The 230,686-nt window shown below is 43.1% G+C and carries 190 protein-coding genes and 1 pseudogene (1 of these 191 running past the window's edge); 78 read left to right on the top strand and 113 right to left on the bottom strand.

Annotated features, from left to right (window positions below; all coding sequences use genetic code 11):
• From GNIT_RS01435 to GNIT_RS01420, 4 genes are all read right to left on the bottom strand, one after another.
• Positions 1-1,942, bottom strand: partial view of a CehA/McbA family metallohydrolase gene (locus tag GNIT_RS01435; protein WP_148261675.1) — the 5' portion only. The gene continues 548 nt to the left of window position 1, outside the view; 1,942 of the gene's 2,490 nt are visible here — the first part of the coding sequence; the start codon lies at positions 1,940-1,942; its stop codon lies off the left edge, out of view.
• Between the two features lie 113 nt (positions 1,943-2,055).
• Positions 2,056-5,172, bottom strand: a complete 3,117-nt coding sequence (locus tag GNIT_RS01430; RefSeq protein WP_014107333.1) for an efflux RND transporter permease subunit — start codon at positions 5,170-5,172, stop codon at positions 2,056-2,058.
• Positions 5,169-6,245 carry an efflux RND transporter periplasmic adaptor subunit gene (locus GNIT_RS01425; protein ID WP_014107332.1) on the bottom strand — a complete coding sequence of 359 codons (1,077 nt, stop codon included), beginning with the start codon at positions 6,243-6,245 and terminating at the stop codon, positions 5,169-5,171. Before GNIT_RS01425 ends, GNIT_RS01430 begins: the two co-directional genes overlap by 4 nt.
• Before the next feature lie 204 nt (positions 6,246-6,449).
• Entirely contained in the window at positions 6,450-7,949 is a 1,500-nt protein-coding gene (locus GNIT_RS01420; RefSeq protein ID WP_014107331.1) for an Hsp70 family protein, read from the bottom strand.
• Between the two features lie 300 nt (positions 7,950-8,249).
• On the opposite strand from GNIT_RS01420, the gene GNIT_RS01415 reads away from it, so the two are divergent.
• Together GNIT_RS01415 and uvrD are read left to right on the top strand one after the other, a co-directional pair.
• A complete protein-coding gene (locus GNIT_RS01415) occupies positions 8,250-9,395 on the top strand; it encodes an alpha-hydroxy acid oxidase (RefSeq protein WP_014107330.1) in 1,146 nt (381 codons plus the stop codon).
• Between the two features lie 95 nt (positions 9,396-9,490).
• Entirely contained in the window at positions 9,491-11,662 is a 2,172-nt protein-coding gene (gene uvrD / locus GNIT_RS01410; protein ID WP_014107329.1) for a DNA helicase II, read from the top strand.
• A gap of 2 nt (positions 11,663-11,664) precedes the next feature.
• Here uvrD and mnmH read toward each other — a convergent pair whose 3' ends face one another.
• The 5 genes from mnmH to GNIT_RS01385 all read right to left on the bottom strand — a co-directional run bounded on the left by mnmH (position 11,665) and on the right by GNIT_RS01385 (position 16,234).
• On the bottom strand, positions 11,665-12,825 hold the full coding sequence (gene mnmH, locus GNIT_RS01405; protein ID WP_014107328.1) for a tRNA 2-selenouridine(34) synthase MnmH: 1,161 nt from the start codon (positions 12,823-12,825) through the stop codon (positions 11,665-11,667).
• A complete protein-coding gene (gene selD / locus GNIT_RS01400; RefSeq protein ID WP_014107327.1) occupies positions 12,822-13,868 on the bottom strand; it encodes a selenide, water dikinase SelD in 1,047 nt (348 codons plus the stop codon). The genes mnmH and selD overlap by 4 nt, the downstream gene beginning before the upstream one ends.
• Positions 13,869-14,016: 148 nt before the next feature.
• Complete coding sequence (locus GNIT_RS01395; RefSeq protein WP_014107326.1) at positions 14,017-14,430, bottom strand: hypothetical protein; 414 nt, start codon at positions 14,428-14,430, stop codon at positions 14,017-14,019.
• Between the two features lie 57 nt (positions 14,431-14,487).
• Positions 14,488-15,651, bottom strand: a complete 1,164-nt coding sequence (locus tag GNIT_RS01390; RefSeq protein WP_014107325.1) for a 1-acyl-sn-glycerol-3-phosphate acyltransferase — start codon at positions 15,649-15,651, stop codon at positions 14,488-14,490.
• A gap of 40 nt (positions 15,652-15,691) precedes the next feature.
• Positions 15,692-16,234: a YaeQ family protein gene (locus GNIT_RS01385; protein ID WP_014107324.1), complete on the bottom strand. Its 543-nt coding sequence runs from the start codon at positions 16,232-16,234 to the stop codon at positions 15,692-15,694.
• Between the two features lie 602 nt (positions 16,235-16,836).
• Between GNIT_RS01385 and GNIT_RS01380 the strand changes: the two genes are divergently transcribed.
• From GNIT_RS01380 to GNIT_RS01370, 3 genes are all read left to right on the top strand, one after another.
• Positions 16,837-17,493 carry a hypothetical protein gene (locus GNIT_RS01380; protein WP_014107322.1) on the top strand — a complete coding sequence of 219 codons (657 nt, stop codon included), beginning with the start codon at positions 16,837-16,839 and terminating at the stop codon, positions 17,491-17,493.
• Positions 17,494-17,744: 251 nt separating this feature from the next.
• Positions 17,745-18,839 carry an efflux RND transporter periplasmic adaptor subunit gene (locus GNIT_RS01375; protein ID WP_014107321.1) on the top strand — a complete coding sequence of 365 codons (1,095 nt, stop codon included), beginning with the start codon at positions 17,745-17,747 and terminating at the stop codon, positions 18,837-18,839.
• Positions 18,840-18,844: 5 nt separating this feature from the next.
• The gene (locus GNIT_RS01370) at positions 18,845-21,949 is read left to right on the top strand and encodes an efflux RND transporter permease subunit (protein WP_014107320.1); all 3,105 of its coding nucleotides are present in this window, start codon (positions 18,845-18,847) and stop codon (positions 21,947-21,949) included.
• Between the two features lie 145 nt (positions 21,950-22,094).
• Here GNIT_RS01370 and GNIT_RS01365 read toward each other — a convergent pair whose 3' ends face one another.
• On the bottom strand, positions 22,095-22,691 hold the full coding sequence (locus GNIT_RS01365; protein WP_014107319.1) for a hypothetical protein: 597 nt from the start codon (positions 22,689-22,691) through the stop codon (positions 22,095-22,097).
• Positions 22,692-22,807: 116 nt separating this feature from the next.
• Here GNIT_RS01365 and GNIT_RS01360 point away from each other — a divergent pair, with 116 nt between their 5' ends.
• The 3 genes from GNIT_RS01360 (at position 22,808) to GNIT_RS01350 (ending at position 24,723) form a co-directional block, all read left to right on the top strand.
• Positions 22,808-23,572, top strand: a complete 765-nt coding sequence (locus GNIT_RS01360; RefSeq protein ID WP_014107318.1) for a hypothetical protein — start codon at positions 22,808-22,810, stop codon at positions 23,570-23,572.
• Positions 23,573-23,751: 179 nt separating this feature from the next.
• Positions 23,752-23,991 (top strand): TIGR02647 family protein, encoded by a 240-nt coding sequence (locus GNIT_RS01355; RefSeq protein WP_014107317.1) that lies wholly within the window; start codon positions 23,752-23,754, stop codon positions 23,989-23,991.
• Positions 23,992-24,102: 111 nt separating this feature from the next.
• On the top strand, positions 24,103-24,723 hold the full coding sequence (locus GNIT_RS01350; RefSeq protein WP_014107316.1) for an RraA family protein: 621 nt from the start codon (positions 24,103-24,105) through the stop codon (positions 24,721-24,723).
• Between the two features lie 41 nt (positions 24,724-24,764).
• On the opposite strand, the gene GNIT_RS01345 is transcribed toward GNIT_RS01350, so the two are convergent.
• The 7 genes from GNIT_RS01345 to GNIT_RS01315 all read right to left on the bottom strand — a co-directional run bounded on the left by GNIT_RS01345 (position 24,765) and on the right by GNIT_RS01315 (position 34,574).
• Complete coding sequence (locus GNIT_RS01345) at positions 24,765-26,702, bottom strand: S9 family peptidase (protein ID WP_014107315.1); 1,938 nt, start codon at positions 26,700-26,702, stop codon at positions 24,765-24,767.
• Positions 26,703-26,842: 140 nt separating this feature from the next.
• Positions 26,843-27,667 (bottom strand): endonuclease VIII, encoded by an 825-nt coding sequence (gene nei / locus GNIT_RS01340; RefSeq protein WP_014107314.1) that lies wholly within the window; start codon positions 27,665-27,667, stop codon positions 26,843-26,845.
• A 127-nt stretch (positions 27,668-27,794) separates the two neighbouring features.
• The gene (locus tag GNIT_RS01335; protein WP_014107313.1) at positions 27,795-29,411 is read right to left on the bottom strand and encodes a tetratricopeptide repeat-containing sulfotransferase family protein; all 1,617 of its coding nucleotides are present in this window, start codon (positions 29,409-29,411) and stop codon (positions 27,795-27,797) included.
• Between the two features lie 204 nt (positions 29,412-29,615).
• Positions 29,616-32,579 carry a TonB-dependent receptor gene (locus GNIT_RS01330; RefSeq protein ID WP_014107312.1) on the bottom strand — a complete coding sequence of 988 codons (2,964 nt, stop codon included), beginning with the start codon at positions 32,577-32,579 and terminating at the stop codon, positions 29,616-29,618.
• A 359-nt stretch (positions 32,580-32,938) separates the two neighbouring features.
• A complete protein-coding gene (rarD, locus tag GNIT_RS01325; RefSeq protein WP_014107311.1) occupies positions 32,939-33,859 on the bottom strand; it encodes an EamA family transporter RarD in 921 nt (306 codons plus the stop codon).
• A gap of 46 nt (positions 33,860-33,905) precedes the next feature.
• Positions 33,906-34,319 carry a type II toxin-antitoxin system VapC family toxin gene (locus GNIT_RS01320; protein WP_014107310.1) on the bottom strand — a complete coding sequence of 138 codons (414 nt, stop codon included), beginning with the start codon at positions 34,317-34,319 and terminating at the stop codon, positions 33,906-33,908.
• 9 nt (positions 34,320-34,328) lie between these two features.
• Positions 34,329-34,574, bottom strand: coding sequence for a prevent-host-death family protein (locus GNIT_RS01315; protein WP_014107309.1), 246 nt, complete (start codon positions 34,572-34,574; stop codon positions 34,329-34,331).
• A 212-nt stretch (positions 34,575-34,786) separates the two neighbouring features.
• Between GNIT_RS01315 and recQ the strand changes: the two genes are divergently transcribed.
• Positions 34,787-36,610: a DNA helicase RecQ gene (recQ, locus tag GNIT_RS01310; protein ID WP_041246550.1), complete on the top strand. Its 1,824-nt coding sequence runs from the start codon at positions 34,787-34,789 to the stop codon at positions 36,608-36,610.
• Here recQ and GNIT_RS01305 read toward each other — a convergent pair.
• Positions 36,607-37,275, bottom strand: coding sequence for a glutathione S-transferase family protein (locus GNIT_RS01305; RefSeq protein WP_014107307.1), 669 nt, complete (start codon positions 37,273-37,275; stop codon positions 36,607-36,609). The genes recQ and GNIT_RS01305 overlap by 4 nt on opposite strands.
• 195 nt (positions 37,276-37,470) lie before the next feature.
• A complete protein-coding gene (locus GNIT_RS18230) occupies positions 37,471-37,848 on the bottom strand; it encodes a c-type cytochrome (RefSeq protein WP_014107306.1) in 378 nt (125 codons plus the stop codon).
• A gap of 61 nt (positions 37,849-37,909) precedes the next feature.
• On the opposite strand from GNIT_RS18230, the gene GNIT_RS01295 reads away from it, so the two are divergent.
• From GNIT_RS01295 to GNIT_RS01275, 5 genes are all read left to right on the top strand, one after another.
• Positions 37,910-39,394, top strand: coding sequence for a protein adenylyltransferase SelO (locus GNIT_RS01295; protein WP_014107305.1), 1,485 nt, complete (start codon positions 37,910-37,912; stop codon positions 39,392-39,394).
• Between the two features lie 194 nt (positions 39,395-39,588).
• On the top strand, positions 39,589-42,516 hold the full coding sequence (locus GNIT_RS01290) for an EAL domain-containing protein (RefSeq protein WP_014107304.1): 2,928 nt from the start codon (positions 39,589-39,591) through the stop codon (positions 42,514-42,516).
• Between the two features lie 65 nt (positions 42,517-42,581).
• Positions 42,582-43,199 carry a GTP cyclohydrolase II gene (ribA, locus tag GNIT_RS01285; RefSeq protein WP_014107303.1) on the top strand — a complete coding sequence of 206 codons (618 nt, stop codon included), beginning with the start codon at positions 42,582-42,584 and terminating at the stop codon, positions 43,197-43,199.
• Between the two features lie 105 nt (positions 43,200-43,304).
• Positions 43,305-44,774, top strand: coding sequence for a DUF3300 domain-containing protein (locus tag GNIT_RS01280; RefSeq protein ID WP_014107302.1), 1,470 nt, complete (start codon positions 43,305-43,307; stop codon positions 44,772-44,774).
• A gap of 290 nt (positions 44,775-45,064) precedes the next feature.
• Positions 45,065-46,522: a hypothetical protein gene (locus GNIT_RS01275; protein WP_014107301.1), complete on the top strand. Its 1,458-nt coding sequence runs from the start codon at positions 45,065-45,067 to the stop codon at positions 46,520-46,522.
• 25 nt (positions 46,523-46,547) lie between these two features.
• Here the strand turns inward: GNIT_RS01275 and GNIT_RS01270 are convergent, their stop codons facing one another.
• The 14 genes from GNIT_RS01270 to GNIT_RS01210 all read right to left on the bottom strand — a co-directional run bounded on the left by GNIT_RS01270 (position 46,548) and on the right by GNIT_RS01210 (position 59,151).
• Positions 46,548-47,657 (bottom strand): DUF2855 family protein, encoded by a 1,110-nt coding sequence (locus tag GNIT_RS01270; protein WP_014107300.1) that lies wholly within the window; start codon positions 47,655-47,657, stop codon positions 46,548-46,550.
• Complete coding sequence (locus GNIT_RS01265; protein WP_014107299.1) at positions 47,654-49,069, bottom strand: NAD(P)-binding protein; 1,416 nt, start codon at positions 49,067-49,069, stop codon at positions 47,654-47,656. Before GNIT_RS01265 ends, GNIT_RS01270 begins: the two co-directional genes overlap by 4 nt.
• Positions 49,070-49,123: 54 nt before the next feature.
• Positions 49,124-49,369 carry a molybdopterin converting factor subunit 1 gene (gene moaD / locus GNIT_RS01260; protein ID WP_014107298.1) on the bottom strand — a complete coding sequence of 82 codons (246 nt, stop codon included), beginning with the start codon at positions 49,367-49,369 and terminating at the stop codon, positions 49,124-49,126.
• On the bottom strand, positions 49,366-49,869 hold the full coding sequence (gene moaC, locus GNIT_RS01255; RefSeq protein ID WP_014107297.1) for a cyclic pyranopterin monophosphate synthase MoaC: 504 nt from the start codon (positions 49,867-49,869) through the stop codon (positions 49,366-49,368). The genes moaD and moaC overlap by 4 nt, the downstream gene beginning before the upstream one ends.
• Before the next feature lie 845 nt (positions 49,870-50,714).
• Positions 50,715-51,749, bottom strand: a complete 1,035-nt coding sequence (locus GNIT_RS01250) for a 2-dehydropantoate 2-reductase (protein ID WP_014107296.1) — start codon at positions 51,747-51,749, stop codon at positions 50,715-50,717.
• A gap of 67 nt (positions 51,750-51,816) precedes the next feature.
• On the bottom strand, positions 51,817-52,128 hold the full coding sequence (locus GNIT_RS01245; RefSeq protein WP_014107295.1) for a helix-turn-helix domain-containing protein: 312 nt from the start codon (positions 52,126-52,128) through the stop codon (positions 51,817-51,819).
• 12 nt (positions 52,129-52,140) lie between these two features.
• The gene (locus GNIT_RS01240; RefSeq protein ID WP_014107294.1) at positions 52,141-52,554 is read right to left on the bottom strand and encodes a hypothetical protein; all 414 of its coding nucleotides are present in this window, start codon (positions 52,552-52,554) and stop codon (positions 52,141-52,143) included.
• Between the two features lie 265 nt (positions 52,555-52,819).
• Positions 52,820-53,686, bottom strand: coding sequence for an ATP-grasp domain-containing protein (locus tag GNIT_RS01235; protein WP_014107293.1), 867 nt, complete (start codon positions 53,684-53,686; stop codon positions 52,820-52,822).
• A 1-nt stretch (position 53,687) separates the two neighbouring features.
• On the bottom strand, positions 53,688-53,855 hold the full coding sequence (locus GNIT_RS18145; protein WP_014107292.1) for a hypothetical protein: 168 nt from the start codon (positions 53,853-53,855) through the stop codon (positions 53,688-53,690).
• Positions 53,856-54,053: 198 nt separating this feature from the next.
• On the bottom strand, positions 54,054-55,445 hold the full coding sequence (locus GNIT_RS01230) for an NAD(P)(+) transhydrogenase (Re/Si-specific) subunit beta (protein WP_014107290.1): 1,392 nt from the start codon (positions 55,443-55,445) through the stop codon (positions 54,054-54,056).
• 9 nt (positions 55,446-55,454) lie between these two features.
• The gene (locus GNIT_RS01225; protein WP_014107289.1) at positions 55,455-55,730 is read right to left on the bottom strand and encodes an NAD(P) transhydrogenase subunit alpha part 2; all 276 of its coding nucleotides are present in this window, start codon (positions 55,728-55,730) and stop codon (positions 55,455-55,457) included.
• On the bottom strand, positions 55,730-56,878 hold the full coding sequence (locus GNIT_RS01220; RefSeq protein WP_014107288.1) for an NAD(P) transhydrogenase subunit alpha: 1,149 nt from the start codon (positions 56,876-56,878) through the stop codon (positions 55,730-55,732). Before GNIT_RS01220 ends, GNIT_RS01225 begins: the two co-directional genes overlap by 1 nt.
• A gap of 184 nt (positions 56,879-57,062) precedes the next feature.
• Positions 57,063-58,919 carry a ferrous iron transporter B gene (gene feoB, locus GNIT_RS01215; RefSeq protein WP_014107287.1) on the bottom strand — a complete coding sequence of 619 codons (1,857 nt, stop codon included), beginning with the start codon at positions 58,917-58,919 and terminating at the stop codon, positions 57,063-57,065.
• A gap of 1 nt (position 58,920) precedes the next feature.
• Positions 58,921-59,151: a FeoA family protein gene (locus GNIT_RS01210; RefSeq protein WP_014107286.1), complete on the bottom strand. Its 231-nt coding sequence runs from the start codon at positions 59,149-59,151 to the stop codon at positions 58,921-58,923.
• A gap of 306 nt (positions 59,152-59,457) precedes the next feature.
• Between GNIT_RS01210 and GNIT_RS01205 the strand changes: the two genes are divergently transcribed.
• Complete coding sequence (locus tag GNIT_RS01205; protein ID WP_014107285.1) at positions 59,458-60,636, top strand: flavin monoamine oxidase family protein; 1,179 nt, start codon at positions 59,458-59,460, stop codon at positions 60,634-60,636.
• 129 nt (positions 60,637-60,765) lie between these two features.
• Complete coding sequence (locus GNIT_RS01200; RefSeq protein ID WP_014107284.1) at positions 60,766-61,458, top strand: cupin domain-containing protein; 693 nt, start codon at positions 60,766-60,768, stop codon at positions 61,456-61,458.
• 42 nt (positions 61,459-61,500) lie between these two features.
• Here GNIT_RS01200 and GNIT_RS01195 read toward each other — a convergent pair whose 3' ends face one another.
• Together GNIT_RS01195 and trxC are read right to left on the bottom strand one after the other, a co-directional pair.
• Positions 61,501-63,297, bottom strand: coding sequence for a cation:proton antiporter (locus GNIT_RS01195; protein WP_014107283.1), 1,797 nt, complete (start codon positions 63,295-63,297; stop codon positions 61,501-61,503).
• Between the two features lie 69 nt (positions 63,298-63,366).
• Positions 63,367-63,795 (bottom strand): thioredoxin TrxC, encoded by a 429-nt coding sequence (trxC, locus tag GNIT_RS01190; RefSeq protein WP_014107282.1) that lies wholly within the window; start codon positions 63,793-63,795, stop codon positions 63,367-63,369.
• A 115-nt stretch (positions 63,796-63,910) separates the two neighbouring features.
• On the opposite strand from trxC, the gene GNIT_RS01185 reads away from it, so the two are divergent.
• Positions 63,911-64,582 (top strand): glutathione S-transferase family protein, encoded by a 672-nt coding sequence (locus GNIT_RS01185; RefSeq protein WP_014107281.1) that lies wholly within the window; start codon positions 63,911-63,913, stop codon positions 64,580-64,582.
• An 84-nt stretch (positions 64,583-64,666) separates the two neighbouring features.
• Here GNIT_RS01185 and GNIT_RS01180 read toward each other — a convergent pair whose 3' ends face one another.
• Positions 64,667-68,284, bottom strand: a complete 3,618-nt coding sequence (locus GNIT_RS01180; RefSeq protein WP_014107280.1) for an FG-GAP repeat domain-containing protein — start codon at positions 68,282-68,284, stop codon at positions 64,667-64,669.
• 233 nt (positions 68,285-68,517) lie between these two features.
• Positions 68,518-68,940 (bottom strand): hypothetical protein, encoded by a 423-nt coding sequence (locus GNIT_RS01175; protein ID WP_014107279.1) that lies wholly within the window; start codon positions 68,938-68,940, stop codon positions 68,518-68,520.
• A 217-nt stretch (positions 68,941-69,157) separates the two neighbouring features.
• Between GNIT_RS01175 and GNIT_RS01170 the strand changes: the two genes are divergently transcribed.
• Positions 69,158-70,045 carry a glutaminase gene (locus tag GNIT_RS01170; protein WP_420492357.1) on the top strand — a complete coding sequence of 296 codons (888 nt, stop codon included), beginning with the start codon at positions 69,158-69,160 and terminating at the stop codon, positions 70,043-70,045.
• Between the two features lie 23 nt (positions 70,046-70,068).
• Here GNIT_RS01170 and GNIT_RS01165 read toward each other — a convergent pair whose 3' ends face one another.
• Complete coding sequence (locus GNIT_RS01165; RefSeq protein WP_014107277.1) at positions 70,069-70,512, bottom strand: SirB2 family protein; 444 nt, start codon at positions 70,510-70,512, stop codon at positions 70,069-70,071.
• A gap of 255 nt (positions 70,513-70,767) precedes the next feature.
• On the opposite strand from GNIT_RS01165, the gene GNIT_RS01160 reads away from it, so the two are divergent.
• The 8 genes from GNIT_RS01160 (at position 70,768) to GNIT_RS01125 (ending at position 79,267) form a co-directional block, all read left to right on the top strand.
• Entirely contained in the window at positions 70,768-71,523 is a 756-nt protein-coding gene (locus GNIT_RS01160) for a putative porin (RefSeq protein ID WP_014107276.1), read from the top strand.
• A gap of 138 nt (positions 71,524-71,661) precedes the next feature.
• Positions 71,662-72,018 carry a ribosome hibernation-promoting factor, HPF/YfiA family gene (hpf, locus tag GNIT_RS01155; RefSeq protein ID WP_014107275.1) on the top strand — a complete coding sequence of 119 codons (357 nt, stop codon included), beginning with the start codon at positions 71,662-71,664 and terminating at the stop codon, positions 72,016-72,018.
• Between the two features lie 197 nt (positions 72,019-72,215).
• On the top strand, positions 72,216-74,099 hold the full coding sequence (locus GNIT_RS01150; protein WP_014107274.1) for a glutathionylspermidine synthase family protein: 1,884 nt from the start codon (positions 72,216-72,218) through the stop codon (positions 74,097-74,099).
• Positions 74,100-74,193: 94 nt separating this feature from the next.
• Complete coding sequence (locus tag GNIT_RS01145; RefSeq protein ID WP_014107273.1) at positions 74,194-75,282, top strand: zinc-binding metallopeptidase family protein; 1,089 nt, start codon at positions 74,194-74,196, stop codon at positions 75,280-75,282.
• An 81-nt stretch (positions 75,283-75,363) separates the two neighbouring features.
• Positions 75,364-76,818 carry a circularly permuted type 2 ATP-grasp protein gene (locus tag GNIT_RS01140; protein WP_014107272.1) on the top strand — a complete coding sequence of 485 codons (1,455 nt, stop codon included), beginning with the start codon at positions 75,364-75,366 and terminating at the stop codon, positions 76,816-76,818.
• Position 76,819: 1 nt separating this feature from the next.
• Complete coding sequence (locus GNIT_RS01135; RefSeq protein WP_014107271.1) at positions 76,820-77,740, top strand: alpha-E domain-containing protein; 921 nt, start codon at positions 76,820-76,822, stop codon at positions 77,738-77,740.
• A 113-nt stretch (positions 77,741-77,853) separates the two neighbouring features.
• Positions 77,854-78,795 carry an SPFH domain-containing protein gene (locus tag GNIT_RS01130; RefSeq protein WP_014107270.1) on the top strand — a complete coding sequence of 314 codons (942 nt, stop codon included), beginning with the start codon at positions 77,854-77,856 and terminating at the stop codon, positions 78,793-78,795.
• Between the two features lies 1 nt (position 78,796).
• Complete coding sequence (locus GNIT_RS01125) at positions 78,797-79,267, top strand: NfeD family protein (protein WP_014107269.1); 471 nt, start codon at positions 78,797-78,799, stop codon at positions 79,265-79,267.
• Positions 79,268-79,348: 81 nt separating this feature from the next.
• Here the strand turns inward: GNIT_RS01125 and GNIT_RS01120 are convergent, their stop codons facing one another.
• The 5 genes from GNIT_RS01120 to GNIT_RS01100 all read right to left on the bottom strand — a co-directional run bounded on the left by GNIT_RS01120 (position 79,349) and on the right by GNIT_RS01100 (position 83,017).
• On the bottom strand, positions 79,349-80,221 hold the full coding sequence (locus GNIT_RS01120; protein WP_014107268.1) for an SMP-30/gluconolactonase/LRE family protein: 873 nt from the start codon (positions 80,219-80,221) through the stop codon (positions 79,349-79,351).
• Positions 80,222-80,436: 215 nt separating this feature from the next.
• The gene (gene arsB / locus GNIT_RS01115) at positions 80,437-81,453 is read right to left on the bottom strand and encodes an ACR3 family arsenite efflux transporter (RefSeq protein ID WP_014107267.1); all 1,017 of its coding nucleotides are present in this window, start codon (positions 81,451-81,453) and stop codon (positions 80,437-80,439) included.
• Between the two features lie 16 nt (positions 81,454-81,469).
• Positions 81,470-82,183: an arsenical resistance protein ArsH gene (gene arsH, locus GNIT_RS01110; protein ID WP_014107266.1), complete on the bottom strand. Its 714-nt coding sequence runs from the start codon at positions 82,181-82,183 to the stop codon at positions 81,470-81,472.
• Positions 82,183-82,653 (bottom strand): arsenate reductase ArsC, encoded by a 471-nt coding sequence (locus tag GNIT_RS01105; RefSeq protein WP_041246549.1) that lies wholly within the window; start codon positions 82,651-82,653, stop codon positions 82,183-82,185. The genes arsH and GNIT_RS01105 overlap by 1 nt, the downstream gene beginning before the upstream one ends.
• Positions 82,654-82,681: 28 nt before the next feature.
• On the bottom strand, positions 82,682-83,017 hold the full coding sequence (locus tag GNIT_RS01100) for a metalloregulator ArsR/SmtB family transcription factor (RefSeq protein WP_041246251.1): 336 nt from the start codon (positions 83,015-83,017) through the stop codon (positions 82,682-82,684).
• Positions 83,018-83,256: 239 nt separating this feature from the next.
• On the opposite strand from GNIT_RS01100, the gene bktB reads away from it, so the two are divergent.
• Positions 83,257-84,441 (top strand): beta-ketothiolase BktB, encoded by a 1,185-nt coding sequence (gene bktB, locus GNIT_RS01095; RefSeq protein WP_014107263.1) that lies wholly within the window; start codon positions 83,257-83,259, stop codon positions 84,439-84,441.
• 142 nt (positions 84,442-84,583) lie between these two features.
• Here bktB and GNIT_RS01090 read toward each other — a convergent pair whose 3' ends face one another.
• Positions 84,584-84,856: a hypothetical protein gene (locus GNIT_RS01090; RefSeq protein WP_014107262.1), complete on the bottom strand. Its 273-nt coding sequence runs from the start codon at positions 84,854-84,856 to the stop codon at positions 84,584-84,586.
• Positions 84,857-85,298: 442 nt separating this feature from the next.
• Here GNIT_RS01090 and GNIT_RS01085 point away from each other — a divergent pair, with 442 nt between their 5' ends.
• Positions 85,299-86,561, top strand: coding sequence for a GGDEF domain-containing protein (locus GNIT_RS01085; protein WP_014107261.1), 1,263 nt, complete (start codon positions 85,299-85,301; stop codon positions 86,559-86,561).
• Positions 86,562-86,661: 100 nt separating this feature from the next.
• Here GNIT_RS01085 and GNIT_RS01080 read toward each other — a convergent pair whose 3' ends face one another.
• Complete coding sequence (locus GNIT_RS01080; protein ID WP_041246249.1) at positions 86,662-87,516, bottom strand: helix-turn-helix transcriptional regulator; 855 nt, start codon at positions 87,514-87,516, stop codon at positions 86,662-86,664.
• Positions 87,517-87,674: 158 nt separating this feature from the next.
• Here GNIT_RS01080 and GNIT_RS01075 point away from each other — a divergent pair, with 158 nt between their 5' ends.
• Together GNIT_RS01075 and GNIT_RS01070 are read left to right on the top strand one after the other, a co-directional pair.
• Complete coding sequence (locus GNIT_RS01075; RefSeq protein ID WP_014107259.1) at positions 87,675-90,824, top strand: beta-galactosidase; 3,150 nt, start codon at positions 87,675-87,677, stop codon at positions 90,822-90,824.
• A gap of 214 nt (positions 90,825-91,038) precedes the next feature.
• Complete coding sequence (locus GNIT_RS01070; RefSeq protein ID WP_049786913.1) at positions 91,039-91,221, top strand: hypothetical protein; 183 nt, start codon at positions 91,039-91,041, stop codon at positions 91,219-91,221.
• A 34-nt stretch (positions 91,222-91,255) separates the two neighbouring features.
• Here the strand turns inward: GNIT_RS01070 and GNIT_RS01065 are convergent, their stop codons facing one another.
• From GNIT_RS01065 to GNIT_RS01035, 7 genes are all read right to left on the bottom strand, one after another.
• Positions 91,256-91,699 (bottom strand): BLUF domain-containing protein, encoded by a 444-nt coding sequence (locus GNIT_RS01065; protein WP_014107257.1) that lies wholly within the window; start codon positions 91,697-91,699, stop codon positions 91,256-91,258.
• Between the two features lie 14 nt (positions 91,700-91,713).
• On the bottom strand, positions 91,714-93,072 hold the full coding sequence (locus GNIT_RS01060) for a putative bifunctional diguanylate cyclase/phosphodiesterase (RefSeq protein ID WP_014107256.1): 1,359 nt from the start codon (positions 93,070-93,072) through the stop codon (positions 91,714-91,716).
• Between the two features lie 219 nt (positions 93,073-93,291).
• On the bottom strand, positions 93,292-94,473 hold the full coding sequence (locus tag GNIT_RS01055) for a BaiN/RdsA family NAD(P)/FAD-dependent oxidoreductase (protein WP_014107255.1): 1,182 nt from the start codon (positions 94,471-94,473) through the stop codon (positions 93,292-93,294).
• Positions 94,474-94,594: 121 nt separating this feature from the next.
• The gene (locus GNIT_RS01050) at positions 94,595-95,068 is read right to left on the bottom strand and encodes a peroxiredoxin (protein WP_014107254.1); all 474 of its coding nucleotides are present in this window, start codon (positions 95,066-95,068) and stop codon (positions 94,595-94,597) included.
• Positions 95,069-95,155: 87 nt separating this feature from the next.
• Complete coding sequence (locus GNIT_RS01045; protein WP_014107253.1) at positions 95,156-96,106, bottom strand: class I SAM-dependent methyltransferase; 951 nt, start codon at positions 96,104-96,106, stop codon at positions 95,156-95,158.
• Positions 96,099-98,174 carry an ATP-dependent DNA helicase RecG gene (gene recG, locus GNIT_RS01040; RefSeq protein ID WP_014107252.1) on the bottom strand — a complete coding sequence of 692 codons (2,076 nt, stop codon included), beginning with the start codon at positions 98,172-98,174 and terminating at the stop codon, positions 96,099-96,101. Before recG ends, GNIT_RS01045 begins: the two co-directional genes overlap by 8 nt.
• A 149-nt stretch (positions 98,175-98,323) precedes the next feature.
• Complete coding sequence (locus GNIT_RS01035; RefSeq protein ID WP_014107251.1) at positions 98,324-99,148, bottom strand: creatininase family protein; 825 nt, start codon at positions 99,146-99,148, stop codon at positions 98,324-98,326.
• A 209-nt stretch (positions 99,149-99,357) separates the two neighbouring features.
• Here GNIT_RS01035 and GNIT_RS01030 point away from each other — a divergent pair, with 209 nt between their 5' ends.
• The gene (locus GNIT_RS01030; RefSeq protein ID WP_014107250.1) at positions 99,358-100,827 is read left to right on the top strand and encodes a GGDEF domain-containing protein; all 1,470 of its coding nucleotides are present in this window, start codon (positions 99,358-99,360) and stop codon (positions 100,825-100,827) included.
• A 32-nt stretch (positions 100,828-100,859) separates the two neighbouring features.
• Here the strand turns inward: GNIT_RS01030 and GNIT_RS01025 are convergent, their stop codons facing one another.
• The 6 genes from GNIT_RS01025 to gmk form a co-directional block, all read right to left on the bottom strand.
• The gene (locus tag GNIT_RS01025; RefSeq protein ID WP_014107249.1) at positions 100,860-101,501 is read right to left on the bottom strand and encodes a peroxiredoxin-like family protein; all 642 of its coding nucleotides are present in this window, start codon (positions 101,499-101,501) and stop codon (positions 100,860-100,862) included.
• Between the two features lie 136 nt (positions 101,502-101,637).
• A complete protein-coding gene (gene trmH / locus GNIT_RS01020) occupies positions 101,638-102,324 on the bottom strand; it encodes a tRNA (guanosine(18)-2'-O)-methyltransferase TrmH (protein WP_041246546.1) in 687 nt (228 codons plus the stop codon).
• Positions 102,325-102,353: 29 nt separating this feature from the next.
• Positions 102,354-102,740 (bottom strand): RidA family protein, encoded by a 387-nt coding sequence (locus tag GNIT_RS01015; protein WP_014107247.1) that lies wholly within the window; start codon positions 102,738-102,740, stop codon positions 102,354-102,356.
• A 23-nt stretch (positions 102,741-102,763) separates the two neighbouring features.
• Positions 102,764-104,875 carry a bifunctional GTP diphosphokinase/guanosine-3',5'-bis pyrophosphate 3'-pyrophosphohydrolase gene (gene spoT / locus GNIT_RS01010; RefSeq protein ID WP_014107246.1) on the bottom strand — a complete coding sequence of 704 codons (2,112 nt, stop codon included), beginning with the start codon at positions 104,873-104,875 and terminating at the stop codon, positions 102,764-102,766.
• Between the two features lie 180 nt (positions 104,876-105,055).
• On the bottom strand, positions 105,056-105,328 hold the full coding sequence (rpoZ, locus tag GNIT_RS01005) for a DNA-directed RNA polymerase subunit omega (protein WP_014107245.1): 273 nt from the start codon (positions 105,326-105,328) through the stop codon (positions 105,056-105,058).
• Between the two features lie 105 nt (positions 105,329-105,433).
• On the bottom strand, positions 105,434-106,072 hold the full coding sequence (gmk, locus tag GNIT_RS01000) for a guanylate kinase (RefSeq protein ID WP_041246545.1): 639 nt from the start codon (positions 106,070-106,072) through the stop codon (positions 105,434-105,436).
• Positions 106,073-106,348: 276 nt separating this feature from the next.
• On the opposite strand from gmk, the gene GNIT_RS00995 reads away from it, so the two are divergent.
• The 5 genes from GNIT_RS00995 (at position 106,349) to GNIT_RS00975 (ending at position 111,265) form a co-directional block, all read left to right on the top strand.
• Positions 106,349-107,020 (top strand): alpha/beta hydrolase, encoded by a 672-nt coding sequence (locus GNIT_RS00995; RefSeq protein ID WP_014107242.1) that lies wholly within the window; start codon positions 106,349-106,351, stop codon positions 107,018-107,020.
• Between the two features lie 14 nt (positions 107,021-107,034).
• The gene (gene hemC, locus GNIT_RS00990; protein WP_041246248.1) at positions 107,035-107,988 is read left to right on the top strand and encodes a hydroxymethylbilane synthase; all 954 of its coding nucleotides are present in this window, start codon (positions 107,035-107,037) and stop codon (positions 107,986-107,988) included.
• Positions 107,989-108,139: 151 nt separating this feature from the next.
• The gene (locus GNIT_RS00985; RefSeq protein ID WP_014107239.1) at positions 108,140-108,889 is read left to right on the top strand and encodes a uroporphyrinogen-III synthase; all 750 of its coding nucleotides are present in this window, start codon (positions 108,140-108,142) and stop codon (positions 108,887-108,889) included.
• A 16-nt stretch (positions 108,890-108,905) separates the two neighbouring features.
• On the top strand, positions 108,906-110,102 hold the full coding sequence (locus tag GNIT_RS00980; RefSeq protein ID WP_014107238.1) for a uroporphyrinogen-III C-methyltransferase: 1,197 nt from the start codon (positions 108,906-108,908) through the stop codon (positions 110,100-110,102).
• Entirely contained in the window at positions 110,099-111,265 is a 1,167-nt protein-coding gene (locus GNIT_RS00975; RefSeq protein WP_014107237.1) for a heme biosynthesis HemY N-terminal domain-containing protein, read from the top strand. The genes GNIT_RS00980 and GNIT_RS00975 overlap by 4 nt, the downstream gene beginning before the upstream one ends.
• 115 nt (positions 111,266-111,380) lie before the next feature.
• On the opposite strand, the gene GNIT_RS00970 is transcribed toward GNIT_RS00975, so the two are convergent.
• The 4 genes from GNIT_RS00970 to GNIT_RS00955 form a co-directional block, all read right to left on the bottom strand.
• Positions 111,381-111,953, bottom strand: a complete 573-nt coding sequence (locus tag GNIT_RS00970) for a helix-turn-helix domain-containing protein (protein ID WP_014107236.1) — start codon at positions 111,951-111,953, stop codon at positions 111,381-111,383.
• Between the two features lie 324 nt (positions 111,954-112,277).
• Entirely contained in the window at positions 112,278-113,069 is a 792-nt protein-coding gene (locus GNIT_RS00965; protein ID WP_014107234.1) for a peptidylprolyl isomerase, read from the bottom strand.
• Between the two features lie 407 nt (positions 113,070-113,476).
• Positions 113,477-113,929: an ORF6N domain-containing protein gene (locus tag GNIT_RS00960; protein WP_014107233.1), complete on the bottom strand. Its 453-nt coding sequence runs from the start codon at positions 113,927-113,929 to the stop codon at positions 113,477-113,479.
• A 341-nt stretch (positions 113,930-114,270) separates the two neighbouring features.
• Positions 114,271-114,435 (bottom strand): hypothetical protein, encoded by a 165-nt coding sequence (locus GNIT_RS00955; RefSeq protein WP_014107232.1) that lies wholly within the window; start codon positions 114,433-114,435, stop codon positions 114,271-114,273.
• A 60-nt stretch (positions 114,436-114,495) separates the two neighbouring features.
• Here GNIT_RS00955 and GNIT_RS00950 point away from each other — a divergent pair, with 60 nt between their 5' ends.
• Positions 114,496-114,771: a hypothetical protein gene (locus GNIT_RS00950; protein ID WP_041246247.1), complete on the top strand. Its 276-nt coding sequence runs from the start codon at positions 114,496-114,498 to the stop codon at positions 114,769-114,771.
• Between the two features lie 224 nt (positions 114,772-114,995).
• Here the strand turns inward: GNIT_RS00950 and GNIT_RS00945 are convergent, their stop codons facing one another.
• The 5 genes from GNIT_RS00945 to GNIT_RS00925 all read right to left on the bottom strand — a co-directional run bounded on the left by GNIT_RS00945 (position 114,996) and on the right by GNIT_RS00925 (position 129,016).
• Positions 114,996-117,056, bottom strand: coding sequence for a sensor domain-containing protein (locus tag GNIT_RS00945; protein WP_148261674.1), 2,061 nt, complete (start codon positions 117,054-117,056; stop codon positions 114,996-114,998).
• A gap of 496 nt (positions 117,057-117,552) precedes the next feature.
• Complete coding sequence (locus GNIT_RS00940) at positions 117,553-119,001, bottom strand: hypothetical protein (protein ID WP_014107229.1); 1,449 nt, start codon at positions 118,999-119,001, stop codon at positions 117,553-117,555.
• Positions 119,002-119,182: 181 nt separating this feature from the next.
• Positions 119,183-121,660 (bottom strand): penicillin-binding protein 1C, encoded by a 2,478-nt coding sequence (gene pbpC / locus GNIT_RS00935; protein WP_014107228.1) that lies wholly within the window; start codon positions 121,658-121,660, stop codon positions 119,183-119,185.
• Positions 121,660-127,656 carry an alpha-2-macroglobulin family protein gene (locus GNIT_RS00930; RefSeq protein ID WP_014107227.1) on the bottom strand — a complete coding sequence of 1,999 codons (5,997 nt, stop codon included), beginning with the start codon at positions 127,654-127,656 and terminating at the stop codon, positions 121,660-121,662. The genes pbpC and GNIT_RS00930 overlap by 1 nt, the downstream gene beginning before the upstream one ends.
• A 130-nt stretch (positions 127,657-127,786) precedes the next feature.
• The gene (locus tag GNIT_RS00925) at positions 127,787-129,016 is read right to left on the bottom strand and encodes a sterol desaturase family protein (RefSeq protein WP_014107226.1); all 1,230 of its coding nucleotides are present in this window, start codon (positions 129,014-129,016) and stop codon (positions 127,787-127,789) included.
• 81 nt (positions 129,017-129,097) lie between these two features.
• Between GNIT_RS00925 and GNIT_RS00920 the strand changes: the two genes are divergently transcribed.
• Positions 129,098-129,622 (top strand): DUF4174 domain-containing protein, encoded by a 525-nt coding sequence (locus GNIT_RS00920; RefSeq protein ID WP_158307644.1) that lies wholly within the window; start codon positions 129,098-129,100, stop codon positions 129,620-129,622.
• A 385-nt stretch (positions 129,623-130,007) separates the two neighbouring features.
• Positions 130,008-130,700: a DUF4097 family beta strand repeat-containing protein gene (locus tag GNIT_RS00915; protein ID WP_014107224.1), complete on the top strand. Its 693-nt coding sequence runs from the start codon at positions 130,008-130,010 to the stop codon at positions 130,698-130,700.
• A gap of 35 nt (positions 130,701-130,735) precedes the next feature.
• On the opposite strand, the gene GNIT_RS00910 is transcribed toward GNIT_RS00915, so the two are convergent.
• The 3 genes from GNIT_RS00910 to GNIT_RS00900 form a co-directional block, all read right to left on the bottom strand.
• Positions 130,736-131,809, bottom strand: a complete 1,074-nt coding sequence (locus GNIT_RS00910; protein ID WP_014107223.1) for a GGDEF domain-containing protein — start codon at positions 131,807-131,809, stop codon at positions 130,736-130,738.
• Positions 131,810-131,911: 102 nt separating this feature from the next.
• Complete coding sequence (locus GNIT_RS00905; RefSeq protein WP_014107222.1) at positions 131,912-132,385, bottom strand: LabA-like NYN domain-containing protein; 474 nt, start codon at positions 132,383-132,385, stop codon at positions 131,912-131,914.
• Positions 132,386-132,488: 103 nt separating this feature from the next.
• A complete protein-coding gene (locus GNIT_RS00900; protein ID WP_014107221.1) occupies positions 132,489-133,394 on the bottom strand; it encodes a haloalkane dehalogenase in 906 nt (301 codons plus the stop codon).
• A gap of 367 nt (positions 133,395-133,761) precedes the next feature.
• Here GNIT_RS00900 and GNIT_RS17595 point away from each other — a divergent pair, with 367 nt between their 5' ends.
• The 5 genes and pseudogenes from GNIT_RS17595 (at position 133,762) to GNIT_RS00880 (ending at position 138,223) form a co-directional block, all read left to right on the top strand.
• The gene (locus GNIT_RS17595; RefSeq protein ID WP_014107220.1) at positions 133,762-134,481 is read left to right on the top strand and encodes a thermostable hemolysin; all 720 of its coding nucleotides are present in this window, start codon (positions 133,762-133,764) and stop codon (positions 134,479-134,481) included.
• 5 nt (positions 134,482-134,486) lie between these two features.
• Positions 134,487-135,878: pseudogene (locus GNIT_RS18315) on the top strand (AMP-binding protein); the annotation flags it as partial.
• Between the two features lie 90 nt (positions 135,879-135,968).
• Entirely contained in the window at positions 135,969-136,640 is a 672-nt protein-coding gene (locus tag GNIT_RS18310; protein WP_238526957.1) for an iron-containing redox enzyme family protein, read from the top strand.
• Between the two features lie 2 nt (positions 136,641-136,642).
• Positions 136,643-137,452: an SDR family oxidoreductase gene (locus GNIT_RS00885; RefSeq protein WP_041246246.1), complete on the top strand. Its 810-nt coding sequence runs from the start codon at positions 136,643-136,645 to the stop codon at positions 137,450-137,452.
• Positions 137,453-137,491: 39 nt separating this feature from the next.
• Complete coding sequence (locus GNIT_RS00880; protein ID WP_014107217.1) at positions 137,492-138,223, top strand: tetratricopeptide repeat protein; 732 nt, start codon at positions 137,492-137,494, stop codon at positions 138,221-138,223.
• A gap of 137 nt (positions 138,224-138,360) precedes the next feature.
• Here GNIT_RS00880 and GNIT_RS00875 read toward each other — a convergent pair whose 3' ends face one another.
• Positions 138,361-138,798 carry an OsmC family protein gene (locus tag GNIT_RS00875; protein ID WP_014107216.1) on the bottom strand — a complete coding sequence of 146 codons (438 nt, stop codon included), beginning with the start codon at positions 138,796-138,798 and terminating at the stop codon, positions 138,361-138,363.
• Positions 138,799-139,081: 283 nt separating this feature from the next.
• Between GNIT_RS00875 and GNIT_RS00870 the strand changes: the two genes are divergently transcribed.
• Positions 139,082-139,900 (top strand): substrate-binding periplasmic protein, encoded by an 819-nt coding sequence (locus GNIT_RS00870; RefSeq protein ID WP_014107215.1) that lies wholly within the window; start codon positions 139,082-139,084, stop codon positions 139,898-139,900.
• Positions 139,901-140,055: 155 nt separating this feature from the next.
• Entirely contained in the window at positions 140,056-140,493 is a 438-nt protein-coding gene (locus tag GNIT_RS00865; RefSeq protein WP_014107214.1) for a universal stress protein, read from the top strand.
• Between the two features lie 10 nt (positions 140,494-140,503).
• Here the strand turns inward: GNIT_RS00865 and nfsA are convergent, their stop codons facing one another.
• Positions 140,504-141,241 carry an oxygen-insensitive NADPH nitroreductase gene (gene nfsA / locus GNIT_RS00860; RefSeq protein WP_014107213.1) on the bottom strand — a complete coding sequence of 246 codons (738 nt, stop codon included), beginning with the start codon at positions 141,239-141,241 and terminating at the stop codon, positions 140,504-140,506.
• Positions 141,242-141,613: 372 nt separating this feature from the next.
• On the opposite strand from nfsA, the gene GNIT_RS00855 reads away from it, so the two are divergent.
• Entirely contained in the window at positions 141,614-142,180 is a 567-nt protein-coding gene (locus GNIT_RS00855) for a Slp family lipoprotein (RefSeq protein WP_014107211.1), read from the top strand.
• A 22-nt stretch (positions 142,181-142,202) separates the two neighbouring features.
• On the opposite strand, the gene GNIT_RS00850 is transcribed toward GNIT_RS00855, so the two are convergent.
• From GNIT_RS00850 to GNIT_RS00840, 3 genes are all read right to left on the bottom strand, one after another.
• Positions 142,203-142,583 carry a hypothetical protein gene (locus tag GNIT_RS00850; protein WP_014107210.1) on the bottom strand — a complete coding sequence of 127 codons (381 nt, stop codon included), beginning with the start codon at positions 142,581-142,583 and terminating at the stop codon, positions 142,203-142,205.
• A 222-nt stretch (positions 142,584-142,805) separates the two neighbouring features.
• On the bottom strand, positions 142,806-145,394 hold the full coding sequence (locus GNIT_RS00845; RefSeq protein WP_014107209.1) for an ExeM/NucH family extracellular endonuclease: 2,589 nt from the start codon (positions 145,392-145,394) through the stop codon (positions 142,806-142,808).
• A 360-nt stretch (positions 145,395-145,754) separates the two neighbouring features.
• The gene (locus GNIT_RS00840; protein WP_238526923.1) at positions 145,755-146,990 is read right to left on the bottom strand and encodes a DNA-methyltransferase; all 1,236 of its coding nucleotides are present in this window, start codon (positions 146,988-146,990) and stop codon (positions 145,755-145,757) included.
• 232 nt (positions 146,991-147,222) lie between these two features.
• Here GNIT_RS00840 and GNIT_RS00835 point away from each other — a divergent pair, with 232 nt between their 5' ends.
• Positions 147,223-147,834, top strand: a complete 612-nt coding sequence (locus tag GNIT_RS00835) for a 1-acyl-sn-glycerol-3-phosphate acyltransferase (RefSeq protein WP_014107207.1) — start codon at positions 147,223-147,225, stop codon at positions 147,832-147,834.
• A 48-nt stretch (positions 147,835-147,882) separates the two neighbouring features.
• Here the strand turns inward: GNIT_RS00835 and GNIT_RS00830 are convergent, their stop codons facing one another.
• On the bottom strand, positions 147,883-148,650 hold the full coding sequence (locus GNIT_RS00830; RefSeq protein WP_014107206.1) for a pseudouridine synthase: 768 nt from the start codon (positions 148,648-148,650) through the stop codon (positions 147,883-147,885).
• A gap of 168 nt (positions 148,651-148,818) precedes the next feature.
• On the bottom strand, positions 148,819-149,961 hold the full coding sequence (locus tag GNIT_RS00825) for an energy transducer TonB (RefSeq protein ID WP_014107205.1): 1,143 nt from the start codon (positions 149,959-149,961) through the stop codon (positions 148,819-148,821).
• A gap of 127 nt (positions 149,962-150,088) precedes the next feature.
• On the opposite strand from GNIT_RS00825, the gene GNIT_RS00820 reads away from it, so the two are divergent.
• Positions 150,089-150,718, top strand: a complete 630-nt coding sequence (locus GNIT_RS00820; protein WP_014107204.1) for a glutathione S-transferase family protein — start codon at positions 150,089-150,091, stop codon at positions 150,716-150,718.
• Positions 150,719-150,732: 14 nt separating this feature from the next.
• Here GNIT_RS00820 and GNIT_RS00815 read toward each other — a convergent pair whose 3' ends face one another.
• From GNIT_RS00815 to GNIT_RS00800, 4 genes are all read right to left on the bottom strand, one after another.
• On the bottom strand, positions 150,733-151,173 hold the full coding sequence (locus GNIT_RS00815) for a MaoC family dehydratase (RefSeq protein WP_014107203.1): 441 nt from the start codon (positions 151,171-151,173) through the stop codon (positions 150,733-150,735).
• A gap of 98 nt (positions 151,174-151,271) precedes the next feature.
• Entirely contained in the window at positions 151,272-152,390 is a 1,119-nt protein-coding gene (locus GNIT_RS00810; RefSeq protein ID WP_014107202.1) for a zinc-binding dehydrogenase, read from the bottom strand.
• A gap of 123 nt (positions 152,391-152,513) precedes the next feature.
• Positions 152,514-153,644: a succinylglutamate desuccinylase/aspartoacylase family protein gene (locus GNIT_RS00805; RefSeq protein ID WP_014107201.1), complete on the bottom strand. Its 1,131-nt coding sequence runs from the start codon at positions 153,642-153,644 to the stop codon at positions 152,514-152,516.
• A gap of 170 nt (positions 153,645-153,814) precedes the next feature.
• Entirely contained in the window at positions 153,815-154,828 is a 1,014-nt protein-coding gene (locus GNIT_RS00800; protein WP_148261673.1) for a YncE family protein, read from the bottom strand.
• A 491-nt stretch (positions 154,829-155,319) separates the two neighbouring features.
• Between GNIT_RS00800 and GNIT_RS00795 the strand changes: the two genes are divergently transcribed.
• Positions 155,320-157,311, top strand: coding sequence for an alpha/beta hydrolase family protein (locus tag GNIT_RS00795; protein ID WP_148261744.1), 1,992 nt, complete (start codon positions 155,320-155,322; stop codon positions 157,309-157,311).
• A 200-nt stretch (positions 157,312-157,511) separates the two neighbouring features.
• Here the strand turns inward: GNIT_RS00795 and GNIT_RS00790 are convergent, their stop codons facing one another.
• From GNIT_RS00790 to GNIT_RS00770, 5 genes are all read right to left on the bottom strand, one after another.
• Complete coding sequence (locus GNIT_RS00790; protein ID WP_014107197.1) at positions 157,512-157,949, bottom strand: OsmC family protein; 438 nt, start codon at positions 157,947-157,949, stop codon at positions 157,512-157,514.
• A gap of 32 nt (positions 157,950-157,981) precedes the next feature.
• Entirely contained in the window at positions 157,982-158,329 is a 348-nt protein-coding gene (locus tag GNIT_RS00785) for a rhodanese-like domain-containing protein (protein ID WP_014107196.1), read from the bottom strand.
• A gap of 181 nt (positions 158,330-158,510) precedes the next feature.
• Complete coding sequence (locus tag GNIT_RS00780; protein WP_014107195.1) at positions 158,511-158,978, bottom strand: HAMP domain-containing protein; 468 nt, start codon at positions 158,976-158,978, stop codon at positions 158,511-158,513.
• The gene (locus GNIT_RS17590) at positions 158,975-161,953 is read right to left on the bottom strand and encodes an EAL domain-containing protein (protein ID WP_083822402.1); all 2,979 of its coding nucleotides are present in this window, start codon (positions 161,951-161,953) and stop codon (positions 158,975-158,977) included. The genes GNIT_RS00780 and GNIT_RS17590 overlap by 4 nt, the downstream gene beginning before the upstream one ends.
• A complete protein-coding gene (locus tag GNIT_RS00770; protein WP_014107192.1) occupies positions 161,898-162,626 on the bottom strand; it encodes a type II toxin-antitoxin system ParD family antitoxin in 729 nt (242 codons plus the stop codon). Before GNIT_RS00770 ends, GNIT_RS17590 begins: the two co-directional genes overlap by 56 nt.
• 651 nt (positions 162,627-163,277) lie before the next feature.
• Between GNIT_RS00770 and GNIT_RS00765 the strand changes: the two genes are divergently transcribed.
• Together GNIT_RS00765 and GNIT_RS18505 are read left to right on the top strand one after the other, a co-directional pair.
• Positions 163,278-163,868, top strand: a complete 591-nt coding sequence (locus GNIT_RS00765; protein WP_014107191.1) for a porin family protein — start codon at positions 163,278-163,280, stop codon at positions 163,866-163,868.
• Positions 163,869-164,163: 295 nt separating this feature from the next.
• Positions 164,164-164,412 carry a DUF6868 family protein gene (locus tag GNIT_RS18505; RefSeq protein WP_014107190.1) on the top strand — a complete coding sequence of 83 codons (249 nt, stop codon included), beginning with the start codon at positions 164,164-164,166 and terminating at the stop codon, positions 164,410-164,412.
• 32 nt (positions 164,413-164,444) lie between these two features.
• Here GNIT_RS18505 and GNIT_RS00755 read toward each other — a convergent pair whose 3' ends face one another.
• Positions 164,445-165,074 (bottom strand): SOUL family heme-binding protein, encoded by a 630-nt coding sequence (locus GNIT_RS00755; RefSeq protein WP_014107189.1) that lies wholly within the window; start codon positions 165,072-165,074, stop codon positions 164,445-164,447.
• Positions 165,075-165,309: 235 nt separating this feature from the next.
• On the opposite strand from GNIT_RS00755, the gene GNIT_RS00750 reads away from it, so the two are divergent.
• From GNIT_RS00750 to GNIT_RS00740, 3 genes are all read left to right on the top strand, one after another.
• Positions 165,310-165,957 (top strand): hypothetical protein, encoded by a 648-nt coding sequence (locus GNIT_RS00750; protein WP_014107188.1) that lies wholly within the window; start codon positions 165,310-165,312, stop codon positions 165,955-165,957.
• A gap of 71 nt (positions 165,958-166,028) precedes the next feature.
• Complete coding sequence (locus GNIT_RS00745; RefSeq protein WP_041246531.1) at positions 166,029-166,754, top strand: SDR family NAD(P)-dependent oxidoreductase; 726 nt, start codon at positions 166,029-166,031, stop codon at positions 166,752-166,754.
• A 3-nt stretch (positions 166,755-166,757) separates the two neighbouring features.
• Positions 166,758-167,732, top strand: coding sequence for an amidohydrolase family protein (locus GNIT_RS00740; RefSeq protein ID WP_014107186.1), 975 nt, complete (start codon positions 166,758-166,760; stop codon positions 167,730-167,732).
• Between the two features lie 60 nt (positions 167,733-167,792).
• Here the strand turns inward: GNIT_RS00740 and GNIT_RS00735 are convergent, their stop codons facing one another.
• The 6 genes from GNIT_RS00735 to GNIT_RS00710 all read right to left on the bottom strand — a co-directional run bounded on the left by GNIT_RS00735 (position 167,793) and on the right by GNIT_RS00710 (position 174,551).
• Entirely contained in the window at positions 167,793-168,968 is a 1,176-nt protein-coding gene (locus GNIT_RS00735; protein ID WP_014107185.1) for a mandelate racemase/muconate lactonizing enzyme family protein, read from the bottom strand.
• Between the two features lie 144 nt (positions 168,969-169,112).
• A complete protein-coding gene (locus GNIT_RS00730) occupies positions 169,113-169,883 on the bottom strand; it encodes a class II aldolase/adducin family protein (protein WP_014107184.1) in 771 nt (256 codons plus the stop codon).
• Between the two features lie 177 nt (positions 169,884-170,060).
• Complete coding sequence (locus tag GNIT_RS00725; RefSeq protein WP_014107183.1) at positions 170,061-172,229, bottom strand: prolyl oligopeptidase family serine peptidase; 2,169 nt, start codon at positions 172,227-172,229, stop codon at positions 170,061-170,063.
• A 51-nt stretch (positions 172,230-172,280) separates the two neighbouring features.
• Positions 172,281-172,928 carry a DsbA family oxidoreductase gene (locus tag GNIT_RS00720; RefSeq protein WP_014107182.1) on the bottom strand — a complete coding sequence of 216 codons (648 nt, stop codon included), beginning with the start codon at positions 172,926-172,928 and terminating at the stop codon, positions 172,281-172,283.
• Positions 172,929-172,930: 2 nt separating this feature from the next.
• Positions 172,931-173,863 (bottom strand): peptidylprolyl isomerase, encoded by a 933-nt coding sequence (locus GNIT_RS00715; protein ID WP_014107181.1) that lies wholly within the window; start codon positions 173,861-173,863, stop codon positions 172,931-172,933.
• 148 nt (positions 173,864-174,011) lie between these two features.
• Complete coding sequence (locus GNIT_RS00710) at positions 174,012-174,551, bottom strand: isochorismatase family protein (RefSeq protein WP_014107180.1); 540 nt, start codon at positions 174,549-174,551, stop codon at positions 174,012-174,014.
• Between the two features lie 244 nt (positions 174,552-174,795).
• On the opposite strand from GNIT_RS00710, the gene GNIT_RS00700 reads away from it, so the two are divergent.
• From GNIT_RS00700 to nagA, 3 genes are all read left to right on the top strand, one after another.
• Complete coding sequence (locus GNIT_RS00700; protein WP_014107179.1) at positions 174,796-175,713, top strand: ABC transporter ATP-binding protein; 918 nt, start codon at positions 174,796-174,798, stop codon at positions 175,711-175,713.
• Positions 175,703-176,944, top strand: a complete 1,242-nt coding sequence (locus GNIT_RS00695) for an ABC transporter permease (protein ID WP_014107178.1) — start codon at positions 175,703-175,705, stop codon at positions 176,942-176,944. The genes GNIT_RS00700 and GNIT_RS00695 overlap by 11 nt, the downstream gene beginning before the upstream one ends.
• A 456-nt stretch (positions 176,945-177,400) precedes the next feature.
• Positions 177,401-178,597, top strand: coding sequence for an N-acetylglucosamine-6-phosphate deacetylase (nagA, locus tag GNIT_RS00690; RefSeq protein ID WP_041246243.1), 1,197 nt, complete (start codon positions 177,401-177,403; stop codon positions 178,595-178,597).
• On the opposite strand, the gene GNIT_RS00685 is transcribed toward nagA, so the two are convergent.
• The 5 genes from GNIT_RS00685 to GNIT_RS00665 all read right to left on the bottom strand — a co-directional run bounded on the left by GNIT_RS00685 (position 178,586) and on the right by GNIT_RS00665 (position 185,955).
• The gene (locus tag GNIT_RS00685) at positions 178,586-179,197 is read right to left on the bottom strand and encodes a DsbA family oxidoreductase (protein WP_014107176.1); all 612 of its coding nucleotides are present in this window, start codon (positions 179,195-179,197) and stop codon (positions 178,586-178,588) included. The genes nagA and GNIT_RS00685 overlap by 12 nt on opposite strands.
• A gap of 180 nt (positions 179,198-179,377) precedes the next feature.
• Positions 179,378-180,937, bottom strand: a complete 1,560-nt coding sequence (locus tag GNIT_RS00680; protein ID WP_014107175.1) for a bifunctional GNAT family N-acetyltransferase/carbon-nitrogen hydrolase family protein — start codon at positions 180,935-180,937, stop codon at positions 179,378-179,380.
• 130 nt (positions 180,938-181,067) lie between these two features.
• Positions 181,068-182,663: a sugar porter family MFS transporter gene (locus GNIT_RS00675; RefSeq protein WP_014107174.1), complete on the bottom strand. Its 1,596-nt coding sequence runs from the start codon at positions 182,661-182,663 to the stop codon at positions 181,068-181,070.
• 19 nt (positions 182,664-182,682) lie between these two features.
• Positions 182,683-184,434, bottom strand: coding sequence for a glycoside hydrolase family 16 protein (locus GNIT_RS00670; RefSeq protein ID WP_014107173.1), 1,752 nt, complete (start codon positions 184,432-184,434; stop codon positions 182,683-182,685).
• 222 nt (positions 184,435-184,656) lie between these two features.
• The gene (locus GNIT_RS00665; protein WP_014107172.1) at positions 184,657-185,955 is read right to left on the bottom strand and encodes a cystathionine gamma-synthase family protein; all 1,299 of its coding nucleotides are present in this window, start codon (positions 185,953-185,955) and stop codon (positions 184,657-184,659) included.
• A gap of 289 nt (positions 185,956-186,244) precedes the next feature.
• Here GNIT_RS00665 and GNIT_RS00660 point away from each other — a divergent pair, with 289 nt between their 5' ends.
• The 8 genes from GNIT_RS00660 (at position 186,245) to GNIT_RS00625 (ending at position 197,072) form a co-directional block, all read left to right on the top strand.
• Positions 186,245-187,195: an AEC family transporter gene (locus GNIT_RS00660; RefSeq protein WP_014107171.1), complete on the top strand. Its 951-nt coding sequence runs from the start codon at positions 186,245-186,247 to the stop codon at positions 187,193-187,195.
• Between the two features lie 146 nt (positions 187,196-187,341).
• Positions 187,342-188,814: a flavin-containing monooxygenase gene (locus GNIT_RS00655; RefSeq protein WP_014107170.1), complete on the top strand. Its 1,473-nt coding sequence runs from the start codon at positions 187,342-187,344 to the stop codon at positions 188,812-188,814.
• 22 nt (positions 188,815-188,836) lie between these two features.
• On the top strand, positions 188,837-189,136 hold the full coding sequence (locus GNIT_RS00650; RefSeq protein WP_014107169.1) for a hypothetical protein: 300 nt from the start codon (positions 188,837-188,839) through the stop codon (positions 189,134-189,136).
• Positions 189,137-189,520: 384 nt separating this feature from the next.
• Complete coding sequence (locus GNIT_RS00645) at positions 189,521-190,918, top strand: cytochrome ubiquinol oxidase subunit I (protein ID WP_014107168.1); 1,398 nt, start codon at positions 189,521-189,523, stop codon at positions 190,916-190,918.
• A 2-nt stretch (positions 190,919-190,920) separates the two neighbouring features.
• The gene (cydB, locus tag GNIT_RS00640; protein ID WP_014107167.1) at positions 190,921-191,922 is read left to right on the top strand and encodes a cytochrome d ubiquinol oxidase subunit II; all 1,002 of its coding nucleotides are present in this window, start codon (positions 190,921-190,923) and stop codon (positions 191,920-191,922) included.
• A gap of 4 nt (positions 191,923-191,926) precedes the next feature.
• Positions 191,927-193,657 (top strand): thiol reductant ABC exporter subunit CydD, encoded by a 1,731-nt coding sequence (gene cydD, locus GNIT_RS00635; RefSeq protein WP_014107166.1) that lies wholly within the window; start codon positions 191,927-191,929, stop codon positions 193,655-193,657.
• A complete protein-coding gene (locus GNIT_RS00630) occupies positions 193,641-195,353 on the top strand; it encodes an amino acid ABC transporter ATP-binding/permease protein (protein WP_014107165.1) in 1,713 nt (570 codons plus the stop codon). Before cydD ends, GNIT_RS00630 begins: the two co-directional genes overlap by 17 nt.
• A 48-nt stretch (positions 195,354-195,401) precedes the next feature.
• On the top strand, positions 195,402-197,072 hold the full coding sequence (locus tag GNIT_RS00625) for an HAD family acid phosphatase (RefSeq protein WP_014107164.1): 1,671 nt from the start codon (positions 195,402-195,404) through the stop codon (positions 197,070-197,072).
• Between the two features lie 4 nt (positions 197,073-197,076).
• Here GNIT_RS00625 and GNIT_RS00620 read toward each other — a convergent pair whose 3' ends face one another.
• From GNIT_RS00620 to GNIT_RS00610, 3 genes are all read right to left on the bottom strand, one after another.
• The gene (locus GNIT_RS00620) at positions 197,077-197,622 is read right to left on the bottom strand and encodes a hypothetical protein (RefSeq protein WP_158307643.1); all 546 of its coding nucleotides are present in this window, start codon (positions 197,620-197,622) and stop codon (positions 197,077-197,079) included.
• A gap of 8 nt (positions 197,623-197,630) precedes the next feature.
• Complete coding sequence (locus tag GNIT_RS00615; protein WP_014107162.1) at positions 197,631-198,431, bottom strand: hypothetical protein; 801 nt, start codon at positions 198,429-198,431, stop codon at positions 197,631-197,633.
• Positions 198,432-198,551: 120 nt separating this feature from the next.
• Positions 198,552-199,634, bottom strand: coding sequence for an endonuclease/exonuclease/phosphatase family protein (locus GNIT_RS00610; protein ID WP_014107161.1), 1,083 nt, complete (start codon positions 199,632-199,634; stop codon positions 198,552-198,554).
• Between the two features lie 383 nt (positions 199,635-200,017).
• Here GNIT_RS00610 and GNIT_RS00605 point away from each other — a divergent pair, with 383 nt between their 5' ends.
• The 4 genes from GNIT_RS00605 to GNIT_RS00590 all read left to right on the top strand — a co-directional run bounded on the left by GNIT_RS00605 (position 200,018) and on the right by GNIT_RS00590 (position 203,771).
• Positions 200,018-200,824, top strand: a complete 807-nt coding sequence (locus tag GNIT_RS00605) for a PPK2 family polyphosphate kinase (RefSeq protein WP_014107160.1) — start codon at positions 200,018-200,020, stop codon at positions 200,822-200,824.
• A 9-nt stretch (positions 200,825-200,833) separates the two neighbouring features.
• Entirely contained in the window at positions 200,834-201,847 is a 1,014-nt protein-coding gene (locus GNIT_RS00600) for an amidoligase family protein (protein ID WP_014107159.1), read from the top strand.
• Positions 201,847-202,530, top strand: coding sequence for a gamma-glutamyl-gamma-aminobutyrate hydrolase family protein (locus tag GNIT_RS00595; RefSeq protein WP_014107158.1), 684 nt, complete (start codon positions 201,847-201,849; stop codon positions 202,528-202,530). The genes GNIT_RS00600 and GNIT_RS00595 overlap by 1 nt, the downstream gene beginning before the upstream one ends.
• A 170-nt stretch (positions 202,531-202,700) precedes the next feature.
• Positions 202,701-203,771 (top strand): GGDEF domain-containing protein, encoded by a 1,071-nt coding sequence (locus GNIT_RS00590; protein WP_014107157.1) that lies wholly within the window; start codon positions 202,701-202,703, stop codon positions 203,769-203,771.
• 140 nt (positions 203,772-203,911) lie between these two features.
• On the opposite strand, the gene GNIT_RS00585 is transcribed toward GNIT_RS00590, so the two are convergent.
• Positions 203,912-205,093 (bottom strand): acyl-CoA dehydrogenase, encoded by a 1,182-nt coding sequence (locus GNIT_RS00585; RefSeq protein ID WP_014107156.1) that lies wholly within the window; start codon positions 205,091-205,093, stop codon positions 203,912-203,914.
• A gap of 131 nt (positions 205,094-205,224) precedes the next feature.
• Between GNIT_RS00585 and GNIT_RS00580 the strand changes: the two genes are divergently transcribed.
• From GNIT_RS00580 to GNIT_RS00570, 3 genes are all read left to right on the top strand, one after another.
• Positions 205,225-206,109: a LysR family transcriptional regulator gene (locus tag GNIT_RS00580; protein ID WP_014107155.1), complete on the top strand. Its 885-nt coding sequence runs from the start codon at positions 205,225-205,227 to the stop codon at positions 206,107-206,109.
• Between the two features lie 156 nt (positions 206,110-206,265).
• Positions 206,266-207,066, top strand: coding sequence for an IclR family transcriptional regulator (locus tag GNIT_RS00575; protein WP_014107154.1), 801 nt, complete (start codon positions 206,266-206,268; stop codon positions 207,064-207,066).
• A 387-nt stretch (positions 207,067-207,453) separates the two neighbouring features.
• Positions 207,454-208,584, top strand: coding sequence for a hypothetical protein (locus GNIT_RS00570; protein WP_014107152.1), 1,131 nt, complete (start codon positions 207,454-207,456; stop codon positions 208,582-208,584).
• Between the two features lie 84 nt (positions 208,585-208,668).
• On the opposite strand, the gene GNIT_RS00565 is transcribed toward GNIT_RS00570, so the two are convergent.
• The 8 genes from GNIT_RS00565 to gloA2 all read right to left on the bottom strand — a co-directional run bounded on the left by GNIT_RS00565 (position 208,669) and on the right by gloA2 (position 220,053).
• Positions 208,669-210,792, bottom strand: coding sequence for a tetratricopeptide repeat protein (locus tag GNIT_RS00565; RefSeq protein WP_014107151.1), 2,124 nt, complete (start codon positions 210,790-210,792; stop codon positions 208,669-208,671).
• Between the two features lie 302 nt (positions 210,793-211,094).
• Positions 211,095-212,435 (bottom strand): TRAP transporter large permease, encoded by a 1,341-nt coding sequence (locus GNIT_RS00560; protein WP_014107150.1) that lies wholly within the window; start codon positions 212,433-212,435, stop codon positions 211,095-211,097.
• 3 nt (positions 212,436-212,438) lie between these two features.
• Complete coding sequence (locus GNIT_RS00555) at positions 212,439-212,969, bottom strand: TRAP transporter small permease (RefSeq protein ID WP_041246242.1); 531 nt, start codon at positions 212,967-212,969, stop codon at positions 212,439-212,441.
• 23 nt (positions 212,970-212,992) lie between these two features.
• A complete protein-coding gene (locus tag GNIT_RS00550) occupies positions 212,993-214,057 on the bottom strand; it encodes a C4-dicarboxylate TRAP transporter substrate-binding protein (RefSeq protein ID WP_014107148.1) in 1,065 nt (354 codons plus the stop codon).
• A 139-nt stretch (positions 214,058-214,196) separates the two neighbouring features.
• A complete protein-coding gene (locus tag GNIT_RS00545; protein ID WP_014107147.1) occupies positions 214,197-216,305 on the bottom strand; it encodes a 3-hydroxyacyl-CoA dehydrogenase NAD-binding domain-containing protein in 2,109 nt (702 codons plus the stop codon).
• 43 nt (positions 216,306-216,348) lie between these two features.
• Positions 216,349-217,548, bottom strand: coding sequence for a 3-oxoadipyl-CoA thiolase (locus GNIT_RS00540; protein WP_014107146.1), 1,200 nt, complete (start codon positions 217,546-217,548; stop codon positions 216,349-216,351).
• A 9-nt stretch (positions 217,549-217,557) separates the two neighbouring features.
• Positions 217,558-219,405, bottom strand: a complete 1,848-nt coding sequence (locus GNIT_RS00535) for an acyl-CoA synthetase (protein WP_014107145.1) — start codon at positions 219,403-219,405, stop codon at positions 217,558-217,560.
• 258 nt (positions 219,406-219,663) lie between these two features.
• Positions 219,664-220,053: an SMU1112c/YaeR family gloxylase I-like metalloprotein gene (gene gloA2, locus GNIT_RS00530; protein WP_014107144.1), complete on the bottom strand. Its 390-nt coding sequence runs from the start codon at positions 220,051-220,053 to the stop codon at positions 219,664-219,666.
• 414 nt (positions 220,054-220,467) lie between these two features.
• Here gloA2 and GNIT_RS00525 point away from each other — a divergent pair, with 414 nt between their 5' ends.
• From GNIT_RS00525 to GNIT_RS00505, 5 genes are all read left to right on the top strand, one after another.
• Positions 220,468-221,874 (top strand): hypothetical protein, encoded by a 1,407-nt coding sequence (locus tag GNIT_RS00525; protein ID WP_014107143.1) that lies wholly within the window; start codon positions 220,468-220,470, stop codon positions 221,872-221,874.
• A gap of 109 nt (positions 221,875-221,983) precedes the next feature.
• Positions 221,984-223,117 carry an acyl-CoA dehydrogenase family protein gene (locus GNIT_RS00520; protein ID WP_238526922.1) on the top strand — a complete coding sequence of 378 codons (1,134 nt, stop codon included), beginning with the start codon at positions 221,984-221,986 and terminating at the stop codon, positions 223,115-223,117.
• A 26-nt stretch (positions 223,118-223,143) separates the two neighbouring features.
• Positions 223,144-224,343 carry an acyl-CoA dehydrogenase family protein gene (locus tag GNIT_RS00515; protein WP_014107141.1) on the top strand — a complete coding sequence of 400 codons (1,200 nt, stop codon included), beginning with the start codon at positions 223,144-223,146 and terminating at the stop codon, positions 224,341-224,343.
• 20 nt (positions 224,344-224,363) lie between these two features.
• Positions 224,364-225,485 carry an acyl-CoA dehydrogenase family protein gene (locus tag GNIT_RS00510; protein WP_014107140.1) on the top strand — a complete coding sequence of 374 codons (1,122 nt, stop codon included), beginning with the start codon at positions 224,364-224,366 and terminating at the stop codon, positions 225,483-225,485.
• Between the two features lie 96 nt (positions 225,486-225,581).
• Positions 225,582-227,438 carry a carboxylesterase/lipase family protein gene (locus tag GNIT_RS00505; protein WP_014107139.1) on the top strand — a complete coding sequence of 619 codons (1,857 nt, stop codon included), beginning with the start codon at positions 225,582-225,584 and terminating at the stop codon, positions 227,436-227,438.
• Here GNIT_RS00505 and GNIT_RS00500 read toward each other — a convergent pair whose 3' ends face one another.
• The 3 genes from GNIT_RS00500 to GNIT_RS00490 all read right to left on the bottom strand — a co-directional run bounded on the left by GNIT_RS00500 (position 227,439) and on the right by GNIT_RS00490 (position 230,681).
• Positions 227,439-228,644, bottom strand: coding sequence for a serine hydrolase domain-containing protein (locus GNIT_RS00500; RefSeq protein ID WP_014107138.1), 1,206 nt, complete (start codon positions 228,642-228,644; stop codon positions 227,439-227,441). It lies immediately after the preceding gene.
• Between the two features lie 108 nt (positions 228,645-228,752).
• The gene (locus GNIT_RS00495) at positions 228,753-229,616 is read right to left on the bottom strand and encodes a crotonase/enoyl-CoA hydratase family protein (RefSeq protein ID WP_014107137.1); all 864 of its coding nucleotides are present in this window, start codon (positions 229,614-229,616) and stop codon (positions 228,753-228,755) included.
• Between the two features lie 45 nt (positions 229,617-229,661).
• The gene (locus GNIT_RS00490) at positions 229,662-230,681 is read right to left on the bottom strand and encodes an NAD(P)H-dependent flavin oxidoreductase (protein ID WP_014107136.1); all 1,020 of its coding nucleotides are present in this window, start codon (positions 230,679-230,681) and stop codon (positions 229,662-229,664) included.
• Positions 230,682-230,686 lie beyond the last annotated feature (5 nt).

Below are 230,686 nucleotides of genomic sequence, written 5' to 3'. Positions count from 1 at the left end.
GCGGGCGCACATAGGCGCGACCTGTGCCCACAGCAGGGGTGCGATGAAAATCTACCCAAGTATCTGTGCCCGACATAGCAATGACAGGTTGGCCAATGTTGAGCAAACGATACCAAAGCTCAGAGGTACCGAGAGGACTTGTCCATGCGCACACCAACTCTAATCCCATCTTAGGTTCTAGCACGCCGTCTGATACAAGCTCTAAAGGAATGCCGTTTATGTTACCTTCAGTAGAAAAAGGGTCTTCATCATCACCCACTGAATGCACATACGTGGCAAAGGCGCCCACTTTGTTGGCATAGGCGAACACATCCGCATTAGTCAAATCAGGGTCACCCAATGTCGGGTTATTCGGCCCAAAAAACCAAGGCGTAAAGGGTTCGGTGACATTAAGTAAGCCTATGTGCCCATGAAAATGAGAGCGTACCTCTTGGCCCTGAACAACGGTATATGCATCTTGCGTTGTGCGTTTACCCACAATGTCGCTGTCGATGAGGCGTTCCCATCGGTTCCAGGACATAGGTGAAAGCATATTGAGGTCCTCTCCCTGCATTTGCAGCAGGGCGTCCTCATGGGTCGCGCGTTGGTGACCGTCACCATTAAGATGACCATGAAAATCTGCTGAATAGTAACCTGCTCTGCTGCTGTCCCATATAGGTGCAAGCTCGATTTTGAGTTGCTCTGTCTTAGATTTTTTAACCTTCAGTGTTCGCGATACTAAATTCGTCAGCGGTCCGCGCGCAGCCAGAACTTCATATTCACCTGTTGGTAGGGTCAAACTTATTGATTTGTCGACGTAAAAATAGGTACGCCCTGTTTGAGGGTCAACAAAAGTTGCGCCCTTTGGATTTGAAACAGGATGACCGTCAGCCGATACGATGGATAAGCGGGCAGCCACAGGAGACTGCTGCCCATCAAATATAGAGATATTTAACTGGCCAGAGGGTGCTTTGTAATCCCAAGTCGTCACCTGAACTTCCTCCGGCTTGCTGCCATAGGTACCCATGCGCATAAGTTGAAACTGACGATTATCGCTTAATTGAACGTAATAGATTTGATTGCCATCAGCACTAAATGCAGGCGTTAACGCAAAGCTAGTTCCAGTAGTTAATCTTTTGGATACTCTTTGGTCAGACATATCCATGGTCCAAAGATGGTAATCGTTATCGATAGGTGCGCTGTACACTAGTAAATCACGAGTTGGATGTACATCGCTAGAAAGATGGTATGTGAGCGTCTGAGCTTTAATTATCTCATCGCTACCGGCTAAAAAGTCGCGGTGTCTTAATACTCGATGCGCGCCATCACCATGCAAATACACTATCCCTTGTCCACTAGCTAAGCGCCTGACGTTGCGTTCCACCTGTTTTAAATTGCTAATTTCCTGCTGTGTTGCACTGGCAATTTCTCGCTGATATAGATTCAGAGATCCAGAAATTCCGCTGCTGTAATATAAGTACCGTCCGTCGGCGGAAAACTCAGGGTCGATGTCGATTGCAGTGCTATTAATAACGGTTTCTTTACCGCTATCTAACTCTTTGATAACGACTGCGGTATCGTCACCAAAATCACGAACAAACGTTAAGCGCTTGCCATTCGGAGACCATCTTGGTCGCGAATCAACCGCGCCAGAATCAGTAAAACGTTTCGCCACTCCGCTTTCTAGGTTAAGCAGCCAAATCCAACCTTTCGATGCTATAGCAACTGTTTTGCCATCAGGCGAAGGAGCGGGATCGGTAATACCGAAGGTATGTATGGGCAACTCATGTTGTTCCAAATACAATTGGTGACCAAAATCATCTACTTTTGGATAATGATTGACCCACTGTGCAGAAGCCATTGTTGATATCGTTAGCATAATCAATAATGCGACAAACGCCGTCGTTAACTTGCGCCACGCTAGTTTTTCAAATGAATTTGTATATGGAGTGTGAGGTCTCATGCTTGATTGCTCTGATGTAGTTTTTATAATTACTAACATACAAACATTGTCCCGCCTTTACAAGCTGAGAAATAAAGGGGTCAGTGTTAATTAATATTTCTCTCGATAATTTCTCAAGCCGCTTTTTTCGACCTTTGAGTCAACACCGCAACTAACAAAGCTGGTAAAAATGTAAGACTCAAAATAGTCGACACAAATATTCCGCTTAAAACGATTATCCCCACTCCACGATATAGCTCTGTGCCCTCTCCAGGGATCAGTACCAAAGGCGCTAAGCCAAAAATAGTCGTTGTGGTCGACATCATGATGGGTCGCAGTCGGGTTTCAACCGCACTTTTAACAGCATCGCTTAGTTCTTTGCCTTTCTGTAAATTACGTCGGGTCTGGTCTACTATCAAAATTGGATTATTCACCACCGTGCCTAACAAAATTAAGAAGCCCAGCATGGTAATCATGTCGAATGGCTGATAGCCACCACCAAATAATCCATTAACCCCATTTAGCGCAATCAAACCAAGTAAACCACCTGCCATCCCCAGTGGGATCATAGCTAACACAAACAAAGGATAGCCCCAGTGACTGAATATCGCGACCAGTAACAAATAGCAAAGAGCTACTGCGATAATAAAGTTTTGTGAAAGAGATTCCTGAGTAGCCTCTAACTGATCTGCAGCACCTGAAATGCTGACCTTTAAACCTTGCGCAATTGCTCCTTCCCTACGCAATTCAGGTAAAAGTTGCTCGCGCACAGTTTTCACGGCAGTTTCAAGCGCCACTTCGCGCGGAGGGATAATGTATACCGACACCGTGCGTTCGCCGTCTATACGTCTTACCGAATCGCTGCTTTTACTTTCGAGCAGTGTTGCTAAAGAATTAAGCGGTAGAACATTTCCCGCTGGCGTTAAAATAGGAGTCGAAGCAAGCTGCTGGATGGTTTGCTGATTGCCTGCGCCGCTAAACATAAACATATCAACTTTGTCGTCGTTTAAAAGAAATTCATCAACAAAAGCACCGTCGCTTACTGCCGCTACGGAGTACCCAAAGTCACTGGCATTCATTCCCAACTCGGCCAATCGCTGCCAATTTGGTCGAATTTCAATGAAAGGTTGCTCCAAGGTTAGCGAGCTTGGGTCAGAGTTAAGCTGAGGATTATTGAAATAACTATCCGCTTTTTTAAATACTGCATTGGCGGCTTTGTACAGTTGTTCGATGTCGCTACCGGCAATTTCTACTGCTACAGCTCGAGTGCCACCATCGTTGCTAGAAATAATAGAGCCCCTAGACGAGAACGCACGCATTCCCTCGTAGCTCTCAAATTTGTTGGTAATAATGTCCATCATGGCGCCAACCTCTTCAGGATTGGTTGGCATACTGACCATCCAAATGCCGCCGATATTCACTCGCATGTTATAAAATAATAGTGAGGGCATTTCGGCTTCACCCTTGGCAAAAGCGTCAGGGTCAGCCTCTACAAAAGGCGTAAAATACGCGCGCAACTCGTCGCCAATCTGTTCCATTTTGCTTAAGTTAAAATCAGGAGGCGCTGTCATCGTCGAGAATGCTTTAGGCTCTTCCCCCTCAGGCAAATATTCAGCAGCAGGCATTAACAAATAAGCGCTTGTCATTATTATTACAATGAAAGACCCCGCTACAACCCTTGCTCTAAAGACAGTGGCAGTTACTTTTTCCACTAATGCTTTACATTGATTCGCCACGCGCTGCTGCATCCCTTTCTCTTCAGATGCATTACTATTGAGTCTTCCCATTGCAACGGGAACAACGAAAATAGCGACCAACATGGAAGCTAAAATAGCACCTGATATCGCGATTGCGACGTCGGAATAGAGCTGTCCGGCTTCTTGCTGAATAAATAAAATGGGCGCGAAAACTAAAATCGTAGTCGCTGTGGACGCTAACACGGCGGGCCACACGTCTTTTACACCCTCTATGGCTGCTTCTAACTTAGCTAATCCTTTGCGTCTAAACTGCACAATAGATTCTAGCACTACGATGGTGTTGTCCACCGTCATCCCGATAGCAAAAGCAACACCCGCCATTGATATGACGTTAATCGTGCGGCCAAAAGCTAAGAGTGCGATAAAAGCAGCAATGGTGCACAAAGGAATGCCAATCACGCCGATTAACGTTGTGCGGGCGGAACGCAGAAAGTAAAACATCACCAAAGTTGCCAAGCCTGCGCCCAACAGCAGATTGATCCAAACATTTTTAAGCGAACTGGATACGTATATTACGTCGTCACTGAAGAGCTCCATTTTCAAGCCGTTGGCTGCTAAAAGCTGTTCATTTAGCTCGGCTACAATCGGCAATATTTGTTGCTTAATCTCGATCACGTTAGAACCCGTCTCGCGACGCACTGATACGCCTAAATTACGTTCTCCATTCGCATAAGAAAGCTCACGTTTTTCAAAATGGTCAAGCTTGACCGTAGCGACATCTTTTAAATATACATTGCTGTTTCCATTGCGTTGAATAATGGCGTTTCTAAGCTCACTGAGCTCCTCAAAACGCCCAACCACACGCAATAAAAAGCGGCTATTCCCGTCCTCAATATCACCAGCCGATGAGTCAGAATTACGACTACGAATGGCGTCTCGAACTTGAGTGAGGCTTATGCCACGCTGCGCCAGCTTAGCTGCATCAATATTAATTTGAATTTGTCTTTCTGAACCACCGCGAATTTCAATTTGCGATACCCCAGGGACACTTTCCATGCGAGGTCGAATTACTTCATCAGCAAAATTGAACAGCATGTCGATGTCTAGCTCCATCGGGTTGCCATCAACAGGAATCAACTGAAAATACATAAACGCATTGCTAGAAAACGAATCAGAAAACAACCTAGGTTGATCAACATTTTCAGGGTAGCTAGGTACTTGACTTAGCGCATTACTTACGCGGATCAAAGACTCATTAACGTCAACGCCAAATGGAAACTCTAGCTCAATATTCCCCTGTCCCATCTCTGCTAACGATATCATGCGCTGAAGACCGGTCACGCTGCGTAAATAACGCTCTTGCTCGATCAGGATTTCTTTTTCAACATCTTGCGGAGTGGCTCCAGGCCAGCCAGTGCGCACTGAAATTGTGCGTACCTCAAGGTCTGGGATCATCTGAACAGGAATACTGATGGCAGCAACAATTCCCAAAATACAGCTGATGCTAACTATTACTGCAACCAAAATGCCGCGTTTGATGGCTGACTCAATCATGAGGCTGGTGCATTCTCATTGATATTGAGCTGTACATTGTCACTTAACAATTCAACACCAGTAGTTACGTATGCTTGATCAACACTCGCATTAGTCACTAAGACCAAATCACCGCGCTCTTTTAAAATCTCAACTATCACACGTTTGGCACGATTATCTACGGCAGCGAAAATACTCCAACCGCCATCGGGGTGCTGTTTTAGTGCCGAAGCAGGCAACCAAAAAGCCGTTTGCTCTGTGTCAGGTAGGTTAACTTCTGCCTGAGCAGACATACCAATTAGCATTTTCGCATCGGAAGGAAGGGCAATGTGTGCGGTAAAAGATCGCGTTTGTCTGTTAGATACGCCAACTAGTCGCTGAATGCTGCCCATTACAATGTATTGATTATGACTATCGGGCATCACTTTAATGGGGGAATTAAGCTTACTAAAAACACCGTAATATTCTTGCGGCACCTCAATGCTCAAGCGTTTGTCTTGCTGAGAGACAATGGCTAGCACACCGCTTGCAGGCGTAATCCACTCTCCCACATCTACCAGCCGTTGATAAATCACACCCGAAAATGGCGCGGTTAACACATGTCTTTTAAGGATTTCTTGCTGCAGGTCCAGAGTAGCTTTCAGCCTAGAGAGCTCGGCTTCGGCTCTCGCGACATTAGTTAAGCGTTCTTCTACAACTGTTTTGGCGGCTAGCTGTTGTTTTGAAAGCGTATCGACTTCTTTGTATAAGCGTTGTGCCTCAGAAAGCGCTACTTCGGCAGCTTTTAAGTTAGCCTGAGCTTGACGTTCTGCTAATAGCCCAAGTTTATTATCTAAGGCTAACAAAGCTTGGCCTTGTTTGACTTCATCACCCACTTCAACAAAAAGTTCTGCAACAACACCAGATTCAAGGGGCGATAATAAGGCGTCTTGAGACGATTCTATCGTCCCCGTTAGTGATAAGGTTTGATAATTTTTAGTTACCGAAGGATAAGTAACAGAAACATCAACGGGCGAGCTTTGCGCGTCAGCATGAGTATTAACAAATACAGTGAGTAGCAAACTAAATAAGATTACTTTTGCACTAGCCCGCATTATTTCTCCAAGATTATTTTAAAAATATTCAAGTATCAAAACACTTCAAGCTCAAATTGCTAAGTTTACGCAAACCACTAGAGCACCACTTTTGATTTTAAATCAAAAAAGTAGTGTGTTTCTACAGATTGTAATTTTATTACCCCACATAAGAGGCTAGAGATCATAAAGAAACCGATTTACTGCAGGCATAAAAGTCGACTTCTATAGCCTAGCAGCCTGAATCGCCAAGCCCTCGCAAACCGAATTAAAAGCATCCCCTTCTATTAACGGTAAATTAGGCAACATCTCTTCAGTAAGTTGCTTACGCACGATTGGCGACAAGCTCATTCCACCTGTAATGAATAGCATTTCGGGTTCTTCACTGCTGTTTTCTAAGCATTCCACAACTAAGCGTTTTACCCGGCTTAACCAAGATTTCATAGAACGATTCAAGTCTTCGACCGACAAGTCAACGTCATAATCGGCCTCGATATAATGCAATGGCAAGGTGATTTCATCTTTAGAAGAAAGCATTTCTTTCGCCAAACGAGATGAGTTAACCAAGCGTGCTGAAAGTTTGTCTTCTTGCACCGTTAGCAAGCGCCCTAAAAGTTTAGGCTCTTTAATGATTGACATTGTTTGCGCAATATCCAGACCATATTCATCAGAGAAGAATCTATTGAGCTTGGGAATATCGTCTACCGCGCACATATCAGAAAAATAGGTGGGTGGCACAGGCAGACCATTAGTCATCTTCAAGTCTTGGCCCATTGTGGGCGCGATTGACTTCACAATTAAGTTTTTATCACACTCCATACCGCCAATTCGCGCGCCTGTAACTGACATAACATCCTGCTGACGATTGAGGTTAGTGCGCTTTTCGGGTGACAACTTAATACAGCAAATATCGGTAGTACCACCACCAATATCGACTACTAATACATTGGTTGGTTTGGCTAAATTGGGTTCAATTTTATAGGCAGCTGCAATCGGTTCTTCTAAGAATTCAACGTGCGCAAAACCTGCCGCTTTAGCCGCTTCCGTCATAATGTCGATTGCTTGATTATTGCCTTCTTCGCCTCTTGTGCCATGAAACTTAACAGGGCGACCGATGACTGCAGTATCTACAGTTTGATTAAGCTGCTGCTCTGCGCTTTGGCGGAAGTAAGCCAACTGTTTAGCAATCATGCCAACGAATGCCGCTTTTTGACCCGGCACCAGATGCGCGCCAAGAAAGTTTTTCGGTGAATAAATTAGACGCCCTTTATCAGGCGTTTTGAGGTAACGTTTAAACCCCTCTTCGCCAAACGCAAATTCACCTGTTTCGACAAGTTGATGTAAAGACAGGTCTTGCACTGTCATATATTTGAGCAAAAGTTGGATAGCTTGGCGCTGTAAAGCTGGCTTGTTGTGGTACTGCGCACGCAGGTCGTCAATTTTTTCACTAAAAACGCGCTGCTCTCGCGGATCTTTTGCTTCGTAGTAGCTGTTTTTAGCCTTTTCAAGTTGGTCATTAATAGCACGCTGAATTTGCGATACTTTAGCCTCAATGGCAGACACTGGCGGACGCGGCAGTTCATCTTTGTAATACACAAAAACGGAAGAACGAATTTTATTCGATTGTTCAACATTGGGGTCGAGTTTGATGAAGTGATGCTGCTTCCCATCAAAATATACCACCTCTGAATTTGACGTACCGTAATCTATGCCTATTGCTGCCATCTTTGTCCTGAGCTATTAAAAAAGAGACCGCGGATTGTAGAGTAAAAATATGTGCAATTCACTAGTTGATTTCCACATATACGCAGTTTGTAACCTTGAACCATGAAACGCGGCAATATTTCATCCTCTTTGGACTAATGTCATTCTTTCAATACTAGACCAACAGTGACTTATTGCTAATGTTTATCGATAGTGCCGGCTGTGAACCCCATCCCAAAGTCGCATTGTACATTCGGCTATTAATGCCAATAGTAGCGGTATATGATTGAGCAAAAGTGCCTTCTTTTCAGGAGAACATAAATGCGTTTGAAGCACTGCCATAATTTTCATGATTTTCGTATCTTGGCGAAAAAGCGTTTACCCAGCCCTATCTTCAATTACATTGACGGTGGCGCCGACGACGAAACAACCTACAGACGCAACACCGCCGCATTCGACACCTGCGACCTAGTCCCCAGCGTATTACAAGGGGTCAGAGACGTTGATTTATCGGTCACCGTCATGGGACAAAAACTCGCAATGCCGGTTTATTGCTCACCTACAGCCCTACAACGCTTATTTCACCACCAAGGTGAACGAGCGGTAGCAGCTGCTGCAGAAAAATACGGCACCATGTTCGGTGTAAGCTCCCTAGGCACTGTCAGTATTGAAGAAATTGCAAAGCAAACTAACACTCCGCAGGTGTATCAATTCTATTTTCATAAAGACCGAGAGCTGAACTCGGTCATGATGCAGCGTGCCAAAGCTGCCGGCGTCAAAGTGATGATGCTTACCGTCGATTCGATTACCGGTGGCAACCGTGAACGCGATCTTCGCACAGGTTTTTCAATTCCTTTTAAATTGACGTTGAGCGGTATGCTGCAGTTTGCGATTAAGCCGATGTGGGGCATCAACTATGTCACCCATGAATCTTTTAAGTTGCCACAGCTCGAAGATCACGTAGATATGAGCAATGGCGCAACATCAATTGGTGGCTATTTCACCGACATGCTCGACCCTTCGATGAATTGGAAAGACGTCGAGGCCATGGTGAAAGAATGGGACGGTGAATTTTGTTTGAAAGGCATCATGAGCAAAGAAGATGCACGTCGCGCCATCGAAATTGGTTGCACTGGCATTGTTATTTCAAATCACGGCGGCAGACAGCTTGACAGTTCACGCAGTTCCTTTGACCAACTCAAAGAGATCATGGACGAGGTAGGCGATGAAATTGATGTGTTGTTTGACAGCGGCGTGCAGCGCGGAACGCACGTGCTTAAAGCCTTATCGCTCGGTGCAAAAGCAGTCGGTATTGGCCGCATGTATCTATATCCATTAGCCGCGGCTGGACAACCCGGTGTTGAAAGAGCACTAGGCTTAATGCACGCAGAGCTTGAACGAGGCATGAAATTAATGGGCAAAACGACGATCAACCAACTAAATCACAAAAACCTACGGTTCCGTTAAAACAATATCGAGTAGCATAAAAGCATAAAGACTGTATAAACGCACAGCTTTGTTGCTATACTTCGCGCATCTAACGCAAAGTAAAAAGAAATTTAATGGACGTAACTCGACTACTCGAAGATCTTAACGACAAGCAACGTGAAGCTGTTGCAGCGCCCGCGCAAGACATGTTGATATTAGCTGGTGCAGGCAGCGGTAAAACCAGAGTATTGGTGCATCGCATTGCTTGGTTAATGGAAGTGGAGTCAGTTGCGCCTTACAGTATTTTAGCCGTGACCTTTACCAATAAAGCCGCGCGTGAAATGCGTGGTCGTGTTGAACGTTTAATGGGCCAACCCATGAACACTATGTGGATTGGCACCTTCCATGGCTTAGCTCATCGTCTATTGCGTTCGCATTACGAAGAAGCCGGTTTACCTGAAAATTTCCAAATACTCGATTCGGACGATCAGTACCGTTTAATCAAACGTTTATTAAAGTCGATGAACTTAGACGAAAAGCACTGGCCACCAAAACAAATTCAGTGGTACATAAACGGTAATAAAGACGAAGGTTTGCGTTCAAAGCATATTGAAACCCACGGCGACCACACTCAGCAAAAAATGAAGGAAATTTATGCTGCTTATGAGCAAACTTGCCAACGCTCAGGCCTGATTGATTTTGCAGAACTACTGTTAAGAGCCCACGAACTTTGGGCTAACAATCCTAAGGTTTTACAACATTATCAAAAGCGCTTCCGAGCGGTTCTTGTAGACGAATTTCAAGACACAAACAACATTCAATATGCATGGTTAAAACTGCTTGCATGTGACAACAACAACATGATGATTGTGGGTGATGACGACCAGTCTATCTATGGCTGGCGCGGCGCGAACGTTCAGAATATCTCGCACTTCTTGCGCGATTATCCTACAGCAGACACTATCAAACTTGAGCAGAACTACCGTTCGACCTCCAACATTCTAAACGCTGCTAACGCGGTGATTGGCCATAACCCTGGCCGCTTAGGCAAAGAATTATGGACCGAAGATAGTGAGGGCGAAAAAATTGCGCTATACGCTGGGTTTAACGATTTAGACGAAGCCCGCTTCATTATTTCGCAAATTAAAACCTACTACGAACAAGGTGCTGCGCTTAGCGATTGCGCCATCCTATATCGCAACAACGCGCAATCTCGAGTTCTGGAAGAAGCGTTACTACATGAAGGTTTAGCCTACCGAATTTATGGCGGCTTACGCTTCTTCGAACGCCAAGAAATTAAGGATGCACTCGCTTATTTGCGCTTAATTAATCAGCCAATTGATGATGCCGCGTTTGAACGCGTAGTCAACACGCCAACCCGCGGCATGGGTGACAAAACACTTTCAAACTTACGCGTATTTGCACGAGAAAACGATATTTCGATGTGGCAGGCCAGCAGTAAAATGCTTGCACAAAACATGCTTTCAGGGCGCGCAGCAAATGCACTTAAAAGTTTTGTAGAGATGATCCTACAAATGACCCAAGACGTGAAAGATTTGCCTCTCGAGAAAAAGGCCGATCACGCTATTAAGCATTCTGGTTTATACGCCATGTATCAGGCTGAAAAAGGCGAAAAAGCCAAAGCTCGAGTAGAAAACTTAGAAGAATTAGTGACTGCCTGTAAGCAATATGAAGCGCCCGAGGAAGCCGAAGAAATGAGTCCACTATCTGCATTTTTAGCACATGCATCACTAGAAGCAGGTGACGCTCAAGCGGATGCGAATCAGGATGCAGTGCAAATGATGACTATCCACAGTGCAAAAGGTCTCGAGTTTCCATTTGTTACACTGGCCGGCGTCGAAGAAGGCATGTTCCCAAGTCAGATGAGCAATGACGAGCCAGGTAAATTAGAAGAAGAGCGTCGCCTTTGTTACGTTGGTATGACACGCGCCATGCAAAAGCTGCTGATCACCTATGCTGAAACTCGGCGCTTATACGGCCAAGATAAATATCACACACCATCGCGCTTTATTCGCGAAATACCCGGTGACTTTATCGAAGAAATTAGGCTTCGAACGCAAATAAAACAGCCTGTTCACAATCGCTTCAGCGGCGCTACCTCGCATGCTGCGTTTCAAGACAGTGGATTTAAGTTAGGTGAGCGCGTTGAACATAAGAAGTTTGGCGAAGGCACTGTGCTGAATTACGAAGGTTCGGGCGAACATGCGCGTGTTCACGTGAACTTTGATACGGTAGGCACTAAAATTCTAATGCTGGCCTATGCCAAATTAACCAAGATGGGATAACACTAAGTGTTTTCCCGCAGCCATCGGATAACGCTTTGTTGATCACCTCTAAATACGACGCGATCTTTGCGTTTATCTAGCTGATAAAGGTACATAGGGTCATAGTAACCAACGGTAATGGCTCTTAACCAATCTCGGTGACTGCTAAAGTTGTCTGTGTGTTGGCATTTAACGGCCGACCTTATCATTGCTACTATTTCATTGGTACGCTGACTGCCAAGGCGCTTTTTTAGTCTCAGTAAACTGTCTATTAGATAGTCTGAAAAGGCTTGCTCGCCAACTTCCCTTAGTTCCGCTTTTTCTGGCTCTTTTTCGTCACTCTGCCCTGTGCTTTGGTAACGCTTTTGATGGTACGCAATAGTCTCTTCATAACGCTGCACCACATACTCTCGCCACAGTTTTTCAATACGCTCCTCAACCGGCAGCTCGATAACGACCATATCGCTGGCGGCCATCACAACATTGAGCGCGTCGGGCAAATGTCGCCCCCCGATATTACGACTTTCGTCCTCCAGAATGATTCTTTGCTTTGGATAGTTTTCACGCACCTTAAGTAAAGCCAAGGTGAGCTTATTCTCAAAATCAATCTGCGAAGGCTGCTCATTCAAGGGACGGCCAAAACTTGAGCCCTTATGATTGGCATGACCTTCAAGATCGATGCTGGTATTAAGCGTTTTGATAATATCTGTTTTGCCCGTACCGGTCATGCCAGATAGCAGGGTAAAACGTTCGGTGCGACATGAGTCGTCCAAATACTCTAGCAAAAACGAGCGTAACGACTTATAACCGCCCATTATTCGTGTGCACTTGGCACCACTGTCGGCTAACCACCGCTGACTGATTTGAGAGCGCAAACCACCACGAGCACAGTACAAAACAGCACTAGGATGTTGTTCTATGAACTGCTTCCATGCTTCCACACGCTGAATTTTCTTATCGCCGTTAACTAACTCGTTGCCTAAATCAATCGCCGCCTGCTGGCCTTTTTCTTTATAACAAATTCCAATAAGATGACGCTCTTCATCATTAATGAAAGGCAGATTGACTGCTGAGGGCAATGCACCTTTCGCAAACTCTGCAGGAGCGCGCACATCAATCATAGGCGTTTGTTGCAGCAGTAACTCTCGGTAAGCATTGCTCGTTGGCAAATCAGTTTTGTTCAAGTTATTACCTCAATCAGGTGCTGCGCTTCAGCGGCGCTGCTCATATGACCAATAGGTTGATAAAAACAACCGGCAGCTGTCAGCACCGCTATCGCCTCATCAACTGAGTCAGGAGCGATTGAAATAAGCAATCCCCCACTCGTTTGTGGGTCACATAAAAGCGTTTGCTGTCGAGCATCTATGTGAGAAACGTACTGACGAACGCTGTCCCAGTTGCGCTGACTTCCACTCGGAACACAGCCCTCTTGGATATAGTGATACAAAGACTCATCTAACAGCGGAACTGCAGCACTATTGATTGTGGCTTTGAGAGCGCTACCTTGACACATTTCGAGCAAGTGCCCTAGTAAACCAAAACCGGTCACATCTGTCATCGCATTAACGCCGCTTAGCTCACCAAGTTTGGCACCCACGGTATTTAAACGCATCATACTTTCGACAGCCAAGCGGTCGTGCTCAGGCTTGAGCTTCCCTTGTTTCTGCGCGGTAGCCAGAATTCCGACGCCTATGGGCTTAGTGAGGAATAAGAGATCACCCGACTTAGCAGAGCAATTTTTCTTGAGATTGCTAAGCGCCACTCTGCCCGTAACAGCGAGTCCGAAAATAGGCTCTGGTGAATCAATTGAGTGACCGCCGGCAAGTTGAATGCCCGCTTCTTGGCAGGTGTATCGGCCGCCATTAATAACCTGTTGGGCAATTTCAGGGCCTAGCGTTTTTGTAGGCCAGCCCAATATGGCAATTGCCATCAAAGGGTTTCCACCCATGGCATAAACATCACTGATCGCATTAGTCGCGGCAACTCGACCAAATTCGAAAGGGTCATCAACAATGGGCATAAAAAAGTCGGTGGTGCTAATAATGCCACTACCATCGCCCAAATCGTAAACTGCAGCGTCGTCTTTAGTACTATTGCCCACCAGCAGCTTAGGATCTGGCGAAGGAACAAAATCAGTTTTAAGAAACTGTTCCAGAAGATTAGGCGCAATTTTGCAGCCACAACCGGCACCGTGACTAAATTGAGTTAAGCGGATTTTAGATGTCATAAGCTACTGTTGTTAATGGAAGAACCTACAGAGTACTTGGTTTAAGCCCTTAGTTCATAGTTTTTGCCTAAAAACCTTTTTAATCAATGTAAATAGAGCGAGCGAACAATGTATTTGTGCCTTAAAAAGCACACTATTTTAGGAAAAATCAACCGCCAAGCATTTCCCGAAGCTTACGTTCTGCCAACTCCGCAGGCGTTAGACTTTCTTCCTGGTTAAGCACCTGTGCGTCTGGTTCTGCTTCCTCACCAAACAAAGCAGCAAGTTGTGCTTTTGCATCACTTTCTTTTTGCTTCCTAGCTTGTTGCCCACTTGTTTTCACGCTTACCCCTCCCGAAGGTGAAAAGTAATCACAAAAATTCGCTTTCTCTCTATCCCTAACGTCTTCAGCCCTTGACTCGCTGCAAGTGTTTCGGCCATCAAATTCCTTGCACATTTTGCATACGTGTTGATCAGCGCTGCAGAATGGACATTCTTCACGCCGCGACACTGGTAAAATCACATTGTTAAGTATGTTGCCGCATTGCCAGCAGCTTAAAGGATCAGAAACGGAATGTGACATATATTGCAGCTCCTAGTGGTCAAGTTGATATACTCATACGCAGCATACGCGACCTTGTTACTGTTGTTGTCGAATAAGTGGATTTGCGTACATCTTCAACAGCTTACGTTGTTCCTCAATGCTCAGTATTGCGAGTCGAGACTCCAAATAACGTCTTGCTGCTTCATCCTTAGCGGTTGCTTTTTCAGATGAAGCAATTTTCGATAGCGCGGCTTTTGACAATTCATCCGGCTCAGCATCAGCCAACATATTCAGCGCAACGCGGGAGGTAGAAAAGGTTTGATAACCTGCCAAAATCTCTTTATCTAAAAACGCAGCTACCTCCTTTGCACTGTCAAATTGAGTACTAACTAATTTCCCGAAATGTACGTTTACTCTGCCTTTTTGACCCGTTATCCCGTTCACGATACTCTGCATATCTTCGTTATCAGGTTTGTCATAACCCCCTTCTTTTTCTGCTTGGCACAGCTCTTTTGCCTTGCTTACATCACAGGGATCAAATTCATAAGAAATGGATACAGGCACAATTCTCAAGCCGGAAATATAATCAGCAAAATCAATGTCCTTTGGTTTATTTAACGACAACATTGACAAAATTGCAGGGTTTGTTACATCAATGCCGTCTTTTGCACGCCCTTCACGTTGCGCGATCCAAAGATGCTGATCGTCGTGTTGCTGGGAATAATGAATGTATTCACTAAGTAACTTGGCTGCAGCCAGTTTTTCTCTGCGTCCTTCAACGGAACGCTGCACCACAAAGCATTTATTCAATCGTAGTACGTCAGCAACCCAGTCCTTGCTCAGGAGGTTATCACCCACAGCGATCCTAACGGTGTCTTGCCCGTTGATATGAAGCACCCAATTTATAAATGCAGGGTCGAGCGCGATATCGCGATGGTTACTCACAAACAAACAAGGCTTTGACAAGTCTAGTGTGTCTATCCCCGTCACCGTTAAGGCTTTTGTTGTTTTAGCGATCATGCGCTGCATATAAGGCTCGACCATTACTTGGAAGCCGCGCAGGCTAGCTGTCGTTTTTATTTTTTTGCTAATAAATCGTTTAATGAAAAAACCGAATATCGGCTTCGTAAACTTGGGCCACTTTGCAAAGCGAAACGCAACTAATGTGCTAATAAATTCATCATTATTAACTAGTTTTTCTAGAACGTCGGCCAGATCTGCATTGTCATACGGCCTTATTTCGTCAAATTTAGACGTCATATCTTTTACTTTACCTTGTTCGTGTTACATCAATATGGGGTTATTCTAAAACCCGCCATTGTGCTTCTAATTGTTCTGTTTTAGTACTCACAAAAAGTGATTCATCGCTGATGGTTATGGACCAGTTTGTGGTCCTTTCAACTTGTTTTGCTAGCGCTTTAATTTGCTCCCATTCAAACGCAAAAAACTGAATAGGTAAAGCGTCAAATTGCTGCTTATTCTGTTTCCACCAAACGTCCGATTTCGTGTTAAAGCTATATACGAAAGTATGCTTAGAAAGTCGACACGCTTTTTTCATTCTTTCAAAACTAGGCTCGCCAACGTCAATCCAAGTCAATAATTGATCATCTAATGTCTTTTGCCAAATGTCTGGCTCTTCAACCGAACTTAGTCCTTTGGTAAACGCTAATAAGTTTTCGCTGTCATCGTGTGAGTGCAAACAAAATACCAGCACGCGAACCATCATGCGCTCTAGCGTTTCAGAAGGGTGCTGGGCAACAGTCAAATTTAATTTGGGATAGTGCTGATTGTTAAGATCAGCCAGCGTAATAGTAAATTTGTATATAGTGGGTTTTAGAGCCATTAAGTTTTCAATTATTCAGTTTGGTTTTGGCGTTATTGAAATTAAACAAAGTTAAATTTCAGCGCAGATTTTAAAACAACGATATCGTCAGATTGTACACTACCCGCAAACTATCTTGTTGAAAGATTACAGGCTAAACAAACACGAATTCAAATTTATGCATTTACGTTTATTGCGACGAACGACTAAAACTGTTCGCCTAAACAACGTATCCTTCTCGTCGTCTTTGCGAAGGCAAAGATCTCCCAAAACATCCTTTATTTTAAAAAGATAGAGGTAGCATCAAGGAGATTCTTGCCTTCGCAAGAACGACGGGGCTTAAGCGAACAGTATTAGGCAAACGACGTAAGTTGACGCTAGCTTTACTAACAGCGACAGAATAGCGATATGTGTGAAATTTAGTTGAACTTACTAATTATTCGCAAGAATGACTAAACTACAAATTCACACATTATTTAAAACATTGTTTTTTATAGAAATTATATTTGGTATGCGCTTTGCTTTAGGTATTGGCATAGGCAGGGAGGTCTGCAAAAAAGCACAGTGCTGGGTAGACCGCTTCAATTTATAAAAACACATCGTGATAGCAAAGGAATAAAAGCATGTCAGTAAAATTAGAAGATAGACCAATCGAGCAAGTAAAAGAAGAAGTCATTGACGTACTTATTCATAATTACAGCCACGGCATAATTTCTAATGAAGCGTTCGAACGCAGACTGGATGCAGTTATCGCGACATCATCGCATCAAGAAATGGTCGACCAAATTCAAGATTTAGATGCTGCACCAGACGATACAGTGAAGAAGCATAAAGAACAGCAGTTTTCCGTAAATTACAGTCAAACTCCGGCACAAGATACTGAAACACTGGTGAACATATTGGGCGAAAGCGACCGCAGCGGCGTGTGGACAGTACCCAAAGAAATCAAAGTATTCACTTTGTTAGGCGGCTCTACCCTTGACTTTACCGACGCACGCTTCACAAGCCCAAAGGTTACAGTCAAAGTCATCAGCATCCTAGGTAGTGATAAAATTTATGTTCCAGAAAATGTAAACGTATTATCGAAGGCTTTTTGTATACTCGGTAGCTCACGGAACAAAGCCCCCTCTGTTGCGTCCTCGCATGCTCCGACAATTACCATTGAGGGATTTGTTTTCTTATCCGAACTGAACATTAAGATTAAAACCACCATGAAAGAAAACTTTGTCGCTTTCGCCAATAAAATGAAAACAATGTTTGAAACCAACTCAAAAGGCTAACTTTTAGTTCAACTAGAACATTTTAAGCGCTCATCATTTTACAATGCTGAGCGCTTTTTAATATTTTCGAAGACAATTACTTAATCCATGAACTAATCCCCAGCTCCCGCTGTACTAGTAATAACGGATTTCCTATATACGCTATTCTGTTTATAAAGCTTTCTATAGAGGAAACACCCTTAGAGGCATTTGGAGATAGCGTTGATAAAGAGCCCTCCCGTTTATTTTGATTACATGCTTAGGAGCATCAGATGCATTGGCGTCGCTGGTTAATAACTCTCGTATTTTGTTTCGTCGTAGTCGGCTTGCTTGGCTTTGTTAAGTTTAATCAAGTAATGGCCGCCATTGCTTTCGGTAACTCGTTTCCAGAACCCAGTGAGACGGTAAAAATTCAGCGTGTCGAAACGTCAAGCTGGCAACCTCACTTAAAACTCACAGGCTCAGTATTAGCGACTCGTAGTATCGAAATCCGCAACGAACTCGAAGGCATCGTTACCTTTATCGGCTTTGCATCAGGAGGGAGCGTTAAAAAAGGCGATGTGCTAATGACAATGCAGGTTGATGACGAGCTTGCCCAGCTCGACGCAATTGAGGCAGAAATAAACATTGCTCAGCTTGACGTCAGCAGATTCGAAAAGCTTTTAGAGCAGCGCGCTTCAAGTCGCGATCAAGTTGACCGAGCTAAAGCACAATTAGCCGTATCGAAAGCCAGAAAACGGTCACTCGAAGCGGTCATTGCGAAAAAGACAATTGTCGCTCCATTCGACGGACAAGCAGGGTTGCATCAGCTCGAAGAGGGCGCCTTTATGTCTGCCAACACACTGATCACCAAATTAGTCAGCAACTCAAACACGGTTTGGGTCGACTTCAATATTCCACAAGCGTATTCCAACTTAGCGGTGGGGACACCAGTGAGCGTAACTTCAGATATTTTAGGTCTGCATGATGCAAAGGCCAGTGTTGCTGCAATTGATCAGGAAATATCAACTCGTTCAAGAAATATGAAGGCGCGCGCCGAAGTCACTAGCGACCAAGTGAAGTTAAAACCAGGCTCTATTGTTTCCGTGTCACTGCCAGTGTCAGCATCTAAAGAAGTGGTCAGGCTCTCATCCAAAGCAATTCGCTACGATGCTTTTGGTACTTATGTTTTTAAGCTAAACAAAGACGATAAAGACAACTGGCGCGCCAGTCGACAAGTTGTCTACGTTCTCGCCAAAGAGGACGAAAGCAGTATTCTTGATCTTGCCATGAGCAATGGTTTGGAAATAAACGATGTAGTTGCCACACAGGGCTCGTTCAAACTGCGAGAAGGTCTACTAGTTTACACCGACGAACAGAGCAAATAACCATCATGGATAATCAAAAACCCGACCTTGGCAAACCTAGCATCATGGACGTTTTTTGCAAGCGCCCTGTACTAGCTATCGTAATGTCTCTGGCGTTATGCCTAGTGGGCATTCGCGCTGCTATTGAATTGCCAATCCTACAATTTCCTAAAATCGAAAGCGCATCACTGCAAATAGTCACGCCATACGTTGGTGCATCCGCAGAGGTTATTCAGGGTTTTATTACTGAGCCAATAGAGCGCGCAGCAGCGTCGGTTCCCGGGGTTGATTACGTTGATTCAAATACCACTCCTGGCGTGAGTACTGTTACGCTGTGGTTGCGCCTTGGAGTGGACAGCACGCGAGCACTGGCGGAGCTCTCGTCGCGACTTGATCAAATTCGGTTTGAATTACCCGCAGGTGCTGAAGACCCATCCGTTCAAGTTGTAAGAGCCGATCGACCCTTTGCGGTTTTCTATCTAACCGTTAACTTTGATGAAGAAACCGCAGGAATGTCGCGCCTCGAGGTAACTGATTACCTTTCACGACGCGTTGTGCCAAGTTTGTCGACCATTCCTGGTGTGCAGCGTGTTGGTCTCGAAGGTGGACGTTCTCCTGCCATGCGCATTTGGCTAAATGCAGAGAAAATGGCGGCGCTTGACGTGGCGGCCGACGATGTTTCGCAAGCATTGCGCGCAAACAATCTTGTTGCCACAGTGGGCCGCAGTGAAAACCCGCAGCAGCGAGTTGGTCTGCTAACAGACACCTCCCTCACTAGTCCTAAAGAGTTTGAAAACCTAGTCATCCGCCAAGTAGATGGTGCACAGATAAGAATTAAAGACATTGCCGAGGTAAAGTTAGGCGAAGAAGAAGGACAGGTCAGTTCTCGTTTAGATAAAAACACGGTGTTGTACATCTCAGTATGGCCATTACCGGGCGCCAACGAAATCGAAATTGGCGACCGACTGTATGAAATGTTAGAAACGGTTAACCCAACGCTTCCTCAAGGCTTGAGCATTACCGACGGTTACGATGGCACTATTTATATGCGCAACGCCCTGCGTGAAATATTTATCACTTTAGCAGAAACCGTGCTGTTAGTTGGCTTGGTTGTCGTTGCAATGATGGGCTCTTTTAGAACGGCTCTAGTGCCTCTCATTACTATCCCTATTTCTATTTTGGGCGCTATCGCAGCGATGACGTTAATGGGCTTTACCCTCAATCTTTTGACTGTTCTCGCGATCGTTTTGTCAGTTGGCTTAGTGGTCGACGACGCTATTGTGGTGGTTGAAAACGTAGCGCGACACATGCGTCAAGGCATGACTAGAATGCAAGCTGCGCTGGCAAGTTCGAGGCAGCTGCTAGCGCCAATAATCAGTATGACGATCACGCTCGCTGCCGTTTATGCGCCCATTGGATTGCTGTCTGGTCTTACCGGAGCTTTGTTCAAAGAGTTCGCGTTTACGCTCGCTATCGCCGTTTTAATTTCAGGTTTTGTTGCCATTACACTTTCCCCTATTATGAGTGCCTATGCGTCCCCTGAAGGCGGCAAGGAAGGTAAAATGACGCGAAAGGTAAATGGCTTTTTCGAACGCCTGCAGACGACCTACGGGAAAGTACTCGTGCGCACAATAGAGTGGAAGGCGCAGGTGCTTACCATTGCAATATTCCTATCGTTATTATCCGTACCGTTCTATTTATTCTCATTAAAGGAGCTTGCACCAACGGAAGATCAATCGAGTATCAACGTGATAGTTGAATCATCGCCAGAAGCATCTTTAGAATACACCATGAACAATATGGACAGTATTGTAGATACCATGAAAGAGCTTGAAGGTGCTAAATTCATGTGGCAAATAGTGAATCCTATCGGTGCATTTAGCGGCGTCGATTTTGTCGACTCCAGTGAACGAGAACAAAGTGTGCAAGACATGTTTTGGAAAGCCTTTGCCTCATTGTCATCGGTCACAGGACTAAAAGCATTTCCGGTATTAGATTCCGCCCTACCAACATCCGGTAACTTTTCTGTTGAATTAGTTGTGCTCAGCACTGATTCATATGAAGAGATGAAGGTGAATGCGAATAAAATGGTGCAAGCGGCAGTTGAAAGTCAGAAGTTTCTGTTTGCTGACACCGACTTAAAAATCGATTTACCTCAAGCGCGCTTCAACTTAAACAGAGAGCGTATCGCCGACTTAGGTATGGACTTAAGCAGCGTGAGTCGGCAGTTAGAGGTGCTCTTGTCTGGCAACTTTGTTAATCGCTATAACCAAGATGGTCGCGCTTACCGTGTCATCCCGATGATTGACGACCAAGGCAGGGCAAACCCGGATGCGATCCTCGATTTACAAATTCGCACGCCAGCGGGAGACTTAGTTCCAGTTCGCTCCATTGCAAACCTAGTGACCGAAACTGCGCCGCGGGTATTGAGTAAGTTTCAACAAAAGAATGCCTTTAGAATATACGGTGAAGTTATTCCCGGGACTACCAAAGAGCAAGGTTTACGTGCTTTAGAGGACGCAGCGGCAGAACTCCTACCGCTAGAGTACAGTATTGATTATGCGGGTGAGTCACGCCAAATTAGGCTTGAAGGTAATACCTTGGAAGGCGTTTTGTTAGTGGCACTGGTATTTGTTTTCTTAGTGCTTGCCGTTCAGTTTAATAGCTTTAGAGACCCGCTTGTTGTATTACTTGGTAGCGTACCGTTAGCGCTTGCCGGTGCAATGATGTTCGCATTTTTAGATTTCACCACTATTAATATTTATTCTCAGGTAGGCTTTATCACCTTGGTAGGATTGATAGCCAAGAATGGGATATTGATTGTGGAATTTGCAAACCAGATGCAAAAAAAGGGGCTGGCTAAATTGGACGCCATACAATTAGCGGCACAAACCAGGCTACGCCCTGTATTAATGACAACGGCGGCTACAGTACTTGGCCACTTTCCCTTAGTACTTGTGACGGGTGCTGGGGCTGAAGCAAGAAACAGCATCGGTATAATATTGGTTGCCGGAATGCTGGTAGGAACCATGTTCACCTTACTCGTGCTGCCAAGCGTGTATCTGGTTTTAGCATCCGATCATGCGCCAGATGAGTTAGGTAAGGAGACCGTTGATCCAATTACTCCCTAGTTTGAGCATTAAGCATTCTCGCCACACTGAATGGCCTCGGCACGAAATAACAATGCGAGGCAAAAAACGACTGGCGTTGGTAGATTGACCGTATTCGCCATCGCTACTGATATGTGCGTGCAAGTAGATGTTTAGAGTCTGTGCGCTACTGCATAGCTGCTATTGTATTTAACAGGGATTGTGCTTCCGCTTTTAGGTGCCGCTGCAGGTCACTTCCGATTGTTCTGATGTCATTTTGCAGTAAGCCTAAGCTGGGCTCAAATTGGTTGGTTAAATCAGGTTGGATATTGTATGCAGGATGAATAGATTGCGATATATCAGATAAGCACAAAAGCCAGTTGTATTTGAGCTTTTTTTGTATAAACAATTTAGACAAATGTGTTGATAAAAGTTTAGCATAAATCGATGATTGAGAATAAAAACAGACTTGTGGAATTTTCCATATCTGACTCTCCCCCTCACGAATGTGGCCCTCGCAAGACCAGCAAGTTTCAAATAGTCGAATCGCGTTTAACTCAAAAACAAGGGCGACAACACTGCGTTCAATCGGGTACTGAATAGGATCAACTGATAAGGATTTTGCCGCTTCTGGGCATTTGGGTGAACAAATATCCGGAATATGCTGTTGACAACCTACGCATGGAGGCGATACCGATGGTTCATCTTGAATAATAAATTTTTGTAGATCTCGTTTTACTTGTTCTAAATCAAAGAACTGATTGTTAGGCTCGCGAATTTTCATAATATTGTCTTCGATGAATGTAGCCTAGTTGCAATTATCGGCTCTGTCAGTATACAGTATTACACAAACAAATAGTTTTCAATTGATTGAAATCAACCTATATAGAAGATGATCTTATGCTAGCTATGCACTTTGATAGAAGATGGTTGGATATGCTTCTAAAAACACATAAAAAAACATTTTCAGGAAGCTGTCAGAATGTGGATTATGAAGCGAAGGTTGTGATCCCAGAGTATAAGCACAAGGTGGCTAACTACTTTGCCGATATTATTAATGGGAATATTGACGATTATTGCAGACGCGCAGAACTGCCTCTTGTTTATGATAATTACGGTGTTGAAATTGAGTTTAAGACACCCACGCAACTCGACGTGCATGAAGAAGACCAAATTTTAAAACCCAGCATTAAGGAGTTATTGCAAAAAGTGGGGCCCGTTACCTTTAAAAACGCCTACTTTTCAGCTCAATTAAGAGAAGTGTATCAACGCAATAGCTTCCCCCATCTGAATTTCCATATTGATCGAAATGTGAGTATGCCCACACGATTTTCAATTTACACGCGAGACCCTTTTGACGAAGAACAAAGGTTCCCCCGTGAATCATCTACATTGTTTATCGCTTCGGCTGTCGGTTATTTACAAGCCGTCAGAGAGGGCCTTATTGACCCCAATAAAACGAAAGGCATACATCAATCATTTGAAATATTTAGAAAGATGAACATAGAGGGCTTAATCGGAGAGCTTATCATTGAGCAGCGATGGGATAGGCCTTATGGGGTCGGTGAATTATCGATGTTAGATAACGCAACAGAAATGCATAGCAGTTACGAGCGTATATGCGCTACTAAAGGTTATCGAATAGGCGTGCGTTATGTTGCCTAATTCATTTTGAGATTCAAACCCGTATTATGTTCACGCAAATGACCTCTGACCCGATTAGTATTATCTAAAGATCAATAAAGATGTAAATTTATTGATCATCCTTTGTAATTTTTTTGTTTCAGATATATGCTTACGACAATTAGTTTCCTAGTCGAACTTTAACTTAAAAAGAGAAGCCTATGCCTTTCAATAAAGAGCTTACCGAAGAACTCAATCTTATCCTCAAATTCCCTAATAAAAGCTTAATGCAAGGGCTTAAAGTACACAACGATGCCGACCCAAGTATGGTTGCAGCAGCAGAGCGTTTATATAAAAAGGGAATTGTTAACGCTCCAGATGGAGGCTACTTAACTGACTTAGGACACGACCTTGCTGAGCATGCTTCCGTAATACAATCCGCGCTGACTCATCCTGGCTAAATGTAATATTTATCGTCTCTTCTAATTCGAAGCTTGAAAAGCCCAACTAGTATAAGTTGGCGCCCATGTGGTAGATTCAAACTCATGCTTTCAAATTAAAGAAAATTCGGTATGACTCATCCAACTTATAACGATTTTGCGCAAGTATCTTCATGCGATTTAGCTGACGCCTTACCTCGCCATCAGTTTATGCACTATGCTATTCATCCTCTCTGGGCAAACATGCCGCGCATCGCAGGTAGAGCTTTTACCGCGCAGTGCGGCCATGGCGACAACCTAATGCTTCACGCTGCTATTTATGCTGCTGAACCTGGCGATATTATTGTAGTACAAGCCAATGATGAGTATGCGGTAAGCGGCGGAAACGTGTGTGCTATTGCAAAATCGCGAGGTATCGCTGGTTTTGTCATCGATGGCGTTATTCGGGATATTGACGAGGTTGTGGATATCGAATTTCCAGTCCATGCCCTTGGAACTTGCCCTAAGCCCGGCGCAAAGAAAGTTTATATACCCCTGAATCGACCTGTAGTGTGCGGCGGAGTCAACGTGCATACCGGCGATATTATTGTAGCTGATAACGACGGTGTTGCGGTTATTCCACAATTACAGGCACAAGATGCTCTAGCGACAGCGATTAAAAGACGTGATGCTGATGCAGGGCAAACCCTACTGCAGTGGCAGAGCAAGCATGAACAAAATGTGAAGGATATTCTGCTCAAGTTGACTCGATAGTTTTCCAGAAAGAACTCTGCCCTTAGCGTGCAGATATTCGACTATTTAAGGTAGCGGCCTACAAATTTGTCAATGGCGGTAAACGCTATTTCTCTGTTTTCAGGCGAGTCAATAAAGTGAGTACCATCTTTCAGCAGTATATATTCTGCTTTTTTATCTGCCTCTTCAAGCGCCTCATAAAAAGCTTTGCCTTGCGTATAGCTCACTCGAGTATCACTTTCACTGTGTATCAATAATACTGGCGCAGTAAATTTTGCGACATAGTTAATGGCTGAATTTGCGTTTAAATCGGCCAACTCAGTGTCTACGTCAACATCACCTATTAATTGTCTAAGTGTGGCTTTCGAGTTGCCTCCCCAAGCGCCATCTTTACGAAGCATTTCAGGAATGTCGGCAATCCCGTTGACACTCACCACACACTTAAAGCGATCGGGCTCCTGAAAGCCAGCGGTTAATGCAACATATCCGCCATAGCTAGCGCCCACAATACAGGCGTTGCTAGTATCGGCAAGTGCGTTTTTACCTACAAAATCCATTGCTTCATAAACGTCTTGCTGCATCAATTTACCCCACTGCTTATAGCCAGCAGTTTCAAAAGCATTGCCGAAACCTTCGGAGCCTCTGAAGTTGACTTGGAGCACTGCAAAACCTCTGCGCGCAAGTAATTGCACCCAAATGTCGAAATACTGAGTGTCGCGCGCACGCGGGCCGCCGTGAGGTAATACAATCAAGGGCGACTTCTCAGCTTTAGCACCTGAAGTAAAATATCCACTAAGTGCTGTACCGCCTTTGGTAGTAATAGCAATCTTGGTTTTACCGGGTAAACTTAAGCCTTCCAGTGCTGGATACTGTGATAACCATGCCGAGGCTTTTTGCGCTGCCAAGTCGACTAAATAATACCTGACCGGTTTGTCGGTTGAAGCAAGACCAACAATTAATCTTTGCTTGTCTTTACTCGCGCTTATTACAAATGTTTCAAAGCCTTTAAACGTGGACTGCATCAACGCCTGGCGCTGCGCTAACTCCTCGTCAAAATACTTGATGCGATAAAAGTCGTCGACGTAGCTATAGCCGACAAGCTTTCCATCTTTAGTGATAGCAGAATCGAGATCGTAACCTTCAACCTTAAAAATTACCTTGCCGAATGTTTTTGAGCGTAGGTCGAACTCACGCAGCACTACCTGATTTTCACCAAAATCAGTCGATACCGCTAAGGTGTTATCATCGATAACGGATATAATATTAAGGAAGGAACCTATACCTGCCTCATATTGATAGATTGTGTCCCAATCCTCAGTTTTAGTATCTTTACGGTAAATAATGGAAACATCTACCTGCTTCGAACTGCTGTTATATTTGCGCTTCATTCCAACTTGTACATTGCCATTAACATCGGCTAACCAAGTACTTACGCCAGATACAGCACTAATTTCCTTATCAAATTTTCCAGAATATACGTTTACTTTAAATACGGCTGGGTCATTGTTGTCTTTGTCCGTATATGCGGATACCAAGATATGTTCAGGATCCTTATTCAACATCGATAACACATTAATACCTGAATAAAATTCATTGCGCAGTATTTTTGCCACCTCTAATGTGCGCAAGTCAGAACCGTCTTTATTTAAGCTGTAAAGGCGATAGAAGCGCACTTTTTGAGCGAGCACCGTTTTCGAGTAGCTAGTGTAAACCAGCAGCCGTTCATCGTTTATCCATCTGATCGATTCAATTCTATCATCAGCGTCTTTGAGCTTTACCACCCGCCCGAAATCAAGCGTTCCATAAGGTGTAACCACAACAGACTGCGCGTTGCCGTCAGGCGTGATCGCAGCGATCAACTGTCCATTAGGTGATATAGTTGGCGATTCAACGAAGGGGACCATCGATAAGGCCTCTAACGGCGCTTTTGAATGAGTTTGAGCATCGACTGACGCAGAACTTAGGAATAAAAATAAAATAGCGAAGCACATGTACTGCATGTGGAAATTCCTTTTTAATATTTGTTTTTGAGGCACTTACCCCTCATTCCATTGCGTCGTAGATTACTCAATTTTAAATGGCCTAGCAACAAAAGAAGACCTTCACTGTTCTTCTAATAACCGAGGTGCAACATATTTTCTTAAGGCGTCAATTGGCAAAGGTCACACCAATAAATCCGGCGCCCGTTACGTTGCGCTTTCACAATAGGCGTCACGCAATCTCTACAGGGCAGGCCCTCGCGATTGAAAGCCATAAATCGAACGCTCTCGTAACTACCTTTGGTTTTCGCTAACTTTTCACCAAGCGCTTTTGGTACAGTATGGCCTTTTGTAGCATACGCGCGCTTTCCTATAATTAGCGTCTGTCTTGCCAGACTCTCTAGCTGCTGTGGGCTCAACTGCTTTGGTTTGAAGTCAGGGTGAATACCCGCGGCATAAAGTATTTCCGTACGTAAATAGTTGCCTATCCCAGCTATAAAATGCTGATCTAGGTACAAGATTGACAAGCTTCTGTTGCGAAACCGCTTATCCAGCAAACGCTCTGCAACGCTTTCCCATTTCAAATCCTTGTTTAGAATATCGGGGCCAATTTTACTTAAAAATGGATGCTGAACTAAATCGTGACGCTCGTAAACTGCAATATCAGATGCACTGTAAAGCAAAGCGCTGTTGCTTTTGGTGTGCAGGGCAAGACGCAAAGAACGTTTGGTTTTGGGCAACGTGCCGCGTTTAACAACTTTCCAAACACCGTAAAGTTGATTGTGGGAATACACTGACAGCCCGTTACAAAAATGAATTAACATTGCTTTTCCACGTGTTTCTACCTCTTCCACTTTTTCGCCTTTCAACTTTTGGGCAGGTGAATGCAGGTGCGCTAAGCCAACCTCAATGTCTTCTATGATTTGATTTTCAATTACTTTAGCAATTTGATCAGCGGCTAAGCGTATTTCTGGGCCTTCAGGCATGGAATTTCCCGTCACGTTTAACAAAAACTATACTATATAAAAACCATACGAAAAAAGCGTTCAGGCGGGTCATGACAAAATCTATACGGCAACAAAACAAAGTTCACTCGTCCCGTTTATTTGGAAGCTACGGAGCTAGACCGGCAGCTTTCAGAATATCGAGCATTGGAGTGAGCTGTTTTTCATATTTTTTCCAGCGTCCAATTGAGCGACCGTGTACTTTTTCGCGCACCTGTGCGGCACTTGCAGTTACAACGGCGGCGTTGTTTTTCTCGAAGTTGATACAAGCGTCTTCCCAGTCAAGATCTAAATATTCGATCAGCCTGCGTGCTTCTATATCATTTTGCGAAACAACATTTTCATAGGCAACATCCAAAATTCGGCCGGGCATAATGCTATGCCAGTGTTCCATCAAATTGCGGTACATAACAAAGTGCTCAGCCATTTCACACTGGTCATAGCTATGCGGATAAACATCCTCAAACAGCTGTTTGAAAACCGCAAAACAGCTGTCTGCAGGACCTCGGGTAACGTGAATGATTTTAGCCTTTGGAAAGGCTTTTGCGATAAAGCCGACTAACATAAAATTCATTGGGAATTTATCAGTAAAGTAAGGTGTATCTCCTCTCAGACTAGCTAATCCAGCTAGATAGGATTTTGCGAGTTCCGACCCAGAAAGATTGACCGCTTTGTGAATTAATTCCGCTGAAATAAAGTCATTAGTGCGCACGCCGGTTAGCGCCCGAAGTGACATAGCAAACTGAACGGGTTCACCCGCTGAGTGCACTAAGCTGTGGCTAGAAGCGATTCGGTCGACGAGCGTTGTGCCGGTGCGAGGCTGACCAATAATAAAAATGGGCGCTGACTCATTAGATACATCACTTCCCGCTTCAAGCCAACTGGCTGTGCACACTGTTTTAAGCGCAGTAAAAGTTAGCTTCGATCGCGATGCTTCATAATTCAGCGTTTGACGTTTTGCCGCAGCGCCCTGCTCAAATGCCGAAAATGCTTCACCCCAGCACTCAGTATCTTCGAAAAGCTTACCCGCCGCATAAGCTAAAAAAGCATGCTGCCTTGGAAATGCTGTCGTCGATTTCATGATCTCAAGTAATTGCTCGGCCATAGCGTTGTCGTTAGCCTTAACCAGTGACGACAGCGTCCACCAAGATTCCGCATCATTTGGGTCAAGAGCGACTGACTTTCTGAGCGCCTGCTGCGCGCCTTGAAAGTCGCCGCTTTCAAGTAAACTGATACCCAACGCGCGGTAGTAAATTGGGTTGGTCGGCGCATGTTGAATGGCTTTTTGGAGACATATATTTGCATCTTTCACGTAGCCTAAAACACTCAGTACGTGTGCGATAGGATACAAAACATGCGCTTTATCACTTCCTATTTTGTATGCCGTCATGGCTGCTTTTTCAGCCTTCACCGAATTACCGCTTTGATTATAAACAATGGCCAAAAAAGCCCAATATTCTGATTGCGACGCATCAAGCTGAACGGCAGCCTCTAGGGCTTTTACTGCGATATTTAACTGTTGAGTTTCGATCGTCACTCTACCAATTAAGTAATGAGCCTGAGGGGTATTTCTATCGGTTCTTAACAGCGCTTGGGCAAGCTCTATGACCAAATTAAAGTTTTTCAATTCAAACGCTTCAAAAGCACGAGCTAAAGTAGATGTAACGTCGCTCCCCGTTTTAGAGGTACCAATATTAAAACTAGTATTGACGGTGTTTTCATCCATAAATATGACTCTTGGTGCCTTCAAAACGACAAAGTCTATAGAAAGCTCTGCTGCTGTCAAGCAAGCCAAAGGACTTGATATTAAAACGGAGAAAGGAACGTCAACCACATAACCTGTGATAAACAAAAGGCGAAAAAAAGCCGCTCATTGAACCTCAATGAGCGGCATGTTATTCCTAAATTGGAATGTTGCTAAAGTGTTTACTTAGAATCTAAGTGATGCACTGAAGCGAACAGATCTAGGTGTTTGCCAAGCTGTAGGCTTACCGTAGTTAGGGTTGATGTCTGGAATCACACCCAATGCAGTATCAGCTGCTTCGTCATCATAGATTTCATTAACTTCAGTAATGGTATCTGTGTTTAGCAGGTTGAAAACATCCGCTCTTAACGTAAGGTCATAATCTTCGTTAATAGCGATGTCATAGCTTGCTGTTAAGTCAATTGACAGAACGCTTGACGTAGTGCCGCGTGAACCACGAGGACTAGGCACACCTTGTGCAAAGAACGACTCAGACTGGTATTCACGAGCAAATGCGTCGGTTGGGTGATAACCAAAAGCATTCTTAGGACGACCTGATGACCAACGTAGGTTCATACCCAAGTTGAAGTCTTCAGTAAACGCGTAAGAACCGAACACTTTTAAGCTGTGACGGCGGTCATTCGGAAGGTTACCGTTGGCGCCATCTAGTAGTCCTGGTTGGTCAAATAATGTGGTTAAACCAGCATCATCTTGGCCGTTATCAGAACGGATATAACCTTCGTTATTACCCCAGCTGTGTGACCAAGTATAGGTTGCATCTAAGAACCACTTGCCATCCCATGCTTTAGTGACGTTAACGTCAACTGCTGCGTACTTACGAATAGACTCTGGGTAGTTCAAATCAGACGCAGGAATTGTATACGTAGCTAACGGCAATGGGCCATCAGTATTCGCATCAGGATCTGTAGTGATGGTTAAATCAGTACCCGGGTTAGTTAACACGTAGTAATGGAAACCTGAACATTCTGTACAAGAAGCACCAAATTCTCTTTCAAGATATTTGTTTAAACCAAAATCGATTGCAACATCTTCGATAGTTGTTGCTAGCTCACGATAGGTCCCTTGAACTGCCATGCTCCACTCATCATTCAATTTAAATTTATAGCCTAAAATGAATTCGTCTGAGTACATTGCGTCTAAACTTGTGTCAACAATTTCATCAGGAGAAGGTACGTCGCCGTCAGCAAATACTTGCGTTGCTTGGGTTTGAGTGCCATCAAAATTTGGAATATCTAATGCAGCATCAGCAAGACCAGTAAACGTTTTATATTCTTGAATATACGTTTCTGCGCCCGACAAACGAATGTTGGTGTTTGCAGCAACTGGCAAGAAGTAACGACCGTAGCTGAACCATACTTTCGAATCGCCATCGCCGTTGATATCGTAAGCAGCACCTAGGCGCAATGCCCAGTTGTTGTCCAATTTAACAAACGAGTCACCTGCGCCATTTTTGTTTTCAAAAGAATCGTTACGCAAGCCCATATTGATAACTAGGTTATCAGTTGCTTGCCATTCATCTTGAATGTAGTAAGCGAAGTTGTTTGACTCAAACTCACCACCAGCGCTGTATGTGCGGCGTCTAACTTGGTAAGGCTCAGGATTAGCTGGATCGGTTTCGTCATCTATATAAATTAAGTAGTACGCGCCACCAGAGTTAATTGTATTTGCATTAGCGGTCAATGTTTCAGAATCGATACCGAATCTGATTGAGTGGTCGTCTAAGTACAAATCACCGTCAAGACGGATTACTTCGCGCTTATCGTCGCCCACGGCTACAGAGAAGTTAGCAAAGTTACCACTTTTAACGAAAGCGCCGTTGCTGTCGAAACGTCTGTAAACAGCTGGGTTAGCATCCAAATCACTCGATGTTGTGCGATCAGTTTCGTTCACACCGTAAAGCGCTGATAACGAGAAGTAATCGTTGATAACACTGGTGTATTCAACGATGTAGTTAATACCACCTTCTTTGATAACGCCCGTTGCATCCGGAATACGTACACCGTTAGTGTCGACCGCTGGAGCGCCATTAACTGACTGATAGTTTGAAGTCACTAGTTCACTTTCATCAGAGAATGCTGTTACTTTCAAGATGTTAGAATCGTTAATAAACCAATCGATAGTTGTCGCCCAAAAAGCGTCAGTATCTTCTTGTTTATTAATTTGTTGAATTATATCGTCGCCACTCTGTGTTTGACTTCCGTTGAAATCAAAAACGTCTGAACGCGGATTATACAAGCCATAGAAAAACAATTTATCTTCAATGATTGCGCCACTCGCCCAAATATTCATTTCAGCAAATTCGTTTTCGTCTTTGGTATTGTCGATTAAGAAAAGATCGCTACCTGGACGTCTAACAGAAGGTCTATCTTCACGAAGCGCATCCGGCTCCCAGAATACGTTAACACCCCATTTAAACTCGTTCGTTCCGCTTTTTGTTTTTGCGTTGATAACTGAACCAGTTACACGACCGAACTCTGCAGAGTAACCGCCGGTTTTAACTTCGAAGCTGTCATACATTTCGAAAGGAGGGTTACTTGAGCCCACACCTGTTCTGAAGTTAGTAATATTCAAACCGTTAATGTAATAAGCATTTTCAGCGGCTGAAGCACCACCGATAGAAGCCACGTTACCAAACGCTGTATCGCCTTGCGTAGCGCCTGGAGTAAGTAACGCAACACCTGTTAAATCGCGAGGTACCGGTACTTTATCAAGCGTAAAGCTGTCTACGCGAATACCAGTAGAAGTGCTTGTTAAATCAACCGCAGAAATTGCAGTACCGACTACCTGAATTGTTTCTACATTGTCGTCTTGTAAGATTAAATCAACACTTACTGTGCCGCTTAGGCCAACATTTATGTTTTCTTGCGTTGTTGTTTTATAACCTGATTTCTCAGCAGTTAACTTGTATGTGCCGGCCGGTAATAAAGGAAAACGAAAATCGCCGTCATTAGAAACAGCTTCGCGAACTAGGCCTGTTTGCGTGTTTTCAATAGTAACTTTGACATCTGTTACCGAAACACCTGATTGTGTTGTGAGTGTACCAGCAACGTTTTTAGCAAGTGTCGGCATTGACGTTCCGAGGCAAATAGCCACGGCGACAGCCAATGTGGTTTTATTTAATTTTTGCATTTAAGCAACTCCATTATGCGAATGTGTGATTAAGTCCTAAGTGATCTTATTTTTTATAATATTGTAAATGGTAGATCGCGCAGAATAAGAACACATAAAATAAGTAGGGTCAATTAAGGAAGAAAAAGCAAAGTAAAATCAAATAAATAGATGCAGGCCTTCAATGCAAGTTAATTATTTGTAATAAAGGGCCCGATCGGTTTAGCAACACTGGATTTACGAGTGGAAAGTTTTATTTACATTCGAGCATTATTTACTTTCTGCTTATATGAAACTTTATTTCATATCACAAAAATTGATACGGCCGACAGTAAAAGTATAGTCGCACTAATCGGTTTTGCTTAAAACTTAGGCAGCATCTACTCGGGACGCAAAGCTGCCAGTTTCTTTTCCTTCTTCTCTTTCCGATAATGCTTAAACGAATCAAATGTAAACAACGCTAACGCGGTCCAAACAAAACAGAAAGTGACTAAACGTCCAGTGCTCAGAGGTTCGTTGTAAAGCGTCACCGCCAAGAAGAACATTAATGACGGTCCAATATATTGAAAAAAGCCTAAGGTTGAATACCGGATGCGTCTAGCTGCTGCCGTAAAGCAAAGTAGTGGGGCTGTCGTCACTACGCCAGCTAACAATAGGAGAACGTTAAGTGAGGTGTCATTAGTGCTGAGATTGGAGGCTTGTGTTGCGAAGAAGATCCAATAGATAATAGCAGCCGGCAAAAGAAACAAAGTTTCAATAAATAAGCCTGGCAATGAATCAACGGAAACTTGTTTACGCAGCAATCCATATATGCTGAAACTTACTGCGAGCGTGAGCGCAATCCACGGTAGATAACCGAAGTTGAAAATCATAATCAAGACACCGAGTACAGCAATACCAACCGCCACTTTTTGGGTCATTCGTAGAGTTTCACCTAAGAATAATCGACCTAAAAAAACATTAATCAAAGGGTTGATGTAATAGCCTAAACTCGCTTCAAGGATATAGTCGTTATTCACAGCCCAAATATACAAAAACCAATTGCAGGCCAACAGCGTGCTGGCCACCATCAGCGTAATTAGCACGCGCTTGTTTTTCATTGCGGTTTTTACTTTGCCGAGATGTCGCAAGCCAACGATCAAAAACGTCAGCAACACCACTGACCAAACCACGCGATGTACTAATATTTCGATCGGCGGGACGGCTGCGAGTGCCTTAAAGTATAAAGGAGCAATCCCCCAAATAGTGTAGGCAAAAATGGCGAAGATAACACCTGAACGAACTGAATTTGATTGACTCAATGGACTCTCATTTAATGTAAATTTTGATGATGTTTCGACTAAAAAACTAGGCTTCCCATGGATTAATAGTGTGTATCTTTATATGTTTGTAGTCTGAAGGATTACGTGTCACTAAACTCATATTGTTTACGATACACGTTGCTGCAATCATGGCATCCCGTTCCGACTTAGGATTCGGTACATGCAGTGCGGCGCAATACTCTGCCATTTCACCATCAAATGCAACAATGCGGCCTTTAAAACCTTGTAATACTTGCTTTTGTAGCCAAGTATTTAGTGCTTCACCTTCACTGGCATTGGTTTTTCTTTTTTGCAAAATAGCGAGCTTCAATTCCAACACGCTAATGGATGAAATATATAAATTAAAAACCTGTTGTTGAGCTGCCCATTCAACGAGCTTTGCGTCATCCTCTTTGGGATTTCTTAATGCCGACAAAACGCTGGTATCGAGTAAATACATGCTGCCCCCTTATTCTGAGTGACCGGTAGTTTTAAATTTAGGCACCGACAATTCAATATCGACCGTGTTCGGCGCACTTAACAAGTCGCATATGGTGCTGGTTTTACCGCTTATTTCTAAATATTCCTCAATGCTCATCATCATGTAAGCAACCACACCTCGCTCAGTAATTTTCACTGGGCCTTTTTTGGCTGCTCGCTTTACAGAACTTGGGTCTTGATTGAATTGACGGCTCGTAAAAGTATCTATGCTCATTTTGCTTGCTCATATTATGTACATGTAACTACATTACTACAGTTTTTAAATTGTGCAAATACCCAGCAGTCGTAAAATAGTCTGCCAGTACAGCATGAATTCAGAGTCAAAAACGCGTAAAATGCAAAAATTGAAGTAGACTGAGATAAACATTGAGCCTAATTGCAGAAAAACCTGATGCTGTATCCGACGCTGATAACTCGGGAACTGATCTGACAACGGCTAAATCGGCTGAAGGTCAGCATAACCAACAATGCGCTAAAATATTAAAAGATACCTTTGGTTACTCTGAGTTTCGCCCAGGGCAAATGGAAGTCATCGACAAAGTATTGAATGGGCAAGATACGTTAATTCTACTGCCTACCGGCGGCGGAAAATCCTTGTGTTACCAGGTGCCTGCATTAGTGCTTGAAGGCATCACCATTGTCGTGTCTCCGCTAATCTCGTTAATGCAAGATCAGGTTCAACAGTTGACCGCTCAAGGCGTCAATGCAGCCTACTTAAATTCATCGCAAGACGCCGAACAGTCCCAAAAAATAACTGAACAGCTTTATAACGGCGAGTTAGATTTGCTGTACGTTGCACCTGAAAGACTTTTACAGTCGTATTTCTTAAATTCACTGCAGCGCGTTAACGTGAGTTTAATTGCAGTTGATGAAGCCCACTGCGTTTCACATTGGGGTCACGATTTTAGACAAGACTATCGACAGCTTGGTCGTTTGAAGTCGCATTTTGACAACGTTCCTTTTATTGCGCTCACTGCAACCGCGGATCACGCCACGCAAGTTGATATTCAGCATCAACTGCAGTTAGACAATCCTTTTGTCTTCAAAGGCGGCTTCGACCGCCCCAATATTAGATACAACTTGCTTGCCAAATATAAGGGCTTTGAGCAGGTTGTTACATTCGTGAAGCAACAGGAAGGTGCTGCGGGCATTGTTTATTGTAATAGCCGAGCAAAAGTAGACGACCTGACCCAGCGCTTACAAAGTGCTGGCATTAAATGTGACGCCTATCATGCAGGTCATGACACAGCCACTCGCGAATTTGTGCAAACCCAGTTTCTGAAAGACGATTTACAGGTAGTGGTTGCAACCGTTGCATTTGGCATGGGGATCAATAAATCCAACGTACGCTTTGTGGTGCATCATGATGTTCCTAGAAGCGTTGAGTCGTATTATCAAGAAACCGGTCGTGCCGGTCGCGACGGTATGCCCGCTGAAGCGCTTTTACTGTTTGACGAACGTGACGCTGCTAGAATTAAGCAATGGATTTCTACCGGCACCGCAGCCGACCGCTATGATATTGAAATGCACAAATTTGAAGCCATGGAGTCGTTTGCCGAAGCGCAAACCTGCAGAAGGCAAGTGTTGCTGAACTACTTTTCAGACTATCGTGAAGAACAATGTGGCAACTGCGATATTTGCTTAGACCCACCGAAAGTATTTGAAGGCACAACACAAGCACAACAAATTTTGTCTTGCGTGTATCGTCTGAAACAAGACACCTCAGTGCAATATGTTATTGACGTACTGCGTGGTAAAAGCATCAGAAAGATACTAGATAATAAGCATAATGAGTTAAGCACCTATGGAATTGGCAAAGACCAATCCGACAATTATTGGCACAACATTATTCAGCAATTAATTCACCAAGGACTCTTGCGAATTGACATGACAATGTCGGGAATTTTACGCATTAATGAGTCTGCACGCTCTGTATTAAAGGCTGAACGCATTGTTCAATTAGCAGTGCCTAAATTGAGTGTTGATACAAGCAAACGTAATAAAGCAGAACCGGTGAATATAGACCGGCAGTTATTTGCGAAGTTAAAACATCTGAGAAAACAGATTGCTGAAGAAGAAAACGTACCTGCGTTTGTTATTTTCAGTGACGCGACACTCGCCGATATGACGGACAAAATGCCAACGGATAAAACGCAGTTTATCGGGGTCACAGGCGTCGGCCAGACCAAGCTAGAGCGCTATGGAATGGCTTTTATATCGCTTATCGAGGACTATCTAGCAACGCGTTAGGCATTAGCTTCGGCGTCTTTCATTTTTGCCATAGCCGTTCTGTGGCTGTCAAGATTTCTGAGCTGCTGCACGTAGGCAGTCATGTATTTAAAAGGCTTCAACTTTCCACCGTCAAACAATGCCTCTAAGCCAAAACTCATTTGCACATCGGCAAGTGTCGGTGTATCACCAACAAACCACTTATTATTCGCCAAGTGACCTTCAATGAACATCAAGTTATCTTTAATGTGTTTACCGAAGTACGCATCCATTACGCCATCAATTATCTTATCGGCTATAAATTTGATAAAAAATGGGCTGACTTTCGCCCTCGCCTTTTCGAGCACCATACTGGTCACTAAGGATGGCATCAAGCTACCCTCAGCATAATGTGACCAAAACTGCACGTCATTAAAACTGTCTAGGCTTGGATCAGGCAGCATGCCGGATTCTGGAAACTGTCTTGCAATGTAATCGCAAATCGCACCCGATTCCGCAATGACCTTGCCATTGTGTGTTATGACTGGCGCGCGGCCTAGTGGGTGTATTTCTCTCAATTCGGGGGGAGCTAAATTCGTTTTAGCATCACGCTTGTAAACCTTGATGTCGTATTCTGCGCCAACGGCTTCCAACATCCAAACGATGCGCTGCGAACGTGACTGATTCAAATGATGTAACTGAAACATGTTATTTCCTTGAGCGTTAATCCGCTATTGCACTAATTGCATGCTTTGCTGCAATTAAAAAACCTTCTGAAAAATCCTGGGTGACGGCCAAGTAACTAAGCTCAGTAATAAAAAGGTTCGCTCTCTCAAGCTCAGTTTTATTGCCATGAGTTTGTTTAGATACTCTGTGCCAAAGAATTTAGATTTAAATTAGTTTTATTCAGGTTTTGGATCCAGCTGCGCATAATAGGCTGAGAGGTCAGCAATATCTTGATCGGTGAGTTTTTGTGCGTGTGAGGTCATTGCCATGTTTACTCGCTCGCCACTGCGAAATGCTTTCAATTGAAGCACTAAATACTGTTCTTTTTGGCCGGCTAAATTTGGATAAATTGGGATCAGTGATATGCCATTATCGCCGTGACACATACCGCAAACTCCGGACATCTCTTTGCCTCGTTCTATATCTCCTTGCAGCACTGTTTCTGCGCATGCCGACAAACTAATTACAGAAAAAGTGAATAATGCGACAAGTCTTTTATTTAAGGTTATCCTTGTCGTCCTTATTTTCGTTCTCCTATTCGTTATTTTTTTCATTACTGATTCCTTTACACAAAATTAACGTATAATCCCATCATACTAATTCAAACGAGATAGCATGCAACTTTTTCACAATTATGCCACTGAACTCAGTGCAATCAGCAGTCAAGTTAAACCATTTCCCGTAACACAGGCACGAGTTGTCATGCGCAACGAAGCGCTAAGCGCCGAACTCGGTATAGGCTCCGACGAGCTAGAGACTGACGCATTACTTATGGCCTTGTTTAGCGAAAGTGGCACTCTTCAAGAAAATAGCATTGCACAAAAATATGGCGGTCACCAATTTGGTCAGTGGAACCCAAATTTAGGAGATGGCCGTGGCTTATTGCTCGGCGAAATTAAAGCACCAAGCGGCTCCTTTTGGGATTTACATTTAAAAGGCGCAGGGCCAACACCTTATAGTCGCCATGCAGATGGAAGAGCGGTATTGCGTTCAACAATACGCGAATATTTAGCAGGCGAAGCCCTGCATGCTCTGGGTATTCCCAGCAGCCGTTCCTTGTGCTTACTGACCAGTAAAGAACCCGTTCAGCGCGAACAAATTGAGCGCGGCGCAATGATGATTAGAACCTGCAAAAGTCACATCAGATTTGGGCACTTTGAGTATTTCCATCACAGTAATCAGCCACAGCAGCTTGAGGCACTATTTAACTATTCATTTAAACATCACTTTCCCCAGTGTTTAGATAGCAGCACGCCACATAAAGAGATGTTTCAGAGCGTTGTTACCAGCACCGCGTTGATGATTGCTAAGTGGCAGGCCTATGGTTTTAATCACGGCGTTATGAATACCGATAACATGTCGATTCATGGCATCACTTTTGACTATGGCCCTTATGCTTTCTTAGACGATTTTATCCCCGAATATATATGTAATCGCTCCGATCACTCAGGACGCTACGCGTTTGACCAACAGCCGAGTATTGGGCTGTGGAATTTAAATGCGTTGGCGCATGCGTTCACACCATTTATGGAGATAGAAGAATTAAAATCTGTGTTAATGACATACGAAGTGACCTTAATTACAGAGTATCAAAGGTTGATGAAACAGCGTTTAGGACTCCGCGAGCATCAAATTAGTGACCCACAGTTAGTTTCTGAAATTGATCTCCTAATTGGCGAATGGATGAATATTCTGAAAGATGAAAAAGCGGACTTCCACCAATCGTTCAGGATACTGAGTGAACAATTACTATCGATTGAATCCCTTGATTTCAAAAGTATTGCCGATAACTTTATAAACGCTGATAGAGTTCGCCAGTGGTGCGTCAATTATCATGAATTACAACAAAACCTACTATCTCTTTCAAACAGCACTTGGGTTGAGGTTCAACAAAAAATGCTGAGGGTTAATCCCAAATATGTATTACGTAACCATTTAGCACAAGAGGTGATTGCAGCAGCTGAGCAAGATGACTTTTCTCTGTGCGAAGCATATCTTAAAGTATTGACGTCACCCTTTGATGAGCACCCTGACTTAGCGCGTTTCTCCAAACCACCGGCTAGTCAGGACAAAGGCATTGCGCTGTCGTGCAGCAGTTAAGTTTGTAAGGCTTGTTGATATTTTCGTATCACGGCGCAATTATCGCTTACTATCGAAACGATAGATTGCTATTGTAATTGAAGATTACGCTATTGATATCAGCTGCTTGAGGATGCGAAGTCACGACAGGCTAATTTATAAATGCTGTGGTTTAGTCAGCGTGTAAAGTTTCGCTCAGTTTGCAAAAGGACATTATGAATTTGAAGGCAACATTTGTTCTGTATATATTTATTGGGCTGCTTTTAGCAGGGAGCGCTCTGCCACAAAAGGCTTTCAGTCAAGAGCAGCCTCTTGAGCTAGCAAGCAATACTGACGAATTCACCAGTGTTGTTGACGCCAAAAACATTCTCCCTTCAATTAATCTGCAAAATATTGCCAGTCTGCATTACACCAGCCAAGGCTTGTTGCTCTCGGATGTTGTTCAATTGACGCAGTGGCAACGCGACTTTTCGCTAAACCCGATCCCTGAAGACAAAGCGCTGTGGATCCGCTTTCAAATTGAAAATACGAGCAATACTAATATTCCTCTTATGCTTATTGTGGGGAACACGTTTATCGATCGGGTAGACGGCTTTCTTCTTGATGATCAGGGTCGAATTATTCAATCGATTCAACGCAATAACGCTAGCCCGAATACTACCCCGGATGCCAGCTCCAGTGGCCTCCAGGGTTTTAGCATGGCGATTACGTCGCGCCCCGAACAATTACTAAGCGTGTATTTGCGAATACGTGACGATGGTCCCGCTATGCTGCCAGTTGAATTATGGGATCAAACAAGCTTTGAACAGCAAAGCAGTGTCCGGCTCATCTTACTTGGCGCACTGAGTGGCGGTTTGTCTCTGTTAGCCACCTACTTTTTAATCACTTACATGCTCAAAAATGCTCCTGCACGATTTTGGTTTGCGATCTTTGCGGTTGCTTCGATGACCACATTGCTCAGTGCTGAGGGCATTCTACCTAGTTTGTTCATGCTCCCCGGCTTTGCTGCCGAGATCACCGCCATAAGTCTTACTATCAGTTTATTTGCGGCGATAAAGATTGGTAGGGATATATTTGTCCCAGTGTCTCCAGTCTGGTTGCGAGCGCATTACATATTGCTATTAGTTCCTATCGTTACCTTGTTTTTATATAACGACTTTTGGCAGCTAATTTCTATACTGAGCATCATCATTGCCTTTCTCGTGAGTAAGCTTTTTGCCACCCTTATCTATCGCTCTAAAATTGATATGCGTAGCACCGTTATCTACTTTTGCGGCTGGGTTGCACTCGGGTTAGTGGCCGTATTAGAAGTACTGTCGTTCACGCAAGGGGCAAGTCATTTAAGCTATTCGGCGGCCTTACCCTTCGCCTTTACTTGCTTTGGCATCATGCTAATTGGTGTTGCCATTATTAGTCGTGAACATTCACTGGTATTTCGACAAGAAAGTGAACAAGCCAGCATCATCCGCAACCTTGAGAACTTTGCCGATGTATTTACTCATGCTGCCGAAGGTTTGTATGCAGCTAAGTCCGATGGCACATTATTGCGAGTAAACCCAGCGTTCACCTCGCTTTTTGGATTTGAGTCGGAATCAAAGCTGCTCAATACAATTCACAAGGTTCATGATTTATTTTCAGATCCTAATCAAACCGACTTATTGTTGGGCGAATTGTCGACGCAACAAACCGTGCTAGGAAGAGAATTTAAAGGGAAGCGAGCTGATGGTAGAGAATTCTGGTTTTCAATTTCAAGCCAGCTTGTAAAATCAAAATCAGAAGCTCAGCATTACGGCAGCATATTTGATATTACTGAGCGTAGAGTCAATCAAATCAACCTGCAATATTTGAATACGCACGACCAATTAACAGGCTTGCATAACCGTCGACACTTCGTACAGTTGTTAAATGAAAAAATCACGCAAAGTAACGTTGATGATGCCAAGTTCGCCTTGTTTTACATTGACGTAGACCAATTTAAAATCATTAACGATACCTGTGGCCACACTGCGGGAGACGTTTTCATTAAGGAGCTGGCGCATGAAATTTATGACGAATGTGAGCCAGGAGCAATTTTTGCTCGCCTGAGTGCAGATGAATTCGGTTTAATTGTTGACTATCAAGATGACAGAATAATTCAAGACGTGACTCAGAAGATCTTATCAAAAGTACGTAAGTTCGAATTTAAATGGGATCGTCATCGCTTCAACCAGAGCGTAAGTATTGGTATAGCTAAACACGAATTGAACACCGTTAGCGCTGAAGAGCTACTTAGTTTTGCAGACACGGCTTGCATTGTAGCTAAAGAAAGTGGCCGCGATAAAGTACATGAATTCTCTAAAGAGATGGGGATTAAAAATAACTACGAACGCGAACTTCATTGGGTTAATGAGGTAAACCGAGCACTAAAAGACGATTCCTTTGAACTGTACTTTCAGCATTACCGTCCACTCAATAAATCTGATGCCTGCGATTATTACGAAATTCTGATCCGCCTCAGAACACAAGACGGTGAGTTAGTCGCGCCTGAATTCTTTATGCCTGCGGCAGAGAGGTACAATTTAAGCAACAAGATAGACAGATGGGTAATAGAGAGTTATTTCAAATGGTTGAACACGAACGCCGAGTTTATGGATAAATTGGCTAAGTGTAATATCAACATCACGGGGCCGTCGCTATCGGACGAAGACTTTCCATTCTTCTTACTCAATGCGTTTGAAAAATATCACATTCCACACAACAAAATATGTTTCGAAATTACAGAAACAATGGCCATCATCAAAATGAACGATGCCATTGGATTCATTAAACAATTTAAACGTTTGGGCTGCACCTTTGCACTTGACGACTTTGGCACGGGTTTCTCAAGCTATGGCTACCTGAAAAATTTATCGGTCGACTATGTCAAAATTGATGGTAATTTCATTCGCGATATTTTAACGGACCCTATTGACCTCGCCATGGTGACCTCTATTCGAGACGTCGCCAAAGCAATGTCCATTAAGACTGTCGCAGAGTTTGTTGAGTCGGATGACATTATGGTACAACTCGGAAAAATGGGAGTAGACTTCGCACAGGGATATTGTATTGCAGAACCTGCACCTTTAATCGAGTTTGTGTCGTATAATAGCGATTCAACAGAATAAGCACTGTTGGAAAATCGAAATTCATCCCCAAATATCGCTTACTTTGAGGTCAAACAGCTAGCAATATGAGTAATCCATACACTTCATTTGAATTTGTCAGTCGCGCAAAACTTCCCACTCGCTTTGGGCAGTTTGTCATTCATGGCTTTGTAGATACCTCTAACAATCAAGAGCATGTTGCTTTGTCATATGGCGAATGGGCTGAAGACGACGTCGTTCCTATTCGCATTCACTCTGAATGTTTAACGGGTGACGCACTGTTTAGTATTAAATGTGACTGTGGCTTTCAATTAGAGAGAGCCTTACAAAATATCGTTGCCAATGGCTGCGGTGTTTTGCTTTATTTACGCCAAGAAGGTCGAGGTATCGGCCTATTGAATAAAATTAAGGCGTATAGTCTGCAAGATGAAGGCTACGACACCGTTGAAGCGAATGAGCATCTTGGCTTTGATGCCGACATTCGCGACTACAGCATTTGCAAAACGATGCTCGACACGCTGAACGTAAAACGTGTAGAGCTCATGACAAACAACCCCAAAAAGGTCAAAGCACTTAAAGATATGGGTATTGATGTTGTGCGGCGCATGCCAATTGACCACGGTATCACCGATGCTAATAAAGGCTATCTTAAAACCAAAACTGAGAAGTTAGGCCATACCTTTAATACCGACCACTTAAAGTAGCTGCGTTTTTTGCTTCAATTTTTTTAAATCAAATTCAGTTACGTTCAGTTTCAGTTAAGTTTACTTAGCGTATAACTAAGGGTATCCAAGCAGGAGGATATCGTTATGAATACGAATCAAAAAGTAACAACAAGCAAAGTAAAATTATCAGCTAGTGTTCTAAAAGCACTTGGCTATACCGCGTTGTTAACTGTGTCGTTAACAATGGGCATGCATTATGCTCAAGCGACCTCATTGCAATCAAACAAAGTGTACGGTTTTCAAAAGAGTCAATCTCAAAGCGAGTATGACCAAATTGATGCAGCCTTAGCGCCAATCGCGCTTTACCCTGATTCATTATTAACCCATATTTTAATTGCTTCTACCTATCCGTTAGAAGTCATTGAAGCGGCCCGATTTATTCAGCAACATCCAAAATTTAATCTGGATGACTATGAAAAAAATGGCCTCGACCAAAGTACCATTGAAGCAATACAAGATGACGCTTTGGACTATGGTTGGGATGCTTCTGTCGTTGCGTTGACCGCTTTTCCAGACATTTTGAACAATATGAGCGACGACTTAGGCTGGTTAAGTGATCTAGGCGACGCGTTCACCCAGGACCAAGAACTGGTTTTAGGCCGTGTACAAAAACTGCGTGAAATGGCCTACGATCAGGGCAACTTACAAAACGATGAGCAGCTAGAAGTTGTCGTTGAACGTGAGCAAGAAACTCGCGTTATTGTTATTCAGCCTCGCCGTCATGACATCGTCTACGTACCTTACTATGACGTGGATTTCATTTACGGACCTAGCTGGCATGTAGCAAGCTCTTACCGCTGGTCAAGACCCTACTATGCGCGCCACTACCGTCATAATAATGTTTACTTTACACCAGGCGCATATATAGGCACTCGTTTGTTATTCGGTGGGATATTTTGGAGTAACCACCACCACGTTTCAATAAATCGTGATTGGTCCTATCGCAAGGCGCGTAGCTACAGCTATAGAAATACGCATTATAAGCGTGTACAGCATAAAGAATACCAACGTTGGACGCCAGCAAAGCCGGATACTCGCCATACTGAGCGTCAAAAGTATGCGGGCAATAAATCAACGCATAGTGCTTACAAACGCAACGCTTGGGTAAGCAATAAGCAAAGCGAGTTTGCCAAGGTTCAACACGAAGATAGAAAGTCGGAAAGGAAATTTATCCGCAGCACGCCAGATTCAAAGCGTCAGCTTTCAAACCCGAAAGACAAGGGTGAGCAAAAGCAGAAGCTGCAGCGACAGTTAGATAAGTCCGTTGTTCGCCAGCCTAGGCCAATTGAAAAGACCGAAATTCAGCGAAAGGACAGAGGGCTTAATCCGGTCAATGCTGTTAAGCAGGAAAGAAAAACGTTGGTAAAACAAGAACGATTTGAACGCAAAGTGCAGTCTCAACGCGAGGTTTCCCGCCCTCAACGTGAGCTATCTCAGCCAAACCGTGATATTTCGAGACCAAAGCGTCAAGTGTCGAAGCAGCAGCGTGAGGTGGCGAGACCACAGCGTCAAAAAATACAAAGAACAAAAACAATAAAACGTTCTAAAGAATAGCGATAGAAATCGGCAACGCAAAAGCGCCGCAGTTTTGCGGCAACTCGAAGACCAGCTGATAAGGCAGTCGGAGAAGTTTGTCGCACACGCCTATATGAAGTTAAGATTACGGGTACTAATCTGATTAAGCTTTATATAGGCGTTTTTTCTAGATGACGTAAACAGCCAGCCATGCAGCATTTAATAGGTATAGACTTTGTCGTTAAATAGCAGCAAAGCATACCTTATAAAATTCAAAAATTAGCTTATACTATGGCTTTATTTTATGCGATTAATGTTGGGTAACACTTATGCACGGCCCCATGGGTGAATCTTCCTATACAAAATCGGTTTCAAATTTGGTTAAAGATGTTGAAAGTAGCACAACGCTACAAGACTCTATATTTGAGCAGGCAAAGCTTTATTTCGAAAGTTCTGATAAAGCTGACGGGAACGATCTGTATTTCGAGCAGCAGAAGCAAATAAGAGCGTTAGAAGAGTCTTGGCAATCTGCCGATGCAAAAAATAAAGTAACAATAGCGAAAAAATTAAGCGTTGCTCTACGAACATTAAAAAAAGACTACGCGAGTGAGGAAGACAAACGCATTCAAAGGTTGCATAAAGTTTTGGCCGTGGTCTCTCAGTTACTTGTTCTTTCTGAAGCTGAAAACTGGCAAAAAACCCAAGTTAACAGCGCAAAATTACTCGGTACTTTACAATTGCTTTCACCAGGAGAAGGCGTAAATCGTCCGATTCAAAATCAAAGGTTGAAGCCCATTTATAGAAGTGTTTTGGCAATTAGATTGCTGGATAAACTACTCAACGATGGGCAAATAAACACTCAATATATTCAAGATCGCTACCACGCTGATAGCCGTTATCCAGAAAAAGTCGGGGCCTTATCGCTTTTCCAGCGAGAAGTAGCCATTCCGGTCATCATGTCTTCACTGTTTCAAGATATAGGTTCGCTGCATCCAAAAGCACAGCTTATTTTAAAGGGCAAGGATGGAACACTCGACGAGTTTAGGCTATTAGAGAAAGAAGAGCGCCTGTCTCTTCTTAGGATAAACCATGAACAGACACTTAATTTTATTACTTTTGGCCTAGGTGTTGACTCTTACGTGGGAAACAGTAAAGAAGAAAGAAGCGAATTTGGAAAGAATGAGAACCAACGATTGAACTTTGTTCGCACGCTTTTAAAGAGCGCGCTCCAACCCAAGTTAGGATTGGGCAATTTAATCAAAGCGCCACAAATATATGCATCAATCATTTTTTCTTCTAAACAAAGCCACAACTTCTTTGATTTACCGAAAGCAATGTTAATAGTCGCTAAAGCAGCCGAGCGCGAGGCTATCAGCAAGATTGTCTCTGACAGCCTACTTTCGATTGTCGGGCATTTCCCGCAAGGATATGGCATCACCTATATTCCTAAAGATAACGATAAAAAAGCCGCAGACCGATATGAGTATGCCATTGTGACCGGGCTCAATCCCGAAGACCCTTTTGTACCAACGTGCCGAGCCGCGACTCGTAATTTAACCTTTATCGCTTCCGGCCAAGTGATTACAATTGATAAGAAAAGTAACCTGTACTTTGCGACAACAAAAAAGAGGTTGGAAAAAATTAATCCCGCTCGTTTACAAGAAATATTGCGCAAACTGTCTTCAAATTTTGAAGAGCGAAAGGAAATAGAAATCATCCCAAGCTATTGGAATCCATATAGTTTTTTTGCATATAAAAAGCTACAAAATTTGTGGAAACAGGTGTAGACGACTGGCCTTAAGGCTTCGACCATTAAGGCATCCTAATTATTAGACCCGCTTCAGGTGCAATTTTACCCTCACAAACATCGGGATAAATATCGGCCATCCCCTGCAAACCATCAACATCAGTCATTTTCAACCATTCACGACTTTTTGCAAATGAGTGTGCCAGATACTTCCCGCTCTTCTGCTCAAAGCCTTCCATTCCCCACTCTTTAATGCACTTTTGAAGCTGCGAGGGTGCAAAGAAAAACTCACTTCGAGCTTTGATGAAGTCTGGGCCTGTTTTCATTTCTTTCCAATGCGTTACGCCAACATTCGAACAAAACTTCATGTTGTCACCCAAATGTTTGTGCAAATCGTTAAGCACATGACCATTCCCCGACATATCAACAATTAGCGTTGGCTGGGTGGCATCTATTTGCTCTATTTGTTCATACGAAAGTGCTGAGTCGTAAACGCCCAAGCTTTTTACCATCGCCATATTACGCTCGGATGTTAGGGCAACTTGTGACGGCGCGTTTTCATCATTTTTTACGCCATACGCCAATCCGGTGCTGGTTTTACTGGAAGCACTTATCATCACGAGTTGAGTTGCACCGAACCAATTATTGCTTTTAAAGTAATCATACAGAGCAAACGATGTAATATGCAGTGGATACAGCAACATACGATTGTCTTCATGTGCTTTTTTGTAGCCTGGTTCAGACGCTACTTTGCGATAAATATTGTAGCCTACTGGCAACGCAGCTCGGTGCTCAGAACCATCAATCCACGAAGTGGCACTGATTTTCGTTGGATGCATGACCAAGTGAGTTGCTGGCGGGAAGTAGCCGAATAAGCGCTCTCCTACCGACACATCGGCACTGTTCGATTTTACGACGTCGGCAAAGCCCCAAACCGGCAGAACCCCCCAAGCTGATAAATCTTCACTTACATTCGCACTGTCTGCATGTGGCGGAAAAAACTGCCAATACCCTATCTGCTCAGCAACCACAGCGTAGGTAATGTTGTTAGCGGTGAGCGCAAATTTGTCAACTTTGACGAGTACCTGACCTTCTTCCAGTGCTTTGTTTGCAAGGTCACTATCGACAATTCTACAGTTTACATAGTTACTTTTACTGACTTGAAATTCACTCATGCTGTTTGTCCTTGTTGTATTGCAGCTAAATACCCTTGCAGCTTCGCCATCGCTGGCTTGCCATTATCGCGCATACGCTTGAGTATCATTAATTTTTCCATGTCGTCCTCTTTTACTGCGCGAACGAGTTTACTAAAACCGTCAAGTCGATTGTTTAACAACCACTTTTTCAAGTCAGGGTCTTGCGACCAAATGTGTTGATTCATTAAAAAGGCAGCTGTCAGTCGCAGCCAATCCAAATCGGTATTAGGCAGAGGAACAACGTTACAAATCTTATTTTTTACTTCATCATTTGGATAGCTTGCCTCAACGTGGGCAATGAAGGCTGCGCTAAATACTGGCTGATACGATCGCACCGTTTGCGGGGTAATCACACCCTCAGAAAAAATTGGCTTGATGGTTAAATTGCTTATCGCACTTGCTGAACAATCAACATGAATGTGTTTTACGCTGGTCTCGATTTCGCCCTCTTCAAGTACGATTTTATTCGCTAAAATAGAAGTCACTCGCCCCTTTCTCACTACATTTCTAACGCGACGCAATTCAGCTAGCTCCATTTTGCTAATCGTTGCTCCATGAAACATAGTTGGCCACACGTTTTCATCTATTCGTAAAAATACGCCAGAGGCTTCTAAGCGAGAAAACATGTCTTTTATAGACGTTGAATTGGCAATCGCCTCCATTTGATTGGCTTGAGCCCCCATAGAACTGGCAAAGAACTCTTCCGTTGGTTGCGTATTCTGACGGTCGAGTAGCCAGGCATCACGAGGCATTATCCATGTAATATCATCAGGATTTGCACCATTTTCAAGTAGAAACAAGACTGCATCAATGCCCGTCTTTCCGCCACCTACAATCACATATCCGGCAGGCGGCGACTGAATTTTCGGCAAATCATTTAAGGGCATAAACTGCACGCCCTCAGCGACTGTAAAATTGGGTTTATGAGTAGATGGAACGGTGGTTTTTAAATAGGTACAGTCAACGATTTTCTTATTGACCTCTACGTGATGTTTTTGGCCGGTTAAGATAGACTCAAAGTTGCCGTTGCCTTTGTAGTCACACATTGGATAATATTTTACGCGTCCAGTTGGCAAAAACTGCTCGCGCATGACGTTTTCAAAATAAGCACTGACTTCAGCGCCTGTTGCTAACTCATTTAAACCTTTATTGAGACCTACCTCGTCTTTACAACCTTTACTAAGTTCTCTTGAGCTCACACCATAAAAGGCTGAAGGTTGATGCAAGGTGACGAATGGATAAGCGACATTCCAGTGACCGCCGGGCTTATGATGTCTGTCAATAATCACAATATTGGCGTCGGTCTCGGTCAATATCGTATCAGCGAAGGCCATTCCAACTGCGCCACTGCCGACAATAAGATAATCTGTTGTGTGCGTTTCCATCGTCATTATATTTCTCTTTGTTATTTATCCGTATATCAAACAACTGACTCGGCGTAACTGCTAGCCGCCAGTAACCGGAGGGAAAAAAGCGATCTCATCACCATCACTGACCAGTGAGGATTCGCTTGTTAAGGTCTGATTTACCGCGATCAATACATCTTGTTCTGCGAGTAAAGTCCACGGTTCGCCCCGGGCAATGAGCTTTTGCTTGATATCCAATACCGTTTTTTCATCAGTAAACTCATAATCCAACGTATCGGTTCCTAGGCGTTCACGCAGAAAAGCAAAAAATCGAATGTTGATCATAATTCGCCTCGCTTCCAATCACCTGTTTTACCACCTTTTTTCGATAGCACTTTTATTTCCCCTATGACCATGTTCGGATCAGCTGCTTTACACATATCAAAGATGGTTAATGCCGCAACAGAAACGCCCGTTAATGCCTCCATTTCCACTCCAGTGCTGCCTATTAGCTTACACTCACAGCGAATGTTAATCTTTGAATGCGCCTCGTCAATGTCAAATTCGACGGCCACTTTCGACAACATTAGTGGATGACATAGTGGGATAAGTGATGGACATTGTTTTGCCCCCTGAATGCCTGCGATCCTGGCTGTAGCAAGAACATCGCCTTTAGCAACGCTATTTTCTTTAATGAGCCCAAGCGTTGCAGGCGTCATTGATACAAAGCCTGTCGCGACTGCCCGTCTTGTGCTCGGTGTCTTCTCACTAACGTCGACCATACTCGCTTGGCCGCTTTGATCAACGTGAGTTAATTTGGCTTCACTTATTAATTTGTTCTCCATACTACCTCTATTAGCATACTACTTTGTTAGCAGAGCAGCCTTTAAGTTGCCCATCCTATTCGCATACTTTTATTTTGCTTTAGGCTTTCTTTACCGTCGGGCTCTCAAGCTACTCTTAAATGGGTGTTATATTTATGAATTCCCCATGTGCTTGATGCCAGCTTACCACGCAACAGATGGTACGATCGTTCATTGATTTTATGAAGGAATATGTTCGTAACTTATCGGCGCGGAGAATTTTATTATAAAAGCACTAGGCGGTAACTTTCAGCTTATTTAAAAGCAAAAAAGCAAAAAGCCGGAATTAGCCGGCTTTTTGTTTTCTGGGGGTTCAGCTAATTTCCATGCTGATCATATTCCATAAACGTTAACTTTTTATTCACTAACGTGTGTGCCCTTAAGAAGGGCAAGGTTTCCCGAATTAACGGGTTTGGTTACCGTTTTTTTATCAGTACTTATTATGCTAAATTTCTCCTCATTGTTGACTGTAAACATTCATCCCACCGCTTTCATTTGGAAGCTCCAAAAGCTCAGGGATGTTGACATTAAGTCACAACTTGTCAGTGAATCGATTCACTCTTAGCAACTTCAGTCATACTTAAACTATAGTCCAATCGGCGAAATTTAAAAGCTCAATTAGCGGATTCCTTTGCAATAAATTCGCATAAAAAATTATTGTTTATTACTTAATTTTTTGCATAAATGAACGTCTATATATTTAAAGTGAATAACCCTCGCGAACATCAAATACCTTGCTAGTTATGCCGAGGACACAAGCTATTGAATGGGCTCGCGTTTATCGAGCAGAGAGTCGATTAATGCGGAAAACGCGGCCTTACTCCTTATTAATGGCGCTCTTTACTAGCGCTCTTTATCACGTTCTGCAAGAACTCTGCGCTATGCATCGGAGAGCCGCTTTGTTTTTGTTCCGCTTCTTTGACTAAGCTGACAATACTTTCGTTTACGGGCGCCGTCATGCCGAATTGTTTAGCAAGATTAACAATTTCACCATTCAAAAAGTCAATTTCTGTTTTACGGTTTAATACGAAATCCTCGTACATCGAAGAACGAGCTTTGGGATCTATTTTCAGCGTTGCACTAGCCACTCGTTTAAATAAGAAATTAGGCAGCGCTAAAACATAAGGCATTAAACTAGGCACAACCTTGCCTGTTCTCGCAGGTTTAATACCCGCTACTTTCATTACCGCTAACGCTTCTGCAATCACTTTTGTCATGACTAAGCGATAGTTTCGATTATTCATCTGCTCTAATAGAGGCACTCCAGATAGCGCATTCACTGAGTTATTTAGGTTCATAATCAGCTTTCCCCACTGCACCCCTTGAATATCATCGTGCAGTGTAAGAGGTAAACTTGCTTGTTTAAATGCATTGACAAGATCGGGATATTCTCCGTCTTTGGCCTCAATCGCCAAGTTCCCCTCTGTGCCACAGTGAAATTGACCTTTTCCGTTATTAAGGACATTAAACGGAACCATGCCTTTGATTACTTTATGATCGGGCAGCACAGCCTTCAACACATCAACATTTTTAGTTCCATTTTGAAAACTAACGATGACCGCCGAAGGTTTTGCGCAAGCAAGAATAGATACAGCCGTTGATTCGGTATCACCGCTTTTTACAGCGAGTAATATGTAATCTGCACTAGCGATACTGTCCATAGATACGCAGAACTGCAGCTGCTCCATTGTCAGGATCTCATCTCGTCCCTTCCAGTCAGTTACATGTAAACCATAGTCAGTCAGTTGCTTTTGAATTCGCTCTCTGCCTATCAAAATGACGTCAACATCATTTGCTGCCAGGCAGCCCCCTAGGAAACAACCAACGCTACCCGCACCCACTATTGCAATCTTCTGCTGCATACTTTTTGCCTTTTTTAAACTAAACCAATACGACGGCTTTTCATCGTAATAAATATCGAACCCTAGATTATAGTACCAAAAGCCAAAGCACCAGCGCGCCGATAAGTGCGCCCAGTGCAAAACTAAAGAGGAGAAAGTAAATATTTACCGCTTGCGGCAAACTTGCTGATTCGACAATTGTGGTGTTCTTACTTAACAATATATCTCGTTCAATTTCGAATGCTGCTGCCAGAGACTTGCTAGTTTCTAACGATCCCAAGCCTTGGCTTTCTACTCGTTGAATAGTTCGTAAACTTAAACTACTGATGTCAGCAAGCTGTTGTTGCGTCCAACCTCTATCAATTCTAATCTCTCGAATGGTTGCTGAATTTAAATCCATTACAAACAGCCCCTATAACAATGCATTGAAAACAATGGCGCTGCAGGAGAAACCAATGAGGGCAAATAAGAAGCCAACAACAAGCCCGGGAAGTACTGATGGAAATACCCAGTGATCGCCATCTATAACGTGCCCGTCGGATTTTAATGAAACGTCTATTGGCCCCTTAAACGAGCTTTTAATATCAACCACAATATCGTAATTTTTATTATCAATCGAAAAGCTATGTATCGAATTTTGGCCCCAGTTTCGCTTCTTAGACACCAAAACGTTGTCAACAAAAACGCTTTCTCTTGCGTTCAGAGTTGATATATCAACCTTAATTGTGTTGTTGTCGATATCAAAGTAGCTGATAAACTTAGTTCGCCAATATGGGAACACTTTTTCTTTTAGAGTCATTTGCTTATTTACTATTTTGTCTGTCATTTTATTTCTCCTTGGTTGACAACCAAAGACTGACATTAAATTAAGGTTGAGACGACGACACTTACTCGTCAGTCACGACAGAGTCATACGACAGTTATGCGTCAGGTGCTAACACTACGAGCATTTGGCGGTGCTTAAGGCATTTTTCTTGCCTAAATATCTGTGGTCCACTGACCGCTAAGCGGTCTGGCTGCCTGAACAATAATTTTATTAATAGTAGATGAGTTACAACTAAAGAACACAAACGACGACTGCTATAGCGTCTTTAACAGGCAAATTTTTCGGCAAACACCTTTGCGAAAAAGTCAGGTGAAGAATCGTCCATGTTGAAGTACAAGCTCGGTTCGATTAGCTCTACCTCAATAATCATTAATACACCGTTAAGCGACACAATATCAACTCTGGCATACAAGGCTTCTTCGGGTAAAGCATTAATCGTTTGTTCACCAAGAGCAGACATTTCTGCGCTCGGTTCAATGCTTGTTAGTTGACCACCATGCTCTTCTTGTACTCTGAAGTCGCCTTTAGCAGGTTGCTTACATATAGCGTGGCTGTATTGCGAATCAAAATAAAAGAGTGAATACTCTCCTTCCTCAACAATACTTGTTAAGAAGGGCTGTAACATAGCTGAGCGGTCTTTAAAATCTCGTTTCAAAGTGGATAAATTTTCTGTCACTGAGGCCGGTGTGAGACGATAGGTAAAATCGGCATTTGCGCTGATATAAGGCTTAATCACTATTTCGTCACAGGCAAATTGCTCAAATGCCGCCGCGAAATGCTGCTCCTGCAATGTATCAAGCCAAAGCGTTGGTATTATCGGAACACCTTTATCTTCAAGCTCCTTCAAATAACGCTTTGAAATATTCCACTTAATGAGCGATAAGGAATTGCACAACTGGGCAGATGAGTTCTCGATAGTTTGTAAACATCCGAGAAAATCATCGCAATGTGCCTGATAGTCCCAAGTGCTGCGCACCACTATTGCGTCATATTGGTCCCAGTTGTGATTTTTTGCGTGCCAAGAAACCTCTATTGATTCCCAACCCAGCTTTCTCAACGGAGCCTCTAACATACGATCATAGACAAAAAAATCTTCTAGTTTATCAGTCGTTAGAATAGCAACTTTGCGCATTTTATCCCTTGGTGTGTTCGGACTCATTTTGAAGTTTTAACTGTTTTATCTGCGGTAAGTTGTGCTGTACGGTTGAATTAGCTTCACTATTTTTTGAACCGAATAGAACGGCTACCATCATAATGCTTGCACCCGCGATGCTTAACCATAAATTGCGTTTGAAATGCATAAGATCCCTTTTTACTAAAAAACTCTATTCCATAGAGCCGCGTTTCCCTGTTGAAAGGCAAACAATGATAGCGAACTAGCTAAGGCGTGAAGGATACCAAAAAATTGACCATCCACGCCACTTATTGTGATGCTTTTTTGCTTATCGCTACCAACCAGTTCAAGGCTAGTTCGCATTCTGACAACATAGCCTTTACCGTTAATCTGAAAATTGACGAATGATGGTATTAATAGTGTCTTTAGCGTCACCAAATATCATACGAGCGTTATCTTTAAAGAACAGTGGATTTTCGACGCCAGCGAAACCAGACGCCATTCCCCTTTTCAGAATAAACACATTTTTCGCCCGATCCGCATTAATAATTGGCATACCGTAAATTGGACTGCCAGCAATATCTCTTGCAGCAGGGTTAACCACATCATTTGCACCAATCACAATAGCCACATCAAACCCCTCCATGCGAGCATTTACGTCGTCCATTTCAAGCAGCAATTCGTAAGACACATCCGCTTCAGCCAAGAGAACGTTCATGTGACCCGGCATGCGGCCTGCTACTGGGTGGATGCCATAAACAACTTCTGCACCGTTTTCTTCCAATAACACTTGTAACTCTTTCATGGCGTGCTGAGCTTGAGCAACCGCCATACCGTAGCCAGGAATAACCAACACTGACTGCGCGGCCTCTAATACATAATAAGCATCGTCGGCTGCCATCGGCTTAACTTCGCCTTCAATTTTAATTTCTGAGGTACTAACCGCTTGAAAGCCCGAAAACAGAACGTTCGTTAATGAACGATTCATCGCCTTACACATAACGCTCGTTAGAATAATACCGCTGGCACCGACTAGCGCACCGGCAACAATTAACAGATTATTGTCGATTGCTAAGCCCGCAGCACAGGCTGCTAAACCGGAATAACTGTTGAGTAGCGATATCACTACCGGCATATCTGCACCGCCAATTGGAATTACCAACATGACGCCTAAAACAATACAAAGTGTGACAAAAGAATAGAGGTATATAGCGCTGTTTGCTGCTTGGGGGTAAACAACAACCAAAATACCGAGGATAACAATTCCTATCACGATAAGAATGTTCACCACAGCTTGACCAGCAAAAACCGTTGAACCGCTGCTGATTAGCTTTGCAACTTTGCCACTAAGCTTCGCCCATGCAATCACACTGCCAGAGAAAGTGATACCACCGATTGCGATCGCTAGCAAAACAATAACAAGCAAGTAGCTTTCAATTGCTGAATCCGCTTCTACCATGGCTAAGGCTACAAGCAAACTCGCCATGCCACCAACACCATTAAGCAGTGACACCATTTCCGGCATTTCTGTTAACGCAACTTTTTTCGCTATTAGCGCACCTACTGCACTGCCCGCTACTATCGCCACTAAAATCCATTCATAGGCCAAGATGTTTTGGTCAATCAACGTTACGCAAATCGCCACTAACATGCCCATTGCCGAAAGCTTATTCCCGCGACGAGCAGTTAAAGGATGGCTAAGTAATTTCAGACCTAAAATGAACAATGCGGCGCTCAGCACGTAAACGGCATTGATAATAAATTCCGTATTTAACATATCAACTCCCTACTTACGTTTGAACATAGCAAGCATTCGATCGGTAACCATATAACCACCAACGACGTTAATCGTTGCTAGAAAAACCGAAACACTGCCAAGGATTTGCGCGAGCAAGAGATTTTCATTTCCAGAATAAGCAATTGCGCCAATCAAGGTAATACCTGAAACTGCGTTTGCACCACTCATCAGCGGCGTATGAAGCGTGGCAGGCACTTTACGAATAAGCTCAAAACCTAAGAATATTGCTAACATTAAAATCATTGAAAGGTAAATAAATGACATTACTCGCTCTCCTTCGTCAATAACGCTTTGATGGTTGGATTAATTAGCTCACCTTCATGAGTAATTAGTGCAGTCTTTAAAATATCGTCTTCCAAATTCAGTAAGATTTTTTTACTTTCAGCATCCCAAAACTCGAGAAGCAGTGCTTGTAAGTTATTGGCATACATTTGACTTGCGTCTAAGGCTACTTCGCTCGCCCAGTTTCCAGTTCCAATAACGGTCACACCCTCAACAGTAACAACTTTTCCTGCTACGCTACCCTCTACATTTCCGCCGTTTTCAGCTGCCATATCGACAATGACGCTACCTGGCTTCATTTTCGCAATCACGTCTTTTTTGATCAGCAGCGGTGGTTTCCTACCAAATAACTGTGCGGTCGTGATCACGACATCTGAATTGGCAATGCAATCAGCTTGTGCTTGTTGCTGAATATCTATTTGCTCGGGCGTAAGTGCATTTGCATAGCCTTGTTCATTTTGGCCTGTCTCACCAATATCAATGGCTAAAAATTTAGCGCCAAGAGAACGCACCTGCTCTGCTACGACTTCACGAGTATCGTATGCAGTTACAGCAGCACCGAGGCGCTTAGCAGTCGCGACTGCTTGCAGACCAGCGACACCTGCGCCAATGACAAATACTTTTGAAGGTTTTAATGTGCCCGCAGGCGTCATCATCATAGGAAAAACTCGAGGTAGCGCGGACATCGCTTTTGCCATCATTACATAGCCCGCTAAGCTGGCTTGTGAGCTTAGCGCATCCATTTTTTGGCAGCGACTGCTGCGCGGTATCATTTCAACACTGAGTGCCGAGCGCCCAGACTGCTGAAGCCACTTGATGTGCTCATGGGCATTGAAGGGATCTAAAAAGCTAATGCAGCAAACCGTTGTTTTGGTTTTTTCCAGCTCTATTTTTTGCAATGGATGAATAGACATCAGCAAGTCAGCTTTCGCCAGCAAAGAGTCCCGATTGGACTCAACGATCGCACCCGCTTCAGCATATTCTGAATCGTCAATATTGATCGTTTTTCCAATCCCAGATTCGACTAAAATTGTGGCACCGAGTTTTACATATGCTTTCACATTGATTGGAAGTAAACTGCAGCGACGTTCATTCTTCACTTGCTCCGCGACAAACACGATTGTGCTCATTTCGCCTCCTTGTTAGCTTGATCAGGTTGAGTTTTGCTGCAATGTTCAGGTGAAGTAAGTCATTAGTTGAATAAAGCAACAATACCAGTATGCATGTTCTGCTTTAAAACTCCCTCTCTTTATTTATATACTCATCATTCATACAGGCATTGTTTGTATTTAGCTTAGTTTTTTATCGATTTACTCAAGACAGCACCGCATAAAAGAACATCGAAACAAGATAGGCAAGCAGGCCGTAGGCAATGAAGGCACCCCAAGCGTACCGATTCTTACCTAGTTCCGATTTAAGCATTGCAACGGTAGCAACACACTGTAATGCAATAACATAAAATGCTAGTAAAGCCACTCCTGATGCAAGTGAAAGACCATCTGCCTGAAGATTTTCGGCTAAACCTGCAATATTCTCATCGGCATTTTCGATACTAAACATTGTGCCTAACACGCCAACAAATACCTCACGCGCCAAGAATGAAACCAAGATAGCCACGCCGTATCGCCAATCGACGCCTAAGGGTGTAAAGATAGGTTCTATCCATTGCCCAATTGTCGACAAGTATGAGTTTTGTAAATCACCATTATTAGGGAAATAGCCCAAAGTCCAAATAATTAAGGAAACAACAAAGATAATAGGTGCTGCGCGCTTTATAAATTGAACGCCACTATTGATAATACGGTAGAACAAAGGCTGCCAATGCGGTAGCCGATATGAAGGCAACTCTAAGATAAAGGGCATATCCTGCAGCTCTTTCGAGCCCTCCGTCATTTTATTCAACACGCCACTGACGATAAGAGCAGTTAAAATACCAAATGAATATAAAGCAAAAAACATCGCCCCCTGCAGATTAACCCATCCGCCCAGATAAGTAGTGTCCGGCACTAAAACCGCTATTAACAGGGCATAAACGGGTAATCGTGCTGAGCAAGACATCAGCGGCACAGTTAGCATTGTTACAAAGCGTTTGCGAGGCGATTCAATTGTTCGTGCAGCCAATATCGCGGGAATTGCGCACGCATGGCCTGACAAGTAAGGAATGAAGCTTCGGCCTGACAAGCCAAAAAAACTTAAGGGCCTGTGACAGATTAACGCCGCTCTGGCCAAGTAACCGCTGTCTTCCAACAAACCTATTATGAGCGTCAATATCATTATTTGCGGAACAAAAACAAGAAACGAGCCTAGGCCACCAAAAATAGCGTCGGTCATAAAGTCATTTAATATACCTTCTCCTAAGAAACCGGAAACGATACCTGCGATAAAGCCAATAGCATCTTCTGTTGCGTCCATGAGCGGTGCAGCCCAAGTAAAAATGCTTTGAAATAAGAAAAACATAATCAGTAAAAAAGCAAAACCACCAAAGACTGAATTAAGCAGCAAACGGTCTATCGCGTTCTGGCGCTTAAGTACCACATCCGATTGGATTGCAAATTCCTTCGCTAGGCTTTTCGCTGCAATCCCAGAGGCCTGCTGGTTAGTTTCTGTCGGTTTTACGCGATATTTTTCGGGTGAAATTGCAATTTCACCCAAGCCTTTTTGTAACTCGCTAATACCAATTAAGGTTTTTGCAGATACAGCATAAACTGGGCTACCTAGCTTTTCGCTGAGCTTGTCGGTGTCAATCTTATGATTAAATCGTAAAAGCTCATCCACCATGTTCAATGTGAAAATAACCGTCTTATTGTGCTGTTTTGCAATTTCCTGAACCTGCAAAGCGAACACCAAAGAGCGCTCCATCCTAGTAGCATCGAGGTTACACAAAATAACACTGGTTTTTTCATCGGACATAGCATTGAGCAACTGCTCGATTGCAATCGATTCATCTTTCGATAACGATTTTAAAGAATACGTGCCTGGGTAATCGATGAGCTCGAATTTTTGCTGCTGCTTACCATCAACCCCATTGTCCAAATGAGCATTAAAAATACCACTCTTTAACTCAACTGTTACACCAGGGAAGTTAGCAACTTTTTGCCTCAAGCCGGTTAATTGATTGAATAGCAGACTTTTACCCGAATTGGGCTTACCAACAAGAAGAATTTTTTGCATTTTAGATCGGGTTTACATTTACGTGGTTAGCAACACTTTGTTCAAGTGAATAAATACAGTCGCCCAATTGAATAACTGTTGGGCCATTAAAAGCTGTTCGCTTGATACAGGTAATCAGTTGGCCTTCTTCAAAACCCATTTCCTGCAATCTGATAGCGACATCTGAGTGCATACTTGTGCAAAGGCTTTGAATAGAAGCTGATTTTTTTGAAGGAATATCCCAGACAGTCATTATACTCTCTCTTCACGCATTGAATGATTGTTAGCCCATAGGTGCAGGGTTAAGTACGCCAGTTTAAGCAAATCGTTCAATGAACACGGTTATTAGTTAAATAAGAATAGTTCTTATTCAAATTAGTATCCAGCATACTAACTGAAAAATAAAGAAAGTCCAGCAAGCCCATTGATATAGCGCAAAGAGATGTAATAAATAAGAAACTGACTCAGTTATTCTTTGCAACAGAAAACTATACTTCATTACCTGTTGGTTCTATTCTTGTGCCGATCAAATTAGTAAATAGAAAAGATAAGACAATTTATGCAAGAGAAACAAGCTAAAGTAGGCATTATCGGTGGTGGCCTTGCAGGTATTTATACTGCGTATTTGCTGGCACAAAATAAAATTTCATTCGAATTAATAGAGGCAAAACCGATATTGGGTGGCCGAATTTATGGTGAAGAAACCCACGTATCTGCTTATAAAATGGATCTTGGTCCTTCTTGGATTTTTCCCCATCAACAAGAAATACAGACCTTAGTGACTGAATTAGGTTTGCGACTAATTGAGCAAAACACTGCAGGTGACGCCGTTTTTCAACGCAACGCTCACGAACCACCGCAACAAATAAGTGGCGTTGCTCCACCGCCTATGTATAGAATCTTTGGTGGCACAACAAAGCTCATTGATTCGTTGGCGAATAGGATAAACCAAAAATGTAGTTACGTATCAACTACGGTCACTTCGCTTCGCTCAGATGGTAAATATTGGCATTTAGGTCTGCAAAGAAACACGCTAGCAGGTAATTTTGATGACCTTAGCCAATCTGATCCTAGCAGAAAGAGCTCAAGGCTTGGCTCAGCTTCTTACGAACATATTGTTATTGCCACTCCACCGAGAGTAATCGCTCATTTGTTGAAAAGCGGAGAGACAACATCTGTTAATGCAAATGGGTTTTTAAGCGCATTAGCCAGCAAATTTGAGCAAACACCCACATGGATGGCAGCCCAGGCAAAATTCGCAGTCACCTACGACCAACCTTTTTGGCGCGATCGAGGATTATCTGGTCAGGCTTTTAGTCAAGTTGGCCCATTAGGTGAAATTCATGATGCTTCTTTTGAAGATTCAGAAGGAAACTCAGTTTTTGCTTTATTTGGCTTTGTCGGTATTCCGTTTGCGCATCGCCAACATGCATCTGGCGAGCAAATGAAAACTGCTTGTTTAGCGCAGCTATCGGCTATATTCGGCTCACAAGCAAATAAATACACACAAACATATTACAAAGATTGGGGAACGGACAATTTTACCGCGACTAATCTCGACCAGAAGCAAGCTTCTGCTCATCCGCACATTGACCTTGCCTTCGAACAGGCAGAACTTCAGCAGTTGAAGCTACACCTCGCAACTAGTGAATTTTCAGAGCACGACGCTGGGTATATGGAAGGCGCGATCTTAGCCGCTACACGGTCAGTAAAAAACATACTTTCAAGCGTCTCGTAATTTTTATTATTGGTAATGCGTTAAAACGCACCTAACTATGATCTTAATACCCGAATAACTAGTAAATATTAGCGCTCAGGCGCTTAAGGCACGTAAGAAGCAATACAAAAAGTTTAACACGAGGACTACATGAAAATTAATGCTGAATTTTCACAAAGGGCTTTGGCACATACTGCTGAGCAAGACTGGGTGGCATCGCCGATAGTTGGGGTCGACAGAAAACCACTCGATCGAGTAGGAAATGAGGTTGCCCGAGCAACCAGTATTGTTAGATATGCACCGCAAAGCCACTTCTCTCCTCACATTCATAATGGTGGTGAAGAGTTTGTTGTACTCGAGGGCGTATTTCAAGACGAACATGGTGACTACCCCGTTGGCTCATACGTGCGCAATCCACCCCAGTCAAGACACAAACCAGGGTCGGAAAAAGGCTGTGTAATTTTCGTGAAACTATGGCAATTTCAACCAGAAGATCGCAAGCATGTGAATATTCTGATGGAAGATGCAGAGGTAAGCTTTGCAAACAACGACGATCAGGTAGTTGAAAGACTGCTGTATGCCGATAAATATGAACAAGTGAAGCATGTCACGCTTTCTGCAAATACTCACTGGCAAAGCGATGCGAAAAATGGAAATGAGATACTGGTCCTAGACGGCACAGTTGTTCATAATCAAGAAAGGCTGAATAAGCATGACTGGCTGCGCATTCCCGAAGGAAAAGAATTAGACCTTCAAGCAGCGAGCGAAGGCGCGAAAATATGGCTTAAAACCGGAAATTTGTCAGACATCGAAAAGCAAATCAAACGACTAGAAAGCGCTTAGTACTAAGCCAACAGCATGTTAATCACATGCTGTTGGTTATATTCACGGGAGTGTTTTTGCAGCTGTTATTAGACTAATAATCTGCCATCCCGATTTCGGTTTTATGTCATTTGAGGTAGTAAATATCTTAAGTTTGCCGTCGGTATCTATCGCACACAAGGGCAGGCATCTATCCTTATATTCTAATTTATAATCATCGTAACTGAAGCTATCAGAAAGCTTTGTCGTTTTGATGCTAGCGCCTTTCGAAGTAGACGCAGCGAGCTTTCCGTAGGTCACATCGTCTGCGAATAGGCCCAGCTTTTTAGAATATGATTCCGAGACCTGATGACTAGGACGCTGTTGCGATTCACCATTACTCAAGCCCAACACTTTCCCCTTGCCCATTTCATGCTCGAAATGGTAAGTCACTAAAGGATTCAGCTGGCGATAAGGTGACATGATTAGAACTTTGCCGATTGCAGTTAAGTCTAAATTACGCTCGGCATGCTCTGACATCGGATTCCCAAAATATGTTTGAACGCCGTCCATACGCGCTAGCTTAATAGTCTCCCAGTTTGTATCAGCTAAGCATACGGGTATTTTGTGTGTCATCAGTTCCTTGGCAAACATACGGCTGAATTGTGCGCCGCCAAAAATCAAGTATCCGTTCGGCGCAGGCGCTCTAATACCTAAATATTCTGCTACTTTTGCGCTGGTTAGACTCTGCAGCACAACGGTTGCGATAATGATCAAGAAGACCATCGGCACCAACATTTCGGCTTGCGCGTAGTCTAATGCTTCTAGCTTCAAAGCGAACAAAGCCGACACTGCTGCCGCTACAATACCGCGCGGTGCAATCCAACTTAAAAGAGCTAATTCACGCCAGTTCAAACCGGTACCAATGGACGATAAGAACACACCAATTGGTCTTGCAACAAACATCACGGCAACCAGAACCAGCAGTGCTCCCCACCCTACATTGAGTATGGCACTTAATTCGATTCGAGAAGCTAACAGTATAAATAGTCCGGATATCAACAAAACACTTAAGGTTTCTTTAAATTCCAAAATATCATCAACGTCAACTCCCTTCATATTGGCCATCAACATGCCCATTACTGTGACAGTTAGTAATCCAGATTCATGAGCAATAAGGTTTGAGCCAGCGAATGCGCCTAACATGATGGTTAGCACCGCGGTATTCATCAGATAGTGTGGGATCCAATGATGACGAAGGGCTAAACCTAAGAAATAACCTACCGCAATACCGACACCAAAGCCGATAGAAACGGTTAAGCCGAAAGCATAGAGAGTGTGAGTCAGAGCGTCTTGGGTAGATATAATGTACTCAAACACGAGCACCGCTAAAAGCGCACCAATCGGGTCAATTATAATACCTTCCCACCGTAATATATTTGAAACCTTATTACTTGGCCTCACGGTTCTGAGCATTGGCACGATTACCGTAGGGCCAGTAACGGTAACTATCGCCCCCAATAGAAACGCCATTTCCCACGACATTCCCAAGGCGAAATGAGCAGCCGGTGCAACCACCAAAAAGGTAACTAAAGTGCCAACTGTGCAAAGATTTCGAACCATCGAGCCATGACCGCTGAGGTCTTGCAGACGCAGCGTTAATGCGCCTTCAAATAATATAATGGCGACACAGAGTGAAACGACCGGGAACAGCAGATCACCAAACAGGGCGTCGGCGTTGACTATGCCAGTAACAGGCCCAGCAACGATGCCCACAATAAGCAGAGGCAATATTGCAGGAACACGAATTTTATAAGCAAGATATTGGCAAGCAATAGAAAGCAAGCCAACCAGTACGAGTGGAATTATTAAGTCGTCCAATGACAAACCTGTTTGTATTTAAGCATAATGCTGTCTTTATAACTCAAAGTTGCTGTGTAGTCTTGGTTTTTACAGTTTTTGTACACATTGCATTATCCACTGCTTTAACTGTGATTCGCTCATTCCACCCGATACTCTATTGATTTCCTTGCCTTTATGGAAAAATACGAGTGTTGGGATAGAGCGAATGACAGCATCTGCGGAAACTGCCTGCGCATTTTCAGTATTCACTTTGGCGAACAAAATACCATCTGAATCTTTGGCAACAGTCTCATATGCTGGCGCCATGGCTTTACATGGACCACACCAACTGGCCCAAAAGTCGACAATAACAGGCATATGGTTATTTTCAACATAGCGATAAAAGTTACTGTCATTCAGGTCAACCGGCTTGCCGCTATAAATGGCTTTACCGCATTTCCCGCACTTTGCACCAACATGCGTTTTGCCTTCGGGAATACGATTCGTTGATGAACAATGCGCACAAACAATATGCATAAGATTTCCTTAAGTTCAAAAAAATGATACTTCTCTATAAGAATTTGAATGTTGCAAATATCACGATATAACGCAACAGTATGGTACCACTTAAAATAATAATTAGGACAACACAATGCTTAAATTATATGGATTTGACGTCAGTAACTATTACAACATGATCAAGCTAGCAATGGCGATAAAGGGAATTGAATATGAAGCGGTCATTACTTACCCGAATCAGACGCCAGAATATTTAGCAATTTGTCCAACCGGCAAAGTCCCCGCCCTAGCGACTGATGACGGCGTACTCATTGAAACCAACGTTATCCTTGAATATTTGGACGAAGTGTCTCCTGAGACACCATTGATTTCAGGCTCGGCTTACGAGCGCGCTAGAATAAGAGAATTAATGAAGATGATTGAACTTTACATAGAGTTACCTGCAAGGCGCTGCCATACAGAGGCTTTCTGGGGAGTTCCTGTACACGAAGAAACCAAAAAAGAAGTAAAGCGCGCGCTGCTCAACGGCATGCAGGCCCTCTCTCGTGCAGCCTCTTTTTCGCCCTACATTGCAGGTGATAAAATGACGGCGGCGGATATATTTTTCATGTACTCAGTCAGTTTGGCGTCGGCTGTTGCCAAGAAACTATTTGGTATTGACTTGTTTGCCGAAGCGCCTGGTGCAAAAGAGCTTTTTGCAAAGCTAAACGCAATGCCAGAAGCCAGAGCTATCGCTAAAGATCAAGCTGCTGCGCAACCTGCGTTTCAAGCTTATTTAGCCAAAGCGTTTGCTAAAAAGCCATAAACATTCAGACGTTGGTTATATAAGACTTAACTTGCATAGGGGCTTGAAAGAGCCCCTGTCGTTTATGTAACTTTAATTGAGTCTCTATTTTATCCAATACATCATTTTCGATGTAGACAGGATAATTTCAAGGTCTTGATCCTCAACAGCTCTCACTTTCAGCCCATGTGAAGTAGGGATACCAATTAAATTAGGACCTGTCCAAATTGGAATCCCAGCACTCGTTGCAAGACTAATCCTATTCGGCACATCACTATAAAAAAAGCCTTCCGGACTGTCGACTAAGCTGACGAGGAATAGATTTTGCTGATCACTTGTGGAAGTGTCAATTGCAATATCTACAACTAGGCTACTCAATTCAGAGCGTTTAACTTCCTGAAGGCTAAAGTTATCCATATCATAAATAACTAATTGCTGAGGATCTTCGAAATCGTTCCTTTCGGTATAGTCCAAACATACAATCTCAAGCTCAGCATCAATATCATAATTGAACACCTCAATGCGGGCGCAATGCTGCTCAATAACACTTAATTCAGAAAATTGACCATCTGCTCTTTTCAAAACCGCTAACTTTTCGCCATAGGCAACAAGCAAGGTGAGGGTTCCATCAACTTCAAATATAGTAAAGTCGAGTAAATCTTCGTCAAAGCTTATACTGGCGAGTGTCGATTGCTCTATGAAATTGATTATTTCTAGCTTGCTTCTATTAATATATAAACTATCGTCAAAACCATCTGCATTGACATCATACGCTCTTACTAGGCCAATTTTCGACGTGACATCAAATGGCGTTTGCCATTGAACGACGGAGTTTGAAAGTTGGATCGCCGCTAGCGATTTATCGAAATTGTTGGTGATTGGTAAAAAGATATCACCGAATCCATCGTTATTAAAATCAGTCGTAACTGCGTGAAAGCTTGCACTATTATCGGCACTTACTTCCTTACTGATATTATATTTTCCATCGGGCTCAAGTGTAACTATCACACTCCCCTCTGAGCTTATAGGAACAAAAAAGACTGCGCGCTCATCGCCCTCAACAATCTGGCTCCAACCAGCACTGCTGAAGCTCTTTAACAATGTTCGCTCAATTCCTATTTTGGGTATTATGTCACTAGGCTCAGTATAAATATCAGAGATGAGTAGATCATCGGATTGGGCACTACCACCAGCCCAGTGTAATTCGAGTAATCCATCGTTATCGGAATCCCCAGTTGTGATTGAAATTACACCGTATTCAACACTGCTTCTGCTCCAATTTGTGGAAAATCCATTATCAATGAAACTATAAGCGCTAATGTTACGACTTGAACAAACACCGGCGATAATTTCTTCTGCAGGATCTGAGTCAACATTGGCAGTATGAACAGAGCAAATATCTTGATCACCAAGCAGCCCAATTTGAGATTGGCTTTGTGCTGAATGGATGGTAATTTCGCCTCGTGCACTTGCTGATACGATTTCAGAGATACCATTATTATCCAAATCTCCAAGAGAGATTACATCTCCAAATCGATTCTCATTTAGCCATTCAAGTGCCCATGTTTGAGTATCATAAACTTGCCCATCGTTAATCACTAATTCTAAACTAGCGTCCTCATCTACGTTACCAAACTCCATATAAGTTGCGTTTGCGGTTTCAGAGGAAAAAAGTACAAGCTCTGGCTCTGCAAGATTAAAAACCTGTACACTTTCTGTATAGTCTGGGTCGCTATAGATTCCCATAAGAAGAGCTATTTCATCTAAGCCATCACTATCAATATCGGCAACTGCTGCTTGCTTAACCCGATTTTCGCTCTCAAAAATTGTTGTGGCTAAACCATCTAAACCATTAATGAGGTGCACGCCAGTTGTTGTCACTACTACGATTTCAAGAGCATCATCGTCATCAATATTTGCTGCTAATACCTGTGTTATCTTGCGAAATGCGCTAACCTTAAATGGGTACACCCATTTTTGAGTGTATTTCTCATTTATATATTCCAATAGAAATACAGTATTTTCATTATCTGTAGTAAGGATTTCATTTTTTCCATCGCCGTCAAAGTCGCCAACATGTATATTTTTATTCTGAGTTGGGGCTTTAGTTCCTGTACGAGCAAGTGTTAAAGCTTGCTCAGACTTAACATCTAAGGAAATTGACATGGTGTACGACTGATTGTCACCAGATACGCCGATTTGAAAAGTAAAATCATATGTTTGGAAAGGAAACATCAATTTGCTAGGAACACGCCACTGAATTAGTCCGTTCTCATCCATAACAGCACCCTCAGGTGAGCCGATCATGGTTCCTGCAGCGTTATTAGTGACATCACGTATATCGGGGTCTACCAATTCAGCCATAAACTCAATAACATCACCTGCGCGGATTATTTCTGGTGTATCGCTAAACCTAATTAAAGCTAAAGAGTCTTCCATTACCACCGTCGTTCGTTCACTTTCGGTTTCATTAATACCATCAGAAACAATCATAGAAACTTGCAGTACATCGCCAAACACGGCAATGGCAGATGGTAAAATTGCCTCGGACTGGCCTGCAATTTTTGTATCATTGAGATACCAAGCATAGCTAATTGTCAGGTCTTCGAATTTAGTATCATTATCGCCGTAAGAGCTAGGACGAACCCGAACTGGCGTTGAGGTATAAATCGGGTCTTCGTATATAACGACAGGTTTCTCTGCCGATGGTGGAAGCGACAGTTGTGACAGCGGTATCAAGACTTTGTCAACAGTGGAACCATTGGTTAAATCATACATACCCGTAAAGTAGACGCCGGCGTCAAGCTCTCCGTCATTGTCAGTATCTTCAGCATACCTAATATATTCAGTGCCAAATTTGAGTGTCGTTTTTCTATCGCCAGTAAACGAAACAGTACCATTAGCATATTCTGAAGGCTCAAAATCCATATTGCTTGTTGCGATATCAACTCTGCCTTCGTCACTCAAATAAACGCTTCCTGTGAGCACATAGGATTGTTCTGAACTAGATTGCGAAATGCGGAGATTTGATTGGAGAAACACCTTCGCTTCATCTTCTCGTTGTAAGACTAAATAGTGAGATTTGTTATTAGTGTATTGAAAGGGCTCACTTGAACTGTCCTTAAGTATTTCTAAATAACCAGAAATGCTTATCTGTTGGTCATAACGCTCCCACTGTAAATTATTGTAGAAAAAAGAGCCTTCAAACGTATCATCCCCTATTCTTTTGATACTAATGGCGCCATCACCACTGATGGTATTGACAGAATTAAAAGGGACGCACTGGTCAAAAGTAGCGGTAAGATTGCCTGTCGATTGAGGCGTCAACTTACCTACATACTTCACTGTTCCTCCGCGATTGCAACTTAGCGTAGTATTCACATCTCCATTTGCATCAGAGTAATCAGTCAGATTGCCAACAATCAAGTCCGGAGGAGTCATCCCCTCATCATTGAACAATAAATTATAGATCTGCTGTGTGAGTGCTATATCCATATTAGCGACAGTAGTGATACCCGCATAAGAAGTATCTGCTATTGATTTGCCTGCTGTTTTTAGCTCCGCTTCTGAGTAGTTCTGGGCGTTTGCGATAACTTGTTGGGGAACAATGGGCGTGGGCTGTTCTGTGATGTCGCTACTCTCAACACTACCTCCGCCACCACCGCAGGCAGATAAAACGAAAACAGAAAAATGTAATATTAGAAACACTCGAAAAATCGTCATAATTCATCCTTGGAAACTGAACGATATAAAAGCCGGTCATACAAACATAACTTTGGTTTATAGGCAAATTATTTAAAGCATAGGAGGAATACGTCTTATGTAGAACCGCATATTAAATTTTAGCTTACATTAGAGGCATGGATAGCGGCTTAAAAAAGAGTGGGAATGAATAAACTATCACACGTGAATGGCAGTGAAGGGAACAAAGTAATTGGCGTTTTCGACATCTTCGGTTAAACAATCCATCCGCGCTTAATACCCATTTTCGCGAGCAATAAGAGGCCTATTGCAATAACGAAGACACCACCTTGCATAATCAGTACGCTACTACCCAGAACAGCAATCGCATCAACGACCACAAAAATACCGATGTTTTGCACAACTAAACCCACTATGGAAAGCATAAACAAAGGAGATGCAAAGGCTTTTTTAATCAGCAGCGCAACACATCCAAGAGCACCAGTGAAAACGGCAAGCAATGAAGCATAAGACGACCATATTGGTGTATCAGTATACATCTGTTGCTGCTCCGCGGGGAGCGCGGCTATGGCCTCAGGGGTGAGCATAAAATTCATAATGACAGCTACCGCGCCCAATAAATTCCATAATAGTGCAACTACGGCAACAATGTTAAACCATACAGGGGCTTTGTTCATAAGGGGGTTCTCCGAGCTCGGTATATTAATCCTGTACACTACCCATATGTTATAAAAATGTAAATGGCTAAAGTTGTTTTTAAAAACTAAGCAGTTTGATATTCGCGAAACGCGCAAACCTGCTAATATTAACAAGCCTAAATCAAAGCACCACAACGCAATATGAAAATACCTTGGAGACACCTTGCAATCGATCATTAACGATATAGCCGAGCAAATGGCGCAATCACCAGACAAAGGCATAGTTGCTTCCTACATTCCTCAACTTGCGAAAATCGATCCAAATCAATTTGCCATTAGTGTTGCGCTCCCAAATGGAGAAATATATAGCGCCGGCTGCGCGCAAACGACATTTTCTATTCAGAGCGTTTCAAAAGTATTTACCCTCACACTCGCCCTTGGCAAGTTAGGGGAGAGTATTTGGTCACGTGTTGGCCGAGAGCCTTCCGGCGACCCATTTAACTCTATCGTGCAGTTGGAGCATGAGCATGGCAAGCCTCGTAATCCGTTTATTAATGCTGGCGCGATTGCCGTTGCAGACGCTATTATGCAGGGCCATCAGCCCAAAGAAACCTTAGCTGAAATAGTTCAGTTCATCCGCTTTTTAGCCAACGATGAAAGTATTGTTATTGATGAGAAAGTGGCGCGCTCTGAGGTTGAAACAGGCACGCGAAATGCTTCATTAGCCTATTTCATGGCGTCATTTGGTCTGTTTGAAAATTCTGTAGATGCCGTACTAGGCACCTACTTTCATCATTGTTCAATAGCGATGAATACGCATCAATTAGCCACAGCAGGCTTATTCTTGGCGAACAATGGTATTAATCCAAGTACGGGTTATGCTGTCGTGTCACCGCAACGCGCTAAACGTATCAATGCACTGATGTTAACGTGCGGCCATTACGACGGTTCAGGTGAGTTCGCCTTTAGAGTTGGCTTACCGGGCAAAAGTGGGGTCGGCGGCGGAATATTAGCAATTGCGCCAGGCAAGGCATCAATTGCCGTTTGGTCACCCGGCTTAGATGTTATCGGCAATAGCAAACTTGGCACTGAGGCACTTGAACTATTTGCGTCTAAAACCGGATGGTCTGTATTTGGCCAATGATGTGATTGGCCAATGGTAAAAAATCAGCAAATAGCGGCTGTCATTTGCTGCACAAAATCTACGTAAGCATTTGCGTCTTCAGGAGCACCTTTCAGCTTTAAACGATCGGCATAAGCAAGTCTAGCGCTCATTACTAACCAAAATATTGCACTAATCAAACCAAAAAAGCGCCACAAGTTTGATTTTGCCCACTTAAGTGCAAATGTAACCGACAACACATACAACACAAAGCCACCAAGCTTAGATGATGCCCAGCCGTTCACAAACGGATAAAGGTTAAGGGGATTAACTACGACCATGTATGCAGCGGTCAGAATGAACAAGGTATATAAAATGTGCGGTCCTATTTTTAGAACCTTGTTATTCGCCGCGTCTGATTTTTTCATCGTTAACACAAAGCTAATGAGGAAAAAAACAAAGGTCAGTAAAATTATAGTCAGATGAGTGTGCTTTACTATCGTGTACATGGCATTCATTCCTTGGCGTTTTTATTCTTGTTATAACTGCTCAAATGCAATCTAGCCCATACTATTAGCATCCACCCCGAAATAATAGGGGTCAGAGTTAATTAAATTCAGCCTGCGTTCAGTTAACAAGCACTATCTTAGCGCCCCTACTCAAGCATCGTTTGTGTTAACTTGGTCTTTAAACGTTTTAATAAGGTCAATGTAAGCCTGCAAATGATGTTTTTATCTCATCCAGTAAATTAAGGAAAATTTCGAATGAAAAAACTTATACTAACAACGTCTTTGCTTACCGTTGCCAGCCTCAGCGCTTTTGCACAAGACACTTTCACATCGTCAGTGTCCGGCTCTTATGCTGATTCCGACAACGTCGACCAATACAACGTTGTGGGCAGTTATTACTTTTCTCCGGTCAGCACCCGCAAAGGCCCGCTTGCAGAAGCCGTGTTTTTAAATCGTTCAAACTCAATTAATGCAGGCTTCAACCGTTCAGAGGTAGACTTTGGCGGCAACTCAGACTCGTTCAATTCTTGGAGAATAGGCGGTACAGTTCATGTTGAAGATTCCGGTCTATTCCTAAATGCTGGTATCGCTCACGCTAACGGCAGCGACAGTGCAAACTATGGCTTAGGTGCAGGATACTATTTAACTAAAGACTGGACAGTGGGCATAAATACAAACTTTGATGAGGATTTAGAATACTCGGGTGTTATCGTTGACACCAAAAAACTGTATGATCTGGGCGGCGACACGTATCTCAATCTAACCGCTAGTATTAACAACCCAGAACAAGGCAGCACGGGATATGCCGCTGGCGCTGACTATTACCTTAACAAAAACTTATCCGTCGGAGTCGGCCGTTCTTGGTCAGGTAGCTTCACAGACGGAACAACGGCACTAAACACGAACTGGTTCTTTACAAATACGGCATCCGTTAGTTTTAGCATTGCTAGAACTGAAATTGATTCTTTTTCGGACAACACATTTAACCTTGGTGCAAGCGCACGATTTTAGGATTGCTTTAGTTCTTCATACTATGTATTTTAAGCTTGGGACCCGAAAAGCAAACAATGTACCTTGTGTTTTGCTCAATTTGTCCCAAGCTATATATACGAAACGTATAAAACGTAAAAAAAGCAAAAAGGAAAACCTATGAAGATAAATGTTTCAGGTCATCACTGCGATATCTCGGAATCACTTAAAGAGGATATCGAGCAAAAATTCGAAAAAATAGCTAACCATTTTCCTACTCTAATAGCCCTAGATATTTTTGTGACAAAGGAGCACGGCGAGTACAGTGTCGAACTAGCAACCAAATATGAAGGTACTAGCATAGCTGTCAAAGGCAAGAATGACGTAATGTATCCAGCCATTTTTCAAGCTCGGAAGAAGCTAGACGCTGCTCTTAAACATCGAAAAGGTCAATTGAAGAGCGACCTCCATGAAAAGCCCACGGTAACAACACCAGAAATTGCTCACGAAATCATTCAAGACATGGATTTAAAATAAATTCTACGTTGTCCCTTTTATAAAAAATAAGATACGCAGTGTTTTGTCTAGTAAGGCAAATACTAGCTGCGTATCACCCCTCACCCACTTAAACGCCACAAGCAATTATTGCGCAATAAACGATTAATCTCTATGCTCTTTCAATCGCGATCCCAACACCCGCACTTACACTTTTAACACAACATTTGGAACCTTTTATGACCGTCGCTATTGATGCTAATTCAACGACTTTTGGCACTTTACTTGGTGTCGCTGACGGCGGCGTTTGCTCTTATTCAAGTGATTATGAAACTGCAAACGAAGCTGAATACCCTAATCGCTCAGCCTATAGAAGCTATTATGACGGCATTTATATGGGTTACAAATGGCAATGCGTTGAATTTGCAAGGCGCTGGCTTTACGTGAATAAAGGCTACATATTCAACGATGTAACGATGGCATATGAAATATTTAATCTGCGCGACGTTAGAGAAATTCATAGCAACACAAATCTGCCCTTAAACGCTTTCAAAAATGGTTCGCAGAGACATCCAGAACCTGGCGCTATGTTGATATGGGACGAAGGCGGTGATTTTGAACATACCGGTCATGTCGCTATCATCAGCGAAGTGCTGCCGAATGCGATTAGAGTTGTTGAGCAAAACATGGATTTCGCGAAATGGAAGGATGGCTGCAATTATTCGCGCGAGATAAGTGCAAAAATTGGAGAGCAAGGCGATTATTGGCTGCATTGTCCACCTAAAGAAGGGCAAATTTTAGGCTGGATGCTACAAACAGATGATGAATTGCACAGCGAGCACACACCAGAAGTAAATACACAACTATATAACGTGCAGTTGTACGAACATAAAACGACGGCAACAAATTCGCGCCCTTGGTTAAACATCGCCAATGAAGATGAAGCAGCCTACGTTACGATGATGAAAGGACATTGGTTAAGTTCGGTCAAAGAAGACTTCAATCTTTATTATGGTATTTCACAAACCGCTGAAGCACTACTAGAAACCGCTACCGACGAACTGCATGGTATATTTATGCAGGCAACAGATTATGTACTTCAACACCCCGAAATGCTTGCATCCTTTGGCTTTCCTCCCGCCATCATCCCACGCATTAGGCAGTCGTGGGACAACCGCTTAAACCAGCTTATAACGAGTCGCTTCGATTTTGCCCTTTCAGAAAATGGCTTAAAGGTTTACGAGTACAACTGCGATTCAGCATCTTGTTATATGGAGGTTGGTAAGATTCAAGGAAAATGGGCTAAACACCTCAATATAAAACGAGGAGAAGACGCAGGTAAGAATTTATTCTCTGATCTCGTTGCTGCATGGAAAAAGAGCGATGTGAAAGGCAAGGTTCATGTTCTTCAGGACTGCGATCCCGAAGAGGATTATCACGCATTATTTATGCAAGAAGCAATTCAAACTGCTGGCATAGAGTGCGAACGGGTTGTTGGCCTTAACTCACTTAAGTGGAACGAAGACGGTATTATTGTTGATGCTGCAGGCGTGCCGGTAAAATGGATTTGGAAAACGTGGGCGTGGGAAACCGCGTTGGAGCAGCTTAGACAAGAAATAGTCGACTCTGCAGAAGACAGTTTTATTAACAGTCCAAATGCAAGAACCGGTGATACACCAAAGCTTGCCGATGTGCTGTTGCACAAAGACATTATGGTTTACGAACCAATGTGGACCTTAATTCCCAGCAACAAGGCGATACTTCCAGTGCTATGGGCACTGTTTCCCAATCACCCTTGGTTGCTTGAAACCAGTTTAGAATTGACTGAAGGGCTGAAGCAAAAAGGCTTCGTGTCAAAACCTATCGTTGGTCGCTGCGGGGCTAACATTCAGCTAGTGGATGAAAACAATCAAACCTTAGCAGAAAAAGGCGGCAACTTTGGTGAACGAGATTACGTTTATCAACAGCTCTGGCCCCTTCCAAAAGTCGGAAAATACTTTGTTCAAATATGCACGTTTACAGTAGCAGGAAATTATTCTGGCAGCGGTGTTCGTGTTGATCCTACGATGATTATTGGAAAAGATAGCGACTGCATGGCATTGAGAGTGCAAGACGATGATTGAAAGTAGTCTTCGACTAAAGTGATTGGGTGTATACTATTGGGCTATCCCTGTTTTACGTTTAATAGGGCATTAACTAAGTTATTGGAGTTATTAGTTGAAAACTTTTTCCTGTCAATGTGGAAACACGCTGTATTTTGGCAATACGAAATGTATTCAGTGCGGTCTTTTTGTTGGATTCATTCCTGATGTTCAGCAACTGAGTGCCTTCACCAAAACAGCAGATGACGTTCTGTTAGCTTCTAACAACGGAAAGCAGTACAAGCCCTGTAAAAACTATGCAATACATGATGTATGTAACTGGATGGTAGAAATTGACGATCCTAATGAATGCTGCGTATCGTGCCGCTTAACGGAAACGATACCCAACTTAGACGATACTGAAAATCGCCGTTTGTGGTTCTTATTAGAGCAAGCCAAGCGTCGGTTTTTATATTCCGCTATTAAGTTGAAGCTGCCGATTTTAAGTGGCGAAGAAGACCCTAAACATGGTTTAGGTTTTGATTTTTTACAAGATCAAACTGAAGACCGATTCGGTAATGAGCTCACCATTAAAAAGTTTGTTACAACTGGTCACAGTGATGGTTTAATCACTATCAATATTAACGAAGCAAACCCCGCAAAACGCATTAAGCTTCGTGAAAAGATGAATGAAAATTACAGAACGCTATTAGGCCATTTTCGACATGAGTCAGGTCACTATTATTGGGATAGACTGATACGCGATACCGAGCATTTAAGCGAATTTCGAACGCTCTTTGGTGACGAGCGGCTAGATTACCAAGAAGCAATGAACCATTACTATGAGAATGGTCCAGCTGAAAATTGGAAAGACGTTTGGATTAGTGCATATGCAACCATGCATCCATGGGAAGATTGGGCTGAAACTTGGGCACACTATTTTCATATGGTCGACACACTCGAAACTGCAAATAGTTGCAACGTAAGTATCGCTAACGCAGAAATTATTAGTCTATATACAGCAACCAAAACACACAGTAAATTAGATACCGAAATTAGCTTCAGTAAACTTTATAACGATTGGTGCGCGTTAACTGGTGTCATCAATTCGTTGAATCGAAGTATGGGAATGGATGATGCTTATCCCTTTGTTATTTCGATAACAGCCTTGAATAAGCTCAGGTTTGTGCATCAAATAATTATGGAACTCACAGAATCTTCGTAGTCTAAAAATTCAACATCTGCTCGCTTAAAAAACAAAATATGCTATGGTAAATTCCAGAATAAGCTAGGAGCAAGGAAAACTATGGCAATTCGTTGGGGTAATTACAAAGTTTCACATCTGCACGATGAACTCATTGAGAAAGCGGGCAAACCAAGAGATTATTCAAAAGATTTATGTGAATATCTTCATGCACTTAGCGACAAAGAAATCAATGAACTAAAGGTCGCTTCAGAATCTGCTATCCACACCATGGGCATCACATTCAGGGTTTATCACGAAGAAGAAGGCTCAATTGACAGAGCATGGCCTTTCGACATTCTTCCTCGCTTAATTGATGCTAAAGAATGGGTTGAAATTGAAGCCGGCTTAAAGCAGCGAGTCAAAGCCTTAAACATGTTCATTGACGATCTCTACAACGACCAAAAAGCAATAAAAGATGGTGTTTTCCCCGCTGACTTGCTGAAAAATTCTAAAAACTTCCTGAAGGAATGCAAAGGTTTTAGCCCTCCTCACGGCGTTTGGGCGCACATCTGCGGCTCAGATTTAGTGCGGGATGACACCGGCCAAGTATATGTGCTTGAGGATAATCTGCGAGTGCCTTCCGGCGTTTCGTATATGCTTGAAAACAGACAAGTAATGAAGCGCGTGTTACCAGAAATGTTTCAGAAGTACAATATACTGCCGGTTGACGATTATCCATCGCAGCTGTATGACATGCTAGCTGAAATGTCTCCGCGCAAAATAGAAGAACCTGAAATAGTGGTGCTCACTCCTGGCATCTACAATTCAGCTTATTTTGAACACGCCTATCTTGCACAGCAAATGGGGGCAGAATTAGTTGAAGGAACAGATTTAGTCGTTGAAGACGATGATTGCGTTTACATGCGAACTATCAACGGTTTAGCACGTGTCGACGTTATTTATCGTCGTATTGATGATTGGTTTATTGACCCAGAAGTATTTAGTCCTGACTCTCTCTTGGGCGTCAAAGGCCTTATCAGAGCTTGGAAAGCAGGCAATGTAGCTTTAGCTAATGCACCCGGCTCTGGTGTTGCAGACGATAAAGTTGTATACGCATATGTGCCACAGTTAATTGAGTATTACCTGGGCGAAAAAGCGATTTTACCTAACGTACCAACCTACAAATGCAACAATAAAGAAGAGCGCGACTATGTGCTTGAAAATATTGAAAAAATGGTAGTGAAGCCCGCTAACGAATCAGGTGGCTATGGCATGTTGATTGGGCCTCATTCAGACAAAAAAGAACACGATAAATTTAGAAAGCTGATTAAAGCTGATCCTCGTAACTATGTTGCTCAACCGATGTTAATTCTGTCGACAGCACCGACAATGGTTGGTACGAAGGTCGAGCCCAGACACCTAGATTTACGCCCATTCATTCTATCTGGTAAAGATGTCAAGGTAACAACTGGCGGACTAACACGAGTAGCGTTAGTGAAAGGCTCAACAATTGTTAACTCGTCACAAGGTGGTGGTAGTAAAGACACGTGGATAGTGCAAATGGAGGAGAAATAACATGTTATCGAGAGTAGCAAACAGCTTATACTGGTTAGCCAGATATTTGGAAAGAGCAGAAAATACTGCGCGTCTAATAAACGTAAATTCTCACTTGTTATTAGACCTTCCCACCAGCGTTAAATTAGGCTGGGAGCCTATCGTTGATATCTTGTCTTTCAGAGACAAATTTTACGAAACTTACGACGTCGCAGACGAAAGCAGCGTAATAAAATTTATGGTCGTTGACAAAGAGCATCCTGGTTCAATTGTTAGCTCCATTTCTTCTGCTCGTGAAAATGCCCGTACCTTGAAGGAAATTATTCCCAGAGAAGCGTGGGAACAAATAAACGAGCTTTACTTGTTTGCAACAGAGAATAGCGCCGATGCGTTTAAACGACGCACAAGATATCAATATTTATCAAAAATTGTACTCGCAAACCAAACAATTACCGGCTTGCTGGCAGGCACAATGACCCATGACGAAGCCTATTCCTTCCTGCGTATTGGACGTAATTTAGAACGCGCAGATATGACAACACGTATCATTGATGTTCGTTCGGCTTCTTTATTGCCAGATGTAGAAAATGAGTCAGCGGCTTTTAGAAACATTCAATGGATGGGTGTACTCAAGTCGATGACGGCTTACCAAATGTACCGACGAGAAGTGCGTGTGCGAATTAACCGTGAGGATGTGCTTGAATTTTTATTATTAGAGTCGCGTTTTCCACGTTCATTAATTCATGCAATCGAGGAAGTGGAGCGCTGTATTTCTGAATTACCGCATAATAGAGAAGCGGTTGATAAAACTCGCATTCTGCGCACTCAATTAGTAAATGCCAAGCCTGCTCAGCTGTCACAAGAAAAGCTGCACGAATTTGTAGACGACATGCAGGCAGGTTTAATTGAAATCAGTGACAAAGTAACAGAAACATATTTTTAAAACGTAATTCATCAAATGTTACAGAATCGTAGTAGTAAACTTAGGCTGATAGAGTAATATCGACTCAAATGTGAGCTCGTCGTATCAAAAGAACACCATAAAGGAAGTAGTAAATGGACATATTGTTTGATTATATCTTGACCGTAGAGGTTGCGATCGTTGTTTTAGTGTTGGTCTTCTTAAGAAGCAGCATTAAATTTGTGCCTCAAAATAGAGCCTACGTCATTGAACGATTTGGTAAGTTTCAGTCGACCAAAGAAGCCGGTCTGAACTTCATTTTACCTTTTATCGACCGTATTTCAGCTGACCGTTCATTGAAAGAACAAGCGGTTGATGTGCAAGAGCAAAGTGCTATCACCAAAGACAACATTTCGTTGATGGTCGACGGTGTTTTATATTTCCGAGTCATGGACCCATACAAAGCAACCTATGGCGTTGAAGATTATGTGTTTGCAGTAACACAGTTAGCGCAAACCACCATGCGCTCTGAATTAGGTAAAATGGAGCTCGACAAGACCTTCGAAGAAAGAGATATATTGAACTTAAATATCGTAACAGCAATTAACCAAGCCGCAGGTCCTTGGGGAATTCAAGTAATGCGATATGAAATTAAAGACATTATCCCGCCGGGCTCCATCATGGAAGCAATGGAAGCGCAAATGAAGGCCGAACGAGTAAAACGTGCGCAAATCCTAGAGTCTGAAGGTGATAGACAGGCTGCTATTAACCGCGCTGAAGGTGAAAAAGCATCGGTAGTACTGGCCGCTGAAGGTGATAAATCAGAACAGATCTTGCGAGCGCAAGGTGAAGCATCAGCAATTGTTGCAGTAGCAGAAGCACAAGCCGAAGCACTCAAGAAAGTAGGTGAAGCCGCGAATACCGACGAAGGTCAAAAAGCTATTCAGCTGGACTTGGCGACTAGAGCAATTGAAGCTAAGAAAGCAATAGCCAAGGAGTCGAGTGTTATTTTGTTACCTGACTCAAGCACTGAGGCGGCATCTGTAGTGGCTCAAGCCACCAGCATTATTAACGCTCTGAGTAAAAAAGGAGTTTAATATGGAATGGGCTGCTAGCAACTTAATTGAAAGCATACTGATCATCGGCATCATATTACTGATTGTTGAAATTGTCGTGTTGGGTTTTAGCACTTTTTTCCTGTTCTTTACTGGCTTAGCGGCTCTCGCAACAGCCTTGATCATGTGGGCTGGACTGATTCCTGAAACGCTGCATTCGGCCTTAATTTCAATTGCTCTTTTCACTGTAGTGTTTGCTGCTTTACTTTGGAGAAAGCTCTCAAAATTACAGAATAAAGTGGATCACAAGCGGGCTGATTCCGACCTAATTGGACATACATTCGTGTTAAGCGAAAACGTAGAAGCTGCATTGCCAATGAAGGACAAGCCTCAGTATCAGTATTCAGGCATCAACTGGTACTTGAATGCTCATGAGGACTTGGCAAAAGGCACCCTAGTAGAAGTGATTCAGGCTGATGTTGGTTCATTAGTGATCAAAGCTAAACAATCGTAGCTAGTGGTTGAAGTTCAGTAGCTTGAACCTCAATATAAAGCCTGGTTTTAGACGGGATCAGTATAGACGCTAACCATTAAGCTAAGGTCTTCCAGCCCCAGGCGATGCTACTTTCAACATCTCTATTTTGCCGCCTCTGCTAGCGCTAACGATTGATGCTTCAGAACTCTCTGCCGTCATCATAAACAAAGTTTTACCGTCATCTCCGCCCAGCATACAGGCATAACAATTTTGACTCGTATTCACTACCTGTAAGACTTCACCACCCTCGGCGAGTAGCACACACTCGTTGCCGACCGCATTTGCTACCCATATATAGCCATCCGCATTCATGCAAATTCCGTCAGGTGCTCGGGCACCAGTTGCAGCCCACTCTCTTCTATTTGTGAGTTCACCGTTTTCAAGAATATCGAACGCAGTTAATCGCAAACCTAAGGTTTCGGCGACAATTAGTGTTTTTCCATCGGGCGTAATAACAGAACCATTTGGGAAGCTCATACCGCCACTCGCAACGCTAACCTCTCCTTGCGGAGTTACTCGAACTATATTGGCTTTTGGATGACTGGCGATCACGTCGGCTACACCGCGTGTTTGCAATTCGTGATCAAGATTAAAGCCAAAGTTCCCTACGTAAGCATTACCGTGCTTATCCACTACCATGTCGTTGCATAAATGCTTTGAGTATTGAGATAAGTTAGCGTGCAAAACCAACTTATTTTTCTCGAGTCTTTTTAAAGCAAGTGACTCCATGCAGACGAACAGTAATCGTCCATCAGGCATCCATCCTAGGCCAGAGGGCTGTTCATCCAACTGCACTTCTAATTTAACCTCACCTTTAAGGTCTGCCGATTTAATTGCTTTATCATAAAAATCGCTATACCAAAGTCTGCCTTCATGCCAACGAGGGCTTTCGCCGAAATAGAGTCCGTCAATAAAGGTAGATGTGTGCGTCATGATGAATGTCACTTTTTTAGTTAAGTGCAAAAAGAGTAAACGATGTGCCAGATCTATTCAATAAACCATGGAAACAAAACTTACTGCTTCATATTCAGCTTGAGTAGTTTGCGACGAAATTAAAAACTTGGCTGCACGCACATTAATGCAGTCATCCGTATGGATACATCGAGCATTTCAACTCGTTTAGTTGCCACCACCTACGAAAGGTGCACCTATGTAAACCAGTGTCTTGTGCGATTAGCGAACCATACAAGCGACAGCATAACGGGCACTTCAACAAGCACACCAACCACCGTTGCAAGAGCTGCGCCTGAATGCAGACCAAATAATGAAATCGCAACTGCAACCGCGAGTTCAAAGAAATTAGATGTGCCAATCATACAAGCGGGTGCAGCTATCTTGTGTGGAAGCTTCATGCGCTTTGCCAACCAATAAGCAATCGCAAATATCCCGTAAGTTTGGATCAGCAACGGTATCGCGATTAGCACGATAGCTTCCGGTTTGGATAATATGGTGTCTGCTTGGAAACCGAACAATAAAGTTACCGTTGCTATCAAACCAACAATAGACCATGGCTTCATTGTGCTCAGAAATTTATCGACCTTTGAATGGTCATCGCCGTTATCTAGGACTTTTCGTGTGAAGGCTCCGGCTAGCAGAGGCACCAGCACATAAAGTACAACCGACAGCAAGAGTGTATCCCAAGGCACGGTAATATCAGTAACGCCGAGTAATAAACCTGCAATTGGAGCGAAGGCGAAAATCATAATGATGTCGTTAATTGAAACCTGCACGAGCGTGTAGTTAGCATCGCCCTTAGTCATCTGACTCCAAACGAAGACCATTGCGGTGCAAGGTGCTACGCCAAGCAGTATCATCCCGGCGATGTATTCTGTTGCGGTTTCAGGATCAACCCAATCGGCAAACAACACTTTAAAGAATAACCAACCAAGAAAAGCCATTGTGAATGGTTTAACTAGCCAATTTATCACCAGCGTCAACACCAAACCTTTTGGCCTTTTACCGACGTCTTTGATTGATGAAAAATCGATTTGTACCATCATCGGATAAATCATTAACCAAATGAGAACAGCGATAACAATATTAACATGCGCAAATTCCAGCTCTGCAATCACAGCAAAGGCGTCGGGTACAATCGAACCCGCAATAATGCCTGTGATAATCGCAAGTCCTACCCAAACGGATAAATAGCGTTCGAACAATCCCATCATAAACTCCTTATCATCACTTTTGGTTAACGCGCTGACTTACCTGTTCTGCGGTTTCTACTCGCTCGGAATAACGGTCAACAAAATAGTCTTTATTATCACGCAGCAGTAAGGTGAATTTCATCAACTCCTCCATGACGTCCACAATACGATTATAATAAGGTGATGCTTTCATTCGGCCATCTTCTTCAAACTCCAAAAATGCTTTTGCAACGGAAGATTGATTAGGGATAGTGACCATTCTCATCCAACGACCTAAAACACGCATTTGATTAACCGCATTGAATGATTGAGAACCACCACAAACTTGCATAATAGCCAAGGTTTTGCCTTGAGTAGGACGCACGCCTCCCATATTTAATGGCACCCAATCGATTTGACTTTTCAGAATTCCGGTCATTGCTCCGTGACGCTCGGGTGAACACCATACCTGCCCTTCAGACCAGATCATCAGTTCACGCAACTCTTTCACTTTGGGATGTGAATCATCTTCTGTATCCGGTTGAGGTAATCCAGTCGGATTAAAAATACGGGTTTCTGCACCAAAGGCATTCAAGAGTCGAGCACTCTCTTCAACTGCTAGACGACTGAATGAACGTTCTCTGAGCGAGCCATATAAAAGCAATATTCGAGGTTTATGCGTTGAAGAGCTTAGCTGCATAGCGTTTGTAGATGGTATATCGAAAGCGCTCTCTTCAATATTGGGTAATGTGGGTTGTTGCTCTGACATTAATTGGCACCCACAGCGGCAAGAGCGGCTTTAAGTTCGGTTTTATTCAAGTTTTGTTCCGCAATATCTTTCAGCTTGTGGACGCGTTTTATTATTTCGTCAATACAGACCAAAAACGCTGTTTCTATTTCTGACTCGTCGCCCGTTATCTTTGAAGGATCGGTCAGACCCCAATGCACCTGTAAACTATTGCCAAAATACACAGGGCACGTCTCATTAGCAGCAGAATCACAAACAGTGACGACAAGATCTGGCTCAAAGTTTTCAAAGTCGTCCCAAGACTGGCTTTGCAAATTTTCAATAGAGTGACCCGTTTGCATAAGATACTTTAGCGATAGAGGATGCACCTCACCAACGGGTTGGCTGCCCGCACTTTTCGCGTCAATTACATCACCCGCGATACTGTTGGTGATGGCTTCAGACAAAATGCTTCGGCATCGATTATGAGTACAAATATAAAGAATTTTCATGCGCGCTTTCATGAGTAGTCGCCTTTGATTAACAACAAGAGATAGAGGAAGATTGCGATGCAACCAATTTTTGTAATGCTGCACTAATATAGTCAGCATTATGCTCCGCAGCATTGACGATGACATCACTAGCCCACTGCGGCAAATCAGGATTTAACTTGTAAAATACCCATTTACCACGTCGTTCATCAATTAAAATACCGCACCTACGAAGCTGCGCTAAATGACGAGATGTTTTAGGTTGATCGAGGTCAAGTGCCTCCATTAAGTCACAAACACACGTCTCACCTACTTGGACAATGAGTAGCAGTGATTTCAATCGAGTCTCGTCTGCGAGACATTTAAAAAAGGTACAAGGATTCATCCGAAGTACATGTGGGAAATAACATATGTGTAATTTCGCATATGAATAAAACTCAGTCAATCGGTAATTTAAAAAAGCGGCTGAATATGGGCATGTCCGGCTTTCAAGTAAATCATCAGAGGCTCTGTATAACACTAATGTCTATGATCACTCGCTTTCACATTTTACCTTTTCGTTGTACTTTATATAGATACCCAAGCTGTATTCATTAATCGCAAATAACAAATTGGAAAGCAATCATGAGTGTAAATAGCGTTGTAGTATTAAGTGCCGTTCGTTCAGCAGTAGGCACCTTCAGTGGCAGTTTAAGTTCCATTGAACCAGCAGAACTCGCTGGGCAAGTCCTAACACAAGGCATTGCAGCTTCAGGCGTTGAGGCTGACAAATACGAATCAATCATCATGGGTAATACTATTCCAACCGAATCACGCTTTCCGTATGTTGCGCGCGTGGCGTCAATTCAGGCTGGAATGTCACTTAATTCAACCGCAATGGCCTTGAATCGCTTATGCAGTTCAGGTTTGCAAGCGGTTGTAAGCTCGGCTCAAGGCATTATGCTCGGCGATCATGAACTTGCTATCGGTGGTGGCGTTGAAAATATGTCCCGCGGTGGTTATTTATCTCCGGCTATGCGTGCAGGAGCCCGAATGGGTGACAGCAGCATGATTGACATGATGGTGGCAACTCTTACCGATCCTTTCGGTGTTGGCCACATGGGCATTACTGCAGAGAACTTAGCATCAAAATGGGACATTAGCCGAGAGCAGCAGGATGCTTTCGCTGCAATGTCTCATGCTCGCGCTCATGCGGCGATTGAAGCAGGTTACTTTACTAGTCAAATTGTACCGGTAGAATTGAAAAGCCGTAAAGGCAGCACGTTTTTCGAAGTTGATGAACATGTTAAGCCAGGTACTACAGCAGAATCGCTTGCCGGAATGCGCCCAGCGTTTAAAAAAGACGGCAGTGTAACGGCTGGTAATGCATCAGGTATTAATGACGGCGCATCCTTCTTAACTCTAGCAAGTGAGAACTACGCTAATAGCAATAATCTTGCTCCAATTGCTAGAATAGTATCTTACGCAGTTGCTGGTGTACCTAATGATGTTATGGGTGAGGGCCCTATTCCAGCTTCAAAAGCTGCGTTAATCAAAGCCGGTTTAACGATTGCCCAAATGGACGTAGTTGAGTCAAACGAAGCGTTTGCAGCACAAGCCCTAACCGTGGCGAAAGGCTTAGATCTCGACCCTGCAAAAACGAATCCGAATGGCGGAGCGATCGCTTTAGGTCATCCTATTGGCGCATCAGGCGCAGTTATTGCCACTAAAGCCATACATGAACTCCATCGTACGGGTGGTAAATATGCACTTGTTACGATGTGTATAGGCGGCGGACAGGGTATTGCGGTAATTTTTGAACGTTTATAAATATCTTCATACTAGCCGATAAAAGCCATGCGCAATATTGATGGGTTATAAAGGCTTCAAGTTATGTGGCATTTTTTATTAAAAGCTCGACATTTAATGTCGAGCTTTTTGATCAATTACTCTAACGTAGCTCTTTAACGAATTAAGCTCCTAGATGAATCTTGATGGGGCTTGAACCTTTTCGAGTTAATGCTTTATCCAACATAGAGCGAAACTCTTCAGTATCATTAGCGAATAAGATCCCAACCCCTTCATCACTAGCGTGCACTACTATGCCTTTTTGCGTCACGCAACCGTCACCCATAAATTTATTGGCAAACCTAAGGCGGACAAAATCACTCACTTTCAGTTCAGGGGAAGATAACTCTATAAATGCGCCAAAGGGATCAATATTCCGTGTACAAGCATCCTTCACTTGTTTTCCTTTACATTGAAGGTGAACATCTAAAGTGAGAGGAATTCTAGTATAGGTACGATGATAAAGAGACATGCTAACTCCTATAAGACGTATTGAATTTTCAATATATTTATTTCTTTGTAGGGAGTATAGCTCTGCCTTTTTAAATAATATTGACTTCAATCAACTTTGCAAACTTACCAATCCAAACGGTGGCAACATCGCTTTAGGGTCATCTTAGTGCATAGTGAACCGATATAACTTGGGCCTTTAAAACCTTTGCTTCATTGACTATTTCACGTGACATCAAAAACAGGGTATATTGTGAATTAACTTGAATACGTGAGATTAAAATTAATCAATAACAACGTGTATTCGATAAAGGTGAAGCCTTACTAAAGTGTAAACTAAACTTACGGTAAGTCTGTCGCGCACTTTGCAACCAGTATAAAGAGTCAGTATGGTTCAAATATTATCTTTGCCTTTATTTATCACTTCTAGCATTAGCTTGATTTTGAGCTTTTTCTTCATTCTTTTATATTTTCGATTAAAGTCTCACCAAGAAGAATCGGTGACGCACTACTTTATCTTTGCCCTTGTTGCGCTGGTTACTGGTATTTTTTTTAGTGCCTTTGCTGTGTTACTTAATTCAGGCGAAAACCTAAATTACCTCAATATTTCCAATCGTGTGACCATCATCACTGCAATGTTTACCATTTTGTTGAGCCTGCATTTCTATATGGTGTTTTTGAATTACAGAGCCCCCGTTTTGCTTAAATGGTGCTACGTCATATGCGGCATATTTTCATTGTTAACGGCAGTGCCAAATCAATACTTCTTAAGTAAAGCATTTTACTCTACGTCAGAATATTACACGGGCTTAAAGTATGGCCCTTTATTTCAATTGTGGGGAGCTTGGATATTAGTCTTAGGAATTTATTGTATTTTTATTCTCGTAAAAGTTTATCTCCGCCAACAAAACACACACGAAAATGGCGCAACTAGCACCGTGCAGTCGCTGTTAGTTGCAAATACAATATGGTTGATAACTGGCGTTTGCGATACGCTCACGGGAATACAAGTTATTGATTTTCCGCCATTAGCATGGGTTGGCTATTTTTTGGTAATTTGTTGTATAGCGTGGGTTCTTGTTCTTCATATCGACAAACTCTACGAAGATAGACGCCAACTTAACAACCGTCTTATGTATGACCATCTAACCCAAGCATTCTCCCGCAGTTATTTAGAGATCCGCTTAACGGAAGCGATTAATTTAATGTCGCGAAATGAATTGAATAACTTGTCCGTTTGCGTGTTTGACATAGACAACTTTAAGCACATCAATGACCAGCACGGCCACGCAAGTGGTGATGAATTGCTTAAGCAAATAACAAAAATGATAAAGGATAATATTCGACCAGTTGATTGTATTGCCCGATTAGGTGGTGATGAATTTGTAATTTTGTTCTCTGAGAAGCAAGAAGAAAATAATGCATTTATGATTGTTGAACGAATTCGAGAACACATATCAGACAGATTATTTGACAGCGGAACCCATAAATTCAACGCCTCCTGCTCTTTTGGAATAGTCACCGCAAAACATGAGCAGCTAGCAATCACTGATTTGGCCAATCAAATGCTATCTTGCGCAGATGAGGCGCTGTATATGGCCAAACATGAAGGAAAAAATACAATTGGTGTTAGCACTTTGCCAGTTTGTTAGTTGGCAACATGAGTAGAGCGTTTTGCATCACCTTGATATTCGCAATTATCTTTTTGCTCTTTACACACTGTCACAACAGAAAGCATCAACATTATCCATTCTAAATTTCAAACAAACCGCGACGACCTCTGAACTCGCTCGGCGAAACCCCAACGGATTTTTTAAAGCGTTTTGAAAAGTTAAAAATATTTGGATACCCCACATAGTTTGCGATATGTGAAATAGGCCATTGTGTATTCAACAATAGATTCTTTGAGCGCTCCATGCGCAGGTAAATAAGCTGCTGCATAGGGCTTTTGGCAAACTTTGCTTTGCACAAACGATGTAAGTGGGGTGGAGAATAATGAACAAGCTTGCACATTGCATCGATACTCCAATCAAACTGCAGGCGCTTTTCAATTTCCTGAAATAGGCCTTGCAGCCTGTCCTCAGTGTGATTTTGCAAATGTTCCTGCAGTATCTGAGTTGTAAACGTGAGATCTAAATAGTGCTGTAGAATGGGCATGACGCCCTCACGCAAACTATCCTTAGGTTCGCTATACAAAAGCTCCATCGCTAGGTGCAGGGGCTCAAGCTGTTGATTCTCTAATACCACTGCTTCGCTCAACGCCGCTTGTTCCCAGCGTTTGCTATTGGCTAAATTTATCCAAAAAATGTCCCAATGTTTTGCCGCAATACTTACGGCAAAAGCTTGTTTTGCCGGCAAAATTGCCAGCGTATGCGGGGTTAAATCATATTGCTTATTAATGGTTGTTAATTTTCCTTGTCCGCTTAGCGTGTAAAATAAGGTATGGTCAGGGGGTGCCGTGCGCGCAACACAATATTTTCCGGACAAGTTAGAACAACCCGCAAGCTCTATGTCTAAAGACTTAATTTCTGCCATTGTAGCCGAACTAATAAAGCGCTCGTAACAGCTGGGGCCGATATCCAGTATGTCTCTTATTTTATTGTGCATGAGTAAGCGTGATAGTTTTGGATAAATATTTGATAGATTTAAGCATAATCTAATTATCTAAACTTAGCTATATTGGCACTATAATCATTAACACTTCGTTAGTGGGCCAAAAATATTGGTATCACTGGCAAAAATGCTGAATAGTTGCAAGGAACATCATGAATTCATTACAACATATTCTTCAACGTCGTGACTGGGAAACGCCTTTGTCGGTGCAAGTAAACCAACAGAAAGCGCACAGCCCACTCAATGGCTACAGGACAGTTGAGGATGCTCGACAAAAGCAGCACCCGCAAAAACGCTTGTTAAATGGACAGTGGGATTTCAAATTAATTGCTAAGCCAGAAGATGTTGATGATTCGCTGTTATCCGATTATGTAGACGATTGGAAAACAATCGCGGTGCCTTCCAATTGGCAGCTTCAAGGGTTTGATAAGCCTATTTACTGCAACGTAAAGTATCCTTTTGCAGTGAATCCTCCGTATGTGCCAACAGAAAACCCAACGGGTCTTTACCGTACTGAGTTCGAGATAGAGGAAGCGCAGTTATCTCAGCGCAACCACATCATTTTTGAAGGTGTGAATTCTGCCTTTCACTTATGGTGCAACGGTCAATGGGTGGGCTATTCACAAGATAGTCGTTTACCGAGCGAGTTTGATTTAAGTGCGTTCCTAGTGGCGGGTAAAAATCGCATTTCAGCCATGGTCATTCGTTGGAGTGACGGAAGTTACCTTGAAGACCAAGACATGTGGTGGTTAAGCGGTATTTTTCGCGATGTTGTATTGCTTAGTAAACCACAAACGCGAATTTGTGATGTGTTTATTACACCGGACTTAGACGCTTGTTATCGTGATGCAAGCTTGTCAGTAAAAACAGTTGTGAAAAGTAATGCAGGTGCTGCTCAGCTAAAAGCACATAGCGTTTCAGTGCAAATATTTGATGGTGACACTCCTATCTGTGACCCGCAAACACAAAAGACAAACAACAAGCGTGTCGATGAAAAAGGCGGATGGGACGATGTCGTTTTCCACCACATTGATATTAAAAACCCTAAAAAATGGTCGGCCGAAACGCCGTATTTGTATCGCTGCGTTGTGAGTTTGCACGATGAAGAGGGCAAGATTGTAGATGCAGAAGGCTACGATATTGGGTTTAGGAAGGTTGAAATTACGAATGGCCAGCTTCTTGTGAACGGCAAAGCCCTGCTCATTCGCGGCGTAAATCGACACGAACATCATCCCGAAAATGGTCATGCGGTGAGTGAAGCAGACATGCTCGCCGATATTAAGTTAATGAAGCAAAACAACTTTAACGCTGTTCGTACCGCTCACTACCCAAATCATCCGCGTTGGTACGAACTGTGTGATGAGCTCGGTTTGTATGTTGTCGATGAAGCCAATATTGAAACTCACGGCATGTTTCCAATGGGCCGTTTGGCCTCAGACCCACAGTGGGCTGGCGCTTTTATGTCTCGCTATACACAAATGGTAGAGCGTGATAAAAATCATGCATCAATCATCATTTGGTCTTTAGGCAATGAATGTGGTCATGGCCCAAACCATGATGCAATGTATGCCTGGTCAAAAAGCTTCGATCCATCACGCCCAGTGCAATACGAAGGCGGTGGCGCAAATACAAGCGCAACAGACATTATTTGTCCAATGTATTCAAGAGTTGATACTGATGTTAAAGATGACGCGGTACCTAAATACGCCATAAAGAAATGGCTTAGTTTACCTGGCGAAACACGGCCGCTTATTTTATGCGAATATGCTCATGCGATGGGCAATAGCCTGGGTAATTTCGATGAGTATTGGCAAGCATTTAGAGAATATCCACGCTTACAAGACGGCTTTGTATGGGACTGGGTTGACCAAGGGTTATCTAAAGTTGATGACAACGGTGAGCATTATTGGGCTTACGGTGGTGACTTTGGTGATGACTATAACGATCGACAGTTTTGCATCAACGGTCTATTGTTTCCTGATCGCACAGCCCACCCAAGTTTGTATGAAGCAAAATATAGTCAACAGCATCTGCAATTTACGCTAACGCCAACGTTAGATGGGCATCAACAAACTGGATACAGCTTAAGTATCTTCAGTGATTATCTGTTTAGGCACACTGATAATGAAAAAGTAGTTTGGCGCTTACTGCAAAATGGCGTAGAAGTTGAGCAAGGAAGTTCAGCACTCAATATTGCCCCACAAAGCTCTGCAGTCATGAGTATTAACCCTAGCACCGAATTCAAGGCTGGTTGCCAGTATCATCTTAATGTTGATGTTGAGCTAGTTACGGACTGCAGCTTTGCATCTGCCGGACATATTATGGCAACAGAACAATTTAGCGTGGCAAATAGCAAGAGCCTAAGTACTGCATCTGATGCATCTATAACTTCTATAAGTAGCACTACATCACCATTAAAGGTCAATGATAGTGGTGACGCTATTATCATTGATGGCGATGATTTTACGCTTAGTTTTGACCGCCAAACAGGGCTTATCAATAAATGGCAGCACTGCAGTAAACCTGTCATTGTTCGTCCATTAGTGGACAGTTTCTATCGAGCGCCACTTGACAACGACATTGGTATTAGCGAAGTTGATAATCTTGATCCAAATGCATGGGGTGCTCGTTGGCTGCTTGCAGGGCTTGGCGCATGGCAGCGAACTTGTCGACAAATCAGCGTTACTTTATCCCCATCTGACGTTCGAATAACGTGCTTATTCGACTATGAACATAAAAGTGCCGCTTCAAGTATTGTTCAAGCTCAAACGCGCTGGTTGTATACTATAAATAACGAGGGTAAGGTTGCTGTTGATATTGATGTACGTTTAAATGAAGCACTACCCCCACTTCCTCGCGTGGGCGTTAGTTTAGCTGTTAAAAAGACAAAAAACCCACAGGTGAGTTGGTTAGGTTTGGGGCCTTTTGAAAATTACCCTGACCGCAAGGCAGCAGCGCGTTTGGGCTTATATACCTTATCTATAGACGAGCTTCATACACCTTATATTTTTCCGACAGACAATGGTTTGCGCAGCGACTGTAAGCTAGTGAAAGTTAACGATCTGGAAGTGACCGGCGAGTTTTTATTTGCGGCAAGTAAGTATTCACAAAGCACATTAACAACGGCCAAACATACCAATGAGTTAGTGGCTGATGATGTTATTCATTTGCACATAGACCACCAGCATATGGGTGTGGGTGGTGATGATTCATGGAGTCCGAGTACGCACAAAGAATATCTACTTGAAAATAAGCATTATCGCTATTCATTGTTCCTGAATGCTCAGAAAATGATAAAGTAGTTATGATTGAAACCCTTGGTAGCGGTGTTTTTTAGGGCGGACTTTCCGCGTTAAAGGCGATTTTGGACAATTAGGCGACTTAGAATAAATATGATCGTTGTGGCGGCGAGAACTGGTTATTGCCGAATTTTGAGTTGTCGTATCCAATGTCGTCACTTGTTTCGAACTGAATGTGCGTGGTGCAATATCGCACCAGGTGCACATGGAGAAAAACATGCCTACACAAAGCACATTAACAGAAAGCAACAACAGTTGGCTTAACGCTAATGTTGAAAAGATTGGTGACTATGCGAATAAGAGCGAGTTAATTAATGATTTCAATGAAAACCAATATGACTCATACTTAATCAATATTAACCTATCCAAAAAGACAGCTGAAAAGATGGGGACTACTTAACGTTAATTCGTTTCATACTCAAAACAATCAGAAGTTATCCTTTCGAAACGCTTTGATGTTGAGAAACCAATAGCTCTAAGACATTAACCAAGGCTTTACCCGTTTCCTTCATGGCCAGTTCATCTTTTGAATTTTTTATACCATCGATGTCAAAGCGCATATTTTCTTCGATTCCGGCAAACGCCATTGACCAATCCGAGAAACCTCTTTCTTCAAGAGGTTCAAAATGCAGAACGGTAACATCAGAATGCCGGTCATCCATTTGGATAATTTCAAATAGTTCTTCTATCTCATCTTCCGGTCCTTCGATCACTTGGCAAAAGTACCCACCAGAATACAGCAGCGCACCCGAAATACCTCTCACTGGATTGTTCTTTTGAGCCTTTGCTAAAATATCACTGATTTGTTGCTTTATCTCTTCATGATTTCCATGGATAGCATTTTTACTGATGTACGCTATGTTGTATAAGTCACCCATTTATTTACCTGTACCTAAAATGATTCTAAAAATTCGCTTATCAGATCGGCTTGAAGTGGTTTAGAGAACACATATCCTTGAATAAGATTCCCCCCGAGTGCTTGAATAGCGGTTATCCCATCTGGAGTTTCAATCCCCTCAACAATGGTTATTAAATCAAGCGCTTTGCCCAATCCCAGTACCGAACGAGCGAGGCGTGTTGCTCGCGCTACCTTTGATGGCTCGTTACACTCTAAGTCTTTTACCAATGATCTGTCCACTTTCACATAATCAAGAGGCAGTTCAACCAAATGCGAGATTGAAGAAAATCCTGTACCAAAGTCGTCCAATGCAATCATACATCCAAGATTTTTCAATTCCTGTAGGTACCCTTTCATACTTGGCGCAAAATCGGCCGATTCGGTGATCTCCAATTTTACTCGAGATGGTGTAATGCCCGTTTCATAAAGGGCCGTTTTTACTGAAGAGAATAATATATCTGGTTCTAAAAACTGAATAGGGCTAATGTTGATACTCACTGAAATTTCTTCGCCATCTTTACGCACAGGCCATGTGATAGCATCCGCACATGCTCTACGTATTATCCAGCTTCCTAAAACAGTCATAAGATGAACTTGCTCGGCCATTGGGATAAATAATGCTGGAGAAACCAACCCCCTTATTGGGTGATTCCACCGTAACAATGCTTCGCAGCCATGAACTTTATTATTTTTTGTGTTAACGATAGGTTGATAGTACAGCGCAAATTCAGAATTATTTATTGCATTGTGTAACTCACTCGCATTTTTAACTAACGAGACGCGGAGATCATTTTCTAACTGATGGACTGAGCGAGCGTTCATTATCATCTTAGCATCAAAAAAGGATACTTTTCTAGAAGTACTCTTCGCATTGTGTATGGCTACTTCCGCGGCGTGCACGAGCTCATCAGTAGAATCGACTGCTATATTTGTGTCGGCTACGCCAATGCGAATGCTTAATACGATCACTTCCCCACGGATCGCTAAAGGGCGTTGTGCAAAATCTAATAGCCGGTCGACTTCAGTTTGAAGATCAGTTTTGTCTTTGAAAATAATCCCAAAATGGTCGCCATGCAGTCGACATAAAGAAATTGCATCGACAAACAATTTAGATAACCGTTTAGAGATTGCTGCAATGATCTTATCTCCAGTGCCTGAACCAACACTATCGTTGACAGTGCCGAACCGAGACAATTCGACAACAATGACAGATAATCGACTTCTCTCCTCCGGCGTCTCGAAATCTGATAAAAAAGTTTTTAAACCTCCTCGAGTTAAAAATCCAGTAAGCGTATCAATATCTTCGCTTGACACTTCTTTACCGACATTTTTTCCACTCGAGGGTGAGTTCATATATAAATTTTCCTAGTGTTAATTGTCTAAAACACTCTTGTGCGTGAACAGCTTTTATTAGGAGTAGCAGATGCATTATTCAAGATTGCAAATGTGCAATCTAGTCAACCAGAAAATACCCGATATACCTATTCGAATCAATAAATAATTCTTTGGTATACGTTTTTTTAATATTAATGCGAATTTAGTGTACAGACTTTATTGTACCTGAACACAAAACTAAACCACCTGCCCCGCAACCCAGCCACTAGACCACGCCCACTGAAAATTATAACCACCTAACCAACCAGTTACATCCAACACTTCCCCGATAAAGAACAAGCCTTCTTGATTCTTTACCTGCATGTTTTTAGATGAAACGTAGTCGGTATCAACACCGCCTAAAGTGACTTCCGCCGTTCTATACCCTTCGGTTCCATTTGGCTTAACATGCCACTGCGTGAAGGCCTCAGCTGCCGATTGTAATTGCTTAGGATTATATTGTTTGAGTGGCTTATTCTCTAACTCAAAATACGGAATGGCCGCTTGCACAAATCGCTTTGAGTAGTGCCTAGTTAGTGCTGTAGAGAGCTGTATTTCTGGGCTTGATTGCTGCTGCTCCAGTAAATCTTGTACCAAGTCACCATTTGGGAAAAGGTCAAATTCTACCTCTTGGCCCGGCTCCCAAAAGCTAGAAATTTGCAGCACTGCTGGTCCACTTAAACCGCGATGCGTAAACAAAATGTTTTCATTGAAGCTTGTATTATTGCAGCTCGCGCTAGCATCTACTGAAATACCGCTGAGTTCACCAATCACTGCCTTATCGTGTTCATGCAGGGTAAAGGGAACGAGGGCTGCTTTGGTTGGAATAATGGGTATACCAAACTGTTCAGCAATTCTATAGCCAAAAGGCGTTGCGCCAAGCTTCGGCATGCTTAAGCCGCCAGTGGCAATAACTAAAGACTCGCTGCTAAAAGCACCTTGACTGGTATTCACTATGTATCGATTATCAACGAATTCAATGTCGATAATTTCTGTTCGGTTTTTTATATCAACCTGCGCTTTTTTGCATTCAGCCAAGAGCATATCAACTATATCTTTTGCGGTATCGTCGCAAAATAGCTGTCCGAGGGTTTTTTCATGATGCTTAATGCCGTATTCATTTACTAAGGAGATAAAATCCCATTGCGTATATTGGCTTAACGCAGACTTGCAAAAATGTGGGTTTTGCGAGAGAAAGTTTTCATGCGAGGTATACATGTTGGTGAAATTACAGCGGCCTCCTCCACTCATGAGGATCTTGCCGCCCAAGCGTTTAGCGTGATCAAAGACAATAACGTTGCGCCCACGCTTGCCAGCTTCAGTAGCGCAAAACAAGCCTGCTGCTCCAGCACCGATTACAATCACATCTGTTTTTATCACGTTATTACTCATTGTTATGAACACAGAGCATTATCGCTGTAAACGAACGAGCCATCAACTAGATGGCTCGTTTAACTTACTTTTCTTTTATTCAAGCCTAAACATTAGGCTAAAAAGCGGTTTAGAGTTGCTTCAAAATTGTTTCCGCATCACTCACTTCAAAACGACCTGGATCTTCAACGTTTAGTGCGCGAACCACGCCATCTTCAACTATCATACTGTAACGAATGGAACGGATACCACCGAAAGTGTCCGTGTCCATATCAAGGCCAATTAGCTGGGAAAAACTGCCGTTGCCATCTGCTACCATCATTATTTCATCTGCATTTTGTGACTTGCCCCAAGCGTCCATAACGAAAGCATCGTTCACCGAAAGACAAATAATAGCGTCAACGCCTTTTGCTTTAATTTTGTCAGCTAAAGCGACATAGCCCGGAAGGTGAGCTGCTGAGCATGTTGGGGTGAAAGCACCGGGTACTGCAAACAAGACCACTTTCTTATCACTAAACAATGTACCTGTGTGAGGATTTTTAATTTCGCCATCTTCTAATATGCTAAATACCGCTTCTGGCAACGTGCCGCCTACTTCAATCATGGTAATTCCTTATTATTGTTTTATTCGCTCGGTTGATAATAAACTTGCCCTCAGCTGAGCAGCTTCAGTATTATTGCGTGCAGAATATCAGTGTTGTATGTACACATCAAATCTATGCTTTTTTGATTCAATTGCCGTGTTGGGTTTACGTCCAGATGCCAGTTGAATAGGTTCGGCATAACTGGGTCTTTTCACTACGACCCGCTTAGCCGCATAGTTCAATGCAACTTCTAATAATCTTGCACTGTCCATATCAGCTCCCAACAGCTGTTGAAATGCACGCATTTCTTTTTTCACGAGTGCGGATTTCTTTTTATGCGGGAACATAGGGTCAAGATAAATGACGTCTGCGAGGCGTTTCACATTATTTCCTTCTCCCTTACTTAAGAGATAGTCCGTCGCATCGGTTTTGACCAGCGACAGTCTTTCAGATAATTCTGGAATGCCATCAATACGCTTAAGCGCGTCTTCTAACAACGCAGCAATAACTGGGCTGCGCTCTAACATTGTGACATGTGCCCCAACGCTTGCCATTACAAAACTGTCGTTACCCATACCAGCGGTGCAATCGATGACCGAAAGTGTATCTTTGCCCTTTATGCCAATTGCTTTAGCTAAAGCCTCATTACGTCCACCGCCATGCTGTTTGCGATAATTAAGCGCTGCCGAATTGAAATCAACCATAATGTCGCCCCAACTCGGTTCGTTACTCAAGCGTAAAGCAAGACCTTCTGTTGTGTATACCAACTGCCACTCGCTCACTTCTTCTGAAGCAGAAGTTTCCGCGTCGCCTTTACTATTTGGCTTAACGGTTTTATGACCTTTTTTGTTCGTACTTTTGTTTTTTGCTGTGGCACTGTTCGACCTTTTTAAAGCGGCGGGCGAACGGCGCTTTACGATAGGGAAGCCCGTTTCTGTCGACAGCTTTTTAGCGTCTTCCTGAGGTGCAATATGGTCTTTATCCTCTATAAGAATAACCATTCCTATACCTTTATTTTGCTCAACAGGGTCTTTCAATGGCATATCAGGATCACGCATTTCCATACTCCTCTTTGTACGCTAACCACCTATTGATAAGCGCTTGGGAATTACTTGGATATTCACGCCACACATATTCAGCCATATTTTTGATATCGGGAATGAGTGCAGCATCGCGTATTAAATCTGCTATTTTTAGGTCAGCGATCCCTGTTTGTTTGGTCCCTAACATTTCACCCGGACCACGAATTTCTAAATCCTTCTCTGCAATATAAAAACCGTCACTTGATTCGCGCAGCACCCCCAAACGCTTACTTGCGGTTTTCGACAAGGGCCCCGAATACATCAGTACACAATGACTTTCAACAGAGCCTCGCCCCACCCGTCCGCGCAGCTGATGTAATTGCGCCAAACCCAAGCGTTCTGGGTTTTCGATAATCATCAAGCTAGCGTTCGGCACATCAACACCCACTTCAATTACAGTGGTCGCCACTAACAAATCAAGCTTGCCTTGCTTAAAATCATCCATCACCTGCTGCTTTTCTGCCGATTTTAATCGACCATGCACCAAGCCAACCTTTAGCTCGGTTAACAGCGTTCTTAGTGCCACTGCAGCATCTTCAGCCGCTTGGCACTGCAATACTTCGGACTCGTCAATAAGCGTGCACACCCAATAAATTTGGCGTTTTTGTTCAACTGCAGCTTGGCGAACCCGTTCAATTACATCAGCACGTCGACTATCCGGCAAAACGACGGTCGTAACGGGTGTTCTACCCGGAGGGAGTTCGTCAATAATAGAAGTATCTAAATCGGCATAGGCTGTCATTGCGAGTGTGCGAGGGATCGGCGTTGCCGTCATAATGAGCTGATGCGGATATTTACCTAATTTTTCGCCTTTTTTTCGCAACGATAAGCGTTGATGCACACCAAAACGATGCTGCTCATCAACAATCACCATTGCAAGGTTCTTGTATTCTACTAACTCTTGAAATATCGCGTGAGTGCCTACCAGCATTTGAACATTCCCCAACGCTAACTGTTCAAGCGTTTCCGCTCTAGCTTTACCCTTTAGCTTGCCCGCTAGCCAACCAACGTTAATGCCGAGCGGGGTTAACCAATCGCTAAAGTTGCGCGCATGTTGTTCGGCTAATAATTCAGTTGGCGCCATCAAGGCAACTTGGTAGCCAGCGCTAATGGCCGATAATGAACTGAGCGCTGCAACCAAGGTTTTACCCGAGCCAACATCACCCTGCACTAAACGCATCATCGGCTGAGCGCGCTGCATATCTTGTTCAATTTCTTTGACGACTCGGGCTTGTGCGCCAGTTGGTGAGAACGGCAACGTGGCTAAGAACTTTTTCTTTAGAGCTTCATCTGTGCGCACGGCAATGCCCGGCTCGGACTTAGATTGTGACCGCATCTTTAACATACTTAAGTGGTGGGCCAACAACTCTTCTATCACTAAACGTTTTTGCGCTGGATGTATACCTTCTTCTAAATCTTCAATGACAATATCAGGGGACGGCCGGTGCACTAAATGCAGCGCCTCTGTTAACGACAACTGATGCTCATACAAACCATCGGGAAGTAATTCTAACAGCGCTCCTTTGTCTAATTGCTTTAAAGACTGCTCTGTTAAGTTGCGCAAGGTGAGTTGTTTGACGCCTTCGGTTGTCGGATAAACAGGCGTAAGCGATTCTTCTAACTGGGTATTCTCAGGGTCATCCACAATTTTATATTCTGGATGCATCATTTCTAAGTTGGCTTTACCCGTGCGAACTTCACCGAAAGCGCGAATAATATTACCTATTGCGAGTGACTTGGTTTGTGCAGCCGAAAAGTGAAAAAAGCGTAAAGTAATGGAGCCTGTGCCGTCGCTTACTTTCACCAACAACATTCGACGTTTACCGTATTGAATGTCGGCTGACATTATTTCGCCTTGAATAGACACATGCAAATACGCGTGCAGGTCGGCAATAGGATAGAGCCGCGTGCGGTCTTCGTATCTTGCGGGTAAGTGAAAAATCACGTCCTGCAAGGTAACCAGTCCGAGTTTTTTTAGTTTCTCTGCAACTTTCGCCCCAACACCTTTAAGCGTGGTAACCGGCGTATCAGCCAGTGACTTCATTTCATAATCATCTTTTTGTTTGGATGTTGAGCTTATGCCTAAACTTTACCAGACCTTTGCAATTAAGCCACCTGTTCTCTAGTTCAGGTTGAGAAAAGTTCATGGTGGCTAGCTCAGGAAAATTAACGGTAAGCCGTATATTGCGTCTTTTAAAGGCCAGCTTTATCCCATTTTGTTTTAATCTCAACGATAAACGAGGCCATCTTGTCCGTCACTTTTGTAAAGTACTCATCGGCTTTCTTTTGATCGAACTTTATGTAGCCCTCGCCCTCTTGATAGAGCCCAATTGAAGATGGAAAGGGTGTTGCAGACCAACTGCCATTTTGAGGGTAAGGTGTCGCTAAATCATCATTATATCGGTCTTGCTGTATAAGCGATGGGTCAATCGCTTGTATAAATGCGTTTTCATTCCAACCTGCATGGCCACCATTTTCGTTAAATACTTCTTGAGTAATGTCTGCTGCAAACGACCACCAATTTATCACCAAGGTTCGAACACCGTGTTCGTTTGCAATCTCTGCCGCAACTTCTTTTAGCACCGCCGTCTGTCCGCCGCCATGACCATTAATAATAATGATGTTTTTAAATTTATTTTTAACCAGTCCCTGCAAAATCTCTTTCACGAAAGGCTTATACACCTCGGCACTCATTTTAAAAGCGCCGGGGTAAGCCGCCAAACTGCCGGTCATGCCATAAGCTAGCGTGGGCGCGACCATTGCATTTGTGCGCTTCGCAATAGTAGTAGAAATGGCGAATGGTGCTGTGTTATCCGCGCCATTGTTAGCAACACCGTGAGGCTCTAAGGTGCCTGTAGGCAGCAAAACCGTATTGATTTTATTTGGGATCCATTCCTGAAACTCCATCCAATTTATTCGATCCATTTCGCGCGTGCTGGGGTCTGTTGCTTGCTCTGTAGCAAGCGCACTAACAGGGATTGATATAACGACCAACAATAGATATACGAGATTTTTCATTAGGTTCACCAAATGTTTTTGTGGCGGTATAATCGCGTAAAAATATCAAATACGCAATTTATGTGGTTTCAACACAAACATATTATCCTCACAATCGAAGCCTAGACTGAAACAATACGTAGCGAGCTATTAGAATACAATTAAAGGCTTAAGTTACTTTACATAAAGTGCTATTCTCAATTTTATTTACCTCGCAGACAGGAAGGCAATTGAGCGATATCGACGACAAGGAGCTGTTTGGCCAATTACCGGCTAGTTTACTTTGTAAAAACCTAGACAGCGGAGAACTCTTTGCAAATCAAACGTGTCTAGCATTATTTGGCGCAGAATCAGCAAGTGAAGATTTTTTGCAGCACCTTGAATTTTATGATGCAGATACGCGTCAATTGCTTAAAGATACTACTCATCCTTTCGTTACTTGTGCACAAAATCCCAACTTAAAAATTCAGGTTAGAATAACTAGCAACACTCGAAATTTAAGTTGTGTCATACAGGGAAATTTGGTCGATGTGAACGACCAGAGGTGGGTGGTTCTTTATGTCTCAAGCGCACAGAACAATGATCTTAATGGTTCACAGACCGAAAACTCACCATTGTCTAATCACCTTATGTTTAATCGCTTACTTTCAGGTATTTCATCGCAACTTATTAATGTGAGTACGGACAATCTAGATAGCCTTATTGAAGAGAGCTTAGGCGCATTTGGGGTATTTTGCGGCGTAGATCGCTGCTACCTCTTTCAGTTTTCCGAAAACAAAGAATTCATGGATAACACGCATGAATGGGTAGCGCCTGGCGTGCAATCTTTCAAGGCTGATTTGCAAGGTGTTACGACTGATGACCTGCCTTATTTTAATGAGATCATTAGGCGCGAACATGTATTTAAAGTACCTGATGTGAGCGGCTTACCACTAGTTGCAACATTGGAGAAACAAGAGTTTGAACGCGAACGAATTCGTGCCGTACTCTGCGTAGCTGTTCACATAAATGGGGAGTTATTCGGGTTTATTGGATGTGACATTATTGGAACGCCGTATCAATGGCGTGAACACGATGTAAGATACCTCAAGCTCATAGGTGAAGTCTTGAGTAATACACTGAAAAATCTAAGTAATAAGTTATCGTTAGAGCGTGTAACAGCGCAGCTTGAGAGTGCAAATAAACGACTAACCTATTTAGCCAATTCAGACGGATTAACGGGTATCGCGAATCGTCGGCAGTTTGATGAAGCTCTTGAGAAAGCAATTAACCGGGGGATCAGAGACAAAAAATCCATTAGTTTATTGATGATTGACGTTGACCATTTCAAACGTTTCAACGATTCATTTGGTCACAGCGCTGGGGATAAAGCATTGAAAAAGGTCGCTCGCGCTTTACACGACTGCTGCAGTCAAACAGATGACCTTGCAGCGCGGTATGGCGGAGAAGAGTTTTCGGTAGTGCTTCCAGAGACAAGTGAAGAACAAGCTCAGCACGTTGCCATCAAGATAATGGATGCCATATCGGCATTAGCAATACCCTTTGCAACATCTCCAGACAACAACGTGTTAACGGTCAGTATTGGAGTTGCTGCACAGACGTGCAGCACAAATCTTACTGGCAACGAATTAATTACGCTTGCAGATAAAGCACTTTATCGCGCAAAAGACGGGGGCCGAAACCGAATTGCTGTTTATTGAATCGGCAACATGCCCCCTCGTAATCTTTCTTTTTAAGCTTTCGGTTTAACTAGCTTTGCAGCGCTCAACACAAGTTCCGCGGACGGGCGAACAGTATAGTCAGGATTTACGTAGCTAAACTGAACTGTCCCAGCTTCATCGATTATAAAAATAGCAGGTGCAGGCAAAACCGCTTTATCTGTTGTATCGACGGTTAAATTTACGTCCATGCGATCTTTGTAGAGTTTACGCGTATCATTAGGCACATAATAGCCAACACCAAATCCACGAATAGCATCCAAACTCTCATCAGAAATTAAGGTAACAGCAAACTCTGTTTCGAGTTTTTGCGACTGTAACTTTTTGGGTGATTCAGGGGATATGGCTAATACTTGGTAGCCTTCATTTACTAAGTCTTGTTCAATAGATTTCAGCTCGGCCAATTGACGACTGCAGTAAGGACACCAGCCTCCGCGGTAAAAAATAAGTACCGTTGGCTTCTGCATAAGCAAAGCTCGTAAGCTAACAGGAGAGCCATCCGCTGTTTTCACAATCACGTCTGGCGCAGTCGTGCCGTTCAACAATGGCGTGACATTTTCAGCTTTATCTGCAATAACCGCTCTATCAATAGCTAACGCAGACGTTGATACCACAGCGGACAATGCAAGTGCCGCTACTAATAACCATTTTTTCATGTTGATTCCTATTTATTAAATTCGACTGTAAAGACCCGACTCTCACGCAAATGATTTCAACAAATAAACATTTCTATCAATTTACTTTTTATGCGTTGTTAAAAAATTGTTCCATCGTCAACTTTCAAACGCTTTTTCAATGCTCTTTTGAAAATTGTAGTGCTTTCCACCACGCTTCGTCAGCCTGAATATTTCCCTTTTCATCGATGTAAGGAAACGCTAAATTTCGACGTTTACATTCTTTAAAAAGAAAAGGAAACCCGCCTTTAAACAGGATTTCTTGGCACTCTTTTTCGTCTAAACTTTGCTCTTCATACATGCCAGCAGCTTGTCGCTGACGCTGTGCTTCATACATGACAATTGCAGCAGCAACAGACACGTTCAATGATTGCACCATGCCCACCATTGGCACAATAATGGAGTGATCCGCCAATGCAATCGCATCAGCCGTTGCGCCAGTTTTTTCCTGACCGAGCAAAACGACCGTGGGTTTGGTGTAATCAACTTCGCGAAAATCGCTGGCTCGTTCATCTAAATGTGTCACCAGTACCTGCATGCCCTGCTCTTTAAAGCAGCCGACAGCATCCTGCATCGTTTTATGAAGTTGCGTTTTTACCCAAACATGACTGCCCATTGCTGTGCATTTGCGTAGATTTTCAGACTCATTCCAAACGGCGTGAACTTTGTGCACACCAACTGCATCGCATGTGCGAATAACGGCAGAAACGTTATGAGGCTTGGTAACCTCTTCCATGCAGACAGTGAGATCGGGTTGTCTCATTTTCAGTAATTGACAAATGCGGTTATAACGCTCCGTCGACATTCTTTGATTCATACAGATGTCTCCAGCTGCTATTCGGGTAGCACCATCACACCGTCAATCTCGATTTGAGCACCCTTTGGCAGCTGCGAAACACCGATAGCGGCGCGAGCTGGATAAGGCTGCTTAAAGTACCTCGCCATAATTTCATTTACGGTTGCGAAGTGTCCTAAATCGATTAAAAATATATTTACCTTAACCAAATGTGAAGTATCACCACCCGCAGCAGTGCATACCGCTTTTAAATTTTCGAAGACTTGGACAGCCTGTTCAGCGAAGTCGTCAGAGATCATTTCCATTGTGCTAGGGACTAGCGGAATTTGACCTGATAAATACACTGTTGTTCCAGCTTTAACTGCTTGGCTGTACGTGCCAATAGCAGCAGGCGCTTCGTCGGTCTGAATAATAGACTTAGGCATAGATTTTCCTTTGTTTGAATAAGTTACTTTTGTTTGTATTGACTGTGTCGAGACACTTTTTGAAGTTCAGGCATGGCGCGAATTTTTCGCATTATTTTGGCAAGGTGAACACGGTTTTTAGTAGTGAGCTCTATATCTATAATATAAACACTATTTTCACGTTCTTCAGTTTGCAGATTGATAATACTCGAGTCGCTGCTTGCAATGGTTCTGGTCAGCGACGCTAATGTATCCTGATGATTAAATAGCTCCAAACGCAGGGCTGCCTTGAATTCACCATGCGGAACTTCGTCCCATTCCATCGGCAGCACTCTCTGAGGCTCTTCTTTGCTCAACTTACGAATATTTGTACAGCCCGTTTGATGAATAACAATACCGCGCCCAGGTGATAAAATAGCAACGACTTCGTCATCTGGAATAGGATGGCAGCAGCGAGAGTAATGTACTAATAAGCCTTCTGTACCGCGTATAGCAACGTGTGATTTTTTATCCGGAATTTCAGCACTTTCGCCCACCAAACGGCGTGCAACAATGGCACTTAATTCGTTACCCATGCCGATATTCGACAGCAAATCATCGAAGCTTTCGTACTTGGTTTCCTTGACCACACGATCGATTTCAGCAGGCGAAATTTCGTCTAACTTGATCATACCCAGCGCGTGACGCAACAACCGGTTACCCATGCTCACAGCATCTTCCGCTTGTTGACGCTTCAGGAAATGGCGAATATTACTTCGAGCACGCGCGCTCACAACAAAGTTCAGCCAGTTAGCGTTTGGTTTTGCTCTAGGAGAAGTGATAATTTCAATACTTTGTCCATTTTCCAATGGCTTACTTAAAGAATAATTGCGACGCTCTACCCTTGCTCCAACACAGGTATTGCCTACGTCAGAATGCACAGCATATGCAAAGTCTACGGCAGTTGAGCCCATTGGTAATTCAACAATGGTTCCCTTGGGAGTAAATACATAAATTTCGTCAGGAAATAAATCAGACTTCACACTTTCAATAAATTCTGCAGATGTGCTTGATCGCTGTTGCAGCTCCAGTAGAGACTGCATCCATTGGTTTGCTCGAAGCTGAGCACTTGTGCCTTTATCAGACGCTTTCTTATACAGCCAGTGCGCAGCAACACCTCTATCAGCCATATGATCCATTTCCGCCGTACGAATTTGTACTTCAACAGGAATGCCATGCGGGCCAATTAACGACGTATGTAATGATTGATATCCGTTGGTGCGCGGAATAGCGATATAGTCTTTGAAACGGTTTTCAATTGGCTTATACATACCGTGCATAGCGCCTAAAACTCTATAACAGTTGTCCACACTCCCAACGACAACTCTAAAAGCATATATATCCATGACCTCTGTGAACGACAGCTCTTTATTTTTCATTTTACGGTAAATGCTATAAAGGTGCTTTTCACGCCCGAGTACTGTGCCCTGAATGCCATATGAAGCCAGGCGCTGAACTAATTCATTCTGCGTTTTTTCGATTATCTCTTTGCGGTTTCCTCTAGCTTGATTAACCGCTGAACGGAGCGCACGGTGACGCATGGGGTACATCGCTTGGAAGCCCAGATCTTCAAGCTCATTTTTTATATCGTGAATACCTAGGCGGTGCGCTAAGGGGGCATAAATCTCAAGTGTTTCTAAAGCAATACGACGACGCTTGTCAGGTCGCAATGAACCGAGCGTTCGCATGTTGTGTGTGCGGTCAGCTAATTTTATTAAGATAACACGAATGTCTTGAACCATCGCCATTAGCATCTTACGAAAGTTTTCAGCCTGCGCTTCTTGCTTACTGCTAAATTGAAGTTTGTCTAACTTACTTACGCCTTCAACTAATTCTGCTACGGTTTCGCCGAACGCGAGACTTAAGTCATCTTTACTGTAATGAGTGTCTTCAATAACGTCATGCAGCAGCGCGGCCATCAATGTTTCGTAATCAAGATCCATGTCTGCCAAAATACCAGCAACGGCAACGGGATGGGTTATATAGGGGTCGCCGCTACTCCGACTCTGTCCGTCGTGAGCATCGCGCGCAAGCACATAAGCCGCTTGAATATACTCGACTTGTTCTTGTGGTAAATACCGACTTACCTTTGCTTTTAAACCTTCAAATAAATACACAGATGATAATTAAGAAATTTTAGGAACCAATGGTTTAGAATACGGTTATTTTCAAGCTTTGCAAACGCAAAAACGCCGATTTTCATCGACGTTTTATATTAATTTTGCACTTTCAGCTAAAAAACTGAATTAAAGCTTCAATTTAACATGCCGAGAGCACGTTGATGCCGCTTTTAATTTCTAGTTGTCAGAAAGAATGCTCGCTACTGAAGCAAACTCTGCTGCTTCTTGTTCACGCTGGTCATGCAAGTCTGATTGTTCTACTGTTTTAGCAGTAACCAAACCTAGCTCAATCTCACGAAGAGCGACTACTGTTGGCTTATCGTTGCCCATATCGACTAATGGCGTTTTGCCTTCTGTGGCAATTTGTCTCGCGCGACGGGCTGCAACTAATACTAAATCGAATCTGTTGCCAATTTGGTTTACGGCGTCTTCAACTGTTACACGTGCCATGCGGTGCTCCGATAAAATCAATAGGTGTTTCAAAAAATGGTCGCGAAGTATACTGCATAATAACGCTAAAGCATAGTTAATTAGTTTACTTCGCTAGCAATTTTGTTATTTAGTGGCCAACAACTCAGCAAAAAGGGCTTTATGCCTTACTTTTTGCTTACTCAAGTTCAAACGTTGCGTCATAACAATCGCTTCAAACTCTTTGTGCGCCGTTTCTAGTTGGTCATTAACAATCACATAATCAAATTCGTTGTAATGTGAAATTTCTGATTTTGCCTCAGCCATCCGTTTTGCAATGATCTCTTCAGAATCCTGTCCGCGACCAGATAATCTTGCCTGTAGGGCTTCAACTGAAGGCGGCACAATAAAGATACTTATCACAGATGGATTTTGTACCTTAACCTGACGCGCACCCTGCCAGTCAATGTCCAAAAACACGTCAATACCTTGCTGGAGCTTATCGCTAATAGCAGCTTTAGACGTGCCGTAATAATTGCCAAAAACCTCAGCATATTCATAAAAAGCGTCTTGACCAATCATGCTCTTAAATTCAGCGTGATCGACAAAGTGATATTCAACACCATTGTGCTCCCCCTTGCGAGGTGCGCGTGTGGTGTGTGAGACCGATAGTTGCATGCGTTGCTCATCGGTAGACTTACTCAAAATTTCTTTAATTAACGTTGACTTACCTGCACCTGAGGGCGCAGCAACGATAAAAAGATTGCCTAATGGTTTAGCGAACATTTCAGACATATCATTCGGAGTGATTTCGGGCGTGTTCTCGGACTTGATTTTGCTCATAGTTAGGAATTTTTGCTAATTGATAGTGTTGCGATAATTAACAATGGTAGCATATGCATAAGTAAAGTGTGTAAATTGGAAAACCTATAGTGAAAGATGCTGAATGCCATGAAATAATAGATACCCTTTTTATTTCAAGTGGAGAGGCCTCAAACGACTGTAAAGTCGATATACGCTATGAATGCGAACCTTTAAAACTAAACAAGCAAGGATAAAACAATGACACAAGAATTATTGCCTAGCGTTCAAATTCAGCCAAAAGGCGAGCACAAAGCGACAATCATCTGGCTGCACGGCTTAGGTGATTCAGGGAATGGTTTTGCGCCTATCGCACCTGAACTAAAGCTACCCGATGAATTAGGTGTTAAATTTATTTTTCCACATGCGCCAATTCGTCCAGTGACCATTAATAACGGCATGGAAATGCGTGCATGGTATGACATAAAGTCGATGGATATGGAATCACGCGCAGATCTTTCAGGTGTTATTGATTCATCGCAACGCATTGAGCAACTGATCCATGCTGAAATAGCATCAGGCATTGATTCAAGAAAAATTATGCTGATTGGATTTTCGCAAGGGGGCGTAATTGCACTGCACCTAGGGGCGAGATTTACACAGCCGCTGGCTGGCATTGTCGCGTTAAGCACATATATGTGTGCGCCACAAACTCTAAGCGCTGAAAAATCAGCTGAAAATCAGAACACGCCCGTATTGTTTGCTCACGGCCAACAAGATGAAGTGGTACCTTTGTTCCTTGGCAATGCAGCATTTCAAACAATGAGAGAGAACGGCTACAACGTTGAATGGAAAGAATATATGATGCAGCATAATGTATGCATGCCAGAGATTGTCGACATTTCAGCCTTTATCCAAGCAAAACTGGCTTAAACCAAATACAACAGATGAGTAATATGAGCACTACCAAACCTGCACAACGCGTTATTCGAATTGCTACTAGAAAAAGTGACCTTGCTATGTGGCAGGCTAAATATGTCCAAGCTGAATTGCTCAAGCATCATCCCGACTTATCGGTTGAACTTTTGCCAATGTCGACACAGGGTGACCGTATTTTGGATACGCCTTTAGCAAAAATTGGCGGTAAAGGTTTATTTATCAAAGAGCTCGAAATTGCGATGCAAAATGGTGAAGCCGACATCGCCGTGCATTCCATGAAGGATATACCTGTTGCCTTTCCGGATGGCTTTGGTTTGCACGCAATCTGCGAACGTGAAAATCCGTTCGACGCATTTGTTTCTAATAGTTTTGAATCAATCGAAGCATTACCGCAAGGCGCGGTTGTTGGCACCTCAAGTTTGCGCCGACAGTGTCAGCTGCGCGCATTTCGCGATGACCTGGTGATTAAAGATTTACGTGGCAACGTTAACACACGACTAGCAAAACTTGATGCTGGCCAATACGACGCGATTATTTTAGCGGCGGCAGGCTTAATACGTTTAGGCATGCGAGATCGCATTAAGCAAGAAGTGAGTGCTGACCTCAGTCTTCCCGCAGTTGGGCAAGGCGCTGTGGGTATTGAATGTCGTAATGACGACGCTGAGTTAATTGAATTGGTTGCTGCGCTTAATCATACAGCGACCGCAACACGCGTAAAAGCCGAGCGCGCAATGAACGCAAAATTAGAAGGTGGTTGCCAAGTACCAATTGGAAGTTATGCCGTGATTAATGGTAATTTGTTGTTATTGCGCGGACTCGTTGGCACGCCAGACGGTAAAACTATGCTGAAGTCACAGGTTGAGGGCCCTTTAATTGATGCAGAAAAGATTGGGCAAGCGGTTGCGAACGAGTTGCTAACAAAAGGTGCTAGAGAAATACTGGACTCATTGGGCAACGATTAAACGAAACCCGGTAAATGATGTTTTTAAGGATAGAAACGCGACATTAATTGTTTGAATCAAGCACTTGTTATCGAAACATTAAATCCAAACATCAAATCGGCTTGTTTGAAGACCCGAAGGCCACTTACATAGAAAGAGGCGATAACAAAATATGTATTTGATACTGCGTCCAAAATCTAAATTAAGCGATTCAGTTGCTTGTTTTGAGGAAGTTGGATTACCGGCGATTGGTTGCGGCTTAATTGATACTATTGCCTTGCCAAATGCTTCCGCGCTGCTGCCAAATTTATCTGCGCTCAATCCAGACCTTGTTGTGGTTACCAGCACTGTAGCTGCTGATCTGTATGTTGAAGCCATTACGCAAAACCAATCAGAAGCTGGGCATGACGCAACACAGCCGAGTGAATCGCAAAACAAAATATCAAATCTCACATTCATTGCCGTTGGCGCGAGCACAGCCAAGAGACTTCTGACTCAACATTCCCGAGTTTTACAGGCCAAACCATCAGATTCCGAAGGGATTTTGGCTTGCATTGCGCAACTAAAACTCAACAAGGCGAATGTTGCTATACTTAAAGGCCGAGGGGGAAGACAGCTCATTAACGAAACGCTCACCGCAAATGGCTTTACCGTTGCAGAACTCGATTTATATGAACGAGTTCTGTTAAAGCAGCCTTATTATACTAAGCACTTTGAGGCTGAAGCCATTCATTGTATTATCGCAACAAGCACAGAAATTATTGATGCCGCTTACAATTGGTTTGAACCTCGCTGGCTGAACACGCGTCAATGGATTGTAGTAAGTAAGCGATTAAAGCAACATCTGAGCGCACTAGGCGCTAGTAACATTGTCACCAGTAATGGTGCTACCGACAGCCACCTGATTGCTGCCGCTAAATAAGTTAAAGGATCACAACATGAGTGACAAAGAACCGACCAATTCAAATAATACTGCATTGGACAACACCGAGAAGTTAATAGAAGACGGTGTTGTCATCGAATCTGATGCAGACACAACACCCAAGAAAGTAAAAACAGGTGGACTTTGGTTGTTCAGTATCTTTAACTTTTTGCTCATTATCGGGATTTGCGCAGCCGCGGGGTGGACGTGGTATCAATGGCAGCAAAATCAAACCAACGAAACAGACACTGGGGATAAAATTGAAGCTAAATTATCTAGTATCGATTCTGTCATTGCTAAATTAAATTCAGCTGTATCTGCATCTCAGGATGAATTGGCGAAAATAAATAATGACTTGACCCAACAAAACCAAACACTCAGTAATAACGTTGACGGCTTACTCGAACAGATACTGCAAAATGCGAATGAAAACAAAGCCCTGCAGTCTCGCGTTGCCGACCTTTCAGGCCGACGCCCGGCAGATTGGTTATTGGCAGAAGCTGACTACTTGGTGCGCATTGCGGGTCGCAAACTGTGGTTAGAGAACGATGTTAGTACTGCGATGTTGATGATGCAAGCTGCGGATTCAAGACTAGAAGATATAGGTGACCCATCATTGTTTCCGGTGCGCAAACTCATCGCAGAGGATATTCAAGCTTTACATCAAGTAAACCCTGTTGCTATTAATTCGATAGCATTGGCATTATCGGGCATGATCCCACAGGTTAATAACCTGCCGCTGAATGCACTCAAAATACCTGAAATAGAAGAGAACAAAGCACAAAACGAACTCAGCGAAAATATTGGTGATTGGCGCTCTAATTTAAGCAAAACGTGGGACTCATTAGTTGATGACTTCATCCAGATAGAAACCAGTGAAAAACCTGTCCTCCCCTACCTCTCAACTAAACAACGCTGGCTGATCACGGAGCAACTTAAACTCGCTTTATCACAAGCTAAAAGTGCTGCGCTAGATGAACAAGAGGCGCTGTACATGAACGCTCTGCAGCAAGCCACAGCGCTCGTAGTCGAACATTTTCAATTAGACGACAATAATGTTAAGCAATTTGCAGACGCTTTACAGCAGCTTCAAAATACGACTATCGCTAAAGACTATCCGCGTCAGTTGAAATCAGCTAATGCTCTGAAAGATGTCATTGAGCAGCGCGTTCAAAGTGTGTTTAAAAATGACACCGGCGAAGGTGCACTATGAGAAAACTACTGCTCTATATTTTCTTACTCTTGCTATTTTTTGGTGGATTGTTGTTTGGCCATGCTGCTATTGGCGAAAAGGGCCGTATTTTCATTGCCATGGGCGATTGGCGCATTCAAATGACGGTTGTGAGCGCTGTCATCAGTTTGCTCATCGGATTCGTGGTTCTGGTTATTTTGTGGTGGGCAATCAAGCGCATCATTAGAATGATTTCCGGGTCACGCAATTGGTTTGGTGTTTTATCCAGAAGGAAGCAGAGCAAGGCTTTCTTTAATGCAATCAGCGCCTGCACGATTGGTGACTATGAAAGCGCGCAGAAGTACGTTAACAAAACCTTCCCAGGCGATTTCGATGGCGCCAACTACATGTTAGCCGCAGACATTGATAGACGCGTGAACAATGGTCGGAACGTTGAAAACCTGTTAAGTATTGCCGAAACCTTTCCTGAATCCGAAGCGTCTGCAAAAATACAGCAGGCAGCTTGGTTTATTCAGCAACATCAATTCAAACAAGCTGAAATAGTGTTAGAAAGTATTGATGCCAAGGCTCAGCAGCAGGCTGTCGTCGTTAGGTTATGGCTGTCAGTGCTAGCAGCACTGGGTAAATGGACTTTGGTAAAAGAAAAACTCAGTGATCACAAAAAGGCTTTGGGTGATGACTATGTACAGTGGGCTCAGCAGGCAGTACAAGGTGAGTTCGCTGAAATAGCCAGTAAGCAAGGCGCAAATGCGTTAAAAGAGAAGTGGGAATCACTTCCTCGCGCAGCGAAAAAAGACATTGCAAACCAAATTGTGTACGTACAGTTACTTATCGATCAAGGCTTGTCTAAAGACGCCGAGCCTATCTTGGTTGAACTTGCAAAAAAATCCAGACATCCTGCGTTTCACGGTTTGTTCAAACAACTGAAGCACCCGGCACCGATTCACGCTATGCGGCTAATAGAGAGTTGGATAAAAGCTGATCCAGACAACGCAGCGCTTTATTCTGTGCTTGCTCACATGGCCTACAACAGTGGGGACTATGTACTTGCCGAGAAAGCTGTGAGGAAAGCCCTAGAGCTCGCTAGCAATCCTGAAGATGGACGTTTATTGGCAAGATTGTTAGAAAAGCAGAATGCCTTTGAAAAGGCTAATAATGTGTATAAAGGTTTGTTAACATCATAATCGTTTTATTGCCGTTACATTAAGCAGTATCTTTTCGAGGATGGTGAGTTTTCTATAGAATGAAAATGGGACTGGCTAGTTACAGACAATAAAAAAAAGGCCTCAGGCCTTTTTTTTATGCGTATGTTTCTTGTTCAGTTTCAACAATGGAATCTAACACCATTGCAAGTGCATAATTATCAAGAGGCTTTGCTAACTTAAACACCTTAGCATCATGCTCCGCAGACAATCTGTTATCAGTAAATTCATCAAATATGATGATATGTGGTTTATACTCTAGTTTTGATTCAATGACTGCGGTTAATGCTGGAATATCCACACGTGAAGTTTGGCTATCGATCATGATGAGAGACGGTTTATGCTGAGCAATTTCAACGCCAGACTCGATACCATGTTGATAAACTTGAGTTACAAAGCCTGCGTTTCTGGCAATTCTTTGCGCATTTTTAACAAGTTGCTTTTCGACTGAAACGATAAAGCAAGATTTCTCTTGTTCTACAATCAGCTCAGAAGGAATGGGGATCTGGTTTTGCATTAGAAAATCGAGCAGGTCACTGTGCTTAACGCGGTTGTTTCCGCGGCCAGGGAGCTTAAACGCTTTTAATTTTTTTGCTTCTATCCAACGAATGACTGTGCGCGGGTTAACATCACAAACTTTTGCAACTTCCCCACTCGAGAATGACTTCATATTTTATCGACTACATCAAACTAATTATGGCCGAGAGATTAGCAGAAGCCTTTTAGAATTGCGACATTCAGCCGCTTTGGTTAACATACTTAGCTATTAATTTATATACCTTCAAACTAAGCGAATACAAGCTACGAGACGGTGAATCTTATGGTTTCTTATACCTTTAAGCTCAGCGATAATAAGCCCCCTATAAGTCAAGAAAATCAGTCAAGAAATGCATCAGTGAGTGCTATTTTGCAGGTAAATAAAAAGGCAAACTTGATATTACAATCAATACCAAATTTACCTTCAACACTGGATAATTGAATAACGCTCAGTATTCTATTTTTGTAACCACGCTGATTTGAATCGACGTCTGATTGCAAAAACTGCTAGCGCAGAAACCAAAAATACTCCCATCGCACCGCCTGAATCACCACCGCTATTATCTGCATTCAACGAAGTATTTCGGGCTGGATTCAGATCAGGGTTGGTAACGACGGCATCATTTACTACTGCGATATCGCTGATAATAATAAGATTACTATCGGTAGGTTCAGTGCCAGCAGATGCGTCAGCTGCCGTATAATTTCTCAACGGAAGACTCTGAAAAGCACCGCCAAAATTGAAGGTAGTAGTAGCAACAATAGCATCAACAACGTCCATGCCATCTCCCAATACCTGTCCAAATACCGTGAAGCCACCATTTTGTACATCAAGGTTACTTGCATTATTGTTTACGTTAATAAACCACTGCGAGGTTGCACTATCTGGATTTCCGCCAAACTTTGCCATCGCAATTGTACCGCGAACATTAGATAGTACCGGCTCATTGGCAATAGCAGGACTTGTTTGAAAAGACGTTGGCGGAAAAACATTGTTGTAGGTAAAGCCACCCGATTGCATAACGAAATTGGCTTCCGTTCTGTGCACAACGTTGTTTGCATACTGACCTGAATTAACGTAGCTCAAAAAGTTTTGTACTGTTTTAGGCGTGGTTTCATCAAATAAATTAATTTGGAAGTTACCGAGATCAGTACGCACTTCTACTACGGTAGCCTGTGCTGCAAGGGGCAAGCTCAATGCTAGTGAAAATAGGATGCCTTGAAGGCATTTTGATTTACTTAAAGTCATGATAATTTTCTTATAGTTTATTTTAAATTTGAATGTACGTTTGACAAGGTCTACGTGAATGAGTCTAAGGTAAGTTCTAAAAGCCTTACGGTGGATTTTACGCGAATTGCCTACCGTTGCGTAGATTAATCGAAATAGGAGTGTAAAACCAGTCGATGAAGCAGCAAAATACATTACATTTTACCGTTCAGTGAAATTGCGTGATGCGAATGTCAATTGTAAATGTACAAAAAATAACGCTCAAACAAAAAACAAAAAAGCATCACACTTTTGAGTGTTAAAATATCAATCTTGGCAATGACACGTCTACGGCAATAACGGTGAGTCTACTAATAAATTCCAAGTTGAAAGTGACTCGAACACTTCACTAATTTATACCGTCGAATTCTGTATGCTCCATCATTATATTATTCCTTCTCACTGGCAGGCCAAATAAAGCCAATAGATTTCTTGCTCGACGGTTCATCTCTTATGATTTGCTGAAGTGCACTAAAGACTGCCTGAAATTGCTTATCGTATTTGCTCTCGAGACTGGCAACCATTTCACGCAAATCATCTGTTTCAGTTATCATTTTTCGCATTTTTACAAAGGCCCGCATTAAAGAAATGTTAACTTGTACAGCTCTTTGGGACTTTAGTACCGAGGATAACATCGCAATACCTTGCTCTGAAAATGCATATGGAAGGGTTCTGCGGCCTCCCCAGCTTGAGGTCACATTTTGTGACTTCAAGATGCCATACTCTTCTTTTGATAACTGAAACATAAAGTCTTCAGGGAATCGCTCGGTGTTACGCTTTACCGCCTGATTTAAAATTTTGGTTTCGACTTCGTAAAGCGCCGCTAAATCGCTATCTATCATAGCTTTAGTTCCACGAACTATAAAAACTGATGGCAGTATGTTACCCAAACAAATTTGTTTATTCACAGACTATATTGTTCCTCTCAATGAAGTCTATTAGTGGATGCTAGTATCGCAAAAATGAAACTAAGAAACGACTGAACAATGGACCAGATATAGAATATCCGACAGTCTCCTAACTACCCATTTGAGACCGTCATCAGATAGCCATGCAACGTCGGTGGATGGCAGAATGCAAACATGCCTCAAGCCCTACACAATATGGCTTATGGAACCAATAGTAATATCTGCCTGCATGTGGTGTTATTTCTCAGTTGAAAGCCGCTTAAATAGGTTGTGATTTAAACCCTTAAACGTCTATGAGCCACTGAACCTAGCCCAGCGAATAACCACAGTCCTAAAGCACCACCATTCTCAACAACCAGAACTTCAACTGTTTCAACATATTCATAGCTTTCAATTTCTAAGCTCAGGTAAGCAAGGTCTGCATCGTATATAACCACCATGAGTTCATACTCATTGCTCGGAAAGCCGGTGACTAAATCATTTTCAATAATGATGGCGTCTTGAGTATTGTCACCGTAGATATTACAGGTGGTTTTCGTAGCCGTGACGTTATGGAAAGAGCAATAGACAGTGGTGCAGTCGATATAATTGGGCTGGCTCGACCATTGTGTACTGATCCTAATTGCTCAGCAAAGCTTATTCAAAAATCAAACGATGTCGTTGATTGTTATGGGGATAATTTGGTATTGGGTAAAGGTTTTTGGGGTAATAACACTTCGTCAAACCTTATAAAAACGATTAATAGTTTTGGCCAAGTTGGATTTTATTATTGGTAGACCATCCGCTTATCCAAAGGTTTATCACCCGAACCTAATTTGGTACGTTCAAAGCTTTTATGCGGCATATGATAAACGATTTTAAATTGAATATAAGCAGAAAAGGATAATAATATATCTTCAGTGCACTTTACTGACGCTTTTGTGAAAACCTAAAGTGCAATTGTGTTTTCAAACGTTTACGAACAGATTTAGATTATTATGCCATTGAATAAGAGCTCGTCTCAGCTAATCAAATCTTCAAATTCTTCAATTGGTATGGGTTTGCTGAATAAATAGCCCTGATATCGTTTGCACCCCTTTTTTTGCAATCGTAACCACTGTTCTTTTGTTTCAACGCCCTCAGCAATAACACCTAGGCCCAAACTTTCTGCCATTGCAATGACAGTTCTTACGATCGCTTGATCACTGCTATCGTGGACAATATCACGCACAAAAGATTGATCAATTTTAAGCCTATCTATAGGTAATTTTTTAAGTAACTGCAGCGATGAATATCCTGTACCAAAGTCATCTAGCTCAAAACGGATGCCGATGCTAGCCAATTTTGTCATGCTGGCGATAATGCTATCTATGTCCTTTACTAACATACTTTCCGTCAACTCAAGTCTTAGTCTATTTGGATTGATATTATGGCGCTTTATAGCGGTTAATACTTGCTCTACGAAGTGTGGCTGATGAAATTGCTTCGCGCTTATATTTACTGATAAGGTCAAGGCACTCTTTAATGGATTCTTCTCCCACCGTTTTAGCTGTGCGCATGCTGCATCAAGAACCCACAGCCCAATAGATAGAATCAAATCAGACTCCTCTGCAATCGGAATAAAATCGCCGGGAGAGACTAAGTCTCGGCTAGGGTGTAGCCAACGTATTAAGGCTTCGGCTCCTAATGGTGAGCCTTTATCATCCACCTGAACTTGGTAGTAAAGTTGAAACTGGTTGCGCTGTATTGCCGTTCGCAAGTCATAGTCCATCTTTGTCCGATAATAAACCTCTTCTTGCATCTTATAATCAAAGAAACAAACCGTATTGCGACCTGATTCTTTTGCTTTATACATTGCAATATCTGCTTGCTTTAGCAATTCATCTAACTTCAATGCATGCTCACCAAATAGCGTGACACCTATACTAGGCGTATTGTGATATTCGTAACCATCAAGCTGATATGCCTGATTAAGCGCTGATAACACTTTATTTGCAATTACTTGAACTTGAGATGCAGCAGTAACCTTCTCTTGACTTAAGTCATCTATTAAAACCAAAAACTCGTCACCACCAAGTCGGCCAACAGAATCAACTCCTCGTAAACAGTTCCTAAGACGGTCTGCCACTTGCTGTAACAACAAATCGCCAATGCTATGCCCTAGGCTATCGTTTAAATCCTTAAAGTGATCAAGGTCCACAAATAACAATGCGCCATAATCCCTTGAGCGTTTACGGTTAGTTAATGCGTGCTTGAGTCGTTCTGTGATTAGGCGACGGTTGGGTAGCTTTGTGAGTGGGTCATAGAAAGCTAGCTTTTCGATTTTTGCCCCTGCATATTTTTTGGCCGTGATATCCGCTTGGATACCTACTGATCGAATAACATCGCCCTTGGCATTAGTGATAAACCGGCCCTTACACCATAACCAGTGAATCTTTTTATCAGGCCACTTACAGCGAAACTCAACATCATAATCGCCGCCGGATAATACCGACTTTTTATAAACCCTATCAACTCGCTCTCTATCTTCTTTAACAATATGATTAAGAAGGGTTTCGTGATGCCATTCGGGCAGCATTTCTGCATATCCGAATTGCTGATCGTGTTTAAGTGAACGCGATGTTTGATTGGTCTGAATATCATGATCCCAGTAACCCAGTTCAGATACATCGAGCACAAATTTCAGACTCTCCTCTTTTTCCTCGGCTTCTTTACGGGCCTTAACTAAATCCGTTATATCTACACCAGTTGAAATAAAATGATCACCCAGTGGGACACTGGTCATTTTTAAATACTGGTCTTTGTCTGGGAAATAGGTTTCCCAAGTATGTGGGACCCCTTCGCTGAATATTTTGTTAACAATAGGCATGAAGAGATCTCTAGAATTGGGCGAGAAAATTTCTTCTGTTGTTTTTCCTATTACTTCTTCGAGTGTCATGCCCCAGCTTTTTTGTGCAGCAGGATTGATGGCTCGCAGTCGCCATGTCTTGATGTTTCCATTGTCGTCACGTACTAATTGCCAGTAGTGAACTTCATCAAACATGTGATGGAAAAGAGATCGGTAAGCTGAATCAGAATCCACGGGTAATTCTCAGCATTATTTTCATATGATTGACCACTCATAGCGGGTGTAAGTCAAGATAAACCATATAACTAATCTATGCAATAGACTGTGATTTCTCTGAGTTTCAGATTCGATGAAGAAGATAATTTACTACTTTTTTACTCTTAACTATTTTTAATTAGTCTCTGCTAAAAACAATATCTTCAATAACTGTAGAGTAAATATTAAAGAGGACGCTCGATTGATAGTGGTAAAATATCGAGATTGGCGACACAGGGTAATAAGTCTTTATTGTGGCTCATTCTTCGCGACTACGTTATTTATAAAGTGCCGGAACAATAATAATGTTTCCGATTGTAAGATTATAAGATTATAAGATTATAAGATTATAAGATTATATGATCTTGGCTTTCCATGGTCGGCTTTGTTCAAACGGCTCTCACTAATAGTAGGACGACTGATGAAACGGCAAAGCCTCCATATAAGGTGCTCTGCGGATTAAGTGAAGAGGAGGTTAAAACATCTCTACTTCTAACTCACGGAGAACAGTCACCCCCTCACCATTCTTGGCAAAATAGAGGTCGTATTTCAAATTGTCGACATATATTTCCCAATAGTCTCCCAGTGCAAAAATATTTTCTTCATCGAAAAGCTGTTTAACGCCTTCTTCACTCAAGCCAGAGTGCAAGGGTCCGAATACCCAATTGTCATTATATGGCACATCTTTAAAAATAGTGTCGCCGATCAGAATTTTACTTAACACACTATCGGAATAGACCATTGCTAAGTTTTTATCATAAACGTGCAACGTTTTATCTTCATATCCTCTTGAAGCAAGTATTGGCTCAAAAGGAACTTGGTCCATTGTGATAGGCGCTAGAATTTTCGAGGCTGTAGTTAAATCACTGTATACCCTCTCGAAAAGACTAGGTTTTGATTTCATGAGTTCAGAGTCAATAACAATATTTTTGTCGATATGGCCATAGGCAAAGTTTTTTACAACATAATGCATATCGTTGTCAACTATCTGAAGCGTTAACCTTATATCAATAAATAGGTCGCTCTCCGCTCTTATTCGATACGTATATTTTTCTATTAAACTACCATCGAGCCGTTTTTTGATAGTTTCCATATCGTCGCCTATTCCGATTTGCCCATTTATTTTCCACGATAAAAACGGCCTTTCATCGAATTCAAAATAATTAGTTAAACCATTAGTTAGCCATGAGTTATCACTCTGTATACTTAGGACTTTGTTGTCTCGCATTACAAACCATAAATTTCTACCGTAAGCATATAATGTATCGCTCTTATTTAATATCAACTCGGCAGTGGGCGTTCCTAACTTTTTTAACAGCACGGCTAGATCATCATTTACCTTTAAACCGAATACCCCGTTCTCAAAAGAGACAACTTGGTTTTCCAAGTCGGGTTTTTTTATTTTTTTCTCTCTATTAAAAGCGAAATCAAACGTCATTTCTCGCCCCTTTGTTACTGAGCTGAACTCGTAAGACAAACTTACTTTTGTAGTACCGAGCAAGGGACTTCTCTCCACGTCAATTTTGGTTAACGTATTATTTTTACAGTTGCCGAGCAGTGCAGCGCCAAGAATGCGGTGATTAGCAGCATTTGTTGCAGATGATGACTTTTTATTCGAGATTAATACAATATGGCTTGCACCAAGCGCTTTGGCGTCTGCGAGTGCAGTCTGCTTGAGTAATAGTAGCTCGCTATTATCGTCATCTTGGTCGGCAACGTTTAGGTTCAATTCTTTTAACTCGGTACTAGAGGCATATTGTGAGATGACGTCATTTAACGAAATCTCTTTAATCACCTCATAGTCACAACTGGGATAATCATTGAGTATTGGTATGGATTCAGAAAGCTTCTCACCAAAGGCTTCCGACAGGAATACTGAAGCTATAGTTAATGCGCTTATGGTTAGAAATTTTATGGTTTTCATCTGCATAGTTCCTTTATACATGTTCCTTTTAAATGGCCCCTTAAAAAATAGACGCTAAAATCGCAGGCCTATATATTTCGGCTGGTTGAGGAGTATAGGATAAATAAACACTATACACTAGCCCATAGCAATCGAAGCGGCCCCTCAGGCCTTTAGTATGATGTTTTTTTATTAATCTACATCAGTTGACTGCTTCAACTTGTACTAACACAATCGCGCTTCTTCCTGCGTCATCGCTCACCTGCACCCTATATTGGCCCGGTTTAGCTTGCCAAATTATTGGAGCCTCTATCGGCGTTTTGGTTAAATCTGTACTACCAATAAATTGACCGTTGGTGAACCAATAAAGATAGCTCGCTTCAGCGTCAGCACTAGCTTCTAGTTGAATTGATACCGTACTTTGCAGACTATCTTCAACAACATACTTAACGCCCGCTAGCGGAGACCTGATTGTTGGTTTTTCTCCCTGTCCAACACTATCGATAAGATCACAATCAGACATAAACCTTGGTGGCTTTTCGATATGCACACCAGCCTGCGCGAAAAGTGATTGAAATTCAGTCGGCCAAAAAGCAAATACTTTTTGCGTTGCTAATGCTGCGCTCTTGTCGCAACGCCGCAAGCCGGTAACATTATCTACCCAAATTTTACGATAAATATTGGTGCTTTTTATTGGCGATACACCGGGTATAAATAAAGTTTTACCTTTGTCTGGGCATTCCGATTCATCCAGATCGCCGGTTGTTTTGCATATGTCTACCGATCTTAGGTTAAGCTGCTCTATTCGACCGGAATCAAATGGCGTCAAGCTTTCTGGGCTGACAACATCCAGAAGCTTAAATAGTAGCGGGCCTGCGGCAGTCCGACCAATAAAAGCATTGTTCCCTTGCCCATCAAAGTTACCTATCCAAACGGCTAAGGCATAGTCTCCTGAGAGCGCAACCGCCCATGCATCTCTGAACGCCCATGATGTGCCGGTTTTCCACGCCACTTTCGGTTTGTCTACAAGACCATTACGCGCTGAAAACGGATTCAAAGAGTGCGACCTCGGGTTTTTGCTCAACATATCAAACACTAAGTATGCCGCTTCTGGACTCAGTAGTTTTTGCTCCTTTTTAGTCTCATCAATGCTTTTTGAGCCACTTACCCAGTAAGTACTTACTGCCTTCTTATGCACACCTAAATTTGCAATTGTGGCATACAATTCGAGTAATTCCAGCATCGTTACTTCACCACCGCCTAGCGCGAGAGCTAGGCCGTAAAAATCGGGCTCGCGTAATTGAGAGATACCAGCCTGTTGCAAAAATTCATAAAAAGTCAGCACCTGCTCGCCATTTTGCTTTTGGGCGAACGAACGCTGCTTATCAAGCAGTTGAGACTGTAATTCAACAGCAGGTACGTTTCGGCTTTTAATTAGAGCGTCCTGCGCAGAAATAGGACCGACAAACCCCTTGCCAAAGTTCTCAGGGGCAAACCCTGCATACCTTTTTGGTAAATCTTTTAGCATGGTCATTGGGTGGATTAACCCGGCATCGATTGCCAGCCCGTAAACAAAAGGTTTCAACGCAGAACCCGGTGAACGCTTTGCAGTCGTGCCATTAACCTGACCTTGAATGTTCAGATTATTAAAATCAGCAGAACCAATCATCGCCTCAATGTGCATTGTTTTAGTATTGAGCAACAAAGCGCTCGCGTTGTTAAATCCGCGGCTGTGATTCTGTGATATATAAGACTGCAACACGGCTTCCATTCTATTTTGTAAATTAAGGTCAATCGTACCTTTAATTTGTTGCCTGCCGGTCAGTCCATTATTCAGAGCAAAAGTTTGTGTCTGCTGAGCAAGCAAGTATTCCACGAAGTGTGGCGCATGATAGGGCAAATTTTTTGATGAGCGCACAACCAAGGGCAAGTTTGTGGAATTCAGTAGTTGCTGATTTTCGTTAATCTGCGCCGCATTTGACGATGCCAACCAGCGTTCAATCAAACGCTCTTTTGCTAATGCGATAGCAGCAATACCGGATGCTTTAGAAGGGTTACGCATATTCGGATTTTGCGGCACCACAGCCAAAGTGAGCGCCTCTGCAAAGCTCAATGCCGAAGCGGGCTTGTCAAAATAAATGAGGCTAGCCGCACCGATCCCTTCTATATTCCCGCCGTAGGGCGCTAAGTTTAGATAAGCTTCCAGCAGTTCCTGTTTTGAATAGTGCCTAGCAAGCTGTAATGCTCTGAATATCTGCTGTATTTTGCCGTTAACGGTATTTGATGGAATATTCCAGCGCAGTCGAGCTACTTGCATAACAATGGTGGACGCGCCAATGCGGCGTTCTTGTAACACATAGGTTTGCCAAAAGGCCCGCATCAATGCAAGGTAATCTACGCCCGAGTGTTCATAGTAGTTTTGGTCTTCATACAGGATGGTTGCACGCTGCAAATCCGCTGCGACGTCTTCGATAGGTGTGTATAAGCGATACCTGTCGTCTTGCGCTAATGAGATGCGCAGCAAGCGATCATGTCGATCGAATATTGCGGTTGAATAGCTTTGGTAGTTGGCGAGGTCTGGCTTCGGCAGAAATAAGTAAACAAGCGCGCCGGTAAGCAACGCTAGCGCAATTACCGCAAACACTTTAAAACGCAGAGCGAGGCGCTGATTAAAGGGCATTATTTTGCTACCGTCACGACCACTTCTGATGCGCTCGTTAAGCCTGAAAGTGAGCGATCGTACATTGCCTCAACAAAGCTTGCAGGCACTGTAAACTTGCCCGCTGCGGTTACTTTCACAGTGTACGTAATTTCTGTCACACGATTCGTGATGTCACCGTAAAAAACAATACGATCCTCTCGAATATCAATATATTCAGTTTGCCACACACCAGCGCGTCGACTAAGCGACTCACGAATAACTTCGAAGCCTCCTGGTAGCAAGTCAACAATAGCTATATTCGCAATATTTTTAAGCTTTGTAGCCCGTACGCGTAACCGCACCGTAATTTCATCACCTTGTTTGATATCTGTAGCTACTTCACCGTTTTTATTGATAAAAGCCCGCTGTATCTCAATGCCGTTGCTTTTGGCTTTTAGCGGCAATGTCGTTTGATATCCAGCCTGCATGTTAACGTAATACAGCTCACCTGAATTGGGCAACGCTGCGCTCTGGATACTCGCTTCGACACGTTCTGTGCCTATCGGATATATCGCAGCTGCAAAAGGATTATAAACAGGCTCTAGCTGTGTTTTCTTTTGCAGCGTAGACGCAACAAAGGTGATTTGTTTATCAATTTGCGCAAGTGAGTCGTTTGGCGAGTTAGTATCGTCGCCAGCAAACGCAACAGCGCTATGATAAGCACCTAAGGCAAGCATGCTATACGCCGCTGAAATGGTATTGTATTCGCCCTTATAGATGGCTTGCGTAATATTGAGTACCGCTTTCCCAGAAACTTCTTTAATAAACTCAGGGAAATGTTTAGCGACCAAAAATAAATATTGAGCATCTAAGTTTAAGCGCGGTGCCAAGCCAGAAAACGCTTGTTCTACTAATAAAGATTGGTCAGCCAAGTCATACTCAGAGATAAGCTTTTTAGCTTCTTGATCTTGCTGCATTAGTGCATAACTTGCCGCAATGTAGGCACTTAAGACATCTTTACGCCAAGTCGTCTTGTACTGTTTCTCCAAGGTACTGACTAAATCAATCAGCAAGTTCGATGTCACCACACCACTGCGCGTGAGTAAATAGATTCCCTGAGCACGCTTTCTCAAAGTCAGCATACTTGCATTTACTGAGCTTTGAGTGCCGCTCATTCTCACGTAATTGCTCGCTGTATCACCAAGATAGCGAACGCCGCTTTCTAGCATATCTTGCGGCACGGGATACCCTAAAGCATCTGCCTCAATTAAGAAGTGCATGACATAGATAGTGACATCAGGATCGTTGTTTTGCGCGCTCGGCCAGTATGAAAAACCACCGGCATAGCTTTGTCTTTGACGCAGTTTGCTGATGACTTCGGCAAAATGCGCGGCAACGGTCTCGTTATCCGGCCCGTATTTTGGCAGGTTCGACAAACCCACCAGAGGGAATACCTGACTAACGATTTGTTCAGTGCAGCCATGCGGATATTCATCTAAATAAGCGCTTAGACCCTCAGTAATAACCAGAGGGCTAGCAGAGGCTTTTAGTACTTGACTGGACTGCGCTTCAAACAATTTCAGTGGTGTATCAAGCGATACCTGTCCATTGCTTGATACGCCAGTAGTAATGCTCACTTCGAAGGGCATAGCAGGCCGTATGCTTAATGCTGCCGTTCTGCTCGACTGCCAAGTTTTGCCGGATTTGTCGGTCATACTCACGTCAAAGCTTATTTCAGCACCGCCCAATACATCATTCGCTTTCACTCTAAAACGAACCGCTTCTTCTTGGTTTTCACTAAGCTGCATTTGCGCTTCTTTGCTGCCAATAATACTGACATGTTTGCTAGTGCTCACTTGTATCTTCACGTCAGCTTCATCTTGCGAATCCTTAACAACATTGGCGACACTCAGCGTGATATCAAACTCATCTCCAGGCGCCGCCTGATTCAGTACATTTGGGCTGAGTACAAACGGCCCTCTGACGATGGTATTTTCTTGCGCGCGACCCATTGTTTGATCTCCCACCGCAATGGCCATGACGCGTAAGCCACCAGCAAAATCATTAGGCACATCGAAAGTATAAGTGTTGTTTCCTTTTTTGGCCGCCACGACGCCTGACCAAAACACGGCTGGATCTTGTACCTTGCGTTCAAATGGGTTTTGCGAGCGTTGCATCCTGCTGCCGGTAACCATCATTTTCTCGCTCATTGCCATATCAGCTTCCATGTCTCCGCCTGCAGCAGAAAGCATTTTACTTAAAGCAAAGTCAGGCAATATTAAATCCAATATTTGCATCGTACGCACGCTCAATGCACGTTTCTTTAAAAAATGCGCTAGCGGGTTAGGCGTGCGATAACCAGAAACTTGCAAAATACCTAAATCAACAGCAAATACCGCTACTTTGGCATCTTCTGATACATCAAGGTTAATTGCCATCGGTTTGCCTGGTTGCACAATATCTTCGACACGAAGCGTGAGATCTAATATCCGCTTAGAGCGGTCAATAGAAAACGGCACGACTGCATAGCTCAGGGGGCTAGTGAATATTTCTTTAGAGCTGAGGTCACGCACAAACGCAATGTTTATATAGGCGTTGCCCTCGATACCTTTGGGGATCTTAATCCGCTGAATGCTGCTATTGGTGGTGCTGCTAAACCACTTGAATGCGTGCAGTTTGTTACTTTCAATACTGATTAAGCCGCTTCCTGCATAGGGTGCTTGAATACTTAGCTCAATCGTCTCGCCTTCTTGATAATCGTCTTTATCTAAGGTGACTTTTAATTCCGCGTTTTTATCTAATTGACCGTCATCATTGCTAGCACCGACTACCGTATACTGCGCACTAAGCAGCACTTCATCATCTGCATTTAGAATATCGACAACGAAAGTGCCTGCCTCGCTAGTATCCAAGGAAAGCGCTTCAAAGCCCTCAGGCAAGGCGTAAGCTTCTTCTTTTACCTGCCTAGTAGTTTGAATGCTCTCATACTCGTAGCGACCGTTATACTGCTTCACAAGAGTAGAAATGCTCTGCACTTTGCTTAAACGCTTCTTGAGCTTGTCGAGTGCAACGGATTTCAATTCATTGTTAATCGCAATTAAGGCTAATGTTCGTTCACTGTTGAGATTAATAAAGTCGAGTTTGCCATCGGCTTTATAGCCAACAAGATGAAGCGACGGCGAATATAAAAAGCGAGTGGACGTGCTGACCGAGCGGCCGCCGGAGGCTTCATAACCCTTGCTTTGCAGGGTGACGCTGTAAGTTCCTTTGTTGAAACGGCTTAAATCTACCGCAACACTCGCCTTGCCATCAGGGCTGGTCTGTTGCTCTTTTAAGCTTTCCTCGAATCGGGATAAACCGTCCGTTGTATCGTCTTTCACTTTAGGAGAGTAAAAAGCGACGCCATCAAACTGCTCAAATGAAAACTGAATTGGAAGTAAGGTCAAATCTGTCGTAACCCTGCGCCCTTGTGCAGGCACGCCACTCAGGTTATTTAAACTTATTTCATTGCTCAAATTTGGTGATGTTGCCCAACCTTTGCTTGGCAGGCCTTTTACTTGGCTGGTAATTGACAGCGTATCAGCTTGAAACTCTTCAACGCTGAAGTTCATAGAGCCCACTTGGCGCTCACGAACCTGATTGCCCTTACCCCGTTCTCGAATGAGATGAAGGCTAGCGCTGTAGGAGCCAGTCTTGAAAGTCTTTTCTGTATTAAACGCCGCATCCATAAAGCCAAACTGTGAAAGCTGCATTGTTTCAACGTACACTTCAGTGTACTGGGCATCTCTTATCACCAACTCAAGCGGAATGTTACCTAGGTTTTGAAGGTTTTTGCCCTTAACAATCATGCCAATATTCACCACTTCTCCCGGACGATAAATACCGCAGTCGGTAAACATATAGGCATTCACACGGTCATTGTCATTGGCGTAGCTGTATTCTCCTCCCACATTAAAGCGCGAGTAATTTATTTGTCGCGTATAGCGATTGTAGGGAATGAACGATACGTCACCTTTCAGGCTGACAACATACACAACCGGCTGCTTCTCACGCTCATAACCGTTCGCCGCAGGAAAAGTAACATGGCCGTTACTATCGGTTGCCTTACTAAACAGCTTGGTACCGTTTTTAGCAATCAGTTCGACGCGCGCGTTAGCAACAGGAGCACCTGATTTTATTGACTGCACGAATATGTCTTGGCTTTCATCTTGGCTGCTTTTTACAATAACGCCAAGATCAGTAACCAGCACAAGGAGCTTGTCGCTGACACCATAAATTTCACGTTTACGGTTTTTATCCCACGCTTTGATTTCTACAAAGAATAGACCCAGCCCCCCCTTAGAACTTGAGACAAGCGCGTTCAAATCAACGGAAGCGTAGTTTGCCGTTTTCAGGTCAGCATCGTTCGCGTTCATACTGATAAACTGCGTACTAAATTCGGCCAAGTTTGCTTCGTTGAAACTCCAGTTATAAAAGTTAGGATTACTGATATCGCCCTGAGTTTGCGACACCAGATGATAGAGTTCGTCGTCAATAACTTTGCCTATACTGACTTGAACATCACTGACCCCTCGGGTCGAAAATGCAAGACGTTGGTCTTTACTGTAAGTGAGAATAGAACCTTCCCCTGAAATGGAAATTTCTTGCGGGTATTTTGGAGCAACTAAAATGCGATCAAAATAAGCACGCTGCACAAACCCATTAACCGACGTTAAGCCTGAGGCTATCTTCAAATACAGCTGACGACCCGCTTGAACATCCACTTTAAGTTGATAGTTTGTGGCAGCATCAGCCGCATTGGGCATCAATGTGTAATCTAGTTTTTCAGCGCTCTGTAATACTTCGGCTGTTACTTCTCTTGGACTCTGCCAATAGCTCTTACCGTTTTTTTCTTTCTGGTTGGGTAAGAGGAAAAGCGTAAACTTGTTCAGCAGTTCATCACGGGCAATAGCATCAGTAAAGTCAAGCAACACAAACTGCTCTGGTTCATCGTCTAAGTTGCGCAAAACCTCGATATCCGACTGCTCTACTTTTAAGTAACTGTAAAGGTCAGGCACCATGACTTTGCTCTCGTATACAGCCGAGCTAGCTTCACCACCATAAATACTTTTGATGCCTTCACCAAACGTCACTTCAAGGATCCGAGCTTGTTCAGGCAGTGTCGCTATATCAAGGGTTACCGTCGCAGAACGCAGGTTGTCGCTAAAATTGAGTTTATAGGCTTGCGCTTTGCCTAGCTTGTTGCCCTCAACTTGATAGGCCACGGAAACCGATTGTTCGACACTTTGCCTATCAACGGGATAATTAAATGAAATTTCAACAAAAACTTGCTTAAGCTTGTCTTCTACACTTAATTCAAATTCACTCATTTCGATGCTGCCCTGCAGAGGCGTAGTGATGAAACTGAATTCATCGTTGCTAAACTCATCTTGGGTATCGAACACTTCTGGCGCAAAGCTCACTTCATATTCCTGCCCCGCAGGCCAGGGGGTTTCAGGCACAAACAACAGAGTCCTGTCATTTTCCCAACGCCACTTTCCGGCTTTGCTTGGGCTGAGCTTGATGCCTGTTTTTACTTCGGCGCCAATTAAATCAATTGGCGCAACTGAAGGAAAATCAGCAGGTATCGACGGTGGCGCAATTCGCGTTATTGGCAGTAGCTCTGGTGGTTGCTCTGGTGGTAAATAATCATTCGAGGTGTAGGCAAATTCTATGCGAAGTTCAGGTGGTGAGGTTTTTGTGCTCTCGCTATTTTCATCAGCATATTCCTCTGTAAGTGCTGGAATAGTGATAAGGGCATCAACCAATATTGGCTCTGGTAAACTTTGATAGTACACATAAGTTTTGTAAACACCTGCGCCTAAACCAACAATAAGCAAGGCTAGAAAGACGAGTTTAAGTGGGCTATTTTTGCGCAAATTATTAAGGTAAGCCAACCAAGGCGGCATTGACCAATTAACTTCACCAAATAAAAGAGCCAGAAGCTTACCAACGACGACAAACGGAAACATGAGTATTTTAAGCAGAAATTGCATGAGCTTCATCCTAGAATGCTAAGTTGGTTAAGACCCAGAGCCTAGGTCTTTGTTCAACATTTGAATATATTGAATTGATAATAAATAACTCACGGCAACAAGAACCACTGCTTACACAAGTTATTTCCATTTAACTGTTCAATTCACTACCATTTGAAAGGTCCATATTACGCTGATACTGAAGCTTAAAAAGCAGTATTGCGGATAACAAAACCGGTATGAAAGCGTAATCTGCATATGCGCCTAAATTTATATTCAGTAATACTACAACTGAAACCAGTAGTTTTAACCACTCTAGCCAAATTGCGCTTGCTCTGTTCTCCATAATCCACGCCAAGTTAATGCTCGAAAAAATAACGAAAAAGGAAATACCATGCTGTTGACTGACATCCAATGCACTAGCGTTAATCAACAGAGAAACAGCAAGCAAGGAAATGATAGCGTATTGCATCAGCGCGTAAACTTTAGCCATTAGCGATATGTCGGTTTGATATGGCGTAAACTGGTTTAAATCTGTTCGCGCTAGCGGAAATTTTTGACTGACATCATCCGGGCGCCATCCCGTTCTGCCAAACCAGACCTTGAATTTGTCAGACCATTTTTTGGTATGAATACTGTCTTGAACTAGCTGTTTGTATACCTGAATATTCGCGTAAAACGGATTCCAACTTTTTAAGGCCTTGCGCACACCGTAAATGGGTTTCTCATCGCCTAATTCATCTTGGTAAGACCCAAATATACGGTCCCAAATAATAAAAACACCGCCATAGTTGCGATCAAGGTATTGCTGATTCTGCGCATGATGCACTCGATGATTTGAGGGTGTTACCATGAACCATTCAACAAACCCCAGCTTCCCAACATGCTGAGTGTGCACCCAAAATTGATACACCAAATTAATAGAGCCAACGGTAATGAGCATGAGTGGATCAACACCGAAAAATGCGAGCGGCAAAAAGAATATAAAATTGAAAAAATTGCCCGATGTTTGTCGTAAAGCAGTAGTTAAATTGTAATCCTCACTGGAATGATGGACCACATGCGCCGCCCAAAACAAGCTAACTTCGTGACCAAATCGGTGATTCCAGTAATATAAAAAATCGTAAATAACGAATACAGCAATCCAAACCCAAGGCGTTTGCGTAAGTTCAAATAATGTAAAGTGCTCGTACAGTAAAATATAAACGGTAAATGGGGCCAAGTTTTTCATAACGCCCATGATACGACTTAAAACGCCTATACTCAGGCTTGTAATAGCGTCATTTAAGCGATAGTAGTCTGTTTTTCTTACTTTTTCGGCAATCAACTCTGCCGCGATAAGAAGAAAGAAAATGGGTATAGCAAATAGGATAATATTCATAGACATGCCTATGGTAAACACAAGGCTATACTAGTGTTGATAGCGCGCTTAAGTCAAATGGGTTTATCAACGGAAAATCACATGAATAATATTAAATTAATTGCCGCATCGCTATTGTTAAGTCTTTGCTCCCTAGAAACAGTGGGGGCGATACAACAAGAAAATTCGGCTTCACTTTTTGCAGAAGAACGACCTTTAGAAGAATTGCCTTTGGAAACTTTAATATGGCAAAACCGCGTGCTTATCGTCGATGCTAAGACCCCAGCGAACGCAGATATCTTAGCTAAACAGTTTGAAGCTCGCAGAAACCAAATGTGGGATCGCAGACTCATCGCCCTATTGCTTGTAGACGATAGCGTGATCGAATTACGCTTTACTCAGGAGAACATGGAGACATTCTCCACTTCCGCCTCCCAATCACGCTCTAACAACCAGCAAATTGCGTATTCAGTGTCTGAACTACGCAAAAGACTCAACGGTAAACAAAGCATTTTGATTGGTCTTGATGGCGGCACAAAATCCGCTTTCACGCTAAGCAGTGGTAGGATAGATATCGAGCAAGTATTCGCTGATATTGATGGGATGCCAATGCGCAAGGCGCGCTAACTGCGCATATTCAAAATATCTAGATCCGACTCAACAGTGCTTGTATCACCCACCTGATTTTATCTATTTAAACTATTGTCACTTTATGTGCGACTTATCAGATATCGCTATATAAATTACACCTAGCCTGGCACTGCACTTTTGATACTTAATTTTTTAATGCTGAATGCTTTGCACTAAATTCCTTGTTCTAAATTTAGTTTAATTGACCAATATTTAGCAAAATACTTCTTATCGATTAGTTGCCAACTTGATAGTAAAAAATTTAAACAAACAAAAACAATGAGTTACGTATTGGCACATTGAATGCAAAGCAGTGGGAAATGTCAGGTTTTGTGATTAATAAGACCAAAAAGACCATCACACATAAATTATGGAGTTAGTTATGATTAGCAAAATTCGTCGCCCTGTTTACTCTTTCATCGGAATAACGCTTTTAAGCATGTCACTCAGTGGCTGCATTATTCACGTTAACGCGAAAAATAAAGATTGGGATAACGACAGCGCTAGCTATTCACAAGATGTGAAATCGACAAACAAAAGTGTAAAAGTAAGTGAAGGAAGAACGGTAGAGGACGTCGGTTCAGTCAATGGCAGCGTTGTAATTAAAGACAATGTAAGCGCCAAACGCGTCACCAATACCAACGGCAGCATCTCTATTGGCGACAACGTTAGCGTCGACTCAGTGAACGCAGTCAATGGCCAAATTAAAATTGGTGAAGGCTTTGCATCAGCGGAAGATGTGAGCACAGTAAACGGCCAAATAAAGATACAAGAGAATGGCCAGATTGGCGGCGAGCTTTCAACCGTCAACGGCACGATTTCAATTAGTGGTGTTGTTGTCGAAAAAGACATCATGACGGTAAACGGCAGTGTAAAGCTAAATGACGGCAGTCTTGTGAAAGGTGACATTCACTTCCGTGGTAATTCTAAAAACAACTACCACAAAAATTATCCCGTGCTTTACATCAGCGCAGATTCCAACGTTGAAGGCGATATTATTCTTGAACGGCCCGTTGAATTAAAGCTAGAAAACAAAAGTCTCGAAAGCAAAGTTAAGCGCCTTTATAAAGACTAACATCAAACCAAAAGTTGAGTGATCGCCGCTTAATATTATGCAGAAGCTGCTGAGACAACCAAGTTCCTACCTGCACTTTTCGCAGAGTACATGGCCTTATCAGCAGTTTCAATTAACATATGGCTTTCTGTATCAGCATTAGGCACCAGTGAAGCGACTCCCAAAGATGCAGTAACCGATAATTTTTCTTCACCATACATACAGGGGTTCGCTTCAATTGCAGAGCGGATCTTCTCGGCTACTTTTTCTGCCTCTCGTATATTGCAACTAGGCAGTAAAACAACAAACTCTTCTCCACCAAAACGCGCCACAACGTCAGTTTTGCGGTTAATCTGTTGGCTAATAAGACTAGCTACATGGACAAGACAGGCATCACCGCATAGATGACCATGGTCATCATTAAAGCGCTTAAAGTGATCGATATCGATGAGCAACAAAGCTAAGGGGTACTCATTGCGACTTGCCAACTGCCATTGATTTTCGAACTCAATGTTAAAGTACCCTCGGTTATTAATACCCGTTAGCGCGTCAATTTTATTGAGTTGTTCGAGCACTTTTTTCTGCTTATCCAACTGCGTCTCAATTTCAAATGAACGCTGATATTCCTTCGACGCTCTAAACCCCATCAAGCCAATAAAACTGACGTAGACCAACAGCATGATTGCATAGGGCATTTTATTTTCAAGATAAAATCCAGCTGCAATAGATGGCACCAGTAGAATTATTAGGTTACACAAGGCAAGACTAATACGCGGCATTAGTGCAACAATCGCGCTACTTGCAATACCGCCAATTGCTAGCATCGTAATATGCAGAATAGGTTCAAAGCGTTCATCAAACATGGCCATTGCAAAAAAGAGGCTAAGTACACTTGCATGACCGAGCGAAAATATAGTGAAGCAGTTACGCCAAAGAGCCGGAGAATAACGATACAGGCGATCAGTAAAGAACCAATGAACCAGTCTAATAATACTAATACCAAACATACTCAAAGCAAAGGTACGGCTTAACTCAGGCTCAGTTAAATGAAAGTCAAATGGCCAAAACACTGCGGGCAACAAAACAGCATAGACAAATATCCCCGTCATCGAACGACGAAGTAGATCCATGTCTATACGCTGCTGTATTTCAGGAAGCTGTTTGATGGTAAGCCCTAATTGAAAAATATCCCTTTATTATTAATAAAGCCGCTGATATAAAAAACAATGACTTCATTGTAGCCACTGACCATCTATGTCAATGAACTCCGAACTTGCATTAATTAGGGAGTTAGCAGTTAAATTCAGCACGCCATAAACAACTGTTTTGCAGTTGTGCTCTTGTCGTACTTTTGAAAGCAATCGGTCAAAATCACCATCGCCCGATAATAGGATGATCGTATCGACATAGGGCGCTGCCTCCAATACATCGATTGTAATGCCCACATCCCAATCACCCTTCGCAGAACCATCTGAGCGCTGAATAAAAGGTTTCAGCTTTACCTCAAAGCCAATATGACGCAGTGCACTTTGAAATTTCTGTTGCTGTACATCGCCGCGATCAATCGCATACGCGACAGCGTCGACAATTTCATAATCTTTCGCTACTGATTGCCAAAAATGCCGATAATTAAACGAACGTGAAAAGGTGTGTTTGGTTGTGTAATAGATGTTTTGTACATCAACAAAAATTGCCGCTTTTTGCACTTCGATGCCTTGTAGTATAAGAATAAAGTTTACTAAACGTATGAACCAATGACATTGACGCTTCAGTGGCATGAATCTTACCACTGATTAGCAAAAAATGTAGCTAACTATTGGCGCGGAAAAACGTAACCGCGTTTTCTATCAGCTTCTGTGACGCATCTTCCTGAATAAAATGTGCAACGTCCTTCAATACTGCGTGCGCTTGGCCCTCACAGCCCTTCATCATTCGTTGAAAAGCCTTATCAGCACCTTTGGTAATAGGATCTGAGTCGCCGAAAACTGTCAGTACCGGCAGTGACAGTGATTTCAGTACAAGCCAAGCTTGCTTGTTGTTACTCGACTCAGGATTGTCAGTGCTTGTGGGCACCAATAATGGAAACTGCCTCACGCCCCACTTATAAGATTCGTCTGGAAATGGCGCATCGTAGGCATAGCGCTCGGCCTCAGATAATTCTCTTTTGCAACCACGCTGCACTATCTGACTTACTGGGAATACTTCGACTGTTTGGGAAAATGTTTGCCAATTTTGAAAAGCCTCATTCATTGGCTCCTCACCTGTTGGCAAAAACGTATTGGCAACGACTAAGTTTTTAAACAACTCTGGTTCAGCCGCCAAGACTCGCAATCCAATCAAGCCTCCCCAATCTTGGCAAATTAGATTGATATTTTTGAGCGCCAACTTTTTGATGAAGTTTGTTATCCACTGAATAAAGTTTGCGTAGGTGTAAGGTGCTTTATTATCGAATTTATCTGATTTACCAAACCCAATTAAATCAGGAACAATCACTCTAAACCCGTTTTCGACTGCATGCTTCACCATGTTGCGATATAGATAACTCCATGTTGGTTCGCCGTGCAGCATTAAAATCACCGGCGAATCCTTGTCACCCTCATCCACATAGTGCATTTGTAGCTCGGTTTCATCAACACTCACGTTGCAGTAATTTGCTTCAAACGGATATTCAGTCAGGTTTTCAAACCGTTTTAATGGGGTCTTGAGTATTGGCATAGTCTAATCCTTTGACACTAGCGGTGATGACAGAAAAGCATGTCTTCACTTTTTTGAAGTGAATTATTGTTGGTTTAGTATTGCTAACTTTTTTGGAAATTAACACTTATAAAGACTAATAGTAGAACATAAGAATAACTAACAATGAGATAGCATTTTGAGATAAAACATTGAGAAATCATGAAGGAACATGCCGCACTATTATTGAAAACCAATTCCTTCAGCAGTAAAAACTTACGCGGTAATTTGGATTCTTAAGCACACTGCTTTATTTATTTTATATTTGTTGATTTATTTTTAAATCTTAAGATTATTTTAAGGTTCTAGGTTTATTGTTTGCAGCATAAAGTACTAAAAGGTCTTAATAATGCAAGCCGTAGACATCACATTACCCACCGACCTCAAAGGGACTGAGTCGTTTACTAGTCAGCTTACAAATAAGGTTTGCCGCAGCGCGCAAGCGAGCGATGCAAAATACACGTTTTCACTCGATGTTTATCAAAAACATGATGATGGTCGTGCAGCATCAGAGCAATTTATCAAAGACGGATTCGCGTCTGCTTATGGTGCCGATATTGAAATAAGCATGCCTTATGTTTTGGCAATTAATAATGGCAAATTCAAGGCCGCGTTGGGTATCCGGTCTGCAAAAGAGAGCTTATTCGTTGAACAATATTTAGCGCAGCCTATCGAGCACTATGTTTCGCAAGCGCATGATCGTCGGTACATAGCTGAAATCGGTCATCTTTATAGCAACTCGAACAAATTTACTATTCCACTTTTTCTCACAACCGCCGTGTCATTATTTTGCAATGGCTATGAGCATATGGTGTTTGCTGGCACTGAGCACGTGGTCAAATTAATTAGTAAAGCGGGAATTGACTGTCACTACATCGCTCAAGCAGACAAGAATAAATTACAAGAATCATCAATTAATTGGGGCACATACTATGAAACGAACCCGCAAGTAGTATTTGTTTCTCTTGCTGCCGTGATGCTTGCAGTCAATAAATCAGCACATTTTAAGCAAATGTTTGATCAACTAGAACGCAAAATTGCGCTCACCACCCGCAAGCTTAAGAGGTAATCGAGATGAGTGAATTGATACAACGACTTTTACATATTCCGACAGAGCTCAAAGATCAAATTGCCGTCGAAACTGCAGGTGCTCAAGTTAGTTACACTCAATTAGCGGAGCGAGTAACAAATTTATCAGATTGGTTAAAAAAGCAGGGCGCTGATTCAGTTTGCCTGCATACAGACAACTCCATTGATTGGATTGTTGTGGATTTAGCATGCCAAATGGCTGAGCTTGTTTTCACGCCTATTCCACTCTTTTTCACGCAAGCTCAATATGATCAATTGCTATTGTCGGTAAAGCCAAACATTCTTTTCAGCCAACAAGACGTCAATTTCGGCGCGCTTTGTGAATGTGATTTGGTAAAGCTCAATGTATATAAACTAGTTCAAGATAAAAGATTAGCTGCCCCTAATGGTACAAGCAAAATCACCTACACATCAGGCTCAACAGGCACACCAAAGGGTGTTTGTTTGAGTACCGAAAATCAAATGGCGGTGGCTTGCGCTCTTGTTAATAGTATTGGTTTACAAAACCCTCGTCACTTGTGTTTGCTACCTTTACCTACTTTACTTGAAAACATCGCCGGCGTTTATTGCCCAATGCTAGCATCAGGCACGGTCATCATTGCGAGTGACGCAGAGCGCGGATTCGAAGGCAGTCGGCTCGTCAATCCGAATGCCTTACTGAACTGCATTAGCAGAGCGAAACCAAACAGCCTGATTTTAGTACCTGAATTACTGCAAGTATTGGTAATGGCGACTAAAAATAATTGGCAAGCACCTTCATCCCTGCAATTTATTGCGGTTGGTGGTAGTAGAGTTTCAGCCTCGTTGTTGGCAGAAGCCCGAGGTTTAGGTTTGCCTGTTTATCAAGGCTATGGCTTGTCAGAATGTAGCTCTGTTGTATGCATCAATACACCTAATAACGATGATATAGCGAGCACTGGCAGCGTATTGCCGCACCTAAAAGCGGCGATAATTAATAACGAGTTAGTTGTTAGTGGCAATGCCTTTTTAGGATATTTGGAAGACCAACGTTCTTGGTATAACGATCTGGTTTTTACCGGAGACATCGCAAGTATCAAAAATAACAAAATTTACATCGAAGGCCGAATCAAAAACACTCTCATTAATTCATTTGGACGCAATATTTCTCCTGAATGGATTGAATCTGAATTGCTCGCAACCGGCCTATTTCAACAAGCTGTTGTACTGGGTGACAGTCGGCCATTTTGCATGGCGGTGCTCGTACCAATATCAGAGAAAATTCAACAGGCTGTTATCAGCGATGCTATCGACACAGTAAACAGTCATTTACCGGACTATGCCCAAATCAAAGCAAATCTCATGCTAAGCCACTCTATGACTTTTGAAGAGGGCTTATATACAGCCAATATGCGCCCTAAGCGTGAACAAATTAACCAGTATTATCAGTCAAGAATTGAGGCTATCTATGCCAATTTTTTTACGATGAAAAAAGAGGAAAAAAACACAATGAGCTTATATCAAAGACTTCTGAACGAAACGACCACCGAGCGCGATTACTTACTGTCATCTCCAATCATTAAACGTTGCTTCTCTGGCGACATTGAAACCGAAGATTACGTTGCATTTTTGAGCCAAGCATATCATCACGTTAAGCATACAGTGCCTTTGTTGATGTCAGTAGGCAGTCGTTTACCGGAGAGCAAAGAATGGTTGCGCGAAGCAGTCGCCGAATATATTGAAGAGGAGTTAGGCCACCAAGAGTGGGTACTAAACGATATTGCAAACTGTGGATATGACAAAGAAGTCGTGCGCGCCACCCCGCCTTCAATGGCAACAGAACTCATGGTTGCCTATGCCTATGACATGGTTAACCGTGTTAACCCACTTGGATTTTTCGGCATGGTGCATGTGTTGGAAGGGACCAGTATTGCAATGGCCGATAACGCGGCAGCCAATATTAAGGATGCATTAGGATTACCCAAAAAAGCCTTTAGCTATTTGGTATCTCACGGCTCGCTGGATATCGATCATGTTAAGTTTTTTGAAACTTTAATGGATAAAATTGATTGTCCTAAAGAACAAGATCTCATCGTTCAAAGTGCAAAACGTTTTTACGTTCTATACGGCAATATTTTTAGAACCTTGGACGTTTCAGCTAGCAAAATGAAGGCTGCCTAATTTTGACACACCAAAAGGTATCTAAAACGTGTTTGGTCACTGGTGCCTCGGGTGGTATCGGTGGCGCAATTGCCAAAATTCTTGGTGAAAACGGGTATCACGTTTTTATTCAAGGACGCAATCAGAAAAAGCTAGCACAACTTAAAATCTCAATGTCTGGAAACTGTGAAATTTTACTAGGGGATTTAAACAAATCGGACGACCGCGCAAACATTCTTAATCTTGCTTTTGCGAACAAGCCCGTCGACTTACTAGTAAATGCAGCCGGTTTGTCTAGCTTCGTCGCATTTGAAGATACAAAACCCGAAATGATAAATGAGTTAATGCAAACCAACCTGATAACGCCGATGTTATTTACTCAAGAGTTTATTGCGAAGTCACACACTGAACAAGGTGCTGAGCAAAAGCAGATCAACGTCGTTCAAGTAGGTTCAGCCTTTGGCTATATAGGCTATCCCGGCTTTAGCACCTATTGTGCCTCCAAATTTGGTTTGCGTGGATTTACAGAAGCACTTGCCCGCGAATATAGCGATACAAATATCAGATTTAGATATTTCGCACCGCGCGCAACCAGTACCAGTATAAACGCGGTGAGTGTTGATGAGATGAATAAAGCACTAGGTAACGCTGTGGACAGTGTTGAGGCGGTAGCTAAAACCTTTATGAACTTTCTCAACAGCAAGAAAAGACAGCAAGTTGTTGGTTGGCCTGAAAAGCTTTTCGTTCGGATAAACGGATTTATTCCAAAGCTAGTCGACAACGCAATTCAATCTAAACTTACCGTTATAAAACGTTATTTACAACAATCTTAGAAAGCCAGATTGTTATTTTGATAAAAAGAGGATATTCCTATGAAAGCGCATCAATCAATCGCTAAATCAATTACTAAACTCGGAGTGGCGGTCCTATTTGCTACATCGTCATTGACCACTATTTCATTCGGTACTTTTGCAGCAGACGGCACTTTTGCAGCAGACGCTACTTTTGCAACAAAAAGCCCTGAATCGCAGCTTCTCGAATTGCAACAACAGTGGGTAAAGGTAAATTATCAACTAGAAGGTGACGCTCAAGAAGCGGGATTTGATAGCCTACTCAAACAAGCCCAAGCATTAGTTAAAGCCAATCCAGAAAATGCCAACAATTTAGTTTGGTTAGGTATTATTGAGTCTAGCTATGCTGGTGCCAAAGGAGGCTTAGGCGCCCTTTCATTAGCCAAGGATGCAAAGAAATCACTAGAAGCTTCGATGAAACTTGACGATTCTGCGTTGAGTGGGTCTGCCTATACGAGTTTAGGCACGCTTTATCATAAAGTACCTGGCTGGCCGATTGCTTTTGGAGATGACGATACAGCCAAAAAAATGCTAGAAAAGGCCATATTGATCAATCCAAACGGCATTGATTCAAACTACTTCTATGGTGAGTTTTTGTTTGACGACAAAGAGTATGCAAAAGCTAAGGAGCATTTAACGCTGGCTCTACAAGCAGCGCCGCGCTTAGAAAGACCGTTGGCAGATGAATTTAGACGAGCTGAGATTAATCAGTTGATGGAAAAAGTTGATAAAAAAATGAAAAGAAAAGGCTAAGACCGAGTCTATCAACTATTTTCAGAGTATGGACTTGAACTTGAATAGCCACTTTGCTTTAAATCATATAGTGAGTCATTGTCATTCAACAATGACTCACTACTACCTTATCTTAGTCTAACTTTCGCCATTATTTGCTATAAAGATTCAAAACTTTCAATTGTTAAACTAATTTCGCAATTTAATAACTTTGAGATTGGACAGTTTTGCTTAGCGTCTTTGGCTGCAGCAGCAAAATCGGCTTCATTAATTCCGGCAACCTTGGCTTTTAGGACTAATTCTGATTTTGTCACCGAAAACCCGTCACCGTCTTTGTCTAAACTAACTGTTGCTCTTGTATCTAGCTCACCGGATTTTAAGCCTTTTTCGGCTAAACCAAACGACAGGGCCATGGTGAAACAACTGGCGTGAGCAGCGGCGATCTGCTCTTCTGGGTTAGTCCCTTTTTTATCATCGAAACGGGTGTTGAAACCATACGGTTGCTCATTAAAAGCACCTGACTGGGTAGATACCGAACCCTTTCCTTCTTTTCCTAACCCTTGATACTTTGCGCTTGCCCAATTTTTGATAGTCATAAATTCTCCTTTGTAATGCGTGTATTAATGGGTATGAAATGCAGCCTCATGAGATCACATTTGCTTTTTTCTGGTGAAGTCAGCCAACGTAGGAAACATTTAAATTATCATGGTATACCAACAGCCTAGTACATAATTGACGTCTTCGCCGAGTATTAAAGCTGACTTGAATTGTTCTGCCCTGTTTAACTTTCTAATCAGAGGGTATATCATTCAAAATTCTTACCGCATGCATTTTGCATAATCAATAGCAACAAATAGCTCGTTTGACGCTAGGGAAACAATGATTAAAAACGCTTTCGTTGTCATAGTGTGTTCGCTTTTATTTGGATACTGTTCAAATAGTTTTGGCTATTCACAGACCGACGACAATCAAGAACTCGCAAAAACGGCGACACTCCGGATAGGGTACGATGACAGTCCCCCAAATCGATATACTGACAAAGACGGCAACCCGAACGGGTACGACATTGAATATTTGTCCAACATCTTGGACGCAGCAAACATAGATTATCAATTTTACAGTTATCCTTGGAAGCGCATTGTGCGTCATATCGAAACGGGTCAACTTGATATTGCGATGTCAGCAGCAAAATTAGAGGAGAGGGAAAAATTTGCTTTTTTCTCAGAGGAAATCTTCAAGCTGAGCTCAAATATTCTGTTCATTGAAAAAAGTTACACAGAACAGTTTAAAGAACTCAATGCGCTGTCTTTGCTTCCCTCTATCCCTGCTCAAATTGGGGTGATGCGAGGCACGTCATACTCTGACGAGTATCAGTCGCTATTATCTGACTCAAATTTTGCAAAAAAACTCGTCGCTTTGAACGATGTGCGCCAAGCGCTAAATCTTGCGATAACAGGTCGCATAGCTGGTTTCATTGCAACAAGAGAAGTTGCTCTGTATGAGTTAGCGCTGCGCTGCCAAAGTCACAACTTCGTCGAAGTCTATGATTTACTAAAAAACGAAAGCACCGCTTCTTTTTTGATGTATTCCAAAAAAACCATCAGTCGTGACTTAGTCAATAAAATCGATCAAGTGATGAAACGTCTCGAACGTCCAAACGAGAATTTAATTGACGTTGATGCCCACTGCGCCAGCTAAAAGCAAATCAACGTTCGTTGCTATTTTTAACCATAATCCAATATTAGCAGGTGTAACCCATTATCTTTGTTTGACTTAAGTCAATCATTGCCCGATACAGACATGATAGTGTTAGCGTAGAGATGTTTAAATCAAACTACTACGGTGCATACACTATGAGTATTTATAAAAAGATTATCGTTGCAATAGATTTCAATGCTGAGCATGAACACGTGCTTGAGAGAGCAATGAGTGTATGTCAAACGCCTGAAGACGTCAGCTTAGTCTATGTTTCAATGCCAATAGTTTACCTTCAACCCTTACTATATGGGGGTGAATATAACGCAATGACGGATGCTGAAACAGTAGACGATGCCAGAAAAAAGTTAGAGGTAATTGCAGACAAGTTTGGCATCAACAAAGAACACGTACACATCAAGACCGGTGATATTTCTGATGAAATAAAGGCACTGGCGAATGACACGAGTGCCGACCTAATTATCATTGGCACCCACGGTAGAAGCGGCATTAAAGCACTGCTTGGTTCTACCGCAAATGCAGTTTTACATGGCGTTAAGCAAGACGTACTTGCTGTGCGAATGCAAGATGATTAATGAGTATATATCATCGATTTAAAAAACCACGCGCTTGCAAGAAGGCAAGCATGTGTTCTCTTTTTTTCTTTTGTACTGCATTCGCGGTTTGTTCAGACCAATTACTGGTTTTTTGATTTTCGCCGCGTTGCGTGTAGTAATTTTGAATTTGGTCGTCGTAGTTATCCACATCAGATTCAGAGCGAGACGAGTCATAAACATCTTGATGAAGAATGACATCTACGGGGAAACGAGGCTTCACTTCAGGTTGCGCATCAGGCCAGCCCAGACACAGACCGAAAACAGGATATACTTGATCCGGAAGTTGCAATAGTTCAGAAACTAATTTTGGATCGTTGCGGATCCCACCAATAAAAACCGCACCAAGTTCTACTGACTCAGCACCTAACATCAGGTTTTGCGCCATTAATGCAGCGTCTACAGTTGCTGCAATAAAATGCTCAGTGTTGCCCTCTAAAGCGCCCAGGTTTTGTTTTAGACAAGCATATTCAACTCGCCTTAAATCGGCGCAGATAACCAAAAATTCGGCTGCAGATTCTATCCATTTTTGACCACCCGCCAACGTCGCTATTTTTTCGCGAGTATTTTTGTTATTTACTTGGATCAGGGAATATGACTGAATGAAGCTTGATGATGCGGCGCCTTGCGCGCACTCAATAAGCTTGTGTAATAAATTTACGTCAATCGGTTTATCAATATACTGTCGAATAGAACGGTGAGATGACTGAGCTTCAAGAATTGGGTTCATATTACTATTTTAAACCTTATTGTTATGTGCAAGAAATACAAAAATACCGACAATCATTTTGTCAGCTAGTGTCGTTATAGCTAGTTTTTTTTTATTCGCTTTCACCACCATTTGCATCATGGGTGGTACGCAGTTTCAACGGTATACTATCAAATTATTTGCCGATACTGTCAATTGAGCGCCAAGCTTAAAAAAACACAGGACACATTAACGAACTAGCAAAACTTTCTTTTCCCGATTCTTATAAATCACAGCTTAAAACGCATGCTGTTGTTTTGGCCTGTTTGTATTTGAAATGTTCATAAAAGTAGACTACTTTGTAATCAACGGACAATTTGCACTCGATTGCAAAACTATAAGGGATTAACCAATATGTTTAATAAATTTGTATTTGCTTTACTACTTCCGATTCTTTTAACGGGATGCGCGTTTTCACCTAATGAAATTCAGGTGGCAAGCAGCCAGCCATTAGTCAGTTTTTCAGATGTGACCGATGAGTCTGTTGGCAAAGGCGTTAGATGGGGCGGTGTTATTCTTGATTTAAGTAAACAAGATGACAGCACCACTGTAACGGTATCTCAATATCCACTCTTACAATCAGGTCAGCCAATTTATAAACAGCAAAGCGGAGGAACTTTTACCGCTAAGTTTAATAATTCTTTGAATCTAGAAAATTTGCAACAGGGCGCGATACTGACGCTTGTCGGCAACGTTGAGCAATTACAAAAGCCTGAGACAAGTCTTGATGTGTCTCCTCTAGCCACCATACAAACTAGCAATTTTTACGTTTGGGAGGGCTTTTCAAGCGCCAATCATCTAAGTTCGGAAGATAACAGCCCTACTTCTATGGACCGCGGAAAATGGGGATGGCGGGTAAAAAACGAAAAAGAAGTGAACAGGGAACGTCAAGAGCGAGAGGCTCAGCGCCTTAGCCAATAACAAACTGTAGCGTTGCTTTGCACTAGTCACACAACTTCATGCCGCTTATCAGCGCACCGTCTTTAACATAGTCTATGACGACGTCGTCTCTAATGAGCAGGGCGTCGTTTCTTAAACCGGTAAGATTGCTTAGCAAATTCTTTGAGTTCACTTCTACGCAAACCAAATAACCATACTTAATGCCAGTTAACTTGTCACCAATCCACTGCTTTATAGGTTGAGACATATTGTTAATTTCAATCGAGGACGGGTCTCTCAACTCTGACATCAGGTAGTCTCTCGCTATGTCTTGGTAATTTTCAGGAAATGGGCCGTAGTCAGCTTCTTTTTCTTGCGTAGGGCTTGGTAAGGTCACACAAGCAGATAAAAGTAAGATAGTTAAAATAGCTATTGTCGTTTTCATAAGAATCGATTCCCTTGAGGTAATTTGTATTGTTACACATTAACGCTGTTTTTTGATTATAGAAAGGGGCAAGGTGTATTTATAAATTCTATAGTCGCTTTGACGGCAATAGGAGCCTCAAGGATGTGTATACAGCGAGGAAAATAAATAGTCCTAGTAAACAAACAAAAAAGCCAGTCACGTTTACCTGACTGGCTTTAATTTGACCATATGGTTCCTAGGCTATTTACCTGTATTTACGTAACTAACGCAGCGACCTTGATTGCGAAACATGGAACCATCGTTACGACGTAAATCTTTCCATCCGTCTTTTTTACATTGATTTTTATCGCGTGGGACAATATAAAGGTCAAGTCCGACAATAACCGGGTCATGATCAGAACTACGATATGCATCAGGTGCAAATAATGCATCTTGTGCAGTAGCCTTAAAGCTTGTGTCGTAATCTAAAATATCAGGCTCATCAGCGTTGATAGACCAAATGCTGACTGCAGTTACTTGTTGCGCTAAAACAGAGGTTGCCAGCGCATAATCAAGATAACCAACCTGACTATCAAATACGTATGAATAAGCTTTTTCACCGCCAAATTGTTTAACCATGTCAACAAAGCCTGATGCTTGTAAAGCGACAATTGGATCTTCTTTATCGTAACTATTTAAATCACCAATAATTAAATAATCAGGGTCGTCACTGCCGGTTGGGTCAGTCGCTAACCAATCAGCAAGCGCCTTTGCTGCGTCCGTTCTCACCAAGTTACAGTTACCTTGGCCGTCTTGAACATCAAAATCACCAAACTCTTCGCAGTCAGACCCTTTCGATTTAAAGTGATTAACGACAACAGTGACTCGCCCACCTGCTTGATTTTCTTCGAATGTTTGTGCTAGTGCGGGTCGGTTTTTGGTATCGATAAATCGAGGATCAACAACAGAATCAAGGATTGCAAAATCGCCAGCTAGCGATAGGGCACTTTTCTTATAAAGTATGGCTACCTTAATTGCGTCGGTTCCGATAGTCCCCGTATCGACATAGCCATATACCTCTTCGCCGATGGCTGCATTGATGCCATCAGCTAGATCTTTCACGGCGGCTTCCGGGTTATTTTCAATCTCTATTAGGCCAACAACATCTGCATTTATCTCTTTCAGTGCTTGAATGATCTTCGATCGCTGACGCTCAAACTCTTCGGCAGTATCTGCACCACGGCACGATAGCAGAGCTGGACCACAGCTGTTTCCAAATTGGTCGAGGGTGGTAAAGTAATTTAATACGTTAAAGGAGACGACTTTTAATCGACCTGCAGTTTCTGGTGCACTGGTGCGAGGATTTGTCGCAACATAATCAGCCCCTTGCGTTGGCTGAATGCGGTATGCACCAAACGACTGATGCATAATACCTTGTACATTTGTTACTGTGTCACCACCACGAAAACGATTATCAAGTGTAAATTCTTGGCCATTCGGATGTATTGCTGGGTCAGGATTTTGCGTTGTGCGTCCGTCATCTAGCAAAATTCGTCTTGCGGCGTTAGCCGCTAGTAAATCAAAATACTCATTTGAGTCTGGGTCGACTACCGCAGTTGGCGTGTTTAAACGTTTATCATCGCCTAATGGTAAAGTAAGGCCAATTTCACCAAAGCGGTCAAAATTAAAGTAGTCACCAATCACTAGTTCTTGCGGTATTACTATCCGCATCCCTTCTAAGGCCTCTAATTGCAGATCATCAATAATTGGCAAATTCAGCACTTGTGCGACAGGTAAAGCTTGGTCATTCGCTAAAACAGTGACTGTTGATGCGCTCACTTGTGTCATTCCACCAAACTCTGATACAGAACCTGTGACGCTCACCCGGTCGCCAATAGTTACGTCAACGTCGGGGTTTGAATTATCAAAAACAAATAAAGCCTCGGAGGTTAGAGGGTTACCATCGCCTACCTCAGACTGCACGAAAAAGCCGCGCAAGTCACCGTTATCGATACTATCGTTGCGTTGAAAATCACCTACTACTATGCCCTCAATGCGCACATCCAGCCCGTTTACTTGAGTTGCATTGCCAGTACCTTGGATGAATGAGATAGCAACTGTTTCAGGACCTAATGGTGATTCATTGACGAATCCCTTTAGCACTTTTAAATTTTGTACTGCGAATGCTTCGGTCCCACCATTTGCTTTTGCAGTTAGTCGAATGGTTAATTCACTACCAGTCCCTAATATTGGCGCACGCAATGGCTTAAAAACATTAGACAGCACAGTGCCATTTACAACAAGTGGGTCATTAAGACTAACAACTTTTCCGGACTCTAGCGTATATGAAAGGTCAGCCGACTCATCTGCGACCGCACGCAACAATTCAACTTCAGAGTCACCATCTATTGAAGCTGTTACCTTAAATACATCACTGCTTTCAAAGTCGCCCATGGCGCCCATATCAATTTGCAGACCTAACTCAGTTTCGCCGCTAATATCGAAGACCCAAGATGCAACTACCTCGTCAGTCGTGTCTGCGTTTACCGTATCAACGATCCCAAAAAATTCTTCTGTATTAGTACTGGCCACAATGCCTATACTGTCACTCGAAAAAGTTGTAGTGTCATCTAATACAGAAAAAGGGATAGAGCTTGAAACACCACGTTGATATTTTTGAAATCCATCAGCTGCGCTTGAAAAAGCATTTGTATATGGATTTTGGTACTCAATTAAATTTAGGCTGCTACTGCTGACCATATCGTACGCAATGGTCGTTTCATCAGCATGAACAAATCCTAGAGCGATCATACTCAACGACGCTGCTGGCAAGAGGTGTTTTAAAAGCATATTGTTCCCTTTCTGTCTCAGTTTTTTGACATTTTATTATTACATTCCTAGTAATCGTAAAATAAACTATAAGCCTGAACTATGCAACAGGGGCAATATTCTCAGCTTTGCTGCACATATATTGTGCGGCCGCGTTTCAGGTTTGCATACTGAATAGCGTTGCTAGTAAAAGTAGCTATCTTTCAAGTGCTCTGACCCTTTGATTTGCTCTATTTCACTTCATCATTAGTAAGAACTGGATAGATATTAAAAATAGCTTTTCAGTCTTGAACTCGAATACCTCATATATTTGGTTTTTTCGACCGTCTGCTTACTTCCAAATGTGAACATTCGGTAAGCCCCTCGCATAAACCCATCACCTTACAATCCTGACCCGCTAATATTGCGTTTCAATTTAAGCTCGATGGTTTCCAGCACGTGAATAGTGAAGTCTTCACTTTTACTCTCAAAACTCAGCTCGGTAGCAGCTTCGACCTCCCCTAATGCAACTCGCGTTTTAATTAAAAAGCCCATTTTGGAGGCTTTCACAATCATCGCATTACTTAACAATTCGACTGCTTGCGTAAGGGTCTCCGTGTCCTTCTGTATCTTAACCAACACTGGCGCACCTTGATGATGCTCAACCAATATGGCATCGATACCTTGATTTCGATGCACTGGGTTATAATCAATTCCAGCTAAGCACTGCAATGCCCCTAGATTTGCATTTTCAAAGGATTTTCTGCCTTTTTTCAACAAGTGAGATTCGGTTTTAATGGGTTTATCTAGCCTCGATTGCGACAGTTGAATAGCGTCCTCTGACTGGTCAATACCAATGTATTTCCTGTTTGTTAAGCTTGCAGCGACACACGTTGTGCCGCTGCCGCAGAAAGGGTCTAGTACAAGATCATTCTCATTGGTAACCAATTCAATGATGCGCTCCAAAAGAAGCAATGGCTTTTGTGTTGGGTAACCTACTCTTTCCTTCGCTTTTGGGTTCAGATAAGGAATATCCCAAACGTCACTTAAGGGCACTCCTTGCTTGGCGTCTGCCTGCTGAATATTGCCCTCTTCGTCGCGGGCATAAATAGACTTATTGTGCTTGTCTCGGGTGCGCCGCTGTAGGATTTGATCAAGGTTGGTTGCCTCGGAGTAAGGCATAAAAATCTTATTGAAGCTAAAATCACTCGTTTTACTAAAGAAGTAAATGTTTTGATGGCTTGGCAGAAGCCCCTTTTTGGCGTTAGACCAACGTTTGTACTGCCATATAATTTCAGACTGAAAAAACTCTGAGCCAAATACATCATCAAGTACGCCTCGCACAATATGATTAGCCATTTTATCGCAGTGCACAAAAATGCTGCCGGTATCCTTTAATAAATCACGCATTTTAAGAATACGTTGGTGCAGGAATTCTGCATAGCTCGATTCCTGCTTCCAAATATCGTCAAAGCTAAATTCTTTGGTGCGTTGACGATTTTTAAGTTTGTGTTTTCGCTCAGTAAAAAACGGAGGATCCAAATAAATCAAATCGACTGAGGAATCAGCAATTTCGTTCATTTTTTCTAAGCAGTCACCTAGCAATAATCGATTGGCCGCTGTGGTCATAGTGCTCATTGTAGGTGGGTTTCTCCGCAGTTTTGAAACATATAAAGATTCGTAACACAGCATGTTACCCACTGATATTGTGCACAAGCAAGTATTTTAAAAAGTTGTTTATACAAAGTTAACTCACTATGATGGTGCAACGGAAATAAGAGAGAACTCAGATTGATGCAGTTGAGAAAAATACTCGTTAAATCGTTCAAAAAAGGCGGTAAACACGACGACATTCATATTGGCGGTAGTCGTGGCTAATAACTCAGCAACGGAAAGCCCGAACAGCCCACCTTCAGGTGGCAATAAATTCACAGGATGGTTGGGTGACACATTACTCAGTATTACCGGCTGGCAGTTTGAGGGCGAATTACCTCAGCACCCCAAACTTGTTTTAGCCGTTGCGCCGCACACCTCGAATTGGGATTTCTTTTTAGGTGTTGCATTGCTGTTCGCTTTGCGCATCAAAATCCGGTTTTTAGGAAAACACAGTATTTTTGTACCCGTCGTTAAACAACTGCTTGAATTGATTGGTGGAATACCCGTTGATCGAAAGTCAGCGCGCGGTGTTGTAGGCGAAGTTGTGAAGGAATTCAATTCTCAGGCTAAGATGATTTTAGCCGTTGCACCAGAGGGCACTCGCTCACCTAAGTTTCCGTGGAAAACCGGTTTTTTAGCAATTGCACATCAAGCGAATGCACACGTTGTGCTCGTTGGCTTTGATTTTGCGCGCAAGCGAGTTGTGTTTGGCCCGGTTTTTTTAAGTGAAGGTAATTTTGATGAAGATATGCAAAAGGTCTATCGTTTTTATTCTACGATCACCGCTAAGTATCCTGAGAATGTAGTTTACCCGAAAGACATGTGATGAGATGAGAAAAGAGTATTCTGATTAACGAATGTCGACTCAATTGAACTAATCTAAAGTTAGTTCAACATCGCTCGAAAAACGCCTATCTTGCTTCGTTACGGGGTCAGTAAACGCTAGTTTTTGAGCTAATAATTGTAGTGGCTTACTAAAATCATCTGGCTTGCTTGGCTGTAAGTCAGGATAATAATTATCGTTTAACAATGGCCAGCCAAGACTTTGCATGTGCAAACGTAGTTGGTGGGTTTTGCCTGTTATGGGGTTCAGCTCAAATAAGGCTCTTTCTGCCGTTGTCCGCAGGCAGCGAATACGAGAATGGCTGTTAGCCTCTCCCTCAACAATCTGCATCAAAAATCTAGGTGTAGATTTTTCCAGGCGATTTTTGATATCCCATTCATGATTTAGCGTTGGCGTGCTGTTAAGCGTGCTCGCAACAGCCTGATAGGTTTTGTTAACTAGGTGTGCTTCGAATAAATGGTGGTATTTCTGGCGCGAATCAGGGTTAACCGAAAACATCACTAAACCAGCCGTGCCTTTATCAATGCGATGCACTGCCTGCAAATTGTGATTGCCCGTTTTATTACGCAAACGATTTTGCAAACATTCTTCTATATATTTACCACCGGGTGTCACTGGCAGAAAGTGTGGCTTATACGCCACCAATATTAGTTCATCTTGAAAAATAATTTTTTCTACAAAAGGAATGACGGGCTCACTTTCAACCTCACGATAATAATAAACCCGTTGCTGAGCTGCAAAAGCGGTTTGTGCATTTATCAAAGAACCGTCATGCCAATGCACCTTTCCGTCAGCCATGCGTTGTAGCCATACATCAATAGCTATAGCGGGAAATTTCAGAACAAGAAACTCCAGAACAGTGCTGACACCCGGATTATGCTGGGGCAAGCTGAGCTTGGACGGCGCCCTAGCGATCACCATAATCGCATTGAGCCTTGGGCGCGACGGAGTTTTTGAGATCTTTTTTTAGCTTGCACTCACTTCCACCAGGTCAAATTTAGTTTCGCTCTCGCCTTGCACCACTACCTGACACTCTCCCCATGTTTGTGGAATACTCCACACAAAATCTTCTGCAACGGTGAATTTTTCTCTACGTGTTTTGCAGCGCACTTCTACTGTGTCTACTTGCCCTTGAATATTGGCAAAGGCAAATTTATTGCGCGCTAACTTATGAAAATATTCACCAGAATCCTCCAATTCGACATTTACAAAAATGTGCTTATCCGAGGCTAAATACTCAGAAAGTTTGACTATCGTAGACTCAAGCGATTCAAGCACAGAGTCGGCGTTGGGCAATGCTTTAATATCTTCCAAAGTTTTTAGAGCCGCGCCCAGAAGACTTGACTGCGCCTGCAATAAAAAAAGACGCTTATGCAATGTGCCAACATAGTTATCATCAAATGTTTTATTCTCCGCGCTATGACTTTTACTACTCGCTAAAGTGCGACTAATGCTTTTCATTTCGCGATGCTTATCGCCTTGCTTACTTGCAAAGCTCGCATCGATACTCCATAACCAAGCGTTCTCATAGCGATTGTGTCTTTTGTCATCATGCATTGCCGCGATAAGCGTTTCCGCCGCAAAGTATTCCTCCGCCGTTATCAGCGCTTCTAGTTTTTTGTAATCCCTGATGAAGCGCCTATCGGCGCCAGCATTGTCGGCTAATGCAAAATCAAATTGGACTGACTCATGACATTGTTCCGTTGCTTTTCCGTCTTTCATAGCTGGCTGAAATTTCCACTTTTTTATTGCTTTCAAGGCGGAACGTTTAAATGAACTATGGCCACCAGAATCTTCGATCATCGGATCCTGAACGTTTCCGTTCTTATCAATGACGTAACTCATTTGTACCCAGCCCTCTGCATTAACGCGAGCGGCGGAAGAAGGAAAAGTCGGATTAACTCTTTCAACAGGTTTTGCGGGGTTAAAAGCGGTGATTAACTCAACGGCATCTTGAGGCGTATTCTCTAGTACCTCTTCTTCAACAATATCACAGGGTAATTTGTTTTCTTGTGCGCTTTCTTGTGCGCTTTCTTGTGCACTTAGGTAAGGTTGAAAAGCGATCAAAAAAAGTAACGATACGCCATTTGTAAGTGATTGAAGCTTCATACGAAATCCTTGTAATGATGATATATCCCTTGACTATTCAGTATAATCTCACAAACTACCTTTAATCTCTATCTTAAATGTTGAGCGGTAATTAAGGCTCAGACATTCAGTTATTTGGAACATAGATATGAAACTCTGGCACTGTCATAACGCTCGCTCTCTCCGCCCTCTGTGGGCATTAGAAGAAATGCAATTACCCTATGAAGTGGAAACACTGCCCTTCCCCCCGCGTTTTTTCAAAAAGGAATTCTTAGGAATAAATTCCTTGGGAACCGTTCCGTTTTTTCAAGATGGCGAAACCACCATGACCGAATCAACCGGTATCTGCCATTATCTGGTTGAGAAGTATAAGAAGCATGAATTTGGACTAAAGCCTGAACACGCTGAATTTGGAGACTACCTGAATTGGCTTTATCACAGTGATGCCACGCTAACATTTCCACAGACCATTGTATTGCGCTATAGCCGACTAGAGCAGAAAGAACGCAGATTGCCGCAAGCTGTGGAAGACTATGCCGCTTGGTTTATCGCTCGTTTACGCCGCTTAGATACGCATATCAAATCACGCGAATTCCTGTGTGACAACCGTTTTACTATCGCCGATATCGCCGTAGGCTATGCATTACATTTAGGGCAGTCTTTGGGTTTAGACCAGAGATATACACCGCAAGTTAACGACTATTTGGCGCGCCTTCAGGCTCGTCCGGCATTTAAAAAAGCGGCCGCCATAGGCGCAGAACAAAGCGCATTTAAATGAAATGAATCAAGCGCTTAACTTTTTTTACACCTAAAGAAGGCGTTTGATTCTAAGCTCATCACGGTCAAATCGTCTTGATTCACAATCTCGTAGCTCATACAAACTAAGCCAACGCCCGGTTTACTTTTTGACAATCTGCATTCGGTCACGAGACCTTTCACGCTTAATATATACCCTGGATACACCGGCTTGAGCCACTTCAGATTATTGATACCAGGAGAACCTAATGAACCATGTTCTGCTGGCAAATTATCAATCAGCATGCGCATGAACATAGCGCCGGTGTGCCAACCACTCGCACACAGGCCGCCAAAAAGAGAGTCTTTCGCCGCTTCATCGTCTAAATGAAAGAATTGAGGGTCGTACTTAGTAGCAAACTCTTTAACTTCACTTTCCGTAACCTCATAAGCGCCAAACTTGGATGTTTGACCAACTTGATAATCTTCAAAATACATATGCTTTCCTTGGTTTATTGCTGTGACATATGAAATACAAACAAAAAAGGGCTTCACTAATGAAGTGAAACCCTTGAGAGTATACTTAGTAATAGCGCTTATTTAGATGGATTAATCAGGAATTTTTCACCCGTTTTCTTCGCAAAGTAACGCGCAATATTTGCAGGCTGCATTGCTTCTTCTAAACTAATTTCGTCACTGAAATCTAATGCAAAGGTTGTATTAATTTCGTCAGCAACGCGTTTGTGCATTGCTAATACTTGCTTAACATCAAGCTTGCCTAAGAAGCGCATTAATAACCAACCGCCAATGCCCCAAGTCATGCCGTATGCACGGTTTAATATTGTAGGTGAAAAGTCCAAACCACCGTAAATATAAACTTGTTTGTTTTCAGCAGAGCCGTAAGTGTTAAATCCCGTTGCATCTTTGCTACCGACAGCTTCCATTGCAGTTAAAATATCGCTCACTAAAGTGCCGCCGCCAATGGCATCGAATGCCAAGGTTGCGCCGGTTGCTTCGATAGCTTTGTATAGATCTTTCTTAAAATTCTCGTCGCTTGAATTAAGTACATGCTTCGCGCCCAAGCCTTTCAATAAATCAACCTGTTCTTGCTTACGCACGATGTTCACCAGATCAACGCCAGCCTCAATACAGATTTTATTCAGCATGATGCCTAAACTTGAGGCCGCAGCTGTATGCACTAACGCTTTGTGTCCCTCTAAGCGCATGGTTTCAACCATGCTCAGTGCTGTTAGCGGATTCACAAAAGAAGATGCAGCTTGCTTTGCTGTTGTACCCTCGTTATGTACGATACATGCTTGCACTGGCACACAGCAATGTTCGGCATAGGTAGCACCCGAGAGTACGGCAACTGTTTTGCCGAGTAAGGCTTGAGCCGCGGGGCTGTCGCCCGCTGCAATTACGGTACCTGCGCCTTCATTTCCTACCGGTAAAGTTTGGTCGATACGAGACTTAACTCTCGACAACATGCCGTCGTGTAGTTTTGCTTTAAGCGTTTTACCGGCTTCAGTAAAGCTCGCAGTACGCAAGTCAGCAGGACCAAACATTGGCCACATATCTGATGGGTTAATGGGTGCGGCTTCCATTTTCACAACAACTTCATGAGGTTTCGGCGTAGGTACATCGACCTCTGCTAGCGAGAATGATAATTCTCCATTAGATGATATGGTACTGAATAACTGTTTGGATTTTGACATTCGAATTTTCCTTTTGAAAGTTGTTTAGCCAATGGTTAAAAAAAATAACACGATGAAATGACGCTGGCGAGTCACACAAAATGTTATATGACTATCACCAAAATCAATTCCATTACAAAGGTGCTATAACTCCACGTAATTAGTAAAACATTTATACAATTGTGTTCCGCTAAGCACAGAGGCAGATGGAAAATGCAGCATAGGGATCAAGTCGCACGGCGCTATAACCTGATGAACGGCTTGTTCATCTTCTAAATTATCGATATTTAAAACGCGAGCCATCACGTCGCCTTGCTTTACTTTTTGACCCGGCTTTACACAGTACTCAACCATGCCGCCAAAATTAGTAAACATGGTTTTGTAGTTAGCAAGTGTGACACCTAAACGCTGCATTTTTGCCGGTTGAAATTCTTTATTATCTAAAACGCCTTTGCTAGCTAGATAGCCGAGAATACCTTTTGCGTCTTTTTCGCCTTCCGCAAAGTCTATAACCTCCTGACTGCCCATTTCTAAGGTAAACGCTTCTACACCGAAATCAAAGTCTCGTTCAAATCGCTCGCGTAATCGGTCTTGCAGCGACCACCACGTGCAGAAGCATGCTTCATCTAACGCACCGGCAAACACATTGGGAATAAAAATACAGTGCGGTATCGAGAACTGTTGGGCAGCATGTTTAGCATATTCAGGAATATAAACGTGACGTGTGGACACTGGACCGTTGTGTAGATCGAGCACAATATCTGCTTTTACGGCTAATTTCTGAAGAGTAAGATTGAGCTGTTGTGCTAAACCTAAGCCCCAAGGCTGCTCGAGTTTCGCTTTAATGGAAGCGAGCAGTAATTTTTTAAACTCGGCTTTGATGATATCAGGTGACTCATCCTCATCCACTGAAGCGGCAAAATCTCTAACCTGCTGTTCATCATAAAAATAGCCGCGGTTCCAATTCGTCCCATTTACAGGATCAAAGCGTCCCATCGTGTATTCGCCGGCTTTTATGTTGGTTCCTACCGGGTTACAGTTTGGTACGAGAACAATTTCACCGTGAATTTGCGTATGCTGTAGCGCTTGCAGCAAATGATAAATGACCACGTTGCCCTGTACTTCAGCACCGTGTATTGAGCTTTGTATGTAGACGCTCGGCCCTGGGAGATTATCTGAAATTTTATAGATTGGGACATTCAAGCTGCGCCCAGACGCATTTTGCGCGACGGCAATGTGGTGTTTGGTAAGGCGCGGTGATTCTACTTCGGACATCTCTACGGCTCTCTATTTAAATAACGACTGACGATTTTATACTACGTCTTGTTTAATGTTTGGATTGAATCATCGTTGTTTCACTTATTACTGCGTTCATTAGTTGAGTAGGCAGCGTTATATCTGACAGATGTCTATTCATGATGTGATTTGCTCGTTTTCACTGTTATTTATTTACTATTAGCTGAAACGAAGCCGACGCCATCCGGATTGTTGCCCGTCGGATACTCGGCAATAACCTTTCGCGAAGCAATATCAATCGCTACTATTTTGTTTTTCAAATTGAGAGACAAAAATGCAATATCGAGCGTTGGATGCAAGGTAATTCCCTGAGGACCCGCCTCCTCTTCCAAGATAAGCTTACCTAATTCTTTGAAGGTTTTAGTATCAAAGAAGCGCACTTCATGAAGTTGGAAATCTGGCACCATTGCTATTTTTTCAGAATGCGAAAAAAGCACCCGATAAGGAAAACTAAAGCCGTCGAACTGAGCCAACTGTGCTTCGGTTTCAGCATCTATTACAGTAACAAGTCCTTTTTCATTTGCGCCATACCAGATCTGTTTGCCGTCATTGGTGATGTTAATTGCTTCGGGCATTGCTTCTGTCTTGATCTGTTTCAGTAGGCTATTGTTCGCTAAAGATATTTTAGAAATACTGTTTGAGCGAATATTGGTGGTGAACGCAAAATCTTCTTTGCCACTTATTGCTACCATATGAGTTGTTTGCTGCTGCGTATTGATAGCCACTTCAATTTCGCCGCTATGAATATTCGCGATAACTAAGTTTTGGCTCTTGCCTGAAGTAAAAGCAACGCGTTTTTGGTCTTTCAAAAACTTAATGCCATGAGGGCCCGGATACTTTTCAAGATTGATTGTTCTTGAAACTTTTTGTGTCGATAAATCAAAAACCGTTAGGCTATCACCACCAACAAAATCAGTGCTCACAGCCCACTTTCCATCATCACTAACGATCAGTTCGTGCGGTCCTTTACCGGTGGGTAAGGTGTTAATAATCTTGTGTTCAGCGGCGTTTATCAAGCTGACCGAATTATCTGATTTGTTAACAACAACAAGCATGCCGTTCAAATTTGCAGGCCTTGCATCGTTTTGTGCAAACGAAAAATGGGAAAATATTGTTAACGACGATAGGGTTAAACACAGCGTAGCAAAATGGGGTATTCTCATTACTTTCTCTCTATGTACATAAAAATAAACGTGCTCTCAACAAGGTAATAGCAGTCAATTTTACAGAATGTTGTTGCTGTCCGCTAGTGCTCAAGATCTTCACTATGATTCTCTGCATCCAGCACAATAGACCCAAGCGTATACCAACTCAACTGGATTCGCGAATATTAGATGAATATAGTGTTTTACCGCCGTAGGCAGGCATTAATTTATCAATAATAGTTGGCACTGAATCTGTGATCATTTATGGTTTAGGTGAAAAAGAACAATTAGTAAACGGCACGTGAGAGATGCACGTATCAGCCGCTCGCATGCGTATAGATACTTTAGGAGTCATAATGAAGCAAAGTACGACAACAAAATCTGCAGCAAATTCTACAAAGAAGTCACGCACGTTTTTAGCATCTTCCGCGCTAACGAGCTTACTCCTTCTAAGTTGTGCATTTCAAATAAACGCGTCACAAACTGAAGAGACGGACCCAGCGGTGCCAATGCCTAGTGCTAAGGAACAGCCACAGGGAGTTGCGCACCCCCACTTTCAGGCTGAAGATATTTTTGAACTAGAGTACGCATCTGATCCGCAAGTTTCCCCAAATGGCAAAGATATTGTTTACGTGCGACGCTCTAATGACATCATGAGCGACAGCACCCGCTCTAGTTTGTGGATTGTTGATGTTAATGGTGAAAGCCATCGCCCTATCGTTTCATCACAGAAGAATCACTATTCTCCGCGCTGGTCTCCAGATGGAAAACGCTTAGCTTTTGTTTCGAATTCAGAAGGTAAACCTCAGCTATATGTGCGCTGGATGGATACAGGGCAAACCGCACTGGTAACGAACATAGCCTCGTCGCCATCTTCAATCGCTTGGGCACCCGATGGTAAAACGATTGCTTTTACCATGAGTGTAAAATCGGACGAAAAGCCCTTTAAAGTCAATATGCCAGACAAGCCGAAAGGGGCAAAGTGGTCAGAACCCTTTGAATATATCACTAAAGCAAGATATCAAGCGGATGGTCGGGGTGTACTTGATCCGGCTTTTACACAAATATTTGTTGTTCCTGCAGAGGGCGGCACCGCTAGACAATTATCATCCGGCAACTATCACCATACGGGCTCACTGAGTTGGGCAGCCGATAGTCAACATATTTACTTTTCAGCTAATCGTTCAGACAACTGGGAATATGAGCCAGGTGAATCTGATATTTTCGCTGTCGACATGGCCGGAAAATTCACGCAATTGACCAAAGCCGCTGGCAGTGAAAGCAATCCGAAGGTATCTCCAAATGGCAAATACATTGCCTACGCTAAACGCGATGATAAAAAACTAGCTTATCGAAATACCTTTTTACATGTTATGGAGGTAAGTGGCGAGAACGATCGAAACCTTTCTGCTGAGGTCGACAATTCACTCTCTAATTTCCATTGGAAAGACAATTCAGGCCTTTACTACCAGCAAATGCGCAGAGGTGTCACGCAAATTGACTATGTCACTTTATCGAGTGCAAAACATAGCAAAGTGACTTCTGGCTTGGGCGGTACAACGCTTGGTAGACCATATACCAGCGGCACTTTTGACTATGCCGATGGTACCTTTGCATTCACAAAAGGAAGACACGACCGCCCTGCCGACATTTACGTTCAAAAAGGCAAAAAGCAAAAACAGCTGACTTACTTGAATGAGGATTTACTAGGTCATAAAACATTAGGTGCTATTAACGAGTTCACTTATAAATCGTCCATTGACGGTGAAGAGATTCAGGGTTGGTATATTTTGCCACCGGACTATGACAGCACAAAAAAGTATCCGCTCATTACTGAAATACATGGTGGTCCTCATCTAGCATATGGGCCTCACTTCTCAGCTGAACTACAGCGAATGGCTGCTGAAGGGTATATTGTGTTTTATGATAACCACAGAGGAAGCACGGGTTACGGCGAACGATTTGCACTACTATTACAAAACAAGTATTCGTCAAAGTACGATTTTTCTGACCACATTTCGGGAGTCGATACGCTCATTGAAAAAGGCTTAGTTGACCCAGAAAGGCTCTACATTACCGGCGGCTCTGCTGGCGGAATTGCGACGGCCTATGCCATCGGGCTAACTGACCGATTTAAAGCTGCGGTTGTAGCGAAGCCTGTTATCAACTGGCTGTCAAAAGTGCTAACTGCCGACAGCGGTATGTACCAGATCCCATATCAATTTCCAGGGATGCCGTGGGAAGAAGTTGAGCACTATTGGGAGCGCTCCCCCTTGTCTTTGGTAGGTAATGTGAAAACACCCACAATGTTGATAACCGGCGTTGAAGATAAACGCACACCTATGTCTGAAACAGAGCAGTACTATCAGGCGCTTAAGCTTTTAAAAGTGGATACGGTGCTGGTTAAAGTGCCCGGCTCGTCTCATGGTATAGCTGGCAGACCCTCACGTTTAGTGGGTAAAGTTGAGAATATTTTGGCGTGGTTTAACAAGTATCAATAGGCAATAGATTTAGTGGATTAAAGTTAGCTTTACAGAAATTTAAGAAGTAAATATACAAGCAAAAACCATGTGGGAAGCACTTGTTTTCAACAAGTGCTTTTTTTTGGATAGCTGGCAATAATAAAAAATGAGAGCGAGCTACAGGTGCAAATAAACCTGACGCCTTAACCCTATCGCCTTTTTATTTCTTTCAGCGCTCCTTATTCAAGGATGCTAATTTCACATTGAAGTTCAGACTCGGATGTTAGCGAATTTACAACCAAACAACTCTGCTCTGCTTTATGCAACAAGCGCTCGGCATTTTCAATGTTTTCAACAGACGGTATAACTAAGGTTGCCTTGGTAATAATTTTAGTAAAACGCGTTTTACCTTCTACTCTTTCCAAGGTTCCCGTTGAATCGCATTGAATAGATGACCATGTAAATTTGGAGGCTTTTGCTATTGCTCTAAATGACAAAATAAAGCAGCTTGAAATAGAGGCCATAAACAAATCTTCTGGGGACCATTCGTCTCCGGGGCCGCCAAACTGAGCTGGCGGTGCCACCGTTAATTTAGGCACATTTTCAACACATACATCTAAGTTTTCGCCTGGTTTGCCTTGCGCCTGAACGTGATATTGGTGCGGTAAGTCCTGCATGAGTTTAGTGTCCTTTGTAAAACGTAATCATTTTATGCGCGACTCTTCTGGATCGTATCGACATCGCAGGTAATCACGCTAACTTTTTGATAGCCTATTCTCGCAAGTTGTTCAGCACTCAGTATCGCTCTTGCTGAGGTAGCGCAATGCAAATAAATAGCTTTAAGCGGATCCTTCTCAATTTCCATTAGTTTCATTTCCAACAAACCACGTGGAATATTAATCGCGCCTACAGCACTTTTAACCAAGTGTTCTGATGGCTCACGCACGTCTATCAGTAGACCGTGATTTTCTTTTAATTCATCTGCTGCAATACTTGCGGTAACACATCTCACATGCGCGGCAGCGTCATGTAATAATTCAGGGATAGTCTTTAACATGTTGTACTCCTTGCTTATCTTTTTAAATGCTGAAAAAAACATACTGTAGCATTAATAATAGAGAATCATAGTCACATAGTTTGAAAAGAAAAACATGGATGTATATCAACGTTTTGTTAATTGCTACTCAATTATTTTGGAATGTTAAGCGTGAATTTTAAAAAGGGTGGCTCTATTTGCATTAATTCTCCTTATGTTCCGTTATCGGTTCTTGTTGCATTTGATCCATGAGCGCATTGAAAGACTCAGCCAACTCTTGATATTCGTCTTTTTCGCGCAAATGGACTCGAGAAGTCAGTTTACCGTTCTGAATCTCCTTGATCACGCGGTGGATATGGTAGGCAGCACCAGCCGCTCTGTGAGTAATGACTAATAGGTAGTAGGCCAGGCCGCAGAAGGCGAGCAGGGACAGCATCAGCAATGTGATCGCGAAATTTTTGAGGTCTTGCTCCAATGATTCCATTATGGCGGGCTCAAAATAATCGCCGGCAAGAATCGGGGTGTAATTTTCAGTGACGTACTGGTAGAACAATAGACCATTGAATAGACAAGCCAGAAAACCGAAGGCCAGTACCGTGATGACTAACCGCCCCTGATAACGGTGGTTGATGAGCATATTTTTCACTTTTCTGCGATTTAGATCGGTCATGTGCTTGTCCTGTTTGCTTGACGTAATAAAAGATCGGCATCAAGCAGCTTGGCGAATTCGAGAGCGCACAGCGGTCGCGAAAATAAATAGCCTTGCAGCTCATCACAACCGTACTCCTTGAGAAGAACAGCCTGCTGATGATCCTCTACCCCTTCTGCGACAACCCCCATGCCCAACGATTTGGCTAGCGCAATTGTCGAGGTGACGATTGCCTGGTCAATTGGATCAGTGGTAAGGTTGATAATAAAACTGCGATCGATCTTCAGCTTGTCGATTGGTAGTTGTTTCATATAGTTCATGGAAGAGTAACCGGTACCGTAATCGTCAATGCTTATCTTAATGCCGCTGTAGCGGAGTTGTTGTAGCGTTGAGATTGATGCCTCCAGATGATCGATAAGCATGCCCTCGGTAACCTCAATTTCGAGATCCTCGCCTGTTAGGCCAAACCTATTCAGTTGCTTCGTCACGGTGTCAACGAATTCACTTAGCTGTATCTGGCTGGTCTCTACGTTGATCGAGATAGGAACGGTTGTTCGTTCTTGTTGGCGCCAAGTTGCTATTTGCCTTAGCGCATTCTCCAACACCCATTCACCGATCAAATTCATCATGCCCAGCTTTTGAGCGGCACCGAGAAATTCGTCAGGGTTGATTTGACCACGATCGGGGTGCTGCCAGCGAATCAGCGCTTCAGCACCCACAATTCGATGAGTCTGGGCGCAAACCTTTGGTTGATAGTGTAGAATGAACTCATTACGTTCCAATGCCTGCTTCAACTCGGAAGAAAATCGCATAAGCGTGACCACAGAGTCGTTGAGATGCTTTGAGTAGAATTCGATGCGGGCCCGTCCCTCAGATTTTGCGTGGTACATCGCGGTGTCGGCGTTACGCATCAGCACATTAGGATCGGTACCGTCATCTGGAAACAGTGCGATACCGAGACTGGCCTCATTGCGAAGTTCAGTTCCTAATAGCGCGAGCGGGCGCTGAATAGCCTTAAGTAAGCGTGTAGCTGTAGCATTGCATGCCGCTGCGCTTTCTTCGGCAGAATGACTTTCTCCGGTCAGTACGATGAACTCATCACCGCCAAGTCGAGCGACAATGTCATCCTCACGGACACACTCCAGCAGACGTGTCGCAATAGCGGCAATCAACTGGTCACCTTGATCATGTCCCAGTGAGTCATTCACTAGTTTGAAATTGTCCAAGTCGATAAAAATCATCCCGAAGTGCAGCTTTTCTCGCTGTGCCCTTGCTATCCGCTGGTGTAATTCGCTAATCAGCGCCGGTCGGTTTAGCAGGTTGGTGAGCGAGTCGAAGTTGGCTTGATGGAACAATGTTTCTTCCCACTCGGCATTGGTTAGACCGACGGCAATACGATCGGCAAAACTACTGGCCAAGCGCCAACTTTGCTCATCTATCGTGGGCTGCGTCTGAAATGCGACCACCATGGCTCCGATAAGTTGGCCACTGGAGTTGAGCGGCACAAATTGGTAGTGGTGGTGAATATTCCCTCCAATAGCCTTAATCAAACCGCTGAGCTTTAGATGTTCGCCGCTGTGCACCTCCTTCTCGTCCCTCGCTATGAGCGATTTGCTTTCTGCGGTCACGGTAGTCTCAATTACCAGCAGATCGGACCCTGCGCCAGTATTCTGACGATATATTTGGGAACTCATGCTGTCCTTGGCATCGAACAGCATGAGGGCGAAATGGTCACCGGGCAACACGCTGCCCATTTTGAATAGCACAATTCGAATGATGTCTTCTTTCTTGCCACGAGAAAGGATCAGCCGATCTATTTCCGACATGGAGGCCATCGTCGTCAGTTGGTGGGACACGCGATGTGACATGTCATTAAAGGCGTTGGCAACAGCCTCAAATTCGTCACCACTGCTAACCAATACAGGTTTATCGTAGTGTTGTTTCGCGGCGCGCTTGATCCCGGACATGATGGCATTTAGCGGCAACATTTGCCGACGGATCAGGCGCGTGCTGAGCAGTGAAAGAACCAGCAACAACAGGATAGCGATACCCAAAAAGGTGTTGCCGAACAGAGTGGACTCCCGCAGAATATCAGCATCTGGACTCGCAATCCCCACCCACCAAGGGGACATGCGGAAATTCTCGTTTAGGAAAATCTCCCGATAAACAAGCGTGAGCGGCTTACTAGCCGGGCTAGCATGCAGATTGCCTTGGTGTCCAAGGATAGTGGTGTCAAACGCGCCGCAAATCTCGTTGTTGGTTGCTAACAAAACCAGTCCTAGCGCGCCGTATACGCAGTTATCTTGGCGCAGATCCCGTAAATCGGGCTCTCCAAAGATGTAATTTTCGGTGATGCGCATGACCACCGAGCCCTTAATGGGCTGCGCTGGATCTGCCAGCATGGCCATGTAAATCGAATCCACACCACTGGAATTTGGCTGGCGAAGTAGGATTGCTCGACCCGTTCCCAAGTGCGTGATGCGCTGGGCATCGAGTGAATTGCTGAGGAAACTTGCGGGCATGTAGCTCACAGAAGTTGTCGAAAAGTTTAATAATTCACTAGACTTCCAACCCTCTGATAATGGTTCATCGCTGCTAAGCAGCTCTTCCCGAGCCAGTCTTAGATAGCGCTCCGCTGCGCTCAGTCGGGCCATCGTCTGGTCTGCGAAAACCCGGTTTTGTATCATCAATGTCTCTTCAACTTGGCGTTGCGCGGCATCTGCCACATAAACAATGGCGATGCCGGAAAGGACAATCACGGGTAACAGCGCAAAGGACACAAAAATGAGAAACAACCGGCGGGTGATAACATGCATACCGCCAGCACTGGCCATGCTGTCATATTGCTCTGCAGCGTCGCTGTCATCCCTGCGGGTTGCAGGCGGGTATGTGTGTTTAGTGGCCTTGCTCGACCGGTCGCTGGCTTTCATCACTAAGTGCTCAGTAATCTTCGGCGAGGCCGATGAAACGACCATTGTTGGCTCGGACAATGTCATCTTGGCTCTGCGGCGCCGTGAGGGGCGAAACTGATTGACCGTCTTTACCCTTGCTGTACAGGTCGAAGTCGCTGTTAATAGGTGCTAGATTCTTGTCTTTGCGCAGCTTCCCCACGCCACCCTTACCCTTCCCAACAGAGGCCGGAGCGCCGCTGTCATCGATACGGGTGTAGAGATAGGGATTGCCCCAAGGGTCTTTTAGGCTAACACCCATCGCCGCCAGTGAATCCGGCAAATATCCCTTTTCGCCTTTGAAGATATAAATACTCCGCACAATGCCCCCAATATCCACGACCGCCTGTGTCGCGCGGGCTTTTTCTACAAACCGGTTGTAGCTGGTCATTGCGATAGCGACAAAAATACCGATGATAGCGACGACTAACATGAGCTCGATGAGCGTGAAGCCACGGTGAGCCGACAGTGTGCTGGGCATTATGCCATTATTAACAAGATAGGACGCGCGCGCAGGAATGTCTCTCTCGGTGGTATTATCTTCATCATCGATTGAAGCTAACAAGGCTTTCAGATTACCTAGTTTCGTTTCTTTCTCCTCTAAAAGTCTTGCCTCTGCTCTTGTGGATTCGCTAGCAGATACATATGGTCGTTGAGCTATTTTATCAGTCACAAGCCATTCAAAACGCTCACCGAGTACGCCCCTAATGTTTTTTGTCATTACTTTCCCTAAAGCATACAATATATTTGAGATTAAAAATACATTAAGAAAAATTGGAAATTATAATGGGAAATTTGTGTATGTTGTTATTGCTAGATTCGACAAGAGTTAAGTAGCAAATTGCTCACAAAGCTTATCGGAGCATAACACCCCGTTGCTATAATAAAGTTTTTCGGCTACGGCGCAAAGCCGCCGCGATGCGGACATCCCGAAAAGACTTCACCGTTCAACGCGACTGCCTACGCGGTCCTACGCCTGTTTCAGTAACCCACAGTGCTCAGAGTTAATGAAACCGGAAGTCCCATTATTGGGAATCCGGTTAATTTAACCACAACAGGAGTCCTTCAAGATATCAAATTTAAATGGCCGCTTCTGTTATTGGATTAGATATTTCGTTGTTGTATATATGAAGGTGAAGTAGTATTTTAACTTTAAATGAGAACCTCAAAGGAGTGAGGCTTGTTAAATCAATGTCGTTTGACACTTTTTAGTTTTAACAAACGCAGTCAGTTACTCTTCCGGTTAGTTGAAACCGCTTTACCTGAACACTCCTCTAAGTTCCTCACCAATTTTCATATATTTGCTCTTTATAAAGGGCAACATTGAATTAACGTTTCAGTCATACCATCGGATAAAATAAAAGGACTTAAAATGAAAAAACTATTACCATTAGCAATTACAATCCTAACATCATCTTATGCAGCAACTGCAAATGCTGAAGACAGTTTCTACATCGGTGCATTATACAATGTACAAGAGATTTCAGCTGACCGAGATCTCAACACAGCTGGGATAGTTGCAGGGTATAGGTATAATCAATATTTTGCTCTTGAAACTAGGCTAGCTAAAGGAACATCTGGTTACTCTTTTTACTTTGAGACCCCTCAATATGATGGCGGGTATGAGGAAGACATTGATAGTCAAATATCGTTGTCAATTAAAGCGTCTTATCCAATATTTGAGTCATTTCAGGTTTACGGTTTGGTTGGTTTTACAAAGACCGAGCTCGAAATAAATGCAACTGGCCCCCGTTTAAATTCAGAGGGCGACTTTTTTGAAGTTCTCCCTTATGGGTTTACTGAATCGGAAAGTGGTTTAAGTTACGGCATTGGTGTGGATTATCAGATTAATGAGCAATTTAATATTTTCATAGATTATCAGATCCTTCCTGATTTTGAGCCGCAAGCTAACTTCTCCAGCAGTTGGAAAAGCACTACAATTGGGTTTAGCTACTCTTTTTAAATTATCCAAACATAAAAGATTAATTAAGCGGGAAATGGTAGTTATTTAGTTCTTTGAGATTAAAACTAGCGCTTATTTCCGCTGTAGAATTCCCCTTAAGCCTGAGCTATTGGCTTGCAAGAGCCTATAGCTTGGTTCAAATCAACCATCTCAAATAACACTAACAGAGCCAAAAAGGCTCTTATCCCTTGATCAAGATCATTAGGTTACGATCCATACCGAGGCATACATTGACTTCAATGCACTCAATACCGAATATAACAAAGACGTTTACAAAACCTTTGTGAGGAACGTAATGAGCACTGCTATTCAGTTAACGGCGTTTTTAGGTTGGGCATCAATTTTAAATATTGCATTGCTATGCCTGTCAACGCTCATCTTTATGTTGATGAGACACACGGTTACTCGAGTGCATAGCAAAATGTTTTCCATTCCAGAGTCAGAATTACCGTTAGTTTATTTCAAATTTTTAGCTCATTACAAATTACTGATTTGGATGTTTTGCCTAGTCCCCTATATATCAATGAAATGCATGGGCTATTAAGTCATTTGAATTTTCTTTCGATTGGGAATGGATTATTGAATTTTAATCAATACTTCGTTTCGACGCATCATGGGTAAGGTAAGCGGTCCGTTGTAGCCTGCTTTAACCGCTTCACCTATAGCGGTAAAACCGTTCGCAGTAATCCAATCTGTCAGAATTTTCGTGTGCTCTTCTACGTTACTGTCACTTAGCGTGCCGCTGAACTGAATAGCCGCTACTTTGTAGTCTTTAAGCTCACTGACCTTAAGATCGGGGTTTGTTGGCTTCGGCGTTGTTGCTAACGTAAAACTCTTCGGCATGACAAATGACATTAGTGCTTCGTCTGTGTTCTCGTTCATAAACACCGGTGCCGTCATCGAGATTTCCGTTCCCTTTTTAGAGCCATTTTTGTCGTCCATGATAACTGGCGCAGTCATAGAGATTTCTGTAGCACCTTCATTTTCGCCACCAATGTATTTAAATAACTTTCTAAAAGCGCTATTGCTGCTATTCCCAGCCATGCTGGTTGACACTAGCACCATTGATTCGTAGTTACGCACTTCAATGTTTTTGGTTTCATCAGATTTTAGAAGAGTATATGGCGCAGTCTCTACATTACTTTGGCCTACCACTGAGCAGCCTGTAACAAAGATCGAGGTCAATATTGTTAGTAGTGATTTCACGCTAAGTCCTTAAATTATGATTTTTTAGATTCAATCAAAACACTAAATCCCAGATTGGGTAACGAACGATAGAATTTATCTTATTCATGGTATTCGTTTTATTTTCGCTGACATTGATACTATTATAGCCCAGAAAAGCGATCACAGATGAAGGTTAATCGTTTAAATAGTTGGGCCGCTATGTGCATTGCGGAAATAAGGTATACTCGTCTCAAAAGTAACTTAGGAAAACTTGATGGAAAACAGTGGGAGTTTATTCAGTATGTATTATTCAACTCGAAAAGGACTATTTTTTGCGCTGTTAAGCTTGGCAGTGTTTAGCCAAGAAACACATGCTGAAAGCGTTGAAGTTGAGATTGTTCTTTGTTCCAAAGAATCTAACCCATTAGAACGCTTAGTTTGTTTTGATAAGATTGCAGAACAAATAAACGCGTCAGGACAAAGAGTTGAAGCGATAACCTCAAGTGCTCCGGTACAAGTTGTTCCGCCAGTAGCAATAGATACAGACGTAAACTCTATTCCCGAAGAGAATGCGCTAATATCTTTACCAGAAACTGAAGTTGTAGACGAAGTTAAGGACGAGGTTGAGGACAAAGTTAAGGACGAAGTTGACTCGTTCGGTCTTCCACAAGCCTCAAAAGACCTCACGGTTTTAGACAACGGGGAGCTGAACTCTGTAATCAAGAAAATTCAAAGATCGCCTCGTCGACCGGTACGTTTCATTCTTGAAAACGGGCAAGTATGGGAAAATTCAGACAATAGCACGATGGGACTGCCTTCAGTCGGCGATGCTATCGTGATAAGTCCTGGTGCACTCGGCTCGTTTTATTTGAGAAAAGCAGACATTAACCGTACGTTTAAAGTCAAGCGCATTAGGATTTAGTGCGCAGAGTTTGACACCAGGCTAAATCATACTCTTACAATTCGACTGATTCACATTAAGGCCCCAACATGATGCAAAAAACGCTCGTACTTACAGGCGGTAGTTCAGGAATCGGTTTAGCCATTGCCGCTAAGTTCGAAGCCAGTGGTTTCCATGTATTTAATTTAGATATACAGCCCGGCGCTCACGGTACATTCATTGAGTGCGACGTGACAGATCATGATTCTGTTTGCAACGTCGTTGCCAATATTGCCCATAACCACACCATTGACGTACTAATTTGTAACGCTGGAAAGCATATGTCGGCGAATATTGAATCGACTTCAGAAGCAGATTTATTAGCCTTGTTTAATTTGAATGTGAAGGGTGCATTTTCGGCAACGCAATCAGTCTTACCTTCAATGAAGGCAAGGGGTGCTGGCGTAATTTTATATATCGCCTCTGAACAAGCACTCGTAGCTAAAACAAACTCCTTCGCCTATAACTTAAGTAAGCACGCATTAGCATCGATGGCAAAAACGACCGCCTTGGACTACGCAAAATTCAACATTCGCGCAAACGCCTTGTGTCCCGGTACCATTGAAACTCCGTTATATCACAACGCAATTAATCGTTATTGCGAACAAAGTGGCGCAGATAAAGCCGCTGTGCATGCCGACGAAGCCGCATCACAGCCGCTGGGCCGCATAGGTCAACCGGAAGAAGTAGCCGCAATGGCTTATTTCTTAGCCTCCGATGAGGCCAGCTTTGTAACGGGTAGCCTGCAGGTGATGGATGGCGGCTATACCGCAGGTTGATTCATGATAAACATTATTGACCCTCACCTACATTTATTTGATTTAGAGCGCGGCCAATACGATTGGTTAAAAGCAGAATCACCACCAACTTGGCCCGATAAAAAAAGCATCAACAACAGTTATAGCGACACTGATTTGCAAAAGTCCGCGTCATTTTCAGTTGGCGGGTATGTGCATATTGAGGCCGGTTTTGACAACGAGCTAGGCCATCGTGAAATTGCAAATGTAGAACAAAGAGCCAGTTTACCTCTGCGCTCCATCGGCTTTATTGATATAACGCTCGAGCCCGCTGAGTTTATAAACGAATTTAATAATCAAGCTCAGTACCGAAGTACTGTTGGCATTCGTCATATTATTGAAACACTTAATTCAACTACCGAAAACGCACTATTACTCGAACAAGACTCCGCAACAAGTGAAGTAAAACGTATAACAAGCCTATTAGAGAACGATAATTCTTATACAAATTTAACCTTCTTACAGAAGCACAATGGCATATTTGAACTGCAATGCGATGTTAACAACCGCGAGTTAGTCGTGCAGATTTTTACCTTCTTCCAGCGCCTTCCTAATTTACAGCTAGTGCTGAATCATGCTGGTTTCGCCCCTTCTGCTTTTGATGCAAATGGGCAAGCTAATGCAGCGTTTGACAATTGGAAACTTAATACCGAGCTGTTAACTCGACTGCCTAATATAGCGGTAAAATGCTCTGGCTTTGAAATGGTTGATCGCGTTTACGGCAAAAGTCAGATTCAAGCAGTGCTAATGCATTGTATTAATGTATTTGGTCTGGACAATGTGATGCTAGCTAGCAACTTCCCCCTTTGCGAGTTTTCCGTTACTTATGAACATTACTGGCAACAGGTTTTTGAAGTGCTTGAGCAGATGGTTAATGACGGATTGATAAAGGCGGAGCATAAAAAAGCGCTGTACTTTGACAACGCTTTTCGTATCTATCAATTTAGCAAACTTCGCTGATCACAGTTCTTCTTTGCTAGTAACAAACAGTCACTTTAGATAAGCGTTTTGTTCACCGCTCTACTTAACCGTTACGTGCGGCGAGCGTTTCACAACTTCATCATTCAACTCAATGCCAATGCCCGGTAAGTCAGGCACCTTAAACTTGCCATTCACCGGCTGGTAATCTTGAATGCAAAGCTCTCTATTCCATGATTTTATTGCGTAGGTGTGGTGTTCATGAATTAAAAAGTTAGGGATCGCCGCCTCTAATTGTAGCGCAGCTGCTGTTGCCACAGGTCCGCCGCAAACGTGTGCTTGAACTCTAATATCGTAAACATCAGCGTAATCGCACACTTTCTTCGCTTCGGTAAAACCGCCGCACAGGCCTACATCCGGCTGCAATACATCGATGCTTTGATCTTCGAAATAAGGGCGAACATCCCAACGATGATACAAACGTTCACCGCCCGCAATCGGGACTTTCACATTCTGAGATACCTTTTTATGCACCGCTGAGTTTAAATAATTTACCGGTTCTTCAAACATCATGCAGCCCACTTCTTCCACTATGGAGCCCATTTGAATCGCCGAAGCGCAGCCCATAAGAGAATGTGCTTCGAAAATAATGTCGACTTCGTCACCCACTTCTTTACGAATGGCACGCATGCGATCACCAAATAGCTTCATCTGTTTCGGCGTAAATAACTTAGTGCGGTCAAAGCTTGAATCGCCGTTTGCATCGTAAACGATAGGATCGACTTTTATCGCGTCATAACCCTCTGCAATGGCTTTTGCTGCTGCTCTAGCGTAATCGTCCGGTGTCAGCATTTTGATGCAGTCTTGACTCCAGTCAAACTGTATTTGGCTTGCGTAAGTGCGCAAGTCGTCATTCGTTTTGCCACCTAACAGCTGATAAACAGGTACATTTAGCGCCTTGCCTTTAATATCCCAAAGCGCAGTATCAATGGCGCTCATTGCAGCATATAGCACTGGCCCGCCGCCTAACCCCCAGAAGCTTTCGCGAAGCATTCGAGACCACAGCAACTCCGTTTTGAAGGGGTCGAAACCAATGAGAACAGCTTCGACAATTTCTTTGATCATCGCAGCCGCGGCGCTGTGACCCCAGTCGTATGCTAATCCCGCTTCGCCAACGCCATGAATACCTTCATCAGTGTGCACGCGCACAAAAATAGGGTTCCAAGGTGGACGCTCAGGGCAGTGAATATCGAAGATTTCTACATGGGTTACTTTCATTTTAGGGCCTCAAAATAAGTTGCTTATTGAATATCACGCTATTACATAAACTATCGCGTGAATTACTTTAATCGTTTTACGAAGAGTTCGACGCTCTCTTGGCTTCATTATTCTTTTTCGCTATTTAATTCCAGCTGCTCATATTTACTGATCAAAGTCAGGATAAGCTCTTTTTGCCCTGCGCATCATAGCAGGCCATGCTTTCTGACCGCCAGTCAGGCCGGTATGTACAATGTTTGCCTGTGCTTTAATGCCGTCAATTATCGATTGATCAACCGTCGTAAGCTGATTATGCGAATTCTGCATTTTCACCTGTACTTCACAAGCCCGAAGCAAGTCATACATATGCATAAAAGCATCGCCGATAGTATTGCCCATCGTTAATGCACCATGATTTCTAAGCAACATAAAGTTGGCATTCCCTAGGTTAGCCTGCAGACGTTTAATTTCATCAGGGTCCACAGCCAAGCCTTCGTAGTTATGATAGCTCATGCTAGCCAACGCAAACGCTGAATATTGACTGTAGGGTTGAAGTCCGTCTTTATAGCTAGCAACAGCGATAGCGTCAGTATGATGCAGATGCAGCGCACATTGGGCCTCAGGTCGAGCGATATGTACCGCACTATGAATAGTAAAGCCCGCAGGATTAATAGAGAATGGTGATTCTTTATCAATTACGTTGCCTTCAATATCAATTTTCACTAAGTTCGACGCAGTGACTTCTTCAAAAGCTAAACCGAATGCATTGATAAGCAGGTCCTCCGTACCGGGGATCCGCGCGGACACATGGGTATGAATTAAATCATCCCAACCGTGCAATACCAAAAGTCTATAGCAAGCTGCTAGTTCAACGCGCGTTTGCCACTCTTGGGCAGATACTTTGTCTTTTAAATCTATTTTGGGAATATCGTACATAGCACTCAATTAACTTGCCGAAAACATATATGGAAATAATAGCATGCAGCTTATGCACAAGATCATTCTTTTTAACTGATTATTATCAGTACGGTTGAGAAATGTAAAAGCGCCCAAGTTTTACAACTTGAGCGCTTTAACATAGTCAACTCACTGCTTTTTTGTCAGTAGCTTACCTTACTTTAACTCTTGAACACCCATATTGAACAACACAAAACCGTACAAATCGGCATACTGTTCAATTGTCTTGCTTATTGGTGTTCCAGCGCCGTGACCTGCATCAGTTTCAATACGGATCAGCGTTGGGTTATTGCCTTCTTGGAATTCCTGCAATACAGCAGCAAATTTAAATGAATGCGCTGGTACTACGCGGTCGTCATGGTCGGCTGTTGTGATCATCGTTGCAGGGTATTCAACGCCAGGCTTCACGTTATGCACTGGTGAATAGCCTTTGATGTACTTGTACATTTCTTCGCTTTGCTCAGACGTACCGTAATCGTAAGCCCAACCGGCACCGGCAGTGAATGTGTGATAACGCAACATGTCCAATACCCCAACGGCTGGTAAAGCAACTTTGGCTAATTCAGGACGTTGGGTCATGACTGCTGCCACCAACAAACCACCATTAGAACCGCCTCGCAGCGCTAGATAATCACTGCTCGTATATTTGTTATCAATTAGATACTCAGCCGCTGCAATAAAGTCATCAAACACGTTTTGCTTTTGCATTTGTGTTCCAGCTTTATGCCAAGCTTTGCCGTATTCACCACCGCCACGAATATTAGGTACAGCGTAAATGCCGCCTAATTCAAGCCAGGCAGCAACGGTTGAACTAAAGCTAGGGGTTAGACTAATGTTAAAGCCTCCGTAGCCATAAAGCATGGTCGGATTTGTACCGTCAAGTTTGGTGTCTTTACGATGAGTTATTATCATTGGCACTTGCGTACCGTCTTTTGATTTATAGAAAACTTGCTTTGAAACGAATTTAGAACCGTCAAACTTTGACGCTGGCTTGTTGAACAGAGTCGACTCACCTGTTGCTATGTCTAATGCGTAAATAGTTGTAGGCGTGGTGTAATTACTGAATGTGTAGTAGCTAGTTTTTGCATCAACCTTAGTATCACTCATCCCTGCAGAACCTATGTCTGGCAGTTCAATTTCGCGAAGTTGCTCGCCGTCTAAGTTGTACTGATAAACTTTTGAAATTGCATCAACCATATACTCGGCAAAAATATAACCGCCCGCACTGCTTGGCGATAATACATTTTCAGTTTCTGGGATCAGGTCTTTCCAATTCTCAACACCCGGTGACTTCGCATCCACCACAACAATTTTGCTGTTTGGTGCATTATGATTAGTCATGAGGTACAAGTTATCGCCTTTGCTGGTCAGCATTGAAACATCATTGTCGATTGTTTCAATAACGGTCTGCCATGCTGCGTTAGGCTTTGAAAGGTCTTTCAAAAACGCACGATTTCCTGATGTCGAATTTGCTGCCGATACCAATAGGAAACGGTCGTCTTCACTCACTTGCGCACCAATGTAACGGTGTTTCTCAGCGTCAGTATGACCAAATACTTTTACATCGTCTGCTTGAGCAGTCCCAATCTTATGATAGTAGAGTTTATGCTGGTCAGTTTTCTGGCTAAGCTCAGACCCCTCTGGCTTGTCATAGCTTGAATAATAAATGCCTTCGTTTTTATACCAAGACAAACCGCTAAATTTAACGTTTTCTAGCTTGTCGTTAAGCAACTCTTTCGTCTCTGTATTCATCACATAAACTTGTCGCCAATCACTGCCGCCAGTTGACGTTTGATATGCTGCCATGCGGCCGTCAGCAGAGAATGATAGACCCGCTAGTGATACAGTGCCGTCGTCGCTAAATTTATTTGGGTCTATAAAAACCTCTGGTTCGCCACCATCTTTTGAACGGTAAACAAGACTTTGATTTTGCAAACCATCATTTTTATAAAAATAGGTGTAATCACCTTCTGTGAAAGGCGCTGATACGCGTTCATAATCGAGTAAATCACGCACTACTTTAGCGATTTCTTCACGGTACGGGATATTCTTTAAGTAATTCTGTGTGGTTTTATTTTGAGTCGTTACCCAGGCTTCCGTTTCTGCGCTACGATCATCTTCCAACCAGCGATATGGGTCAGCCACCTGCTCACCAAAATAAGTATCAACCACGTCGCCTTTCGACGTAATTGGGTAGTCAACAGTAATGACGTTATTCGGTTTTTGTGGTGCTTCAGACACTGCAGCTTCCTCTGATTTTGGCTGGCAAGCCATTAGTGTGCCGGCAACTGTCATTGCTAACATTGCTTTACTTGTGATTTTCATGTGTTTCCTTTTTTGTTTTTTTAACGATTACGCACCAACAGCTAAAACTGTTCAGCCTTCCTGTGCAATTTGAGTCAGTGCCTTTTGAAAAACTTCCGCCGGTTGCCCGCCACTTATTAGGTGCTTATTGTTTACAATGACAGCCGGTACCGACTGCACACCAGCGCTTTGGTAATGTTGCTGCAGCTGGCGAACATCAGTGACAAACAGATCCGATTCCAGTATTTTTTTGGCTTCTGCTTCATCCAAACCAACGCTTTTGGCCGTTTCCAAAAGCTGTTCATGGTCACTAGGATCTCCACTATTCTTAAAGTACAAATCAAATAAAGCTAGCTTCAATTCTGTTTGTTTGCCTTGGGTTTTAGCCCAATGTAACAAACGGTGAGCGTCGAATGTATTGTAAATACGACCACCGCCTCGATTTCCGAATTCGTAACCAACGCTGAGACCGCGTTGCTTTATCACATCTCTGTTTTGTTCAGCTTGCTGTTCAGAAATTTGATATTTTTGAGTGATATGTTCGGTAATATCCTGACCTTCTGGCGGCATTTGTGGATTCAGTTCAAAAGGCTGCCATTCGATGCTTGCAGTAATGTCGGGCGCCACTTTTTGCAACGCTTCCTGCAGTGCTTTAAAACCAATAATGCACCAAGGGCAAGACACGTCAGACACAATATCTATTTTTAATTCAGTCGCCATGCTCATTTATCCTGTTCAATTGTAAATCTAGGTCGGTAATAACACACATCAATATTGCCCGTACCTTTGTAATGAAAAAACTCGCTGTCTAAGGTTCTGGCACTTTGTAAACGCGCTTGAAACGTGTCGCTAGTGACTAAGTTGCGTGTAAAGTTAATTTGTTGACTCTTATCTACGCTAGTGCCCAGCTTTGCGCTCACTATCTTGCTTCGTTGGCTCATATCGCTAATAACCCCACCGGCTATGTTAGGGTTGCCACGCTTCATAGCTTGCACGTTTTCCATGCCGTAGATGACATGACCAAACACTGACATATTTCGATCCAAGTGACGCGGTGCTTGACCGATGACAATATAAAAGTCGGTAGAACCTGAATCAGCCTCATTGTTTCTTGCCATCGCAACAGCGCCAGGACAATGCAACAACCACTCTTGTTTGTCAGCCAAACTGCGACCCGACGGGAAGCCCTGCATAAAGCCGGTTTCTTGCGCTAAAAAATCGGGCGACTGCACGGTAACAAAGTTAGAGGAAGAAGTTAATGGCCGCGTGAATTCCGCAGCTAAGCTTGCCCTGTATTTCGACGGCTTCTTCTCAGTAACATCGCCGCCTTGGGCAACAAAACCATCAATGACGCGATAGAAGTCTAGGCCGTTGTAGAAACCTTCATCCACCAATGCTTTGAATTGTGCAACGTGATTCGGCGCAATAAACGGAGCTAGTTCAATAACAACTAAGCCTTGATCGCTTTGAAGATAGACTAAGTTTTCCTGCTGAGGCTGATACGTTGTCGGTGTTAACTCTTGGAAGTCTGTTGCATCTTGAGCATGAACATAACCTGCGCCTGTAAATGATGCGACAATAAGCGATAAGCTAATAAATAGTGCGCCAAAATGACTCGCGTTAATCGCCTTCTTTTGCATGTTTAAAATTCGCATGTTCTTTCCTTTTAGCTCGCTGTTATTATTTTTATTTGCGCCTCCAGCAAACAAGCTTAGTTCGCCAAACCGACATTTTGTTGGGTTAATTAACTATGTAAACGTGCTGTGCATGTTTAAAAGTGCCGTTCATCGAAAAACCTTTAACTTATCTAACGATATCCAAAAAACTTTTAAACTTGGGGTCGCTGCAGTCTTTCATAAGTTCAAATAAACACATCTCTGCCGTGGTGATGCCAACATCGTGTTTTTGCAGCTTGCTAATAGCGACCTGTTTGTTTGAGTCTTCCCGTGATCCGATGCAATCAACAACTAATTCAATCGACTTACCCATCCCCTTCAGCCCCATAGCCGTTTGATAAACACAAACGTGAGCTTCAATACCACATATCAACCAATACTGCACATCAGCTTTGTTTACTTGGTCAACAAAATGAGGATCCGCACAACCATTAAAAGCGTATTTTTTGATACATGGATAATCTGTTAGCAAAGGTTGAATTTCTTCTGCGGTTTTACCTAGTTTTTCGGGGTTTTGTTCGAGAACTATGACTGGCAACTCAAGCAAGCTAGAGCCTTTGATCAACTTGGCTACATTACGAAACATTACTTCACTGTTGTGCACCAGATGCGACAGTTTACCCTGAATATCAACGACAATAAGACCTGTGTTATTTCTTTCTAACATAACCTTTCCAAGCGATGAAGCGTGTGCATAGCTTAATGTATTGACGTTTTTTTGTCACATCAGAGTTTTTAGGCTCGATAAAGCAAACAAGCGCAGCAAGGCAGTCGCCATAAACGATGTTGTCCCTATCACGCTTCTTGCTCCGTTTTGCGTCGTACTTTTTATAGTAATTGTATACACTATGCGAAACATTAATGTTTGCAAGCAAGCGCAAATCATTTACAGCACGAGATAAGGACATCACATGAAGCTGGCAGTCAGTCAAGTTAGCAAGGCATACGCTAATGTAACCGCAATCAATACACTTTCATTTTCAGTATCCCAAGGGGAGATTTTTGCTTTACTGGGCCCAAATGGTGCAGGTAAATCGTCAATCATCCGAATGATTACGGGGTTTACTAAACCAGATTCCGGAAAAATATCTCTCACTATCGACGGTGAAACTTTTGATGCTATTCCCGCGCACACTTTGGGTTATTTACCTGAAGACCGAGGTTTATATCCAGAGAGAACTCTCCTTAAAAATATCATGTACTTCGCTCAACTCAACGGCATGAGCAAAGCAGATGCAGCAGTCGAAGCGGATCACTGGCTAGATAAGTTCGATTTGTTAGCTCGTAAAAATGACCAGTTAAAGTCGCTTTCTAAAGGTAATCAGCAAAAAGTCCAGTTGATTACCGCGGTTATCCACAATCCAAAGTGGGTCATTCTCGATGAACCATTTTCTGGACTTGATCCAGTCAATCAAGAAAAAGTGGTCACGTTTTTGTCAGAACTGACCGCTCGCGGTATGACGGTTATTTTAAGTGCCCATCAAATGGCGATGGTCGAAAAATTAGCACATCGCATCCTTTTAATGAACCGCGGAGAAGCCGTATTTTATGGCAAGCTCACCGATTTTCAACAACACGCGAAAACACAATCTTCGTTGAAGGTAACGTTTACAGAGTCGGTTTTACATCAAGTGGAAGATGCGGATTATGATTGGATCAATAGTAAAACGCTTAAAGTTACGATGACCGCCAATACAACGCTTAGCCGTCTTTTACAATCGTTACCTAGTATTGGTGAAGTCGCTAACGTGCATAGTGAATCTTTAGATTTGCATCAACTCTACCTAAATGCCATTACAAACCACGGAGTAGCTTTAGATGAAAAGTAATAAGTCGCGACAGCTTTGGTTAGTTACTTCTTGGGAATTCATACAATTTTTTAAATGGAAGCAAGAACTTGTCTCTAAACTGATCATGCTAGCTATCGGAGCGATGGTATTGGTATGGCAGTATGTACAGGACGATAGTGAACCTAGTTATAGAATTGCTGTTACCCAAAATAACGGGAAAGAATTAGCCGATGGCGACGCAGTACCCACTGATTTACCCGCCAAAATAGCGCAATTTGAATTCGTTCAAAGTTCAGTTTCAGCCAGCTCTCTGGCCACTACCTTAAGCGAGGAGTCAGCCTATGACGCAGTATTGCTTTACTCACTTGACAGTAATGGTCAGCGAAAACTAACAGTATACAGCCAAGAAAAACAAGCATGGCTAGCACAGTTGCAGCAAGCGTTGCTGCAGCACTACTCTATTGTGTATGCCGAACAGTTAGGACTACAAGCTGAACAGCTTAGCTTATTAACGACACCGGCAGTATTTGTCGTAAACTTTATGGACGATAGTATCAGAGAAGATGACGGTGTGAGTTCAGCAACGGCAATTGGCATGATTGTGTTGTTAGCGATAGGTGTTTTTACGTCTTTTGGACAGTTGTTTGCGGGTGTGACAGGCGAGAAACAACAGAGAGTAACCGAACAACTGTATTCTTGTATTAGCGCGCAAACTTGGGTTGATGGCAAAATATGCGGACAAATATTACATGGAATGAAAGCGATGGTATCAAGTGCTATTACTGGTTTGTTAATATTTGCATTTGTGACCGTTATTGTTAAAGGCCAAGCACTCGACTTTTCCTTTCTTAATTGGGCGTTAGTGCCTTGGTTATTGCTCTTTGCTTTAGCTGGCTTGTACTTATGTACTGCGTTTATGGCCGCAATTGCGGCGGCTATCGACGACCCAAACCACAGTGCTAAAACCAGTATGATGTTATTACCGTTGGTTCCTATAATTTTGACATTCCTCAGTATGGACAATCCTTCAGGCTGGGCATTAACATTTTTAAGCTATTTTCCTTTGACTGCTTTTGCTGCGATGCCGGTGAAGATGTCGTTAATAGATGTACCATTTTGGCAACCATTGATTTCATTCGGTTTGATGGTTGTACTTTGTTTATGGGTGCGTGGTGCAGCTGGCCGGCTATTCAAAATGGGTATGGTCATGTACGGCAAAGAGCCTACTTTAAAAGATATGCTTAGGTGGGTTATTAAATCTGAAAATTAGAACTCTCAGCCACCAGCAGATAGCACTGCAGAAAATCAAGTTGAAGTACTTAAATTATATTGAAAGCGAGTAGTAAGTATCATCCATATCAAAATGTTTACACTTCCAATATATAATAATTATTACTCAGGGCCAAACACGCTTTACAAGTGCTTAGTGTGTGCTAAATTTACAGTGTTATCAGCAGATATTCTAAGGAGGTGATCATATGTCGAGTGTTTTGAAAATACGTAAATCAGCTATGAGTGAGGGACGAGTTTACTAACCCTACTTTCGTTACCACTCTGGCTGGCTGATTTGCTAGCCGAAGCACGGAAAGCCGCAGTATATGCGGCTTTTTTTTGCTTGTAGAACGTAGTCGAAGCATCTATAAATGCTTGACAATAGCACCTTTGTCACGGACAGCAACCTCGCCTAGTGTTAACATAAACCAATCAGGCCTATATGAGTATTTCAATGACAACTTATTTCGCAAAGCGATTATTCGACGGTAAGCGATTTCACGATAATGTGTATTTAGAAGTAAATGGTGATGTCATTGGCAGGATAACGCAAGCCAGTGAAAACACTGCTGCTGATGTGATCCTTAATGGGCTTGTGTGTGCTGGCTTTATAGATACACAAGTTAACGGTGGTGGAGGCGTTTTATTCAATTATGCACCGTCACTGGCAACCTTATTGACTATGATGCGAGGGCATTCAAGATACGGTACCACGGCTATGCTTCCGACTATCATTACTGATAGCAGTGAGGTGATGAAAGCAGCAGCAAACGCGGTTGCTGAGGCTCTTATTGCTGAGGCTCTCCCCACCGGCACGTCAGGCATTTTAGGTATTCATTATGAAGGACCACATTTAAGTAATGAAAAGAGGGGAATTCATCCAAGTAGTCATGTCAGATCAATCAGTGATGCTGATTTAGCGACTTTTACACGCCAGGACACCGGCAAGGTAATGGTAACTCTCGCACCCGAAAATGTATCGCCGGATATTATCACCGATCTGGTTAATCAAGGCGTAGTTGTGTCCCTAGGTCACAGTGCGGCAACCGTTGAACAAGCGCTTGCAGCTATTGATGCAGGCGCAACTTGCACTACACATTTATTCAACGCAATGTCAGGTTTAACCGCAAGAGAACCAGGGCTCATCAATATTGCCTTAAGTGATCAACGCTTAACGTCGGGCTTAATTGTCGACCTGCATCACGTTCATCCGCAAAACTGTGCTCTTGCCTATCAATGCATTGGTGCTGAACGCTTGATGTTGGTTACAGATGCTATGGCCCACGTGGGCTCAGATTTACAAACCTTGCCATGGCTCGATTCAACAATTACGAGAAAGGATGGCAAATTAACCCTAGACAATGGCAGCCTTGCTGGTTCGTGCTTAGACATGAGCAGTGCCGTTCGAAATATGTATTCGCTACTCAGACAACAAGCTAGAAATCATGATGCAAATACTCTACTAGCAAATGTGCTTAATATGGCAAGCCGAGTTCCGGCGAATTTGTTGGGTATTGTGGATAGAGGAAGCCTTCAGGTTGGCAGTAAAGCTGACTTTGTGTTGCTTAGCGATGATTTGCATGTAGAAGGGACTTGGGCTTGCGGTGTAAAGGTGGACGAAAATAATAGCGAGAGCACGCTATACCAATAAATCATCAAGTGCCGCTTCAATCCATTCTTTACTCGCGACGCCGTCATATCTTGCATCACCAATAATGATGGTCGGAACCACCGAAACTTTATCCTCTAGATTTGCCCGACGCAGCGCTTGTTGGTGCGCTTGGGAAAATTCATTAGTATCGAGCGCTCGCTTTAATGCTTGTCGCTCTAGGCCGATATCATCGGCAATAGTTAACAACACATCGATATCACCTATATCCTGATTTTTTTGGAAAAATGCGGACAATGTCGCCATAGAAAACTCATCACCTAAGCCTTCTTGCTCGGCAAACGCAAAAGCCTCGAACGCTTTATCAGTTCTTGGTTGCGGAGAAATAGTGGGTAATTTTATATCAATACCTAGCTTTTCAGCCATGGGGTAGACAGCACGTTGCCAAATAGCGGGTAAATACTCGTCTTCCACTCTTAGAGTAGGAACCGGGAATGGTCTTAATTCAAATGGACGCCACGTGATTTTTACCGGTTTCCCCGCCACAGCTTCGCGCAGTAGCTTTTCTGCTAGTAGGCAAAAGGGACAGACATAATCGGTATAAACTATGATTTCACGCTTCACTTCTTTACTAGGCTGCATAATTGAGATCACCGTTTGGTTTGTTGAGGGACAGTAAAAGAACACGAGTAAACGACAAGTAAAGAGCTTTCATTTATTTAAAAACGTATTGTGGCATATTAAAAAATTCATACTCAGCATTTTCAGGTACTGAGTATGAATCTGTTTTCAAACTGTGCGCCATGTTCAGTGGCTCGCAGTTTACTTATCGCCTAACCACTCTACTCTAAACAAATCCCGACGTTTATCGAGGTAGTTACGTACTGAACCTTCATTCTGAAGCTTGGTTAGCTTATCGAAATCAAGGTCAACAATAAGCGTCATTTCAGTGTTTGGCGTAGTTTCAGAAACGATAGCATCATGTGGGAACGCAAAATCAGATGGTGAAAATACCGCTGTTTGAGCATACTGAATATCAACGTTGTCCACTTGTGGTAAGTTACCGACGCTACCAGCAATCGCCACATAACATTCATTTTCAATCGCTCTTGCCTGAGCACAGCGACGCACTCGTAAATAGCCGTTTTTAGTGTCAGTCCAGAACGGCACGAACAATACCTGAATATCTTGTTCTGACAGCAAGCGAGCCAATTCAGGAAATTCAACGTCGTAGCAAATCAGGATACCGATTTTACCGAAATCAGTATCAAATGACTGCAGTTTGTTACCACCTTTCATGATCCATTCTTTCTTCTCATGCGGCGTTAACTGAAGTTTGTACTGGCTTTCAATTTTACCGTCGCGGTGACACAAATACGCCACGTTGAACAGCTCATCACCTTCAATAACCGGCATTGAACCTGCGATAATGTTGATATTATAAGATACCGACAATCGAGAAATGGCGGTTAGAATTTCTTCTGTATATTCAGCCAAATGCCAAATAGCATCGATTGAACTTTCACCATCGCTCAAGCCCATTAAGGGCGCATTGAAGAACTCAGGAAATAAGGCAACATCACATTTGTAGTCAGATAATGCATCGACAAAATACTCCACTTGCTGCAGCAGTCCTTCGACATCCTCAAAATAACGCATTTGCCATTGCACACATCCAACTCTAGCTGATGAACGTTTGCCGCCTATCAAGTTTGGCTTTTCGGCATCAAAGTACATGTTGTGCCACTGCAATAAAGTTGCGTAGCCTAGTGAGTCTTTGTCTTCTGGCAAATAAGCCTTCATGACCTGTTTTACATCAAAGCCGTTAGACAATTGAAAGGTCAAAATAGGATCGAAAATGTCTTTCGATTTTACTTGTTCGATATATTCATAGGGCGTGAACTCTTTTGCATATTGGATGTAGTTCGGAATACGACCACCGGCCATAATTGAACGTAAATTCAAGTTGCGCACTAATTCTTTGCGAGCTTCATATAAACGTCGGCCTAAACGCAAGCCTCTATATTCAGGTGATACAAAAACATCAACGCCATACAGCACGTCACCGTTTGGATCGTGCGTAGTTATGTAAGCATCGCCGGTGATTTCTTCGTATGTATGCTTGTCACCAAACTGTTCGTAATCAACAATGACCGACAGCGCGACGGCAATGACTTTGCCTTTGTCTTCAATACAAATTTGGCCGTCTGGAAAGGTCGAAATTTGAGCTTTGAATTGCTTAAAAGGAAGCGCACCGCCTACTCGCTGATATATAGCCTCCTGCAACTCTCTTATATCGTCGTAATCGTCCAACGTGAGGTGTCTAAGCTCTAATAAGTGCTCACCTTCTTCGTTCGAATTTACAGAATCTTTGATTGGCATGTAATCCTCAAAAAATATTGATGTCAGTAATGACTGCGCTAGTTTATCAGGTATTGATAGCTTTAATAGTCGAAGTTTAGAACAACTAAATCTATGTTAAATTAAAGCTCTCTCAACTCGCAACAAAAGACTACTGTGATTCTCGCACACCAAATACATCTTCAATTTCTTCCAAAGATCGCCCTTTTGTTTCTGGAAGCATTTTGTAAATCAATACAAAACCAATAATTGCCAGAAGGCCATAGATCAAGAAAGTGATCGCCGTGCCAAAATTAGCTAGCTCCCAAGGGAATAGCAACTGCACGCTGAAACTCACAGCGCTATTCACCGCGCCAATACACGCGATACCAATGCCGCGCAGGCGGTTAGGCAGTATTTCAGCCAGCAACACCCACATAACCGGTCCGAGGGATACCGCAAATGAGGCAACAAAGCCCAGTATTCCAATGAGCACAATCAGCGAATTCATAGTTACCGCTGCCTCAATCAAGCTCGATTGATGTTCACGCGCATCATCTTCACCAAGCAATTCTATAGTTGCGTTCTTAAAGCTAACGTCATTCGAGAACGTTTGACCTAAAATGGGCATCAACTTACTTCTGTGCTCTTGGCTTTCAATTGACTGAATAGAGGTTTCAGTAAGCTGATAACTTGCGTTGTGGAAGCCATAAGACGCGATAGACATGCTAATAAACACACCCGCAAGACCAATTAACATCAACGGCTTTCGGCCTAATTTATCGATTAACAGCATCGCCACAATGGTAAATACAACGTTGATCACGCCAACCCAAATAGCTTGTGAAAATGCTGCGTTTTGTCCAACGCCACTTTGCTCAAAAATACTTGGCGCATAGAAGTAAATAGCGTTTACACCTGTGGCTTGTTGGCACACAGCTACGACTAAACCTACTAACAAAACGAAACGCATTTTTTTAGAAAATAAGCTTTTAAGTAAGTTGAGTACGGAATCAGTTGCGCCTCGTGAGGCCTGTTTACGATCTGCTTTGATTTCAGCAATAAAACTGTCTGCTTGTTCGCTCGACATGGACGAGTCGCCTGGATTGTTGCCATTTAATAGCAATAAAACATTTTTAGCTTGGGCTTCGCGATTATTTAGCGCAAGCCATCTTGGACTTTCAGGAATGGTAAATAACAATGCAAAGAAAATAAACGCAGGCACAACTTCTAAACCAAGCATCCAGCGCCATACGTTGTCTTCAATGCCTAAGGCGCTAACCCAAGCTGCAGGGCTACCCGATAGTTGTAATAAATAATAGTTTGCAAAATAAGCGAACGATAAGCCAATAACAATGTTGAGCTGGTTAATCGAAATCATCTTCCCGCGTATTTTTGAAGGTGCGATTTCAGCAATATAGATTGGGGCCACAACCAAAGAGGCAAAGGCAATTCCACCAATAATTCGTGCCGTAACTAACATGGTATAGCTAACCGACAGTGCAGAAAAAATAGCGGACACTAGATATAGGAACGCGATAACAATAATCACTTTTTTGCGGCCAAACATATCGGCAAAGAAGCCCGCGAACAAAGTGCCGAATAGTGCTCCTAATGTTGGAGAGCTGACCACAAAGCCTTGCTGCCAATCGCTCAATTTAAATTCATTCGTTACAAAACCAACGACACCCGAAATAACCGAGGCATCAAAACCAAAAACGAAACCACCTAAGGCAACGACAATGGCGAAATAAACACTTTTTGACATGAACTGGCTCTCTTAGCTCTTATTTTAATGACAACTTAATGCGTCCCATTGAACGCCTTCCTGCAGCAATACACAATACACCTATTAAAAATAAAATATGCATCGACCCGCCGCTTGACTCAGATTCTGTCGGCGGTTCTACCACAGGTTCTTGAGGTTCCGGCGCTGGTGCAGGAGGTGCGGGTGCCGGCTCTGGTTCGGTTGTATCCACAACACAGCCTGTGCTATCGACCTCTGCTCCTGCAGCTGTTTCAGGGCACTGATCATCAGCGTCAAGAACACCGTCTCCATCGCTATCGACTGCAGCTTCTGTGGTATTTCCAAAAAATATATTATCAAAAAAAACTGTGCCATTACCTTCGATTTTTAATTGAAATACATTCGTTAAATCAACGACACTCGAATAGGTGCTCAGGGGTATAACCAGCGTTTGCCAAAACTGCTGCTCAACATCAACTTCAAAAAATGTTTCACGCGGACCAGGGCTAATAACAAAGACTTTCAGAGAAGTAGAATCTTGGGTCCAATAATCGAGGTAGAAATTATCGAACAAGGAAACATCCTGTTTGTTGTTATCAAAATCAGTACCTTGATAATTCAATGCCGTATATTTCAATACATTGTTATCTCGAATTTGCTCTTGAGTCACTGTCGTTGCTTGGCCCCAGTTTGGATTGAAATCAACGCCATCGATATTTTGGTAGCTGTCGCTGAATAAGGAAATAACTTCATTTTGCGCGTTGATTGGCAGTGGTGATGCCTCTTGTGGCTCAGTAACGAACTGACAGCCGCTTGCATCCACTTGTGCATTGGGCGGCGTATTTGGGCATTGGTCTCTGTTATTACTAACACCGTCGTTGTCGTCGTCTAGTGCCTCTGGTGTACTTTCATTGCATTGTTGCCATTCGTTGGCATCCGTTGCAACACAGTGCGCAACATAGTCAACTTCCATGGTGGCAGTATCCAACTGTGGATCGACTGTTCCGCCCAAAGACCCTCCAATCGCGACGTTTAATAACGCAAACATAGGTTCTTCATATTGAGAGCAGTTTGACAAATTCTGCTGAGCAACGAAGTTGTCATCCATGAAAAATTTAATCTCGTCTGCGGTCCATTCAATGCCGTATGTATGGAAACCCAAGACATCGCTGGCGCCGCCACTATATGGAACTCTGACTTCACGACCACAGTTACCTGTGTTGAAAAAATTGGTAATGTAGCGGTCGCCCGAGTTGGCATACCATTCCCAAACATCAATTTCCCCCGCTCCAGGATTTGGCCAGTTCACATTATCGTTGTCGCCCTTAAACGGGTCTTCAGCTATTCGGTTTTCAAGCATCCAGAATGCAGGCCAAGTACCTCCTTTTAGCTCAGAAAATCGGATGCGAGCTTCGAGTCGCCCATATAAAAACTCCGCTTTATCCTTACTATTAATTCGACCTGAGGTCCAATTACGGCTTCTATCGTTTTGACCGGGACAGTTAATATTTTGTCTGCGAGCGGTGATTTTCAATGTACCATCGGACACTTCAAAGTTACGATTTTCGCCTGTTTCATTATCGGTATAACACTGGATTTCATTGTTATAATTGGCTTGAATTTGCGCAGTCCAATTGTTCCAATTCATGCTTTCACCGTCGAAACGATCAATCCACGAAACTTCCCAACCGGCTTGGCTTTGTGCAAATGGGAAAAAGCAAAAAGCAGCCAAAACAGCTGCCTTTTTCATGTGCTTTTTTGCTATTTGATTAACAATGTTCGTATTTTGCATGTTCAACGTTTCCGATAGTTATATTATCTTCAGCTCTATCGTGCATGTTACTAAACTTAACAAAATATTCACAAGCTACATGGGTTGAAGTGGACTTTTAGTACGGTGAGTGCAGTCGATTGTAATGCTTTGATTTACAGCTGCTATAAATTCAAAGGCATTGTTGCTAAATCAGCATCCATATTACAGTAGGCCTGCGGCCGCAAGTAAGTCATATGTCAACTATGCACTTTGAAAAGTAAGGCGAAAAGCATTATCCAAATCTGCGATTAAATCATCAGGATGTTCCAAGCCGATGGACAACCGGATCAGGCCATCAGTAATGCCGAACATATCTCGTAAATCCGCCGGCACGCCTGAATGTGTTGTACTTCCAGGGTGGCAAACAAGACTCTCGCTACCGCCGAGGCTCACCGCAGATTTGAAAATAGACAGGTTATTGATTAAGCGAAAAGCGTCTGACTTTGAAACGTCCAGGACGAATGAGAAGGTTGAGCTAGGTCCGGAACACTGGCGCTTATAAACTGCTTGGTAGGCTTTATTCTGAATGAAGTCGGGATGTAAAATTTTTGCAGATATGTAGGTGTTATCAGAAATCCACTTAGCTACTTTGCGGCCGCTGTCAGCTGCACGCTCCATACGGATGCTCAAGGTTTCAAGCGAACGAGAAATCATCCAGCTTGTATGCGGGTCAAGGTTAAGGCCAAGCGCGCCGCGCGTGGCGCGAACAGGACGCAACATTTCGCGGCTGCCGCACACAGCGCCAGCAACGAGATCACTGTGACCGCCAACATATTTAGTTAGAGAGTACATGGCCATATCGATACCCTGCGGCACCACTTGTTGAAAGACAGGACCCATAAGCGTGTTATCGCAGACGCTAATTGGACGGTGACCTGTTTCTTTTTCAACAAGATCTAGTACGCGATGTAGCGCTTCAAAATCAACTAGCGAGTTTGTGGGGTTGGCTGGTGATTCAACAAAAACCATAGCAACGCGTCCCTTTTTGCCAGCTTCACGCAGCGAGTCAAGCATGCCAGCTTCATCTAAACCGTCATGAAACTCCCCCGTTTCGATATTAAATTCAGGCAAAAATTTACGCATAAGCGTTTCTGTTCCGCCATATAACGGTGTGCTTTGCACAATAACGTCACCCGGACGCAAATAAGCGAGTAAAATTGCGCTAATTGCGCCCATGCCGCTTGAACAGACTACCGAGCTTTCTGAGCCTTCAAACAAAGACAAACGGTCTTCGATAATTTCGACGTTAGGGTGGTTAAAACGGCTATAGATCAGACCGCCTACGCTACCCTCTGGTGCAGGCTTGCGGCCTGCCATGATATGGAACGATTCTTCACCCTCCTCCGGTGTTTGAAAGGCGAAAGTAGACGTCAGAAACACAGGAGGTTTGACGGAGCCTTCAGAAAATTGAGGGTCGTAACCATAAGACATCATCATTGTTTCAGGCTTGAGCATGTGATTACCAATTTTGCTTTTCTTATAGTTTCCGTCGTTCGCCATTGTTAGTTCTTCTCTTTTTTGTTTTTAAACGCTACAAGTTTTCGTTGTTATACGCTTTCTTTTGAATAAGGTTCGCCTGCGGGCTTATTCATCGCTGCAGACGCATTTTTAAACATGCTTGAAAACCCAATAAGTGTGAGTGCGGAGGATGTCACTAATCATCTTTTGCTGCAATAAGATCCATCACTTAGATGCACCTTTTGAGGGATTAAAAAGTTAATAAATCAATTACATTTCCTGTATATTACGCCATCTTAATTTTATACCAGAATTTCTCGGCGGCAGTATCGTGTTTGACATATCACTAACAATCCTTCCTATTTTTTTACTGTTGCTGTTCGGTGCACTGTTGCAATCAAGACGCTTTCCCGCGGACGGTTTTTGGCCCGGTGTAGATAAGCTCGTCTATTGGATATTGTTCCCATCAATGCTGTTTTATAATATATCCAAAGCCGATCTAAGCAGTCTTGTTCTACCAAGTTATGCAGTGATATTGGGTTTGTCGCTTTTTGTTGTTTCTATGTTGGCCTTAGTTATCAGCCTTACAAATCGGGTCAATAGACCAACAGGCACCTCTATATTGCAGGCCAGCATAAGATTTAACTCCTTTATCGCGTTGGCATTGGCCAGTGCTATTTACGGCGAAGAAGGATTAATCTTAGCCACGCTAGGTGCGGCTATATTGATACCTATTGTGAATGTGGTACTGGTGGTCACGATGGTGAGCCTCCACGGCAATAAAAATAGCAAGTCTTTGTCCAGCTTATTAATTAAAGAACTGGTCAAGAATCCACTGATATTATCCATTGCCGCTGGTGTGCTGGTGAACGTTGCGGATATTGGTGAGTACGTATTTTTGCTAACTGATTTAACCGGTCTTTTAGCACGCGCCACATTACCTTTAGTATTACTAGCGGTAGGTGCAAGTTTGCGAATGAGTGAGTTAAAGTCGTCACCTCAATTGTTGGTCCTCTCAACCTGCGCAAGACTCATCGGCTTCCCATTATGCATAGGAATAGGCGCTACACTTCTCGGTCTAGGTCCACTAGAGGCCTGCGTTGCTGTGTTATTCGGTGCAGTACCCACGGCCACATCAGGTTATGCATTAGCGACGCAACTTGGCGGAAATGCATCCATATTATCTGTATTTATTAGTGTACAAACAGGCCTAACCCTAGTTACTTTGCCTATCACAGTGTGGTTTAGCCAAGTTTGGTTTGGATACAATTCAGTGCTTTAATAGGGCAAGGCATTTTTTCACAACTTCGTGTGTACTTTCGGTTTAACGCCTAAAGCTTACAACTTCCGCCCAACATTGGAAAATTGATGAAAAATATAGCAATAAACGATACATTGATAAAAAACCAATAAAATAGAGAGCGACTGATGGCTGAACAAATAGTAGATGTGCTGATTGCTGGAGCGGGTATTTCTGGAATTGGTATGGCCGTGCACCTCAAGCGTGAATGCCCTACTCACACGTTCACCATGTTAGAACAGCGCGATGATATTGGCGGTACTTGGAGCCTATTTAACTATCCTGGCGTGCGTTCCGACAGTGACATGCATACGCTTGGTTTTGACTTTGAACCCTGGACAGAAAAAAAAGCGATTGCGGATGGACCATCTATCCTTACCTACATTACCCGCATCGTTGAAAAATACCAGTTGCGCAAGAACATTGCTTTCGGCCATAAAATGCTCTCTGCTAGTTGGTCCACGGAAGAAGCGCTCTGGACTCTCACAGTCACCGATAAACTTGGCAACCAGCATGAAAAACGCGCTCGTTTTTTGTATATGGGAACCGGATATTATGACTATGAACAAGCCCATGATGCGGTATTTGAAGGACGCGAAGAATTTGAGGGACAAATTGTTCACCCTCAATTTTGGCCAAAAGATTTAGATTACACAAATAAGAAGGTCGTTGTAATAGGCTCAGGTGCGACTGCTGTAACACTATTACCCAACATGGCAAAAACCGCCGAACACGTAACGATGCTTCAGCGTACACCGACTTGGTATGCAGTACGTCCTTCTGAAGATAAAATTGCGAATGGCTTAGGTAGGATAATGCCAAGCCAATGGGCGTACAATATTGTCCGCAAACGCAATGTATGGTTACAAAAAATACTTTTTAAATATTCACGCAGCAAGCCCAAATGGGTAACAAAGATGTTGATGAAAGATGTCAAAAAGGCATTAGGCAGCGAACCTAACGCAACTGACTTTACTCCTCCTTACAATCCGTGGGACCAGCGACTTTGTTTGGTTCCTGACGGAGACATGTTCACCGCGATGCGCGAAGGTAAGGCCAGTATTCAAACCGACCACATCAAGCATTTTACTAAAACAGGTATTCAACTGACTTCAGGTAAACATCTAGAGGCTGACGTTATTGTTACCGCAACTGGCTTAAAACTTGCGATGGCAGGTAAGGTTGCATTTACTATTGACGGTGTTGAAGCTAATTTCGCGGACCATTTTTATTATAAAGGCTGTATGTTTTCGAATATACCTAACATGGCCATTGTGTTTGGTTACTTAAATGCCTCGTGGACTTTGAAAGCCGATATCGTTTCTCATTATGTGTGTCGTTTACTTAATCACATGCAGCGGCATAATCTAACTATTGCCAATCCACAGCTTGATGATCCTGAGGCGCTTGAAGAAGAGGCCTTATTTGATTTTTCATCCGGTTATGTAAAACGTGCTAATGAAATATTACCTCGCCAAAGCACAACTATGCCATGGCGCCTTACGCAAGACTATGGCTTTGAGAAAAACGCACTGCTAAAAGAGCCTCTTGAAGATGGTGTTTTGAAATTTACCAAGGCTCAGCAGGCAAAAGCAAGTTAGTGCTCGATCAAAAGGAGCGGATATGGATAAGCAAGCATTTACAAAATACTGCGCGGACCAACTTAGAGCCGTCTTCATCGCTGCCAAAAAAGGAAAAACGGATGATAAGTTAAAGCATCGAAGCGAAGGCTTGCTTCTTGCTGGCGAGCTCCTCGGTGTGATAACGAAATCAGAAGCCTCTGAATTAATTGAACGAGAACATATTACAGTATTCGGCGAAACAACAGCTCAAAGGGCCGAACGAAAAAATGGCCTTCAAGCGCTCAAAAGAAAATCACCTGATGCTTATTTTGATATTCCGGCAATAGAAAGACGAAAGTAGATTTAGTTAACTGTTTGCTAACTAACTTCACACATCAAACTATCCTGCCAAATATGACACATCTTCTTGCCATAATTAGCAATAACCAATTCTTGTAGGTATTTCTTAGCTTATTTGACCTTTCAGCGTGTCATCGTGTTACGCTTTTTGAACTACCGCCTTGAATCGATGAAAGGCTCCGTTGATGGACCTTACAACTCACAACCTGCTTTCTGCAGACACGTCATTTCCGTAATCAAAAAAATTTTGTTCTAATTTAAAATATTGGAGCAGTTCGTGCTTAGTACTAAGCGTCAGTAATTTGCCATCCGCCAGTTTTTAATTTTTTTATATTCACCTGTTCGGTTGACACTTTTGTAATCATTTACATCAATAGGTAACGATATGGAATTAGATCCCCTCATACTCTCGCGAATTCAGTTTGCGTTTGTCGTCTGCTTTCACGCTATATTTCCGGTATTTACTATCGGGCTAGCAAGCACTATCGCAGGGTTTGAAACACTGCACTTCAAAACAGGCAATCCCATTTGGCAGAAATTATCTAAGTTTTGGATCCAAGTCTTTGCCGTAGTTTTTGGGATAGGCGTTGTGTCAGGCATTGTCATGTCTTTTCAGTTCGGAACCAACTGGAGTAATTTTTCTTATGCTACCGCTAACTTTCTAGGGCCCGTTTTAAGCTACGAAGTTATCACAGCCTTTTTCTTAGAAGCTGCATTTCTTGGTGTCTTATTATTTGGTCGAGACAAAGTGCCGCAGGGCGTTCACCTATTTGCAGCCATAATGGTTGCGTCTGGCACCTTTATTTCTTCATTCTGGATTTTATCAGCAAACTCTCTAATGCAAACCCCTGATGGTTTAGAGCTCATCAATGGTATGTATTATGTGAAGTCATGGAGCGATGCTCTGTTTACACCGTCATTCGGTTATCGCTTTTTACATATGGCGCTGGCGTCATTTTTAACTGCAGCGTTGGTTGTCGCTGGGGTTAGCGCATGGTTTATCATACAAAAACGTGAGTTAGAAGCGAATAAAAAAGCGCTTTCTGTTGCGATGTGGTTTTTATTGGTATTAGCACCTGCTCAAACAATCGTTGGTGATTTTCACGGTCTAAACACATTAAAGCATCAGCCGATGAAAGTCGCTGCGATGGAAGGAAATTGGGAAACATCAACGGGCGTTCCACTGCTACTGTTTGCCATTCCTGACAAAGAAGCGCAAATGAACCACTTTGAAGTGAAAATTCCCAAGTTGGCTAGCTATGTGTTAACCCATGATTGGGACGGTGAAGTACCTGGATTGAAAGAGGTACCGAAAGAAGAGCAACCTTTGGTCTTTGTCGTATTTTGGTCTTTCCGGATTATGGTAGCACTTGGTTTACTCATGATTATGTTTGCAGTGTGGGGCTTAGTGTTAAGACCAAAAGGCAGAATGTACGAGTCGACCGTGTTTTTGAATGGCTTACGTTTGATGAGCGTCGCCCCTTTCATCGCAGTATTAGCGGGTTGGGTAGTGACAGAATCCGGCAGAGCACCATGGTTGATTTACGGTCAAATGACCCATGCACAAGGCTTAACTCCCTCTCTCACCGGCGGCATGGCCTTATTTACCTTAATCGGCTACGTGGTGGTATACAGTCTGGTGTTCAGTTCAGGCATCTATTACTTATTAAAAGTATTTAGAGGTGGCTTAGAGAAAGCTAACGCACCTCACGAAATGGACGAAATAGAGCGTCCAAGCAGACCCTTTTCAGCAGCACACGTTGCCATCGATGGAGATGCATAAGCATGGAACAACAATTTGATTTAACGATTATTTGGGCAGGCATCATTGGCTTTGGATTAATGATGTATGTATTAATGGATGGCTTCGATTTAGGGCAAGGGATATTGTTTCCCTTCGCCCCTGATGAGAAAGCGCGTGATACTATGATGAACTCAGTCGCCCCCGTTTGGGACGGTAACGAAACGTGGTTAGTATTAGGTGGTGCGGGGCTTTTAGCTGCATTTCCTTTAGTCTATTCAATTTTCTTACCCGCACTGTATATTGGAGTGTTTTTACTTCTCGCTGGCTTGATTTTTAGAGGTGTTGCTTTTGAGTTTCGATTCAAAGCGAAAACCTCTAAACACCTATGGAGCTGGTCTTTTGCCGTAGGCTCTACTGTTGCCGCATTCGCACAAGGTGCAGTTGTTGGTGCATACATACAAGGCTTTGAAACTGAAGGCTTCGTTTATTCAGGCGGCGCGCTCGACTGGCTGACGCCTTTCACCGTGATTACCGGGCTGGGTTTAGTTGCTGGTTACGCATTACTAGGAAGCACTTGGCTAATAATGAAAACTGAAGGTGCAGTACAAGACTGGGCTTATAAAATAACGCCGCGCTTGCTTGCTGGGCTTTTAAGCGTTTTTACTATCGTTTGCATTTACACGCCATTCATTGATGAAACTGTGAAAACACGTTGGTTTGATAACATCAGCATTATTTGGATTTTGCCAGCACTTGCTCTTTATTGTTCATTCGTGGTGTTGCGTTCAGTGAAAAAGAGACAAGACGGTATGCCTTTCGTGGCCTCCATGGGTATCTTCTTATTCAGCTATCTTGGTTTGCTAGTGAGTAAATGGCCATACATCGTGCCTCCTAACTTTACTATCTACGATGCCGCATCGTCTTATAACTCGCAATTGTTTCTGCTATTGGGCTTCCTTTTTGTTATTCCTATTGTTTTGGCTTACACAAGCTGGACCTACTGGGTATTTAGAGGAAAGGTAAAAGAAGGCGGTTACCACTAAACTGATGTCAAAAGCGTTAATATTACGGCCTGCGCAAACAGGCCGTCATTTTTTAAGTTCACATGCAAACAAACAACGCCTTGCACTCTCAATGGCAGTGATTGCTGGTGCATTGTCGACCGTGTTCATGTTGATACAGTGGCTGTCTTTTTCTTTTTTAGCTGAAAAAATCATCGTTGATGATGCGTCACTTAATACGCTAAATCATTTATTTATCTGGTTCACTGCTGCTCTTCTCATTCGTACTTTACTCACTCGGCTACAAACAGTCTTTTCGCAAACAGCGAGTTTACATGTCAGACGCAGCATTCGAAGCGCAATATTGGGACATTGGCGCATATCCAGCCCTATTAACCTGAAAGAAACGTCGGTAGGTGCATCAGCAGCCCAGTGGGTTGAGGAAGTCGAAGCGATGGATGGGTATTTTTCCCGCTATTGGCCGCAACAAATGCTTGCGCTCATATCTCCACTATTGATTTTATGTGTTGTCGCTTATTTAAATTGGTTATGCGCAGTGTTGTTGTTAATTTCTGCCCCGCTTATTCCATTGTTTATGATATTGGTGGGAATGGGCGCAGAAAGGCTTAATCAAAAATATTCAACTATCAGGCAGCGCTTAGCTGGGCACTTTTTAGATCGGGTGGTCAACCTGACAACGATTAAAATGTTAGGCGCTGAAAATGATGTTTTTGAAGAGGTTGGCGAGCATAGCGATAATTATCGCAAGGTGATAATGAAGACGCTAAAACTCGCCTTTTTATCGTCTACCGTTTTAGAATTTTTTACCAGTATCGCCATAGCGAGTTTGGCTATTTATATCGGATTTTCTTTGTATGGCGCCATTACTTGGGGCCCTGCCGATAGTCTTACGCTGTTTACAGGCCTCGTCATTTTAATCCTCGCCCCTGAGTTCTTCCAACCTTTACGTAATCTGTCTCAGTATTATCATGATCGCGCAACCGCAATCGGCGCAGCCAATAATCTAGTTGTACTTTTGAATGAAGGCTCTGAAAGTCAGGTATACAATGAACGCAAGAATTTGAATGAGCAGCTCAGCAGCGAAATCGGCACCAGCAAAAAGCCAGACTGTAAGGCTCGCATCGAATTTCACAAGTTATGCGTTGCATTTCAAGAAAATCATGCACTGACTGCACCGATTAATACTGCATTAAACACAGGCCAAACCCTAGTCATAACCGGTAATTCAGGCTCAGGCAAGTCTACTTTACTGAATATTATTGCAGGCTATATTCCAGTGACGCATGGCGAACTGCATTTTTATCCTTGCCATGATTTACCCATAGCCTATCTCCCGCAAAATGCGTGGATTAAAAACGACACGATTTATAATAACCTCACTGCATTGGCCCCGAACGCAAGCAAAAAAGACATGTTAGATGCGCTGGACACGCTTGGTTTAGCTAGTGAATTAGCTTTGAATCACTCAGGTTTAGACACCGTAATCGGAGAACATGGACAAGGACTTTCCGGTGGGCAAATGCAGCGTATTGCGCTGGCTAGAGTCTTATTGAATCCAGCACCGATAGTGCTATTAGACGAACCTTCAGCAAAATTAGATTTAATCAGCAAAAAATTCATTATTAAAGCCCTTCAAACCTTAAAGCCCGATGTCATTTTAGTGATAGCAACCCATGATCCCTCTCTCATTTCTATTGCTGATATTCACCTCAACTTAGACACGCTAAAAGAGGTAGAAAATGCAGTATTGGTTTAACTTACTCATAAGAAGTCAGGGTGGCCGCTTATATTGGGGCGTATTTTGGGCATTCTTTTCTGCAGTGTCGGCAGTTGCTCTACTCGCCCTTTCTGGCTGGTTTATCACCGCAACTGCATTGACTGGTGTAGCCATAACAGCGGGTGTATTTGTTAGATTTGATATGTATTTACCAGGCTCAGGCATTCGCTTTTTTGCACTGAGTCGCACGGTCGGACGATACGTTGAGAGGATCTACAATCACGACACTATTTTACGCTTAATTTCTACGTTTAGGTTACGATTGTTTAAGGGCTTGTCTAGCCTACCTCTCAGTGATTTGCGCTCAACATCAGACAGTGAATGGTTGGGTAAGCTTACCGCTGATTTGGATTCTCTCGATAGCATTTTAATTCGCTATACCATTCCACCCATTGTCGTTACGCTGCTCATTTTGACCCTGACTTTATTTTTGAGCTTTATTTGGCTCGAACTTGCGCTGTATCTCGGCGGATTCCTGCTTTTGTGTATTGCCGTCGTTATCGGCCTAACCATCTCGCAGACGAAGACACTAGCCGAATCGTCATCTCTTTTACTGAGTGATCTCAGAGCCAACATCATTGAGCATCTTCAGGGGGCTTTTGTTTTACAGTCCCATGGCTTAATGGAGCGTCACGAAACGCAGATCCTTCAGCGCCTCGATGCATTTCATAATGTTGAAAAGTTGCTGAACTCAACGTTAGCCAATATTCAATTATTACTAGACTTTATTCTTGGGCTTGTATTAATTGTATTAGTGATTGTTGGCCTTTATTCAGTAGAGTCAGGAGGAATTAGCGGACCCACGGCAGTCATGCTCGCAATGCTGTTTATTGGTGTCTCAGAGATATTGCAGAGCCTACCAAGTCAATTTAGTACTTGGGGTAAAACGTCTTTTTCTGCCAATAGATTAAAGACCTTGGTAAAGCAGCCAAACACCGAATCTGATTTTGCAAAGCTTGATATCGAAGCCATCTCAGTAACCGTGTCGCAACACCCTAAAATTCCAATTAGTCAGAAAAAAGATCTTGTTTTTTCAATAGAGAATAAACAAATAAACCTCATTTATGGTCGTTCTGGCGCGGGTAAATCGACGCTAGCAAACTTACTGGTGGGCACAGAGGAACAAAAAACACAGTCTGCTGAGCAGGCCACCAAACAGCAAGCAACTATCATAGTTAATGCGAATACCAATTTATGCGAGATCTCGTCCTCTGATTGGCACAGCCGCCTTGGTTACCTTGATCAAAGTAACTCAATTTTGGCAGGCACATTAGGCTACAACTTGGCTTTAGGCTTACCAAACGTATCAGAAGATGCAGTTTGGCAGGCGCTTAAACTAGTGGAACTGCAGGAGTGGGCAAACAATTTACCGCAAGGCCTAAATACATGGTTAGGTGAAACTGGCGGTAAAGTATCTGGTGGACAAGCTAGGCGTATTTGCTTATGCAGGCTTATATTAAGAAACCCACAGCTTGTTGTTTTAGACGAGCCTTTCAATGGAATGGATGAAACAATGGCCGCTCGCATTTGGCACAATATTTCGCCATGGCTAACATCGAAAATGGTTGTTCTACTCACCCACGAAAGACCTTTATTTTTAGGTGATCAGCTGGAAAATGAAGAGTCGGCGAAAAGTATAGGAAGTGAAGTGTGCTTGGATGCTTTAGAAAAATAATCGCAATACAGTAATGTTTGCACAACGAACGGCAGGAAAAAGCAACTTATGAATAGTCTCTACAAATCGCTAACACTCGCATTAACCGTCAGTTTTTTAAGCGCATGTGGCTCATCTCCGTATTCGGACTCAGCTCAGCATATCGCTGGCTCAAATCTTCAAGTCGCAGTTAAAGAAAACTCAAAAAGTGTAAGCACACCAAGCCACTTGCTAAACGTTGCCACTTGGAACGTTGAGCATTTGGCCTACCCAATCGATCAAGGCTGCAGACCACGGGACGAAAATGAATTAAACGCTATGCGAGCGTACGCTCAAAAATTGGATGCCGACGTCGTTGCACTGCAAGAAGTTGCTTCAAAAGAAGCCGTTCACCTACTTTTTCCCGAAGCCGAGTGGCAAGTTATCATGTCCGCAAGACCTGACAGCAAGGCTTACGACTGTCGTGGTTCAGGATATAAATCCACTCAGCAAAAAACAGCTATAGCGGTAAAGAAAGACCTAAGAATTTCTGCAGTTGAACAAAATGAAGTACTTGCGCTAGGTCGACCAGGACTTCGATTTGGTTTAGGCATATCCCTTGAAACCCCTGTTGGCGTTGTCGAAATCCTTAATTTACATTTAAAAAGTGGTTGTTTTGTCGACGACTATTTAAAGAGTGACTCCCAATCCTGCGAAAACCTTAGCGAACAAGCCGAAATTTTGTATGACTGGATAGAGCAACGCGAGACTGCATCGACTCCTTACATTATTTTAGGAGACTTTAACCACCGCATTTCAGCGCCATACAATAGAATGACGCAATCCATACTCGCAAAATCAAAAAGTGCCTCTTCGCCAATCCGCATAGTGACGCAAGCTATTATCGGTTGTCACCCACGTTATCCGGCGCCAATAGACCATATTATTGTTGGTGGATTAGCATCAGACAGCGTAACTTTTAGTCCGTTAACTCATTACTATGAGGATATGAGTGAAGACGCGATGTTGAGCGATCATTGCGCCACATCAGTAGACATTTTGCAGGCTCGATACCCTTTATCCTCGTCAGTGAAATGGCAAGTGACTAGCAAGGAGTATGAGCTTATTACACGCGCTATTTATCAACAAGCCAGTACCAAACTAATGAATAAAAGCCTTCCAACCGGACCTTGGGTTGCTGTCATGGATTTAGATGAAACGGTGTTAAACAACAGCCAATACCAAGTTAATTTAGATACGTTTGGTCAAACGTATTCATCGTTAACATGGAACGACTGGATTAAAGGTGAGAAGGCAACATTAGTGCCTGGTGCTAAGCAGTTTATTGAGACTGTTTTGGCACAAGGCGGAAAATTGGTTTTTGTGACTAATCGGGAAAAAGCGCTAGATGCTTACACTTGGTCTAATATGCTTGCATTAGGATTGCCGATTAACGAGAAAAACACCTGCCTGATGGGCCGTTCAAGCGTCGATGTTGATGCAGTCAAAAAACCGAAATATGCGAATGATAAAGACTTACGACGTGAAAAAATTGCCCTTGGTACTCCTGACTGCTTTTCAACTCAAAGCTTAATGCCATCTGAATGGAAAACAGCGCACACTATCGTAATACAGGTGGGTGATAACATTGAAGATATCAACGATACCACCCAGGAGGATGCTATCGTCGACAGCATATTAACGCGTTGGGGAGAGAGCGTTATTATATTGCCTAACCCCATGTATGGCTCTTGGAACTAAGCCGTTATTCACACTTTACCACTGATATATCGGCCTTTATCTCTTCACTCGTGAACCAAGAAAAAGTCTCAACAGGTTCATTCATCGCGAAGATATATGGGGTTTCAGACGCTTTCATCGTGTCAGTCGATTTACGTAAGGGATGAGGTTTTTTATCGCAGTAAAGATAAAACTCAGTTTGCTTTGCACCTGCTTTTTGATGCGCCTGCTTACCGTTAAAAACACCACACAATAATTCCGTGTCGTTCGTTGTTTGGTTAATTGAATCGATATATTCGCCAGAGGGTAAGATCAACGCCAAGCGATCATCGGCGTTGTCATCGGTGCTGCCATCAGCAAATGATGTGAGAGGATAACTACGGCCGTTAGGTGTTTTAATAACTACTGTGGTGGCTTTGCCTTCTCTATCAAAGAAATGTGTTAAGTCGTTCCAATACACCATTGAGTGACATCGTTTGTCATTAAATTCGTATGATGTCGTCCCTGAATACAGGTGATTGGTGCATGCCGATAGCAATAATATAAAAGCTAGTGTTAATGTGTTTTTCATCATATTCCCTATACCATCATGTTTAGGAGACCATCACCAACAACATCACTGTCCCAATAAGCCGTATGTGCTAACAGCCAGTTTTTACCTGTATCAACCGGAAAATCTCTGATGAACCAGCCAAACTCAGGAGTATCTTTTTTGTATTTCTCTGCAATTTTGTGGCCCCTGAGCTTCATGCCAAAAATATCCCCAGAAACGACAGGGTCTGTTACATCGAAATAGTTTAGCCATTTAAAGCTATACGTACCTTTTCCTAAACTATTGGCAATGTTTCGACCGGTTTTTTTGAACATACTCAAGCCCAGCGGAGAGCCAATAGTTAATAAGCCTTGAACCGGCCATGTCAGTGGGTCGTCGCGATCAAACAATCCGTCGGTTTCAATGAGCTCGTTGATAACGTCAAAAGTGTATACGGTACCTAGACTATGCGCGACAATGTATACGGGAATGCCTGCTGCGTAATAAGACAGGCTCCTTTCTCGTAGTCCTTCCCTTATTTTGTTTGCTGTAGAAACATTTGCTAGAGAAATAGTGACGTCACCTACCAAGTCAATTATTGCTGGAGCCAAGATCACACCAATACCTGTGCTCAATATGACGCTTGATAGATTTTTAAGTTTTGAAAGGCTGGCGTCCGATATATTTTCATATTTATATAAATCTACGTCGAACTTTAGGTTCAAACCATTGAGTCTTGATTCAATGGTTTGTCGGATCATTTTATCCTGGTTTAAAGAGGAATCGTCTCCCAGTTGAACACCGTGTACAACTAAGACAACTGGATTATTTTCTGGAGATACTGGCACCTGAACATCCTATGTTGAAACCATTTGATTAATAATTAACCAATGCGCACGGTAAATCAATACAAATCATCAAACAGTTGTAGCCAGAAATACATTATGGACTAGATGAAAGAGCCAACCTTATTCACCAGGCGCTGGCACATCTAGTTTGCTTACCTTTTGATCTTCAGTGATTTTGGTAGCAAACGCTTTTTCTTCATTATCCGCCTCTAAACCGCTCTGCTCTACTACCTTTTTTGGTGTAAAGGATAGCTTCGTTAGCAGTGAAAAGTGATCGGATCCAATTGAGGGGAGCCGCTGAATGGAGTGCATAGTGAAATGCTCACTGTGAAATAGATGGTCAAGTGGCCAACGCAAAAATGGATAGCTTGCGTGGAACGTGTTGAACATTCCTCTGCCTATTCGAGGGTCAAGTAAACCACTGAGTTTTCGAAAAAGCCGAGTGGTGCGTGACCATGCAACATCATTAAGATCACCGGTAACAATAGTCGGCTGCTTACTGCTCGCCACACTGCGCGCAACAATAACTAGCTCAGCATCCCGCTCTGAAGACTCCTCGTTTTCCGTGGGGCTAGGCGGCGCGGGATGAAGAAAGTGCACTCTTACCCAATCATTCGTGCGCAACTTCAATAAAGCGTGCATTGATGGAATATCATCTTCCACTAAAAAAGAGATATCTACTTCATCAAGCGGTAATCGAGAATACACATGCATTCCATACAAATTATCCAAAGGACAGTTGATGGTATAAGGCATGTCGGCTTTCAGCGCGTCTAATTGATCTTGCCACCATTGGTTGGACTCTAATGTCACCAGAACATCAGGCTGATGCAAATGCACCAACTCAATCAGTTTGTGTGCATCACGATTCGGCATCAACACATTTGCTGTAATGATGCTCAATTGGCGCTCGACAGCATTGTCTTTTGTCGCCAATACTTCTGCTGGCCAAAGTTTGGTATAGGGCAATATCCACCATAGGTGGTAACAGCAGCAAAGAAATACAATCGAGCACAATAACCAAGACGTCAGCATTGTGAAATCAAGATAAACAATCTGTGCTAATAATAGAAATGCGGCAAGTATTGCCAGCTGCAGGCGAGGAAAATCAAAACCACGAATAGTCCAATGTGCGTTATGAAGAATAGGTAAAACCGTCACTGTTAAGATGATTAAGGTTAACAGTGATATTAGCAGCAGCATGCGCTTTTCCTTGTTGCAATTTCAGTTCAAAAAATGAGATGTAGCTATAAAACACGTAAAATTTTTCATCATTTAATAGTACTAGCTAAGAACCAATCTCTGGATAAGTGCCTTGAACAATCTATTCGTAATAAACTGATTTGTAATTAGCGCTGACTTCTATTATTACTTATATTTGTGCACAACACTAAATTACTTGCATAGAAGGCATGCTCTAAGGTGTTTATTGCTTAAGCGAGAGATATCAGATTTATAAACTCATTTATTCTTCATAAATTATAAATGAATTATGCTCTCTAAACCCAACAAAATCACAGCCATTGCATAGATTAGCGACATCGTTTATTGTCAAATGAGGTCTTTAGCCACGGAGAACAAAGCAAATGATTGATACAGAACCCCACCATATTTCACCTGGGAGCGTAATTGATCTGCACGATATTTCCACTCGAGAAAACGGCGGTCTTAAGAAAAAAGAAGGTAAAAAGGCAATTCATAAGCTCTCCAAGCGCTTGGTCACTCTTCAAGAATTGCTTTATGCGCAGAAGAAAAACAGTCTGTTGGTTATCTTTCAAGCGATGGACGCAGGCGGCAAGGACTCCACAACCCGACGTGTATTTTCTCCTCTCGATCCTTCAGGCGTGCAGGTCAAGAGCTTTAAGAGCCCCACTCAAAGAGAACAACTTCAAGACTTCCTATGGCGTATCCACCATCATGCTCCCCGCAAAGGGTTTATCTCAATATTCAACCGTTCTCAATATGAAGATGTCGTGGCTGCGCGCGTGAGAAAACTTCAGCCTCCAGCTATATGGCAAGGCCGGTTTGAACACATAAACGCATTTGAACAATTGCTGACGAGCGACGGCACAGTTGTACTTAAGTTTTTCTTACACATATCCAAAGGCTACCAGAAAGAACGATTACAACGCCGCCTGGATCGACCCGACAAACATTGGAAATTCGCACCAAGTGACCTTAAAGATCGCGAGCATTGGGATGACTACATGCAGGCATACAGTGAGGCCTTCGAGCGTTGTTCGACCAACGCCGCTCCATGGTATGTCGTGCCTGCTGAACGAAGATGGTATCGCGATCTGATTGTGCTACAAACCATTGTCAATGCGCTTGAATCGCTGCAAATGAGTTATCCGAAAGCGGACTTTGATGCGAGTGCTATTGAGATTATTTAAGGAGATATTTTGAGCACAACGAAACTACAGAACTGGATACCACCACGCAACAAGAATTTTGAGGGTAAAGAGCGCCGAGTTGGTGTAGAACTTGAGTTTTCAGGGTGTGAGCCAGAACAAATTTTGGAATGCATTACCGACGTCTTTGGTGGCGATGTTAATAAACACTCAATTTTTAACTACCAAGTAAAAGAGACTAGTGTGGGCGATTTCACACTTGAACTAGATGCTCAAATCCTACAAAGAATGGTTGCACCTAATGACGAAGAAACCTTGCAAAATAGCGACGCTAACTACGCTGAAACACTGTTAAAATCTGCCGCGGAAAGCCTCGTTCCATGGGAAGTCGTTACACCTCCGATTTCTGTGAGCCGATTGTCAGAGTTAAACGCCTTAGTTACCTGTTTACGTAAACGAGGGGCGTTGGGCACCCGTAGTGCCGCGCGCTATGCATTTGGTTTACATTTAAACCCTGATTTGCCTGATTTAAGCGCAGATACCTTAGTGCAGTATATGCAGGCCTATTTGTGTCTTTACGATTGGATATACGCTAATGAAGAAATAGACGTAGCGAGAAAAATTACGCCCTACATTAACCATTTCGATAAAGACTATATCTTGAAAGTTGTCGACACTCAGTATCAACCCGATCTGGATACGTTTATAGAAGATTACCTTACGCATAATCCGACACGCAATCGCAGTCTCGATCTGTTGCCACTCATTGCTCACATAGATGAAAAATGGGTTGCAGATCACAAAGAAAAAGCACTAATAAAATCGCGCCCCACATTTCATTACCGCTTACCCAACTGTGATATAGATAACTCGGACTGGAGCTTAGCTCACCCATGGTCGCTATGGCTTAGGGTAGAACAGTTGGCAAACAATAATCAGCTTCTTGAAACTTTTGTTGAAGAGTTTCGCGAAGACTATCAACGTTTTACTCGTGCTATCGACAATAAGTGGGTTGCTCGGTGCGATCAATTGCTCGAGCGCCTAGATTCAGAAAGTCATTCATAATGAGCCAATCCAAACCATTAATTGCGGTGACCGGCCCAAGAAAACGGATTTCTATTGGGTGGTGGGCTATTCGCTTTAACCTTTGGCTTACTGGTTTGCGTGGCGTCTATTTATATCCTGGAGGAGCATCGTTGAAACAGTCCATTAGTGGACTCATTATCAGCGGTGGTGACGACATTCATCCTGAACATTATGGCGAGCCCGAAAAGGAAACAAGTCGTTACGACCCTGCTCGCGATAAACTTGAAATGGACATGCTTGAGCAATATCTCGACTCTGGCATTCCAATTTTAGGCATATGTCGCGGCTCTCAGTTATTAAATATCGTTGCGAAAGGTTCATTGTATGCTGACATTCGACCAGACCGTAAAAAAACGCCAAACAAATACACAGCCTTTCCTGTTAAAGATGTAGACGTATCGGCTGACAGTCAGCTTGGTGAGTGCGTTACTCCTAAACACTTTACGGTCAACAGTTTGCATAACCAAGCGATAAAGAAGTTAGGAGAAGATTTTATTGTTACAGCAAGAGATGCTGATGGCTTTGTGCAGGCTATTGAGCACAAAGACCGCTTTATTGTTGGCGTGCAGTGGCATCCTGAGTATTTGCCGTATTTGTCGTCGCAAAGGGAGATATTTCGTTGTTTTGCAAGGGCAGTACGTAAAAGTCATAAATCGCAATAGCTTCTGGCTATGCTTTTTACTCTTATGCAGACTAAGAGTAACTGCCCCTTATATGACTGCTAACATAGGGTTTGAAGATATATATTAACAATGCACACATTCTGCAATGAGCACTGATTTTTTTAAAAAATATATGCCATACTCTAACGCAAGCTGTTTCGAGACAATTTATGAGTAAAAATAATAGAAAAGTCGATATTGTCGATAGCCTAGCGGAAATCACGAGCTACCAAAATAGAGATCTACTAGAGCAAAGTTTAGTAAAGACGATATATGAGCTTTTTCCCAGTGCTGATCAGCGTTTATTTAGTATTGATCAGCATGAAGACAGTATTACGATACACCTAATTTCAAAAATGGGAAATGACAACCAACTTTCAGCAGTACACGTGGATTATGAAAATCGTCAAAAAGCCGCTTTACGTCTCATGTTCGAAAAGGTAATAAACTCAGGAAAGGCGGAATACTTTGAGAACAGCGATGAATCATTGTTCGAGAGTTTCTATCCTGTATTAGATGCAAATAATCGAGTATTTGCCGTATTACAATCTACCTCGCGAGTAAAACAGCTTAAAGAGGAACCCTTATTTACTGGTATTTTAAAGGTTTATTCCAATTACGTGAACCTTCTAGATAAATCACAAAAAGATAAATTGACGGGACTCTTTAACAGGGAAACCCTAGACCAAAAAATACTCACTATTCTACGAGAGCCTCATAAGCCATTAAAACAAGAAGCTTTATTCAGCTCATTGAATAAAGAAAATCGTAATAAACAATCAATGAAAACCTTTCTTGCGGTTATTGATATAGATCATTTCAAATCAATAAATGACCGTTTTGGTCATTTATACGGAGACGAAATTCTGGTGTTAGTCGCTCAATTTATGACTAAAAACTTTACTCGAATCGATGATTTAGTCTATCGCTATGGCGGTGAGGAATTCGTTATTTTAATTAATGTGGATAGTAATCAACAAGCTCAGCAAGCTTTTGAACGTTTACGTATCAATATTGAAAATCATGAATTTCCTCAAGTAGGACAAGTAACGGTGAGCATTGGTTACGAAGAAATATTAGGACAAAGCTCGTCGCAAGAAGTCATTGCAGCTGCCGATAGCGCTTTGTACTATGCAAAACAAACAGGGCGTAATAAAACAGAGTATTACCAAGCACTTGTCGAACAAGGTGTAGTCAAACCTAGTCATATAATAGAATCTGAAGATGCGATTCTGTTTTAATTTATGCGCTACAGATAAAACGTAACGAGCAGAACGAAAACCCTTTATGGATAAGCTAGCGGAGCAAGGCGCTTATGCACAAAGCCCCGCCATTATGCGTTTTCGCTCATAAAGCTGGATGTTCTCAGCTACATTTTCTGCTAGTAGAAAGCCTGAATATCCGTAATCGCACGGCCTAAAATTAACGCATGAACATCATGCGTACCTTCATATGTGTTGACGGCTTCAAGATTCATTACATGACGAATGACGCCATATTCATCGCTGATACCGTTACCGCCATGCATATCACGAGCAACGCGCGCAATATCAAGCGACTTGCCACAATTATTGCGTTTCATTAAAGAAATTAATTCAACCGGACATTTACCTGCATCCATCAGGCGCCCCATTTGCAAACAGCCTTGTAGTCCAAGCGCAATCTCAGTTTGCATGTCAGCCAGTTTCTTTTGAATTAATTGATTTGCGGCTAAAGGGCGACCAAATTGTTCACGATCAAGAGTGTAGGTTCTCGCGGCATTGAAGCAAAACTCTGCTGCGCCTATTGAGCCCCAAGCAATACCGTAACGGGCTTTGTTCAGGCAGCCAAAAGGCCCAGCCAACCCTTTAATCTCAGGAAACATGTTGGCGTCGGGCACAAACACATTATCCATCACAATCTCGCCCGTGATTGAAGCGCGCAAGGAAAATTTACCTTCAATTTTGGGAGCGGATAAACCTTCCATCCCTTTCTCAAGGACGAAACCTCGAATTTTGCCTTCAAGCTTTGCCCATACAACAAAAACATCGGCAATCGGTGAGTTTGTTATCCACATTTTATTGCCGGTAACGCGATAGCCGCCATCTACTTTCTTGGCATGAGTCGTCATTGAAGCCGGATCGCTGCCTGAGTTAGGTTCAGTTAATCCAAAACAACCCACCCACTCGCCTGTTGCAAGTTTAGGTAAGTACTTCATGCGTTGCTCTTCACTGCCGTATGTATAGATAGGATGCATAACCAGTGAGGACTGCACACTCATTGCGCTGCGATAGCCACTGTCGACGCGTTCCACTTCTCGCGCAATCAAACCATAGCTAACGTAATTAACTTCACTGCCACCGTATTGAGCAGGCAAAGTAGCACCCAGCAACCCTAGCTCACCAAGCTCGTTCATGATTTCGCGATGAAAGTGCTCGTGTCTATTCGCTTCAAGCACTCTTGGCATCAATTTTTGTTGGCAATAATCGTGAGCGGTATCGCGGATCATGCGCTCGTCTTCACTTAATTGATTATCCAATAACATGGGGTCATGCCAGCTAAAAGGCGCTAAAGATTCGCTCATATGCTTACTCCGTAAATATTCTAGTATGGGTAATACGCTAGATTAGCAGAAAAGCATATTCTAAAAGCGAGAATAAATATAATATATAGTTTTTATATTTTTGATAACTTTTTACTATTGAGTGTGTAAATATGAACTTGAAGCGTCTTGAATATTTTTGCTATTTGGCCTCGCTCGGTAACTTTACAAAGGCCGCGCAAGCCGCCGGCATTGCGCAACCGGCTTTAACTGTCGCTATTCAAAAGTTAGAACAAGAAGTAGGACTAAAGTTAATTAATCGCGCAGACAAAAACTCCTTACTAACCGCTGAAGGTGAAGTCCTTCATAAATTGGCAACGCAATTGCTGAGCCAAGCGAAACAAGTTGAACTAGAGTTAGAAGAGCTGAAAGATTTGGAGCGAGGCACTATTCGTTTTGGCGTTTCCGCTATGATGGGCTCGTATTATTTTCCTAAAATATTGACTGAGTTTAAGCAAAAATATCCCCAAATAAAGATCCACTTAGTGGACCAAGGTACAGCAGCGCTGGAGAAAATGCTGCTCAACAGCGAACTAGATTTAGCGCTAATAAGAGGGGACTTAGAAAACCCGCAACTGCGCTACAGTGAACTTATCAATGAAGAAGTCGTGGCGGGTATGGCCAACTCAAATCCGCTAGCATCAGAGCAGACTGTGTCGCTAGCACAGTTTTGCCAGCAACCACTTGTGTTATTTCATGAAGGTTATTTCTTACGTGAAGTAGTGAGCCGCTATTCAAAAAAACAGCAAGTGGCACTGGATGTGCGAATGGAGACAAATCTTATCGAACTGCAAAAGTCATTAGTTCGCAATGGCGTGGGTATTACGACCTGTTTATCGCGTATTTTACAAAATGAACATCAGATGACTTCCATCCCCTTTGAGCCAAAGATTGAATTTACCTTGAGTTTGGCGTGGAAGAAAAATCACTATCTTTCAAAGGCCAGTAAAGCGTTCATGACTTATTTAAGCTCAACGATTCAACATTCCGACCTCTAGCCATATGTCATTAATCTATCAATTTTATCCTCAAACCTGTGTATAATGATCTTCGCTAACAAAATCAATGAGAAGCCGTTCTCATCGCCCTGAATATGTATCGACCCTAACAATAGGTCAATACGTTTATCGTGATAAAAAATTGAGTAGTTCAATATGAATAATCTGACCGGTATGCCAAGAAAAACCGATGGGGAAGTAGATCGTAAATTTGTCGAAGCCCTCGCCAGAGGACTAGATATATTGCGCGCATTTAATCCTGGGGACGGATATCTTGGCAATCAAGAAATCGCACAACGTACCGGATTGGCTAAATCTAGCATCTCTCGATTAACCTATACCCTAACAAGATTAGGCTACCTTACTTATTCGAAGCGCTTGGAAAAATATCAGCTTGGCGCTGGGGTATTGGCGTTAGGTTATGCGTTCGTGTCAAACCTTGCAATTCGCCAAGTAGCCAACCCCTTAATGAAAGAACTTTCAATTGAAACTGGCACATCGATAGGTCTCGCAGACAGAGATCGTTTAGAAATGATTTACGTTGATCATAGCGCGCCAAAAGACATCGTCACTTTTAAGAAAGAAATTGGTGATCGCATTCCAATGGCAACAACGGCAGCTGGCCGAGCTTATCTAGTGGCTTTATCAGAAGAAGAACGAGATTTCTTTCTGCGCCACTTCAAAGATAAACTGGGTGATAAATTCAATGCAGTTAAAGCCGGTGTCGAACAAGCTGTACAAAGCTATAAGGAATTTGGCTATTGCTATTCATGGGGAGATTGGGAGCCAGACACTAACGCCATCGCTGTTCCGTTGAAGCTTACGCAAGGCCAAATTTATGTGTTTAATGCCGGCGGACCGGCGTTCCGATTGTCGAAAGAGTTCTTAAGTACCGAAGTCGCGCCACAATTGAAGAGCATGGTGCGGAATATTGAAGCGACTTTGATTAGATTTTAGTATTTAATCTGACGTGCCGTTGCGCAGTACTTTGACGACACGCTTTTACAGCGCCTGTGTTGTCGACTCTGTATGTTTGCTAGCTGTGTTCACATGTAAAATTACAATGGTATTAGTGTAACAGCAGCTGTTTTAGCCTGTTTATTGGAAAAGTCTGCTCGTCTTACAATGTGATTGGAAATGACGCTGAATACTCCCCATCGAATGTCAGGTATTTTTACACACAAGCTCAACACTAAATTTATCTATATGATTTATATTAGTATTTTTTTAGGCGCGAAAAATGCATATTTTTTGTACATACGCCGCATTCCATGAATATTCTTCTTAAGTGCAGCGCTGCAGAAAAGTTTATTTAAAACAGTCGAATACTAAAAGGATATTATCATGTTACGTACGTATCAATTTGGCACAATCATCGTGCTTTCGATGTTTGTGTATGTAGACGTTGCACTAGCAGGGTTAATCCGCAACGGTGGTAGAGGCTCATTAACCGCACAGACGGAAAACCCCTACTATTTTGTTGAAAACAAGGACCTTATAGAGTACCGAACAACTTCAAACGGTACGGATTTTGACGTGTTTACAGGTATGAGCGTTTCAGCTTTTAACAATAGGGGTCGCAATTCAAACACTATTGGTGGCGGCTCGCCCGGAATTACCGCTGTGCCAACAAACGGACCAAGCCCAGACACAAACTGCAATGGTAGTTACGACCAAAGCGAAGTCGACAGCATCCAAGATGATATCGATTTTTTCGGCGGTTCCACTGGCCCGTTTAACGAAGAAGAGCTAATAAAGGCGGAAAACCGCTTAAATGATCTTGAAAATGGTTCGCCTTGTGCGTGGGAAATAACAGAAGGTGAGGATTTTACGGCCTTTGGGCAATTTAACGTGTTTTTTGACAACCCCCTTGTGGATACTTCCATTTTATGGAACATAAGCGGGAATGGCGTGAATAAAACCTTAGCCGGCAGTGTCAACACTGACCCTAATAGAACGACACCTGACGGTGAAATTCGGTTCGGTAATGTTGTTCTTGACGCCTTGTGGGAAAATTTAAATCTTTTGCCTGGCGAATATAATCTGAGTGTATCTGCGAGTATATCCAGTAATGCAGGAACGTTTTTTTCTGAAAGGAAAAACCTTGGTAACGAGGGAACGCAGTTTTCAGATCCAACGCAACTAAGGTTTAGAAGCGAGTTTAATGAAGCTTATTTCGATTGGGAACAGCGAAAATATGAAGCAGAGCAAGCTGGTGAAGCGTTTAACGAGCCAGAACCGCCAAGATATTTTGAAGGTTATGTAGTAGAAGACGATAGTCGACGAGTTGTAGAACCAAGTAGTAGTTTATTTTTCAGCTCCACAACATCGCTACTGCAAGGGTTTTCTGCAGAAACGTTAATAGTCAAAGCTCGAGAAAACCAAGATCCTATTGCAGTAAGCGCCCCTGCGTCAGGAGTATTTATTATGGTGGGTGCTTATATGATTTTGTTAAGACAGAGATTTATTAAGTAAAGGTAATTAATAAAACAAAACAGGAGGTTGCGATGACCTCCTTTTTTATGCTTAATGTATAAAGAGTGAGAGCGCCAGAGGTGTCTATTCTATAAACAACAACCTCGCTTCGCCTGCTTGGCTTGCTAGATCTGCGTCAATAAACGCAACTATCTTTTTATAAGCGTCTTCGCTTTTTATATTGTCGAGCAGAGGATCATGCTTCGTCCACCATTCACGCCAACCTTGATCAACCGCTTGTTCGAGACTTTTTATGGCCTGTGCTTTATTGCCTTGTAGTGCCTGCAATCTTGCATCAAGATAAAAGCTTATTTCAGAAGGCAACTCGTTTTTAAGCAATTGAGTGCACATCTTAATAATCTTATTAAACCTATCAGCATTTCCTTGTACTTGCGCGGCCCAGGCTGCTTCGATGGCAGGGGAACATTGCGGCATATAATATTTATCAGCGTCTTCTAACAGTTCATAATTGGCGCTAATTAACGCGACTGCTTTGTCTTGTTGTCCAAACATTGCATGATACCAACCTGCTTCAAAGGCGGTCCAATAGTCGTCGGGGCTGGCGGCTTGCTCAAACGCCATCTTTTTGAACAGCTCTTCTAACTTTCCCTCTAACATCAAAATTGTAGAGTCATACCACGGGTCTGAGGTTTGTTGTTTCAGTATGTCAATCAGCCCCAAATTCAACAACGAGGAATTGAGCCGAAGCTTTAAGTCTGGGTTTTCTGGTGACAACGAAATTGCCTTTTTTAACTCCCTTATTGACGCTGCAAATTTACCCTGGCTGAAATAAACATCAGCAAGGCCCTGATACGGAAACGTAGATTCTGGGTGATCTTGTTTCAAGGTATTAAATATATCTATCGCTTCGGCGTCTCTACCTTGCCATAACAACAAAATGCCAAGATTATATGAATGACTCACGAATAAAGGGTCAAGCTCCCTTGCTTTTGTTTGCGCTTCAATGGCCTCATCGTAGCGCTGCAACATTGACAACGAATTTGTTTTCCACATGTAAGCAATTGATAAACTGGGGTTAATTTCAAGCGCTTTATCGAATGCTTCTATCGATTCTTCATATTGATTTCTTAAAAACCTAACCCAACCCATTACAGCATAAATTTGAGCAATTTCTGGCTCTCTCACTAAGGCCTTTTCCAAATTCTGTTCCGCCAGCGTGGCAGCAATCTCAGGTTTCAATACGCCAAATGTCGTGCTGCCCTCCGATAACATGGCAATGGTGTCAGCTAAGCCAACGTAAGCTGTGGCGTACTCTGGGTCAAGGGCAAGTGCTTGTTCAAATAATTGCCTCGCCTCTTTCATGGCTTCAGTTGTTTGTTTGCGATACGCTTCTCTTCCTTTCAAGTACATCACGTACGCGTCGACACTGTTGGTAGAAGAAAGAGAGGTAAGTTCACCCACCTTTATGTAACGGTCTTGCAATAAGTTAACAACCGCTCGACTGATCTCACTTTCCAGTTCGAATACATCTTTCAATTCTCTTAAAAAACTATTTGACCAGATAGCTCGTCCACTTTCAGTTTCCAACAGTTCAACTCTTATTCTCAAGCGGCTTCCAGTGGCCCTAACACTGCCAGTAAGAACGGTCTCTACACCAAGCCTCTTACCTATATCAACCGGTGTGAGCCCTCTTTCACTTAATATTTGGCTTGACCGAGACGCCGACACTTTAAATCCATCGGCGCTCCCCAATAAACTAGTAATTTCTTCAGAAAGACCTACCGCTAGATAGGCTTGGTCCTTATCTGGACTCTGATCTGTAAATGGCAAGACGGCAATTGAGTCAGCTTTTTTTACAGTAGTTAAACCTTCTTTTGAGGCGAGTTGCTGCTCGTTAATAGAGCCTAAGTACTGATAACCAACAAATGCGCTAATAATAACAAGGGCAGATAAGCCAAACCAATTCGCTGGTCCGAAAGGCTCAATTTTTGGATTTAACTCTTCATCGATACTATGAGTGCGCTCTATTCCATCCATTGTAAAATCGAAATGCCAGCTCAAATAGGCGGCGACAGGAAACCCACAAACTACGACGAGCAGACTCGCTGGCCCTACTAAGGGATGTAGATTCATAAAGCTAACAATGAGACCGACGACCTGCAGAAGTAACCAAGAGATACCAAAGTAGGCAACGAGTGGCTTAATTACCTTCCGTCGCTTTAACTCGCTTAAAAATCGTTTTATCATAATGTCCATGCATGAGATTGCATACTATTTATACTAATGGATCTGATTCTTATCTATAAATAAATAAAGAAAGCTATCGAATAATTAAGCGTGCCACGACCAACAATTTAAGTTTCATGTACCACTGACTCAAGTGCATGTCACAGCAATCAAAGAGGGTATAAAACATAGACGGCGACTTCAACAAGTTAAACATGCTTAAAAAAATTCAAAATTGCTTATTGTTGTAAGTGTTACTTCAACCTTATAGACAAAAAGCGACTGCCTGAACGACCGGTATTGCTTGTGAGTTCACTTGCTCACTACCGCATTAAATTAGGCAAAAGCAGCGAAAGCACAGGAAAAGCAATAATCGCAATCAATACCAATACATCCATCACTAGGAAGCGCCCGACGCCCATAAAGATGTCATACACTGCAACCTTCGGTTTAGTCACGCTGGCAATCACAAAAACGTTCAGCCCTACCGGCGGAGTAATTAAGCTGATTTCCAGCAGCTTTATTACGACCACACCAAACCAAATAAGATCTAACCCATAGCCATCTACCATCGGAATTAAAAACGGTAAGGTAAGTACCATAATACCGAGGGGATCAAGAAACATGCCCAGTAAAAGGTAGACGCCAGCGATCATTAGCATGAGCACCCAAATGGATACATCTGCAGATTCAACAATGTCAACGAGGGCTGGCGCCATACCTGTTAATGCGACAAAGCCAACAAATATTTTAGCGCCTGCCGCGATGAAGAAGATAGAAGTGGTCTGCGTGCATGTTTCTTTAATGGACAGCATAAACTGCTGCCAGTTTAGCCTTTTTTGCACTGCGCCTATGACGATTACAGAAAAGGCACTGACTGCAGCGGCTTCTGTGGCGGTAAAAAAGCCACCATAAATACCACCAATGATAATGGTAAAAAGCAGTACGGCCGGCCAACATCTTATCGCGGCTTTACGGCGCTGCCCTTTAGCAACCGTTGTATCATCCACCGGCGCAGCATCAGGATGACGTTTTACCCATAAATAGATAACCAGTAGGAAACCCGCCAAAGACAATAGGCCAGGAAGCACTCCGGCTAAAAACAGGCGACTTACCGACATTTCCGTAAAAATCCCATACACAATGAATAGTACACTTGGCGGTATCAAAGAACCCAGCGTACCGCCCACTGCCACAGTGGATGTTGCTAAGCGCTTATCGTAGCCCATCCGCAGCATTTCCGGGACACAGATTTTACCCATCGCCGAAGCGCAAGCGATGCTCGACCCCGTAATGGCAGAGAATCCCCCACAGCCAACAACGGAAGCCATCGCAACACCCCCAGGCAAACGTTTGAGCCATATTCGTGCGGCGTGATAAATATCAGTCGTGATACCGGTGTGGTAGGCAATGTGACCTAGAAGAACGAACAGCGGTATCATGCTCAGATCATAAGAGTGCACTAAATCGAAAGTATTGGATGAGACCATCGACAAAGTAGGCGCGACGGCACTAATAATGTCAAAACCACCGTGTCGCATGGCAAAAAATAACAATATGAATACCGATGACACACCCGCTAGACTGAACGCGATGGGTACTCGCAAAGCAAGCAAAATCAGCGCGCAGGCAAAACCAAGAAGACCAAGAATCAATGGATCCACAAATTAATCCTCTTTCACAAAATCGTAGTCAGCATCGGTGCGCTCTACCAAATATTCGGTATTGCCATTAATAGCGGCTCGGATATCCGTCACACAAATTATCGATAAACGTATAATAAAGAGCGCTGCGCCAGCAAAAAAAGCAAAGCGCCCGGGCCATTCAGGTAACTCTAAATCACCGAAGAAATAGGCGCCACTGCTGGCAGCATGCAAAAAACCTTGCCATGCGGACACGGCAAGGGGCAGCAATATCAATAAGCTAATAAGAGAGCCAATGGCTAGCATCCGCAGCTTGGCATGTTCGCTCAAGCGCTTGAATAAGAAGTTTATTGTGATGTGGCTGTAACCGGCAGTGACATAAGCTAATGGCAGGAAAACGGCACCTACCATGAGTTCTCTAACAATCACCACATCGTCAGGGATCCCCCAACCAAAAAGGTTACGCGAGACAACAGTAAGAGTGATCATTAGACCGAGTGTGACAATGCACAGGCCAGCGACCATCAACGCTCCCCGTTCAATTAGTTTCAGCATAATATAAACTCTATGTAGTTAAATTAACGTGCCCAAGGATAACCTTGCACGTCGCGCTCTTGAGTGTATTTTTTCAACGAAGCTTCGTAATTTTGCACCATCGCCTTTCCATCTAAGCCGCTTTTGATCGCTTCGTTTTCCCATTTCGTGATATGGAATTCGCTGGCAGAATAAAGTTTACGAGAGTCTTCGGGTGAGAAATCGATTATTTCAAGCTTACGCCCGTCAATTCCTTCTCGAAAACGTTGCTCCGCTTTGTTGTCTGAACCCATGACATTTTGACCTAGATAATCGGCGAAGTCAGCGCCTACTTCATGTAGAACAGCTATTTGGGATGGGCTCAAGCGCTTAAGTGCATCTTGATTCATGAAGATGCCTAAGCCCGTATAAATTCCCCAATTGAGTTTGGTTAAGCTATCCGCCACTTCATGATGCTTAAGAGCTAGCGATGCGTTCATGTAACCCTGAGTGCAATCGAGAAGACCGTTGTCGAGTCCTTGATACGCTTTATAAATACTCATGCTAACTAAATTTGCCCCGAGGTCACCGAATATCTTCCCGAAGGTCCCTACTCCTCGTATCTTTTTTCCTTTTATGTCCTCGATTGTGCGAACTGCATCACCTGTGCACAGCATAACAACGTTGGATAGCATGTATGAAGTCACGAAGACCAAATTCTGGTCGGCCAAATGACGTGATACTGCTGGGGATTTCATGTGGTCATAATTGGCTTTGAGACCAACCCAAGGGTCAAGGTTTGCAAAAGGGAGGTTTGTGAGTGAATAAGAGACCATTTCCTTTGGGAAATAATCGGCAATAATCGTCCCTATGTCCACCACGCCCGCAGCGACTGACTGGCGTGATGCATTTGCCTTAAATAACGCACCACCCCACATGATTTTAATTTTCAAATCACCGCCCGAACGAGACTCAACTTCTTGGGCAAACCATTTAGTGGCAGCAGCGCGCGCGCCCCTATTTGGCCCAGGCTCGCCATAGGTGAGAACCGTTTGCGCGGCAGCAACGCTTGTGCTCAAGACCATAACAGCCAATGTTGCAACGCGCAGAAGGCGGCTAACTTTATTCATTATTGTAATTTCTCATTAGCGTCAATACAATTTCGCTTAGCGGAATTAATGAACCATTTATTTTGTTTACTCTATATTAACAAATGTGGCTCTGCAATATTAATAACGCGCTGCAACGGGTTTATAGCTAATAAATTGTTTATTCATTTGCCCACTGAGTTAAGGTCTTTCCTTCCTCAACAAGCTGTTTCAACAAGGCGGCCGGTTGCCAAAACTCCTCACCGTAGGTTTTGCTGAATTCGCAAATAGTCTTATAAACGGTTTCTAAGCCAATCGTATCCGCATAAAACATCGGGCCTCCGCGGTAAGCTGGGAATCCGTAACCGAAAACGTAAACAACGTCGATATCACTGGGGCGTTGCGCAATCCCTTCTTCCAATATTTTAAACCCTTCGTTGATCAAGGCGAAAGTCAAACGCTGCAAGATCGTGTGGTCGAGTATATCTTTGCGCTCGACCCCTCTCTTCTCAGCCTGTTCCTCAATCACTTCGAGTACTTTCGGATCAGGAATACGTTGCCTAGTATTAGGATCATATTGATAAAAGCCCGCTCCGGTTTTTTGTCCTAGTCGGCCCATTTCGTATAGCGCATCAGCAATACAGTAGGTTCTGATATCACCTTTTTGTTCGTCACTTAAACCTTCTCTCGCCTTATAGCCAATATCTATGCCAGCTAAATCGCTGACTGCTAATGGTCCCATTGCCATTCCAAAGCGTTGCATAACAGAATCTATAGCTTGCGGTGTTGAGCCTTCTAGTAAGCATAGCTGTGATTCTCGAACATACGGGCGCAGCATACGATTCCCAATAAAGCCGTAGCAGACGCGGGACAATGCAGGAACTTTTTTAATTGATTTTGCCACTGCCATTGAGGTAGCAAGGACTTGATCAGAAGTGTGTTCTCCGCGAACAATTTCGAGTAATTTCATGACGTTAGCCGGGCTGAAGAAGTGTAGACCAATCACATCTTGTGGTCTTGACGTAGCTTGAGCAATTAAATCAACATCTTGATAGGAAGTATTAGTGGCTAATATAGCGCCTTGTTTACATACCGCATCCAGTTTTTTAAATACTTGTTTTTTGATATCCAAATTTTCAAATACGGCTTCGATAACCAAGTCCATGTTGGCTAATTCATTATAGTCGGTGGTGCCTGTGATCATGCCTTGACGTTCGTCTGCCAATTCCGCGCTTAATTTACCCTTGCTTACCGTGATCGCGTAGTTTTTGGCGATAATGTCTTTGCCCCGCTGCAAGGCTTCGTCATTAATTTCCAACAAAGTCACTGGAATGCCAACATTAACAAAATTCATTGCAATGCCGCCGCCCATTGTACCGCCGCCAATAATACCGACTCGTTTGATATCTTTAAGCTGCGTGTCTTTTGGTAAGCCGTTTACCTTTGACGACATTCTTTCTGCAAAAAATAAGTGACGCAATGCAGCAGACTGAGAGGACTGCATGCATTCCATAAATAATTCCCTTTCAATTTTTAAGCCCTCATTAAAAGGTTTATTTACGGCAGCTTCAATACAGTCAACAATGCGTTGCGGTGCTTCTTGTCCGCGATAGCGTTTGCTCAATGTTATTCGCCATTCAGCAAATAGCTCGGAAAAGAATTCGGGTGAATCACCTTGTTTTTCAACTTCCAAATCGCTGATTTTTTTAAGCGTAGCGCCTTGTTCAATGACCTCTTTGGCAAACTCCAGCGCGCCACTCAGTAAATCACCATCAACCACCTTGTCAATCAAGCCAATGCTCAGTGCTTTTGAGGCCGCAATCGGTGTGCCGCTGGTGATTAAATCAAGTGCAGCTTTGACGCCAACTAAGCGAGGCACTCTTTGTGTTCCACCTGCCCCCGGCAACAAACCTAATTTAACTTCGGGTAAACCCACCTGAGCACTAGGCAATGCACATCGATAATGGCAAGCCAGCGCAGTTTCTAATCCACCACCAAGCGCTGTGCCGTGAATGGCGGCAATGATAGGTTTTTTCGACGATTCGATATCAATCAGTAGTTCAGGCAACGACGGCATCATTGGGGCTTTGCCAAATTCAGAAATATCAGCTCCCGCGATAAACGTACGCCCTTCACAAATAAGTACTAAGGCTAAAGAGCTATCGTCTTGTGCTTTGGAAACGGCATCTTGAACGCCGATGCGCAGCGCATGTGAGAGCGCATTAACGGGCGGATTATTTAAACGAATAACACCAATATCACCGACCAATTCATAACTAACTACTGACATAAATTAATTCCTTACTTTTAGAATATTTTTTATTGCAAAACCGCTATACACGCTCAATAACGACGGCGATACCTTGACCAATACCAATACACATCGTGGCTAATGCATAGCGCCCGCCTGTTCTTTCTAACTGACGTAATGCGGTGAGCATAATGCGCGTACCGCTCGCCCCCAAAGGATGACCAATCGCGATCGCACCACCATTTTGATTAACGCGAGGGTCGTCAAACGCAATACCAAGCTCTTTCATACAGCCTAAAGCTTGCACCGCAAAGGCCTCATTAAATTCTAGAACATCCATATCTGCTAGGGTTAGACCCGCTCTGGCTAGTGCTTTTTTTGATGCAGGAACCGGTCCTAAGCCCATAACGCGGGGTGGCACTCCAGCAATGGCGCCTGCAATAATTCTACCGCGAGCTTTGACACCTGCTTGTTCACCCACATTCTTGCTACCAATTATCATAGCGGAAGCACCATCGTTAATGCCTGAAGCGTTACCCGCGGTAACCACCCCACCAAACAATGGCTTTAGTTGTCCGAGCGCATCTAGTGTTGAAGATGGCCTTGGATGCTCATCTGTTGCCACGCTAATTGCTGGCTTATTACGACCTTGCGACACTTCAATAGGAATAATTTCATCGTCAAAATATCCCGCGACTCGAGCCGCTTCATATTTGGCTTGCGAGGCGGCTGCAAACACATCACTCTCTTCTCTGCTTATATCGAGGTCGCTAGCAATGTTGTCTGCCGTTTCAGGCATGGAATGGGCGCCAAACTGCTTAATAATTTCGGGGTTAGTAAATCGCGCACCCATGGTGGTATCAAACATTTCTTGCTGGCGAGCAAAAGGTGAAGTTGCTTTTGCTAAAACGAAAGGCGCTCGACTCATAGACTCAACGCCACAGGCAACAAATAACTCACCTTCATTGGCTTTAACACATCGCGCTGCATCTAAAGCCGCCGCTAAACTTGAACCACACAAACGGTTAACCGTTAAGCCCCCGGTTTCAATGGGTAAGCCAGCTAAAAGCCCAGCAGTACGAGCGACGTTTCGACTATCTTCACCGGCCTGATTGGTATTACCAGCAATCACATCTTCATACAGGGCTAAATCAAAATCGTTGCGTTGCACTAAGGTTTTAATAAGATGTGCGAGCATATCGTCTGGTCGAACAGAGGATAATACGCCTGCATGACGTCCAAATGCGGTTCTTGCAGCATCATAAATATAGGCATCTTGCATATTTTTTCCTTATGAATTGATGTAATTAACTAAAACTGGAAACGCAACGAGCAAGGCTGCGGCTCTTTTTTGGTCTTGTGAATTTGATAAGCGAATGTGCACAAGCTGCCCCTTTTCTGGGTCAAACTCTGAGTTAACTTGCGCGCTGATGTCATGACTTTTAAACAAGCTGGTTACGCTGAACTCAGTGGCTTTATTGCGCAGTGCGGGCTTAAAAATTTTGCCTACCGCAGTTACAGGTATGCTATCGAGAATTTCAATGCGTTTCGGAATGGCCGCTCTTTCGCTTATGTGCGCTTGGCAGTGTTCAATTAATTCTGTTGTTGTGGTTTGCTGCTTATCTTTTAGCACCACATAGGCAACTGGTATCTCTCCAGAATGAACATCGGGCTGGCCAATCGCGACGGCCTGCACCACATTTGAATGCGCTAATAATGCATCCTCTATCACTTGAGGGTCAATGTTATGACCACCACGGATAATCAGGTCTTTTGCTCGACCCGTTAGCTGAATATGGCCTAATTCATTGATAACGCCTAAATCACCCGTATTGAACCACTCACCGTCTACCCACGCAGTGGCATTATCACTCTCATTCAAATAGCCTTGGAAGACATTTGGGCCCTTAACTAAAATAATGCCCGTTTCATTCGCTCTGCAAACCCGGCTAATTTTATTATCAATGAGTTTGGCAGCAATAACGCGCGTATACGGTATGCCATTGCCTACAGAAACCCCATCTACATCAAAGCCAGGGATCACTCTAGCAATCAGACAGGATGATTCAGTCATGCCGTAGCCGTTGGTTACGCTGCAATTAAATTTTTGTGCAAAGGATGTTTTCAACTCAAGAGGTAAAGGTGCCGAGCCACTGCCGGCATGCTCGAAGCAGCTGAGGTCAATTTCTTCGTCAGGTTGCTGCAGCAAAACAGACATGATGGTGGGAACGGTAGGAAACCAACACACCTGGTATTTATTTACAAAATACCACCAGTTCTTCACTGTATTCGGATTCCTAAAGCCTTCGGGAGTCATAATCACGACCGTACGGCCCACTATAAACATCGACAAGCTTGCCGCAATAACACCAAACACATGAAACAATGGCAAAGCATTCAACACCGCAGATTGACCATGATAGGCATTAAAACCAGCATAAACCTGCACAACAAAACTAATATTGCCATGCGATAGTTTCGCTATTTTAGGTCGCCCCGTGGTGCCGCCGGTATGGAAATACATGGCAATATCATCTTGAGCAGGACGACTTGATTGCGTTAGCCTTTCACTGAATTGAGTTGATATTGCGCTATTGAAGTCAGTAATGCTTAGTTGTTTATTGATGTTTTCAGTATGACTGCTGTCGAGCAGCAGTAGATGTTGAATTGATGGCACGCGGTCAATAATCTCATGCACTTTCTTGCCTAAGTCAGTGGCATCACTCAAGGAAACCGTTACTAAAACTTTTGCTTTGACCTCATTTAATATTTCAACAATGTGATCAACTTGCAAAAGATAATTAATCGGATTGGCAATTGCCACAGCTTGCGAAGCCCATAAACTAAGATGAGTTTCAGTTAAATTGGGTAAGAGAATAGAGACAACATCAGTGCGCTGAACGCCTAATGATGTAAAAAGGTTTGCTGTTTGATTTATTTTTTTGACTAGTTCGGAAAAAGTGAGCTTTTTAGCCGCTTCATCTCTCGTTGCAGTGACATGCTCAGCGATAGCGATATTAGAGGCATATTCGTCTTCTGCATGACAGAAAACATCGTATGTTGTTTTACAATGATATCGGTCCTGATGGCTAATTTTTTCTAAATCAGCAAGAAGCTCTAACTCTGTTTGTTTGGACATTAAGCACTCATTTTAATAAACGTTGTTATTATTTATCGTTATTCATGACTGCAACACTATTAGAAAACGGGCAGGCACTCGGACACAATAAAACAGCCCCAACATTCTGCAATGCGGAATAGCATTTTGCAAGCCCTATAAAAGTCGCTAGTATCACTTTTACTAATTGAAAAATAACTGAGCTATATGGCCCTCGCTGAACGATTAGCGAGCGTCATTCTCCCTGCTTTCTGCCTGCCATGAGTGAGGTCACTTTTATCAACCCCCTTCCTCATACAGCTCTAATGGAAGGCCGTCTGGGTCACTAAAAAATGTGAATTTTCTATTGGTATATTCATCTACTCTAATTGGCTCAACATCCACTCCTTGAGACAAAAGGTAAGCTTTAACTGATTCAACTGACTCTACATTAAATGCCAAATGTCTTAAGCCTAAGGCCTCAGGAAAGCTCGGTCTGTCTGGTGAATTAGGAAATGAAAATAATTCTATTTGGCCGCCATTAGGTAGTTTAAGATCGAGTTTAAAGGAATCTCGCTCTGCACGGTAATTCTCAGCGATAAGCTCTAAACCAAGAATTGAAACATAGAAGTGCTTGGATATTTTATAGTCTGAGCAAATAATTGCGGCATGATGAATGGATTTGAGCATTTAATCTCCTTGGCAGAGCAACGTTTTGCATTTAGGGAGTATGAACTTTTTTCAGCCATTAGCCCGTGAGTAAAAATCCAAGCGTTATGCACTAGTCATGATTATTCTCGAACGCTCTAACAACAAATATTTTAATTAGCTCTGCGAGCCCATTTCGTTCTGATCTATTTAACAAAGAACCAGCTCGTTTAATATATTCTAAAAGGAGGGCCATAGTCACAAGTATTAACGGAGCATAAGCTAGTAGATTACCTAAATCAAAATAAATGCACACGGCAAGGAATCAAATGTAGCCGACACGAAAACATACATTTGATAGAATTTAATTCCGCCAAGCGAGCTCATTATGATATCTTAATAAGCATTGAATATCGCTAAACTCCACGATTGAAGCCATGCTAATTAAAGCCAAAAATGATTAAGGCCCCACGTTGGCTGTCTCCTCTGTGTCTTGTCATTGTTTTTTTTGCGACGCTGATAACAGAATGGACTGGCTATCAAGCACCTGCCCGGTTAGCCATTGTAATGCTAGCGCTGTTTACTCTGCTCGAATGGAAACACTTAGATTTAACGGCGAAAGTGATCACGATGATCGCAATCAGCTTAACCCTAACATTACTGTCGTTATCACAGATATCCTTTTATCAATTAAGCATGCTGTGTGGCAGCGTAGCCTTTTTTGCGTTCTTTTTAATTGCATTAGGCTTGTTAAAAGAAGCAGCATTAAGCTCCAGATCAGTCAATTTAACCGGTCTGGCACTGCTTCAGCAGCAACCTGTTAGACGTTATGCGTTACTTACTTTTGCTAGCCATTTATTAGGCATACTAATGAGTCTCGGCGCGCTCAATTTGTTGGGCACCATGATCCAACGTAGTCTATACGACAATAAAGATACCGTTGATGTTCGTGTCATCAGCGCAAGGCAGCGTCGCATGATGTTAGCGGTTCTGCGTGGGTTTTGCAGCATACCACTTTGGGCGCCAACTTCAGTTACGATTACGCTTTTAGTCACTACCATTCCCAACCTACAGTGGATAGACATCATGCCCTACGGCCTGTACATGACCCTCGCTATCCTTTTGTTTGGCATTTGGCTCGATCATGTCCAAGCGCCGAAATATCTGAGTCATCTAGTACCCGCTATTTCAAATAATTTATCAGATTTGAAAGTGAGTTACCCCATCGCGATCGTTGTGGGCTCATTGACATTGCTGTCTGGGCTACTCATGTTTAGCACACCCTTACGCCCTATTTCTGCGGTATTAATTAGCGCGCCGATAGTGAGTATAGCGTGGATATTTGGTCAGTTTTATCGCGACCGCGGCAAACAAAGCGCGCTGCAACTCACCACAAAGCGTTTTACATCTGACATATTTTTTAGACTGTCGTTACAGCGTTCGGAAATTGTGTTTTTTGCAGGTTCAGTGCTGATTGGCCGCCTTTTATTGACGGTGCTAGATCTCGACTGGTTTGCACAGCAAATAGCGTATTTAAATATGTCTGCTGCGCTAGTATTTATTTTTTCTTCTTGGATGATTTTTATCGCGGCACTTTTGTATGTTAACCCGATGATTTCCGTCACATTGGTAGCAGGTGCTTTATCGCAATTGCCTGGTATCGGAAGCATGCCTGTTACTATTGCCTTAGTCATGATGGTAACTTGGGCGGTTGTTATAGGCATTTCCCCCACAACTACCTCGGTGCGAATTAGCGCGAAAATCACCGGCATCTCCACCTTTAATATGGGAATTAAGTGGAACGGGCTATACAGTTTACTGGTACTCGTCATCTTAGATTTTTTCATTTTCATTTTTGTGTAAAAAAGTAGGTCTTGAGTACATTTATGGCTTGATGTTTTTTGGCTTTTTTGTTCCACTGTGCGGAACGGTATTATCTTAAACGAGAATTAAAATGATCAGAGATACGCAAATGTTGAATCAATTTCTGCATAGTATTTCAAAATTCGTAAGAGAGCGCTTGGTCCCTGCGGAAAATGAGGTGGCCGAGAACGACGCCATTCCTGATGATATCGTTCAAGAAATGAAAGATATGGGCTTGTTTGGCATGACCATCCCAGAAGAATACGGTGGCTTAGGGCTAACCATGGAAGAAGAGGTATTAGTTGCCATCGAATTAGGTCGTACATCTCCGGCCTTCCGTTCGCTTATTGGCACTAACAATGGCATTGGCTCTGCCGCTATTGTGTTCGACGGCACAGAGAAGCAAAAACAAAACTACTTACCGAAATATGCCTCAGGTGAACTTATCGGTTCTTTTTGTTTAACAGAGCCGGACGTCGGTTCTGACGCCGCTGCAATAAAAACGACGGCAGTGAAAAAAGGCAACGAATACATCATTAACGGCACTAAGCGTTATATTACCAACGCACCTCGAGCCGGCACATTTACCGTAATGGCTAGAACTGACCCCGCAATTAAAGGGGCAAAGGGCATTTCTGCCTTCATCGTTGATGCCTCAACGCCCGGCATTACGCTCGGGCCTAAAGATAAAAAGATGGGCCAACAAGGCTCACATACCTGCGACGTCATTTTTGAGGACTGTCATGTTCCTGCCGAAAATATTATCGGTGGTGTTGCGGGTAAAGGCTTTATCACTTCTATGAAAGTACTCGACAGAGGTCGTCTACATATTTCAGCTTTAAGCGTTGGTATAGCTGAGCGCTTAATTGACGATGCGCTTCGATACGCTATAGACAGAACACAGTTCGGTAAACCTATTGCAGAACACCAAATGATCCAAGTCATGCTAGCGGACAGCAAAGCCGAAGCTTACGCGGCGAAATGCATGGTGCTAGATGCGGCAAGGCAAAAAGATTTAGGTAACAAAATCACTACCGAAGCCTCTTGCTGTAAATTGTTCGCCACAGAAATGGTGGGAAGAGTTGCTGATAAAGCCGTGCAAATACATGGTGGCGCGGGCTACATTTCAGAATACGCCGTAGAAAGACTTTACCGAGACGTCAGGCTATTTAGGCTTTACGAAGGTACGACACAAATTCAACAAATGATAATTGCCAGAAATATGGTTAAAGACATTCAATAAATTAAGTACAACGAAGGGTTTGCAAAATGAATTTAAATTTCAGCACTGAAGAAACAGACTTTCAACAAGAAGTACGTCAATTCTTACAAGACAAACTGCCAAAAGACATCGCAAAAAAAACCAAAGATGGCTTACATTTATCGAAAGATGAGTATGTTCAGTGGCAGCAAATACTCCATGCTCAAGGCTGGTCTGCGCCTAATTGGCCGGTAGAACATGGCGGAACAGCTTGGACGCCAACGCAAAAATACATTTTCGCGAATGAATGTGCCAAAGCCGGCGCTCCCGACGTTATTCCATTTGGTTTAAAAATGGTTGCACCTATTATTTACACCTTTGGCAACGAAGAGCAAAAGCAGCGTTTTCTACCCGATATATTAGCCAGTAATGTGTGGTGGTGTCAGGGTTATTCAGAAACTGGCGCAGGCTCTGACCTTGCAGGCCTAAAAACCACAGCAGTTAGGGATGGAGATGAATACGTAGTTAACGGCACCAAAACATGGACTACTCTAGGTCAGTATGCTGATTGGATATTCTGTTTAGTGCGAACGGGCGCGCCCAGCGCAAAAAACCAAGAGGCCATCAGCTTCCTACTGATTAACATGCACGACCCCAAGATTACGGTTTCTCCTATTGTGCTAATTGATGGAAAGCCTGAAGTAAATGAAGTCCATTTTGATGGTGTCCGCGTTCCGGCAGAAAATCTTATCGGAGTTGAGGGTCAAGGCTGGACATATGCAAAAATACTGTTGAGTCATGAGCGCACTGGTATCGCTCGCGTTGCTTTATCAAAGGAACGCTTGGTGCAATTAAAAGAATTGGCTCAGGGCTCTCCTGATGGCGCGAATAAATTACTAGATGACCCTATCTTTGCGCAAAAAGTAGCGGATGTGGAAATCAACTTATTAGCCTTGGAGTATACAGAATTACGAACACTCTCAGCAATCAGCACAGGTCAAGCACCAGGGCCAGAATCGTCCATCTTAAAGATTGTTGGCACACAAGTTATTCAGGCCATCGATGAGTTATATGTCGAAGCAGCCGGCTACTATTCAATGCCATTTGTTCCGCACCAGTTCGAAGATGATTTTGAAGGTCAGCATATTGGTTCTGACATGGAAGCCAACACTGCATTACGTTACTTCAATAATCGCAAAGCATCCATTTATGGCGGCAGTAACGAAATTCAAACTAACATTATCAGTAAAGCCGTTTTAGGCCTTTAACATTGCATTAGGAGTTTATTATGGACTTTTCATTAAGTAGCGAACAACAAATGATCCAAGATAGCGTGTCGAGGTTTATTCTCAACGATTACGATTTCGATACACGCCGAAAAATACTTAAATCAGAAACAGGCTACAGCCAAAAAAATTGGGATAAGTTTGCCGAACTCGGTTGGCTAATGCTGCCATTTACCGAAGAAGACGGTGGTTTAGGCGGCTCTATGGTCGACCTTATGCTGGTGATGGAAGAATTTGGCAAAGGTATGGTAGTTGAACCCTTCATCGCAACCGCGGTTATGGGAGGCGGCTTAATTGCTGCAGCCGGTAATCAAGAACAAAAAGACGATTACTTGCCTAGAATCATGGCTGGTGAACTACAGATGGCTTTCGCTTATGCAGAACCGCAAAGTCGCTATCATTTAAATAACGTAGCAACAAGCGCCACTGAAACAAGCGGTGAATATGCTATTTCAGGTCAAAAATCGGTAATATTAAACGGTAATCATGCTGACATATTAATCGTTGCGGCACGAACATCTGGCGATCAAAACGATAACGACGGCATTAGTTTATTCCTTGTTGATGCAACTCTCCCTAGCGTAAAACGAACAGGTTATGCGAATGTCGACGGTCACCAAGCGGCGGATATTTGGTTTGAAAATACCCCAGCACTAGGACTACTAGGTGAAAAAGGCAAGGCGCTACCAGTCATCGAAACCATTATCGATAAGGCCACATTAGCAGTTTGCGCCGAAGCTGTTGGTGCCATGCAAGTTGCGCATGCACGTACCTTAGAATACGCGAAAACACGTAAACAATTTGGCCGCACTATCGGGTCTTTCCAAGCAATACAACACCGACTGGTCAATATGTTCATGGAGCACCAGCAGGCTAAATCTATCCTGTTAATGGCAGTATTGAAAATGGACAGCAACAACGGCAGTGATGCGAAAGCATTATCCGCAGCGAAAAGTCGTATTGGTAAAGCGGCTAATTTAGTGGGTCGTGAAACAATACAAATCCATGGTGGTATCGGTATGACTGATGAGATTGATGTCGGTCATATATTCAAACGTTTAACCACCATTCAATTTTTGTTTGGCAGTACTGATATGCATACGAAACGTTTTGCATCGCTATAATTGACCCGGTAAATAAGTAATCGGATAACAAACTGGCTAAATGCGTAACCTGAGTTGCGCACTATTAGCTTTGTATCAACATGAATGGATGTATATATGGCCGCTTCAAAACTCACTTACTTATGCGCAGGCGTTATGGCGCTTTTTCTTACTGCTTGTGCAAACGAAAAAGTGATTAATACTGCGTCACCCGATACCTTGCGAGTTATAAGTCAGGGTGAAATTGTAGGTTTTGAAGGCGAGTACGGTAATCATGCTTGGATCGGCATCCCTTTTGCGACTGCCCCAGTAGGCGACCTGCGCTGGAAAGCACCGAAGACAGCGCCAGCATTTGACGCGACGGTTTTTGAAGCACTAGAGCATGGTTCGCCATGCTCCCAATATGCAGGAGGATTGGGCGGTGTGCCGGGCGAGCCAGGCACCGTGAGCGGCAGTGAAGACTGTTTGTATTTGTCAGTCTATGCACCAAAACTGTCTGCGGCTGATATTGAGCAAGACAATAATAAATTGCCTGTTATGGTTTGGGTGCATGGCGGCGCGAACAAAGAAGGCACCGGTTCACTATATGATGGTTCACGAATTGCGGCGGAGCAAAACGTTATTGTCGTTAGCATCAATTATCGCTTAGGCCCATTAGGTTGGTTTTCACATCCCGCGTTAAATGAAAATGGTACTGCCTTAGATAAAAGCGGTAATTACGGCACATTAGATATTATTCAGTCACTTAAATGGGTGAAAGAAAATATCGCCGGATTTGGTGGGGATGCTGACAACGTTACTTTGTTTGGTGAATCTGCGGGCGGCTTTAATACCTATAGTTTAATGTTGAGCCCCATAGCCAAAGGCTTGTTCCATAAAGCCATTTCGCAAAGTGGTCGCCTAAGCTTGAGCTCAGTCGATGTTGCTGCAAATTTTGTTGAAGATAAGGGCGACGAATTTTCATCTCAACAAGTGGAAATTTACCTTCATGCTATGCAAAAGCCAGATAGCGCAAGTAGCAATGGTATTAAAACAGCATTGCTTAACAGCTCAAATCAAGAAAGAGCGACATTTTTAAAAGGAATGAGTACCGCTGAGATTCTAGGTGCTTATCAACAAAAAGGGAAACCAACTAAAGCCCGCAACCCAGATTTAATTGCCGACGGTTTTGTATTGCCACTGGGCGATCCCGCCGAGCTGTTTGCCGACTCGACTAAGCATAATAATGTGCCATTGATTGCCGGTACTAATAGAGATGAAAGCAAACTTTACCAATTTAAAAATCCTGAGTTAGTAGATACCTATTTAGGGTTTTATTCCATCGTAAAAGACCAAAGCAAATATGATGCACTTGCTGAATATCCTTCGCGTATGTGGAAATTTAACGGTGTAGATAATTTTGCCGCAGCACTGAGTCAATCAATGCCAGGAAAAGTCTGGGCCTATAGATTCGACTGGGATGAACAAGCTAGACCCTTAGGCATAAAGATTGATCGATTGATCGGTGCAGGTCACGGCATGGAAATCCCTTTCGTGTTTGGGTTTACGGATAAAAGTGAGATCTGGCAACAAATGTACAATGAGGACAATCAACAGAGCCGAGAAGCGCTTTCAAAACGCATGCGCAACTACTGGGCCGAGTTTGCCTATAGTGGAGACCCATCGAAGGGTTTAGATGAAAAAGGTGTCAAATGGTTGCCTTGGGGCACTTCGAATCCGCAGTCAACACCAAACTCTGATAAGTATTTAGTGTTAGATACTGAGGCCGATGGCGGCATACGCATGGACAACAAAGTAGTGACGCTGGACTCCATCGAGAAAGACTTGCTAGCGGATACCCGCCTACCTGACGCTAAAGACAAGTGCAGTGTGTTTGCAGCGCTTGTTAAAGGCAAAGATACTCACTGGCCAGAATCCGAGTACAAGGACAAGGTTTCTGGCGAATGTGCAATGTTCCCTCTGCTTGAAGACTGATTATTTTATCCAAACACCGGAATCGTTATTTTTATAACCTAAAGCGCGATAAGCAGCGTCTATTAAACTCTGACCGCGATCATTCAGTAATATACCATTGCCCATTTGGGTCATGGTATAACTGAAAGCTAAGCCACATTCAGGATCTGCAAAACCAATAGAACCACCCGCACCGACGTGACCAAACGCTTGGTCGCCTAGAATGACCGAATGGCGATTTGCCGCATTACGCAGATTCCTATTATCCACAGACTTCATGAAGCCCGGCCCAAACCGAGTAGGCTGTAGAAGTGTAAAATCTTTCTGCGTTGCGGTGGACACCATGCTCATACTTTTCAAGCGTTCTGGCGATACAAGGCTACCGTCATTCTTCGCTAAGGGTTCATACATCGCCACTTGACCGCGCGCATTAGATATTCCACCTGCACCACCGATTTCGGCTCTATAGGCCTCAGGGTCATCCGGCTTCCATCCTCCTGTATTAAAATACGATAGTGCCTGAACCGAGGTAGGCTCGGTCATTAACTTGAGACCAAAATCAAGTATTAGGTCATCAGGTTTTGGCACATAAGGGATCATCGGAGCAATAGTACGGTCGAAGTTATCGGGAATACCAATCCAGAAGTCAGCGCTGGTAGGACCCGCCACTTCATCAGCAAAAAAAGTACCGAGTGATTTGCCCGAGACTCTGCGAACCAGTTCACCAACGGTCCAACCGAAGCTCACCATATGATAACCGTTGCGAGTACCTGGCTCCCAAAACGGTTCCTCTTCTTCCAACCGTGAAATCATGTAATCCCAATCATAAAACCCGCCGGGCTTTATCGGCTCACGAAATGCCGGTAGGCCACTCTCGTGATTGAGCATCATGGCAACGGTTGTATTTTCCTTACCATGTTTACCATACTCAGGCCAGTAGTCGGTCACCAGCGCGTTCGCATCAAGCAATCCTCTATCAATTAAGATGTGTGCACATAGCGCAGTAGCCGCTTTGGTGCACGAGAACACGATAGATACTGTATCTTGCTCCCAAGGCTCACCTGTTTCACGATTTGCGACCCCACCCCACAAATCCACCAACGTCTCGCCGTTCACACTGAGGCAAACTGAAGCGCCTGACTCCCCTCTTTCAGAGAAATTGCGCTCAAATTCGGACTGTAGCTCGGCAAATTTTGGGTTGCACTGACCATTTACTGATGTAGGCATTGATTGTCTCGATTAGTCTAGTTGATGATAAAAAACGCATGCTTTGCATTCATGACTTGATAATGGAGTTCTCAGCAAATCCACACAAGTTACTCAAGGTGGAGATAATTAATCCCACCAAGGATAGAAGTCTGGCATGTCGGTAGACGATTTTGAACTAAAATTAGGCTCTCGTTTTTCAAGAAACGATTTTACGCCTTCTTTGCCATCCATCTGGCTCGCATAGAATATCGCTAAAGAATCAACGTTGTGCGCCTCTCGCGGGGTTTCAGCTGCGGAAAGTCTGAGCATCATTTGTCTTGCCAGAGTAATGCTTACTTGGGATTTTTTGGCTATGCTGCGCGCAAGTGTGTAGGCGGCCTCCATTAACTCTTCAGGAGCATGAACACTGCGCACAAAACCACTTTCTTTTGCTGTTTTCGCGTCAAATATCTCACCAGTATAAACCCACTCTAATGCTTGGCTAATACCTACTATTCTAGGTAAGAACCAGCTAGAACATGCTTCCGGCGTAATCCCTATTTTTTCAAACACAAAGCCTATTTTTGCTTTCTCTGAGGCCAAGCGAATATCCATAGCGGCTAACATAGTTGCACCAACACCGACCGCAGCTCCATTAATAGCTGCAATCACCGGTTTTTTACAATCATAGATACTTAAATTTACCGTGCCGCCCGTGTCGCTAACACCAGGAATGACATCACTTGCCTGCATGTCTGCAAGCGTTGGTTTTTTACTTTCATCCAAACCAAAAACATTCCCTTCACGAGTGAGGTCCATACCGGCACAAAAGGCCCGACCATTTCCGGTGACAACGATAACGCTGACATCGTCATCGTCACTAGCGCGATTAAAGGCATGTATCAACTCATTGGCCATATCTACGGTAAATGAATTCATCTGTTCAGGTCGATTTAAACTCAAGGTTAAAATTAAATCCTGGACCTGATAATCAATCGTTTTATATTGCATCTAGTAACTTCCCGCTTTGATGTTTTTGTTATTAATTGGCCTAAATCAGCTATCAGATTTGGCGAATTCGCTCGCATATTTCTTCTGACAAGCAGCAATGGCGCCGTGATATTCGATGACGAGTTTATCGACTAATTCCTTCGTGCTGAGCACTTTATCGATAGAGCCCACGCCCTGACCTGCAGACCAGATGTCGCGCCATGCTTTTTTCTCGGACTTATTTTCGCCGGCTTGAGGTGTATGCTCAATATCCAGCTCTGCGCCAAAATCTAAGTCAGCTTTTGGAGTCAAGTCAGAAGGGTCAATACCCGCATCCACAATACTCTGACGAATAAAATTAGCATTCACACCTGATATTTTGGGTGTGTACAAAATATCGTTGGCACTACTATTAACAATCATATCTTGGTAATCGTCCGCAATATTAGCTTCCGTTGTAGCTAGAAAACGTGTGCCCATGTAGGCCATGTCAGCGCCCATCATTTCAGCTGCAGCCACATCTCTGCCATTCGATAAACTGCCTGCGAGTATTAGCGTTTTATCAAAAAACTGCCTAATTTCTGCTACCAGTGCGAATGGATTTGTACTACCAGCGTGCCCTCCAGCACCGTTACAAACAGCAATTAAGCCATCAACACCCGCTGCAGCTGCTTTTTTACCGTGTCGTGCGTTTACCACATCGTGAAACACCAAACCGCCATAGGCATGCACAGCATCAACGAGTTCAGCAACGGCACCCAAGGAAGTAATAATTAACGGCACTTTATGTTTAACACAAATGGCTAAATCTGCTTCCCAGCGCGGATTACTTCGATGCACAATCAGATTCACGCCAAACGGTGCCGCCTTTTTTCCTGTTTGCTTTTCCCAGTCTGATAAGCGTGACTGGATCTCAACTAACCATGCTTCAAAGCCCTCGCTTGTACGTTGATTCAGCGCCGGAAAGGTGCCCACAATTCCAGCTTTGCAACTTTCTATAACAAGCTCAATACCGCTTGCGATAAACATAGGAGATGCAATAAGTGGAATGCGCAGACGGTGCGTAAACTCAGCAGGAATAGTCATAAAAT

This window comes from Glaciecola nitratireducens FR1064 (assembly GCF_000226565.1).
GTDB lineage: Bacteria > Pseudomonadota > Gammaproteobacteria > Enterobacterales > Alteromonadaceae > Glaciecola > Glaciecola nitratireducens.
This window is presented reverse-complemented; position numbering and strand designations above follow the sequence as displayed.

Bases quoted from the DNA above. Each gene is read 5' to 3' on its own strand.
- trmH (WP_041246546.1), bottom strand. From the start codon at position 102,324: ATGTCGACGGAGCGTTATAACCGCATTTGTCAATTACTGAAAATGAGA.
- GNIT_RS00870 (WP_014107215.1), top strand. From the start codon at position 139,082: ATGATTAAAAACGCTTTCGTTGTCATAGTGTGTTCGCTTTTATTTGGA.
- GNIT_RS01380 (WP_014107322.1), top strand. From the start codon at position 16,837: ATGTCAGTAAAATTAGAAGATAGACCAATCGAGCAAGTAAAAGAAGAA.
- GNIT_RS00965 (WP_014107234.1), bottom strand. From the start codon at position 113,069: ATGACTTTAAGTAAATCAAAATGCCTTCAAGGCATCCTATTTTCACTA.
- GNIT_RS00735 (WP_014107185.1), bottom strand. From the start codon at position 168,968: ATGAAAGTAACCCATGTAGAAATCTTCGATATTCACTGCCCTGAGCGT.
- GNIT_RS01250 (WP_014107296.1), bottom strand. From the start codon at position 51,749: ATGCAGCAGAAGATTGCAATAGTGGGTGCGGGTAGCGTTGGTTGTTTC.
- GNIT_RS00880 (WP_014107217.1), top strand. From the start codon at position 137,492: ATGAAAGCGCATCAATCAATCGCTAAATCAATTACTAAACTCGGAGTG.
- GNIT_RS00765 (WP_014107191.1), top strand. From the start codon at position 163,278: ATGAAAAAACTATTACCATTAGCAATTACAATCCTAACATCATCTTAT.
- GNIT_RS01105 (WP_041246549.1), bottom strand. From the start codon at position 82,653: ATGAAAATTCTTTATATTTGTACTCATAATCGATGCCGAAGCATTTTG.
- GNIT_RS00985 (WP_014107239.1), top strand. From the start codon at position 108,140: ATGTATTTGATACTGCGTCCAAAATCTAAATTAAGCGATTCAGTTGCT.
- GNIT_RS00490 (WP_014107136.1), bottom strand. From the start codon at position 230,681: ATGACTATTCCTGCTGAGTTTACGCACCGTCTGCGCATTCCACTTATT.
- GNIT_RS01125 (WP_014107269.1), top strand. From the start codon at position 78,797: ATGGAATGGGCTGCTAGCAACTTAATTGAAAGCATACTGATCATCGGC.
- GNIT_RS01295 (WP_014107305.1), top strand. From the start codon at position 37,910: ATGCAACTTTTTCACAATTATGCCACTGAACTCAGTGCAATCAGCAGT.
- GNIT_RS00555 (WP_041246242.1), bottom strand. From the start codon at position 212,969: ATGCTGAAACTAATTGAACGGGGAGCGTTGATGGTCGCTGGCCTGTGC.
- GNIT_RS01350 (WP_014107316.1), top strand. From the start codon at position 24,103: ATGACTCATCCAACTTATAACGATTTTGCGCAAGTATCTTCATGCGAT.
- GNIT_RS00675 (WP_014107174.1), bottom strand. From the start codon at position 182,663: ATGTCAAAAAGTGTTTATTTCGCCATTGTCGTTGCCTTAGGTGGTTTC.
- GNIT_RS01430 (WP_014107333.1), bottom strand. From the start codon at position 5,172: ATGATTGAGTCAGCCATCAAACGCGGCATTTTGGTTGCAGTAATAGTT.
- GNIT_RS18230 (WP_014107306.1), bottom strand. From the start codon at position 37,848: ATGAAAAAAATAACGAATAGGAGAACGAAAATAAGGACGACAAGGATA.
- GNIT_RS01035 (WP_014107251.1), bottom strand. From the start codon at position 99,148: ATGAAAAATCTCGTATATCTATTGTTGGTCGTTATATCAATCCCTGTT.
- GNIT_RS00685 (WP_014107176.1), bottom strand. From the start codon at position 179,197: ATGCAGCCTAGTAAAGAAGTGAAGCGTGAAATCATAGTTTATACCGAT.
- GNIT_RS01170 (WP_420492357.1), top strand. From the start codon at position 69,158: ATGGCGCAATCACCAGACAAAGGCATAGTTGCTTCCTACATTCCTCAA.
- GNIT_RS00785 (WP_014107196.1), bottom strand. From the start codon at position 158,329: ATGTTAAAGACTATCCCTGAATTATTACATGACGCTGCCGCGCATGTG.
- GNIT_RS01270 (WP_014107300.1), bottom strand. From the start codon at position 47,657: ATGAGTGAATTTCAAGTCAGTAAAAGTAACTATGTAAACTGTAGAATT.
- GNIT_RS00585 (WP_014107156.1), bottom strand. From the start codon at position 205,093: ATGAGCGAATCTTTAGCGCCTTTTAGCTGGCATGACCCCATGTTATTG.
- GNIT_RS00565 (WP_014107151.1), bottom strand. From the start codon at position 210,792: ATGATAAAACGATTTTTAAGCGAGTTAAAGCGACGGAAGGTAATTAAG.
- GNIT_RS00820 (WP_014107204.1), top strand. From the start codon at position 150,089: ATGAAACTCTGGCACTGTCATAACGCTCGCTCTCTCCGCCCTCTGTGG.
- GNIT_RS17595 (WP_014107220.1), top strand. From the start codon at position 133,762: ATGCAAGCCGTAGACATCACATTACCCACCGACCTCAAAGGGACTGAG.
- GNIT_RS00740 (WP_014107186.1), top strand. From the start codon at position 166,758: ATGATAAACATTATTGACCCTCACCTACATTTATTTGATTTAGAGCGC.
- GNIT_RS01025 (WP_014107249.1), bottom strand. From the start codon at position 101,501: ATGAAAAAATGGTTATTAGTAGCGGCACTTGCATTGTCCGCTGTGGTA.
- GNIT_RS01240 (WP_014107294.1), bottom strand. From the start codon at position 52,554: ATGACAGACAAAATAGTAAATAAGCAAATGACTCTAAAAGAAAAAGTG.
- GNIT_RS01165 (WP_014107277.1), bottom strand. From the start codon at position 70,512: ATGTACACGATAGTAAAGCACACTCATCTGACTATAATTTTACTGACC.
- GNIT_RS01200 (WP_014107284.1), top strand. From the start codon at position 60,766: ATGAAAATTAATGCTGAATTTTCACAAAGGGCTTTGGCACATACTGCT.
- GNIT_RS01075 (WP_014107259.1), top strand. From the start codon at position 87,675: ATGAATTCATTACAACATATTCTTCAACGTCGTGACTGGGAAACGCCT.
- GNIT_RS01150 (WP_014107274.1), top strand. From the start codon at position 72,216: ATGACCGTCGCTATTGATGCTAATTCAACGACTTTTGGCACTTTACTT.
- bktB (WP_014107263.1), top strand. From the start codon at position 83,257: ATGAGTGTAAATAGCGTTGTAGTATTAAGTGCCGTTCGTTCAGCAGTA.
- GNIT_RS01135 (WP_014107271.1), top strand. From the start codon at position 76,820: ATGTTATCGAGAGTAGCAAACAGCTTATACTGGTTAGCCAGATATTTG.
- feoB (WP_014107287.1), bottom strand. From the start codon at position 58,919: ATGCAAAAAATTCTTCTTGTTGGTAAGCCCAATTCGGGTAAAAGTCTG.
- moaD (WP_014107298.1), bottom strand. From the start codon at position 49,369: ATGATCAACATTCGATTTTTTGCTTTTCTGCGTGAACGCCTAGGAACC.
- GNIT_RS01420 (WP_014107331.1), bottom strand. From the start codon at position 7,949: ATGGCAGCAATAGGCATAGATTACGGTACGTCAAATTCAGAGGTGGTA.
- GNIT_RS00715 (WP_014107181.1), bottom strand. From the start codon at position 173,863: ATGCGAATTTTAAACATGCAAAAGAAGGCGATTAACGCGAGTCATTTT.
- GNIT_RS01365 (WP_014107319.1), bottom strand. From the start codon at position 22,691: ATGAAAATTCGCGAGCCTAACAATCAGTTCTTTGATTTAGAACAAGTA.
- GNIT_RS00655 (WP_014107170.1), top strand. From the start codon at position 187,342: ATGGCTGAACAAATAGTAGATGTGCTGATTGCTGGAGCGGGTATTTCT.
- GNIT_RS18310 (WP_238526957.1), top strand. From the start codon at position 135,969: ATGAGCTTATATCAAAGACTTCTGAACGAAACGACCACCGAGCGCGAT.
- GNIT_RS00730 (WP_014107184.1), bottom strand. From the start codon at position 169,883: ATGTACGATATTCCCAAAATAGATTTAAAAGACAAAGTATCTGCCCAA.
- GNIT_RS01320 (WP_014107310.1), bottom strand. From the start codon at position 34,319: ATGTATTTACTCGATACCAGCGTTTTGTCGGCATTAAGAAATCCCAAA.
- GNIT_RS00995 (WP_014107242.1), top strand. From the start codon at position 106,349: ATGACACAAGAATTATTGCCTAGCGTTCAAATTCAGCCAAAAGGCGAG.
- GNIT_RS01210 (WP_014107286.1), bottom strand. From the start codon at position 59,151: ATGACTGTCTGGGATATTCCTTCAAAAAAATCAGCTTCTATTCAAAGC.
- GNIT_RS01280 (WP_014107302.1), top strand. From the start codon at position 43,305: ATGAATACGAATCAAAAAGTAACAACAAGCAAAGTAAAATTATCAGCT.
- GNIT_RS00915 (WP_014107224.1), top strand. From the start codon at position 130,008: ATGATTAGCAAAATTCGTCGCCCTGTTTACTCTTTCATCGGAATAACG.
- GNIT_RS01315 (WP_014107309.1), bottom strand. From the start codon at position 34,574: ATGAGCATAGATACTTTTACGAGCCGTCAATTCAATCAAGACCCAAGT.
- GNIT_RS01230 (WP_014107290.1), bottom strand. From the start codon at position 55,445: ATGTTAAATACGGAATTTATTATCAATGCCGTTTACGTGCTGAGCGCC.
- GNIT_RS01390 (WP_014107325.1), bottom strand. From the start codon at position 15,651: ATGACGTCTAAATTTGACGAAATAAGGCCGTATGACAATGCAGATCTG.
- GNIT_RS01130 (WP_014107270.1), top strand. From the start codon at position 77,854: ATGGACATATTGTTTGATTATATCTTGACCGTAGAGGTTGCGATCGTT.
- GNIT_RS00525 (WP_014107143.1), top strand. From the start codon at position 220,468: ATGATTAAGGCCCCACGTTGGCTGTCTCCTCTGTGTCTTGTCATTGTT.
- nfsA (WP_014107213.1), bottom strand. From the start codon at position 141,241: ATGAACCCAATTCTTGAAGCTCAGTCATCTCACCGTTCTATTCGACAG.
- GNIT_RS01345 (WP_014107315.1), bottom strand. From the start codon at position 26,702: ATGCAGTACATGTGCTTCGCTATTTTATTTTTATTCCTAAGTTCTGCG.
- GNIT_RS00620 (WP_158307643.1), bottom strand. From the start codon at position 197,622: ATGAAAAACACATTAACACTAGCTTTTATATTATTGCTATCGGCATGC.
- hemC (WP_041246248.1), top strand. From the start codon at position 107,035: ATGAGTAATATGAGCACTACCAAACCTGCACAACGCGTTATTCGAATT.
- GNIT_RS01045 (WP_014107253.1), bottom strand. From the start codon at position 96,106: ATGCGTGATCCTGATATGCCATTGAAAGACCCTGTTGAGCAAAATAAA.
- GNIT_RS01355 (WP_014107317.1), top strand. From the start codon at position 23,752: ATGCCTTTCAATAAAGAGCTTACCGAAGAACTCAATCTTATCCTCAAA.
- GNIT_RS00515 (WP_014107141.1), top strand. From the start codon at position 223,144: ATGAATTTAAATTTCAGCACTGAAGAAACAGACTTTCAACAAGAAGTA.
- GNIT_RS01275 (WP_014107301.1), top strand. From the start codon at position 45,065: ATGCACGGCCCCATGGGTGAATCTTCCTATACAAAATCGGTTTCAAAT.
- GNIT_RS00745 (WP_041246531.1), top strand. From the start codon at position 166,029: ATGCAAAAAACGCTCGTACTTACAGGCGGTAGTTCAGGAATCGGTTTA.
- GNIT_RS00570 (WP_014107152.1), top strand. From the start codon at position 207,454: ATGTTACGTACGTATCAATTTGGCACAATCATCGTGCTTTCGATGTTT.
- GNIT_RS18505 (WP_014107190.1), top strand. From the start codon at position 164,164: ATGAGCACTGCTATTCAGTTAACGGCGTTTTTAGGTTGGGCATCAATT.
- GNIT_RS00500 (WP_014107138.1), bottom strand. From the start codon at position 228,644: ATGCCTACATCAGTAAATGGTCAGTGCAACCCAAAATTTGCCGAGCTA.
- GNIT_RS00670 (WP_014107173.1), bottom strand. From the start codon at position 184,434: ATGCAAAATACGAACATTGTTAATCAAATAGCAAAAAAGCACATGAAA.
- GNIT_RS00625 (WP_014107164.1), top strand. From the start codon at position 195,402: ATGAATAGTCTCTACAAATCGCTAACACTCGCATTAACCGTCAGTTTT.
- GNIT_RS00610 (WP_014107161.1), bottom strand. From the start codon at position 199,634: ATGCTGCTGCTAATATCACTGTTAACCTTAATCATCTTAACAGTGACG.
- GNIT_RS00925 (WP_014107226.1), bottom strand. From the start codon at position 129,016: ATGAATATTATCCTATTTGCTATACCCATTTTCTTTCTTCTTATCGCG.
- GNIT_RS00825 (WP_014107205.1), bottom strand. From the start codon at position 149,961: ATGAAGCTTCAATCACTTACAAATGGCGTATCGTTACTTTTTTTGATC.
- GNIT_RS01220 (WP_014107288.1), bottom strand. From the start codon at position 56,878: ATGAGCACAATCGTGTTTGTCGCGGAGCAAGTGAAGAATGAACGTCGC.
- GNIT_RS00630 (WP_014107165.1), top strand. From the start codon at position 193,641: ATGCAGTATTGGTTTAACTTACTCATAAGAAGTCAGGGTGGCCGCTTA.
- rpoZ (WP_014107245.1), bottom strand. From the start codon at position 105,328: ATGGCACGTGTAACAGTTGAAGACGCCGTAAACCAAATTGGCAACAGA.
- GNIT_RS17590 (WP_083822402.1), bottom strand. From the start codon at position 161,953: ATGACATTGTCCGAGCCAACAATGGTCGTTTCATCGGCCTCGCCGAAG.
- GNIT_RS01335 (WP_014107313.1), bottom strand. From the start codon at position 29,411: ATGGATGAAAACACCGTCAATACTAGTTTTAATATTGGTACCTCTAAA.
- trxC (WP_014107282.1), bottom strand. From the start codon at position 63,795: ATGCATATTGTTTGTGCGCATTGTTCATCAACGAATCGTATTCCCGAA.
- GNIT_RS01415 (WP_014107330.1), top strand. From the start codon at position 8,250: ATGCGTTTGAAGCACTGCCATAATTTTCATGATTTTCGTATCTTGGCG.
- GNIT_RS00975 (WP_014107237.1), top strand. From the start codon at position 110,099: ATGAGAAAACTACTGCTCTATATTTTCTTACTCTTGCTATTTTTTGGT.
- GNIT_RS01070 (WP_049786913.1), top strand. From the start codon at position 91,039: ATGCCTACACAAAGCACATTAACAGAAAGCAACAACAGTTGGCTTAAC.
- GNIT_RS00680 (WP_014107175.1), bottom strand. From the start codon at position 180,937: ATGCCAATCAAAGATTCTGTAAATTCGAACGAAGAAGGTGAGCACTTA.
- moaC (WP_014107297.1), bottom strand. From the start codon at position 49,869: ATGGAGAACAAATTAATAAGTGAAGCCAAATTAACTCACGTTGATCAA.
- GNIT_RS00815 (WP_014107203.1), bottom strand. From the start codon at position 151,173: ATGTATTTTGAAGATTATCAAGTTGGTCAAACATCCAAGTTTGGCGCT.
- GNIT_RS00665 (WP_014107172.1), bottom strand. From the start codon at position 185,955: ATGGCGAACGACGGAAACTATAAGAAAAGCAAAATTGGTAATCACATG.
- GNIT_RS01175 (WP_014107279.1), bottom strand. From the start codon at position 68,940: ATGAACAAAGCCCCTGTATGGTTTAACATTGTTGCCGTAGTTGCACTA.
- GNIT_RS00750 (WP_014107188.1), top strand. From the start codon at position 165,310: ATGGAAAACAGTGGGAGTTTATTCAGTATGTATTATTCAACTCGAAAA.
- GNIT_RS00645 (WP_014107168.1), top strand. From the start codon at position 189,521: ATGGAATTAGATCCCCTCATACTCTCGCGAATTCAGTTTGCGTTTGTC.
- GNIT_RS00725 (WP_014107183.1), bottom strand. From the start codon at position 172,229: ATGAAAATCACAAGTAAAGCAATGTTAGCAATGACAGTTGCCGGCACA.
- GNIT_RS01290 (WP_014107304.1), top strand. From the start codon at position 39,589: ATGAATTTGAAGGCAACATTTGTTCTGTATATATTTATTGGGCTGCTT.
- GNIT_RS00580 (WP_014107155.1), top strand. From the start codon at position 205,225: ATGAACTTGAAGCGTCTTGAATATTTTTGCTATTTGGCCTCGCTCGGT.
- GNIT_RS00790 (WP_014107197.1), bottom strand. From the start codon at position 157,949: ATGCAGGACTTACCGCACCAATATCACGTTCAGGCGCAAGGCAAACCA.
- GNIT_RS01235 (WP_014107293.1), bottom strand. From the start codon at position 53,686: ATGCGCAAAGTTGCTATTCTAACGACTGATAAACTAGAAGATTTTTTT.
- GNIT_RS00850 (WP_014107210.1), bottom strand. From the start codon at position 142,583: ATGAAAACGACAATAGCTATTTTAACTATCTTACTTTTATCTGCTTGT.
- GNIT_RS00595 (WP_014107158.1), top strand. From the start codon at position 201,847: ATGAGCCAATCCAAACCATTAATTGCGGTGACCGGCCCAAGAAAACGG.
- GNIT_RS01060 (WP_014107256.1), bottom strand. From the start codon at position 93,072: ATGAACTCACCCTCGAGTGGAAAAAATGTCGGTAAAGAAGTGTCAAGC.
- GNIT_RS18145 (WP_014107292.1), bottom strand. From the start codon at position 53,855: ATGCATTTCAAACGCAATTTATGGTTAAGCATCGCGGGTGCAAGCATT.
- GNIT_RS01120 (WP_014107268.1), bottom strand. From the start codon at position 80,221: ATGACGCACACATCTACCTTTATTGACGGACTCTATTTCGGCGAAAGC.
- GNIT_RS01080 (WP_041246249.1), bottom strand. From the start codon at position 87,516: ATGCACAATAAAATAAGAGACATACTGGATATCGGCCCCAGCTGTTAC.
- GNIT_RS00920 (WP_158307644.1), top strand. From the start codon at position 129,098: ATGAATAATATTAAATTAATTGCCGCATCGCTATTGTTAAGTCTTTGC.
- GNIT_RS00510 (WP_014107140.1), top strand. From the start codon at position 224,364: ATGGACTTTTCATTAAGTAGCGAACAACAAATGATCCAAGATAGCGTG.
- GNIT_RS00605 (WP_014107160.1), top strand. From the start codon at position 200,018: ATGATTGATACAGAACCCCACCATATTTCACCTGGGAGCGTAATTGAT.
- GNIT_RS00800 (WP_148261673.1), bottom strand. From the start codon at position 154,828: ATGAGAATACCCCATTTTGCTACGCTGTGTTTAACCCTATCGTCGTTA.
- GNIT_RS00495 (WP_014107137.1), bottom strand. From the start codon at position 229,616: ATGCAATATAAAACGATTGATTATCAGGTCCAGGATTTAATTTTAACC.
- GNIT_RS00535 (WP_014107145.1), bottom strand. From the start codon at position 219,405: ATGTCCAAACAAACAGAGTTAGAGCTTCTTGCTGATTTAGAAAAAATT.
- uvrD (WP_014107329.1), top strand. From the start codon at position 9,491: ATGGACGTAACTCGACTACTCGAAGATCTTAACGACAAGCAACGTGAA.
- arsH (WP_014107266.1), bottom strand. From the start codon at position 82,183: ATGTCAGAGCAACAACCCACATTACCCAATATTGAAGAGAGCGCTTTC.
- GNIT_RS00940 (WP_014107229.1), bottom strand. From the start codon at position 119,001: ATGAAAACCATAAAATTTCTAACCATAAGCGCATTAACTATAGCTTCA.
- GNIT_RS00955 (WP_014107232.1), bottom strand. From the start codon at position 114,435: ATGGTGGTTATATACGATGCAGACCTTGCTTACCTGAGCTTAGAAATT.
- GNIT_RS01360 (WP_014107318.1), top strand. From the start codon at position 22,808: ATGCTAGCTATGCACTTTGATAGAAGATGGTTGGATATGCTTCTAAAA.
- GNIT_RS00855 (WP_014107211.1), top strand. From the start codon at position 141,614: ATGTTTAATAAATTTGTATTTGCTTTACTACTTCCGATTCTTTTAACG.
- GNIT_RS01370 (WP_014107320.1), top strand. From the start codon at position 18,845: ATGGATAATCAAAAACCCGACCTTGGCAAACCTAGCATCATGGACGTT.
- GNIT_RS00875 (WP_014107216.1), bottom strand. From the start codon at position 138,798: ATGACTATCAAAAATTGGGCAAGCGCAAAGTATCAAGGGTTAGGAAAA.
- GNIT_RS00970 (WP_014107236.1), bottom strand. From the start codon at position 111,953: ATGAAGTCATTCTCGAGTGGGGAAGTTGCAAAAGTTTGTGATGTTAAC.
- ribA (WP_014107303.1), top strand. From the start codon at position 42,582: ATGAGTAATCCATACACTTCATTTGAATTTGTCAGTCGCGCAAAACTT.
- GNIT_RS01305 (WP_014107307.1), bottom strand. From the start codon at position 37,275: ATGTTTCAGTTACATCATTTGAATCAGTCACGTTCGCAGCGCATCGTT.
- GNIT_RS01225 (WP_014107289.1), bottom strand. From the start codon at position 55,730: ATGTCATTTATTTACCTTTCAATGATTTTAATGTTAGCAATATTCTTA.
- GNIT_RS00830 (WP_014107206.1), bottom strand. From the start codon at position 148,650: ATGGCTGACGGAAAGGTGCATTGGCATGACGGTTCTTTGATAAATGCA.
- GNIT_RS01395 (WP_014107326.1), bottom strand. From the start codon at position 14,430: ATGTCACATTCCGTTTCTGATCCTTTAAGCTGCTGGCAATGCGGCAAC.
- GNIT_RS00710 (WP_014107180.1), bottom strand. From the start codon at position 174,551: ATGTTAGAAAGAAATAACACAGGTCTTATTGTCGTTGATATTCAGGGT.
- GNIT_RS00840 (WP_238526923.1), bottom strand. From the start codon at position 146,990: ATGAGCACTATGACCACAGCGGCCAATCGATTATTGCTAGGTGACTGC.
- GNIT_RS01085 (WP_014107261.1), top strand. From the start codon at position 85,299: ATGGTTCAAATATTATCTTTGCCTTTATTTATCACTTCTAGCATTAGC.
- GNIT_RS00590 (WP_014107157.1), top strand. From the start codon at position 202,701: ATGAGTAAAAATAATAGAAAAGTCGATATTGTCGATAGCCTAGCGGAA.
- GNIT_RS00720 (WP_014107182.1), bottom strand. From the start codon at position 172,928: ATGGCGACTGAATTAAAAATAGATATTGTGTCTGACGTGTCTTGCCCT.
- GNIT_RS00770 (WP_014107192.1), bottom strand. From the start codon at position 162,626: ATGACAAAAAACATTAGGGGCGTACTCGGTGAGCGTTTTGAATGGCTT.
- GNIT_RS00540 (WP_014107146.1), bottom strand. From the start codon at position 217,548: ATGCAAGATGCCTATATTTATGATGCTGCAAGAACCGCATTTGGACGT.
- GNIT_RS00805 (WP_014107201.1), bottom strand. From the start codon at position 153,644: ATGTCCGAAGTAGAATCACCGCGCCTTACCAAACACCACATTGCCGTC.
- GNIT_RS01205 (WP_014107285.1), top strand. From the start codon at position 59,458: ATGCAAGAGAAACAAGCTAAAGTAGGCATTATCGGTGGTGGCCTTGCA.
- GNIT_RS00505 (WP_014107139.1), top strand. From the start codon at position 225,582: ATGGCCGCTTCAAAACTCACTTACTTATGCGCAGGCGTTATGGCGCTT.
- GNIT_RS01015 (WP_014107247.1), bottom strand. From the start codon at position 102,740: ATGCCTAAGTCTATTATTCAGACCGACGAAGCGCCTGCTGCTATTGGC.
- GNIT_RS00795 (WP_148261744.1), top strand. From the start codon at position 155,320: ATGCCTAGTGCTAAGGAACAGCCACAGGGAGTTGCGCACCCCCACTTT.
- GNIT_RS00520 (WP_238526922.1), top strand. From the start codon at position 221,984: ATGTTGAATCAATTTCTGCATAGTATTTCAAAATTCGTAAGAGAGCGC.
- arsB (WP_014107267.1), bottom strand. From the start codon at position 81,453: ATGGGATTGTTCGAACGCTATTTATCCGTTTGGGTAGGACTTGCGATT.
- GNIT_RS00695 (WP_014107178.1), top strand. From the start codon at position 175,703: ATGAAAAGTAATAAGTCGCGACAGCTTTGGTTAGTTACTTCTTGGGAA.
- GNIT_RS01245 (WP_014107295.1), bottom strand. From the start codon at position 52,128: ATGGATTTAAATTCAGCAACCATTCGAGAGATTAGAATTGATAGAGGT.
- GNIT_RS00545 (WP_014107147.1), bottom strand. From the start codon at position 216,305: ATGTCAGTAGTTAGTTATGAATTGGTCGGTGATATTGGTGTTATTCGT.
- GNIT_RS00700 (WP_014107179.1), top strand. From the start codon at position 174,796: ATGAAGCTGGCAGTCAGTCAAGTTAGCAAGGCATACGCTAATGTAACC.
- GNIT_RS00960 (WP_014107233.1), bottom strand. From the start codon at position 113,929: ATGATAGATAGCGATTTAGCGGCGCTTTACGAAGTCGAAACCAAAATT.
- cydB (WP_014107167.1), top strand. From the start codon at position 190,921: ATGGAACAACAATTTGATTTAACGATTATTTGGGCAGGCATCATTGGC.
- GNIT_RS01375 (WP_014107321.1), top strand. From the start codon at position 17,745: ATGCATTGGCGTCGCTGGTTAATAACTCTCGTATTTTGTTTCGTCGTA.
- GNIT_RS00910 (WP_014107223.1), bottom strand. From the start codon at position 131,809: ATGGATCTACTTCGTCGTTCGATGACGGGGATATTTGTCTATGCTGTT.
- GNIT_RS01330 (WP_014107312.1), bottom strand. From the start codon at position 32,579: ATGCAAAAATTAAATAAAACCACATTGGCTGTCGCCGTGGCTATTTGC.
- GNIT_RS00780 (WP_014107195.1), bottom strand. From the start codon at position 158,978: ATGACCGATCTAAATCGCAGAAAAGTGAAAAATATGCTCATCAACCAC.
- GNIT_RS00845 (WP_014107209.1), bottom strand. From the start codon at position 145,394: ATGCTTTTAAAACACCTCTTGCCAGCAGCGTCGTTGAGTATGATCGCT.
- nagA (WP_041246243.1), top strand. From the start codon at position 177,401: ATGACAACTTATTTCGCAAAGCGATTATTCGACGGTAAGCGATTTCAC.
- GNIT_RS01185 (WP_014107281.1), top strand. From the start codon at position 63,911: ATGCTTAAATTATATGGATTTGACGTCAGTAACTATTACAACATGATC.
- GNIT_RS00575 (WP_014107154.1), top strand. From the start codon at position 206,266: ATGAATAATCTGACCGGTATGCCAAGAAAAACCGATGGGGAAGTAGAT.
- cydD (WP_014107166.1), top strand. From the start codon at position 191,927: ATGTCAAAAGCGTTAATATTACGGCCTGCGCAAACAGGCCGTCATTTT.
- hpf (WP_014107275.1), top strand. From the start codon at position 71,662: ATGAAGATAAATGTTTCAGGTCATCACTGCGATATCTCGGAATCACTT.
- GNIT_RS01050 (WP_014107254.1), bottom strand. From the start codon at position 95,068: ATGATTGAAGTAGGCGGCACGTTGCCAGAAGCGGTATTTAGCATATTA.
- GNIT_RS00650 (WP_014107169.1), top strand. From the start codon at position 188,837: ATGGATAAGCAAGCATTTACAAAATACTGCGCGGACCAACTTAGAGCC.
- recG (WP_014107252.1), bottom strand. From the start codon at position 98,174: ATGAAGTCACTGGCTGATACGCCGGTTACCACGCTTAAAGGTGTTGGG.
- GNIT_RS00900 (WP_014107221.1), bottom strand. From the start codon at position 133,394: ATGCCAATACTCAAGACCCCATTAAAACGGTTTGAAAACCTGACTGAA.
- GNIT_RS01425 (WP_014107332.1), bottom strand. From the start codon at position 6,245: ATGCGGGCTAGTGCAAAAGTAATCTTATTTAGTTTGCTACTCACTGTA.
- GNIT_RS01065 (WP_014107257.1), bottom strand. From the start codon at position 91,699: ATGGGTGACTTATACAACATAGCGTACATCAGTAAAAATGCTATCCAT.
- GNIT_RS01265 (WP_014107299.1), bottom strand. From the start codon at position 49,069: ATGACGATGGAAACGCACACAACAGATTATCTTATTGTCGGCAGTGGC.
- gloA2 (WP_014107144.1), bottom strand. From the start codon at position 220,053: ATGCTCAAATCCATTCATCATGCCGCAATTATTTGCTCAGACTATAAA.
- nei (WP_014107314.1), bottom strand. From the start codon at position 27,667: ATGCCTGAAGGCCCAGAAATACGCTTAGCCGCTGATCAAATTGCTAAA.
- GNIT_RS01180 (WP_014107280.1), bottom strand. From the start codon at position 68,284: ATGACGATTTTTCGAGTGTTTCTAATATTACATTTTTCTGTTTTCGTT.
- GNIT_RS00550 (WP_014107148.1), bottom strand. From the start codon at position 214,057: ATGAATAAAGTTAGCCGCCTTCTGCGCGTTGCAACATTGGCTGTTATG.
- gmk (WP_041246545.1), bottom strand. From the start codon at position 106,072: ATGTTCGCTAAACCATTAGGCAATCTTTTTATCGTTGCTGCGCCCTCA.
- selD (WP_014107327.1), bottom strand. From the start codon at position 13,868: ATGACATCTAAAATCCGCTTAACTCAATTTAGTCACGGTGCCGGTTGT.
- GNIT_RS01160 (WP_014107276.1), top strand. From the start codon at position 70,768: ATGAAAAAACTTATACTAACAACGTCTTTGCTTACCGTTGCCAGCCTC.
- GNIT_RS00865 (WP_014107214.1), top strand. From the start codon at position 140,056: ATGAGTATTTATAAAAAGATTATCGTTGCAATAGATTTCAATGCTGAG.
- GNIT_RS00980 (WP_014107238.1), top strand. From the start codon at position 108,906: ATGAGTGACAAAGAACCGACCAATTCAAATAATACTGCATTGGACAAC.
- GNIT_RS00930 (WP_014107227.1), bottom strand. From the start codon at position 127,656: ATGCAATTTCTGCTTAAAATACTCATGTTTCCGTTTGTCGTCGTTGGT.
- pbpC (WP_014107228.1), bottom strand. From the start codon at position 121,660: ATGCCCTTTAATCAGCGCCTCGCTCTGCGTTTTAAAGTGTTTGCGGTA.
- GNIT_RS00810 (WP_014107202.1), bottom strand. From the start codon at position 152,390: ATGTCAAAATCCAAACAGTTATTCAGTACCATATCATCTAATGGAGAA.
- GNIT_RS01140 (WP_014107272.1), top strand. From the start codon at position 75,364: ATGGCAATTCGTTGGGGTAATTACAAAGTTTCACATCTGCACGATGAA.
- GNIT_RS01100 (WP_041246251.1), bottom strand. From the start codon at position 83,017: ATGAATCCTTGTACCTTTTTTAAATGTCTCGCAGACGAGACTCGATTG.
- GNIT_RS01385 (WP_014107324.1), bottom strand. From the start codon at position 16,234: ATGGCTCTAAAACCCACTATATACAAATTTACTATTACGCTGGCTGAT.